Genomic DNA, 206,634 nt, shown 5'->3' on the forward strand with positions numbered 1-206,634 from the left:
TCGGCCGCTGCCGCCGCGGCGACCTGCTTGCCCGCGCCGGTCGATCCGGTGATCGAGACCATCGCGGCGGTCGGGTGCGAGACGACGAGCCGGCCGGTGTCGCGGTCACCGCAGACGACGTTGAACACACCGGCGGGCAGTACCGAGGTCGCGATCTCGGCCATCAGGGAGGCGGTCGCCGGCGTCGTGTCGGACGGCTTGAGCACGACCGTGTTGCCGGCGGCCAGCGCGGGACCGATCTTCCAGATCGCCATCAGCCACGGGTAGTTCCACGGCGCGACCTGGCCGACCACGCCGACAGGCTCGCGGCGGATGTAGGACGTGTGGCCCTCGAGGTACTCCCCCGCGGCGGTGCCCTCGAGCGTGCGGGCCGCACCGGCGAAGAAACGCAGCTGGTCGATGCCGACGGCGATCTCCTCGCTGCGGGTGAGCTCGACCGGCTTGCCGGTGTTGCGCACCTCGGCGTCGAGCAGGTCGTCGGCCCGCGCCTCGAACGCGGCGGCGAGCTTGAGCAGCAGCCCCTGGCGAGCGCCGGGCGTGAGGGCGCGCCACGCCGGCAGGGCGGCCGCGGCAGCGGCGTATGCCGCATCGACGTCGGCCGCACCCGACAGCGCGGCGGTCTCGTAGACCTCGCCGGTGGCGGGGTCGACGAGGTCGCTGGTGCGACCGTCCTGCGCGGCGACGAGCTCGCCGTTGATGACGTTGTGGATCATGCCGTGGTTCCTTCCAGGATCTGCTGGGCGAGGAGCGAGCCCATCCGGACCGCGCCGTCAACGTGCTGGAAGCCCAGCCCGGCGACGTCGCTGCTGCCGAAGCGGATGTGGCCGACGGGCTCGCGCAGGCGGCTGCCGTAGCGGGTCAGGCTGCCGACGTCGAAGCTGGTGGCGTAGGCGCCACCGGTGAGCTCCTGGTCCTGCCAGTCGCTCTCGACGTACGTCCGCGGGGTGCGGGCGCGCTCGCCGTAGTAGGCGGCGAGGGAGTCGAGGATCCGCCCACGGCGCTCATCGGCGTCGAGCCGCAGCACCTCGTCGGCGCGGTCGCTGGCGACGAAGCCGACGACGGTGCCGGTCGGGGACTCCGCGCCCCCTTCGGACCAGGTGTTGTCGTAGACCTCGTGGACCAGCTCGTAGGGGCCGAAGCCCGTGCCGGACAGGCCGTCCTCGCGCCAGAACGGGGTGTCGTACTCGACCTGGACCTTGATCACCAGGCCGAAGGACTGGTGCTCTCTCGCGTGACGGTGCTCGGCCGGCAGGTCAGGGGTGATGCGGATGCGGCGTACGTGCGTCGGCGGCAGGGCCAGCACGACCTCGGACGTCGTGACCTCCGAGCCGTCGACGGTGACGACCGCGCCGCCGGCGTCGTGGCGGACGTGGGTGACGTCGGCGCTGAGCCGCAGCTCACCGCCGGCCTCGACGAACCGCTCGGCCAGGATCCGCGGGACGGACGCGAGGCCACCGGTGACGCGTCGGTCGAGGATGAAGTCGGCGTCGACCAGGTTGGTGAACGACCCGGCGCTCGCGCTCATCAGCACGGCCGAGAGCGCCGAGAAGGACCAGACCGGCTTGGTCAGCATCGCGGGACCGATGTAGAGCGCGATGTTGTCGCGCGCCTCCTGGTCGGTCGTCTGCGCCTCGAGCCACTGGGCGAAGGTGACCCGGTCGAGCTCGTCGGCCTGCGGGTGCTCCCAGGGGCGGTCGGGGTCCATGTCCGCGGCGAGCTTGTCGAGCACGCCGATGAGGCGGTCGATCTCGGCGTTGGTCTCCTCGCTGAGCGGGAGGTCCTCACCGGTGAACCGGCGCGGCGTGCGGTCGGCGCCGACGTACAGCGAGGCGCCCTCGCGGTAGCGGTGGTACGTCTGCAGCCCGAGCTCGTCGAGCAGCTCGATGAGCGCCGTCTGGTCCGGCGAGACCCACTGGCCGCCGATCTCGAAGGAGGAGTCGTTGTGGCCGTCGGTGCGCAGGCGGCCGCCGACGCGGTCGCGCGCCTCGAGGACGACCACGCGCCGGCCGGCCTGGACGAGGCGGTACGCCGCCGTCAGGCCGGTCGCGCCGGCGCCGACGATCACCGTGTCGTAGCTGCTGTTGGTCGAGCTGGTCATGGCGGTTCTCCTCAGCCCTGGGTGATCAGGGACGCGTAGGTGTCGGGGCGGCGGGTGGTCAGGAACGGGAAGAGGGTCAGCCAGTCGCTGCGCTGGTCGAGGTCGAGCGTCGCGACGAGCACGGCGTCGCCCTCGCGGGGCGCCTGCGCGAGGATCCGGCCGTACGGGTCGGAGATGAAGGACGAGCCGTAGAACTCGACGCGGCCCTCGCCGCCCCAGCGGTTGGGCACGCACATGAACAGGCCGCTGGTGATGCCGTTGCCGACGATCACCTGCTGCCACAGCGGCTGGGTGTCGAAGTCGGGGTGGTCGGGCTCGGAGCCGATCGCGGTCGGGTAGGCCAGCACCTCGGCGCCGGCCAGCGAGTAGGCCCGCGCCACCTCGGGGAACCACTCGTCCCAGCAGGTCGGCAGGCCGAGCCGCGGCGCACCGGGGAGGTCGGGCACGTGCACGGGGTAGGCGTCGTCGGCCGGGCCCTGGCGGAAGAAGAGGTCCTCGAAGTAGCCCTCGGTCACCGGGATGTGCGTCTTGCGCGTGCGCCCGACGAGCTCGCCGCCCGGCGCGACCAGGATCGCGGTGTTGTAGCCGAGGCCGTCGTCCGACCCATCCGGCGCGGGCGCCGCCTCGTAGAGCGAGGCGTGCACGAAGACGCCGTGCTCCCCCGCCAGCTTGGCCATCAGCGTGCGGGTCGGGCCGTCCTCGAGCGACTCGGCGAGGTCGGCGGGCCGGCCCTCCGGGCGGAAGTCGGCCGGGTAGCGCGACAGCGTCAGCTCGGGCAGGAAGACGACCTGCGCACCGACCTCGGCCGCACGACGTACACCGGCAGCGAGAGCCGCCGCGTGGGCCTCGGGGTCCGCCTGCCAGTGCATCTGCACGACGCCGACGACGAGGCTCCGGCCGGGGCCTTCGGCTGCCCGGGCCGGCGAGGGGAGGGCGGGAGCGACGATGAGTTCCATGGGTGTCCTTCGGTGAGAGCGCGGGCCGTCAGAGCGCCGGCTGCTGCTGGGTGATGCAGTGGATGCCGCCGCCGCGCGCGAAGAGCGGGCGGGCATCGACGGGGATGATCCGGCGGCCCGGGTAGACCTCGGCGAGGATCGCGGCGGCGGCGTCGTCGACCGGGTCGCCGAAGGCGCACATGATGACGGCGCCGTTGCAGACGTAGTGGTTGACGTAGCTGTGGTCGACCCAGCCCTCGTCGTCGGTCAGCGTCGCGGGCGCCGGGAGGCGGACGACCTCGAGCGCGCGACCGTCGGCGTCGGTGGCGGCCTCAAGGGTCTCGATCAGGTCGCGGCTGACCGCGTGGTCGGGGTGCTCGGGGTGACGCTGGTCGTGCACCAGCACCCGCCCGGGCTCGATGAACGTCGCCAGCAGGTCGACGTGGCCGCGGGTGCCGAAGCGCTCGGTGTCGCGGGTCAGGCCGCGCGGCAGCCAGATCACCCGGCGGGCACCGATGGTGCGGGCGAGCTCGGCCTCGACGTCGGCCTTGGTCAGGCCGGGGTTGCGCCCCGGGTCGAGCTGCACGGTCTCGGTCACCAGCACGGTGCCGGCACCGTCCACGTGGATGCCGCCGCCCTCGTTGACGAGGTCGCTGGCGATCCGGCGTACCCCTGCGGCGTCGAGGGCGTACGCCGCGGCCTGCGCGTCGTGCTCCCATGTGGCCCAGTCCTGCTGGCCCCACCCGTTGAAGACCCAGTCGACGCCCGCCAGCTCTGGGCCGTGCTCACCTTGGGCGATGACGAACGTCGGGCCGATGTCACGGAACCAGGCGTCGTCGAGCTCGACCTCGTGCAGCACGACCTCGGGCTTGAGGTGGGCGCGGGCGGCCTCGAGCTCGCGGGCCGGCACCAGCAGGTGCACGGGCTCGTGCTCGACGATCGCGTTGACGACCGCCGCCCAGGTGGCGCGCGCCTCGGCCGCGTCGGCCGCGGTGTCGCCGAGCGTGTACGACCGCGACGGCCAGGCCATCCAGGTGGCGGCGTGCGGCTCGGTCTCCGCCGGCATCCGTACGCCGGTGGGCTGCACCTCGGGCACTGCGACTCCCTCACGATGGTTTGAACGTCGTTCAAAACACGGTAAGCCAGATCACACGCAGGGCGCAACCCCCCTCTTGGTGGCGGGAGTGTGGGGACGGTCCACCTCGTTGCAGGTTTCCCAAGGGATGCAGGCGAACCAGCACTCCCCAGTGGTTGTGCGCCATGGGAACCGCTGGTTCGGCTGCATCCCTTGGGAAACCTGCAAGCCCGGGGCGAACGAGGTATGCCCCCCGACCGTCAGACCCCCCGCAACCCCTCGGGCAGCAGCGCCACGGCGTGGTCGATGGCGGCCTCGACGGTCGCCCCGGTGTCACCGAGCACGATCGCGACGGCCAGGCCGTCGAGCAGCCAGCAGACCCGGCGGGCGAGATCGAGCGGCTCGGCCACGCCCGCCTCGGCCAGCAGCTGGGCGAGCTCGTCGCGCCAGACGTCGTCGAGCTCCTCGAAGGAGCCCTTGACCGACTCGACCCGCAACCCGCGCGGCCAGAGCTCGAGCCAGACGAGCCACCGCGGGTCGCCGACCTCGCTCGGCAGGAACTGCGTACAGAAGGCGCGATAGACGGTCAGCAAGTCCTCGTCCGCGGCGCGCTCGAGCTGCCAGCGGCGCCAGAGCTCCTGCTCGTTGCGGCGGAGCAGCTCCAGGAGCAGCTCGTCCTTGCTGCCGAAGTGGTAGAGCAGGTGGCCGGCGCTCGTGTCGACGCGTCGGCCCAGCTCGGCGAGGGTCAGGTCGGCCAGCCCCCGCTCGACGAGGAGCTCCCACGCGGCGTCGAGGACCTGCTCGCGCAGACCCTCAAACTTGCGTTTCGGCCGTGAAGCTTTTGCTGCCACCCCTTGACCCTACCGATCTCGGGGCGCATAGTTGCCCCACTATTTGTATGTCGTTCAAATCACACTCCACAAACTTCAGCGAGGTGGCATGTCCACGATTTCGACCCCGGCCGCGGCGGCGGTGACCAACGGCAAGGGACTCAAGGGCGGCGCTCTCGGCCTGGTCGGCAGCGTCATCGTGGGCATCGCCTCCACGGCGCCGGCGTACTCCCTGGCCGCCACGCTCGGCTTCGTCGTCGCCGGCGGCGCCGGCCTCAAGGCGCCCGCGATCATGCTGCTGGCCTTCGTGCCGATGTACTTCATCGCGGTCGCCTACAAGGAGCTCAACGAGGCCGAGCCCGACTGCGGCACGACCTTCACCTGGGCCTCGCGTGCCTTCGGGCCCGTCATGGGCTTCATCGGCGGCTGGGGGATCATCGTCTCCGACATCATCGTGATGGCGAACCTCGCGCAGATCGCCGGCGCCTACTCCTTCACGCTGGCCAACGAGCTCGGCCTGCACAACACCCTCGACACCAGCACCACCTGGTCGACCGTCGCGGGCGTCCTCTGGATCGCCCTGATGACCTGGATCTGCTACCGCGGCATCGAGGTCTCGGCGCGCCTGCAGTACGCCCTGCTCGGCATCGAGATCGTCACGCTGGCGATCTTCGCGGTCGTCGCCCTGATCAAGGTGTACGCAGGCCACGCCGGCACCGGCGCGGTCCACCCCAGCCTGAGCTGGCTGTGGCCCAGCGGCATGTCGATGTCGGTGCTCGCCTCCTCGGTGCTGCTCGCCGTCTTCATCTACTGGGGCTGGGACACCGCGGTCGCCACCAACGAGGAGTCCGACGACCCGACCCGCACGCCCGGTCGCGCCGCGGTCATCTCCACCGTGATGCTGCTGCTCATCTACATCCTGGTCTCGGTCGCGACGGTCGCGTTCGCGGGCGTCGGTGACACCGGCATCGGCCTGAGCAACCCGGACAACTCCTCCGACGTCTTCACCGCCATCGGCTCCACGCTGTACGGCGACAGCCTGCTCGGCCACGTCGGCCTGACCCTGCTGGCGATCTCGATCCTGACGTCCTCGGCCGCCTCGACGCAGACCACGATCCTGCCGACCGCACGCACCGCGCTGTCGATGGCGTCGTTCAACGCGATCCCGAAGAAGTTCGCCCGGATGAGCCCGAAGTACCTCACCCCGACCTGGGCCACCATCGGCATGGGCATCGCCTCGATCGCGTTCTACCTCGGCATGACGCTGATCAGCCCGACGCTGCTGCTCGCGGTGATCGGTGCGATCGGCCTGCAGATCGCCTTCTACTACGGCCTGACCGGCATCGCCTGCGTCTGGTTCTACCGGCACAGCCTGACCGACAACCTGCGTCACTTCGTGATGCGTGGGCTGATCCCGCTGGTCGGCGGCGTGTTCCTGTTCGTGATGTTCGGCTACGCCCTCAAGACCTACGGCGCAGTCGACTACCTCACCGACGACAACGGCGCCAACGTGACCATCCTCGGGATGGGCGCGGTGGCCGTGGTCGGCATCGTCACCCTCCTGTTCGGCTTCGTGCTGATGGCGCTGCAGTGGATGGCCAACCCGGGCTTCTTCCGCGGCGAGACGCTGCCCCGCAAGAGCTACGTCGACCTGGTGGCCGATAACGCATGACCCATCCGGCGCTGGCGGGCGCGCGTGCGGTGCCGTTCTGGTTGGACAGCACCACGCGCCCGCCGGCGCGGGAGTCGTTGCGCGGGGTCGTCGACTGCGACCTGGCGATCGTGGGCGGCGGCTTCACCGGCCTGTGGACCGCCGTGCTGGCCAAGGAGGCCGACCCGTCGCGTGACGTCGTCCTGCTCGAGGCCGACGTCGCCGCCGGCGCGGCGACCGGGCGCAACGGCGGCTTCTGCGACGCCAGCCTGACCCACGGCGAGGCCAACGGCCGCCGCCGTTGGCCCGAGGAGTACGACGTCCTCGACCGCCTCGGCCGCGAGAACCTCGACCAGATCGAGGCCACCCTCGTCCGCCACGGCATCGACTGCGGCTTTGAGCGCACCGGCGAGATCGACGTCGCCACCGCGCCGCACCAGGTGGCGGACCTCCGCGAGGGCGACGGCGTCTTCCTCGACGCCCAGGAGGTACGCCGGCACGTCGACTCCCCCACCTACCTGGCCGGCTCGCTGCGGCGCGACTCGGTCGCGTTGGTCGATCCGGCCCGGCTGGCCTGGGGGCTGGCCCGGGTCGCCGGCGAGCTCGGCGTACGGATCTACGAGCGCAGCCCGGTCACCCGGCTCGCGCGTGAGGGCACCCGGATCGGCCTGCGCACGCCCTCCGGGCGGGTGCGGGCCGAGCGGGTCGCGCTCGGCACGAACGCCTTCCCCTCACCGCTGCGCCGGCTGCGGCTGCACATCGCCCCGGTGTACGACTACGCGCTGGTCACTGAGCCGCTGTCGGCCGCACAGCGCGCCGCGATCGGCTGGGAGGGGCGCGAGGGCGTGGCCGACACGGCCAACCAGTTCCACTACTACCGACTCACCCCGGACGACCGGATCCTGTGGGGCGGCTACGACGCGATCTACTACTACGGGCGGGGGCTGCGGCCGGCGTACGACCAACGGCCGGCGACGTTCGACACGCTGGCCGGGCAGTTCTTCGACACCTTCCCACAGCTGGAGGGCCTGCGCTTCACCCACGCGTGGGGCGGCGCGATCGACGCCTCGACCCGCTTCTGCGCGTTCTTCGGTACGGCGATGCGCGGCCAGGTCTCCTACGCGCTCGGCTACTCCGGCCTCGGTGTCGCCGCCACCCGCTTCGGCGCGAACGTCATGCTCGACCTGCTCGACGACCGCGAGACCGAGCGCACCGCACTGGAGATGGTCCGCACCCGTCCCCTGCCCTTTCCCCCAGAGCCCGTCGCCTTCGCCGGCATCCAGCTGACCCGCTGGTCGCTCGCCCGCGCCGACCTCCGCGAAGGCCGCCGCAACCTCTGGCTCCGCTCCCTCGACCGCGTCGGGCTGGGCTTCGAGACGTAGGCCTGCAACGAGCCCGATCGACGAGGCAGATGTCGCGGATGTTCCGACACGGCCGAGGTCTCTAGCTCTTCGAGCGCAGGCCGCGAACGAACCTCTCGACGGCGGAGAACCCGAGGATCAGGACGAGTGACAAGAGCGCAGCCTCCCGTCCAGCAACCCACGAGTGGGTGGACATGAACGTCACGACGAATCCGATCACGCTCATCACCACGGCGCCGTACACAGCGACCTTCTTCCCGCTGGTGGCGACGTCACACAACAGTTGATGACGCCCCGTCGTCGCCGGTACTCGTAGGCCCGGCCGGCGATCGCGAAGTCTCAGGAGGCAGCTTCCGCCCGCCCCTGCAGGGCGACCCACGCGTCGACCCGCGTCTGGGGGTCGGCGAGGGAGCGATCGAGGAGCGACTCGATCCGGTCGAGGCGCTTGCGGACCGTGTTGCGGTGGATGCGGAGGTCGTCGGCGACCTGGAGCTGCGAGCCGTGGTGGGCGAGGAAGGAGCGGAGGGTGTCCACCAGCTCGGCCTCCGCCGAGAGCGGCGCGAGCCAGGTGTCGGCGAAGGCCGCAAGGCGGTCGGGGTCGAGGAGGGCCAGCACGCCGCGGCGTACCCCTGCCGTCCAGTGGGCCACCGGCCGCTCGGCGGAGGCGAGGCCGGCGGCGTGACCGGCGGTGCGGTGGCTGCGCGGGAGGTCGGCTACCGGGACGGGCTCGCCCACCCCGACCCGCAACCCCCGCGACCCCAGTAGACCGAGCTGATCTGCCAGGTCGGCGGCAGCGCTCGCGCGCACCACGACGACCAGCTCGGCACCGTCCTCACCAATGCCAGCCACGGATGACTCCTCGACCAGCGCGAGCGCGTCCTCCAGCACGGCCGCCGCGCCCCGGGCGCGCAGCACGACCGCGCGCCGCGGGATGCGGGTACGCCGCCCTCCGGCGGCCTCGAGCAGCACGGTGGCCGTGCGCACGTCGCCGGTGACGAGCAGCTCGACAGCACGCGCCCGCACCTGGCGCTCGGTCTCGCGGCGTGATCGGCGGCGCTCCTCGGCCGTGCTGAGCAGGGCGACCGCGGTGACCACGCTGCTGCGCTGCTCCTCGGTGACCCGCTTCCGAAAGCCCGTCACGAGGTAGCGCGCGGGACGGCCGCGCACGCCGAGCGGGTGCACCATCAGCTCGCCACCCGGCACCGTGACGCCGGCGGCGGCGCGCAGCCCGCGACCGCGGATGCGGTCCAACGTCTCGCGGATCGCGGCGGGGACCAGCAGCTCCGGCTCGGCCCCCGCCGGTCCGACCCGCACCTCCCCCTGCGGGTCGACCAGCGCCGCCGCCTCCCCCACCCGCGCGACGGCCTCGACCAGCAACGCCGGGTCGTCCTCGCGCAGCGCGGCCTGGGTCAGCTCGCGCTGCTGGGCGAGGGCGGCGCGCGTGGCCGACTCGTCCTCGGCCTGGAGCAGCTGGGCCACGCGGCGCGTGATCGCCACGAAGGTCGTCTCCCGCGGCACCTCGAACAGCCCGACCGCGTGCGCCCGGCACGCCTCGACGAGAGCCGCGGGCGGGGCGGCGTACGTCAGGTCGACGGCGAGCCCGATGGCCAGCACCCGGGCTGCGCTGAGGCGGGCGACGTACTCGTCCCACTCGTCGACCCACCCCGCGGTCTCCAGCCCGGTGGTCAGCAGCACCTCGCCCGAGCCGAGGAACGGCGCCGGGTCGACCAGCTCGCTCGTGCCCACCCAGGCGAGCTCGTCGGAGCGGCGTACGTCCACGACCGGGCGCAGTCCGAGTGAGCCGTCGTCGAGCAGATCCGCCAGCAGCACCATGGTGACACTTTTGCACACTTTAACATCCGAAATACAGCACGAATGCCATGCCGCACCCACCGGCGTCAGCCCTAACGTGGCAAGGGACGAGCCACGGACACCAGGAGCGAGCCATGACGATGCAGATCACCGAGACCACGGTCGGCGGTCCGACCCTCCCGCAGGAGCTGCGGCTGGTCACCGAGGTGCCCGGCCCCCGGTCGCGCGAGCTGGCGGAGCGCAAGAGCGCCGCCGTCGCGCAGGGCGTCGGCAACACCCTCCCCGTCTACATCACCGCGGCCGGCGGCGGCGTCCTCGCCGACGTCGACGGCAACTCGCTGATCGACCTGGGCTCCGGCATCGCCGTGACGACCGTCGGCAACAGCGCGCCCCGCGTGGTGACCGCCGTGCAGGAGCAGGCCGCGGCCTTCACCCACACCTGCTTCATGGTCACGCCCTACGAGGAGTACGTCGCCGTCGCCGAGGCCCTCAACCGCCTCACCCCGGGTGACCACGAGAAGCGCACCGTGCTCTTCAACTCCGGCGCCGAGGCCGTCGAGAACGCCGTCAAGATCGCCCGCGCCCACACCAAGAAGACCGCGGTCGTCGTCTTCGACCACGCCTACCACGGCCGCACCAACCTGACGATGGCGATGACGGCCAAGAACATGCCGTACAAGAGCGGCTTCGGCCCCTTCGCGTCCGACGTCTACCGCGCGCCGCTGTCCTACCCCTACCGCGACGCCGGGGTCGACGGCGCTGCCGCTGCCGCCCGCGCGATCGACACCATCGAGAAGCAGGTCGGCGCGGAGAACCTCGCCGCCGTCGTCATCGAGCCCATCCAGGGCGAGGGCGGCTTCATCGTCCCGGCCGAGGGCTTCCTGGCCGGCCTGGTCGAGTGGTGCCGCAAGAACGACGTCGTCTTCGTGGCCGACGAGGTTCAGACCGGCTTCGCCCGCACCGGCGCGCTCTTCGCCTCCGAGCACGACGGCATCGTCCCCGACCTCATCGTCACCGCCAAGGGCATCGCCGGCGGCCTGCCGCTCTCCGCGGTCACCGGCCGCGCCGAGATGATGGACGCCCCGCACGCCGGCGGCCTCGGTGGCACGTACGGCGGCAACCCGCTGGCCTGCGCCGCCGCGCTCGCCGTCATCGAGACCATCGAGAGCGACAACCTCGTGGGCCGCGCCCAGGAGATCGGCGAGCAGATGGGCCGCCGGATGCGCGACCTCGCGGCCCGCGATGACCGCCTCGGCGACGTCCGCGGTCGTGGCGCGATGCTCGCCGTCGAGCTGGTGAAGTCCGGCACGGACGAGCCCGACGCCGACCTCGCCAAGCGGGTCGCGGCGGCCGCGCACAGCCGCGGCGTCGTCGTGCTCACCTGTGGCACCTACGGCAACGTGCTGCGCTTCCTGCCGCCCCTGGCGATCGGCGACGAGCTGCTCAACCAGGCCTGCGACATCCTCGACGAGGTCTTCGGAGCGATCAAGTGACGCTCCTCGACACCGCGCCGGTCACGACCCCCGAGATCGCCTCCGGCGCCTCCGTCCTCGAGGACGCCCGCACCCAGCTGGCGACCGCGGTCGACGCCCTCGGCTACGACGACAGCATGTTCGCCATGCTCGCCACACCGCGGCGCGAGGTGACGGTCTCGATCCCGTTGCGCCGCGACGACGGCTCCTACGAGGTGCTCACCGGTCACCGGGTGCAGCACAACTTCTCCCGCGGCCCGGCCAAGGGCGGCCTGCGCTACTCCCCCGACGTGACCCTCGACGAGGTGCGCGCACTGGCGATGTGGATGACCTGGAAGTGCGCCCTGCTCGACGTCCCGTACGGCGGCGCCAAGGGCGGCGTCCGGATCGACCCCCGCTCCCACTCGCAGGCCGAGCTCGAGCGCGTCACCCGCCGCTACACCTCCGAGATCAGCCCGCTGATCGGCCCGGAGCGCGACATCCCGGCGCCCGACATCGGCACCGACGAGAACACCATGGCCTGGATGATGGACACCTACTCCGTCCAGCAGGGCCACACCGTCCTCGGCGTCACCACCGGCAAGCCGATCAGCCTCGGCGGCTCGCTCGGCCGCGCCACCGCCACCTCGCGCGGCGTCGCCCACGTCGCCTTCGCAGCGATGGCCGACCGGGGCATCACGGTCGCCGGCGCCACCGCCGCCGTCCAGGGCTTCGGAAAGGTCGGCCGGTACGCCGCCCGCTTCCTGGCCGAGGCCGGCATGAAGGTCGTCGCGGTCTCCGACCAGTACGGCGCGATCGCCGACGAGCGCGGGCTCGACGTACCTGCCCTCGAGGCGTACGTCGACGCCACCGGCTCGGTCGTCGGGTTCCCCGGCTCCGACGTGCTCGACGGGTCCGCGCTGCTCGAGCTCGAGGTCGACCTGCTGGTGCCCGCCGCCGTCGAGGGCGTCCTCAACGCCGGCAACGCCGAGCGGGTCAAGGCCAAGGTGATCGTCGAGGGCGCCAACGGCCCCACGACCCCCGAGGCCGACGAGGTCTTCCGGCGCAACGGCATCCTGGTCGCGCCCGACATCCTGGCCAACGCCGGCGGTGTGGTCGTGTCCTACTTCGAGTGGGTGCAGAGCAGCCAGGCGTTCTGGTGGTCGGCCGACGAGGTCGAGGACCGCCTCGCGACCCGCATGGACGTGGCCTGGCGCGACGTCAACGCGGCCGCCCGCCGCCTCGACCTGCCGCTGCGCACCGCCGCCACCGTCCTCGCCGTCGAGCGGGTCGCCCAGGCGCACCTGCAGCGCGGCCTCTACCCGTAAACACCTCCCCGGAGAGAGATCCCATGAGCATCCCCGCCCCGGTCACCGCGACCATCGCCGCGCTCGACCCCGCCAACGGCGTCCACATCGACGGCAAGGGCCTGCCCGCCGCCGACGCCCGCACCTACCCCGTGCAGGACCCGGCCACGCTGACCCACCTCGCCGACGTCGCCGACGGCGGCGCCGCCGAGGCCACGGCCGCGGTCGACGCCGCCGTCGCCGCGTTCCCCGGCTGGGCCGCCACCGCGCCCCGCGTCCGAGGTGAGGCGCTGCGCAAGGCGTGGGAGCTGATGACCGCCCGCTCGGAGGAGCTAGCCGGCCTCATCGCTGCCGAGAACGGCAAGAGCCTGGCCGACGCCCGCGCCGAGGTCTCCTACGCCGCCGAGTTCTTCCGCTGGTTCAGCGAGGAGGCCGTCCGGCCCGAGGGCTCGTACGCCGAGGCGCCGGCCGGCGGCGTCCGCGCCCTCGTCACCGAGCACCCGGTGGGCGTGGCCGCGCTGGTCACCCCGTGGAACTTCCCCGCCGCGATGGCGACCCGCAAGATCGGCCCCGCGCTGGCCGCCGGCTGCACCGTCGTCCTCAAGCCCGCTTCCGAGACCCCGCTGACCGCCCTCGCCGTCGTGCGGATCCTCGAGGAGGCCGGCGTGCCGGCCGGCGTCGTCAACGTCGTCAGCGGCACCGACCCGGGCGCGATCGTCGGCACCTGGCTGGCCGACAGCCGGGTCCGCAAGATCTCCTTCACCGGCTCGACCGGCATCGGCCGGTTGCTGCTCGGCCAGGCCGCCGAGCGCATCGTCAACTCCTCCATGGAGCTCGGCGGCAACGCCCCGTTCGTGGTCGCGGCCGACGCCGACCTCGACGCGGCCGTCGCCGGCGCGATGATCGCCAAGTTCCGCAACGGCGGCCAGGCCTGCACCGCGGCCAACCGCTTCTACGTCCACGCCGACGTGGCCGACGCGTTCGTCGAGAAGTTCGCCGCGGCCATCGAGCAGCTCACCGTGGGCAGCGCCTTCGACGATGCCGCGATCGGCCCGCTGATCAGCGCCAAGGCCGTCACCGGCGTGAGCGCGCTCGTCGACGACGCTGTGGCCCGTGGCGCACGCGTCGCGGCCCAGGCCGAGGTCGCCGACAGCGAGGGCTTCTTCTACGCCCCGACGCTGCTCGTCGACGTCCCCGCCGACGCCGACATCGTGCAGAACGAGGCCTTCGGCCCGGTCGCTCCGATCGTCACCTGGACCGACGAGGCCGACCTGCTCGCACAGGTCAACGGCACCGAGCTCGGCCTGGCGGCGTACGTCTTCTCGGCCGACCTGCGCTGGGCGCTCAAGCTCGCCGAGCGGATCGAGGCCGGCATGGTCGGCGTCAACCGCGGCGTGGTGTCCGACCCGTCCGCCCCGTTCGGCGGTGTGAAGCAGAGCGGGCTCGGCCGCGAAGGAGCTCGCGACGGCGTGCGCGAGTTTGTTGAGACGCAGTACTTCTCGGTCGATTGGAGCTGACATGACCACCACCTCCCCCGATCCCGCCCCGGCGCTCGCACTCGTCGAGAGCATCGACCTGCCGGCCGCGGGCATCTCCTGCGGCGCGATCCTGCGTGCTTCGACACCCTGCGCCGCCGCCTGATCCGCTGACGACGCTGAAGGCAACACCTCGCGCCGTCGTCAGGCGGCGTCATTCGAGCAGGGAGTCCCCACGTTCACCCCACGAACGCCCGAATCGTAAGAGCAATCTGGCCCCTGACCTTTGCGTTTCCGCTGGTCAGGGGCCAGATCTCTTGCCGTGGCAGGTGAAGGATTCGAACCTTCGAAGGCAAAGCCGACGGATTTACAGTCCGCTCCCATTGGCCGCTCGGGCAACCTGCCTCGGGTGCTGACCGGGCCGCTGTTTGGCGGCCGGACAACGAAGCGAAAGAATAGCGCAGCCGACTTTCCGCTCCGAATCAGCAGGTGACTCACTATGGCCGACTCCTCCTTCGACATCGTCAGCAAGCTCGACCGCCAGGAGGTCGACAACGCGCTCGGCCAGACCGCCCGCGAGATCGCGACCCGCTTCGACTTCAAGGGCACCGGCGCCACCATCGAGTGGAAGGGCGACCAGGCCATCGAGATCACCGCGTCGGCCGACGACCGCGCCTCGGCGGTGCTCAGCGTCTTCCAGGACAAGCTGATCAAGCGCGACCAGTCGCTGAAGATCCTCGACGCCTCCGAGCCGCGCCAGTCCGGCCAGCAGTCGAAGATCGCGATCAGCCTCAAGGAGGGCATCACCTCCGAGGACGCCAAGAAGATCTCCAAGCTGATCCGCGACGAGGGACCCAAGGGCGTCAAGGCGCAGATCCAGGGCGACGAGCTGCGGGTCTCGTCCAAGAAGCGCGACGACCTGCAGGCCGTCATCGCCCTGGTCAAGGGCCAGGACCTCGACTTCGCGGTGCAGTTCACCAACTACCGCTGACGCTCGCGCGTCAGGCGGCGTGGTGGTGCCGTCGCCAGTGGTGCAGGTGGGTGACGACGGCGTGCGGCTCGTCGGCGGCGCCGTCCTCGGTCGTACGCCGGGGCGGGTCGGGTCGTCGTGAGGCCCGGACCAGCACGAGCACGAACGTGACGAGCACCGACGCGATCGCTGTCGTCAGCGCGATGAAGAGCAGCGTCCAGGTGCCTGCGCCCCAGACCTCGGCAGTGAGCAGGTGCATCGGATCCTCCTGACGCGTGGGATCCCTCCATCGTGCGCCTCATCGGAGCAGGAGGCCAGGGGTGTCGGCGGTCGGTGCTTGAGTGGGGGCACACCACCTTCCACGAGAGGACCGGCCATGGCCACCAGGCTCAACCCGTACATCAGCTTCAAGGACACCGCTCGCCCCGCGATGGAGCTCTACCAGCGGGTCCTCGGCGGCGAGCTGACCGTCTCCACCTTCGGCGACATGGGGATGACCGAGTCCGCCGACCTGGTCATGCACGCCATGCTCGAGACGCCGGCGGGTTTCACCCTGATGGCCGCCGACACGCCTCCCGGCATGGAGCACACCTCCGGCAGCAACATCAGCGTCTCGCTCTCGGGTGACGACGAGGCCGCACTCCGCGGTTACTGGGAGGGGCTCGGCGACGGCGGCACGGTGACCATGCCGCTGGAGAAGCAGGCCTGGGGCGACGTCTTCGGGATGGTCACCGACAAGTTCGGGATCAACTGGATGGTCAACATCGCGGGCGACTCCGTCAGCGAATGACCCCGACGAAGGTGTAGATCGCCAGGGCGAGCATCACCACGGCGGCGACACGGCAGATCCACTGCATCGGCAGGACCCGCAGCAACGTGTTGCCGCCGAGCATCGCCAGGAGCGCGACGGCCCAGAGTCCTAGGGTCGCGCCGAGAGCGACCGAGACGGGGTCGTCGTACTTCGCGGCCAGGTTGGCGGTCATGATCTGCGTGAGATCGCCCCACTCGGCGATGAAGATCGTGGCGAAGCCGAGCGAGGCGACCTTGGCGAAGCCGGCGGTCGCCGGTACGCCGGCGATCTCGGCCTCATCCTCGGCGACCTCCTCCGCGCGGTCGTCCTCGTCCTCGCTGCCCTCGCGCCAGATGAGCACGGCACCGAGGACGAACAGGCAGCCCACGACGATCTCGACGGCGGTCCGCGGCAGGAGGTGCAGGACCGAGCCGGCGGCGATGGCGATCACGACGTGCACGAAGAACGCCGCGGCGACGCCGGTGAACACCCACCGCCACGGGAAGCGCGTGCTGAGCACGAGACTGGCGATGGCCGACTTGTCGGGCAGCTCGCCGACGAAGATCAGCCCGAAGACGGCCGCAGTGACAGCGATATCGAACATGGTGCTGCCATGATGCCGGACATGGCTGAGCGCGTCGGATTCGAGAGCTCCACCGGCCCGCGTCTCGCGGGCCTGATCGACCTTCCCGAGGGCGAGATCCGCGGCTGGGGCGTCTTCTCGCACGGCTTCACGCTCGGCAAGGACAGCCCGGCCGCCGCTCGCATCTGCAAGCAGCTGGCCGCCGAGGGCATCGCGATGCTGCGCTTCGACAACCTGGGCCTGGGCGACAGCGAGGGCGACTGGGGCGACGGGTCGTTCACGGTCAAGGTCGACGACACCCGGCGCGCGATCGCCTTCCTGGCAGGTCGCGGTACGCCGGCCCAGCTGCTGGTCGGTCACTCGTTCGGCGGCGCGGCGGCGATCGCCGCGGCGAGCAAGGAGCCGTCGGTCCGGGCAGTCGTCACGATCGGCGCACCGAGCGATCCGAGCAAGGTGGAGCACCAGTACGACGCCGTGGTCGACCGCGTCTGCCGCGACGGCGCTGCCGAGTGGCTGGTCGGCGGGCGAGCGCTGACGCTCAAGAAGGCCTTCGTCGAGGACGTCCGCCGCGCGCACCTGCTCGACGTCGTCCCCACGCTCCACCGGCCGTTGCTCGTGATGCACTCCCCGACCGACGAGACCGTCGCCATCTCCGACGCGGGCGAGATCTTCGCGGCCGCCCGCCACCCGCGCAGCTTCGTCTCGCTCGAGGGCAGCGACCACCTGCTCACCGCCCACGGCCAGGCGGCACGGGCCGCCCGGATCATCAGCGCGTGGGCCGATCCCTACCTCGGCGCCTCCGCATGAGCCCGTCGGCGCGGGTGGAGATCGACGCTCCGATCGAGGTCGTCTGGCGGGTCATGCTCGACACCGCGACGTACGCCGAGTGGAACCCGTTCGTCGTCCGCGCCGAGACCGCGCAACCACCGGCGGTCGGGAACCCGATCACGCTGCACGTGCGATGGGCGAACGGACGCGGGGCGACCTCGCCGGAGCGGATCACCGCCCTGGACGCGCCCGCACCCGACGGGTCGGGGGCGGTGTCCGCGCTCATGTCCTACGTCTACGAGGGCTGGCCCAGCCGGCTCGGCCTGGTGCGCGGCGTACGCCATCAACGGCTGACGCAGCGAGGCGGTGGACCGACGACCTACGACACCGTCGAGGAGTTCAGCGGCCCGCTGGTGCCGCTGGCCGGACCGGGCCGGGTCGCCGACGGCTTCCGCCGTCACGCGGAGGCGCTCAAGCTCAGAGCCGAGTCCCTGGCGGGCTGAGCTCGTCGGAGTGCCAGGCCGACCACAGCGCGAAGGCCGCGATCGCGGCGCCGCAGCAGATGTCGGCGATGACGTGGACCTGGCGCCACCAGACCATGTGGAACGCGCCGGGCACGAGGTAGTGGCCGAATCCGATCAGGCCGGACACGGAGTACGCCGTCAGGCAGATCGCCGACAACGTGATCCTGCGCCGGAACCAGAGCACCAGCCCGAGCACGCCGAACGCCGTGAAGGCGAACCATGCGCCACCGACCAGGGCCTTGGAAGGCGCGGGGAGGCTGCTGCCGGGATCGGGCGTCGGGAAGTCGGCGTAGTTGACGTAGTTGTCGACGTAGTGGATCACCGAGACCACGAGGGCGGTCCCGAGCAGCACGCAGAGCACGCGGGTGGCGCGCAGGTAGCTCATGGGCGCAACGGTACGGGGTAGTCCTCGGCGAGAAATGCGAGCAAGTCTTCAGATTCGGCTTCCTCTCGGTTAGGGTCACCAGCCATGGGCACTCCCGTCTCCCGCCGTACCGTCCTGGCAACCTCGGCGGCAGCCACGGCCACCACCGCCGCGATCTCCGGGGCTCCGGCCTTCGCAGCCACTCCCGGACGACGCGTCGCCATCCTCGGCGGCGGCATGGCCGGCCTGACCGCGGCCCACGAGCTTGCCGAACGCGGGTTCAAGGTGACGGTCTACGAGCCCACCGCCTGGGGCGGCAAGGCGCGCAGCATCCCGGACCCGAACACCGCGACCGGCGACCGGCGCGACCTGCCCGGCGAGCACGGCTTCCGCTTCTTCCCGGGCTTCTACCACCACGTTCCGGACACCATGCGCCGGATCCCGTTCGGCACCGGCACGGTCGGTGACCACCTCTCGAACGCCCAGGGCGGCAAGTTCCTGCGCGCCGGCGGGCACGCGGACAGCTTCTTCTTCGGCATCGGACCCGACCCGCAGCAGCTGCTGACGGTCGACGGCCTGAGCAAGAACCTGACCGACGCCCTCAGCGGCAGCGGGGTCCCGCCCCAGGAGCTGGCCTACTTCGTGTCCCGGCTGTTGGTCTTCCTGACCAGCAGCGACGCGCGCCGGATGGGCGAGTGGGAGAAGGTCAGCTGGTGGAACTTCATCAAGGCTGACACCAAGTCCTCGGAGTACCAGCGCGTGCTGGCCGCGGGCCTGACGCGCAACCTGGTCGCCGCCAAGGAGAAGATCGCCAGCGCTCGCACCATCGGCAACATGGGCGAGGCGTTCATCTACACGGCGATGGGCCGCGGCAACGACGGCGCCCTCGACCGGGTGCTCGACCTGCCCACCAACGAGGCATGGATCAACCCGTGGATGCGACACCTGCGCCACCTCGGCGTCACCTTCGTCCCCGGCCACAAGCTCGTCCGGTACGCCGTCGGCGGCGGCCGCATCACCGGAGCAGTCGTGGAGGACCGGCGGGGCCGGCGTACGACCGTGGACGCCGACTGGTTCGTGAGCGCCATGCCTGTCGAGCGGGTCATCCCGACACTCACGGCTCCCGTCTTGCGCCTCGACCCGCACCTGCGCAGCCTCGGCGCGCTGCACACCGACTGGATGGTGGGCATCCAGTACTTCCTCAAGGAGAAGGTCGACATCGTCGACGGGCACATCAGCTTCATGGACGCGCCCTGGGCGCTCACCGCGCTGACACAGGGGCAGTTCTGGAAGAGCCGTGACATCGCCAAGGACTACGGCGACGGCACGGTCAAGGACATCCTGTCGGTCGACATCTCCGACTGGGACTCCCCCGGAATGTTCAACAAGTTGCCGGCCAAGGAGTGCACCCGCGGCGAGATCGCCAAGGAGGTGATGGCGCAGATCCGTGCCCACACCACCGCGGGCGCCCAGCTGCCGAAGGGCATCGTGCACTCGTGGTTCATCGACCCGGCCGTCAAGTGGCACCCCGCAGCCGGGCGCAACTCCAACGACACCCCGCTGCTGGTCAACACCGTCGACAGCTGGAAGAGCCGGCCGGAGGCGACGACGCGGATCCACAACCTGTTCATGTCCGGCGACTTCGTGCGCACCGACATCGACCTGGCGACCATGGAGGGCGCCAACGAGTCGGCCCGCGAGGCGGTCAACCACATCCTCGACCGGAGCGGCTCGAAGGCCGCACCGGCCAAGAAGTACCGCCTCTACGACCCGCCGGAGTTCGCTGCCCTCAAGCAGGTCGACGCGGCGCTGTACCAGGCCGGCATGAAGAACGCGCTCGACGTGGGCTGACCCGGCCCGATCAGCCGCGCCGCGGCGAGCCCGGCTCGAGCAGCGAGTGCCGCCGTCCGTAGCCGAAGTACACGACCATGCCGAGGACGAACCACACCCCGAACCGGATCCAGGTGATCGGCTCGAGGAACGTGATCAGCCAGATGCTGAAACCCACTCCGACCAGCGGCACGACCGGCATCCCCGGGCACCGGAACGTGCGCGGCAGGTCGGGCTGGGTGTAGCGCAGCCGGATCACCGCGACGCACACCACCACGAACGCGAGCAGGATGCCGATGTTGGTCAGCTCGGCCGCGGCAGCGATCGGCATCAGTCCCGCGATCGCCGCGGATGCCACCCCTACGATCCAGGTCACCCGGGTCGGCACGTGGTGGCGCGGGTCGGTCTTGGCGAACCACTTCGGCAGCAACCCGTCGCGGCTCATCGCGAACCACACCCGGGTCACACCCATCATGAACGTGAACAGCACGGTGAGGATGCCGACGATCGCGCCGACGGCCACCACGTCCCCGACCCACGCCAGGTGGGCGGCCTTGAACGCGGAGGAGAAGCCGGCGGTCGGGTTGATGGCGGAGTAGTTCTGCATGCCGGTCAGCACCAGGCAGGCCAGCACGTAGAGCACCATCGCGATGACGAGGGAGTAGACGATCGCCCGGGGCATGTGGCGCTGAGCGTCCTTGGACTCCTCCGCGGCCGTCGACATGGCGTCGTACCCGAAGACGGCGAAGAAGACGGTGGCCGCGCCGGTCACGGCGCCGCCGAAGCCCTTGGGCATGAACGGGGTGTAGTTGCCGCTCTTCACCTGGAAGACACCGACCACGATCACCAGCAGCACGATCACGACCTTGATGCCGACCACGACCGTCTCGAACCTGGCGGCGGTGCGCATTCCCCGGGTGAGCAGAAACGCGATCAGCAGGCACAACAGCATGGCGAACAGGTCGACGCGATGCCCGTCGCCGCTGCCCGGCGCACCGAGCATCCAGTGCGGCAGCGAGACGTGCATCTCCGCGAGCAGGTAGTCGAAGTAGCCGGAGATGCCGATGGCGACCACCGCCACGATCGCGGTGTACTCCAGCAGCAGGTCCCAGCCGATCGCCCAGCCGACCACCTCGCCCAGGACCGCATAGCCATAGGTGTACGCCGATCCCGCGGCCGGGATCATTCCGGCGAACTCGGCGTACGCCAGCGCGGCCGCGGCGCTCGCGACGCCGGCGATGAGGAACGAGATCAGCACCGCGGGGCCGATTCCCTTGCCGCCTGCCTGGCTGCTCGCCACGGCGCCCGCGAGGGAGAAGATCCCAGCGCCGATGATGCCGCCGACACCGATGGCGGTGAGCTGCCAGAGCCCGATCGTGCGGGCGAGCCCGCTGCGCGACTCCTGGTCCTGCAGCTGGGCCATCGGCATGCGGCGCCAGATGCTGCGGGCGTCACCCGCGGCGGGGGGCTCTACGTCGACCATCCGAGACTCCTTCCGAGAAGGGCTCGCCGAGGGTGCGCGCCCCCGGGCCGACCGTACCGCGAATCCCGACCCGCGGCCGTCCTCAGTCGCCGGCGGCGAGGCCCTCGAGCATCCCCACGATCTCGGGGATGCGGTCGAGGAGCGCCATCTTCTCGTCGAGCTGCGCCAGCAGTGCCTTGACCTCGGCCAGCGTCGTGTCGACGTCGGTCAACGTGCCGCCGACGGTCCGGAGCGTGCCGTCGGCGCTACTGAGTGTCTTGTCCGCCCGCTTGAGCAGGTCGGCAACCGGGTTGAGTCCCATCTCGCTGTCCCCCTGGTGGTTCGGTCTCCCAGCGAGCCTGGCACATCACCGGCTCCCTCCCGGCGTACGACGCGCGGCCCCGCCGTCAGACGGCGGCCATCGCCGGGATCGTCACCGCACCGACGGCCGCGGTCAGCCAGACCCGGCTGCCCAGCTCGAGGTCGAGCCGCTGCGCGTGCGCGCGGGTGAGCACGACCGACACGGGCTCGCCGCCGTCGGCCGGCTCGACCTCGAGGCGGACCTCGAACCCAACGCGCAGCAACCGGGTGACCACACCCGCCTGGGCACCGGGCACGCCCGGCGTCACGGCGACGTCGATGTCGTGCGGCCGCAGGCGGAGAGCGCCGAGCCGGGTGACGTCGCCGAGGAAGCCCATCACGAAGTCGTTGGCCGGCTCGTCGTAGAGCTGGTCGGGGCTGCCGACCTGCTCGATCCGGCCCTGGTTGACCACCACGATCTCGTCGGCGACCTCGAGGGCCTCCTCCTGGTCGTGGGTGACGAACACGGTCGTCACGTGGACCTCGTCGTGCAGGCGCCGCAGCCACTCGCGCAGCTCCTTGCGGACCTTCGCGTCGAGCGCTCCGAAGGGCTCGTCGAGCAGCAGCACGCTCGGCTCGACCGCGAGCGCCCGTGCCAGCGCCATGCGCTGGCGCTGCCCGCCGGAGAGCTGCGAGGGCAGGCGATGGGCGAACTGGGACAGGTGCACCAGCTCGAGCAGCTCCTCGGTCCGGCGTACGACCTCGGCCTTGGGACGCTTGCGGATCTCCATGCCGAAGGCCACGTTCTTGGCGACCGTCATGTGCTTGAAGACGGCGTAGTGCTGGAAGACGAAGCCGACGTTGCGCTTCTGCGGCGGCAGCGACGTGGCGTCGACGCCCTCGATCTCGACCGAGCCGGAGGTGGCCGAGTCGAGGCCGGCGATGATCCGCAGCAGCGTCGACTTGCCACCACCGGACGGACCGAGCAGCGCGGTGAGCTGACCGGTCGGCAGGGACAGGCTGACGTCGTCGAGCGCGACGAACGGCTCACGTCCGCTCTGGGCGGGATAGACCTTGGTCAGGTTCTTGACCTCGATGCTCATGACTGGGACTCCTTGGGTCGGAGGAGGGAGACGATGACGATGCAGACGACGCTCACGAAGGCGAGCACGAACGAGATGGCGTACGCCGAGTCCTGGGCGAAGGCGTGGTACTGCGACTCGACGAGCAGGGTGGCGGTCTGGGTCTGGCCGATGACGTTCCCGGAGACCACCTTGACCGCGCCGAACTCACCGAGGCAGCGCGCCAGGCTGAGCACGACGCCGTAGACGACGGCCCACTTGATGCTCGGGAGGGTGATCCGCCAGAACGTCTGCCGGTAGCTGGCCCCGAGGCTGCGGGCGGCCTGCTCCTGGTCGTCGCCGATCTCCTGCAGGACCGGCACGACCTCACGCACGATCAGCGGCAGCGCGACGAACGCGGTGGCCATGATCATGCCGGGGCCGCTGAAGATGAGGTGGATGCCGGCACGCTCGAGCGTCGGGCCGAACCAGCCGTTGCGCGGGCCGTAGACCAGCAGCAGCGCGAGTCCGACGACGACCGGCGAGACCGCCATGGGCAGGTCGATCAGCGCCGACAGGATCCGCTTGCCGGGGAACTCGAAGCGCACCAGCAGCAGCGAGATCGTGACGCCGAAGACCAGGTTGATGATCACCGCCTGGACGGCGATCTGTGCGCTCAGCACGAGCGCGTGCTGGACGTCGGGGTCGGAGAACAGGTCGACGGTCTGGCTCCAGCCGCCGGCGAACGCCTGGCGCACCAGCGCGCTGGTCGGCCAGGCGACCAGCAGGAAGACATAGGTCAGCACGAGCAGGCGCAGGGCCCATCGCACGGGCCATCTCAGCTCAACCACGACGGGCCGCCTTTCGTGAGAGCAGGTCGAGCAGGACGATGACGACCAGCGCGACGAGCAGCATGAGGGTCGCGACGGAGGCCGCGGCCGCCGTGCTGCCGCCCTCGATGTAGGTCATGACGCGGGTCGAGGCGACCTCGCTGTCGAAGGGCTTGTTGCTGCTGAGCAGGACCAGCGAGCCGTACTCCGCGATACCCCGGGCGAAGCTCAGCGCCGCACCGGCGGTGATCGCCGGGAGCAGGCTGGGGAACACGATGCGGCGCAGGATCGTCGCCTGGCTCGCGCCGAGCGAGGCGGCCGCCTCCTCGACGTCGTGGTCGAGCTCCTCCAGGACCGGCTGGACCGTGCGGACGACGAACGGGAGGGTCACGAAGGCCAGGGCCAGCGGCACCGCCATGCGGGTGTAGGCCCAGTGGACCCCGATCGGGCTGTGGTTGCCGTAGAGGCTGAGCAGCACCAGACCGGCGACGATCGTCGGCAGGGCGAACGGGATGTCGATGACGACGTCCAGGATCCGCTTGCCGAAGAAGCGGTCACGGACCAGCACCCACGCGATGAGGGTGCCCATCACGACGTTCACGCCGGTCACGATCGCGGCCTGGCCGATGGTCAGGCGCACGGCGGCGAACGTCTGCGCGTTGGTGATCGTGTGCCAGTAGCCCGACCAGCCGTTGCCGGTCGCGGCCACCACGATCGCGGCCAGCGGGATGAGGACCAGCAGGCTCAGCCAGGTGACCGAGATGCCGAGGGCGAGCGAGGATCCGGGGGTCAGCGTGGACCTGCCCACCCGGCGCGGAAGCGCCGGGCGGGCGGTCTCGACCACCGGAGGGGCGGCGAGCGTCATCAGCCGTCCTGTGCGTCGGAGCCCGAGCTGGCGATCAGCTTGGCGATGATGCCGACCGGGTTGCCGTCCGAGCCGTCGTTGAAGAACGCCGAGTTGGCCGTGCTCCAGCCGCCGAGGTCACCGTCGACCGTGTAGAGCGTCTTCGGCGTCGGGAACGGGTGGGCCGGGTCGTTGGCGCCCTCCACCTGCGGCAGCTTCACCCCGCTGACGCCGTCGACCGGACGGAAGCCGTACTGGGCGTAGAGCTCCTGGCCCGGAGCGCTCTCGACGTAGTCGAGGAAGTCCTTGGCCTTCGGCGAGGCGTCGGTGGTGACCGCGGCCGGGTTCTGGATGAGCAGCGTGTCGTCGGGGACGACGTAGTCGATGTCCTCGCCGGCCTGCTTGGCCTGGATCGCCTCGTCCTCGTAGGCGAGCAGGACGTCCTGGTCGCCCTCGACGAACGCCGAGGTCGCCTCGCGCCCGCTGGCGGGCAGGACCGGGGTGTTCTTGAGCAGCTTGCTGACGTACGCCTTCGCCTGGGCGTCGGTGCCGCCGGCACCCTTGATGTGCTCCCACGCGGCGAGCAGGTTCCACTTCGCCGCGCCGGACGAGCCCGGGTTCGGGGTGACGACGGTCGTTCCCGGCTTGACCAGGTCGTCCCAGCTCTTGATGTGCTTGGGGTTGCCCTTGCGCACGACGAACACGACGACCGAGTCGGACGCGATGCCGTGGGTCGGACCGGCGTTCCAGTCCTTGGCGACGAGGCCGGCGTCGACCAGGCGGGTCAGGTCGGGCTCGAGGGAGAAGTGGACGTAGTCGGCCTTGACGCCACCGGCGACGGCGCGCGACTGGTCGCCGGAGGCGCCGTACGAGGAGGAGAAGTCGACGCCCTTGCCGGCGGGGGTCTTGTCGAAGGCGGCGAATGCGGCCTTGTTGACCTGCTCCAGGACGGAGAAGCCCACCACGGAGACCGAGTCCTTGCCGGCGGCGCTCGAGGTCGAGGTGCAGGCGCTGGCCAAGGTGCCGACGACGGCGGTGGCAGCGATCGCGGTGATCACGCGGGCCTTGATGGTCTTGGTCTTGGACATGGGAATCGGTTCCTTCGTGTGCTGGCTGGGCGATCGCACTTTGGTGCTACCGCTTGAATTTCTTAACTCGGGTAGATTACTAGTCTTAACTAGGTAAGCGTGTCAACACCAGAACTCTCGGCGTGGCGGCTGCGCACGCCCGGTCAGGCGTACGCCGGGTCGCGGACGTGAGCGACGTCACCGCGATAGCGCTCTCACAGGTCGGCGCAGGTTCGGAAGGGGCCGGATCGCCCTCTATCGTGGAAAGGCGCGACGCTCGGACAGTCGCGGACTTCCAGGAAAACTGGAACAGGTTCTAGTATTGGCCTCGCGGCTTGGGCGATCCCCGCGCGCCGCCCCGGGTCCCAGTGGCAGAAAGCGAACGACGTGAGTCAGACCAAGCAGGTCAAGCAGCTCGACCGGGTGATCATCCGGTTCGCCGGTGACTCCGGCGACGGCATGCAGATGACCGGTGACCGGTTCACCCAGGAGTCGGCCGTCTTCGGCAACGACCTGGTGACCCTGCCCAACTTCCCCGCCGAGATCCGCGCCCCCCAGGGCACGATCCCCGGTGTCTCGTCGTTCCAGATCCACTTCGCGGACCACGACATCCTCACCGCGGGCGACCGTCCCGACGTCCTGGTCGCGATGAACCCGGCCGCGCTGAAGGCCAACATCGGCGACCTCCCCAAGGGCGCGACGATCATCGTCGACACCGCCGACTTCACCAAGCGCAACCTCGACAAGGCCGGCTACGAGTCCAACCCGCTGGACAAGCTGGGCGAGGTCGACGACGTCCTCGGCGACTTCAACGTCCAGCCCGTCGACCTGACCGGCATCACCGTGGCCGCGGTCGCCGAGTTCGGCCTGTCCCGCAAGGACGCCTCGCGGGCCAAGAACATGTTCGCGCTGGGCCTGCTCTCCTGGATGTACGGCCGCCCGACCGAGGGCACGATCTCCTTCCTCGAGAAGAAGTTCGCCAAGCTGCCCGCCATCGCCGGCGCCAACGTCGCCGCGTTCAAGGCCGGCTGGAACTACGGCGAGACGACCGAGACCTTCGTCGTCCAGTACGAGATCAAGCCCGCCGTCCTGCCCGCCGGCTCCTACCGCAACATCACCGGCAACCTGGCGCTGTCGCTCGGACTGGTCGCCGCCGGCGTACGTTCGGACCTCCCGGTGTTCCTCGGGTCCTACCCGATCACCCCGGCCTCCGACATCCTCCACGAGCTCAGCAAGCACAAGAGCTTCGGCGTGACGACGCTGCAGGCCGAGGACGAGATCGCCGGCATCGGCGCCGCGATCGGCGCCTCCTTCGGCGGCGCCCTCGCCGTGACCACCACGTCGGGCCCGGGCATCGCGCTCAAGTCCGAGGCCATCGGCCTCGCGGTGATGACCGAGCTGCCGCTGATCGTCATCAACGTCCAGCGCGGTGGCCCCTCGACCGGTCTGCCCACCAAGACCGAGCAGGCCGACCTGCTGCAGGCGATGTACGGCCGCAACGGCGAGGCGCCGGTGCCGATCGTCGCGCCCCAGTCGCCCGGAGACTGCTACGCCGCCGCGGTCGAGGCCGCCCGGATCGCGGTCACCTACCGCACCCCGGTCTTCCTGCTCTCCGACGGCTACCTCGCCAACGGCTCGGAGCCGTGGCGGATCCCGACGCTCGACGAGCTGCCGGAGATCCACCCGAACTTCGCCACCGGCCCGAACCACACCGACGCCAAGGGCGCCGAGGTGTTCTGGCCCTACAAGCGCGACGAGGAGACCCTCGCGCGTCCGTGGGCGGTCCCCGGCACGGCCGGTCTCGAGCACCGCATCGGCGGTCTGGAGAAGGGCGACGGTCACGGCAACATCTCCTACGACCCGGCCAACCACGACTTCATGGTCCGCACCCGCCAGGCCAAGGTCGACGCCATCGCCAAGTCGCTGCCGCCGCTCGAGGTCGACGACCCCTCCGGCGAGGCCAAGGTGCTGGTCATCGGCTGGGGCTCGACGTACGGCCCGATCGGGGCGGCCTGCCGCCGCGTACGCCGCGCCGGCTACAACGTGGCGCAGGTCCACCTGCGTCACATCAACCCGTTCCCGAGCGACCTCGGGGACATCCTGAAGTCCTACGACAAGGTCCTCGTCCCCGAGATGAACCTCGGCCAGCTCTCCAAGATGCTGCGCGCGGAGTACCTCGTCGACGCCCAGGGCTACAACCAGGTCTACGGCCTGCCGCTCAAGGCCGCCGAGCTCGCCGAGGCCGTCGGTGCCCTGGTGGGCCAGGCGGAGGGTCGCGAGGTCGACCTGGGCGAGCACGGACTCAACCTGCCTGCCGACCACGAGGAGGCTCCGCTCGCATGACCGCCATTGATCTGGGCACCCCTGCCCTGCGCTCCGGCACGGAGCTCGTTCCCACCATCGGTGAGGGCGAGACCCAGACCGGCAAGGACTTCTCCAGCGACCAGGAGGTGCGCTGGTGCCCCGGTTGCGGTGACTACGCCGTCCTCAAGGCCGTGCAGTCCTTCCTGCCCGACCTGGGCCTGCGCCGCGAGAACATCGTGTTCGTCTCCGGCATCGGCTGCTCCTCGCGGTTCCCGTACTACCTCGACACGTTCGGCATGCACTCGATCCACGGCCGCGCGCCGTCGATCGCGACCGGGCTGGCGACGGCCCGCGAGGACCTCTCGGTCTTCGTCGTCACCGGTGACGGCGACGCGCTCTCGATCGGTGGCAACCACCTGATCCACGCGCTGCGCCGCAACGTGAACATGACGATCCTGCTGTTCAACAACCGGATCTACGGCCTGACCAAGGGGCAGTACTCCCCCACGTCCGAGGTCGGCAAGGTCACCAAGTCGACGCCGATGGGCTCGCTGGACGCGCCGTTCAACCCGGTCTCCCTGGCCCTGGGCGCCGAGGCGTCCTTCGTCGCGCGCACCATCGACTCCGACCGCAAGCACCTCACCGCGGTGCTCGCCGCGGCCGCCGCCCACCGCGGCACCTCGTTCGTCGAGATCTACCAGAACTGCCCGATCTTCAACGACGGGGCGTTCGACGCGATCAAGGACAACGACACCAAGGCCGACGCGATCATCCCGCTGACCCACGGCGAGAAGATCCGCTTCGGCGCTCCCGGCGAGGACGGGCTGGGCTCCAAGGGCCTGGTGCGGACGGCTTCGGGCTCGGTCGAGGTCGCGCTGGTGGCCGAGGTCGGTCTCGACGCGATCCTCACCCACGACGCGCACAACCCGGACGCCTCGCAGGCGTTCGCGATCTCGCGCCTGACCGCCGCCGACTACCTCAACCAGTCGCCCATCGGCATCTTCCGCCAGGTCGAGCGCCCGGCGTACGACGACCTGGCGCGTGCCCAGGTCGCCGAGGCGTCGGCCAAGGTGGAGGGCTCCCGGGCCGACCGCCTCACCGCGCTGATCAATGCGGGCGACACCTGGACCGTCGGCTGACTAGTCTCCCTCCGTGAGCGATACGCGGCGAGGCCTGTTCTTCGGCCTCGCCGCGTACTGCATCTGGGGAGCGTTCCCGCTCTACTTCCCGCTGCTCAAGCCCAGCGGCGCGCTGGAGATCCTGGCCCACCGGATGGTGTGGACCTGCGTGGTCCTGGCCGCGCTCGTCGTGCTGATGCGCAAGCGCTCGGCGCTGCAGGCGATCCGCGCGTCGCGGCGTACGACGCTGCTGCTGGTGCTCGCCGCCGCGACGATCACCAGCAACTGGGGCACCTACATCTACGGCGTGAACAGCGAGCGGGTCGTCGAGACCTCGCTCGGGTACTTCATCAACCCGCTCGTGACCGTCCTGCTCGGTGTCGTGGTGCTCGGTGAGCGCCTGCGCCGGCTGCAGTGGGTGGCCCTGACCATCAGCCTCGCGGCGGTGCTGATCCTGGCGATCGGGTACGGGCACCCGCCGTACATCGCGCTGGTGCTGGCGTTCTCGTTCGGGACCTATGGCCTGGCCAAGAAGTCGGCCGGTGTCGGCGCCGTCGAGAGCCTCGCCTTCGAGACCGCCGTGATCGCGCCGTTCGCGGTGGCGCTGCTCATCTGGCTGGGGGCGACGGGCCGGTCGCACTTCACCGGCGAGGGTGCCGGTCACGTCGTGCTGCTGATGACCGCGGGCGTGATCACCGCCGTGCCGCTGCTGTTCTTCGGCGCCGCCGCGACCCGGGTGCCGCTGACGACGATGGGGATCCTGCAGTACCTCGCGCCGATCCTGCAGTTCGGGCTGGGCGTCACCGTGCTAGGCGAGGCGATGCCGACCGAGCGGTGGATCGGCTTCGGCCTGGTCTGGCTGGCCCTGGCGATCTTCACCACCGAGATGGTGTTGCACCGGCGCCGGCAGGTCGCCCTGACCGCGCTGACCGTCGAGGCCAGCGCCGCCTGACTGAGCGGCCTGATCGAGCAGTCCGAGCAGTCCGAGCTGAACGATCGTCCGAGGATCTCGGCCCTCATTCGCGCCCCCCGAACGAACGTCCGTCCGGTCTTCTGCATGGCCCTTCGCGTGCCACGAACGAACGTTCGTCCTGACTGGCGTAGACCGCGCTCCGACCGTGGACGGGCGTTCGCTCATCGCTCTTGCCTCGCCCGCCAGTCGGACGAACGTTCGTCCGGCGCACGCGGACCTGCCTCCAGATCCTCGGACGATCGTTCGGCGGGCACTCGGTCGCCGTCACACGCCGGCGACCAGACCGCAGCCAGGATGGCCCGTGCCTCCTCGAGATCGAGGGGACGCCGAGAGTCCAGCATCCGAAGCCTGATGCCGTCGGCGAGTGCGAGCAGCATCTCCAGCCAGCGCGCGTCTGGGCGCTCACCCGTGCGGTACTGGTAGGCGTCGATGAGCACGTCGCGCTCCCGGTCAAGGGTACGAGCCAGTGATCGCGCGGCGTCGGGCCGGCCTGCGCGCTCTTCGGCACCGGCGATGGCCCTCAGCGACTGGAGCGTCGCCACCCCGAGCCGGCCGCAGTCGTCGTCCGGCAGCCTGATCGGCACCGGATCCGCGAAGGCCTCCCTGACCCAGGCCGACCAGCGATAGACGAACGACTCGGCCAACGTCTCGTACAGGCCGAACAGCCCACGATTCGCCGCATGGATCGAGGACTTGGCCATTCCCAGGTAGGCAGCGATCGCGCTGATGGTCACGTTGTTGACGCCGCCGGCCTCGTGCAGCCCGACGACGGCATTCAGGGTGTCCTCGGGCGTGCTGAGCGACCTGGCGAGGTAGAAGGGTTCGTGGAGCTCCATGGGGGCGAGGCTCGCACGCGTGACAGACAACAGCGCCCAGCTCTCCACAGCACCACGGACCCAGTGCCTCATCCACAGGTGCAGGCCCAGGAACTGGCCTGTCGAGTGACGCGTGTGGCCGCTGTGACGCCGTGACGCCGCCTCAGGCGGAGCGGACCGCCACGATGTCGGCGAAGTCCGCGAGGGCCTGGCGGACCGAGCCCTCGGGGAGCACCTCGAGCAGGCGCTTGGCCTCCTGGGCGCGGGCCACGACGTAGGCACGGGCCTCGTCCATCGCGGGGTGCTTGCGCAGCAGGCCGAGGGCCTCGGCGAGCGCGGCGTCCTCGGAGAGGTCACCGTCGAGGAGCTCGAGCAGCCGGGCGTCTGCCGGGTCCTTCGACGCGCGGGCCATCAGCACGGGCAGCGTGGGCACCCCCTCGCGCAGGTCGGTGCCGGGGGTCTTGCCGGACTCCTCGGACTCCGAGGCGATGTCCAGGATGTCGTCGCTGAGCTGGAAGGCCGTGCCGACCAGCTCGCCGTACTCGGTGAGTGCGGTGACGACCTCGGGCGAGGCGCCGCCGAACATCGCGCCGTAGCGGGCCGACGTGGCGATCAGCGAGCCGGTCTTGCCGGCGACGACCTCGAGGTAGTGGGCCAACGCGTCTCCCTCGGGCGTGACGCCCTCGAGGATCTGGCCCTCCACGAGGCGGGTGAACGTCTCGGCCTGGATCCGCACGGCCTCCGGGCCGAGCTGCGAGGTGAGCTCGGAGGACTTCGCGAACAGCCAGTCGCCGGTCAGGATCGCCACGAGGTTGTCGAAGCGGGCGTTCGCGGAGTCCTCGCCGCGGCGTACGGCAGCCTCGTCCATCACGTCGTCGTGGTAGAGCGAGCCGACGTGGGTGATCTCCACGACGCAGGCCGCGGTCAGGACCTCGTCGGCATCCGGCTGGGGGCCAGCCTCGGCGGCCAGCAGCACCAGCAGCGGACGGAACCGCTTGCCGCCGGCGGCGAGGAGGTGGCGGGCGGCCTCGGTGACGTACGGGGCCCGGCTCGATGCGTGTTCGTAGAGCGCCTTCTCGACGATCGCGAGGCGCTCCTGCAGCCGCTCGGCGAGCGCAACGTCGTCGATGGGGAGGGCGAGGGAGGAGCTCACCTGATGAAGTCTCCCGCACCGGTGATCAGGTCGAGCACCGGCCCCGGCACGACACCGAGGAGCAGGGTCGCGGCCAGGCAGACCACGACGGTCGCCGAGGTGAGCACGGACGGCAGCGCGACGGTCCCGGCCTGGCCGGCCTCGGCGTCGCTGAAGAACATCAACCGGATGTAGCGGACGTAGAAGAACACCGCGACGATCGAGGAGGCGATCGCGACGATGACCACCGGCCACGCCCCCGCCGACATCGCCGAGGTGAAGACCGCCCACTTCCCGAGGAAGCCGGCGGTCAGCGGGATGCCGGCCATCGAGAGCAGGAAGAACGCGAACGCACCCGCGACCAGCGGGGAACGCTTGCCGAGGCCGGCCCACTTGTCGTACGCCGTGGCCTCGCCGTTGTCGTCGCGCACCAACGTGACCAGCGCGAAGGCGCCGATCATCGAGAAGCCGTATGCCGTGAGGTAGACCAGCACGCCGTCGAGCGAGCTGTGCTGCCCGTCGGCGAGGTCGCTCACGCTCTGCGCGCCGAGGACGCCGGTGAGCAGGAAGCCGGTGTGGGCGACCGAGGAGTAGGCGAGCATCCGCTTCACGTCGGTCTGGGCGATGGCCAGGATCGCACCGAACAGCATGCTCGCGATCGCGACGGCCCACAGCAGCGGTTGCCAGCTCCAGCGCTCGCCGTCGAGGCCGACGTAGAACAGGCGCAGCAGCGCGCCGAAGGCGGCCACCTTGGTGCCGGCCGCCATGAACGCGGTGACGGCGGTCGGGGCGCCCTGGTAGACGTCGGGGGTCCAGGCCTGGAACGGCACCGCACCGACCTTGAACAGCAGGCCCACCGAGAGCAGGCCGATGCCGACCAGCAGCATGCCGTGGTTGTCGGCGCCGGCCCTGACGGCCGTGTTGATGCCGGTGAGCGACATGGAGCCGGCGTACCCGTAGACCAGGGCGGCGCCGTACAGGAAGAACGCCGAGGAGAAGGCACCGAGGAGGAAGTACTTCATCGCGGCCTCCTGGCTGAGCAGGCGGCGACGACGGGCCAGGCCGCAGAGGAGGTACAGCGGCAACGAGAGGACCTCGAGCGCGACGAACATCGTCAGCAGGTCACCCGAGGCGGGGAAGAGCAGCATGCCGCCGACGGCGAAGAGCATCAGCGGGTAGACCTCGGTGTGCTCCAGGCCGAGCCGCGAGGCCTCGCGCTCCTCGGCGGTGCCGGGCAACGCGGCCGCCTGGCCGGCGAAGCCGGAGAGACCGCCCTCGAGGCGACGCTCGGCGAACAGCGCGGCGCCACCCATCGCGAAGACCAGCAGCAGGCCCCAGAGGTAGACCGTCGGACCGTCGATGACGACGCTGCCGACGGCACCGACCAGGCCCTTGCCCTTGTCCCCTGCCTCGGTGGCATGCCCGTCGAGCTTGGTGCCGACCACGATCGTGGCCGCGAAGGCGGCGACGAGGGTGAGCAGGGTGAGCGCGACCTGCGGCACCCTGCGGGCTCCGCGGGGAAGGAACGCCTCGAGGAGGATCCCGACGCACGCGCCGCCGAGGACGATCAGGATCGGGGACAGCTGGGCGTACTCGAGGTGGGGCTGGGTGAAGGTCGACGGAGTCATCGCGCGCCTCCCAGCAGCGTCTCGATCATCGGGTTGGCCAGGTCCAGCAGCGGTTGCGGGAAGAAGCCGAAGAACAGCAGGGCCCCGACGAGGGGTACGACGGCGACGAGCTCACGCCACGTCAGGTCGACGGTTGCTTCGCTGGTCGAGTAGTCCGAGGCGCTGGCCGAGGACGTGTCGAAACCATCGGACGGCCCGGTGAACACGCGCTCGTACATCCACAGCACGTAGATCGCGGCCAGGACGACCGCGGTGACGGCGATCGCGCCGACGAACCAGTGGTACTGGAAGCCGGAGAGCAGGACCAGGAACTCCGAGACGAACGGGCTCAGGCCGGGGAGGCCGAGGGTGGCCAGGCCGCCGATCAGGAACATGCCCGCCAGGACCGGTGTCAGCTTCTCCTGGCCGCCGAGCTCGCGGATCGACCAGGTCCCGCGACGGCGGTGGAGGTAGCCGGCGGCGAGGAAGAGCAGCGCGGTCCCGATGCCGTGGTTGACCATGTAGAGGATCGAGCCGGAGCCGCCCTGGCTGGAGAACGCGAAGATCCCCAGCGTGATCAGGCCGAAGTGGCTGAGCGAGGTCAGGCCGATCAGGCGGAGCATGTCGTCCTGGCCGATCGCGAGGAAGGCGCCGTAGACGATCGAGATCAGCGCGAGCGTGACCACGACCGGCGTCGCCCAGTGGCTCGCCTCGGGGAACAGCCCCAGGCAGAAGCGCAGCATCCCGAAGGTGCCGATCTTGTCGAGCACGCAGACCAGCAGCACCGAGGTGCCGGGCGTGGCCTTCTCGGTGGTGTCGGCGAGCCAGGTGTGGACCGGGAACAGCGGCGCCTTGATCGCGAACGCGGCGAAGAAGCCGACGAACAGCCAGCGCGCGACGTCGCGGTCGATCGGCATCGAGGCCAGCTCGGAGAGGAGGTACGTCGGGTGGCCGGCGTGGGCGGAGGCGACGTACAGACCGACGACGGAGGCCAGCAGGACGAGGCCACCGGCGAGCTGGAAGAGCAGGAACTTCAGCGCCGCGCGGCCGCGACCCGGGCGCCCGAAGCTGCCGACCAGGAAGTACGCCGGGATCAGCGTCGCCTCGAAGACGACGTAGAAGAGGAACACGTCGGTCGCGCAGAACACCGCGAGCGAGAACGCCTCGAGCAGCAGGGCCCAGGCCATGAAGACCTTCGGACCGGCGTCGGTCTCGACGTTGGACCACTCGGCCACCAGGACGAGCGGCACGAGGACGGCGGTCAGCAGCACCATCACGACGCCGAGGCCGTCGACGCCGAGGGCGTAGTGCACGCCGAACTGCTTCATCCAGACGTGCGTCTCGGTCATCTGCATGCCGCCGTCGGTCTTGTACCGGCCGAGGACGACGAGCGCGAGGACCAGCGCCACCAGGGAGACGCCGAGGCCCACCTGCTTGCTGAGCGTGCGCGGCAGGAGGTAGACGGCGAGGGCGCCGACGAGCGGGAGGGCGATGAGGGCGGAGAGCATCAGCGGTTCACCAGCACCAGGGTCAGGACGAGCACTGCAGCGCCGCCGAGGATGGAGAGGGCGTACGAGCGGACGTAGCCGGTCTGCAGGGCGCGCAGTCCCATGCCGGTGCCGGTCACGGTGGTGCCGAGGACCCGGAAGAAGCCGTCGACGAAGCCGTGGTCGGCGCTCACCGAGCCGCGCGCCAGCACGAGGCCGGGCCGGCCGACGAGGGTGTCGTTGATGGCGTCGCCGTACAGGTCGGCGCGAGCCGCCCTGGTGACGAACGAGACGTCCTGCGGGGCCGCACGCGGCACCTCGCGCCGGCCGACCAGGAACCAGGCCAGCGCGACACCCACCGCGACCACGAGCACGGCGATCAGGCTGATCACCGGACCGGGCATCGGCGGCTCGTGCTCCGGCGCGACGCCGACGACCGGCGCCAGCCAGTCGACGATCCAGTTGCCGGCGAGCAGGAGCCCGCCGAGCACGGAGAGCGCCGCGAGCACCATCAGCGGGATCGTCATCACCTTGGGCGACTCGTGCGGGTGGACGCCGTCGGCCCAGCGCTTCTTGGTGAAGAAGGTCATCAGCATCAGGCGGGTCATGTAGAAGCCGGTGACACCGGCGCCGAGCAACGCACAGACACCGACCAGCGGCCGCTCGGTGAGCGCCACCTCGATGATCTTGTCCTTGGACCAGAAGCCGGAGAAGCCCGGGAACCCGATGATCGCGAGGTAGCCCATCGCGAAGGTCAGGAAGGTGACCGGGAGTGCCTTGCTCAGCGCGCCGTAGTGGCGCATGTCCACGTCGTCGTCCATGCCGTGCATGACCGAGCCGGCGCCGAGGAACATGTTGGCCTTGAAGAAGCCGTGCGTGAGCAGGTGGAAGATCGCGAAGGCGTAGCCGGCGACGCCGAGGCCGGCACCGAGCATCATGTAGCCGATCTGGCTCATCGTGGAGCCGGCCAGCGCCTTCTTGATGTCGTCCTTGGCACAGCCCAGGATCGCGCCCCAGAGCAGCGTCACCGTGGCGACGATGACGACGACGGTGCGCGCGTTCGGCGCGTGCTCGAAGACGAAGTTGGAGCGGACCACGAGGTAGACGCCGGCGGTGACCATCGTGGCCGCGTGGATCAGGGCCGAGACCGGGGTCGGGCCCTCCATCGCGTCCAGCAGCCAGGCCTGCAGCGGGACCTGGGCCGACTTTCCGCAGGCGCCGATCAGGAGCAGCACGCCGAGCCAGTTCATGGTCGTGCTGGAGACGCCCTCGGTCGAGTGGGAGATGACGGTGAAGCTGGTCGAGCCGAAGGTGACGAAGGCCAGGAAGATCGCCAGGCCCATGCCCATGTCGCCGACGCGGTTGAGCACGAAGGCCTTCTTGGCGGCCGCGGCGGCCGACGGCTTGTGCTGCCAGAACCCGATGAGGAGGTACGACGCCAGGCCCACGCCCTCCCAGCCGAGGAACAGGCCGACGTAGTTCTCCGCGAGGACCAGCATCAGCATCGCGGCGACGAACAGGTTGAGGTAGGCGAAGAACCTGCGCCGGCGTACGTCGTGGGCCATGTAGCCGATCGAGTAGACGTGGATCAGGGATCCGACGCCGGTGATCAGCAGCAGGAACAGCGAGGAGAGCTGGTCGTAGAGCAGGTCGAAGCCGACGTTGAGGTGCCCGGTCTGGAACCAGGTCCACAGGTGCTGGGCGACCTGTCGGTCGCCCTCGTCGCGACCCGTGAGGGTGACGAACATCAGCAGGCTGACCAGGAACGATCCGCCGGCCAGCGCGGTCGCCAGCAGGTGGCCCCACCGGTCGGTGAACCGGCCGCCGATCAGCAGGATCGCGGCACCGGCGGCGGGCAGCGCGATGACCAGCCACAGCAGGGACAGGACGCCGCCGGCGTGGCCGGGATCGACGACGGGGATGGACTCGAGTGCGATCACGGGGTCCTCAGAACTTCAGCAGGTTCGCGTCGTCGACCGAGGCCGAGCTCCGGGTGCGGAAGATGGTCATCAAGATCGCCAGGCCGACCACGACCTCGGCGGCCGCCACCACCATCACGAAGAACGCGGCGACCTGTCCGTCCAGGCTGCCGAGCTGGTGGGAGAACGCGACGAAGGCCAGGTTGCAGGCGTTGAGCATCAGCTCGACGCACATGAACACCACGATCGCGTTGCGGCGCGTGAGCACGCCGATCGCGCCGATGGTGAACAGGATCGAGGAGAGGACGACGTACTCGTTCACTGCTCCACCTCCTTCGTCTGGTGCTCGACGGTCTGGGGATCGCGGACGACGCCGCGAGCGGCCAGGACGCGCGACACGGACGCCGCGGCGGGGGTGCCGTCGGGCAGCAGCGCCGGGGTGTCGACCGCGTTGTGCCGGGCGTAGACGCCCGGAGGCGGCAGCGGCCCGAGGTGTACGCCGGACTCGCTGAAGTCACGCACCCGCTGGGCGGCCATCGTGGCCTGGGTCGGCTTCGGCGTGAGCCGCTCGCGGTGGGCGAGCACCATGGCGCCGACCGCCGCGGTGATGAGCAGCGCGCTGGTGACCTCGAAGGCGAAGACGTAGCGCGAGAACAGCAGGTTCGCCAGGCCCTGGATGTTGCCGGCGCTGTTGGCGCCGTCCTTGCCGCCCAGGCCGATCGCCGGGCCGAAGCTCAGCTGGAGGCCGGCGACGACCATGACCACGCCGAACAGCAGGCCGGCGGCCCAGGCGAGCGGCCGCTGACCGGTGATCCGCTCCCCCGGCTCGTCCGCGGCGTCGACGCCCACGAGCATGATGACGAAGAGGAACAGCATCAGGATCGCGCCGGTGTAGACGATGATCTGCACCGCGAAGAGGAACGGTGCCTCGAGGGCGGCGTACAGGACCGCCAGGCTGACCATGACCACGGCCAGCAGCAGGGCGGCGTGCACGGGCTTGCGCACGAAGAGGATGCCGAGCGCGGCGATCACCATGATCGGCGCGAGGATCCAGAAGGCGGCCATCAGGCGTCCCCCTCGTTGCCGGCGGCCTTGAACTCGCCGCGGTAGTAGGCACCCTCGTCGTCGCCGAGCCGCATCGGGTGCGGCGGCTGCTCCATCCCGGGGAGGAGCGGCGCGAGGAGGTCGGACTTCTCGTAGATCAGGTCGGCGCGGTTGTCGTCGGCCAGCTCGTACTCGTTGGTCATCGTCAGCGCCCGGGTCGGGCAGGCCTCGATGCACAGGCCGCAGAGGATGCAGCGCAGGTAGTTGATCTGGTAGACGCGGCCGTAGCGCTCACCGGGCGAGAACCGCTGGCCCCCGGGCTCGTCGGAGTTGGACGCACCCTCGACGTAGATCGCGTCGGCCGGGCAGGCCCAGGCACACAGCTCGCAGCCGATGCACTTCTCCAGGCCGTCGGGCCAGCGGTTGAGCTGGTGACGACCGTGGAACCGTGGCGCGGTCGGGAGCTTCTCGAACGGGTACTGCTCGGTGACGACCTTGCGGAACATCGTGCGGAACGTGACGCCGAAGCCGGCGATCGGGTCCCACAGCTGCTCCTTGAGCGACTCGCCCTCGGTCCGGTCAGCCATTGCGCACCTCCGCGGTGGACTGGGTGGTCGTGTCGCCGAAGACCAGCGGTGCAGCCGCACCGCGTACGGCGCCGCCGGCCGGCATCGGAGGGACGGGGAATCCGCCAGTGGTGCCTGCCGGGACCCCGGGGACCCCCGTGGCGCCGGTGGTCGACCCTGCCTCGTCCTTCTTCCGCTCCGGGATGAAGAACATGACCAGGAACGCGACGAGCAGCACGCCGACCACGATCAGCACCGCCTCGCGGTTGAGGTGGGCGTTGCTGTTGCGGGCGGCGCGCATCGTGGCGACGGCGAGGATCCAGACCAGGGAGACCGGGATCAACCGCTTCCAGCCGAACGCCATGAACTGGTCGTAGCGCAGTCGCGGCAGCGAGCCGCGCAGCCAGATGAAGCCGAAGATGAAGAACAGCACCTTGCCGAAGAACCAGACGACCGGCAGCCAGCCCTGGTTGGCGCCTGCCCAGAAGTGGTCGATCCAGAACGGCGCGTGCCAGCCGCCGAGGAACAGCGTCGTCGCGAGCGCGGAGACCGTCGCCATGTTGATGTACTCGGCGAGGAAGAAGAGCGCGAACTTCAGCGAGGAGTACTCGGTGTGGAAGCCGCCGACCAGCTCGCCCTCGGCCTCGGGGAGGTCGAACGGGGCGCGGTTGGTCTCACCGACCATCGCGATCGTGTAGATCACGAAGCTCGGCAGCAGGATCAGCCCGAACCAGAAGTTGCCCTGGGCGGCGACGATCTCGCTCGTGGACATCGAGCCGGCGTACATGAAGACCGCGACCAGCGCGAGACCCATCGCGACCTCGTAGGAGATCATCTGCGCGCTCGAGCGCAGACCGCCGAGCAGGGAGTACGTCGACCCGCTGGACCAGCCGGCCAGGACGATGCCGTAGATGCCGATGCTCGCCACGGCCATCACGAACAGCACCGCGACCGGGAGGTCGGTGAGCTGCAGCGGGGTGCGGTGGCCGAACAGGTTGACGGTCGGGCCGAACGGGATGACCGCGAAGGTCACGAACGCGGGCACCGCCGAGATGATCGGCGCGAGGGTGAAGACGACCTTGTCGGCCAGCTTGGGGGTGAGGTCCTCCTTGAAGGCGAGCTTCACCCCGTCGGCGAGCGACTGGAGCAGGCCGAACGGGCCGTGCACGTTGGGGCCGATGCGGTGCTGCATCCGGGCCACGACACGGCGCTCCCACCAGATGTTGAACAGCGTCAGCAGCACGAGGACGGCGAAGATCATCACCGCCTTGATGACGACGATCCACCACGGGTCGTGGCCGAACGCGGACAGCGAGCCGGTCGGGTCGGCAGCGAGCGCGATCATGCCTTGCCTCCACTGATCGTGACGGTCGAGCCAGGGGATGCCAGGTCGGCGAGCACCCCGGCTCCGAACGAGTTGCCCGGCACCCAGACGGTGTCGGGTGTCATCTCGTCGGCCTTGATCGCACGCAGCGTGACCGAGCCCCGGTCACCGGTCAGGGTGACGAGCGGCCCGTGGGCGGCGTACAGGTCCGGCGGGAGCACGGCGACCGCCGGCCGGGCCGTCGCCTCGAGGTGCTTGTCGCCCGCCTGCATGCGGCCGTTGTCGATGGACTGCTTCCAGGTCGAGAGCCTGATCTCGATACGCGGCTCGCTGGCGCTCGCCGCTGCTCGATCACCGGGTTCTTCGTTGGTCGAGGAGGCCGAGCCGCTGGGCGAGGCCGTGTCGAAACCGACCCGGTCGCCGTCCCACGGTCCCAGGCTCGCCATCTCGGCGCGCACCTCGGCGACCGTGCGGAAGCCCAGCGGGGTGCCCATCTCGGCGGCGATGCCGGCCAAGGAGCGGAGGTCGGGCAGCGCGTTGGCGACGTGCAGCGCCGCCTCGAACGGCCTGACCCGACCCTCCCAGCTGACGAAGCTGCCGGCCTTCTCGGCGGCAGCGGCGACGGGGAGGACCACGTCGGCCAGGTCGGTCACCTCGGTCGAGCGCAGGTCGAGGGCGACCACGAACCCGGCGGCCGCGATCGCGGCCCGCGTGGCTGCGGGGTCGGTGGTGTCTGCCGGGTCCACGCCGGCGATGACGAGTCCGCCGAGCTCGCCGGCGACGAGCGACGCGACGATCGCGTCGCCGTCACGGCCGTCGGTGTCGGGCAGGCTGTCGACGCCCCAGGCGGACGAGACGTCGACGCGGGCTCCCGCGTCGCCGACCGGGCGCCCGCCGGGGAGGAGGGACGGCAGGCAGCCGGCCTCGACCGCGCCTCGGTCGCCCGCGCGACGCGGGACCCAGGCGAAGCGGGCTCCGGACGCGGCGACCGCGGCGAGCGCACCCGACGAGATCGCCAGCCGCTCGCCGGCGAGGACGACCGCACCCTCGGCGAGGTCGAGCGCAGCGATGGCAGCGGCCTCGTCACCGGGCGCGGTCGCGACCAGGCGTGCGGAGAGCTTGTCGAGGCCTCGGGTGAGGTACGGCGCGAGCGCGACGACCTCGGTGCCCCCGGCCATGACGCTCTTGCGCAGGCGCAGGAAGATCGCGCCTGCCTCGTCCTCGGGCTCGAGCCCGACCAGCACCACCTGCGGCGCCGACTCGAGGTCGGCGTACGTCACGGCGCCGCCGTCGGGACCGGTCGCCACGACGTGGGCGGCGAGGAACGCGGCCTCCTCGGCGGAGTGCGGGCGGGCTCGGAAGTCGATGTCGTTGGTCTCGAGGGCGACCCGGGCGAACTTGCTGTAGGCGTAGGAGTCCTCGACGGTGAGCCGGCCACCGGTCAGCACGCCGACGCCGCCGGCCGCCTTCGCAGCGGCGAGCCCGCGGGCCGCGACCGCGAAGGCCTCCGGCCAGGAGGCGGGCCGCAGCTCGCCCTCCTCGCGGACCATCGGGTGCGCGATCCGGTCGTCACCCTGGGCGTAGGTGAACGCGAAGCGGTCCTTGTCGGTGATCCACTCCTCGTTGACCGCGGGGTCGTTGCCGGCCATGCGGCGTACGACCTTGCCGCGGCGGTGGTCGACCCGGATCGCGGAGCCGCACGCGTCGTGCTCGCCGACGCCCGGCGTGGAGACCAGGTCGAAGGGCCGCGAGCGGAAGCGGTACTGCTCGGAGGTGAGCGCGCCGACCGGGCAGATCTGGATGACGTTGCCGGAGAAGTAGGAGAGGAACGGAGCATCGGGAGCGATGCCGATCTGCTGCTGCGCGCCGCGCTCGACGAGCGCGATGAACGGGTCGCCCGCGATCTCCTCGGCGAAGCGGGTGCAGCGCTGGCAGACGATGCAGCGCTCGCGATCGAGCAGGACGTTCGGCGAGAGGTTGATCGGCTTGGGGAAGGTGCGCTTGACGCCCTGGTTGCGACCATCGGAGAAGCGCGACTCGCCCTGCCCGTTGCTCATCGCCTGGTTCTGCAGCGGGCACTCGCCGCCCTTGTCGCAGACCGGGCAGTCGAGCGGGTGGTTGACGAGCAGGAGCTCCATCACGCCCTTCTGCGCCTTGTCGGCGACCGGGCTGGTGGCCTGGGTGTTGACGACCATCCCCTCGGCGACGGGCAGCGTGCACGAAGCCTGCGGCTTGGGGAACCCGCGGCCGTTTCCGGCGTCGGGTACGTCGACCAGGCACTGCCGGCACGCACCGACCGGCGCGAGCAGCGGGTGGTCGCAGAACCGCGGGATCTGCACGCCGATCTGCTCGGCCGCCCGGATCACCAGGGTGTCCTTGGGGACCTCGATCTGGGTGCCGTCGATGGTGACGGTGACCAGGTCCGACTTCTCGACCTCGCTCATGCCTTGACCTCCTCGGCGGCCCACGCCGTCGAGCGCGCGGGGTCGAACGGGCAGCCGCCCTGCTCGAAGTGCGCGAGGTACTCCTCGCGGAAGTGCTGCACCGAGCTGGAGATCGGGCTGGTCGCACCGTCACCGAGAGCGCAGAAGGAACGACCGAGGATGTTGTCGCACTGGTCGAGCAGCTGGTCGAGATCCGCCTCGGACCCCTCGCCGTTGTCGATGCGCGTCAGCACCTGCACCAGCCACCACGTGCCCTCGCGGCACGGCGTGCACTTGCCACAGGACTCGTGCTTGTAGAACTCGGTCCACCGCAGCACCGCCCGCACGACGCAGGTGGTCTCGTCGAAGATCTGCAGCGCCCGGGTGCCGAGCATGGAGCCGACGCCGCCGACGCCCTCGAAGTCGAGGGGTACGTCGAGGTGCTCGGCCGTGAGCAGCGGCGTCGAGGACCCGCCGGGGGTCCAGAACTTCAGCTCGTGCCCGGGACGTACGCCGCCCGCGAGGTCGAGCAGCTCGCGCAGCGTGATGCCGAGCGGGGCCTCGTACTGACCCGGCCTCACCACGTGTCCGGACAGCGAGAAGATGCCGTGACCCTTGGACTTCTCGGTGCCGAGACCGGCGAACCAGGCGGCACCGCGCTTGATGATCGCCGGCACCGAGGCGATCGACTCGACGTTGTTGATCACCGTCGGGCTGGCGTAGAGGCCGGCGACCGCGGGGAACGGCGGACGCAGCCGCGGCTGGCCGCGACGTCCCTCGAGACCCTCGAGCAGCGCGGTCTCCTCGCCACAGATGTAGGCACCCGCGCCGGCGTGGACCACGACGTCGAGGTCATAGCCGGAGCCGTGGATGTCCTTGCCGAGGTGGCCGGCGGCGTACGCCTCCTCGACCGCGGCCTGCACCCGGCGGATGACGTGCAGAACCTCGCCCCGGATGTAGATGAACGCCTTGTTCGCTCGGATGGCGTAGGAGCTGATGATGACGCCCTCGACGAGCACGTGCGGGTTGCCCATCATCAGCGGGATGTCCTTGCAGGTGCCCGGCTCGGACTCGTCGGCGTTGACGACGAGGTACTTGGGTTTCGGGTTGTCCTGCGGGATGAAGGACCACTTCATGCCGGTCGGGAAGCCGGCGCCACCGCGGCCGCGCAGGCCGGAGTCCTTGACGGCCGTGATCACGTCGTCGGGCTTCATCTTCAGCGCGACGTCCACGGCCTCGTAGCCGCCGCGGCCGGCGTACGTCGAGAGCTTCCAGGACTGCTCCGCGTCCCAGATGTCGGTGAGCACCGGCGTGAGCATCAGGCCTCCCAGCCGTTCTCGCGCGCGATCTCCAGACCGGCGAGCGACGCCGGGCCGGCCGACGGGCCCTCGTCGACGCGGCCGTCGGGGAACCCGGCGAGGACCCGCTCGGCCTCGCGCCAGGTGCACAGCTTGGGGCCACGGGTGGACTTGACCGGGTGGCCGGCGCGCAGCGCCTCGACCGTGCGGACCAGGCCGTCGGGGGTCTGGTTGTCCATGAACTCCCAGTTGATCATCGCGACCGGCGCGTAGTCGCAGGCCGCGTTGCACTCGATGTGCTCGACGCTCACGGAGTACTGGTCGCCCTGACGCTTGGTGGCGACCTCGTCGTTGCCGATGCCGAGGTAGTCCTTGAGCCGGGCGAAGATCTCGTCGCCGCCCATCACGGCGCAGAGCGTGTTGGTGCAGACGCCGACGTGGAAGTCGCCGACGTCGCGACGCTTGTACATCGTGTAGAACGTCGCGACGCCGTTGACCTCGGCGGGGCTGATCCCACAGATCTCGGCGCACTTCTCGATCGCCTCGGGCGTGATCTTGCCCTGCGCGGACTGCGCGAGGTGCAGCATCGGCAGCAGCCCCGAGCGCTTCTCGGGGTAGCGGTCGGCGATCTCCTCGAGCTCGGTGATCGTCTTGGCCTCGAGCGTCATCGGTCCACTCCTCCCATGACGGGGTCGATGGAGGCGATGGCGACGATCACGTCGGCCAGCTGACCGCCCTCGCTCATCACGCCCATCGCCTGCAGGTTGTTGAAGCTCGGGTCGCGGAAATGCACGCGGAACGGGCGGGTGCCTCCGTCGGAGACCACGTGCGCGCCGAGCTCGCCGCGCGGCGACTCGACCGGGACGTAGGCCTGGCCGGCGGGCACCTTGAAGCCCTCGGTGACCAGCTTGAAGTGGTGGATCAGGGCCTCCATCGACTCACCCATGATGTGCCGGATGTGGTCGAGGCTGTTGCCCATGCCGTCGCTGCCGATGGCGAGCTGGCTGGGCCAGGCGATGTTCTTGTCGGCCACCATCACCGGTGCCCCCTCGAGCCGGGCCAGCCGGTCCGCGGCCTGCTCGATGATCCGCAGCGACTCGTGCATCTCGGCCAGGCGCACCCGGAAGCGGCCGTAGGAGTCGGCCGTGTCCCAGGTCTGCACGTCGAAGTCGTAGTCCTCGTAGCCGCAGTAGGGCTGCGTCTTGCGCAGGTCCCAGCCGTAGCCGGCGCTGCGCAGCACCGGCCCGGTGATGCCGAGCGCCATGCAGCCCTCGAGGTCGAGATGACCGACGTTCTCCAGGCGAGCCTTGAAGATCGGGTTGGCGTTGCACAGCGCGGCGTACTCGGGGAGGCGCTTCTTCATCAGCGCCACGAAGCCACGGATCTCGTCGAGCGCGCCCGGCGGCAGGTCCTGGGCGACACCGCCCGGCCGGAAGAACGCGTGGTTCATCCGCAGGCCGGTGATCAGCTCGAACAGGTCGAGCACCAGCTCACGCTCGCGGAAGCCGATCGTCATCACGGTCAGCGCGCCGATCTCCATGCCACCGGTGGCGATGCAGACCAGGTGCGAGGAGATGCGGTTGAGCTCCATCAGCAGGACCCGCATGACCTGGGCCTTCTCGGGGATGTCGTCCTCGATGTCGAGCAGCCGCTCGACGCCCAGGACGTATGTCGCCTCGTTGAAGAACGGGGAGAGGTAGTCCATCCGGGTGCAGAACGTGACGCCCTGGACCCAGGAGCGGTACTCCATGTTCTTCTCGATGCCGGTGTGGAGGTAGCCGATGCCGCAGCGGGCCTCGGTGACCGTCTCGCCCTCGATCTCGAGGATCAGCCGCAGCACCCCGTGGGTCGAGGGGTGCTGGGGGCCCATGTTGACGACGATGCGCTCGTGCGCGTCCTGGCTGTCGAGGTCGTCGAGCCCGGCCGCGATGTCGGCCCAGTCCTGGCCGGTGACGGTGAACTCGCGTTCGTTCGTGGCGCTCATCCGTTGTAGCTCCTGCGCTGGTCGGGCGGCGGGATCGTCGCGCCCTTGTACTCGACCGGGATGCCGCCGAGCGGGTAGTCCTTGCGCTGCGGGTGGCCCGGCCAGTCGTCGGGCATCAGGATCCGGGTCAGGGCGGGATGGCCCTCGAAGACCAGGCCGTACATGTCGAAGCACTCGCGCTCGTGCCAGTCGGCCGCCGGGTAGACCGGCACCAGGCTGGGGACCGTCGTGCCGTCGTCGGGTACGCCGACCTCGACGCGGATGCGACGGTTGAAGGTCATCGAGCCGAAGTGGTAGACCGCGTGCAGCTCCGAGCCCGTCTCGCTCGGGTAGTTGACGCCGCTGACGCCGGACAGGAGCTCGAAGCGGAGCTGGGGGTCGTCGCGCAGGAGCTTGGCCGCGGCGATCAGGTTCTCGCGCGACACGTGGAAGGTGATCTCACCGCGGTGGATGACCACCTTGTCGATGAGCGGGTCGAGCTTGTCGGCGACCGAGTCGAACCAGCCGCCGTACGGGCGCTGCGCCTCACCGGGGCGGCGCACGGAGCGGACGAGACCGGCGTACCCGCTGGTGTCGCCGCTGCCGCTGACGCCGAACATCCCGGTCTGTGCGGGGAGATTCTCGGTCAACGCAGCAGACCCCTCTGGTCACCGGTGGGGAGCGTGACGAGGCCCTCGGCCTCGAGCTCCTCGATCTGGGCGAGGCGGTTGGCCCCGAGCTTGGTGTGCTGCACCTTGTCGTGCAGCTTGAGGATCGCGTCGATCAGCATCTCCGGCCGCGGCGGGCAGCCGGGGAGGTACATGTCGACGGGCACGATGTGGTCGACGCCCTGCACGATCGCGTAGTTGTTGAACATGCCGCCGCTGCTGGCGCAGACGCCCATCGCGAGCACCCACTTGGGCTCAGCCATCTGGTCGTAGATCTGGCGCAGGACAGGTGCCATCTTGTTGCTGACCCGCCCCGCCACGATCATCAGGTCGGCCTGGCGCGGGCTGGCGCGGAAGACCTCCATGCCGAAGCGGGCGAGGTCGTACTTGGGACCGCCGGACGTCATCATCTCGATGGCGCAGCAGGCCAGGCCGAACGTCGCCGGCCAGAAGCTGGCCTTGCGCATGTAGCCGGCCAGGCCCTCCACCGTCGTCAGAAGTACGCCGGACGGCAGCTTCTCCTCAACACCCACGAGTCAGTCCCAATCCAATCCACCCCTGCGCCAGACGTAGGCGTAGGCGACGAAGACGGTGGCGATGAACAGGACCATCTCGATGAGACCGAACCAGTGCATCGCGTCGAAGTTCACGGCCCACGGGTAGAGGAAGACGATCTCGATGTCGAAGACGATGAAGAGCATCGCGGTGATGTAGTACTTCACCGGGAAGCGCCCGGCCAGCGCCTGCGGCGTCGGCTCGATGCCGCACTCGTAGGCGTCGGCCTTGGCGCGGTTGGCCCGACGGGGGCCGGTCATCGCACTCATGATGATCGAGAACACCGCGAACCCCGCGGCGAGGCCGGCCAGCACCAGAATCGGCGCGTACAGGTGCATCGGTCCTCCCTCACGTGATCTTGTGAATCAGATCACTAGTGGCGTAGGACACATATAACCACTGCCCGCACATGGCCGCGCAAGGGGGCGCGCGTACCGATCGGGTCACGGCACACGTCGTCGTACGACGAGCCGCTCAGCCGCGGGGCAGCGCCGCGAGGACCTCGTCCGGGACCAGGACGCGCGGCAGCACGATCCGGGCGCTGCCACCTCCCGGCTTGAGGACGGTGACCGACGTACCGACGACCCGCGGCTTGCGCAGGAGCGCCAGTGCGATCTCGGTCGTCGCGACGGCGTCGACCAGTCGGAGCCGGCCCTCGATCAGCTCCGACTCGGCGACGGACCCGTCGGGGTAGCAGGCCTCCAGGTTGCGGCGCAGGCGGCGGCGCCAGATCCACAGCACGATGGCGGCGACGACCACCGCCTCCACCAGCCCGGTCACACCGACGAGCCCGCCGGCGGTGACGAACATGAAGCCGACGATCGCGACGAGCAGCAGGAGCAGGACGAGCGGGTTGCGGCTCATCAGCCAGTTGCGGTAGCCGTCGGAAAGGAGCCGGTCGCGCTCCTCCTTGGTCACGGTCCAGGTCGTCCTCACGACGCGACCCTGCCCCGCGGCTCGGTCGCCGAAACGACGATCAGACCGGTCAGCGCGGTCAGGCGATCAGGCGGTCGCGCGGTGGAGCGCGACGATCCCGCCGGAGAGGTTGCGCCACTCGGGGCGCTGCCAGCCGGCCTCGGCCATCAGGTCGGCCAGGCCCTTCTGGTCGGGCCAGGCCCGGATCGACTCGGCGAGGTAGACGTAGGCGTCGGGGCTCGAGGAGACGGCCTTCGCGACGGCCGGGAGCGCCTTCATCAGGTACTCCATGTAGACGGTCTTGAACGGCGAGAACGTGGGGTGGCTGAACTCGCAGACCACCAGCGTGCCGCCGGGCCGCGTCACGCGGCGCATCTCGGTCAGGCCGGCCAGCGGGTCGACGATGTTGCGCAGGCCGAAGGAGATGGTCACCGCGTCGAAGGTGCCGTCCTTGAACGGCAGCTTGGTGCCGTCACCGGCCGTGAAGGCGAGCTCCGGACGGTTGGCCTTCCCGACCTTGAGCATGCCGACCGAGAAGTCGCACGGGACCACGGTCGCGCCCGCGTCGCGGAAGGGGACCGAGGAGGTGCCGGTGCCGGCGGCGAGGTCGAGCACGCGGTCGCCGTACGCCGGGTCGACGGCCTCGAGCACCTCGCGGCGCCAGCGGCGGTCCTGGCCGAAGGACAGGACGTCGTTGGTGATGTCGTAGCGCTTGGCCACGGCATCGAACATCCGGCGTACGTCGGCCGGCTGCTTGTCGAGGTCGGCGCGGGTCACTTGACCAGGCTCTTGAGGAGCGCGGCCACGTCGTCGGGCGAGATGTTGCTGCCGAAGACGTCGTAGGTGTACTCGCCCTTGTCGGTGCGGCACTCGGTCTGGAGGTACTGCGTGGACGTGGCCGCCGTGGTCGGTGTGGCCGGCTGCGGGTCGGCGTACGTCGAGGCGCACTGGTAGCCGTCGACCTGCTTCAGCGCGTAGTGCTGGCCGTCCTGGTCGACCTGGAACGGGCCGCTGGGGATGACCAGGCCGGGCGCGGACTTCACGACCGTCACGCCGACCTGCGGCGGGAGCTGGCCGGTCGACTGCTGCTTCAGCGCGCTGACGTCGAGGTAGGAGCGGACCGTGGCCTCGCCGTACAGGTCGGAGAGGTGGTCGGTGTTCTCGTCGTCGCGCTGCTTGGCGCGCGCCACGAACTGGGCGACCTGCGGGAGCTCCTGGGCGCTGGTCGCACCCAGCTCCTCCGGCGTCGCGGCCGAGATCGCCACGAAGCGGTCGTCCAGCTTGTTCGGGAGATGGGGCAGCTGACCGGTGATCTTGGGCAGGCCGATGGCCACCCCCGCGAGGGCCGCGAGGAGGACGAGGCCGCCGACGATGCCGACGATGGTCGCGCGCGAGTTCCGCATGCGGGCCATCATGCCGGTCGTCCCTGAGAGGGTCCGAGGCAGGTCAGGACGTGGGCAGGTCCCGGCCGTCTGCGATCCGGCGGTAGTCCTGGCCGCTCGCCTCGAGCAGCTGGCCGAACATCCGGTCGACGATGCCGGCGCCCATCTCGGAGTAGACACGGTCGTGGATCGCCACGTTGGTCGCGGCGCCGACGTGGCGTGCGAAGTCGATGCCCTCGCTCATCCTCATCCACGGCGCACAGACCGGCGCGAGCAGGACGTCGACCTTCACGTGGTGGGGCGCGGTGAGCGCGTCGCCCGGGTGGAGGACCGTGGTCCCGCCGGCCTCGAGGACGTAGCCGCAGTTGTGGAAGCGCGGCAGGTCCTCGTGGATGACCGCGTGCAGCTCGCCGACCGTGCTCACCCGGATCGAGCCGATCGTCCACGTGTCGCCAGGGCCGACCACGGTGACCCGCTCTGCCACATCCGGTGCCGCCGCGTGGATGGCGGTCGCGACCGCCTGGATCGTGTGGATCGGCGCCGCGCTCCGACGGAGGAGGTCCAGGTCGAAGTGGTCGACGTGCTCGTGGGTGATCAGGACGGCGTCGGCGCCCTCCAGGTCTGCCGGTGTGCTGAACATGCCCGGGTCGATGACGACGGTCGTGCCGTCCTGCTCGATCCGCACGCAGGAGTGGGCATGCTTGGTCAGGCGCATGCCGTCGACGCTAGCGCTCAGGCGGTGACGTGGTGGACGTAGCACCAGCGCCAGTCCTCACCCGGCTCGATGCTGCGCATGACCGGGTGGGTGGTCTCGTGGAAATGCGCCGTGGCGTGCCGCAGGGGGCTGGAGTCGCAGCAGCCGACGGCGCCGCAGGTCAGGCACATCCGCAGCGCGACCCACGGGGACCCGGCCTCGAGGCACGGGCCGCAGACCAGCTCGGCCGGCGGATCCTGGAGCGGGGTCGAGGCGATGTGGTCGCACCCGTCGCGCTGCACGCGTACGCCGGCGGCGCGGATCTCTGCGCGCTCGGCATCGGCGGCGTCGAGCATGGACTCCTCGAGGTCGAGCATGGCGAGGACCTCGGCCACGACCTCGCTGGGGACGCTGCCGGTGGAACGCACCTCGAGCACGCGGGCACGCTCGGCCTCGATCATCGCCGTACGCCACCGGGAGTAGCGGTCGCTCGGGCTCTCCACGCCGGCGGTGGTGCCGAGTCGCTCCCAGGCGGCGAAGTTGCGCTGCTCGATGCGCTGCACGATCACGTCGCGCACACCGTGCGCGTCCTCGCCCTCCTCCTCGGCGACCAGCTCGTCGAGCTTGCAGAACCCGGCCTTGCCGGCCTGCTGGAGCAGCGTCGCGCGGGCGAGCGCGTCGTCCATCGGGTCGGGGCCGGGCACGTGCAGGCGGCGCGCGACCAACGGCAGCGTCAGCCCCTGGCCGAGCAGGGTGCCGGCGACGACGGTGAACGCGGCGAGCAGGAGGATCTCGCGGTGCGGGGTGTCGGCAGGGACGACGAAGGCAGCGGCCAGGGTGACCACGCCGCGCATGCCGGCCCAGCCGAGCAGGAAGGTGTAGCGCCAGCTCGGGGTGTGCCCCGTCGTCGGGTCCTGACCCGGGCGGATCAGCAGGTAGCGCGCCGCGAACACCCACGCCATGCGGACCACGACGACCGTGACCAGGACGGCGGCGCAGACCGCGAGGATCTGGGCCAGCGGGGTGCTGCTGCGGCGTACCTCGTCGACCAGGCCCTTGGCCTGCAGGCCGATCAGCAGGAAGACGGTGTGCTCGAGGACGAAGGCGATGGTGCGCCAGTTGACGCGCTCGGCGACGCGGCTCTGGGCGGTCTGCAGGATCGGCGCCTTGTGGCCGAGCAGCAGGCCGGCGACGACGACCGCGACGACGCCGGAGGCCTCGATCCTCTCGGCGGCGATGTACGCCGCGAACGGCACCACGAAGGAGAGCGCGGTGTCCAGGAGCGGGTCGGTCAGGTGCTTGCGGATGAAGGCCGTGACGACGAAGGTCGCGACGCCGATGACCGCTCCGCCGCCCGCGGCCAGGACGAAGTCGAGACCGATGTGGACCGCGCTGACGCTGCCGCTGATCGCCACGATCGCGGCGCGGAGGCCGGTCAGGGCGGTCGCGTCGTTGAACAGCGACTCGCCCTCGAGGATCGTGACGACGCGGCGGGGCAGACCGATCCGACGGCCGATGGCGGTGGCGGCGACGGCGTCGGGCGGCGCCACGACGGCGCCGATGGCGAACGCGAGCGGCCAGTGGATGTCCGGGAGCACCAGGCGGACGACCGCCGCGACGGTGACGGTGCTGGCGGCGACGAGACCGACCGAGAGCAGCAGGATCGAGCGCCGGTTGGCGTTGAAGTCGACGAGGCTGGTGTTGAGGGCCGCGGCGTACAGCAGTGGCGGGAGCAGGCCGAGCAGGACGACGTCGGGCTCGAGGTGCAGGGTCGGTACGCCGGGCAGGTACGAGCCGGCGATGCCGACCACGATCAGGACGAGCGGCGCGGGGGCGTCGTAACGCTCGGAGACGGCCGTGACGGCCAGGACCGTGGCGGCGAGCGCGACGAGGAGGAGTCCTATCTCCATGTTCCTGCCTCCATGGCGTCAGTGTGCCGGGTGGGCGAGCTGCTTGATCGCCTGGTCCAGCGCGCGCCGGTCGCTGCGGCCGATGCTGGCCTCGATGACCTCGATGCCGCCGTTGGGCATCGCGAGCGCCTGCTCGAGCGCAGGTCGGCTGGTGACCTTGAGGTGCGCGATGCCGTGGGCGGCGCACAGGCTGGCCAGGTCGGTGTGGTGCGGGGTGCCGAAGATCCGCTCGAAGCCGTCCGCGAGCTCGGGGGCGCCCTGCTCGAGGGTGGCGAAGATCGAGCCGCCGTCGTCGTTGGGGACCACGACCGTGAGGTCGGGGCGCGGCTCGTCGGGACCGATCAGCAGGCCGTTGGCGTCGTGCAGGAACGTCAGGTCGCCCATCAGGGCGAGCGCCCTCGTGGTCGTCGGTCGGCCGAGCGTCGCACCGATGGCGGTGGAGATGGTGCCGTCGATGCCGGCCAGACCCCGGTTGGCGATCAGGAGGCGCCGCTCCCCCACCGGGGCCGGTCGGTGCATGAGGTCCAGGTCGCGGATCGGGTTGGACGCGCCCACCATCAGCAGGCCGCCGGCCGGGAGGGCGCGCGACACGGCCCCCGCCACGTCGTACGCCGTCATCGCGGGCTGCTCGCTCAGGAAGTGATCGATCCGGCGGCCGAGCGCACGGTCGGCGGTCCTCCACTCGTCGAGCCACCCGTCGTCGACTTGCTTGCATGCATGCAAGGAAGCCGGGTCCGCCACTTGCATGCATGCAAGCAAGTGGAGCGGCCACACCCCCTGAGCTGGGACGACGACGATCTCCAGGTCCGCACGCGCGATCAGCTGGGCGACCGGGCGCGAGAGGTTGGGGCGGCCGAGCACGACCACGCGCTCGATCCGGTCCGCGAGGTCGGTCGTCAGCAGCAGGCGGCCGCAGCGCAGGGCGTTCTCACCGGTGCGCGCGCCGCTGGTCGGCTCCGCGATGAGCGGCCATCCGCCCTCCTCCGCCAGGCGCCGAGCAGCCGGGCCGGCGTCGTCGCCGGCGACCACGACGGTGCGCGGGCCGGGCGCGAGCTCTGCAGGTTTCCCAAGGGATGCAGCCGAACCCGCACCTCCCTGGCGTTGCAACCCTTGGGAAGCGTCGGTTTCGCTGCATCCCTTGGGAAACCTGCCGTCGGCCGGCACCAGCGGCACGTCCAGCTGCACGTTGAGGTGGAGCGGCCCGTCGGCCTCGAGGGGCGGCACCTCGTCGAGCGAGGCGATGTCATGCGTCGCGACCAGCGATCCGAAGATGCCGACCTGGTCCGTGGTCTGGTTGGCACCGGTCCCCCGCAGCCGGGCCGGTCGGTCGGCCGTCAGCAGCACCATCGGCACACCCGAGTGAGCAGCCTCGAGTGCCGCGGGGTGCAGGTTGGCGACCGCGGTCCCCGACGTGCAGACGACCGCCGCGCGAGCACCGACCTTCGACAGACCCAGGGCGAGGAACCCGGCCGAACGCTCATCGATCCGCACGTGCAACCGCACCCGGTCCGCGCGCTCGGCCGCCAGCACGGCGTACCCCAGGGGCGCGTTCCGCGAGCCCGGCGACAGGACGATCTCGCGCACCCCCGCCTCGACCAAGCGGTCGACGACCGCACGCGCCAGGTCGAGGGAGCTCACGATCGCCGATCCTGCCGCAGCGCGCGGACCTCCGCGAGGCGGGCCTCCCAGTGGGCCACCCGATCCGGCGCCGCCGCCAGGCGATCCAGCGCCACGAGGTCCACGTCCGGCGCCCCGACGGGCAACGCCCCGTCCACCGGCAGCAGCGGCGACACCGCCACGTCGTCGGTCAGCAGCTGCACCGTCGCCAACCCGCACGCATGCGGCAGCTCGGGCAGCGCAGCCGCGAGCGCCACTCCAGCCGCGATCCCCACCGACGTCTCCAACGCCGACGACACCACGACCGGCAGGCCGATCCGCTCGGCGATCTCCAGGCACGCGCGTACGCCGCCCAGCGGCTGCACCTTCAGCACCGCGATGTCGGCGGCCTCGAGGTCACGCACCCGGTAGGGGTCGGCCGCCCGCCGGATCGACTCGTCGGCCGCGATCGGCACCGACACGCGGCGGCGTACGAGGGCCAGGTCCTCGACCGAGGCGACCGGCTGCTCGACGTACTCCAGCCCGCCGGCCGCCCGGTCCAGCACCCCGATCGCCGCGACCGCCTGCTCGACCGACCACAACCCGTTCGCGTCGACCCGCACCTGACCCGACGGCCCCAACGCGGCACGCACCGCGGCGACCCGCGCCTCGTCGTCGGCCAGCGTCTGCCCCGGCTCGGCCACCTTCACCTTGGCCGTCCGGCAGGCACCCGCCGCGACGATCTCGGCAGCCCGCTCGGGACCGACCGCCGGCACGGTCACGTTCACCGGCACCGACGTACGCACCGGGTCCGGCCAGCGGCCGTCGGCGGCCTCCTCGGCACACGTGAGCCAGGGCGAGGCGACGTCGGCCGGGTACTCCAGGAACGGGCTCCACTCCCCCCAGCCGACCCGGCCCTGCACCAGCGCCACCTCGCGCACCGTGATCCCGCGGAACCGCGTCCGCATCGGGATCGACAGCACCCGCAGGCCGCTCACGCCGTTCCCCGCAGCGCCATGCCGCGCAGCGCCATCCGGTCGACCTTGCCGTTCGGCAGCAGCGGCAGCTCGCCGAGGACGACCAGCTGCCGCGGCGCCCACGCCCTCGGCAGGCCCCCCGCCTCCACCCAGTCGCGCACGTGCTCCAGCGGCGGCTCGTGCCGGCCGACGAGGAAGGCCACCACCCGGTTGCCCCACTCCTCATCAGGTACGCCGAGCACCTCGACCTCGCGCATCCGTGGATGCTCGCGCAGGCGGGCGGCGACGGCCGGTCCCGGCACGTTGACCCCACCGGACACGATCACGTCGTCGAGCCGACCGAGCACCTGCAGCCGCCCGTCCGCGTCGATCCGCCCGGCGTCCGAGGTCAGGTACCAGCCGTCGACCAGCGTCTCGGCGGTGAGCTCGGGCGCTCCGTCGTACCCGGAGAACAGCGTCGGTCCGGAGATCCGGATCCGCCCGTCCGTCCCGAGCGCGACCGCGACCCCGTCCAGGGGAAGGCCGTCGTAGACGCAACCGCCGGCGGTCTCGGCCGCACCGTACGTCGCCACCACGTTGACCCCGGCCTCAGCAGCGGCGGTCCGCAGCGACGGATCGATCGGCCCACCGCCCAGCAGCACCGTCGAGGCCCGCGCGAGCGCCTCGGCGTCGGCGGGCGAGGCCAGGAACCGGGTCAGCTGCGTCGGCACCAGGGAAGTGCTCCAGCCCGAACCGGTCGGCCACCCCGAGCGCTCGAGCAGCGTCGGCGCGTGACCGGCCAGGAGCGAGCGCACGATCACCTGCACGCCGGCGACGTACGTCGACGGCAGCGCCAGCACCCACGGACCGGACCCACCCAGCCGGGCCGCCGAGGCGCCCACGGACGCGAGCACCGCGGAGCGCGACAGGACCACCCGCTTCGGCGTACCGGACGAACCGGAGGTCTCGACGAGCAACGGCGTCGCTGCTCCATCGGCCGTCGAGGAGAGCCATCGCGACAACCCCGACACCGCCTCGTCGAAGTCGTTGCCCGGCGACACGTAATCCACGAGACAGACGCTAACGGCACTGAGGAGAATGCGGTCATGCCGCCCGTCTCGGGGCCGAAGCCCGGCTCACGTCGTCCCCGGGTCGGCGCCCTGCTCGGCGACACCCCGCTCGTACGCCGCCTCTCCTGGCAGTCGATCCTCTCCGCGACCGGCGACGGCGCGTTCCTGACCGGCAGCGCGGTCTTCTTCACCCAGCTGGTCGGCCTCACGGCGGCGCAGGTCGGCCTCGGCCTGACCATCGGTGGCGTGGCGAGCTTCCTGCTCGCCGTACCCCTCGGCAGGCTCAGCGACCGCTTCGGCCCCCAGCAGGTCTGGTCGGTGACCTGCGTGCTCGAGTGCCTGGCCTATGCGAGCTGGTTCTGGGCCGACTCGATGGCCCTGTTCGTGCTGATGACGATCGCCCTCGAGGTGATCCAGACGGCCGGCCGATCGGCCCGGAACGCCTACCGCTTCGACATCTTCCCGCGCGAGCAGCGGGTCCGCAGCAACGCGTTCTTCCGTGCCGCCCGCAACGTCGGCTACACCCTCGGCGCCCTCCTCGCCGGCATCGCCCTCGCGACCGGCAGCGACACCGTGATCCGCTCCGTCCCGATCGCGACCGCCGCCGTCCTGATCCTCAACGCCGCGCTGATCCTGCGGCTCCCCGACGTGGCGGATCTCGGCAGGCACCACCACGGCTCCCCCTCGGTGGCCGACTCCCCCTCGGTGGCCGGCTCCCCCTCGGTGGCCGGCTCCCCGTCGGTGGTCGAGCTCGTCGAGACCCTTGAGGCGCACGACAGCGGCAGCGCCCTGCGCAACAGGCCGTACGTCGCCACCGCCATCCTGGGTGGGGTCCTCTCGACCCACCAGGTGCTGCTGAACGTCGTCATCCCGCTGTGGCTCGTGGAGGAGACCGATGCTCCACGGGTGCTGCTCGCGTGGCTGTTCGGCACCAACACGCTGATGGCCGTCTTCCTGCAGGTGGCGGCCGCGCGCGGCATCGTCACGGTCGACGACGCCCTGCGGTCCCAGCGACGGGGCGCGCTGTTCTTCATCGCCTCGTGCGTCATCGTGCTGGTCACCCACGACACGGTCGGCTGGGTGACGATCGCGCTGGTCTGGATCGGCCACGTCACCGTCTCCGGCGCCGAGCTGTTCCAGTCCGCCGGCGAGTGGGGGCTGCAGGCCGAGCTCGCCGACCCGACCCGCCGCGGGGAGTACCAGGGCGTCTCCCAGCTCGGCTACACCGTCGGGACGGTCTGGGCCCCCGCGGCGTACACCGCGCTGGCGATGCACTGGGGAACCGCCGGCTGGCTCACCATCGCCGCGATCATCGGCCTCGCCGCGGTGGCGATCCACCCGACCGCCCACGCCGCCGAACGGCGTGTCCAGCGTCGCGTCGCCGAGGCCCTGAGGGACCCGCTATCGCCCGACCCTGCTTGAATCCGGTCATGGCCACCCCCCAGCACTGGATCGCCGGTGCGCGCCTCCGGACCCTGCCCGCAGCGATCGCCCCCGTGGTGGTCGGAACCGGCATCGCGGGCTACCCGGACATCGACGTGGTCGTTTGGTGGAAGGCCGCCCTCGCGATGGTCGTCAGCCTCGCGCTGCAGGTGGGCGTCAACTACGCCAACGACTACTCCGACGGCATCCGCGGCACCGACGACGACCGGGTCGGGCCCCTGCGCCTGGTCGGCTCCGGTGTCGCCACGCCGCAGGCGGTCAAGCGCGCCGCGTTCCTCGCGTTCGGTGTCGCCGGCATCGCCGGGATCGCCCTCGCGGCCTCCACCGCCTGGTGGCTGCTGGCCGTCGGCGCCGTCTGCGTCCTGGCCGCGTGGTTCTACACGGGCGGCTCGAAGCCCTACGGCTACCTCGGCCTGGGCGAGGTGATGGTGTTCGTCTTCTTCGGGCTCGTCGCGGTCGCCGGTACGACGTACGTCCAGACCCAGTCGTGGGGCGAGACCGGCTGGGCGTCGGTGCTCGGCGGAGCCGGCGTCGGGGCGCTGGCCTGCGCGATCCTGGTCGCCAACAACCTGCGCGACATCCCGACCGACACCGTCGCCGGCAAGATGACCCTCGCCGTACGCCTCGGCGACGCGCGGACCCGCGCCTTCTACGCCACCCTGGTCACCGCCGCCTTCGCCGCGCTGGTCGGGCTGGCCGCCCTCACCACCTGGTGGGCGCTGCTCGGCCTCGTCTACGCGATCCCCGCGCTGCGCGGCGCCAAGATCGTCGGCTCGGGCGCGACCGGTCCGCGGCTCATCCCGGTGCTGCAGAAGACCGGCCTGGCCGAGCTGCTCTGGGCCGTCTTCGCGACCGTGGGCCTGCTCGTCGCCTGACCGGCTCCGGACGGAGGACCGTCAGTCCTCGTCCTCCTTGGCCTTCGCGGCCTCGAAGCGGTCGACGATCCGGTCGGCACGACCGGAGACCCGCTGGGCGAACGCCTCGCGGGGCCGGTTCAGCACGACGTACGACGCGGGCGCGCTGATCAGGAACGCCACGACGACCGGCCACACGGGGTTGACGCTGTGGTCGAGGGCGAACCAGATGCCGAAGACGACGGCGAACGCCGCGAGGAACAGCAGGACGCGCAGCCCCGTGTAGGTCCAGAACTCCTTCACAGGAGGCTCCCTTCGGTCCGCTCCACCTGCACCTGCGTGATCGCGTAGGAGTGCTGGCTGTTGGAGTTGAAGTAGTTGACGCCGATGAAGTTGAACCACAGCGTGGCCACGCCGAGCAGCGCGAGCAGGGCGGCGTTGCGGCCCTTCCAGCCGGCGGTCGCGCGGGCGTGCAGGTAGCAGGCGTAGACGACCCAGGTGATGAACGCCCAGACCTCCTTGGGGTCCCAGTTCCAGTAGCGGGACCAGGCCTCGTGCGCCCAGATCGGGCCGGTGATGAGGACCGCGAAGGTCCACACGGGGAAGGCGAAGGCGTGCACGCGGTAGGCGATGCGGTCGAGGGCGTCGAGCCCGGGCACGCGGGCCCACCAGCCGGTCAGCTGCTGGCCGTCGGCCTTCTTCTCCTTGCGCGAGCGCAGCAGGTAGACGATCGAGCAGAGCCCACCGAGCGTGAACGCACCGGTCGCGATGGCGGCGGAGACGACGTGGATGACCAGCCAGTAGGACGTCAGCGAGTCGGGGAGCGGCGAGACGGCCTCGTGCAGCCAGAGCACCGCGATCATCAAGATGACGACGACGAACCCGAGCACCAGCGGAGCCATCCAGCTGAGCTTGAAGCGCTTGTAGAGCGCCAGGTACATCGTCGCGACGATGAACGAGCCGGTCATCGTGAACTCGTACATGTTCCCCCACGGCACCCGGTTGGGGTCCGCGGCCATGCCGCGGCCCACGAGGGCCACGAAGTGCGCGGCGACGGCGATGATCGTCAGCAGCAGGCCGACCCGGCCTGCGAACGCGACGTTCTCGGCGTGCGAGCGGCGGCCGGACGACACCTCCGGCTCGTCCTCGACGACGGCGGCACCGTCGGGACCGACCAGCTCGCCGACCTTCGCCCCGGCCGGGACGACGTTGGTACGGCGCAGCATCGCCCACTCGGCGAGGTGCGCCAGCAGCGCGAGGAAGTAGACGACACCGGCCGCGCCGATGGCGTGGTCGCTCAGGGATCCCCAGTCGGCGTTGGTCACTGCAGTTCCTTCTTCTTGAGGTTCGCGACGACCCGGCCGAGGAGCTCCTCCGCGTCGGCGTTGCCGGAGCGGTCCAGCAGGGCCACCTCGACGATCGTCCGCTCCATGGTGCCCGTCCGCTGGTCATCCGTCTCGTCAGCCGGAACGCTGACCCGGCGCGCACGCACCCAGACCCGGCGCGGACGGATGAACAGCGAGCAGCACAGACCGATCAGCGCCAGGATCATGCCGAGCAGGCAGATCTCCTTGCCGGGGCTCTGGCTGATCTGGACCCGCACCCACTTCTTGACCCCGTTGAACTTCACGGTGCCGAGCCCATCGGGCAGTCGCACGGTCTGGCCCGGGCGCAGGTCGAGGCGGTAGGGCATGCCGTTGGCCTGCTTGACCTGGGTGGCGTGCGACTTGTCGAGGACGTAGACCGACTGCGAGGAGCCGCTGTCGTAGCCCAGGTCGCCGGTGTAGAGGAACATCGCCAGCCGCGGGCACTTGTCGTCGGGGAAGACCGTCATCGGGTCGCCCGCCGGGGTCGCGCCACCGCTGCAGCCCGGATGGATCGTGCCGCGTGCATCGACGGTGCCGTACCAGGGGTAGAAGAGACCGTCGAGGCCGAACTGCCGGGAGCCCTGGGGCTTGATCACGCCGTAGGACAGGAAGCTGCCGTCCTGGGGCAGGAAGATCTGCGGGCCGTCCCAGACCACGTTGCCCTGGCTGTCGCGGACCGTGAGGTCCGGCGCGTAGCCGTGGCCGATCAGGAAGACCTCGGTGCTGCCGACCGACAACGGGTGGTTGACCTCGAGGTTGAACGACTTCTCCGCCCCCTGGCCGCAGTGCTGCTGGTAGCTCAACCCGGCGTGGAACTTCACCGCCATGCCGGCCCGCGGGCCGGACTTCAGGTACTGGTCGCCGTACTTGTCGACGGTGAAGCAGAACGGGTCGAGCTGGCTGGTCTTGAACAGCGAGCCCGGGTTGAAGTCGTCGTACTGGGTGAGGTTGTTGGTGAAGGCCTGGCCCTCGATGATGATGACGCCGCCCTGGTAGCCGAACATCCCACCCATCGCGAAGCCCGCGAGCACGACCAGCACCGACATGTGGAAGAGCAGGTTGCCGGCCTCCCGCAGGAACCCTCGCTCGGCGGAGACCCAGTCGCCCTCCGCCCGCATCCGGTGGCGTCGACCCAGCACCGCACGAGCGGCCGCGAGGACCTCCTCGACCGATGCCTCGCTCTCGTACGTCGCATGCACGGGGAGCCGGGTCAGGTTCGCCGGTGCTGCCGGGGGCTGGGCCCGGTAGCCGCGCCAGTAGGTGAGCAGCCGCGGGATGATGCATCCGACCAGCGAGACCACGAGCAGCAGGTAGATCGCCGCGAACCAGGGCGAGTCGTAGACCGAGAACAGGTCGAGCTTCTCGTAGACCGGGGTCAGCTGGGGGTGGGCGTCCTTCCAGCGGGTGACGGCCTGCTGGTTGACCCCCGCCTGCGGGATCACCGAGCCCGGCACCGCGGCCAGGGCGAGCAGCAGCAGGAGCAGCAGCGCCGTACGCATCGAGGTCAGCTGCCGCCAGCCCCACCGTGCCAGCTCGCGCGCGTTCAGCTCACCGGAGCGCCGCTCGGCGCCCTTGGGTTCCTTGCTCACAGGTCGACCACCGCTCCGTTGACGGCACGCAGCTGGACCCACTGGACCAGGTGGTCCCACCACCCGGTGAGCATGAGCACGCCGATCGCGATGAGCATCAAGCCTCCGATCCGCATCACCAGCGCCTGGTGCCGCTTGACCCAGGACAGCGCGCCCAGGGTCTTCTCGTAGGCCACCGCCGCGACGATGAACGGCAGCCCGAGGCCGATCGAGTAGCAGAGAGAGAGCACGGTCCCCCGTGCGGCGGTGCCGCCGTCGGCGTACGTCAGGCCGAGGATGGCGCCGTACGTCGGGCCGATGCAGGGGGTCCAGCCGATGGCGAAGAGCGCGCCGATCAGCGGCGCCGCGGCGAGGCCGACGCCGGGCAGCTTGTGCACGCGCCAGTCACGCTGGAACCACGGCAGCACGCCGGCGAAGACCAGGCCGAGGACGATCAGCAGCGCACCGAGCACGAGGTTGATCTCGTGCTGGTAGCTGCGGATGTGCTGACCCATGGTGCCGAACGCGGCGCCGAGCAGCATGAAGACGATGGCGAACCCGCCGACGAACAGCAGCGCGCCGAGCAGCATCCGGCCACGGTGCTTGGCGGCCTCGCCGGAGGCGAGGTCGGCGCCGGAGAGACCGGTGGCGTAGGACAGGTAGCCCGGCAGCAGCGGGATCACGCAGGGTGAGAAGAAGGAGACCAGCCCGGCCACCAGCGCGACCGGGATCGCGAGCAGCAGCGAGCCGCCGAGGACCTGCTCCTGGAACCAGTGGCTCACGACGTGCTCCCGAGGAGCTCGTCGACGACGTCGGTCAGGGTGGTCTGCGACGGGATCGGGCCGTTGACCAACGCGGCCACCCGGCCCTGCTGGTCCAGGACCAGGGTCGCCGGCGGGGCGTAGGGCGCGTACTTGCCGAAGTCGAGCAGCGTCTTGCTGGCCGGGTCGTAGAGCGAGGGGTAGTCGACGCCGCGGTCGCGCTCGAAGGCGGCGGCGTTGGCGGTCGACGCGTCGCGGATGTTGATGCCGACGAAGGCGACCTTGCCCTTGTCGGCACCGGTCGCGAACGACCTCTCGGTGTCGACCAGCATCGGCATCTCCTTGCGGCACGGGCCGCAGCCCGACCACCACACGTTCACCACGACGACCTTGCCGCGCAGCGACTCGAGGGAGAGCGGGTCGCCCTGGATCGTCGTACCGCTGACCTCGACCGGCGCGCCGCGCTTCGACGCGGCGACCGAGACGACCTTGCCGTCGCCGGTGACGCTGTCGGCGCCGTTGGTGCCGCCGATCGCCGAGCAGGCGCTCAGCGTCGCGGCGGCGAGGACGCCGGCGAGCAGGGCAGAGGTACGACGCACGTCAGTCCTCGTCGGTGTCGGTGGTGCCCGGCGCGGGCATGTGGGCCGGCGCCGGCGTGGCCTCGCCGGAGGAGAACGGGTCGGTCCGGGCATCGACCGGGATCAGGTCGAGCGAGGGCTCGGAGTAGGAGACCTGGGTGATGACCTCGCCCACGAAGTGGAACGACGTCACCGACGCCAGCGTGCACTGCCGCTTGCGCGGGTCGTGCAGGAACGAGCGGCCCTCCACGGCGAGCCGCGTCGTCCAGATCGGGAGCTGGTGGGAGACCAGGACCGCCTCGTGGCCCTCGGCCGCCGCGCGCGCGTCGTGGACCGCGGCGAGCATGCGCTCGACGATGTCGGCGTACGGCTCACCCCAGGACGGCTTGAGCGGGTTCCACAGCAGGCGCCAGGTCAGCGGGTTGCGCAGGGCGTTGTGCCCCTTGCCGAACTGCATCCCCTCGAACTTGTTCTCCGACTCGATCACCCGCGGCTCGATGCCGACCTCGAGGCCGAGGGTCGCGGCCAGCGGCGCCGCGGTCTCCCGCGCGCGCTCGAGCGGCGAGGAGCGGATGACCGTGATGTCGCGGTCGGCCAGCGCCTCGCCCGTGCGCACCGCCATCCGGCGGCCGAGCTCGGAGAGGTGGAACCCGTCGCGCCGGCCGTACAGGACGGCGTCGGGGTTGTGGACCTCGCCATGGCGGACCAGGTGGACGATCGTGTCCGGCGTTGCACTCACTTCTGTACCTCCGCTGCGGCGCGCGCGGCACCGGGCAGCGCGTCGAGGATGTGCTGGACCGCGCGCTCGTCGTGAGCGGCGGAGACGAACCACGCCTCGTACGCCGACGGTGGCAGGTGCACCCCGGCGTCGAGCATGGCGTGGAAGAAGGCGGCGTACGCCGGCACGTCGGTGCGCTGGGCGCCCGCGAAGTCGGTGACCGGCTGGTCGGTGAGGAAGACCGAGAACATCGAGCCGGTCGACTGGATGACGTGAGGTACGCCGGCCGCGGTGAACGCGTCGGCGACGCCGGCGCGCAGCGCGTCGGCGACCTTGTCGAGGTGGGCGTAGACGTCGTCGGTCGCGAGGGCCAGCGTGGCGAGGCCGGCCGCGGTCGCGACGGGGTTACCGGCGAGCGTGCCCGCCTGGTAGACGGGGCCCTCCGGGGCGAGGTGGTGCATCACGTCGGCACGACCACCGAACGCGGCGGCGGGGAAGCCACCGCCCATCACCTTGCCGAAGGTCATCAGGTCCGGCGCCCAGCCCTCGACCTTGCCGTCGTTGCCCCACTGGCCCTGGCTGCTCGCGCGGAAGCCCGTCATCACCTCGTCGGAGATGAACAGCGACCCGTTGGCCCGGCAGGTCTCGGCGAGGAACTGGTTGAAGCCCGGCTCCGGCGGCACGAGGCCCATGTTGCCGGGAGCGGCCTCGGTGATCAGGCAGGCGATGCGGTCGCCGTGCTCGGCGAACGCCGCGGTCACCGCGGCCCGGTCGTTGTAGGGCAGCACCACCGTGAGCTCGGTCGAGCTGACCGGCACCCCGGGCGTGCCGGGGATCGCGAAGGTGGTCAGGCCCGAGCCCGCCGAGGCGAGCAGCGCGTCGACGTGGCCGTGGTAGCAGCCGGCGAACTTGATGACGACGTCGCGACCGGTGAACCCGCGCGCGAGCCGGATGGCGGTCATCGTGGCCTCGGTGCCGGAGGTGACCAGGCGAGCCCGCTCGACCGGCGTACGGGCGACGATGGCCTCGACCAGCTCGACCTCGCCCTGCGTCGGGGTGCCGTACGACGACCCGCGGGCCGCCGCCCGGGTGACGGCCTCGACCACGGCCGGGTGGGCGTGGCCGAGCAGCATCGGGCCCCAGGAGCAGATGAGGTCGACGTACTTGTTGCCGTCGACGTCGGTCAGCCACGCTCCCTCGGCGCTCGCGATGAACCGTGGCGTTCCGCCCACCGCGTTGAACGCGCGGACCGGGGAGTTCACGCCACCGGGGGTCACGGCACGGGCACGGGCGAACAGCTCACCGGACAGCACAGGTTCGGGCACGCGCCCATTGTCGCCGATAGCACCTCACGGCCTCCATCCGGGCGAGCGTGACGCGAAATACCAAAGGAATCTCGGATTTTGGTTCAGTCGACCATGTGACACCCGTAACGTGCGTGTGTCAGGATTCGTTGACGCCATGTCGCTGTTGTTGGGGGACACGGTGACATTGGGAGTGGCTGGATCTGCCGGGAACGTGCCCGGCGGGGAGGGACAGACACTCAGCATGGACAAGGGAGACGCTATGTCGAGGAAGCGCCTGGGACGCGTGCAGCGCGCAGCGACCATCGTTCCGCTCGCGCTGCTGTCCGCCGCATGGACGGCCAGTGTGGCCGGCATCGGTGGCGTGGCAGGCCCGGTGAGTGCCGCTGGCGCGCCGAGCGCCGTGAGCGACACGAGTGTGCCGGCGAGTGCGATCGACGCACCCGCGAGCCTCTCGACGCCCGGTGCGATCGACGGGCTGGGCGCCGGTGGCAACACCGCGCAGATCGTCTCGACCGCCTCGACGACCGAGATCCCCTCGGCCGCTCTCGCCGCCTACCAGCGCGCCGAGTCGGTCATCAACGCCGCCGACAAGTCCTGCCACCTCACGTGGCAGCTCGTCGCCGCGATCGGCCGCGTGGAGTCCAACCACGGCCGCTCCGGTGGCAACGTGCTCAACGACCAGGGCGTGTCCACCCCCGGCGTGTTCGGCCCCGAGCTCAACGGCAAGAAGGGCGCCCCGTCGGTCCCCGACACCGACGCCGGCCAGTACGACAACGACGTCCAGTGGGACCGCGCGGTCGGCCCGATGCAGTTCATCCCCTCGACCTGGGCGGTCGTGGGCGTCGACGCCGACGGCGACGGCAAGCGCAACCCGCAGGACATCGACGACGCCGCGCTCGCGACGGCCGTCTACCTCTGCTCCGGCTCCGACGACCTCTCGACGCTCGCCGGGCAGAAGGCCTCCGTCTTCCGCTACAACAACAACGCCAAGTACGTCGACCTGGTCATCAAGGTCATGAACGGCTACCTGCAGGGTGACTACACGACGGTCCCGAACAGCGTGACCGCTGCCGGCTACATCGTTCCCGGTGTGCCGAGCTACAGCGGTGGCGGCACCTTCGGTGGCGGCTACAACTCCTGGCACGACGTCCACAGCGCGCACTCCGGTGGCGCCAACGGCGGCGGCACGACCGGCGGCACCACGGGTGGTACGACCGGTGGCACCACCGGCGGCACCACGGGTGGCACGACCGGCGGCACCACCGGCGGTCCGACGTCCGGCCCGACCGGCAACCCGGTCACCGACACCCTCAACGGTGTCGTGAGCGGCGTCGGCGACGCACTCAAGGGTCTGACCGGCGGCTCGACGGGCGGCTCCAGCAGCTCGCCGTCCCCGACCACGTCCAACCCGGTCACCACGATCGTGAACGGTGTGCTCGGTGCGCTGAGCCCGGCCGCCGCCCAGCTCCAGTGCGGTCTCAAGTACTCGCTGCAGCCGGCCAAGAAGCAGGAGTGCCTCGCTTCCTACGGCCTCTGATCGACCAGCCATGAAGGGCCCGGACCGCAAGGTCCGGGCCCTTCGTGCATCCCCGAGCCTCCCGGTCTACGCTCAGGGCCCTGGGGATCGGGACTCGGGACAGGCACCACCATGAGCAGGATCAAGCTGCAGAACATCGCGGTCATCGCCGTCGGCGTGGGCCTCGTCGCGTCGTGGCTGGTCGGCGGCCTGTGGCCCACACACCACACCGTGCGCGACCAGAGCGCTCCGCAGGACACCCCGCCCGCTCCGGCGTACGTCACGCCGGGCACGGCCGATGCACTCCTCCCCCGCCATCGGCCGGCGGGTGCGACGCCGAGCGAGAGCTCGCCCCCCCGGCACGGTCCCCGTGGTCGCGACGGCCGCACCCGCGCCCGGCGGGCATCAGCCGGTGCAGCACCCCGCCGCGCCGCATCCGGCCTCGGCCGGCAGCTCGCCCGCGAGCAGCCCTTCGGGCGGCTCGACGCAGCACCCGACGCCGCACCCCTCGCCGAGCCCGTCGCCCAGCCCCAGCCGGTCCGACCTGCTCACCACCCTCGTGAACGGCCTCAAGCCGCATGGGTGAGGCTCAGCGCAGCAGCCGCGCGGCCTCGGTGGCCCAGTAGGTCAGGATGACGTCGGCGCCGGAGCGGTGGATCGAGGTCAGGGTCTCGAGGATCGCGGCCTCGCGGTCGATCCACCCGTTGGCGGCGGCCGCCTCGACCATGGCGTACTCACCGGAGATGTTGTACGCCGCCACCGGCACGTCCACCGCGTCGCGGACCTGCCGGATCACGTCGAGGTAGGCCAGCGCGGGCTTCACCATCACGATGTCGGCGCCCTGCTCGATGTCGAGCAGCACCTCGGCGAGGCTCTCGCGCGCGTTGCGCGGGTCCTGCTGGTAGGTCTTGCGATCGCCGTCCAGCGTGGAGTCGACGGCCTCACGGAACGGGCCGTAGAACGCCGAGGCGTACTTCGCGGAGTAGGCGAGGATCCCCGTGTCGGTGTGGCCGGCGCCGTCGAGCGCGGCCCGGACGACGGCGACCTGGCCGTCCATCATGCCGCTGGGGCCGACCAGGTCGACGCCGGCGGCCGCCTGGACACGGGCCATCTCGGCGTACCGCCGCAGCGTGGCGTCGTTGTCGACCCGGCCGTCGCGCGCGAGCACGCCGCAGTGGCCGTGGTCGGTGAACTCGTCGAGGCACAGGTCGGCCATCACGACCAGGTCGTTGCCGACCTCGGCGACGACGTCGGCGATCGCGACGTTGAGGATGCCGTCGGGGTCGGTGGCGCCGCTGCCGACCGCGTCCTTGTGCTCGGGGATGCCGAACAGCATGACGCCCTTGATCCCGGCCGCGGCAGCCTCGACGACCGCCTTCCTGACCCCGTCCCGGGTGTGCTGGACGACGCCCGGCATCGACGAGATCGGCTGCGGCTCGCTGATCCCCTCCCGGACGAACAGCGGCAGCACCAGCTGCGAGGGGCGCACGGCCGTCTCGGCCACGAGGTCCCGCATCGCTGCGGTCGTCCGCAGCCGGCGGGGACGTACGACGGGCCGCTCGATCTCGGTCATGAGGCCATCATCCCATCCGCCGAGATCGCCCTCCGTCACCGTCGAGATCGCCCCATGTCGCACGCGAGATCGCCCTCCGTCGCAGGCGGGCTGCGACGGAGGGCGATCTCGACGGTGACGGAGGGGGATCTCGCGCTACTCAGCCTTGCGACGACGCCCCGACGGCTTGCGGTCCGACGGCTTGGTGACGGGCTCGCCGGCCTCCACGAGGGACGCGCGACGGGCGGCACCGAAGCCGGCCAGGGACTCGGCGAGGACGTCGACGTCCGGCAGCGGCGACATCACGTCGACGCGCAGGCCGTGCTCCTCGGCGGTCTTGGCCGTGGCGGGACCGATCACGGCGATGATCGTCGACGGGTGCGGCTTGCCGGCGATGCCGACCAGGTTGCGCACCGTCGAGGACGACGTGAAGACCACCGCGTCGAACTTGCCCGTCTTGATCGCGTCGCGCGTCGGCGCCGGCGGCGGGGCCGCACGCACGGTGCGGTACGCCGTCACGTCGTCGCACTCCCAACCCAGGTCGATCAGGCCGGCGACGAGGTTCTCGGTGGCGATGTCGGCACGCGGCAGGAACACCCGGTTGATCGGGTCGAGCTGCTCGTCGTACTCGGGCCAGTCCTCGAGCAGGCCGGCGGCCGACTGCTCCCCCGACGGGGTGAGGTCGGGGCGCAGGCCCCAGTCCATGAGGGACGCGGCGGTCTTGTCGCCGACCGCGGCGATCTTCAGACCGGAGAAGGAGCGGGCGTCGAGGCCGTACTCCTCGAACTTCTCGCGCACGGCCTTGACCGCGTTGACCGAGGTGAAGGCGACCCACTCGTAGCGACCCTCGACCAGGCCACGGACGGCCTTGTCCATCTGCTGCGGGTTGCGGGGCGGCTCGACGGAGATCGTGGGGACCTCCTCGGGCACGGCGCCGTAGCTGCGCAGGCGGTTGGACAGCGAGGCGGACTGCTCCTTGGTCCTGGGGACCAGGACGCGCCAGCCGAACAGCGGCTTGGTCTCGAACCACGACAGCGTCTGGCGCAGGTCGACGACCTTGCCGATGACGGTGATCGCCGGGGGCGCCATCCGGGCCGCGCGGGCGTCGGCGGCGATGTGCTCGAGCGTCGAGGTGACCGTCTGCTGCTCGGTGGTCGTGCCAACCCGGGTCATCGCGACCGGCGTGTCCGCGTTGCGGCCGGCGGCGACCAGCGCTTTGGCGATGTCGCCGATCTGGCCGACGGCCGAGAGCAGCACCAGGGTCGATGAGTCGGCGTACCGGCTCCAGTCGACCTTGTCGCCGCACGTCACGACCGCGACATCGCGGTGGTCCTTGGTGGTCAGCGGGATGCCGGCGTACGCCGGGACCGCCGAGACGGAGCTGACACCGGGGACGACCTCGAACGGCAGGCCGGCCTTGGCGACGGCCTGGGCCTCCTCGGGGCCGGAGGCGTAGAGGAACGGGTCACCGCCGAGGAGACGTACGACGCGGACGCCGCGCTTGGCCTGCTTGACGACGACCTTGGCGCGGGCGGCGTGCGTGAGCGGCTGCCCGTCCTCGCCGAAGCCACCGTCGATGATCTCGAGGCCCTCGGGCTCGAAGCCACGGATCGAGGCGACCAGGCCGGCGTGGGCGGGGTCCTCGGTGATGAGGACGTCGGCGTCAGCGATGAGCTGTGAGGCACGGACGGTGAGCAGCTCGGGGTCGCCAGGACCTGTGCCGACGAACGCGAGCCCACCCGGAGCGGGTGTCGGAGCGTCGACGGTCGCCTGGCCCTTGTCGGCTGCGGCGGTCGTGGTGGATCGGGTCATGCCTCATGCACCTCTAGCTGGTCGTGCGGCGGTAGGCGGCGTCGCGGAGAGCTCGCGCGCGCCGTCATCGAGCATCTCGGTGGCAAGTCGCCCACCGAGCCGGATCGCGGCCTCGGACCAGGTGGCCGGGTCGGCGCCGAGAGGCGTCGAACCGGAGGTCCGGACTGCGAGCGTGCCGTCCTCGGACAGCACGACGGCACGGAGCCACAGCTCCGGGCCGGAGTCATTCTCAAGGTCACCCTCGACGACGTCGGCGAGGGCGCCGATGGGGGCCGAGCAGCCCCCTTCGAGCGTGGCCAGGGTGGCCCGCTCGGCGGTGACGGCGGCACGCGTGGCCGCGTCGTCGAGCCGGGCGAGCAGTGCGAGCGTCTGCGCGTCGTCCGCGCGGCACTCGATCGCCAGCGCACCCTGACCGGGCGCCGGCAACATCTGGAGCGGGTCGAGGACCTCGGTGGCCTCGTCCACCCGGCCGAGGCGGGCCAGGCCGGCCCGGGCCAGCACCACGGCGTCGTACTCGCCGGAGGCGACCTTGGCGATCCGGGTGTCGACGTTGCCGCGCACCGGGCGGGCCTCGACACCGAGGCCGAGCGCGTTGAGCTGGGCGACCCGGCGCGGCGAGCCGGTGCCGACGACACTGCCGGCCGGGAGCTCGCCGAGGGTGAGTCCGTCCCGGGCGACGATCACGTCCCGGGGGTCCTCGCGGACCGGGATCGCGGCCAGCGCGATGCCCTGCTCGGGGTAGGTCGGAAGGTCCTTGAGCGAGTGGACCGCGAGGTCGACGTCGCCCGACAGCAGCGCGTCGCGCAGCGCACTGACGAAGATGCCGGTGCTCGAGGAGCCCGCGACCGGGGTGCCGGCGGCCTGGCTGCGATCGCCGTCGGTCGAGATCTCGACCAGGGTCGTCTCGACGCCGAGCTCGCGCAGGGCGGCGGCGACGTGGCCGGTCTGGGTGGTGGCCAGCGCGCTGGCGCGGGTGCCGATCCGAAGAACCGTCATGCCTGGCCCTCCTTGGTCACCGCGATCGGACGCGTCACGGCGTCCACAGCCTCGGGATCGAGGGCGAACAGCTCGGCCAGCGCGGCGGCGTACGAGACGGCGCCCTGCTCGTTGGCGAGCTCCTTGACCCGGACGGTCGGCGCGTGCAGCAGCTTGTCGGCGACCCGGCGCACGGTCTGGCGTACCTCGGCCAGGACGATCGGGTCGAGGTGGGTCAGGCGGCTCTCGAGACGCGTCATCTCGGCGTCGACCACGGAGGTCGCCATCGAGCGCAGCGCGACCACGGTCGGGGTGACGCTGGCCTGGCGCCGCGCGGCGAGGAAGGAGGTGACCTCCTCGGCGAGGATGCGGCGTACCTCCTGGACCTCGGCACCGGCGGCGCTGTCGTGCAGGGCCTCGGCCAGGATGGTGAGGTCGACCCGGGTGATCCCGACGTGGTCGGCGGTCGCCGGGTCGATGTCGTGCGGGAGCGCGAGGTCGATCAGCGCGAGCGGCCGGGTCGCCTCGAGACGCGCCTGGGCGACCATGTCGGCGGTCACCACGATGCCAGTGGCGCCGGTGCAGCTGATCACGATGTCGGCCTGCGCGAGCTCGTCGACCAGGTCGGAGAGAGGTACGGCGACGCCGCCGTACTGGGAGGCCAGGCGCGTCGCGCGATCGAGCGAGCGGTTGACCACGGCGATGCGGGAGGCGCCCATGCGGCTGACGGTCGCGGTGGCGAGCCCCGCCATCGCGCCGGCGCCGATCACGACCACCGACTTTCCGACGACCCCGGCCTCACCGGCGCCGACGTGGTCGAGCGCAGCGGTCACGAGCGTCGGGGCGACCAGGTCGATCGCGGTCTCGGCGCGCGTGCGCTTGCCGACGCGCAGGGCCTGCTGGAACAGCGAGTTGAGGGCGGGCCCGACCGTGCCGAGCTCCTGACCACGACGCAGCGCCTCGCGGGTCTGGCCGAGGATCTGGCCCTCGCCGACGGCCATCGAGTCCATGCCCGCGGCGACCTTGAAGAGGTGGGAGATCGCGCCGTCGTCGTAGTGGACGTAGAGGTGCGGCAGCATCGCCTCGGTCGACTCGCCGGCCCGCTCGACGAGCAGCTTCGAGAGCTGCTCGATGCTGCCGTGGAACCGGTCGACCTCGGTGTAGATCTCGACCCGGTTGCAGGTGGAGATGACCGTCGCCTCGGTGACGTGGTCACACGTGGCGGCGGCCGCAGCCAGCTTCTGAGCGCCGGACTCGTCGACCGCGACGCGCTCGAGCAGCGACACGGGAGCCGAGTTGTGGGAGATGCCCACCACCAGGACGCTCACGACACGCCCTCGAGCTCGTCGGACTCGTCGGCGTCGATGACACCGGACTTGCGCTGCTCGTGGAAGGCGAGGATCTGCAGCTCGATGGACAGGTCGACCTTGCGTACGTCGATGCCGTCGGGGACCTGGAGAACGGCGGGCGCGAAGTTGAGGATGCTGGTGATCCCGACCTCGACGAGGCGGTCGGCGACGACCTGGGCGGAGCCCGCCGGCGTCGCGATGACACCGATGACGACCTCGTGGTCGGCGACGATCTTCTCGAGATCGGCGAAGTCGCGGACACGTACGCCGGCGACCTCACGACCGATGACGCTCGGGTCGGCGTCGAGCAGCGCGAGCACGCTGAAGCCGCGGCTGCGGAAGCCGGAGTAGTTCGCCAGCGCCTGACCCAGGTTTCCCAGACCCACGATGACCACGGGCCAGTCGTGGGTGACGCCGATCTCGCGGGCGATCTGGTAGCGCAGGTAGTCGACGTCGTAGCCGACCCCGCGGGTGCCGTAGGAGCCGAGGTAGGAGAGGTCCTTGCGCAGCTTGGCGGAGTTGACCCCCGCGGCGACGGCGAGATCCTCGCTGGAGCAGGTGCGAATTCCCGTCTCTGCGAGGGCCGTCAGCGCCCGCAGGTAGACGGGCAGACGGGCAACCGTGGCCTCCGGGATGACCCGGCCTGCCTCTGGCGAAGTCCGTGCTGTCACAACTCTTCTTTCCAGTCGCCTCCGTGCGGATGCGGCCCGGCCACTGTAGGAGTTTGTGAACGCGCGAACCAAATCAAAGAGGGGGGTCGTTCACGGCGTGAGAAGGGGCCGTGCTAGGCACGAATCTCGGCTAGATGCAAACCCGCACGGCGACTGCGTCAGGCGCCGAGCGCCGCCCTGAGACGCTGCTCACTGACTCGCCAGAAGTCGTGCTGCCTGCCGTCGACGAAGGTCACCGGGATCTCGTTGCCGAAGCGCTGGAGCAGCGCGGGGTCCTCATCGATCGAGACCTCGACGTACGTCGTCCCGAGGTCGGAGCACACCCGCTCGATGACCGCGCGCGCGTCGTCGCACAGGTGGCAGCCGGGACGGCCGTAGAGGGTGACGCGGGGCTCCATGGCTCCACGGTAGCGCCGGCGGCGGCCGCCACTAGGCTGGTGCCATGGCATCCAGCGGCAAGCGCCCGAGCCGGCTCGACCTGCAGCAGCGGTCGACGCTCGCGGGCGAGGCCGCGGCCGCGGCCGCCCAGGTGGAGACAGCGCTCGAGGTGCCCGGTGACCCGACCGCCGCGGCGTTCTTCGACGTCGACAACACCGTCATGCAGGGCGCCAGCATCTTCCACCTCGCTCGCGGCCTGTACCGCCGCGACTTCTTCACCACCCGCGACCTGCTCGGCGCCGCGTGGAAGCAGGCCTACTTCCGCATCGCCGGCGTCGAGGACCCCGAGCACGTCGCCGACGCCCGCAACTCCGCCCTCGCGTTCATCGCCGGCCACACGGTCGCCGAGATCGAGGAGGTCGGCGAGGAGATCTTCGACGAGGGCATGGCCCACCGGATCTGGCCGGGCACCCGCGCACTGGCCCAGATGCACCTCGACCAGGGTCAGCGCGTCTGGCTGGTGACCGCCGCACCGATCGAGATCGCGGGCCTCATCGCTCGTCGCCTGGGCCTGACCGGCGCGCTCGGCACGGTGGCCGAGCACGTCGACGGCGTCTACACCGGCCGGCTGGTCGGCGACATGCTGCACGGGCCGGCCAAGGCCGTCGCGGTCAGCGCCCTGGCGGAGCGCGAGGGACTCGACCTGAGCCGCTGCTCGGCGTACTCCGACTCCGCGAACGACCTGCCGATGCTCGGCCTCGTCGGCGATCCGTGCGCGATCAACCCCGATCCCAAGCTGCGCGCGCACGCGCGCGCGAACGGCTGGCGGATCCGCGACTACCGCACCGGACGGCGTGCGGCCCGCGCCGGCCTCGTGGTCGGCTCGGCCGCCTCGGGCGCCGCCGTCGCCACCGCACTCGCCCGGCGGATCCACCATCGCCGCTGAGCCGCTCCCCCCAGACAGTGGCCCCGCTCACAGATCCGCCGTAGGATCCGAATTCAGGAGGATCGTTCGGGGAGGGCCGGAATGACCTGGGAGCGTGACATTTCGCGGGGCGTCGACGCCCTGCGCTGTGCCGTGTCCGAAGCGCTCCGCAACCTCGCCGAGCCGATCGGTCCGGCGTACGCCGTCGCCGGCGGCGCTCCCGTCCCGCGCTCCGCCGCTCGTACGACGCCGTGGCTGATGTCCGAGGCCGATCACGGCTTCCCCGTCGAGCCCGGCGAGGAGCCCCTCGCCCCTGAGGGGACCTACGGCGACGCCCAGCTCGCCACGTCCTCCGAGGACTCACCCGAGGCCCGCGAGCGACTGATCGGCCTGGTCGAGCTGGCCCGTGGCGGCGATGCCGAGGCGTTCGGGATGCTGTTCGACCACTACCAGCCCTCGGTCTACCGCTTCCTCTACTACCGGACCCGCTCGGTGGTCGTCGCCGAGGACCTCACCTCAGAGACCTTCTTCCGCGCCCTGCGCAACATGGGCTCGTTCCGCTGGCAGGGCAAGGACTTCGGCGCCTGGCTGATGACCATCGCCCGCAACCTGGCCACCGACCACTTCAAGGCCGGCCGCACCCGCCTCGAGCTCACCACCGAGGACATGGCCCTCCACGACGACATCGCCGAGGGTCCCGAGCACGAGGTGCTCGCCCACCTGACCAACGAGATCCTGCTCGAGGCGCTGACCAAGCTGCCCAGCGAGCAGCGCGACTGCCTGATCATGCGGTTCCTCCAGGGCCTGAGCATCGCCGAGACCGCCCAGGCCCTCAGCCGCAGCGACGGGGCGATCAAGCAGCTCCAGCTGCGCGGCGTTCGCAACCTCGCCAAGCTGATGCCGGAGGGGCTGCGATGACGCTCACACACGTAACCTCGGCCGTCTGCTGGTCGTTGACCCAGCAGGACGGATCGGGCCGTCCAGGCACCAGTGAAGGACGGTTCTCATGATCGGCAACGCGCACACGCGCCGCGCCGAGGAGTTCGACGCCGCGCTGTCCGGTCGCGCTACGAGCGGGACGCAGCAGCGGTACGCCGAGCTGCTCGACGTGGTCAGTGGCCTGCGCTCCGTCCCCGCGCCCGCCGCGCGCCCGGCGTACGTCGCCGCGCTCCGCGGCCAGCTCGTCCGCGAGGCCGGCCTGATGCCGGCCACACCGCACGCCGACCGCGCCACGGAGCTCAAGCTCACCCCCACGCGAACGCACGGTCGTCGCGAGCGTCGCCTCGCCGCGATCATCGGCGGCTTCGCCGTGGTCGCCGCCAGCGGCTCGATGGCCGTCGCCTCCCAGGGCGCGCTGCCCGGCGACGTCCTCTATCCTGTCAAGCGGGCGATCGAGAACGCGCACGCGAACCTGCAGAGCTCCCCCGACGCCAAGGCATCGGTCCTGCTCGACAACGCCGAGAACCGCCTCTCCGAGGTCGAGGAGCTCAGCGCCCGCGGCGACTCCGCCGACGCCGGCGAGATCACCAGCACGCTCCAGGCGTTCAAGGACCAGACCAGCCAGGCGTCCACGATCGCCATCGACGACTTCTCCAAGAACGGCGACGACTCCGGCCTGACCGACGTCCACTCGTTCGCCGACGCCTCGATGTCGCGGCTCGTCGCGCTCGACGACGTGCTCCCGGCGGAGGCACGGCCCGCTCTGGTCGCCGCGGCCCAGACCATCCGCTCGGTCGACCTGGCCGCCTCGGACGCCTGCCCGACGTGCATCCAGAGCCCGCTGACCCAGCTGCCGGACTTCGCCACCAAGGCGCTCACCGGGGTCGTCGTCCCGGGTCGCCCGCCCTCGAGCGGTTCGACCACGGCCAAGGCGTCGCCCGCCCAGCGCGCCGGCTCGACGCCGACGGGCCCCAGCGCCGGACACTCCAGCAGCACGGCGCCGCCGAGCCTCCCGGCCCTGCCCGGCCTCCCGTCGGACGACAGCGGCCAGTCCGCCGGCTCCGGCGGCGACACCGGCACCTCCGACGACCAGCACGTCGTCCCCGACACGATCAACAAGATCACCAAGGGACTCCTCGGCGGCGGTGGAACCACCACCCAGAGCAGCGCGGACCCGTCCAGCAGCCCCGACGTCGTCGGCGGCCTGAACAACCTGCTCGGCCTCGACAACTGACCCGGACAGCGCGACCACGTCGCGCTCGAGGTCGTCCGGGCTCGGCTGCTCGGCCGCCTCTTCCGCGGGGACGCGCCCTAGGAGAAGACGGACTTGCGCTGGCGCAGCAGGCTGTAGAGCGTCTGCTGGATCGTCTCGCGGACCTGGTCGGTGACGTTGAAGACCAGCATCGGGTCGTCCGCGGCACCGGAGTCGTAGGAGTCGGTGCGGATCGGCTCGCCGAACTCCAGGATCCACTTGGACGGCAGCGGGACCAGCCCGAGCGGCCCGAGCAGCGGGAAGAGCGGCGTGATCGGGATGTAGGGCACGCCCAGGACCCGCGCCAGCGCCGGGACGTTGCCGACGAGCGGGTAGATCTCCTCGGCGCCGACGACCGAGAGCGGGATGATCGGGACGCCCGTGCGCACCGCGGCCGACACGAAGCCACCTCGGCCGAAGCGCTGGAGCTTGTAGCGGTCGGCGTACGGCTTGCCGATGCCCTTGAACCCCTCGGGCCAGACACCGACGAGCTCGCCTCCACGCAGCATGCGCTCGGCGTCCTCGGTGCAGGCGAGGGTCGCGCCGCCCTTGCGGGCGACCGATCCGACGAACGGCAGCTTGAAGACGAGATCCGCGCCCAGCGGGCGCAGGAAACGACCGGTGTGGTCGTGGATGGTCGACATGGTCATCAGGCCGTCGACCGGGATGGTGCCGGAGTGGTTCGAGACCACGAGCGCACCGCCTGTGGTGGGGATGTTCTCGACGCCGCGGACCTCGATGCGGAACCACTTCTGCGCGATCGGTCGCAGGGCCGCGAACATGAACCGCTCGGCGATCTCCTTGTCGAAGCCGTACTCGTCGACGACGTACTCGCCGGTGATGCGACGGCGCAGGAACGCCAGGAAGTGGGCGAGCTGGGGCTCCCACTGGTCGCCCCACAGCTCGGCAGCGGCGCCCTGGAAGGCAGCCAGCCAGTCACCGACGGGGATGCCACCGCCCGGCTCGCGCTCGCTCACCTGGATGGGCGGCACGGCCTCGACGGGTGCCGCGATGGGCGCGGTCGGGACGAGGGTGGGTACGTCGGAGGAGGTGTCCTGCTGGACGACCGGCTCGTCGCTGGGGCGCTCGGCAGTGGGCTTCGGCGGCGCCGTGGGCCTCTTGCCCTGCGGCGCCAGGCCACGCGCGGCCGCGGACGGGCGGGTGCCGGTACCGCGACCGGGCTTGCCGCGGGTGCCGATCGGGATGATGTCTGCGTCACCCATCAGTGCCTCCGGCGAGAGTCAGGTGCCCCGGGGTCTCGACGAGCTCGACCGCCGGGCGGGGGACGGGGAAACGGTGGGAGAGCGCCTCGATGGCCGCCTGGGTGCGGCCGCCGGTCGGCGCCAGCGTGGCGGCGAACTCCGCGAAGGCGCTCGCCGTCGTGTAGTCGGGCTCGAAGCCGAGCTCGGTCTTCATGCGGTGCGTGTCGACCCCTCGACCGTAGGTCAGGAAGGCAAGCAGCTCCGGTGTCAGCTCGGCGACCCGGGCCGAACGGACCACCGAGCTCACGCCGCCGAACGCGATGGACGGCAGCGGCAGGCTGGGGCGCTGCATCCGCCGCAGGGCCTGGGAGAGCATCAGGACCCCGTCGCCGGCGACGTTGAACGTTCCGGGGACGGGGTGCTGGACCGCGTGGGTGAGCACCCGCTCGAGATCGTGCTGGTGCAGGAACTGCAGGCGGGGGTTGAAGCCGAGGACCGTCGGGATGAGCGGCAGGCGAAAGTACGACGTCAGCGGGCTGACGACCTGCGGGCCGATCACGTTGGCGCACCGCAGGATGGTGACCGCGACGTCGGGGCGACGACGCGCGAAGCTGCGGACGTAGCCCTCGACCTCGGTGACGTCCTTGGCGTAGCCGCTGCGTGCGGCCCGCCGAGGCTCCATCTCCTCGGTGAACATCGCCGGGTCGCGGCTGCTGGCGGCGTACGCCGTCGTCGACGACTTCAGCACGAGCTGTCGCACCCGGTCGGACGCCTGGCACGCAGCGAGCAGCTGCATCGTGCCGATGACGTTGAGCTCCTTCATCATGCCCCGCGCACCGGCCGAGCCGGGCGTGGCGATGACGCTCATGTGGACGACCGTGTCGACATCCTCCTTGGCGATGATCTTGGCGATCACCGGGTTGCGGATGTCGGCACGGACGAACGACGCGGCGCCCAGGTCTCCCCGCGGAGGGGTGACGTCGACGCCGACGACCCGAGAGATCCCGGGAGCGTCCGCCAGCGAGCGCGCGAAAGCACGGCCGAGGTCACGGGAGACCCCGGTAACGAGAACCGTGCGTCCGCTCATCGGCTCAACTGGCGAACGCGCAGGTCACTTGCCGAGCTTGCGACGCTGAACGCGCGTCTTCTTCAGCAGCTTGCGGTGCTTCTTCTTGGCCATGCGCTTGCGCCGCTTCTTGATGACAGAACCCACGTGTGCCTCTCCAACAGCCGGACTGTCCGGCTTACTCCGTATAGGGCCACCGGCAGATACCGGTGGACCGAGCCAGCCTATCGGGGCCGGACCACGGGGGGTGAATCAGGAGTTACGTTCGTGGGACGGGTCACGAACGCCAGGCGAGAGCCCGGGCTCAGCCCGCGTTGTAGAAGGACTTCTCGAGGTAGGCGTTGACGTCTTCCTCGGTGAGGCGGAACGAGCGACCGACGCGGTGCGCCGGGATGGTGCCGTCGTGGACCAGTCGGTAGACCGTCATCTTGGAGACGCGCATCATCGATGCGACCTCCGCGATGGTGAGGAACTTGGGGTCCGGGAGGGACTCAGAGCGCTCGCGCGACGAGGGAGCCATGGCAAACCACGCTTTCTGTTCGTCCGTCACGACCTTCCCCAGTCGTGAAATGCGGACTCGAGCGTGAGACTAGAGCCTGATGTGACTCATGGGGAAGGGGTAAACCCAAGGAACTTCCGAATCACCGGCGTGTCGTCTTGACCACGCCGGATCGCACCTGTCCGGGCGTCCGTTCGAATCGTCCCGCGCGAGGGGTGTCGGCGGTCGCTGCGAGACTGTCCCCATGGCGAGGGAGCGGGCGATCAGAGGAGTCCTCTTCGACCTCGACGACACCCTCGTCGACCACCGCGGAGCGGCCGATCGAGGCGTGCGCTCGTGGCTCGGAGGCCTCGGCCTGGCCGACTCCCCGGCCGATCTGGACGAGCTGGTCGAGCGGTGGTTCGCCCTGGAGGCGAGGCACTACGAGCGCGCCCAGCGGCGCGAGATCAGCTACGCCGAGCAGCGCCGGGTCCGCATCCGCGAGTTCCTGCCGAGCTGGGACCTCGCCGACGACGAGCTGGCCGACGACGTGTTCGCGGGCTACCTCGGCAGCTACCAGGCCGCCTGGCGGGCGTTCGGCGATGCGGCCGACGCGATCGAGCGCGCCCTCACCGACGGCCTGCGGGTCGGGATCCTGACCAACGGCGACGTGCGGATCCAGACCGAGAAGCTGCGGCGGACCGGTCTGCTGCGGGACGACGTACCTCTCTATGCGTCCTCCGAGCTGCCGGCGGCCAAGCCCGACCCCCGGGCGTACGCCGCAGCCTGCGCGGCGCTCGGCACAGCACCGGCGCAGACGCTGATGGTCGGCGACTCGCTGCGCCACGACGTGCTGGGGGCGCAGCGCGCCGGGCTGTCCGGCGTGCTGCTCGACCGGCCGGGGTGGCGTCGCCACCCCGAGGTCACGACGGTGCGCGACCTCGACTCACTGGCCTGGGCCTAGTCGCCTACGACCCGAGCTCCACCGACCGGTCGTGCGCGGCCGCGAGCGCGTCGAGGAACGCCGCCCGCAGGCCGTGGGCCTCGAGCGTGGCCAGGGCGGCAGCGGTCGTGCCGCCCGGCGAGGTGACGTTCTCGCGGAGGATGGCGGGGTGCTCGCCGGTCTCGCTGAGCATCGTGGCGGCACCGAGCAGGGTCTGCACGGTGAGCTCGCGCGCGACCGGGCGGGGCAGCCCGAGGCGTACGCCGGCGTCGATCATCGCCTCGGCGACCAGGAAGACGTACGCCGGGCCGGAGCCGCTCACCGCGGTGACGGCGTCCTGCTGCTTCTCCGGGACCACGACGGCGCGGCCGGCGGCTGCCAGCAGCTCGGTCGCGTGCGACAGCTGCTCGTCGGTGCACGTGGAGCCGGGCGAGAGGGCAGCCATGCCCTGGCCGACCAGCGCCGGGGTGTTGGGCATGACCCGGACGACGGCGACGCCCTCGGGCACGAGGGCCTCCAGCGCGGCGATGGTGACGCCGGCGGCGACCGAGATCAGCAGCTGACCGTCGCGGAGCGACGGGGCGATCTCACCGAGCACGGCCGGAACGTCCTGCGGCTTGACGACCAGCAGGATCGTGTCGGCGGCGGCGGCCTCGAGGTTGTCCACGACGCGCACGCCGTGCGCGGCCGTCAGCTCGGCGGCGCGCTCGGCGCGCTTCTCCCCCACCAGCACGGACTCGGCGGGGTGGCCCGCGCGCAGCAGGCCGGCCAGCAGGGCCTCCCCCATCATCCCCGCACCGATCACTGCAATCTGCGTCATGGGGCTGAATCTACTGGGGCAGGCGGTCAGTCCGTGCGTCGGCGAAGCGTGGCGGCGCCCAGGCACAGGGCCGCCAGCGCGAAGCCCGCGACCACCGACAGATCGACCCACACCCGCCCCGTCGACGACGTCGAGGCCAGCCGGCTCATCGCGTCGACGGCGTACGTCAGTGGAAGGAGGTCGGACACGGCGTGCAGCACCGCCGGCATCGCGTCACGCGGGGTGAGCAGACCGCACAGCAGGATCTGGGGCACGACGACGGCCGGCAGGAACTGGACCGCCTGGAACTCGGTGCGGGCGAAAGCCGAGACGAACAGCCCCAGCGCGGTGCCCAGGACGGCGTCGGCGACGCCGACGACCCCGAGCAGGGCCACCGGTCCGGCGACGTGGAGGTCGAGCAGGCCGACGGTCACGCCGACCGCGAGCGCGCCCTGGAGCACGGCGACCAGGCCGAAGGCCAGCGCGTAGCCGACCAGGAAGTCGAGCTTGCCCATCGGCAGCGTGAACAGCCGCTCGAGGGTGCCCGAGGACCGTTCGCGCAGGGTCGTCACCGAGGTCACCAGGAACATCACGAAGAACGGGAAGATCGCCAGCAGCGCCGGTCCGACGCGGTCGAAGACGAACGGGCTCGACGTGAAGATCCACCACAGCAGGGTCTCCAGGACGCACGGCAGGACGAGCAGGATCGCGAGCGTACGCCGGTCGCGGGTCAGCTGGCGCAGCACGCGGGCCGTGATGGCGAAGGTGATGCGCGGGGTCATGACCGGCCCTCGACCAACGCGAGGAAGGCGTCCTCGATCGTCTCGACGCCGGCGGCGGCCTTCACGGCGGCCGGGGTGTCGTGGGCGATGATCCGGCCGTCGCGCATCAGCAGCAGGCGGTCGCAACGGTCGGCCTCGTCCATCACGTGGCTCGAGATGAGCAGCACCTTGCCGTCGGCGGCGAGCCGGTGGAACACGGCCCAGAGGTCGCGGCGCAGGACCGGGTCGAGCCCGACCGTCGGCTCGTCGAGCACCAGCAGCTCGGGGTCGCCGAGCAGGGCGGCCGCGAGACCGACGCGGGAGCGCTGGCCACCGGAGAGCCGGCCGACGACCTGGTCGCGATGGCGGCCGAGGTCGACCAGCTCGACGGTCTCGTCGACGACGGAGGGCGATCGGCCGAGCACGCGGGCGAAGAAGCGGAGGTTCTCGGTGACCGAGAGGTCGTCGTACACGCTGGAGCTCTGGGTGAGGTACCCGACGCGGGTCCGCAGACCGGCCGATCCCGCGGGCTCGCCCAGGACGGTCACCGTGCCCGAGGCGATCCGCTGGACGCCGACGATCGAGCGCAGCAGCGTCGACTTGCCGCAGCCGGACGGTCCGAGGAGGCCGGTGACGCCCGGCTCGACGGTGAGGTCGAGGTCCTCCAGGACGGTGGTCCCACCACGCACCACGGTGAGGCCCGCGACGGTGACGGCGCTCATCGCTCGACCGGGGCCTCGGCAGGTTCGACCACCGACAGGTGCTCGCGGGCGAAGGCGAGGGACTCGGCCAGGTCGGCCGCGCGCTGCGCGACGGTCTCGCACTTGCGGGTGTTGATCTCGACGACGACCTCGCCCTCGAAGCCGCTGGCCGCGAGATGGCGGAGGAAGGCGTCGGCGCGCATGTCGCCGCGGCCCGGGACGAGGTGCTCGTCGCGGGCGTTGTCGGTGCCGTCGGTGAGGTGGATGTGGCGCAGACGTGGGCCCAGGCGCTCGGCCATCTCGATCACGTCGTCACGCGCGATCGCCGCGTGGGAGAGGTCGATCGTGGCGTTGGCGTAGGGCTCGCGGGACGGATCGGTGCCGGGGAGGTACATCGGCACCTGGCGCTTCTGCGCGCGCCAGGGATACATGTTCTCGACCGCGAACCGGATGCCGCTGGACTCCTCGAGCGCCGCGATCCCGTTGACGAACTCGGCGGCGTACTCCTTCTGCCAGCGGAACGGCGGGTGCACGACGACGACCTCAGCACCGACCGCGGTCGCCATCTCGGCCGAGCGCTGCAGCTTGCCCCAGGGCTCGATGCCCCAGACCCGCTGCGTGAACAACAGGCACGGAGCGTGGACCGCGCTGATCGGGATCTCGTGGTGGTCGGAGAGCTGGCGTACGGCGCTGGTCTGCTGGGAGATGGCGTCGGTGCCGACCATCACCTCGACGGAGTCGTAGCCGAGCTCGGCGGCGTAGCGGAAGCCGTGCGCGGTCGACTCGGGGTACACCGAGACGGTGGACAGCCCGACCTTGATCGACCCCGCGCTCACGCTCACTCCTCGTCGGTGACGCTCAGCTTGTCGATGCGCTCGAGGATGACGCCCTCGCGCAGCGCCCACGGACAGATCTCGAGACGGTCCTCGCCGAAGATGTCCATGCACGCCTCGGCGACGAGCGCGCCCGGCACGATCTGGTGGGTGCGGCTCGGCGAGACGCCCGGCAGCTCGGCCAGCTCGGCAGGCGACATGGCGACCAGCTTGGGGATCCAGGAGCGCAGCTCGTCGAGCGGCAGCGCGCGGGGGGCGAGGGGGCCGTCGCCGGACGGCGCCGCCCCGCAGATACGGGCCAGCGAGCGGAACGTCTTGGAGGTCGCCGCCGCGCGGTGGGTGGCCCCCGCGCGCAGCACGTGGCCGGCGTCCTTGGCGAGGTCGGCCCGGATCTGGCGACGGATCGCCCGCAGGTCGGGCTCGTCGATCCGGGTGACGCTGCGGCCGTCGAAGTAGCGCTGCGCCAGCCGCGCGGCGCCCAGGGGCAGGGACTGCGCGACGTCGGGCCGCTCGTCGGCACCGGCCGCGATCTCCAGCGAGCCACCGCCGATGTCGAAGACGATCAGTCGGCCGGCGGACCAGCCGAACCACCGGCGTACGGCGAGGAAGGTCAGCCGGGCCTCGTCCTCACCCGAGAGCACCGGGATGTCGACGCCCGTGCGCTCGCGGACGTGGGTGAGGACGGCGTCGGAGTTGCCGGCGTCGCGAACCGCGGAGGTCGCGAAGCTGAGCATCTCCTCGCAGCCCTTCTCCTCGGCCACCACGAGTGCCTGCGCGGTGAACGCGGCGAGCGCGTCGATGCCGGTCTGCGAGACGTCGCCGTCGGGGTCGAGGTGCTCGGCCAGGCGCAGCGGCTCCTTGTAGGAGTACGCCGGCAGCGGGGCCGCGCCGTCGTGGGCGTCGACCACCAGGAGGTGCCCGGTGTTCGAGCCGATGTCCAGCACACCCAGCCGCATGGGACCCACGATAGTGCGGGCCTCGCACTAGGGTGTGCCGGTGCCTGAGGTCGACCTGGATTTCCCCCGTGCCTACGTGGAGTTCGTCAATCCTGATGACCCGTCCGAGCGGATGCGCTGTGACCTGACCTGGTTGACCTCGTCGTTCACCTGCATCTTCGGAGGCGGCTGCAAGGGGATCTACGCCGACTCCCCCGACGTCGGCTGCTGCACGCTCGGCGCGCACTTCTCCGGCACCGAGGACGAGGACCGGGTCGCCGGGTTCGTCGACCAGCTCACGCCGGAGCAGTGGCAGTTCCACCCCGCCAGCTCCTCAGGGGGCCGGTCGGTCAAGCGCAAGGACTGGGTCGAGAAGGACGAGGACGGCGAGCGCAAGACCCGCGCCCACGAGGTCGGCGGCCAGCGCGCCTGCGTCTTCCACAACCGCGACGACTTCGCCGCCGGCTCCGGCTGCGCGCTGCACCTGCTCGCGCTGCAGCAGGGACGCAACCCCCTGGAGACCAAGCCGGACGTGTGCTGGCAGCTGCCGATCCGGCGTACGTTCCGCAACGTGGAGCTGACCGACGGGACGGCGTACACGGAGGTCTCGATCGGCGAGTACGACCGCCGCGGCTGGGGCGTCGGCGGCCACGACCTGGACTGGTACTGCTCGGGCAACACCGAGGCTCACGTCGCCATGGAGCCGGTCTACCTCACCAACGAGGCCGAGCTGGTCGCGCTGATGGGACAGGCGGCGTACGACGAGCTGGTCCGCCACTGCGAGGCGCACCTGCGTTCGCGGTCGGCTCTCGCGCTGCACCCGGCCGATCCGCGCTAGGTAGCGCGTCGTCTCGACATCAAGAGACCCGACCCCCGATGTGTGAGCCGGGCGACCTCGGGTCAAGAATGTCGACATGCGCCTGGACCACCTCTCCTACGCCGCCGGCCCTGACGGCCTCGCCAAGACCGCCGAGCGGCTGGGCGAAGCACTCGGGCTCGAGTTCGTGGACGGAGGCGTGCACCCGCGCTTCGGCACCCAGAACCGCATCCTCCCCCTGGGCGGCGGCACCTACATCGAGGTCGTCGAGGCGCTCGACCACCCGGCCTCCGAGAAGGCCGCCTTCGGCCAGGCCGTCAAGGCCCGCTCCGCCCTCGGCGGCGGCTGGCTCGGCTGGGCCGTCGCCGTGCCCGACATCTCGGTGCATGCCGAGCGCCTCGGTCGCACGCCGGCGCAGGGCAGCCGGCACCGCCCCGATGGTGTCGAGCTGCGCTGGCACCAGATGGGCACCAGCGGCCTGATCGCCGACCCGCAGCTGCCCTTCTTCATCCAGTGGGAGTCCGGCCCCGAGCTGCACCCCTCGGCCGGTGCCGACGGCTCGGCCTCGCTGGCCGCGCTCGAGATCGCCGGCGACCCGCAGCGGGTCAGCGAGTGGCTCGGCGAGACCGTCGAGGCGCCCCTCGAGGACGTCAAGGTCGAGTGGGTCGCCCCGCACGGCACCCCGGGCATCCTGGCCGTCCAGGTCCAGACGCCCAACGGCCTGGTCCGGATCTGACCCTCCCCGCGGGCGCGATCGAGAGCCCCAACATCTGGCGGCACACCTCGACGTACGAGATCGAGAACCGGGCCGCCGACCCCGACGGTCGCCTCTGGGCCGCCATGCGGGCGCGGGCGTCCTGGGACGACCGGGTGGTGCTCGACCTCGGCTGCGGCACCGGCTTCCACCTGCCGCTCTTCGCCTCCACCGCGCGCCGCGTCATCGGCGTGGAGCCGCATGCGGGACTGCTGAAGGTCGCGGGTCGGCGTACGCGTGCGTTGTCGAACGTGTCGCTCTCGGTCGGCACCGCACAGGCGATCCCGCTGCCCGCCGCGAGCGTGGACGTGGTGCACGCTCGCTGGGCCTACTTCTTCGGGCCGGGCTGCGAGCCGGGGCTGGCCGAGGTCGCGCGCGTGCTGCGGCCGGGAGGGGTGGCGTTGGTGATCGACAACGATGGCTCACGGTCGACGTTCGGGGCGTGGTTCCGCCGCGGCTACCCGCACCTGCCCCCACCGACCGAGATCGAGCGGTTCTGGACCCTGCAGGGCTTCACCCTGGACCGCGTCGACATGGGCTGGCGCTTCGAGTCGCGCGAGGACCTCGAGGCGGTGGTGCGGATCGAGCTGAACGCTCCGACCGCCGAGCTGGCGCTCGCGCACCACGAGGGCGTCGAGGTCGACTACGCCGTCAACCTGTGGTCTCGATCGGCCGGAACCGCTGTCCGACCAGGGCGCGCAGCTGGTCGTTGACGTCCCAGATGCCGACGTTCATCGCGGCGGTCACGACGTCGTTGCGCAGCCAGTAGGCGATGAACTTGTCGTTCTCGAGGTCGCCGCGGATCTCGACGACGTCGTCGGGGGCCGCGTGGCCGACGTACTCCATCGAGAGCTCGAACTGGTCGGTGAAGAAGTACGGCGCCCAGTCGTACGCCGCGTTGCCACCGAGCATGTTCCGCGCGGCCAGCTCGCCCTGCCGCTTCGCGTTGTCCCAGTGCTCCACGCGCAGGGGGCCCAGGACGGTGTGCTCGGCGCGGGCGACGTCGCCGGCGGCGTACACGTGCGGCGCGGAGGTGCGCAGGTGCTGGTCGGTGACGATGCCGTTGTCGACCCGCAGGCCGGCGTCCTCGGCGAGCCGGGTGTCGGGGGTCGCGCCGACGGCGAGGACGACGAGGTCGGCGTCGATCCTCCCCTCTGTCGTCGTGACGCCATCGGCGTCGATGCGCTCCACCTTGACGTCGGTACGGACGTCGACCCCGTGGCGCCGGTGGATCTCGACCAGGTGCTCGGCGAGCTGCTGACCGAGGAGGTTGCGCAGCGGGAGGTCGGCGGCCTCCAGCACGGTGGCCTGCGCCCCTCTGCTCCTGGCGGCGGCCGCGAGCTCGAGGCCGATCCAGCCACCGCCCACCAGGACCAGGTGCTTGCCCTCGGTCAGCTGGTCCTTGATGTTGCGGGCGTCGGTGATCGTGCGCAGGACCTGGGCGGTGTCGGCTCCCGGGATGTCGATCCGTCGCGGGCTGGCGCCGGTCGCGAGCAGCAGCCGGTCGAACGGGAGGACGTCGCCGTCGGCGAGCGCGACGGTGCTGCTGGCGACGTCGATCGCCGTCGCGGTGGTGGCCGTGCGCAGGGTGACGTCGTGGTCGGCGTACCACTGCGCGTCGTGGGTGAGCGCGAACTCCTTGTCGTCGATCAGGAGGTCCTTGGAGAGCTGCGGGCGCTCGTACGGCGGATCCGGCTCCTTGCCGACGAGGGTCACGCCACCGGCGTACCCCTCGGCCCGGAGGGCCTCCACGGCCTTGGCGCCGGCGAGGCCCGCGCCGACGACGACGATCTGCTCGATGTGGTCGGTCATCCCTCCATCGTTGCTCGCCGGGGCGCCGAACCGAAGCGGCCCGATCCCCAGCTGTGTCGGTGGCCTCGCCTAGCGTGTGCGCATGGCTTCGACCAAGGCTCCTCGCTCGACGTTCCGCTGCGCCGAGTGCGGGTGGACCACGGCCAAGTGGGTGGGCCGGTGCGGCGAGTGCCAGGCCTGGGGCTCGGTGGCCGAGCAGGCCACGGTCGCCGCCGGCGTCGGAGGCCGTACGCCGGCCACGGCCGTGACCGCCCCCGCGGTGCCGATCGGGAAGGTCTCGGCCGATCGCGCCGTGCACACCAGGTCCGGGGTGGCCGAGCTCGACCGCGTGCTCGGCGGTGGGCTGGTGCCGGGCGCCGCCGTGCTGCTGGCCGGCGAGCCCGGCGTCGGCAAGTCGACCCTGCTGCTCGAGGTCGCCGCCCGCGTCGCCGAGCAGGGGCAGCGCACGCTCTACGTCACCGGTGAGGAGTCCGCGGCGCAGGTGCGGCTGCGGGCCGACCGGACGGGCGGCGTCCACGACGAGCTCTACCTCGCCGCCGAGACCGATCTCGGCGCGGTGCTGACCCATGTCGAGCAGGTGCGGCCCTCGATGGTCGTGGTCGACTCGGTCCAGACCATCGGCGCTGCCGGCGTCGACGGCGTGCCCGGAGGCGTCACCCAGGTGCGCGAGGTGGCACAGGCGCTGGTGCGCGTCGCGAAGACCCGCAACATCTCGATCGTCATGATCGGCCACGTCACCAAGGACGGCACGATCGCCGGCCCACGCGTGCTCGAGCACCTCGTCGACGTGGTCCTGCACTTCGAGGGCGACACCAACTCCCGCTTCCGCATGCTGCGCGCCGTGAAGAACCGCTTCGGCCCCGTCGACGAGGTCGGCTGCTTCGACCTCGGCAGCGACGGCATCAAGGCCGTCGAGGACCCAACCGGCCTCTTCGTCGAGCGCCACCACTCCCGCGTGCCCGGCACCTGCATCGCGGTGACGATGGAGGGGCGACGGCCCATGCTGGCCGAGGTGCAGGCCCTCGTCACGATGTCGCCCACCGACCGGCCCCGGCGTACGACCTCGGGGTTGGACGGCTCGCGCCTGGCGATGGTCCTCGCGGTGCTGCAGCAGCACTGCGGGCTCGCGTTCCACCAGTTCGACGTCTTCGCGTCCACCGTCGGTGGGGCGAGGCTGACCGACCCGGGCAGCGACCTCGCGCTCGCCGTCGCGCTGGCCTCGGCCCACATGGGCAGCCCGCCGCCGGCGGGGGTGGTGGCGATCGGCGAGATCGGCCTGTCGGGTGAGCTTCGCCCCGCACGCGACGTCGACCAGCGCATCGCCGAGGCGTCCCGACTCGGCTTCAAGGTCGCGATCGTGCCGGCGACCGGCACCGATCGACGTTCGGTCAAGGAGCGGCGGGTGGCCGACATGCGAGTCATCGAGGCGCCCGATCTGCTGCAGACGCTGGCCGGTCTGCGGATGTCGCGGATCCAACCGCGCGGTCCGCGCGACGGCGAGGTTGTCCAACTCGCTGAGCGTCGTGACAGCGATCGCTAGAGTCTGCCTGTGATCCCCGACAGCAGCGACGAGATCCGGCTGCGGGAGACCCTCGCCCTGATCGCGCCCGGCACCGCCCTCCGCGACGGGCTCGAGCGCATCCTGCGCGGCCGCACCGGCGCGCTGATCGTGCTCGGCCACGACCGCGTCGTCGAGCAGATCGCCAGCGGCGGCTTCCAGCTCGACGTGCCCTTCACCGCCACCGGCATGCGCGAGCTGGCCAAGATGGATGGCGCGATCATCATCGACAGCGACCTGACGCGGGTCATCCGCGCAGCCGTCCACCTGATGCCCGACCCGAGCATCCACACCGAGGAGACGGGCACCCGTCACCGCACGGCCAACCGTGTCGCCAAGCAGACCGGCTTCCCGGTCATCTCGGTGTCGCAGTCGATGCAGATCATCGCGGCGTACGTCGGAGAGACCCGCCACGTGCTCGAGGACTCCGGTCAGATCCTGTCGCGCGCCAACCAGGCACTGGCGACGCTGGAGCGCTACAAGCTCCGTCTCGACGAGGTCTCCTCGACCCTGTCGGCGCTCGAGATCGAGGACCTCGTCACCGTGCGCGACGTCGCCGTCGTGGCGCAGCGCCTGGAGATGGTCACCCGGATCGCCCGCGAGATCGAGGACTACGTCCTCGAGCTCGGCACCGACGGCCGCCTGCTCTCGCTGCAGCTGGAGGAGCTGGTCACCGGTGTCGATCAGGAGCGCGAGCTGATGATCCGCGACTACGTCCCCTCACGGAAGCGCAGCCGCGAGCCCGGCGACCTGCTCGACAAGCTCGGCGAGCTCTCCGCCACCGAGCTGGTCGACCCGGGCTCGGTCGCCAAGGTCCTCGGCATCGCCGGCGGCGAGCACCTCGATGGTGCCATCGCCCCCCGCGGCTACCGGCTGCTGGCCAAGGTCCCGCGTCTGCCCGCCGCCGTCGTCGAGAACCTCGTCGACCACTTCGGCACCCTGCAGAAGCTCCTCTCCGCGGGCATCGACGACCTCCAGGCCGTCGAGGGTGTCGGCGAGCTGCGGGCCCGATCGGTCCGTGAGGGCCTGTCCCGCCTCGCCGAGTCGACGATCCTCGAGCGCTACGTCTGAGTGCCGCCGCGACCGAGCTTGCGAGGTCGCGGATCAGGCGCCAGGTCGAGTAGCGGCGCCGCCGAGGAACGAGGCGGCGACCCGCGTATCGAGACCCGGTCGCCGACTCACCGCATCACCCGCAAAGGGCCGCCGCGAGCGCCACTCGCGACATTCTGCGGTCCAAACAACCCTGCCAGGTCGGTTTCGACACGCCGCTGCTCAACCAACGACGAGAACAGGCTCAGTCGGCGTTGTTCGGGTCGACGGCCGGGCGACGCCGCGGCTCACCGGTGGGCGATGCGGTGGCGCCGGCCGTGGGGTTGGCCCGCGGAGTGACGGACGGGGTCGGCGTGGCCGGGGCGGTCGCGGCAGAGGGAAGCACGAGGTCGAAGGCCGCGTGGGCGGGCGGACCGCCGAGCGCGGCGGCCCAGAGCATCATGTGGCCGGCCTTGGCCCACGGGCTTCGGGCACGGCAGCCCTCGGTCGAGACGTGGCCGTTCCAGACCATCGTGACGATCGTCGGCACCACGTTACGGATGACCACCGATCGGGTGGGCAGCTCGCGCGCGCACTGCTGGCTGGTCCAGATCGCCTTGCCGCCCCTGGTGATCTTCACGGCCAGGGTCTGCGGCGTCATCTGCCAGGTGCAGGCCGGGTTGGTCCGCGTCTGCAGCGCGAAGCTCAGGGTGACGTTGCCGCCGGCGACCGCTCGCGGGACGGACGGCACCACATTGATGTCGCTCGGCGAGCAGCTACCGCTCGGAGCCGCGAGCACCAACGGCGCGGTCGAGGTCTTCACCGCCGTCGGAGTGCTCTTCGGCGGGACCACGCCCGTCGTCGCCCCAGCGCTCGGAGACGCGGACGGCGTCGGGGTGATGGCGGCACCAGCCTGCTGCGCGACCGGGTTCTTGGCCGAGCCACCGGAGCCGCCGACCAGGTGCGCGAACACGAAGATCAGGACCAGACCGCCCACCGCGAGGACCAGACGACGACGCCAGTAGACCCCCGGCGGCAACGGACCCTTCGGGGACAGGGTCTTGCTTGCCGACATGGCATCCACGCTAATGAGCCGGACCCGCCGATCTGCGGACCCGCGCCGGGAGGCACCATGCAGGCATGCACGCGCTCGTCACACCGATCCTCGATTGGTACGCCGGCGCCGCCCGCGAGCTGCCGTGGCGTGGACCCCAGGCGACGGCCTGGTCGGTGATGGTCTCCGAGCTGATGCTCCAGCAGACGCCGGTCGTCCGCGTCCTCCCGGTGCACGAGGCCTGGATGGAGCGCTGGCCGACACCGGCGGCCCTCGCGCAGGAGCCGAGCGGCGAAGCGGTGCGCGCCTGGGGTCGCCTCGGCTACCCGCGTCGTGCGCTCCGCCTGCACGCCGCCGCGCAGGCGATCCTGGCCGACCACGGCGGCGAGGTGCCGAGCACGTACGACGAGCTGATCGCGCTGCCCGGCGTCGGCGACTACACCGCCGCCGCGATCGCGTCCTTCGCGTTCGGCCGCCGCCAGGTCGTGCTCGACACCAACGTCCGGCGGGTGCTCGCCCGCGCGCTCTCCGGCGTCGAGTTCCCGGCCCGCTCGGTCAACAAGGCCGAGCGCGACCTCGCGGCCACGGTCCTTCCCGAGGACGCACCGACCGCTGCCACCTGGTCGGTCGCGGTGATGGAGCTGGGCGCCCTCGTCTGCAGCGCCGCCCGGCCCCGCTGCGACACCTGCCCCGTCAGCGACCTGTGTGCCTGGAACCGGGCCGGCCGCCCGGCGTACGATGGACCTCCCCGGCCCGTGCAGACGTACGCCGGCACCGACCGCATGGTCCGCGGCAAGCTGCTCGCAGTGCTGCGCGACGCCGACGGCAGCGTGCCCAAGAGCCGCCTCGACATGGTCTGGGAGGACGACGTGCAGCGGGAGCGCTGCCTGGGCTCGCTGCTCGCGGACGGCCTGGCCGCCTCCGACGACGGCTTCTACCGGCTGCCTTGATCCGGCCACGGCCGGGCGATCCGGAGCGACGCTCATCGCGTGGGACGGCCTCAGCGCCCGCGACGCCGCGCAGGTCGACGAGGAGCGCACGTCCCTCAACGGCCACTCGCCTTCCGGGCCACCAACACCGTCACCCAGGCGGTCGACTCCGTGCCCGCGGAGGTCAGACGAAGCGCCGTGGATGCGTGACCTCCCGCGGAACGCCAACGGGTGGGCTGGGTGTCACGAGATGACACCCAGCCCACCCGTTGTGGTCGAAGCAGATCAGCCCTCCGACGGGTCCGGCACCGTCTCCAGCGGCGGGAGGTCGGGCAGCTCGCTGACCTTCTGGCCCTTGAAGGTGAAGGTCGCAGCCGCGCCCTCGCCCTCGACGCCGACCAGGATGATCTGGCCGGGGCCGACCTCGCCGTACAGCATCTTCTCGGCCAGCACGTCCTCGATCTCGCGCTGGACGGTACGACGCAGCGGGCGGGCACCGAGGACCGGGTCGAAGCCGCGCTCGGCCAGGAGGTTCTTGGCCGCCTGGGTGAGCTCGAGCTGCATGTCGCGATCCTTGAGGCGGACCTCGACGGCGGCGATCATGTTGTCGACCATCGCGATGATCTGCTCCTGCGACAGCGGCGGGAACACGATGATCTCGTCGACGCGGTTGAGGAACTCGGGCCGGAAGTGCTGCTTGAGCTCGTCGGAGACCTTCGCCTTCATCCGGTCGTAGGAGCCGGCGGCGTCACCCGAGTTGAAGCCCAGGCCGACGCTCTTGCCGATGTCCCTCGAACCGAGGTTCGTGGTCATGATGATGACGGTGTTCTTGAAGTCGACCACGCGGCCCTGCGAGTCGGTCAGGCGACCTTCCTCGAGGATCTGCAGCAGGCTGTTGAAGATGTCCGGGTGAGCCTTCTCGACCTCGTCGAAGAGCACCACGGAGAACGGCTTGCGGCGGACCTTCTCGGTGAGCTGGCCGCCCTCCTCGTAGCCGACGTAGCCCGGAGGCGAGCCGAACAGCCGCGAGACGGTGTGCTTCTCGCCGAACTCGGACATGTCGAGCTGGATCAGCGCGTCCTCGTCGCCGAACAGGAACTCGGCCAGGGTCTTGGACAGCCAGGTCTTACCGACACCGGAGGGGCCGGCGAAGATGAAGGAGCCGCCGGGACGCTTGGGGTCCTTCAGGCCGGCACGCGTACGCCGGATCGCGCGGGACAGCGCCTTGACGGCCTCGTCCTGCCCGATGACGCGCTTGTGCAGCTCGTCCTCCATCTTGAGCAGCCGGGTCGACTCCTCCTCGGAGAGCTTGACGATCGGGATGCCGGTGGCGACCGCGAGGACCTCGGCGATGAGCTCCTCATCGACCTCGGCGACCTCGTCCATGTCACCCGAGCGCCACTGCTTCTCGCGCTCGGCCTTGGCCAGGATGAGGTTCTTCTCCTCGTCGCGCAGGCGGGCGGCGGCCTCGAAGTCCTGGCCGTCGATCGCGCCCTCCTTGCGCTGGCGCACGTCGGCGATCTTCTCGTCGTACTCACGCAGGTCGGCGGGCGCGGTCATCCGGCGGATGCGCAGGCGCGAGCCGGCCTCGTCGATGAGGTCGATCGCCTTGTCGGGAAGGAACCGGTCGGAGATGTAGCGGTCGGCCAGCGTCGCCGCCGAGACCAGGGCCTCGTCGGTGATGGTGACGCGGTGGTGCGCCTCGTAGCGGTCCCGGATGCCCTTGAGCATCTCGATGGTGTCCGCGATGGACGGCTCGGGCACCTGGATCGGCTGGAAGCGGCGCTCGAGCGCGGCGTCCTTCTCGAGGTACTTGCGGTACTCGTCGAGGGTCGTGGCGCCGATCGTCTGCAGCTCGCCGCGGGCCAGCATCGGCTTCAGGATCGAGGCGGCGTCGATCGCGCCTTCGGCCGCGCCGGCACCGACGAGGGTGTGGATCTCGTCGATGAACAGCACGATGTCGCCGCGGGTCTTGATCTCCTTGAGCACCTTCTTCAGGCGCTCCTCGAAGTCACCGCGGTAGCGGGAGCCGGCGACCAACGCACCCAGGTCGAGGGTGTAGATCTGCTTGTCCTTGAGCGTCTCGGGGACGTTGCCCTTGACGATGTCCTGGGCCAGGCCCTCGACGATCGAGGTCTTGCCGACACCGGGCTCGCCGATGAGGACGGGGTTGTTCTTGGTACGCCGGGACAGCACCTGCATGACCCGCTCGATCTGCTGGTGGCGACCGATGATGGGGTCGAGCTTGCCCTCGCGGGCGTCCTGGGTGAGGTTGCGGCCGAACTGGTCGAGCACCAGGCTCGACGACGGCGCGTCGGTGCCGGCACCGGTCGTCGCGCCGGCGGTCTGCTGGCCGGACTCCTTGCCCTGGAAGCCGGAGAGCAGCTGGATGACCTGCTGGCGCACGCGGTTGAGGTCGGCGCCGAGCTTCTGCAGCACCTGGGCGGCCACGCCCTCGCCCTCACGGATGAGGCCGAGCAGGATGTGCTCGGTGCCGATGTAGGAGTGGCCGAGCTGCAGCGCCTCGCGCAGGGACAGCTCGAGCACCTTCTTGGCGCGCGGGGTGAAGGGGATGTGGCCGGACGGGGCCTGCTGGCCCTGGCCGATGATCTCCTCGACCTGCGCGCGCACCGCCTCCAGCGAGATGTCGAGCGACTCGAGCGCCTTGGCGGCGACTCCCTCACCCTCGTGGATCAGGCCGAGCAGGATGTGCTCGGTCCCGATGTAGTTGTGCGACAGCATGCGGGCCTCTTCTTGGGCCAGCACCACGACGCGTCGCGCACGATCGGTGAACCGCTCGAACATGTTCGTTCCTCCAGACTCCGGGGTCACTACGGAGACAACCCGAGAAGCAGCCTACGCGTTCCCGGATGCCACATCCCGGGCGTGCGCTCACAGCGAACACGCCAGGAAAAAACGAGTCGGTGGCCACCGACGAGGTCGGCGGCCACCGGCAGCGCGGGTTCGATCAGCTGGCGGCGTCGAACGCCTCACGGATCTCGGCGGGGATGCGGCCGCGCTCGGGCACGTCGTACCCGTTGGACTTGGCCCACTCGCGGACCTCCTTGGCAGAGGCGCCGTCCCCCGAGGACGCCTTGGTCGTACGCCGGGCCCCCGCCCGGCCGACCTTCCGCGCGTTGCCGACGTAGGCCGCGAGGGCATCGCGCAGCTGGGCCGCGTGCTCGTCATTCAGGTCGATCTCGTACGTCGCCCCGTCCAACCCGAAGGTGACGGTCTGGGTGGCGTCGCTTCCGTCGATGTCGTCCACCAGGACGATATTGACCTTCTGAGCCATTGGCTTTTACTCCTATTGAATTCGGCGCTGATAGTCGGGACCCGATTTCCGACCCCGCACGGAGTTTGCCATAAATGTTGATTAGCACAAATGGTCAGGATTACGCCTTGTTAATGACGCCCTTCAGGTACGGGAATTGCGCGCGAATACCTGCGCGAGCCCTTCCAGGGTCAGGAACGGCCGGTGCAGGGTGAAGCAGGAGCACTCCTCGATCACCACGGGCGCGAGATATCCGGTCGCGATGACGGCCGTCTCCGCGGCATCCGCACCGAGGGCGGCGGTCAGACGAGCGACCATCCCCTCGACCTGGGCGGCTGCACCGAACACCATTCCCGACTGCAGCGCCTCCACGGTGTTCTTGCCGATCACTCCGCGCGGACGGACCAGCTCGACCTGGCGCAGCTGCGCGCCCGCGCGGCTCAGCGCGGCGAGCGAGACCTCGATGCCGGGCGTGATCGCGCCACCGACGTACCGGCCCTGCGCGTCGATGACGTCGTAGGTCGTCGCGGTGGAGCCGAAGTCGACGACGATCGCGGGGCTGCCGAGCTGGGCGGCGGCGAGCGCGTTGACGATCCGGTCGGTGCCGACCTCGCGCGGGTTGTCGACCTGGACGGCGACACCGGTGCGGACGCCGGGCTCGACGATCAGGTGCGGGATGTGCTCGAAGTGGCGCGCGAGCATCTCGCGGCACTCGTTGAGGACCGACGGGACGGTCGCGCACACCGCGATGCCGTCCACCTTCTCGGCCCGGTGGCCGAGCAGGCCACGCAGCAGCACGCCCCACTCGTCGGCGGTGCGGCGCGGATCGGTCGAGACGCGCCAGTCGCGCACGACCTCGCCGCCCTCGAGCAGGCCGAGGACGGTGTGGGCGTTGCCGATGTCGGCGGCGAGCAGCACGGCTCAGGCCTCGCGGAAGTCCAGGCCGAGGTCGAAGACCTTCACCGAGTGGGTCAGCGCGCCGACGGAGATGAAGTCGACACCGGTGGCGGCGACCTCCTTGGCGCGGTCGAGGGTGAGGCCGCCGGAGGCCTCCAGGGTGGCCGTGGGCGCGAGCTCGTCGCGGATCGCGACCGCCTCGGTCAGCTCGTCGTTGGACATGTTGTCGAGCAGGACCTCCACGCAGCCGGCCGCGAGGATCGCCCGCAGCTCGTCGAGGTCGGTCACCTCGACCTCGACCCGCAGGCCGGGGTTGGCGGCCACCACGGCCTGGTACGCCGGCACGACACCGCCGGCCGCGACGGCGTGGTTGTCCTTGACCATGGCGCGGTCGACCAGGCTGAAGCGGTGGTTGACGCCGCCGCCGCAGCGCACGGCGTACTTCTGCAGGGCACGCCAGCCGGGAAGGGTCTTGCGGGTGTCGAGGACCTTCGCACGCGTTCCGTCGAGCGCGCGCACCCACAGCGCGGTGGCGGTCGCCACGCCGGAGAGGTGCGAGGCGAAGTTGAGCGCGGTGCGCTCGGCGGTCAGCACGCCCTTGACCGGGCCCTCGGCCGTGAGGACGACGTCGCCCGGCTCTACGTGGGTGCCGTCGGCCATCCGGCCGGAGAGGATGACCGTGTCGCCGAGCGCGTAGCGGAACGCCAGCTCCGCGATCGCCAGGCCCGCGACGACGCCCGGCTCACGGGCGTTGAAGTCGGCGATGGCGACGCCCATGTCCGGCATCGCGGCGCTGGTGACGTCGTCGACGCCACCGGGCAGGTCCTCGTCGAAAGCCAGCGCGACGTGCTCGTAGATCGCCCTCGGGTCCAGGCCCGCGGCCTCGATCTCGGCGAGGAGGTCGGCCGGCAGGTCGGCGTACGGCGTCCGCGCGATCATGCGTTCTCCTGGGTGCTGGGGTCGGTCGAGGGCGAGGGCACGAACTCGACGTCGAGGCGGCCGTCGGTGGCACGTACGTCGAAGTGCCCGGCCCACCGCTCGTCGTCGCGCTCGGGGTGGTCCTCGCGCCAGTGCGAGCCGCGGGTCTCCTCGCGGGTGCCGGCGGCGGCTGTCAGGGCCGTCGCGATGGTGAGCAGGTTGGTGGTCTCCCACGACTCCTGGTCGACGGCGTCGGCGGTCTGGTCGGCGAGCTTGTCCAGCAGGGCGGCCGCATCGGCCAGGCCGGGGGCGGTCCGGAGCACGCCGACGCGGGAGGTCATCGTCTCCTGGAGCTCGCTGCGCGCGGAGCCGGCCACGAGGCCCGCCGTACGCCGGTCCTCGTCGACGGTGCGCCACTCGCCGAGCTCGCCGGGCAGCACCGTGGCGATGCGGCGGGCGAAGACCAGGCCGTCGAGCAGGGAGTTGGAGGCGAGCCGGTTGGCGCCGTTGACGCCGGAGCAGGCGACCTCACCGCTGGCGTACAGACCCGGTACGCCTGAGCGGCCGTCGAGGTCGGTGCGCACGCCGCCCGAGACGTAGTGGCAGGCAGGCGCGACGGGGATCAGCTCGGTGACCGGGTCGACGCCGTGGGAGCGGGCGGTGGCCAGGATGGTGGGGAAGCGCTTCTCCCAGAACTCGGCGCCGAGGTGGCGCGCGTCGAGCCACATGTGCGGGTGGCCGGTCTCGAGCATCCGCTTCATGATCGCCTTGGCCACGACGTCGCGCGGGGCGAGGTCGGCGAGCTCGTGGACGCCCTGCATGAACCGGTTGCCCTCGAAGTCGACGAGGAACGCGCCCTCGCCGCGCACGGCCTCGGAGATGAGGGGCTGCTGGCCGCGGGAGTCGGGGCCGAGGTACATCACGGTGGGGTGGAACTGCACGAACTCCAGGTCGCGCAGGGTCGCGCCGGCGCGCAGCGCGAGCGCCATGCCGTCGCCGGTCGAGACGGCCGGGTTGGTGGTCTGGCTGAAGACCTGCCCGAAGCCGCCGGAGGCCAGCACGACCGCCCGGCAGCGGACCGCGCCGACGCCGTCGCGCTCGCCCTCGCCGATCACGTGGAGCGTGAGGCCGGCGACGCCCGTCGTACCGCTGCTGTCGGTGCCGAGCTGGAGGTCGACGGCCAGCGCGTGCTGGATGACCTCGACGTCGGGTGCGGCCTCGATCGCGGCGATCAGCGCGCGCTGGATCTCGGCGCCGGTGGCGTCTCCGCCGGCGTGGGCGATGCGGTCGCGGTGGTGGCCGCCCTCGCGGGTCAGCGACAGCGACCCGTCGGCGGCGTGGTCGAAGTTGGTGCCGAGCGCGATCAGCTCGCGGACCGCCTCGGGGCCCTCGGTGACCAGGACGCGTACGGCGTCCGCGTCACAGGCGCCGGCGCCCGCGACGAGGGTGTCGCGCTCGTGCTGGGCGGGGGTGTCGCCCTCGCCGAGCGCGGCGGCGATGCCGCCCTGAGCCCACTGGGTGGAGCCCGCGTTGAGGACGTCCTTGGTGACCACGAGGACCTTGTCGACGTGCTCGCGCAGTCGCAACGCGGCGGTCAGACCGGCGATGCCGGAGCCGACCACGACCACGTCGGCCTCGGTGGCCCACCCGGGAGCGGGCGAGGTCAGTCGCCCGGGAAGACGTCCTCCAGGTGTCATCAGCGCGCGGCCACCGCGTCGCCGCGCTGCAGGGTCGCGTCGCCGAAGGTCTCGGCCGGGTCGAAGCCGGTCGCCATGATCTTGTTGTCCTTGTCGACGAACACGACGTGGGGACGGTGCTCCTTGGCCTCCTCGGTGCTCATCTGGCCGTAGCCGATGATGATGACGAGGTCGCCGGGGTGCACCAGGTGCGCGGCGGCACCGTTGATGCCGATCACGCCGGAGCCGCGCTCGCCCGCGATCGTGTAGGTCTCGAGCCGAGCGCCGTTGGTGACATCGACGATGTGGACCAGCTCGCCGGGGAGCAGGTCGGAGGCCTCCAGGAGGTCCTCGTCGATCGTCACGGAGCCGACGTAGTGCAGGTCCGCCTGGGTCACGGTGGCCCGGTGGATCTTGGACTTCATCATGGTGCGCAGCATCGTCATCTGACCTTTCTGGGGTTTCAGAACTGCAGGGGAAGGTTGTCGATCAGCCGGGTGGAGCCGATCTTGGCGGCCACGAGGATGCGGCCCTCCGAGCCCGCGGCCGGATGGGCCGGCAGCTCGCTCAGGTTGGTCTGGGTCAGGGCGAGGTAGTCGAGCTCGATCGCCGGCTCGCTCTCCAGGACGCCGATGGCGGCCCGGCGAGCGGCAGGTACGCCGTCCTTGGCGTGTGCCTGCGCCTGACGGAGCGCCCTGCTCAAGGTGGCGGCCAGGAGGCGCTGCTCGTCGTCGAGGTAGCGGTTGCGGCTCGAGCGGGCCAGCCCGTCGTCCTCGCGGTCGGTCGGGGCGCCGATCACCTCGACCCGCAGGCAGAGGTCGTCGACGAGCCGGCGGATCAGGGCGAGCTGCTGGTAGTCCTTCTCACCGAAGACGGCGAGGTCGGGGCGCACGATGCCGAACAGCTTGGCCACGACCGTCAGGACGCCACGGAAGTGGCCGGGGCGGCTGGCGCCCTCGAGGATCGTGGCGGTCGTGCCGGGGTCGACGGTGACGGGGTCCGCGGTCGCCGCGTGGGGGACGCCGGTGGGGTACATCTCCTCGACGCTCGGCGCGAAGACGATGTCGACGCCCTCGCGGGTGCAGACCTCGAGGTCGGCGTCCTCGGTGCGGGGGTAGCGGTCGAAGTCCTCGTCCGGGCCGAACTGGAGCGGGTTGACGAAGAGGCTGACGACGAGGGTGGCGCCCTCGCCGGCCCGGGCCCGGGCCAGGCGCATCAGGCTGGCGTGGCCGTCGTGGAGGGCGCCCATGGTGGGGACCAGCGCCACCGGGGTGGCGCGAGTGATCAGGGCGTCGAGCTCTGCTCGGGTGCGGGCGACCTTCACCGGGTCTCCAGCTGGTGCTTGCGGGCGGCGGTCTCCAGGACGTCGGCGATCTTGCGGGCACGGATCGGGAGGACCCGGCCATCGGTGACCGCGCGGTCGAGGGTCGCGTGCGCGAGCGCGAGGTAGCTGGGGAGGGAGTCGGGGTTGGTACGCCGGAGCTGGCGGACGTGGGCCGCCACCGTCTTGACGTCGCCGCGGACGATCGGGCCGGTCAGAGCGGCGTCTCCGTGGGCCAGGGCGTTGTCGAGAGCCGCCTCGAGCAGCGGGCGCAGAGTGCCGGCCGCGTCGTCGACGCCCGCGGCGGCGAGCATGCCCATCGCCTCGCTGACGAGGGTGACGAGGTGGTTGGCGCCGTGGGCCAGGCCCGCGTGGTAGAGCGTGCGCATCTCCTCGGGGACCCAGGTCGGGCGGCCGCCGAGGTCCGCGACGAGCGTCTCGGCGAGGGCGCGCTCGAGGGGGCCTGCGGTCAGGCCGAAGACGCAGCCGGAGAGTCGGTCGAGGTCCTTGGTGGTGCCGGAGAACGTCATCGCGGGGTGCAGCGCGATCGGGCGGGCGCCCGCGCGGGCGGCGGGCTCCAGGATCGCCAGGCCATGGGCACCCGACGTGTGGGCGACGTACTGGCCGGGGCGCAGCGCGCCGCTCTCGGCCAGCATCGTGACGACGTTGGACAGCATGTCGTCGGGGACGGTGAGCAGGACCAGGTCGGCGGCCTTGGCGACGGCCGTCGGCTTCTCGAGGGGTACGCCGGGCAGCAGCTCGGCCGCGCGACGGCGACTGGCGTCGGACTCGCCGGCGACGGCGACGACGTCGTGGCCCGCGGCTCGGAGAGCTGCGGCGAGGACCGCGCCGACCTTGCCGGCGCCGATCACGCCCACGCGAAGGCGCGGCGACTCGTTGGTGCTCATCTCGAACCCTTCGTTCCAATCCCTCCGACCACCCGCTGCGCGGGCCGGTGTGGGTACCGGACGTGTCTGCTCGTCAGTAACAACGACGAGGGTAGGCCGGTGTCATCCCTGCGCGATACCTCCGACCGGTGTGACCCCGGCGACATCGGGGCCAGCCGCTAGCGTGCTGCCGTGCGCTTTCGTCGGTCCGCTCCCCCGCTCATCAGCGTCGTCGTGCCGGCGTACGACACCGCGGCGTACCTGCCGGCCTGCCTGGACTCGCTCCTCGCACAGACGCACACCGCTCTGGAGATCGTCGTCGTGGACGACGGGTCGCCCGACGCCTGCGGGGAGATCGCCGCCTCCTACGCGGCTCGGGATCCTCGGGTGAAGGTGCTGCGGCAGGCCAACGGAGGGCTGGGGGCGGCGCGCAACGCCGGGTTCGCGGTCACGTCCGGGGAGGTCGTGGCGTTCGCCGACTCCGACGACGTGGTGCCGCCGTCGGCGTACGAGGTGATGGTGCGGCAGCTGCAGCGGACCGGTGCCGACCTGGTGACCGGAGGCGTGCAGACGCTGGTCGACGGATCCCTGCGGTCGATGCCGTGGATGCAGCGCATCCACTCCGACCGCGCGGCGGTGTTCCTGGAGCAGCGACCCGAGCTGCTCGGCGACGTGTTCGCGTGGAACAAGCTCTACCGGCGTTCGTTCTGGACGGGCGCGGGCCTGTCGTGGCCGGAGCGGCTGCGCTACGAGGACCAGCCGACGCTGACCAGGGCCTACACGCACGCTCGGTTGATCGGGGTCGTGCCGGACGTGGTGTACCACTGGCGCATCCGCTCGGACGGGTCCTCGATCACGCAGCAGCGTGCCGCCCTCGACGACCTCCGGGACCGCTGGACGACCAAGCGGATGTCGCTGGAGACCGTGCGCGAGTTCGGGTCGGCCAAGGTGAGCCGCGTCTTCACCGAGCGGGTCCTGCCGGGCGACCTGTGGCGCTACTTCCTGCAGATCCCCACCTGCTCGGACGACTGGTGGGCGCTCCTGGTCGCCGGGGTGCGGGAGTTCTGGGGAACCCACGGTTCCCTGACCGGCTCGCGCCTGATGCCGGCGCACCGGCTGGTCGGCTGGATGGTCGAGCAGGACCGGCGTGCGGACGCTTCGTTCGTGATCTCGTACGTCGTCGAGCACGGCGGGCTGCCCCGCGTCCCGGACGGCGGCGGGCGTCGCGTCGACGTCCCCGGGCTGGATCTCACCGGGATCCCGCGCGCTGCCCTGGCGCTCCGCGACGACGAGAAGTAGTCACTCCCGCGGACTTGCTTGCATGCATGCAAGGTGGGTCGCGCGGCTCCTTGCATGCATGCAAGCAAGAAGCCCCGCCCGCCCGGTTGCAGGCATGCAAGCAAGAAGCCCCCACCCGACCTGCGGGCGAGGGCCTTGCGTGCGGCAGCTGTCTCAGACCGCCTTGGCCTTGGGCGCCTTGCGCCAGCTCTGCAGCTCGGCGGTGAGCACGTCGACCTGCTGCTCGAGCTCGGCGACCCTGATGGCGGCGTCGGTGGCGCGGTCCTCGGCATCGGCGATGCGGGTGCGGACGCGCTCGGTCTCGCGCTCGGCGGTCTCGGCGCGGTCGGTGGCGTCGGAGAGGTCCCGGCGGGCCTCGGCCAGCTCGGAGGCGGCGTCGGAGAGCCGCTTCTCCAGGCGGCTCACGGTGGCATCACGCTTGGCGAGGCGACCCTGCATGTCGGCGGCGAACTCGAGGTTCTCGGCGGTGCGGGTCTCGGTCAGCGCCTTGTAGTCCTGCGCGACCTGAGCCCGCTCCCGCGCGGCCTCCATGCGGGTCACGCGGACCTCGGAGTGGGTGATCTTCGCGGACGCGGCGCCCAGCAGGAACGCAGCCACCCCGCCGAGGACGGCGCCGGTGAAGGAGCCGCTCAGCGCGGTCGCGAGGACCACTGCAGCAGCGACGAAGATGAGCGCCACCGCGACCACGACACGGGTCGAGCGCTGGCGACGACGAGATCCAACCGCGGTACTCATGCGTCCACGTTAGAACCGGGCACAGCCTTTCCCCGGCACATTCGCGCGTGGCGCGTGAGACGGATGTGATTGATGAGGATCGGGCCGAGCGCTCAGCGGTCGGTCTCGCGGTCCTCGTCGTCCGGGCCGACCCGGCACGCCCGCTCCAGCAGGAGCGCGGCCACCACCGCGAGCGCCGCGCCACCGGCCGCCACCAGCGACCGCACGAGGCGCTCGTCGGCCATGTCGGCACGGTCGGCGATCCAGCTCAGCCCGTAGCCGAGGTAGGCGCCCCCGACCAAGGCGCACGCGAGCGCCGACGCCCTCGCGAGGACGAACCGGTTGAGGGGGTTGTCGACCGACCAGCGCTCCCGGCGTACGTGCAGGGCGCGGTAGGTCGACCATGCCGTCCAACCGAGAGCGGCGGCGATGAGGAAGAGAGCGGCAGGCTGCGCCCACGGCACGAGCGGAGGTACGACGGAGAGCCGGTCACACAGGCCGTGGATCGCCCAACCCCCGATCAGGCCCGCGACCGCCCAGGCGAGCAGCGAGAGCGGGGAGGTCGGCCGGAGCCCCTCCCTCAACCGAGGCTCACTCGAACTCGAGGACCAGGTCGTCGCGGCGCTGGAGACCGTCGGTGCCCACCGCGGCCAGCAGGTCGACGACCGGGCCGCGGTCGAGGAACTGCGCGTCGGGCTCGAGGTCGAGCCAGGGCTGGAGCACGAAGGCGCGCTCGTGGGCCAACGGGTGGGGGAGCTTGAGTGCCTCGGTGTCGGCACGGCGGTCGCCGACCAGGATCAGGTCGACGTCGAGCGTGCGCGGCTCGTTCTTCTCACCGGTGCGCATCCGGTCGAAGGCCTGCTCGACGGCCTGCGCCCGGTCGAGGAGACGCGAGGCGGAGAGCGTGGTGTCGGCGAGGACGACCGCGTTGAGGAACGTGCCGGCTCCGGGCGGGCAGTTCACCGGAGTGGTCTCGTAGACCGGCGAGACGCCGGTGACCCACACGTCGGGGGTGTCGGCCAGGGTCGACACCGCGCCCTGCAGGTTCTGGAAGCGCTCACCCAGGTTGGAACCCAGGGCGATCACGACACGGCGGATCGGGCGCATCTCACCGGTGAGGGTGTCCGCATCGATGATGTTGGGATTCGGCGTCTCAGTCATGGTCGAACCTCTCCTGCCCGCGTCTCACGCGGCTCGTCTGCGGGTGATGGTCAGCTGCACGTCCCCGAACGGGTTCTCGATCGGAGCGTCCGGTTTGTGAACGGTCACCCGAGCCCATTCAACACGACGATCCCCCAGGCAGACAGCGGCGATCCGCTCGGCAAGGGTCTCGATCAGGTCGACCGGGTCCGTGCCCACCGCGCCAGCAACGTCGGCCACGAGACTTCCGTAGTCCACGGTGTCGCGCAAGTCATCCGACCCGGCCGCGGGACGGGTGTCGACGCCCAGCGTCAGGTCGATGAGGAACTTCTGCCCGTCGCGGCGCTCGAAGTCGAAGACACCGTGGTGGCCCCAGCACTCGATGCCGACGATCGACAGCTCGTCGAGCGCCACCGGCACGAGATCATTCACGTCCATCACCCTGCCATGCGGTCACAACGGCGATCGCGTCGAGGTGGGCTCGTACGTCGTGGACGCGGACACACCACACGTCCGCCGAGCCCTGGCGCGCGGCCAGGAGCGCGGTCACCGCAACGCCGGCGGCCTCGCGCTCGCCCACCGGTCGAGGCTCGCCCCCGGCCTCGAGCAGCCGGCCCAGGAAGGTCTTGCGGCTGGCGCCGACCAGCAGGGGCAGACCGAGGTCGGCGATGCGGTCGAGGTGGCGCAGAAGCTCCCAGTTGTGCTCGGGCAGCTTGGCGAAGCCCAGCCCCGGGTCGAGCACCAGCCGCTCGTCCGGGATGCCGGCGGCGCGCGCCGCCACGACCCGCTCCGACAGCTCGGCGTGCACGGCCTCGACCACACCGCCCGGTCCGTCGTACGTCGCGAGCGACTGCATCCGGTCGCTGTGGGCGCGCCAGTGCATCGCGACGTACGTCGCCTCCGAGGCCGCGACCACCTCGAGGATGGCCGGGTCCGCCAGGCCGCCGGAGACGTCGTTGACGATCGTCGCGCCGGCCGCGAGGGCGGCGGCCGCGACCTCGTGGCGCATGGTGTCGACGGAGACGGTGGCACCGTCGGCGGCCAGCGCCTCGATGACGGGCACGACGCGGTCGAGCTCCTCCTCGAGCAAGGGCCGGGTCGCGCCCGGACGGGTGGACTCGCCGCCGATGTCAAGGATGTCGGCGCCGTCGGCCAGCAGCGACCGGCCGTGCGCGGCGGCGCGGTCGGCGTCGGCGTACCTCCCCCCGTCGGAGAACGAGTCGGGGGTGACGTTGACGACCCCCATCACCAGCGGCCGGGATGCCATGGCAGCGCTCGCGCTATCGGGCGGAGTGGATCAGCGCCATCGCCTCGGCGCGGGTCGGGCCGCTCAGCATCTGGCCGCGGACCGCGGAGGTGATGGTGCGGGCACCGGCCTTGCGCACGCCGCGCATCGTCATGCAGAGGTGCTCGGCCTCGATCACCACGATCACGCCACGCGCCTCGAGGATCTCCATGAGCGCGTCGGCAACCTGCGTCGTCAGCCGCTCCTGCACCTGCGGGCGCTTGGCGTAGACGTCGACTAGCCGGGCCAGCTTGGACAGCCCGGTGATCTTGCCGCTCGCTGCCGGGATGTAGCCGACGTGCGCGACCCCCGTGAACGGCACCAGGTGGTGCTCGCACATCGACCACAGCTCGATGTCACGGACCAGGACCATCTCGTCGTGGCCGAGGTCGAAGGTCGTGGTGAGGACGTCCTCGGGCTTCTGGTGCAGCCCCTGGGTCAGCTCGGCGTACGCCCTGGCGACGCGGGCCGGGGTCTCCTTGAGGCCCTCGCGCTCGGGGTCCTCGCCGATGGCGGCGAGCAGCTCGCGCACGGCGGCCTCGGCCCGCGCGTGGTCGAAGTCGGGTACGTCGTCGCGCTCGGCGAGGCTGATCGGATCAGGCACGCCGCGAGTCTAGGACGGCCTTGCTCACGCCTTCACCGCGGTGCGGTCAGAGGTCGATGGGACCGGGGCCTTCAGGAATGACCGGGCCCTCGACCGTGCCGCCCGTGGGCGTCGTGCCGGACGGGGTGTCGACCGGGGGCGGGACCTGCGCGCGCTTGCGGATCTCCTCGGGGATCTCGACGGGCGGGATCGTGGAGGGGATGCGGGTGGGCGAGCCGGTCCAGGCCGGACGCTCGGGACGGCGGCGCAGGGGCGTGAAGATCTCGGCGACCTGGGCCTTGTCGAGCGTCTCCTTGTCGAGCAGCTGGAGCACGAGGTCGTCGAGCACGTCACGGTTCTCGACCAGGATGTCGAAGGCCTCCTGGTGCGCGGTGGCGAGGAACTTCTTGACCTCCTCGTCCACGATCGCGGCGACGTCCTCGGAGTAGTCGCGCTGGTGGCCGAGGTCGCGGCCCAGGAACGGCTCGGACCCGGACGAGCCCAGCTTGATCGCGCCGAGGCGCTCGGTCATGCCGTACTGGGTGACCATCGCGCGGGCCAGGTTGGTGGCCTTCTCGATGTCGTTGCCGGCGCCGGTGGTCGGGTCGTGGAAGACCATCTCCTCGGCGGCGCGGCCGCCGAGCATGTACGCCAGCTTGTCGAGCATCTCGCTGCGGGTCTGGGAGTACTTGTCCTCGTCGGGCAGCACCATCGTGTAGCCGAGGGCGCGACCGCGCGGCAGGATCGTGATCTTGTGGACCGGGTCGGTGCCCGGCAGCGCCGCCGCGACGAGCGCGTGGCCGCCCTCGTGGTAGGCGGTGATGAGCTTCTCGTTCTCGCTCATCAGGCGCGTACGCCGCTGCGGGCCCGCGATGACGCGGTCGATCGCCTCGTCGATGGCACTCGCGGTGATCAGCTTCTGGTTGTTGCGCGCGGTGAGCAGCGCGGCCTCGTTGAGCACGTTGGCCAGGTCGGCGCCCGAGAAGCCCGGCGTACGACGGCCGACGTTCTGCAGGTCGACGTCGGGGCCCAGCGGCTTGCCTCGCGAGTGCACCTTGAGGATCTGGTGGCGGCCGGCCAGGTCGGGGGCGTCGACACCGATCTGACGGTCGAAGCGGCCCGGGCGCAGCAGGGCCGGGTCGAGCACGTCAGGGCGGTTGGTCGCGGCGATGAGGATGACTCCGCCGCGCACGTCGAAGCCGTCCATCTCGACGAGGAGCTGGTTGAGGGTCTGCTCGCGCTCGTCGTGACCGCCGCCCATGCCGGCGCCACGGTGACGGCCCACGGCGTCGATCTCGTCGATGAAGACGATGGCGGGGGCGTTCTCCTTGGCCTGCTCGAACAGGTCGCGCACGCGCGAGGCGCCCACGCCGACGAACATCTCGACGAAGTCCGAGCCGGAGATCGAGTAGAACGGGACGCCCGCCTCGCCGGCGACGGCGCGGGCGAGCAGGGTCTTGCCGGTTCCGGGAGGGCCGTAGAGCAGGACGCCCTTGGGGATCTTGGCGCCGACGGCCTGGAACTTGGCGGGCTCCTGGAGGAACTCCTTGATCTCGCCGAGCTCCTCGATCGCCTCGTCGCACCCGGCCACGTCGTCGAAGGTCGTCTTGGGCATGTCCTTGGTGATCATCTTCGCCTTGGACTTGCCGAACTGCATGACGCCCCGGCCACCGCCCTGGACGTTGTTCATCAAGAACACGAACAGCAGGATGATCAGCACGAACGGCAGGACCGTGCCGATGATGGAGCCGAGCAGGCTGGGCTGCGGGTTCTCGGAGTTGGACTTCTCGATCGTGCCCTTGGCGACCTGGGCGTCGACCTTCGCGAGGATCGACTCCTGCTGGCCCTGGATGTAGTGGGTCGTGACCTTGTCGCCCTGGCCGCGCACCCCGTCGTCGAGGGTGGCCTTGATGACCTGGTCACCGTCGATGAACGAGATCTCCTTGACCTGGCCCGCGTCGATGTACTTCGACATCTGCGAGGTCGAGACCTCGTCGTACCCTCCCCCGGGCGCAAGGAACTGCAGCGCGAGGATGACGGCCACGACCGCCACGAGGATCCACAGCCATGGGCCGCGCAAGAGGCGCTTCACGAATTACCTGCTCCCACCGTCAAACGGTTCTTCTCATCGATCTCTGCGACCGTACACGGCGGTCCTGCCCTGCAAACGCCCCGGCCACACGCTGAGTTCCGCCGTCAGCTGTAGACGTGCGGCGCGAGCGTCGCGATGTCGCGCAGGTTGCGGTAGCGCTCGCGGTAGTCGAGCCCGTAGCCCACGACGAACTCGTTGGGGATGTCCCAGCCCACGTACTTGGCCTGGACCGGCATCTGCAGGGCCTCCGGCTTGCGCAGGAGGGTGCAGATCTCGACGCTGGCCGGGCCGCGCGAGGAGAGGTTGCGGGTCAGCCAGGACAGGGTCAGGCCGGTATCGATGATCTCGTCGACGATCAGCACGTGACGGCCGTTGAGGTCGGAGTCGAGGTCCTTGAGGATGCGCACGACGCCGGAGGACTTCGTCCCCGAGCCGTACGACGACACCGCCATCCAGTCCATCTCGACGTGGCGGTCCAGCGCGCGGGCCATGTCGGCCATGATCATCACCGCGCCCCGGAGGACGCCGACGATGATCAGGTCCTTGCCCTCGTAGTCCTTCTCGACCTGCGCGGCCAGCTCCGCCACGCGGTCCTGGATCTGCTTTTCGGTGAACAGCACCTCGACGAGGTCGGACTCGACGTGGGAGGACTCCATGGGTTCAGGATTCCACACGGGTGGAGCGGAACTCGACGGAGCGTCCGTCGCGGTACGCCGTGAGGTGACCTGGGAGCTGCACCTCTCCACGGATCTCGCCGGTCGCCAGCGCGTAGAGCTGCGAGACGTGCACGTGGAACAGCTCCGCGTCGATCGCACCGGCGTTGACGGCGCCGAGCCGCAGCATGCGGGTGGCGATCGCCTTTGGGTACGGCGACACGTCCAGCTCCTCCAGCGACCAGAACTCCGTCTCTGCCATCTCGTCCAACGCCTCCATGTCGTCACGGAGCAGGTCTGCGGTCCTGGCCAGCGCTGCGGCGATGCCGGGACCGAGCTGGTCCTCGAGCATCGGCATCACCTTCTTGCGGACCCGGACCCGCGTGTAGCCGGGGTCGTCGTTGTGCGGGTCGTGCCAGACCTGCAGCCCCTCGACCTGGCACGCGGTGACGGTGTCGTCGCGGGAGACGTCGAGCAGCGGTCGGGCGTAGTGGTCGAAAGCGCGGCGCATGCCGGCGATGCTGCGCCCACCGGAGCCGCGGGTGAGCCCGAGCAGGACGGTCTCGGCCTGATCGTCGCGGGTGTGGCCGAGCAGCACCAGCACCGCGCCGAAGTGCACGCGCATCTGCTCGAGCACGTCGTAGCGGGCGCGCCGGGCGGCCGCCTCCATCCCGAGGCCGCCGGCCTCGACCTGGACCCGGGCCGAGGCGGTCTGCGAGGCACCCATGACGGCCATCTGCTCGACGACCCGGGCGGTGTGCTCGCTCGAGCCTTCCTGCAGGCCGTGGTCGACGGTCACGCCGATCACCAGCACCCCGGCCTTCCGAGCCTCGAACACCGTGGCCGAGAGCAGGGCCAGCGAGTCCGGGCCGCCCGAGCAGGCCACCAGGACGGTGTCGCCCGGCTCGAGGCCGGCCAGCGTCCGGCGTACGGCCAGCCGGCAGGCCGCGATCGCGGGGTGGAGGGCCATCACGCCAGGACGCGGGCGACCCAGGCCTCGGGGTCGGCGATCTCGGCCTTGGAGGGGAGATTCGCGGGCTGGGCCCAGACGGCGTTGAACTCGGCCATGCCGACCTTGTCGACCACGCCGCGCACGAAGGCCGCACCGTCGCGGTACTGAGCCATCTTGGCCTCGAGCCCGAGCAGGCGACGGATGATGCGGTCGAGGGTGCCGACGCCCTTGCGACGCTCGGTGAACCTGCTGCGGATGTGCTCGACGCTGGGGATGACCGAGGGGCCGACGCCGTCCATGACCACGTCGGCGTGGCCCTCGAGCAGCGACATCATGCCCGTGACGCGGTCGAGGACCTCGCGCTGCTCGGGCGTGCTGACCATGTCGATCACGCTGCCGCCGCCGCGCGCGGCCTTGACGATCTCGGCGAGACGCTGCGGGCCGCCCTCGAGCAAGGAGGCCGGCTCGACGGCCGAGGTGATCGCGGCGATCTCGTCGAAGAGGTGCTGGCGCATCCACGGCACGGCCGTGAACTGCACGCGATGGGTCTCCTCGTGGAGGCAGACCCACAGCCGGAAGTCGGTGGGGTCGACACCGAGCTCGCGCTCGACGTGGACGATGTTCGGGGCGACCAGCAGCAGCCGGCCGTGGTCGGGGTGGAACGGGTCGAACTGACCGAGCACCTTGCCGGCCATGTAGCCCAGCAGCCCGCCGACCTCGGCGCCGGTGACCTTCTGGCCGATCGTCAGGCCCAGCCCGGACGGCACCTTCTTCTGCTTGTCGGCGAGCTTGCCGATCAGCGGACCGGTGGCGACCTTGAACGCCTCGACGTTGGCCTTGACCCAGCCGGCGCGGTCGACGACCAGGATCGGGGCGGTGCCGTCGGGGGCGTCCAGGCCGGTGAAGTCGCGCACCAGCCCGGTGGAGCGGTGCGCGTCCGCCCGCAGCTCGGCGACGGCGGCGTCGGCCTCGGCCCGGGGCACGACCGGCCCCTGGCCGGCGATCTTCGCGCCCAGCGAGATCGCGACCTTCCAGTCGATCATCTCCGGCGCGGCCGCGTGCTGACTCATGGGTTGAAGCGTAGGACCGTGCGAAAGCTCAGCCGCAGCGGCAGGCGCCCAGCGCCGCCGCCGCGTTGTCGAGCCAGGTCTGCGCCTTGGTCTCGTTGGGCCCCGCGACGTCGTCGGCCATCAGCACGAACACCATGGGTACGCCGGACCGGTCGACCGCGATGCCGGCGAGCGAGCTCACGTGGGACAGCGTGCCGGTCTTGGCGCGCACCCGGCCGCGGCCCTCGGGCGAGCGCATGTCCATCCGGTTGGCCAGCGAGCCGTTGAACCCGGCGACCGGCAGGCCCTCGAGGACCGGTCGGAGATCGGGGTGGTCCTTGCTGGCGTCGAGCCGGAGCACGTCGAGCAGCAGCCCGGGCGACATCAGGTCGTGGCGCGAGAGGCCGCTTCCGTCGTACAGCTTGGAGCCCTGCATCGAGATGCCGTTGGCCCCCATGATCCGCTGCACGGCGGCACGGCCCCCGGTGAAGGACCCCTCGCCCTGATCGGCGACGCCGACCTGGCGGAGCAGCACCTCGGCACCGTCGTTGTCGCTGACCTGCAGGATCCGCTGGACGATGTCGGCGAGCGGGGCGCTCCGCACGGCGGCGACCTGGGCGGCTCCCTGCGGAGCGACGGTGCGGGTCGGCGTACCGGTCACCGTGATGCCGCGCTTGGCCAGGGCCGCCTGGAACTTCTGCGTCGCCGCGGCGGCCGGATCGCTCGAGCGACCGCCCTGGGGCGCCAGCCCGTCGTCGACCCAGAGGGCGTCCACCGGCGAGACGACGCTCGTGGAGACGTAGTCGGGCTCCCAGTAGGGGTTGACGCTCGGGCCGCTGAACAGCGAGTCGTCGAAGCCGAGGCGCACCTTGTGACGGCCCTGCGCCTTGAGCGCCTTGGCGGTCTTCGCGGCCAGCGTGGTGATGTCCGCGCGGTGCAGCTGGTACGTCGGGCTCTCGCTCGCCGGCTGCGGGGTAGACATCAGGTAGGGGTCACCGCCGCCGACGAGGGTGAGCCGGTCGCCGCTGAGGACCGTCTTGGTGGTGAAGGTGTGGCCGGCGCCGAGGACGAAGAGGGCCGCGGTGGTCGTGACGACCTTGGTCGTGGAGGCGGGGGTGGCGAGGAAGGCGCCGGAGGACTTGAACCGGTACGTCGTCGTGTCGGCGTCGAGCGGTCCGACGGCGGCGAGCACGTGGCCGCCGAGGAGGCTCTTGCCGAGGTCGCCCTGGATCGCGGCGGCGATCTTCGCGCGGACCGGGGCCCGGCTCAGGTCGACCGGTCCCGCCACGGCCGGAGGTCGTACGACGGCCGGGGCGTCCACGCCCTTGGGAGCTCGCACCGCGGCCGGGCCACCGTCGCCGCCCACGCCGCGGACCTGGTCCCACCAGTCGTCCAGCCGGTGGTTCCACCAGCCGTAGCCGATCACACCGGCGAGGGCGAGGAGCACCACGAGGGGCACTGCGACGAGCGACTTGCGGTTCGCCACCGGCGTACCTCCTTGGGGCTGGACTGCACTGCGCGCACATTGTGCGCGACAATGCTCCGGGCTGCCCACACCGGGCAGCCCCAACGACTTGCTAGTTGATTCAGTTAGAGGAGCCGACCGTGGCCGAGTTCGACGTCGTCATCGAGATCCCCAAGGGCAGCCGCAACAAGTACGAGGTCGACCACGAGACCGGCCGTATCCACCTCGACCGCGTGCTGTTCACCTCGATGGTCTACCCGGCCGACTACGGCTACATCGAGGGCACCCTCGGTGGCGACGGCGACCCGCTGGACGCCCTCGTCCTGCTGCCGTTCCCGGTCTACCCGGGCGTGATCGTCAAGGCCCGCCCCGTCGCGATGTACGTGATGGAGGACGAGGCCGGCCAGGACGAGAAGGTCCTCTGCGTCCCGTGCGACCCGCGCTTCGACGACATCCAGGACCTCGGCGACGTCGCCGAGTGGGACCTCGACGAGATCCAGCACTTCTTCGAGCGCTACAAGGACCTCGAGCCGGGCAAGTCCGTCAAGGGCTCGGACTGGGCCGACAAGACTGCCGCCGAGGCCGAGATCCAGGCCTCGATCCAGCGCCTGGCCGACCACGGCGGTCACTGAGCAACTGGTTGGGTGGCCGGGTGGAGCGAATTCGCTCCGCTCAGCCACCCAACTCTGCTTTTGCTCCGCGGAAGTAGGCCATCGCGCCCGACTCCTCGATGACCGGCTCCTCGATGCCGCCGGCGACCAGCCAGGCGTACAGCTCGGCGCGCGTGCAGAGCGGCCCGAGGACCCCACCGAGCCGCCCGATGCGGCGCATCGGCTCGTAGACCAGCCCGTTGTCGCTGAGCAGGGTCGAGCCGGTGATGACGCCGCCGGCCTTGAGCACCCGGCACATCTCGGCGACCGCCGCCTGCGGGTCGGGGAAGCAGTGGATCCCGGTGAAGCTGACCACGAGGTCGAAGTCGTCGTCGGGGAAGGGCATCGCGCCGACGTCGGCGTACGTCGGGGTGACCTGGTCGACGACGCCGCGACGAGCGGCCGCCCGCATGGTGCGCTCGAGCATGGTCGGTGAGATGTCGGCAGCGACGTACTCCACACCCTGGTCGGGCCGCAGGCCGCGCAGGGCGACGCCTCCCCCGCTCGGGATGTCGAGGATCCGCGCGCCGGCCGGCTGCTCGCCGATCTCGTCGGCTGCGCGGTAGAGCCGGGTGAGGTCGCTGTGGATCCCGGCCCGCCAGAGCGCGCCGCCCGCGAGCGGGTGCTCGACGGTCCAGTCGTAGAAGCTCGCCCAGAGCGGGTCCTCGGACCAGCCGCCGATCCCGGGCACTCGGTGCAGCAGGTTCACGCTTCCTCCTTGATCAGGGCCTCGGCCCGCAGCATCTCGCGAGGTACGCCGAACGCGGCGACCAGGTCGCCGGCGACCGGGCGCATCGTGCGGCAGAGCTCGCCGACCTCACGCGTGATCGCCTTGGACCGCTGCACGGTGAGCCGGCCGTGCTCGATGAACCAGGCCCGATCGGCTTCGATGCCCGAGAGGGCATGCAGGTCGGCGAGCAGGTTGAGGGTGTCGCGCGAGGGTCCCTCGGGCAGTGAGTCGATCTTGTCCAGGAATGCGTCGAGGACGATCCGCTCGACGTGCGCGCGAGCCGCGGCGATGAGGTGGGGCTGCACGATCGAGAACACCTCGGCGGTGGGCGTCGAGGACTTCATGCCCGAGCGCAGCCGGCGCGCGACGCCGGAGATGAGGTGCTCCTCGCGGAAGCGGTACATCGCGCGGTGGTAGTTCGGGTCGCGCAGGTCGGCGTCGTTGGCCCAGCTGTCCTCGTCCTCGCTGCCGCCGCCGGGCAGCAGGTCCTTGATCTGGCTGAGCAGCTGGTGGGCGCGGGTCCGCTCGAGCACCGTGTCGACGGCCTGGCTGGCCACGAACCTCACCATCCCCAGCTGGTCGAGGTCGGAGAAGTCGGAGGCGTAGTCGGTCAGCAGCCCCTTGGCGACCATCTGCAGCAGGACGTGGTTGTCGCCCTCGAAGGTGGTGAAGACGTCGGTGTCGGCCTTGAGCGCGGCGAAGCGGTTCTCGGCGAGGTAGCCCGCGCCGCCGCACGCCTCGCGGCACTCCTGGATCGTCCGGGTGGCGTGCCAGGTGGCCAGCGCCTTGGTGCCGGCGGCGCGCGACTCGAGCCGGCGCCGGGTCTCCTCGTCGTCCTGCTCCCCGCTGAAGACCTTGTCCAGGCGGTCGGCCAGGATCTCCTGCGCGAAGTGCAGGCCGTAGGTCCGGGCGACCAGCGGCAGCAGCCGCCTCTGGTGCAGGCCGTAGTCGAGCAGCAGGATCTCCGGCTGTCCCTCGGAGGCCTCGAACTGGCGGCGGCGGTCGGCGTACTCCACCGCGATGGTGAGGGCGACCTTGGCCGCGGAGATGCCAGCGCCGCCGACGCAGACGCGGCCCTGGACGAGCGTGCCGAGCATGGTGAAGAAGCGACGACCCGCGCTCTCGATGTCGCTGACGTAGGCGCCCTCGGGCGTGACGTCGGCGAACCGGTTGAGGAGGTTCTCGCGCGGGACGCGCACCTGGTCGAGCCAGATCCGGCCGTTGTCGACGCCGTTGAGGCCCATCTTCAGGCCGTCGTCCTCGATGCGTACGCCGGGCAGCACGGCCCCGGCCTCGTCGCGGAGCGGCACCACGATCGCGTGGACCCCCTGCTGCTCGCCGCCGGCGTCGAGCTGGGCGAACACGACGGCCAGGCGCGCGTGCGCCGCGGAGTTCCCGATGTACTCCTTGTAGGCGTCCGGCCGGGTCGTGGTGATGACGAGCTCGTCGGTCGCCGCGTCGTGCACGGCGACCGTGCCGAGCGCCTGCACGTTGCTGCCGTGGCCGCCCTCGGTCATCGCGAAGCAGCCCAGCAGCCGCCCGGCGGTCAGCTCGCCCAGGTAGGCGTCGTGATGGCGCTTGGTGCCGAGCTGCAGGATCGCGCCGCCGAACAGGCCGAAGTTGACCCCGACCTTCACGAGCACCGAGAGGTCGCCGTACGCGAGCGTCTCGAAGGCCGCGACGCTGGCGCCGATGTCCTCGCCGCCGCCGTACTCCTTCGGGAAGCCGTACGCCGTCGCGCCGGTGGCCGTCATCTCCAGGACGACCGCGAGCACCCGCTCGCGGAAGTTCTCGCGCGACATGGTCTCCGCGTCGGTCAGCACCGAGGCGTACGCCGGCAGCTGCTCGCGGACGAGCGCGCGCACCTCGGCGTACTCGCCATCGAGGATCTCCGACAGGGCTGCGACATCCACCGAGGTCATGGCTCGACGCTAGCGGCTGGCGTCAATCGCGGTCGACGGGAACCTTCGAGGTGGTGGTCGTCGGGTGCGCTCTCATCCCCGGATCGAACTTCTGGCCGCTGGCCACGGCGGCGAGCCAGAAGGAGAAGATCGCGATCGCGGCACCGGCGATGTCGTCGGCGACGTAGTGCCAGCCGAAGTAGAGCGTGGCGACGACGACGAGACCGAAGTAGACCCAGCAGGTGATCTTCAGCAGCCGGTTGGCGATCGTGTACTGCACCATCAGCGCGACCAGCAGGGTGATGCAGGTGTGCAGGCTGGCGAACCCGGCGATCGAGTTGACCGTGTTGCGATCGCCTCCCCACAGCAGGTTCACGCGTCCGCTCACGATCGCATCCATCAGGTGGGTCGCGCTGGTATGAGGTCGGTCGGAGTACTCGGACGAGAACGCGATGCCCGGGCCCAGCGTCGGCAGCAGGTAGTAGCTCAGCGTGCCCAGCGCCCAGGCCAGGCACTGCGAGGTGACGAACCAGTAGCCGAAGGAGATGTTGCGCGACCACACCGCCCAGAGGCAGATGACGATCGGGACCAGCGGCAGGAAGAACAGGTAGACCCAGGAGAGCACGTAGGGAAGCGGGCCGTGGGTGCCGAGCAGTCCGCCGAACACGTCGCTCGGGTCGTGCCCGAAGAACAGCACCCTGTCGAGCTTGTGCAGGTCGTTGTCGTAGAGCAGGACGTTGCCGTGGCTGTCCTGTCGTGCATACGGCAGGTAGGACTTCAGGTTCCGGTAGCCGACGTAGGTGATGTAGAAGCCGGCGACGGCGAGGCCGACGAGCAGCATCCGCTCACGCGTCCAGTGGGTCCGCCAGCGGTCCTTGACCAGCGGCCAGAGCGCGGTCGGCTTGCCCCTGGAGAACCAGAGGGTGCGCGGGACCAGGTCGATGCCGAGCGCGATCAGCAGCAGCACCGGCAGGCGGACGTACGACGGCCCGAGGAAGCTGCCCTCGGGGTCGAGGATCGGTCGGTCGTACTTGACGTGCGCGACGTAGGTGAGCACCGCCATGACGAGCGCCGTGCCGATCAGGAGGGAGTAGGCGCGGCGGTACACGGCGCAACCTTAACGGCACCCAGGTGGCAGCCGGTCAGCGAACGGGCAGCACGGCGATGCCGGATGCGTCACCCCGGAGCGCCAGCCGGTCGGGGGATCCGGGCAGCCCCACCAGCTCGGCCACCCGCCGGGCCGCCTCGCCCTCGAGCACCTTCGGCTCCCCGAGGAAGCGCGCGGTCTCCTCGTCGACGGGGTGCTGGAGGACGTCGGCCACCGCGCCCTGCTGGACGACGCGGCCGGCGCGCATGAGGGCGAGCCGGTCGGCCACGGCGTACGCCTCGGACTGGTCGTGGGTGACCATCAGCGCGGTGGTGCCGGCCGTGCGCAGGATGCTGCGTAGGTCGGCGGCCAGGCGGACGCGGAGCTCGGCGTCGAGAGCGCTGAGCGGCTCGTCGAGCAGCAGCAGCCGCGGCTCGGCGGCCAGGGCGCGGGCCAGCGCCACCCGCTGACGCTCGCCCCCGGAGAGGGTGCGCGGGAGCCGGTCGGCGTACCCCTGGAGACCGACGAGGTCGAGCAGCTCCTCGGCCCTGGACCTGGCGGCCCCGCGTCGTACGCCGCGCAGGCGCTGGGCGTAGCCGACGTTGCGGGCGACGGTGAGGTGGTCGAAGAGCTGGCCGTCCTGGAACATCAGCGCGAAGCCGCGGCGGTGGGTCGGGGTGCCGGCGAGGTCGCTGCCGTCCCAGGCGATGGTGCCGGTGGCGAGCGGCTCGAGGCCCGCGACCGCGCGCAGGAGCGTGGACTTGCCGCAGCCGGACGGGCCGAGCACGGCGAGGATCTCGCCGTCGGCGACCTCGAGGTCGACGGCGTCGACCGCGCGGACGGGAGGTACGCCGACGTCGACGCCCACGTGGGAGACGGAGAGGGTCACAGCGAGCCCATCCCCGGCACGCGCAGGCGCTCGACGAGGAGGACCGCAAGGGTCGCGGTCGCCGCGAGGATCACCGAGGCAGCCATGGCCGCACCGTAGTTGAGCTGGCCCGGGCTGCCGATCAGGCGGTAGATGACGACGGGCAGCGTCGGGGCCTCGGGCCGGACCAGGAAGCTGGTCGCGCCGAACTCCCCCAGGGAGACCGCGAAGGCGAAGCCGGCGGCGGCGAGCAGCGGCCGCCAGAGGGTGGGTACGTCGACGCTCCAGACCGCGCGCAACGGCGAGGCACCGAGCGAGGCGGCCGCCTGGCGCTGGCGGTCGTCGATGCCGTGCAGCACCGGCACCAGGATGCGTACGACGAGCGGGAGCGCCACCAGCGCCTGCGCGATCGGCACCAGCAGCGCGCTCCCGCGCAGGTCGACGGGCGGGTGGTCGAGGGTGATCAGGAAGCCGAACCCGACGGTCACCGCCGAGACGCCCAGGGGAAGCATGAACAGCCCGTCGAAGACCGTGCGGATCCGCCGCTCGACCCGACCCCGCGACCGGCGGGTGACCAGGATCGAGACGAGCAGCCCGAGTGCGAGGGAGAGGGCGACGGCGAGCGCGGCGACCCGCAGCGAGTTGGCCAGCGCCTCGGTGATCGGGACCCGCACCAGGCCACCGCCGTCGTCCTGCAGCGAGCGGTAGTAGGCCAGCGTCCAGTGCCCGTCGCGGCGCAGCGAGGCCAGCACGAGACCGACGATGGGGGTGGCCAGGGCGGCCAGCGTCGCCGCGGTGACCACGAGCACCGGCACGTCGCGCCATCGCGGTCGCGCAGGCGTCGCGGGCTGCCGGCGTACGGTCGGGTCGGCGGTGGCGTGCAGGCGCCCGGCGATGACCAGGAGCAGCACCACCGCGACGATCTGGAGCACCGAGAGGACCGCGGCCGCACCGATCTCGGGGAAGCCGGTGATGCCGCCGGTGGTCAGCAGGTAGATCTCGGTCTCGACCGAGGAGTAGCGCAGGCCGCCCAGCGTCAGGATCACGCCGAACCCCGTGGCGCAGAACAGGAAGACGACCGCGGCTGCGGAGACGATCGCCGGTCGCAGGGCCGGCATGGTGACGGTGCGGAAGACCCTGGCCGGGGACGCCCCGAGGGCGGCCGCGGCCTCGGCGGGACGGCGGTCCAGCGACTCCCACGCGACGCCGACCGTCCGGATCACGACGGCGACGTTGAAGAAGACCAGCCCGGCCAGGATCGCCGGGACGGTGCCCGTCTCGATCAGGCGTCCGACCGCCAGGCCGACGACCACGGTCGGCAGCACGAACGGCACCAGCAGCGCGGCACGGACCAGGCCCCGGCCGGGGAACCGCAGGCGGTGGGTGACGTACGCCGCCGGCAACCCGAGCGCGACCGAGCCGGCCGTCGCGACCGCGCTCACCCACACCGTGAACCAGACGACGCGATGGGTCCGCGGGTCGTCCAGGATCGACCAGGCGGGCCCGTCGATCCGCGCGAGCATGCCTCCGACCGGCAGCGCGAAGAACACCGCCAGCACCGCGGTCGGAACGACCGCGAGGCCGGCGAAGCCCGCGGCGCGGCGGAGCCGGGGGCGCGCTCGGCTCACTGGGAGATGATGTCGGTCCAGTCGGTGGTCCACTCGCGGCGGTGCGCCGCGATGTCCTCCGGCGAGACCTCCAGCGGCTGGGTCGGGACCTGGGCGAACTTCGTCCACTCGGCCGGCAGCTTCGTGCCGTCGAGCACCGGGTAGACGTACATGCTGGTCGGCAGGACCTTCTGCACGGGCGCGCTCGCGAGCCACTCGACGACCCGCTTCGCGGCCGCGGGGTTCTTCGCACCGGCCAGCACGCCGGCGTACTCCGTCTGCGCCACGCAGGTGTCGAGCAGGGCGCTCGTGGAGGTCTTGCCCTTCTTCACGGTGTACGACGGGTCGGTGTTGTAGCTGAGCACGATCGGGCGGTCGCCGCCGCTGTAGCTGTAGTCGCGCTCGAAGGCCTCGGTCCACCCCTTGTCGACCTTCACGCCGTTGGCGACCAGCTTGGTCCAGTAGTCCTTCCAACCGTCGCCGTACGTGGCGATCGTGGCGATGAGGAACGCCATGCCGGGGCTGCTCGTGGTCGCGCCGGGGGTGACGAAGAGGTTCTTGTACGCCGGCTTGACCAGGTCGTCGAGGCTGGTCGGCGCGGTCTCGTGGTGGGCCTTGAACCAGGCGTCGTCGACGTTGACGCAGACATAGCCGTTGTCGATCGGGGTCAGGTCGCCGTCGAAGACACCGGCGTCGGTCACGGCCGCCTGGAAGGTGTTGTCGATGCCGTACGCCGCATCGCCGATCGGGTCGTCCTTGGTGAGCTGGAGCTTGCTGGCGAGCTCGCCACCGTCGCCCGACGGGGTGACGACGAGCGTGATGCCCGACTGCTTCTCGAACTTCGCGACCAGCTTCTTGGGCAGGTCGAAGGAGTCGTGGGTGACCAGCACGACCTTGCCGGTGGCGGGCGCGGAGGAGCCGCTCGCGGTGTCCTTGGCGGCCGGCGTGCTGTGGCCGCCGCAGGCGGAGGCGAGCGCGGCAACGGCCACGAGTGCGGTGGCGGAGCGGACGAGCTTCACGGTGGACTCCCTTCGCCGGCGAGGACACCGGCCAGGTTCAGAGGGTCTGCGGCGGATCCGCACTCTCAGCCCCTCGCGGGGCTCCCCTGTCGTAGGTCGCTCAGTCTAGGTCGGCGGCGGCCTCCGTGGCGGGCCGGTACCAGCTCGTCCCCTCGCGTACGTCGACCGCGGCCTGGCCGCGCGACACGAGCAGATCCAGATGGGCCTTGGTCTCCATGGCCGCCATGCCCTGGTTGAAGGGGTCGAGGTCCCGGTAGGCCCGCTCGTGGCGGGTCCAGCCGAGGTCGTTCGCGACCATCTCGGCCGTCACGTCCCCGCGGCCACGGACCGAGGCGAAGGACTGGTCGAGCCGGGTCTCGTGGTGCACCAGCAGCTCGTCGACACGGGCGTGGCTCGACGGCGCGACCGGGCCGTGCGCGGGCAGGATGCGGAGGTCGGGCAGCGCGCGGACCTTGGCCAGCGAGGCCATGAAGTCGGCGAGCGTGCCGTCGACCGCCGGCACGGTGAAGCCGATCGACGGCGTGATCGTGGGGAGCACGTGGTCACCGGCGAAGAGGAGACCGTCGGCGCGGTCGGCGTACACGTAGTGGCCCGGGGTGTGCCCGGGTGTGTGCACCGCGTCGAGGGTGCGAGTGCCGATGTCGAAGCGGGTGTCGCCCTCGAGCCAGATGTCGGGGTAGCGCCACTGGACCGGGTCGGGCACGTCACGGGCGCCTTGGCGCCACATGTCGGCGACGTCGTGCGCGCCGGCCGTGATGAGCATCGGGATGAACGGGTTGTCGTCGAGGTCGTCGATGTTGTTGAGCAGGTGGAGCGCGGGCTCCTCCTCGCGGCCGAGCGCCACCTCGGCGCCGTACTCTCCGCCGAGGACGGCCGCCATCGTGTAGTGGTCGCGGTGGACGTGGGTGACCAGGAACCGCTTGATGTCGCCGAAGCCGGCGTCGAGGGACTTCAGGCTGCGCTCGAGGATCTCGCGAGCGACCGGGATCGCCCAGCCACCGTCGACCAGGGTGAGCCCGTCGTCGCCCTCGACGACGTACACGTTGACGGCCTTGAGGCCGTCCATCGGCAGCGGCAGCGGGATGCGGTGGATGCCATCGGCCACCTGCCACGCGCCCTCCGCCGCCCAGTGCTCGCCGGAGTCGGGCGAGACGGCGGCGCCGGTCGGCGTGCTGGAGGTGGAGCTCTCGGACGGCATCACGGCAGCAAGTCTGGCAGCCCGAGGTCCAGATTGGGCTCCTGGATGCCACCGTCGATCTCGAGCAGCTTGCCGGTCACGAACTGACCGGCCCGGGAGGACAGGTAGACGACGCCCGCCGCGATGTCCTCGGCCTCACCGATCCGGCCGAGCGGGGTGCGCGTCTCCATCTGCTCCTTCATCGCCGGTACGCCGGCCACGAACTCGAGCGCGCTCGTCATCACCGAGCCGACGTAGATGCCGTTGACGCGGATGTGCGGCGACAGGTCGGTCGCGGCGAGGCGGCTCCAGTGCGCGAGCGCCGCCTTGGCGGTGCCGTAGGCGAGGTAGCCGCGGGCCGCCGTACGTCCCATCATCGAGCTGATGCTGGTGATCGACTTCTGCCTGTCGGGCGCTGCGGACTTGAGCATCAGCGGCACCGCCGCGCGGCTCAGCGCGTGGGCGGTGGCGACGTTGAAGTGGAACGCCTCGCTCAGGTAGTCGACGTCGGTGTCGAGGAACGCGTTCGGGATCGTGCCCCCGACGTTGTTGACGACGATGTCGAGGCGACCGAACTCGTTGAAGGCCGTCTCGGCCAGGGCCGCGACCTCGTCGGTGTGACTCAGGTTGGCCGGTACGACGACCGCCCGTCGGCCGGTCGCCTCGATCCTCTTGGCAACCTCCTGGAGCTGGCTCTCGGTGCGGCTCGAGATGAGCACGTCGGCGCCCGCCTCGGCGAGCGCGATCGCGGTGGCTGCGCCGATGCCGCGGCCCGCTCCGGTGACGACGGCGACGTGGTCGGTGAGGCTGAAGCGGTCGAGGATGCTCATGCTGCTCCGTTGGTCGAGACCAGCCCGCGGCCGGTGATGAGGGGGAGGTCGATCGGGCTGACGAGACCCGGCTTCGCCGCGACGACGGCGGGGACGGCGTTGATCAGCCGTTGGGCCGTGACGATCATCCCGGAGACGTTGTGGTCGCCGTTCTCGCCGTGGTGGGTGAACTCCACCTTCATGCAGGGCTCGCCGGTGATCTCGATGCGGTAGCAGCCGTCGCCCTCGAGGGGCGTGGCCCAGTCGGGGTCGCTCTCGGCGTCGGTGCGTGTGACGTGCTCGAGGGTGATGCGAGGTACGCCGTCGACCTTGCCGATGACGCGGAAGCGGACGCTGCCCATCGTGCCCTCGGCGATGTCGAGGCTGTAGGTCTTGGAGTCGCTTGCCGCCGGGCGACGCTCGACCTCCTCGGTCAGCGGCTCGTCCAGGGTGACGCCGAGGCCGGCCGCGATCACGCGGACCACCGGGCCCCAGGCGCTGGAGAGGATGCCTGCGTGCCAGAGAAGCGGCTCGGCGTCCATCGGCTGGCCGAAGCCGTAGATGTCCCGCATGACCACGGGCTGGTAGTACGTCGAGTAGTCCGCGATCTCGCTCACCCGGATGTGGTCGATGCGCTGGCTGAGGCTGGTCATCACCAGCGGCAGCACGTCGTTGGCGAAGCCGGGGTCGATGCCGTTGACGTGCAGGCTGGCGTTGCCGCTCCTGCCCGCCTCGTTGATCGTCTCGATGAAGTCGTCCGGCAAGGCACCCTGCGGGTGGACCAGGATCACCGGGCCGCTGGAGACGACGTTGACGCCGTCGCGGATGAAGCCGGTCAGGTCCTCGATCGACTCGAAGAGCCGGTCGTCGGTCATCGCGCCGTGCACGATGCAGTCGGGGCGGAGTGCGATCAGGGCGTCGCGGTCGGTGGTGGCTGCGACGCCGAGGGTCCGGCCGAGGTCCGCGAGCTCGCCGGCGTCCTTGCCCTCCTTGTCCTTGGTGGAGGTCCAGACACCGATGAGCTCGAGGTCGGGGTGCGCATCGACACCCGCGATCGCGTGCCGTCCGATCGTTCCCGTCGACCAGACGACGACTCGCAGCGGTTTCTCGGGGATCACCTGGGACATGCCCTGAATCTAGAACACGTTCTACCTTTGGGGAAGGTGTTCCGGGTGGCCGGTGGCTCCTGGTCGGTGTTCCGCGTCATCGACTGGCGGCCGCGCTTATCCGACCGTCCCCCGCCGTCCAGGATCCTCGCTTCGCTCGGCCCGCTCCGCGGCGCTACGGCGTCCTTGACCGCGGGGCCCGGACGTTCGGATCGCGGCGCGGATGGGCGGCGGCTCGCTTCGCTCGCGCCGCCGCAATGCGGCCGCCTCCCGGCCGTTGGTTGAGTAGCCCGAGCCGCTAGGCGAGGGCGTATCGAAACCAATTCCGCTGGCAGCGAAAAGTGCCTCTGACCTGCACGTTTGGTCGAATCTTGCATTGAAGAATCGTTCGAACAGGCGTACTATTGAGGCAGAAATCAAGCCATCCTTCTCGGGAGTCATCATGACCGCAGCATCGGTGTCAGAGCACCCGATGCTGCGTGCGGTGAACACCTCCCGTCGAGCCTTCCACGAGGTCGCATCGGTCGAGCCGATCTACATGACACCGGGCGACAAGGCCACGGCGTTGCGAGGGCTGGCAGCGTTGAAAACCCAGGTCGAAGAGGCCGAGATGCGGGTCCTCGCCGCCTCCGGGGACCTCGCCCAGGACACCGGCGTCCGCGACGCAGGCCAGTGGCTGGCCCACGAGACGCACCTCGACCCGCGCACCTGCCACAGCGAGATGAAGCTCGCCCAAGCGATCGACGAGAAGTGCTCCCAGGTCGCGGCGAGCATGCGTGCTGGCGCGGTCAACCGCGCGCAGGCCCAAGTGATCGTCACCGCACTGGAGAAGCTGCCCCCTGAGATCGACCAGGTCACCCGCCGTCGTGCCGAGAAGCACCTCGTCGAGCTCGCCGGTCAGTTCGGTCCGCGTGAGCTGCGGACGCTGGGCGATCGGATCCTTTCGGTGGTCGCGCCCGAGATCGCAGATGAGGCCGATGCAAAGGCGTTGGAGCGCGAGGAACGGTCCGCCCGGGTCAAGACCTCGATCCGGTTCAAGCGCCTCGGCGACGGCATCACCCGCATCGTCGGCCAAGTGCCCGACGCCGTCGCCGCGCGGCTGGAGACCTACCTCGACGCGTTCTCCTCACCGCGGGTCTCGACCGGCGAGCGCCTCCCGCGGAGTCGTCGTCTTGGCGAAGCGTTCTGTGCGTTGTTGGAGCACCTCGACCCCAAGAAGCTCCCCGACCACGGCGGCGACGCCACCACGGCCATGGTCACCATCAGCCTCGACGACCTGCGGCGCGACCTCGCCACTGCCGGCGTCATCGGCTCCCTCGACGGCGACCTCCGGATCACCGCTGACGAGGCCCGGCGCCTGGCCTGCACCGCCAAGATCATCCCCGTCGTCCTCGGCGGCAAGGGCGAGGTCCTCGACCTGGGCAGGGCCCAGCGGTTGTTCAACGCCTCCCAGCGCAAGGCCCTCCGCCTGCGCGACAAGCAGTGCCGGGCCGAGGGCTGCTCGATCCCCGCCACCTGGTGCGAAGCACATCATTCACATCCATGGTCAGCCGGCGGGAAGACCGACCTCAAAGACGGCGTGCTCCTCTGCAGTCACCATCACCAGGTCGCCCACGACCCGCGCATGGCCCATGAGGTGATGCCGACCGGCGCCTGGCGGTTCCACCGCCGGCCCTAGACCCAGATCGTGGAGTCCCAGAGCCACCTGGTGACCCCAGAACTCCACAATGTCGAACACGGCCCAACGAACACACCGATGTGGCCGCCGAAGGCGGCCGCATCGCGTCGGCGCGGCCGAAGGCCGTGCCGACACCCGCGCCACCAGCGCGCCTCCAGGGACCCGCAGTCAAGGACGCCGAAGGCGCCGCGAAGCGGGCCGAGCGCAGCGAGGATCCTTGACGGCGGGGAGCGGCGCGCTAAGCGCGGCCGCCACACCGACCAGGAGCCACACCGACCAGGAACCACACCGACCAGGAGCGACACCAGCCCGGGAGCGGCGTACGAGCGCCCTCAGGCCGGGACGACCGGAGGAACCGGGATGACCTGCTCGGCCGACCACTCGGGGCAGCGGGTACCGGAGTAGATGGTCGGCATGCAGCGGTTGCAGTGGATGCAGATGCCCTCGGTCGCGCGACCGGCCGCCAGCCGAGCGACCAGGTCGGGCTCACGCAGGAGGGCGCGGCCCATGGCGACGAAGTCGAAGCCGTCATCCATGGCGCGCTCCATGGTGGCGGTCGAGTTGACGCCGCCGAGGAAGATCAACGGCATCGTCAGGGCGGCGCGGAACTCCAGCGACTTGGGCCGGAAGTACGCCTCCTCCCACGGGTAGGCCTTCATGAACGAGCGGCCGACCGGCGTCCTCATCCCGAACCGCACGACCGCGGGCATGGTCGCGGCGAACTCCTCGACGGGGGCGCCGCCGCGGAAGAGGTACATCGGGTTCATCAGCGACGAGCCGCCCGAGAGCTGCAGGGCGTCCAGGTGGCCGTCGGCCTCGAGCAGCTGGGCGAACGCGATGCCGTCCTCGGTCGTCACTCCCCCACGGAAGCCGTCGGACACCGAGATCTTGGCCGTCACCGCCGCGGCCGCGCCGACCTCCTCGCGTACGGCGCGAGCGACCTGGCGCGCCAGCCGCGCCCGGTTCTCCAGCGACCCACCCCAGCGGTCACTGCGTCGGTTCAGGCCAGGCGCCAGGAACGACGAGATCAGGTAGGAGTGCGCCATGTGCAGCTCGAGCACGTCGAACCCGGCATCGACGAGCGTGCGCGCGGCGGAGACGTAGGCCCGCGTCACCCGGGTCAGGTCCTTCTCCGAGGCCGATCGGATCATCTGCATCGAGAGCGGGCTGGGCATCCGCGACGCCGCGATGGCGGGTACGCCGTTGGAGCGGCCGTTCGCCACCGGACCCGCGTGCCCCACCTGTGCCGCGATCTTCGCGCCGGTCGCGTGGACGGCGTCGGCCAGCCGGGCGAGGCCGGCGGCCGAACGGTCGCCCACCACGATCACCTCACGGTGCGTGCGACCCTCGGGCGCGACGGCCAGGTAGGCCACGGTCGTCAGGCCGACGCCGCCGCGAGCAGGGGCCAGGTGATAGGCGATGAGCTCGTCGGTGACCAGCCCGTCCGGCGTACGACCCTCGAAGGTGGCCGCCTTGACCGTGCGGTTGCGCAGCTCGACGGGACCGAGACGGGCAGGAGCGAAGACGTCGACCACACGCACAGGCTAACTGGAACACGTTCTAGTCAGCCATGGGTTAGCGGCCGTCCGCCGTGGGAAGGTGACCACCATGACCCGCACTGCGCGCCTGAGCTCCCTCGCCGTCCTCGCCCTGTCCGCCACCCTCGTCACAGGGTGCGGCGGCGGTGGCTCCGACGCCTCCCCGTTCGGCAGCCACAGCAACACGACGACCGACAGTGGTGGAACGGTCACCACGACCGGCACCCCGCTCACCCAGGCCCAGGCCGAGCAGGCCGCGCTCGGGCCTGCCGACGTCCCCGCCGACTGGAAGATGACGACGTCCACCGCCGACAGCTCCGAGAGCGACGCGCCCGGCTGCCTGGCCGAGATCGGCAAGCTGACCGACGCGATCGACGGCCACCGCGTCGCCAAGGCGTCCCACGACTTCGAGCCGTCCAGCGGCCTCCCGCAGGTGACCTCGGAGGTGTCCTCCTACCAGGACGCCGGCGAGCTCGCCACGGTCTTCAGCAACGTCAAGGACAAGCTCGCGAGCTGCACGCAGGTCACCGGCACCGTCGCCGACGGGACCAGCTTCGACATGACCCTCGACAGCGACCTGACCACGGTCCCCGACGGCGCGGACGACGCGATCGGCTACCACGCGGAGGGCACCGTCAGCGCGAGCGGTCAGACGATCCACATGTACATCGACTCGCAGATGACCCTGCTGCACGGCACCGTCGTCACGGTCAGCACCATCGACACCTCCAACGACCCCTCGCTGATCACGACGTACGCCGACAAGGCCTGGACCAAGGCGCAGGGCGTCATCGGGGAGTAGCGTGCGAGCCATGGCCAAGACGCTGTGGCGCAAGCGCAACGACGCGCTCGACCCGGACACCGACTACATCGAGATCGTCCAGAACCTGGCGCTCTACGAGTTCACCTGGGACATCACCCAGGCCCTCAGCTTCGCCCTGTTCCGGACGTACGCCGTGCCCTCCATCGGCCGGCTGCTCGACGAGACGGGCCAGTTCACCCAGGACTGCCAGAAGCGCTACGACGACACGGCGCTGCTGCTCGAGGCGCCGTTCGTGCACGGCTTCGACAGCGAGGCCGGCCGGACCGCCGTACGCCGGATCAACGCCATGCACCGCAGGTACGACATCTCCAACGGCGACCTGCTCTACACGCTGTCCACGTTCGTGGTCGTGCCCAAGCGCTGGCTCGACACCTACGGCTGGCGGCGGCTCACCGAGGGCGAGCTGCGCGCGACGGTGAGCTACTACCGCGCGCTCGGGCAGCGCATGGGCATCAAGGACATCCCGGAGACCTACGACGGCTTCATGCACGTCATGGACGACTACGAGCGCGCTCACTTCGGGTACGACGCCGGCGGCCGGCGCGTCGCCGACGCGACCCTCGACCTGATGACGACGTTCTACCCGCGCGTCCTCCGTCGGCCGATCCGGCGCTTCAGCATGGCGTTCATGGACCGGCCGCTGCTCGACGCGTTCGCGTACGCCGACCCGGGGGCCGGCGCCCGGCGTACGGCCAAGGCCGTGATGGCCGTCCGTGCGCGGGTCCTGCGGTTCACCCCGTCCCGGCGCACCCCGACGTACGTCGCCGACCTGCCGCGCGTGAAGAGCTACCCCAACGGCTACCTGCTCAGCGAGCTCGGCACGTTCGCTCCCGGCTGCCCGGTGCCGCACGCGGCGGCACCGGACGAGGCGCTTCAGCCGAACTGAGGCGCCCGCTTCGCCACGAACGCGGCCACGCCCTCGCGCCCGTCGGGGCCTGCGGCGAGCGCGCGGATCGAGAGCGTCTCGCGACGCATCACGCTCTCCGGTGAGGTCTCGGCGGCCGTGCGGATGAGCCGCTTGGCGGCGGCCAGTGCAGGGGCGGAGCCCTCGACGAGCGAGGCGACGATGCCGTCGACGGTGGCGGTCAGCTCGGCGGCGGGGACGACGCGCGCGACGAGGCCGGCGTCGTACAGCTCCTGGGCGGTGGCCAGGTCGCCGAGGATGGCGTAGCGCAGCATCCGGTGCAGGCCGAGCGAGTGGACCAGCAGCGAGCTGCCGCCGTCGGGCGAGAGGCCGACCTTCGTGTAGGCGAGGCTGAACTTCGCGGTGTCCGCGGCGACGACGATGTCGCCGACGCAGGCCAGGGGGAAGCCGGCACCGGCCGCGGTGCCCTGGACGACGGTCACCACGATGGCGTCGGCACGGACGAGCTCGCTGATCGCTCGGTGCAGCTGCTCGGCGAGCCCGTCGATGAAGCCGGCGACGTCCTCGGCCTGCGAGAACGCGCCGAGATCGCCGCCGACGGAGAAGAAGCGGCCGTCGGCGGACAGCACGATCACCCGTGCCCCATCGGCCTGCGCCCGCTGCGCGGCGGCGAGCAGCTCGTCCACGCCGGCCGGGTGGATCGGGTTGCCGCGATCGGGCTCGGCGAGGGTGATGCGGGCGACGCCGTCGGCGTACGCGTAGGTGACGGCGCTCATCGGGCCTCCTCCAGGCGGAACTGGCTGTGGATCGTCTCGGGCAGGGCGAACAACGGCTCGCGCATCAGCTCTGCGCGGCCGAGGGCGCCGAGGTGGACCTCGTCGGGGCCGTCGAAGAGCCGCATCGCGCGGTGCCAGCCGTAGAGCGCCGACAGCACCGTCGCGTCACTGACGCCGGCGGCACCGTGCACCTGGATGGCGCGGTCGATGACGTTGCAGACCGCACGCGGCACCGCGACCTTGGCCTCGGAGATCAGGTGGCGGGCGGCCTTGTTGCCCTCGCTGTCGACGACGTACGCCGCGTGCTGGCACAGCGCCCGCGCCTGGTCGAGCTCGATGCGCGACTCGGCGATCTTCTCCCGGACCGAGGACTGCTCGGCGAGGGTCTTGCCGAAGGCCGTGCGCTGCTGGACGCGCTGCACCATCATCGCCAGCGCTCGCTCGCCGGCACCGAGCGCACGCATCACGTGGTGGATGCGGCCGGGGCCGAGCCGCATCTGGGCCGCCGCGAAGCCGCCGCCCTCCTCGCCGAGCAGGTTGGCCAGCGGGACGCGGGCGTCCTCGAAGGAGATGACGCAGTGGCCGTGCTGGTCCTGGCGTCCGAAGACCGGGTAGGACCGCTCGATGCGTACGCCGGGGGTGTCGACCGGGACGATGATCATCGACTGCTGGCGGTGGGTGGGGGCGTCCGGGTCGGTCTTGCCCATCAGGATCAGCACCTTGCAGCGCGGGTCGGCCGCGCCGGAGATCCACCACTTGCGGCCGTTGATGACGTACTCGTCGCCGTCGCGCACGATCCGGGTCTCGATGTTGGTCGCGTCCGAGGAGGCCACCGCCGGCTCGGTCATCGCGAACGCGCTGCGGATCTCACCGCTCAGCAGCGGCTCGAGCCACTCCTGCTTCTGCGCGTCGGTGCCGACGAGGTGCAGCAGCTCCATGTTGCCGGTGTCCGGCGCCTGGGAGTTGATCGCCTCCGGGGCCAGCTCCACCGACCAGCCGGAGAGCTCGGCGATGCCGGCGTACTCCAGCTGGGTGAGGCCGGACTCGCTCGGCAGGAAGGCGTTCCACAGGCCGCGACGCCTCGCGCTGGCCTTGAGCTCCTCGAGGACCGGCGGGACCGTGTGGTCACCGGGCGCGGCCTCGGCGCGGAAGCGGTCGTACGCCGCCTCGGCCGGGAAGACCTCCTCGGCCATGAAGGCCTTCATCTCGTCGTAGAGGCGCAGCGCCTTGTCACTCGGCGCGGGGTAGGCGGGGTACATGGCCCACACAATGCCGTACGCCGATCCGGTCGTCGGCGCCCTACCCGGCGCAGGCGCCGGTGGACACCTCGGCGTCCTCGGCGCGACCCTCGCGGGCGGCGTCGGCGACCTCCTCGGCGGTGAGGGCGTAGCCGGTGTCGTTGTCGGTGACCGAGGCGGCGAACACGACGCCGGCGACGGCGCCGGTCGGCGTCACGAGCGGGCCGCCGGAGTTGCCGGGCCGCACCAGGCCACGCAGCGAGAACACCTTCCGCAGGACCGTGCCGTCGCCGTAGATGTCCGGCGAGCGCAGGGTGGGCGCACTGCGGACACGAGCCGGCTGGACGTCGAACGGGCCGTCCTGCGGGTAGCCGACGACGGCGAGCGGGTCGCCCTCGGAGGCCGCGTGCTCGCCCACGGCGAACTTCAGCGGCGTGATGGAGTGGGTGTCGACGTCGAGCACCGCGATGTCGGTCTGGGGGTCGTAGTGGACGACCCGGGCGAGCTCGGTCTCGCCGTCGATCTGGATCTCGGGGTCGTGGACGCCCGCGACGACGTGGGCGTTGGTCATCACCTTGCCGGGGGCGTAGACGAAGCCGGAGCCCTCGACGCCGCGGCCACAGGAGTTGGCCCCGCGGATCTTGACGATGGCGCCCCGCGCGCCGAGCACGTCGGGGTCGGTGCGCAGCCACTTGGGGCCGGGGCCGACCTTGACGATCCGCTCGGGTGCGAAGGGCTCGAGGTAACGCGGGAAGAAGCCCGTGCCGACCACGTTGTTGAACGCCTGCAGCGCCCGCGGCGCCGCCGGCGGCAGCGCGCCGTCGACCCTCGCCAGCACGGCGGAGTTGCGCACCAGCGAGGTGATCGGGCCGATCCGGGTGCCACTGATCGCGACGCCCAGCGCCCAGGCGACGAGGAGCACCGCGGCCGCGGAGAGCACGGCGCCACCGAGGGCGTCCAGGACCCGGGCCGGGCGCCAGGTGATCTTGTCGCGGACCTTCGCGCCGACGTACTGCATCAGGGCCTGGCCCAGCGACGCGCACAGGATCACGATGAACAGCGCCCCGAGCGAGACCCAGATGGAGGGCTCGGCGCTGCGCAGGACGGTCGGCGCCAGCCAGATCCCGAACAGGCCGCCGGTCAGCAGGCCGACCGTGGCGAAGGCGCCGGTGATGAAGCCCTGCCAGTAGCCCGAGAGGGCGTACGCCAGGACGATGAGGACGAGGAGCCAGTCGAGCAGGTTCATCGGTCCCCCTCCCGTCGTACGTACTCGGCCAACATGTATTCCGGCAGATCATGCACGGGCGGGTCGTCCACCGGTGGGAGCCAGCCGATGAAGTCCAGGAACCGGGTCAGGATCCCGCCCGTGAACCCCCACAGGATGACGTCCTTGTCGTCGCCGATGAGGAAGCCCGGGCCGATGAAGCCGGCGGGATGACGCGCCTGGATGCGGTGCTCGGGAGCGACCAGCTCCTTGATCGAGACGCGATGGATCGCGTGCACCTCCTGCGGGGAGGCCACCACGATCGGCGACTCCTCGCGCCAGAAGCCGATCACCGGCGTCACGGCGAAGTTCGACGGCGGCAGCCACAGCTCCGGCAGCCGGCCGACGACCTCGACGCCTGCGGGCAGGACGCCGATCTCCTCCTCGCTCTCGCGCAGGGCCGCCTCGACGGGGGTCTCCCCCGGGTCGAGGCTGCCGCCGGGGAAGGAGACCTGGCCGGGGTGGGAGCGCATGTCGTGGGCACGCTCGGTGAGCACGACGTCGGGGCCATCGGGACCCTCGGCGAGCAGCATCAGCACCGCGCCACGTCGCGAGTCCGCCCCCTCGGGGGGCAGGAACTTGGTGAGGTCCTCGCCGCGGATCCGGGCCGCGCCATCGATGACCTCGCGCAGCCAGGCGGGATGGCCGCTCACGAGGCGGCCTCGAGGGTGATGCCGAGGTTCTTCTCTGCGAGCGCCTTGACCTGAGCGAGCGAGGTCAGCCCACCGAGAACCGGCTTCGTCGTCACCGAGCCATCGGCCCGGACGAAGTAGAAGAAGGGCAGGCCCCCGGGGATCCGCAGGCTGGAGCCGGCGAGGTGGGCACACGGGTCGGCCAGCGACGGGTAGTGCACGCCGGTCTGCTGGGCCAGCTGGAGGGCAGCCCCGGGATAGGTGTCGGCGTAGTCGACGCCGATGATCTGCACCTGGTCGCCGTACGCCTTGTCGAACGCGGCGAGCGCGGGCATCTCCTTGATGCACGCGTGGCAGTTGGAGCCCCAGAAGTTGATGATCGCGGGGCCCTTGATCTGGTCGAGCGCCACCTTCTCGGCACTACCCAGGCACGCGACCTCTACCGCGGGGAGGCGAGAGCTGGCACCGGTGAGCTTCGAGCAGTCGGCGACACCGACGGCCTGCCGCTGGTGGACCAGCTCGGCGCTGTTGACCGACACGTTGCAGGCGCTGGCGCCCGGCGTCGCGTTACAGGCCGAGAGCAGGACCGAGGCCGCGACCAGGGCGAAGCCCGCGGCGGAGAGTCTGTGGCGCATCAGTTGGGACCCTCGGTCCGGACCAGCTTCTCGGCCTCGGCCGGGTCGGTCGGGCCGACGCCGTACGACGGGCACCACCGGGCGACCGGGCACGCACCGCAGGCGGCCTTCTTGGCGTGGCAGATCCGTCGGCCGTGCCAGATCAGGTGGTGGCTGAGCAACACCCATTCGGACCGTGGGAAGAGCGCGCCGATGGCGTGCTCGACCTTGACCGGGTCGGTCTCCGCGGTCCAGCCCAGGCGGCGGGCGAGTCGCCCGAAGTGGGTGTCGACGGTGATGCCGGGGACGTCGAAGGCGTTGCCGAGCACCACGTTGGCGGTCTTGCGGCCGACGCCTGGCAGCGTGACGAGGTCCTCGAGGCGGCCGGGCACCTGCCCGTCGTACCTCTCGACCAGCGCGGCCGCGAGCTTGAGCAGGTTGTCGGTCTTGGCCCGGAAGAAGCCGAGCGGTCCGACGATCTGCTCGAGGTGGGCGCGGTCGGCCGCCGCCATCGCAGCCGGGTCGGGATAGGCGGCGAACAGCCTCGGTCGTACGGCGTTGACCCGCTTGTCGGTCGTCTGCGCCGAGAGCACCGTGACGACCAGGCACTGGAACGCGTCGTCGAAGTCGAGCTCGGCCTTGGCGTCGGGATAGGTCTCCGCGAGCACCCGGTTGATCTTGCGAGCACGTCGCACCAACTGGGTCGGCGTCTCCTCAGAGGTGTCGATCGGCCGCACAGCGCCACCCTACGGGGCGACACCGACGCCCGCGGCACCGCTGGATCGGCCGTGTTGGAGCCGTGTTGAGTAGGTGTGGTCCACCTCACTGGTTAGGATGCGGCGGGACGTTGTGTGTGGCGGGCTCCACAAGGGGGCCGGGACGCGACGTCGTACGACTTGGAGGAAACGTGGACAACGACGTTCTCCGGCAGGCGCCGCTCTTCACCGCCTTGGACGACGAGGCGATGACGGCCCTCCGTTCGTCGATGGGCGAGACGCACCTGCGTCGCGGTGAGGTGCTGTTCCACGAGGGAGACAGCGGCGACAAGCTGTACGTCGTCCTCGACGGCAAGGTGAAGCTCGGCCGCACGTCCTCCGACGGCCGCGAGAACCTGCTCGCGATCATGGGCCCCGGCCAGATGTTCGGCGAGCTCTCGCTGTTCGACCCGGGTCCGCGCTCCGCGACCGTCACTGCCGTCACCGACGCCGACTTCGCCTCGCTCTCCCACGAGGACCTGCTGCGCTGGCTCGAGGGCCGTCCGGCCGTCGCCCGTGGCCTCCTCTCCCAGCTCGCCGGCCGCCTGCGCAAGGCCAACGACGTCGTGGCCGACCTGGTCTTCTCCGACGTGCCCGGCCGTGTCGCCAAGGCGCTGCTCGACCTGGCCGACCGCTTCGGCCGCACCGCCGACGACGGCGTGCACGTCCACCACGACCTGACGCAGGAGGAGCTCGCCCAGCTGGTCGGCGCCTCCCGCGAGACGGTCAACAAGGCGCTCGCCGACTTCGCCTCCCGCGGCTGGCTGCGGCTCGAGCCGCGCTCGGTCGTGATCATGGACATGGAGCGGATGGCGCGCCGCGCGCGCTGAATCTCGACAGGCTCGATCACCGGGAGACTTGCTCGATCACCGAAAGCCTGATCAGCCACCACCGGCTCCCTCCGCTGATGCGCACGCATGGGCGGAAGGGAGCCGTTGTCGTTCGCGAGGTTCCTCGCTCGCCCATCGGGCTGGCCGCTCTTGCGGCGTCTGCGCGGCGGGCACCCGACGCCACCTCACTCACGTGTGAGTGAGGTCATCGCCGATCGTGGGTCCGCGATCAGAGGATCCGGTGGAACAGTTGGCTGGCGCCGATGACCGCCCAGATCGCCAGCCCGAAGGCCAAGCAGACGCCCCAGGCATAGGTCATCGCGCGCCGGCCACGCTCGACGCCGTCAGGTAGGCAGTCGTCACCCCAGCGAGCGCCGTACGCGACGCCCGCCCAGAGGTGACCCGCGCGCGTGCCAGCCGCGGCAGGGGTCGGCGTCGCGGTCACGTGGCGAGACTGCCGCCGGACCCACTGACCGACCCGCTACGGACTATGGGCCAATTGGCCCATAGTCCCTACAGCTCAACGGGCAGCGAGATAGGCGAGCTGCGCCCGCACCGACAGCTCGGCCGCGGGCCAGAGGATCGGGTCGACGTCGCGGTAGACGTGCTCGACGACCCGCCACGGGAACGTCTCCTCCGGAGCGGGCGGCACGACGGACAGGGCAGCCTCGACCTGGGCCAGACGGTCGCGGCGGTGGGCGATGTAGAAGTCGAGGACGGCGAGCGCGTCGCCGAGCACCGGACCGTGGCCCGGCCAGATCGCGGCCGCGTCCTGCCGGTCGGCGAGGGCGTGCAGCCGGTCCAGCGAGTCGAGGTAGGCACCGAGCTGGCCATCGGGGTGTGCGACGACCGTGGTCCCCCGGCCGAGCACGGTGTCGCCGGTCAGCACGGCGCGGTCGGCGGGCAGCCAGAACGACAGCGAGTCGCTGGTGTGGCCCGGCGTACCGATCACGTGGACCTCGAGGTCGCCGACCCCGACGATGTCGCCGTCACCGAGGCCCTCGCCGCCCAGACGGTGAGCCGGATCGAGCGCGCGTACGCCGCACCCGACCCGCTCCGCGAACGCGCGCGCCCCCTCGGAGTGGTCGAGGTGGCCGTGGGTCAGCAGCACGGCCTGGACGTCACCGGCCGCGGCAGCAACAGCCGACAGGTGACCGTCGTCCAACGGACCGGGGTCGATGACGACCGACCGCTCGGAACCCTCCTCGCGGAGGATCCAGGTGTTGGTGCCGTCCAGCGTCATCATGTTGGCGTTCGGCGCGAGCACGCACTCGTGCGGCCCGAACGACCCGCCGGTCCACGGCGCGGTCATGACGATCTCCGAGCGGCCACCAGCCCCCGCACCGCTGGCGGCATCGACAGCGTCCAGCCGGTCCCCGAGCCTGTCGACGGGTCGACCTCGATCACCTCGGGCATGAACATCTCCACCGACCGCTCGGCGGCGACCGCCAGCACCGAGGCGACGGACGAGTGCTGGGACAGCTCGAGGCAGGTGAGGTACGTCGGCGGCATCATCGCCAGCTCTCCCGCCTCCACCTGGGCGACGGCCTCCGCAACCGAGAGCCACAGCACCGACGACGACTCCGAGGAGACGTCGCGGGTGCGCTGTCCGGCGGGCAGCTCGGCGGCGAAGAACCAGGTCCGGTAGCGCTTCGGCTCGAACTCCGGTGTCAGCCAGGCGGTCCACACACCGAGCAGGTCGGTGCGCAGCACCAGCCCACGCCGGGTCAGCAGATCGGTCAGCGACAGCGAGCGACCCTCGAGGGCGACGCGGTCGGCCTCCCAGTCGTCACCGGTGGTGTCGGCCACGACCTCGGACGCCGACGGACCGGCCAGCAGGACGCCCGACTCCTCGAACGTCTCGCGCACGGCCGCGCACACCAGCGAGGTCGCGTCGGCCTCGGAGCAGCCCAGCCGCGCGGCCCACTCGGCCGGCGTCGGACCGGCCCACAGGTTGGCGTCGACCGCATGGTCACGCGGGTCGACCCCTCCGCCGGGGAAGACCGCCATCCCGGAGGCGAAGTCCATCGTCAGCTGCCGGCGCAGCAGGTACGCCTCCGGACCGGACGCGCCCTGCCGGAGCACGATCACCGTCGCCGCGTTGCGCGGCTCGACGGGAGTGAGCTCGCCGTCGGCGTACCGCAGCGCGTGCGCGGCCACCTCGGCCGGCAACGGCACCGGCGGGATCGGGATCCTCACGGCAGGATCTCGGCGATCACCTCGACCTCGACGGGGGCGTCCAGCGGCAGCACAGGTACGCCGACCGCCGACCGCGCGTGCACGCCGTGCTCGCCGAAGGCCTCACCGAACAGCAGGGACGCACCGTTGGCGACGGCCGGCTGACCGGTGAAGTCGGGCGTCGAGGCCACGAACACGACGACCTTCACGATCCGCACGCGGTCCAGGCTGATGGCGCTCGAGCCCGCGGAGACGACCGATCGGATCGCCGCGATGGCGTTGAGCGCGCACTGCTGCGCACACTCGGCCGCCACCTCGGGCGTCACCTCGCCACCGACCTTGCCGGTCGCCAGAAGCTCACCGGAGCGCATCGGCAGCTGACCGGCCGTGTAGACGTAGGAGCCGGACACGACGGCGGGGACGTACGCCGCCACCGGCGGCACGACGTCCGGGATGGTCAGCCCGAGCTCCTCGAGACGACCCTCGACACCCATGGCGACCATCGTGATCAGCCCTCGGTCGGACGCTTGAAGTAGGCGATGTCGTTGCCGGTCGGGCTCGGGATGATCGTGACCAGCTCCCACCCGTCGGCACCGAAGTTGTTGAGGATCTGCGTCGCCGCGTGGTTGAGGACGGGCGCTACCTGGTACTCCCACTTCGTCATGGATCCGACCCTACTCACGCCCACGCGCGGGGCCAGCACCACTAGGCTGCCCGCGTGAGCGATTGGAGTCGGGTGCGTCTGCACGTCGTCACCGGCAAGGGCGGCACCGGCAAGTCGACGGTCGCCTCCGCCCTCGCGCTCGCCCTCGCGACCGAGGGCAAGAACGTGCTCCTCTGCGAGGTCGAGGGCCGCCAGGGCATCGCCCGGATGTTCGACGTCGACCCGCTGCCGTACGCCGAGCGCCGGCTGGCCACCGGCCTGCCGGGTCCTTCGTCGACGGGCTCAGGATCCGCACGCGGGACGGTTCACGCCCTGCACATCGAGGCGGAGGCCGCCCTGCTGGAGTACCTCGCCATGTACTACCGCCTCGGCCGCGCAGGCCGCGCGCTCGACCGCTTCGGCGTCGTCGAGTTCGCCACGACGATCGCGCCGGGCGTCCGCGACGTGCTGCTGACCGGCAAGGTCTACGAGGCCGTCCAGCGCAACAGCCGCAACAAGGGCGCGATCCAGTACGACGCCGTCGTGCTCGATGCCCCGCCCACCGGCCGGATCACGCAGTTCCTCAACGTCAGCAACGAGCTCGCCGGCTTGGCCAAGGTCGGCCCGATCCGCAGCCAGGCAGACACGATGATGACGCTCTTCCGCTCGCCCCGTACGGCGGTCCACCTGGTCACCGTGCTCGAGGAGATGCCGGTCCAGGAAACCGCCGACGGCATCCGCGAGCTGCGCGAGGTCAACCTCCCGGTCGGCGGCGTGATCGTGAACCGGGTCCGCCCGCAGGACCTCACCAGCGACGACCTCGAGGCCGCCCGCGCGGGCACGCTCGACCGCGGCCGGATCGAGGCGGACCTGACCTCGGCCGGGCTCACCGTCGACGACGACCTGGTCGGCGGGCTGCTGACCGAGGCACGTGACCACGCCGAGCGCCGCGCCCTCGAGGACGCCCAGCGAGCCGTGGTGGCCGAGATGGGCGTTCCGACGTACGAGCTGCCGCACCTGGCCGGCGGCGTCGACCTCGGCGCGCTCTACGAGCTGGCCGGTCTCCTCCGCGCGCAGGGCATGGCATGAGCGCCGCCCGGTCGCGCTCCCGCGTGGGCCCCGCCCAGACGCCCACCGGCCCCGCCCCCGCTCTCGATGTCGACGCCCTGATCGACGACCCCAGGACCGGGATCATCGTCTGCTGCGGCTCCGGCGGCGTCGGCAAGACCACCACCTCGGCAGCCCTCGCGCTGCGCGCCGCCGAGCGCGGCCGCAAGGTCGTCGTGCTCACCATCGACCCCGCCCGTCGGCTGGCCCAGTCGATGGGGATCGAGGCGCTCGACAACACCCCTCGGCCCGTCGACCTCGGTGATCGAGTAGCCGCCGAGGAACGAGGTGGCGTATCGAGACCATCGGGCTCCCTCGACGCGATGATGCTGGACATGAAGCGGACCTTCGACGAGGTCGTGGAGTCCCAGGCGAGCCCGGAGAAGGCCAAGCAGATCCTGGCCAACCCGTTCTACATAGCGCTGTCGAGCTCGTTCGCGGGCACGCAGGAGTACATGGCGATGGAGAAGCTCGGACAGCTCCACCGCGACAAGGTCCTCGGCGACGGCACCTACGACCTGATCGTCGTGGACACCCCGCCGAGCCGCTCCGCGCTGGACTTCCTCGACGCCCCCGAACGGCTCTCCAGCTTCCTGGACGGCAAGTTCGTCCGGCTGCTGCTGGCGCCCGCCCGCGGCCCGGCCAAGCTGATGAGTGCGGGATTCAGCCTCATCACCGGCGCGCTGAACAAGATCCTCGGCGCCGGCTTCCTCACGGACCTGCAGACCTTCGTCTCCGCGCTCGACACCGTCTTCGGTGGCTTCCGCCAGCGGGCGCAGCAGACCTACGCGCTGCTCCAGGCCGAGGGCACGGCGTTCCTCGTCGTCGCGGCACCGGAGCCCGACGCGCTGCGCGAGGCGGCGTACTTCGTCGATCGCCTCAGCGAGGACCGCATGCCGCTGGCCGGCCTGGTCGTCAACAGGTGTACGCCGACGCCGCCCGGTCGCCTGAGCGCGAACGGTGCCGTCGCGGCCGCCGATCGTCTCGCCGAGGGTGACGCCGATGCGTCGGTGACGGCAGCACTGCTGCGGCTGCACGCCGACCACGTCCGGATGACCGAGCGCGAGTCGACGCTGCGCGAGAGCTTCGCCCGCACGCACCCGCAGGTGCCGACGGCGATCGTGCCGGCCCTCGCCGGGGACGTGCACGACCTCGACGGCCTGCGTCGCGTCGGCGACCTGCTCGGTGGTTGAGCCGTATCTCGGTGGTTGAGTAGGCCGAGCCGCTAGGCAAGGCCGTATCGAAACCACAGTGGTCTCGATACGCGGCTCGCTAGCGCTCGCCGCTACTCGACCAACGACGAGAAGCCGCCGCTACTCGGCCAGCGAAGGTCAGGCAGGCGCCTTGACGCCGGCGTTGCGGGCCGACTCGAGCAGGTTGCGCCACGACGCGTTCGGGCGGCGACGCAGCAGCGCTCGCCGCTCACGCTCCGTCATCCCGCCCCAGACACCCCACTCGATCTGGTTGTCGAGCGCCTCAGCGAGGCACTCGGTGCGCACGGGACAACCGGAGCACACGGTCTTGGCCTTGTTCTGCTCGGCTCCGCGCACGAAGAGCGCGTCGGCCTGGCCGTTCTGACAAGCGGCGCTGAGCGCCCAATCTTCTACCCACATGGAAAATGCGTCCCCAACTCTCGAGTCCGGGCTGCACCCCCACAGTGCTTCGGTACCAGACTCGCAGGTTCAAGGTAGGCGAAATGCGTCTTCTGCACAGGACGAATGCGGATCAAATTGTCTAGTCACATAGGACTAGCCGATCGGAAAGCGGACACTTTCCGAAGGTCCCGTACCCTTTGCCCATGTCTGGTCCCCGCTTCGACGGACTCCCCAAGCGCAAGGTGGCATCACACGTCGGAGTGATGCTGGCCGTGGCCGCGCTCCTCGGCGTGGTGGTGTCCGGCCTGGTCATCCCGTTCGCCGGCATCGCCGGCTACACCGCCAAGCACCTCGCGAACGGTGCGGAGACGCTTCCCAAGGAGCTGTCCACCGAGGCGCTCCCGCAGCGCACCGAGATCGTCGACCGCTCCGGCGCCCCGATCGCCACGCTCTACGACCAGAACCGGGTCAACGTCCGCCTCGACCAGATCTCCCGCACGATGGTCAAGGCCATCGTCGCCATCGAGGACTACCGCTTCTACCAGCACGGCGCGCTCGACGTGAAGGGCACGCTCCGCGCCCTGTTCACCAACCAGGCCGAGGGCGGCGTGGTCCAGGGCGGCTCCTCGATCACCCAGCAGCTGGTCAAGCAGACCCTGGTCAACCAGGCCGACACCCGGGCCGAGCAGCTGGCCGCGACCACCGACACGTTCGCGCGCAAGTTCCGCGAGCTGCGCTACGCGATCGCGCTCGAGCAGCTGCACAGCAAGGACTGGATCCTCCAGCAGTACCTCAACACGGTCTACTTCGGCGACGGTGCCTACGGCATCCAGGCCGCCGCCCAGCACTTCTTCGGGGTCAACGCCAAGGACCTCAAGCTCGGGCAGGCGGCACTGCTCGCCGGCCTGGTCCGCAGCCCGGAGGCGCTGAACCCGACCAACAACGTCAAGGGCGCGATCGAGCGTCGCAACGTCGTCCTCAACCGGATGGCCCAGCTCGGCGCCGTCTCGTACACCGAGGCCGACCGCGCCGAGAAGAAGGGGCTGCGCCTGCACGTCCAGCCCTCGCCCAACGGCTGCGTGAACTCCGCAGCACCGTTCTTCTGCGACTACGTGCTCGCCTACCTCATGAAGGACCCGGCGCTCGGCCGCACCAAGAAGGAGCGCCAGCGCGTGCTGTGGGGCGGCGGCCTCACCATCCAGACCACGATGCGCGCGCCGTTCGCCCACTGGGCCGACCAGGCCGCCAGGAGCCGGGTCAGCAAGAACGACTCCGCGATCGGCGCGATCGCCGAGGTCGAGCCCGGCACCGGCGACGTCTGGGCGCTGGCGCAGTCACGTCCGATGGGCGCCGACTCCAAGCACGGCGAGACGTTCCTCAACTACGCCGTGCCGCCGGCGTACGGCCACTCCGCGGGGTTCCAGCCCGGCTCGACGTTCAAGTTCTTCGTCATGGCCGCGGCCCTCGAGGAAGGCCTGCCGACCTCGACCAGCTTCTACGCACCCAACCAGCTGTTCGTGAAGCAGAACGAGTTCCGCACCTGCAAGCACCTGTACGACAACATCGAGGACTGGCACCCGTCGAACTCGACGTCGGCGACCAACATGACGATGGACATGTTCACCGGCGGCCCGCAGTCGGTGAACACCTACTTCGCCCAGCTCGAGAAGCGCACCGGCCTGTGCAAGCCCTACCAGCTCGCCAAGGCGATGGGCGTGGGCCTGACGCCGGCCAACGAGGTGCCGACCTTCACCCTCGGTGTCGCCGACGCGAACCCGTTGACGATGGCGTCGGCGTACGCCACCGCCGCGTCCGGCGGCATCTACTGCAAGCCTCACCCGGTCTCCGCGATCCTGGACGGCAACGGCCAGGTCGTGAAGAAGTACCCGACCCAGTGCGACCGCGTGATGACGCAGTACGCCGCCGACTCGATCAGCGCCGTGCTCTCCAAGGTCCAGCAGCCGGGTGGCTTCGGCGGTGACGCGGGGCTGGCGCTGAACGTGCCGTCGGCCGCGAAGACCGGTACCTCCCAGGACAACAAGGCGGTCTGGTTCAACGGCTTCACGCCGCAGGTCTCCGTCTCCTCGATGGTGGCGGGCATCAACAGCGCCGGTCACCCGATGCAGGTCCCGTACACGCTGGCGGGCACCTACTACGGCCCCGCGCACGGCTCGACCGTCGCCGGCCCGATGTGGGCGGCTGCCTTGAAGCCGGTCGAGGGGATGCTCAAGAGCGTCCCGTTCGACGCCCCGCCGATGGCGCCCGACCAGTCCGGCGTGCCCGGTGTGGTGGGTCAGTCGGTCAAGCACGCCGAGGCCGCGGTCAGGGCCGCCGGCTTCACGCCGTACCTCGCGGGCGTCATCGACTCCTCGCAGCCCTACGGCTCGGTCGCGCTGGCCAGCATGGGTGCCGACGGCGAGACGGTCTACATCTTCACCTCGAGCGCACACGGCGGCCCGGTCGCGCCCCCACCGCCGCCGACCCACCACAGCGGCGGTGGCGGCCACAAGTCCCACGGTGGTGGCGGAGGCGGCGGCGGAGGTGGCGGCACCTCCGGTCCCCCGGGCCACGGCCACGGGCACGGCCACTGAGGACGTGCCGCGGGTCGGTCAGGCTCCGAGCTGGCGACGTACCTCGCCGGCGACGAACGATCCGTCGGCCTTGCCCTTGACCTGAGGCGTAACGACGCCCATCACCTTGCCCATGGCGCGCGGGCCCTCGCCCGCGACGCCGAGCTGGTCGATCGCGGCCGCGACGAGGGCGACGATCTCGTCCTCGGTGAGCTGCTGGGGCAGGTAGTCGGTGATGACCGCGCCCTCGGCGCGCTCCTTGTCACCGCGGTCCGTGTGGCCGGCGTCGTCGAACGCGGTCGCGGCCTCGCGGCGCTTCTTGGCCTCGGTGGAGAGGACGCCGATGATCTCGTCGTCGGTCAGCTCCTTGGCGACCTTGCCGGCGACCTCGGCGTTGGTGATCGCGGTCAGCAGCATCCGGATCGTGGAGGAGCGCACCTCGTCGCGGGCCTTCATCGCGGTGGTCAGGTCGGTACGGAGACGGTCCTTGAGGGTGCTCATGTGCGAAGTCTCCCCCACGTGTGTCAGCCTTGCCGAATGCGTTTGACCCGCGTGATCGGAGCCGGCCTCGGTGCGGGTGCCGTCAGCGGCGCCACGCTCACGGCGTACGCCGCCTGGGAGGCCCGTCAGTACACGCTGCGCGAGGTCACCGTGGCGATGCTGCCCGCCGGGATGAGGCCGCTGCGGGTGCTGCACCTCAGCGACATCCACATGACGCCGGGACAGACCCGCAAGCAGCAGTGGATCCGCTCGCTCGCGTCGCTCGAGCCCGATCTGGTCATCGACACCGGCGACAACCTGGCCCACCAGATGGCGGTGCCGAAGGTGCTCGACGCGTTCGGGCCGCTGCTCGACGTACCCGGCGTCTTCGTGCACGGCTCCAACGACTACTTCGAGCCGCGGATGCGCAACCCGCTCGGCTACCTGATGCCCGACGACGGCCAGCGCCGGACGAACGTGCCCCAGCTGGACTGGCGATCGCTGTCGCGGCGGTTCACCTCCTCGGGCTGGCTCGACCTGACCAACTCGCTGGGGTCGCTGAGCGTCGGCGAGACGCGGTTCGCGTTCGCCGGGGTCGACGACCCGCACCTCGGGTACGACGACCTCTCCGCTGTCGCGGGTCCCGCCCCTGCTGACGCCGACGTGCGGCTCGGTGTGGCGCACGCGCCGTACCTCCGGGTGCTCGACCAGTTCGCCGCCGACGGGTACGACGCGATCATCGCCGGCCACACCCACGGGGGGCAGGTCTGCCTGCCGGGCGGGCGCGCACTCGCCACCAACTGCGACCTCGAGCCCGCCCGCGCGCGCGGCCTGCACCGCCACCCCGCGGACTCCTCGCCGGGCGACCCGGGCTCGTCGTGGCTGCACGTCTCCGCCGGTCTCGGCACCAGCCCCTACACCCGGATCCGCATGGCCTGCCGGCCCGAGGCGACCCTGCTGACGCTGACGTCCTAGCCGATTATTGGTCGCTGCGACCGCTCCGGTAGGCTGCCGCTCGTTGCTTCGGGCTGTGGCGCAGTTTGGTAGCGCGCCTCGTTCGGGACGAGGAGGCCGCAGGTTCAAATCCTGTCAGCCCGACCAGGTGACAAGCCCCTCCCGCCAGCGGAAACGCCGGCGGGAGGGGCTGCTTGGCTTTTGGCCAGCAGTGGCCGGGGCACCGGTCTCGGTGATCATGGCACCCTTGCCATCGCGTCCCCTGCCGCGAAGTCGACGCGGCATCACGTCGCGGCGAAGGGTCCCGGGCAGCGGTCAGCCGAGGTGGTCGGCCAGCGGCGTCGGCGTACCGAAGCGATGGGCGGTGACGGCGACGGCCTGCTCGCGCACGAAGGGCAGCAGCTCGATGCGGCCGGCCTCCAGGACGGGGTGGTCGTACGCCGCGACGTCGGGCCGGCCACCGCTGGCGGCGGCGAGGTCCGCGCGGGAGACACCGATCAACCGCACCCGGGCAGGAGCCGCGTCGCTGCGCAGGAGCGCGGCCCACACCGCGGCGTCCTGGCGTACGACGGTCGCGCCTGCCCTGGCGAGGAGCGCCTCCACCTCGGGCGCCAGGTCCACGCCCAGCGACACCGTGACGGACGAGCCGCACACGACGCCCGCCGCGACCACGCGGACGACCTCCTCGGGGAGCTCGGCCTCGACCCGCACGGTGACCGGGACCGGTCGGTACCGCAGCACGTTCCGCTCGGCGAGGAGGCCGCAGACGTCCTTGGCCGTGCCGATCTCCTCCTGCCAGGCGAGGGCGTCCGAGGCGAGCGCACGGGAGAGGAAGCCGTCGTGGTCCAGGCCCACGCGCTGCGCTCCGGCCAGCAGGTCGCGAGCCGCGCGCCCCAGTGGAGCGGTCGCGGTCGCCTGCGCGGGAGCCCAGTCGCTCAGCCCGATCAGGTAGCTCGGGCCGCCCGCCTTGGTGCCGGCGCCAACGGCCGACTTCTTCCAGCCGCCGAAAGGCTGGCGCTGCACGATCGCGCCGACGGTGGTGCGGTTGACGTACGCGTTGCCCGCCTCGACCCCGTCGAGCCAGGTCTCGATGTCGGCGCGCTCCAGCGAGTGCAGGCCGGCGGTGAGGCCGTAGTCGGTCTGGTTCTGGATCTCGATCGCCTCGTCCAGGGTGTCGGCCTCGATCAGGCCGAGCACGGGACCGAAGTACTCCGTCAGGTGGAACTCGCTGCCCCGGCGTACGCCGGTCTTGACGCCGGGCGTCCACAGCCGACCCTCGGTGTCGAGCCGGCGCGGCTCGACCAGCCACCGCTCCCCCGGGCCGAGCGTCGTCAGGGCCCGCAGCAGCTTGCCGGACGCCGGCTCGATGAGCGGGCCGACCTGGGTGGTCGGGTCGGACGGGAGACCCACCTTGAGCGAGGTCACCGCGTCGACGAGCTGGTCGCGGAAGCGGCGCGAGCCGGCGACCGAGCCGACCAGGATGCCCAGTGACGCGGCCGAGCACTTCTGGCCGGCGTGGCCGAAGGCCGAGTAGACGAGGTCCTTGACCGCCAGGTCGAGGTCGGCGTCGGGGGTGATGATCATCGAGTTCTTGCCCGACGTCTCCGCGAGCAGCGGCAGGTCGGGGCGGAACGACCGGAACAGCTCGGCGGTCTCGAAGGCGCCGGTGAGGATCAGCCGGTCGACCTCCGGCGAGGCGATGAGCGCGCGGCCGACCTCGTCCTCGGGCAGGTGCACCAGGCGCAGGACGTCGCGCGGCACCCCGGCCGCCCAGAGCGCGTCGACCATGACCGAGCCGCACCGTCGCGCCTGCGGCGCGGGCTTGATGATGACCGCGGAGCCGGCCGCCAGGCCCGCCGCGACGCCACCGGCGGGGATGGCGATCGGGAAGTTCCACGGAGGTACGACGACGGTCAGCCGCACCGGGACGGCGCTCGCACCGTCGACCTGCTCCAGCTCCTCCGCACGGTCGGCGTAGTAGTTGAGGAAGTCGATCGCCTCGGAGATCTCGGGGTCGCCCTGGTCCAGGGTCTTGCCGCACTCCGAGCCGGCGACCTCGAGGAGCAGGCCACGGCGCCGCTCGAGCTCGACGGCGGCCGCACGCAGGATCGTCGCTCGCTCGGCCGCCGGCCTGGCACCCCAGGTCGCGCCGGCCGCGGCGGTCTCGTCGACGATCTGCTCGACCCGGGCGACGGTGTCGACGGAGTGCTCGCGCACCAGGTCCTCACCGACGGTCGAGGCGGCCATCCGGGCGATGATGTCGCGGCCCCAGGCGCGGTTGCCGGGCAGCGACGGGTCCGTGTCGGGGCAGCTCTCGAAGTGCGACAAGGGCTGCGCCGGGACGGGGCGGCGGCGATCCTGCGTGCGGTTCGCCGGCGGGACCGCCGACTCGTCGACGTGCGCCAGCGAGTCGAGGAAGCGCTGGCGCTCGCGGGCGAACAGCGCGGAGTCGTGGTGGATCTCGAAGACCGCCGACATGAAGTTGTCCTGGCTGGCGCCCTCCTCGAGCCGGCGCACGAGGTAGGCGATGGCGACGTCGAAGTCCTTGGGGTGCACGACCGGCACGTAGAGCAGCAGGTTGCCGACGGTGCGGCGTACGGCCTCCGCCTGGCCCTCGGCCATGCCGAGCAGCATCTCGTGCTCGATGCCGTCGCGCACGCCGCGATGCCCGGCGAGCACCCAGGCGTAGGCGACGTCGAAGAGGTTGTGGCCCGCGACTCCGATGCGCACGTTCGCGATCCGCTCGGGCGTCAGGGCGTAGCCGAGGACCGACTTGTACGCCGTGTCCGACTCCTGCTTGGAGCCCCACGTCGCCAACGGCCAGCCGAACAGCGAGGCCTGTACGCGCTCCATCGGCAGGTTCGCCCCCTTGACCAGGCGCACCTTGATCGGCGCAGCTCCCCGGGCGCGGCGCGCAGCCGACCACTCCTGGAGCCGGACCATGGCGCCCATGGCGTCGGGCAGGTAGGCCTGCAGGACGATGCCGGCCTCGAGACCGAGCATCTCCTCGCGGTCGAGGATCCGCTGGAAGACCTCGATGGTGATGTCGAGGTCGTGGTACTCCTCCATGTCGAGGTTGATGAACTTGCGGCGGCCGGCGGCGGACTCCTGCGCGGCGTACCGGTAGAGCGGCAGGAGGCGGTCGACGACGTGCTCGACGGCCTGGTCGTAGGACCACGGCGAGTGCGGTGCGACCGGCGAGGAGACCTTGATCGAGACGTAGTCGACGTCCGGTCGCTCGAGCAGAGCCCGGGTGCCGTCGTACCGGCGGTTGGCCTCGGCCTCCCCGAGCACCGCCTCGCCGAGCAGGTTGATGTTGAGGCGTACGCCGCGCTCGCGCAGCCGGGCGACCTGCGCGCCGAGCTTGGCGGGTCGGGCGTCGATGAGCAGGTGGCCGACCATCCGGCGAAGAGCCAGTCGCGCCACCGGCACGACGAGCCACGGCGCGAACACCGACACCAGCGCTCCGAGGCGGAGCCCGAGCTTGAGGTGCCACGGCAGGAACGACGGGGCCAGCGGCACCAGCTCGCGCAGCGCTCGCGCAGCCACGTGGACGTCCTCGGGACGCACGACGCGGTCCACGAATCCGACCGTGAACTCCAGGCCGTGCGGGTCCTTCAGCACGTCGGCCAGCCGCTGGGCGGACGCGTGCACCGGCTGCTCGGCGGCGACGACGAGCCACTCCCGGACCTGTGCCTCGACCTCGGCGAGCAGGTCGGTCGGGTGGAGGGCTGGGTCGGCGGTCATGCATCGATCGTCGACCCGCCGAACAGGTAACGTAAAGCGTTGTTTTCTGACGAGTTATCGTCATCTTTACTTCATGATCAGCGCCAGCGGAGAGGAGCGGTGATGCTCGACGTACGCCGCCTCAAGCTGCTCCGCGAGCTGTCGGTGCACGGCACGCTCGCCGCGGTCGCCGAGGTGCTGCACCAGAGCCCCTCGTCGGTCTCGCAGCAGCTGTCCGTGCTGGAGCAGGAGGCGAAGGTGCCACTGCTGCGCAAGGCCGGCCGCCGGGTCGAGCTGACGCCGGCGGGCATCCTGCTGGCGGAGTACGCCGACCGCATCCTGGCGCTGATCGACGAGGCGGAGGCGAGCCTCGCCCGGTCGGCCGACGAGGTCGTCGGCACGGTGCACGTCGCCGCGTTCCAGTCGGCCGCGCTGGCGTTCATGCCCCAGCTGCTGGCGACACTGGCCGCCGACCACCCTCGTCTGGACGTCACGATGTCGCAGCGGCTGCCCGAGGAGGCGCTGCTCGAGGCGCGGTCGCGGTCGGGCGGCCTCGACCTGGTCATCGCGCAGCAGTACCCCCACCACCCCGCTCCCCTGCACCCTGACCTCGACCGCGTTCCGCTGACCCGCGACCGCCTCCGGCTCGCCGTGCCACCGACCGGCGAGCAGTGGGACCGGATCACCGACCTGTCCAGCGCGGCGGAGGCACCCTGGGCGATGGAGCCTCGGGGTGCCGCGTCGCGCGCGTGGGTGGAGCACGTCTGCCGGGACGCGGGCTTCGAGCCCCAGGTGCGTTTCGAGACCGACGACCTCGAGGCGCACATCGCCCTGGTCGAGTCGGGCAACGCGGTGGTGATCCTGCCCGAGCTGATGTGCGTGCGGCGGCCGCCGCACGTCCGCTGGATCGACCTTCCCGGTGACCCGCGCCGCGAGGTCTTCACCTCCACCCGCGCGCCCCTGGCCGCCGCGCCGCCCATCACCGCGTGCCGTACCGCGCTGTCGAGCATCGTGCCGGCCGAGCTCGAGGTGGCCGAGCGCTGAGCGGCTGCGCCAGCAGGTCAGGCGGGCCACGTCGACCTCAGGCGCCGCCGAGCCGGGTGACGACCTCGACCTGGAGCTCACCGACGGCGAAGCCGAGGAGGGCGCCGACGCTGATCATGAGCCACTCGTCGTCCTTGAAGATCGGGCGCATGATGCCCTCGAACTGCTCGGGGGTCAGCTGGGCCATCTTCGAGGCGAGGACGTTCTCGACGTCGAGCACCTCGGCGGCGTACCTCTCGACCTCGGGCATCGAGCGCACCATCGCCAGCGTGCGCTGGGCGACGATGCGCTGCATCTCGCGGTAGCGGTCGGTGCCGACGCCGATCTGCAGCAGCGGCCGCGCGGGACCGAGCTGGCGACGCAGCTCGTCGGCAACCTCGCGCTGCACCAGGGCGAAGAGGCGGTCCGAGCCGCTGCCGTCGAGCAGCGCGGCGATGAGCGCCGACGGCTCGAAGAGGTCGGCGGCCATGATCCGGGCGTAGTCACGGGTGATCTGGTCGCGGTTGGCGTGCAGCACGCCCTGCCAACGTACGCCGAGGACCCGACGCGGCGACTGCGGTCGGAACAGCAGGGTCAGGGCCAGCCAGTCGCTGAAGAACCCGGTCACCAGGCCGAACGCCGGCATGATCCAGACCTTGTGCAGCACCGCCCAGGCGACCGTCTGCACGACGCCGATGCCGAGCCCGAAGACCAGGCCGGTACGCCGCAGGAACAGCATCGAGGCGCCCGCGGTCTCCCGCATCATCGTGTTCAACCGTGCCTTGTGCTCGACGAGCGTGCTGACGGTGAGGTGGTGGATGTCGATGTAGCGGTCGGGCTCGGCACGGACCTCGGCGAGCAGTCGATCCACGACGGCCGGCGCGCGGCCACGGATGCGCGTGATCACGCCATGGCGTACGCCGAGCGGCAGGGCGTCCCAGCCGCCGGGGGCCATCAGGTCGACCACCTCCCGCGCGACCTCGTCGACCGCATGGGTGAGCGGCTCGCGCAGGGCCTCGACCGCGTCGGCACCGTCGATCTTCTCGAGCATGTCCTCGACCTTGAGCAGGTTCTCGGTGAGCAGCTCGATGGTGACCGCGGCGACCTTGCCGGCGCGGCGCGGCACCAGGCCCTGCCAGCCGATCGGGCCGATGCCGACGAACTGCATCGGCCGGTAGAGCATCTCGATCGCCACGATCTTGGTGACGTAGCCGATCGCCGAGGCGATGAACGGCATCGAGGCGTAGACGTACCAGTGCGCGGAGAGGTCGGCCCGGATCTCCGGCCACGCCACCAGCAGCGGGATCACGACGTGCCGCCGTCTCCCGCGACCCGCAGCACCAGCTCGCCGAGCGGCGCGACCTCCAGGCCGTAGCGCCGGGTGACCGGCGCGCGACCCGCGTGCCGCCCGGCCCGCAGGACCGCGAGGACGCTCGGCTCGGCCATCAGGATCTCGAGCTCCTGGTCGTGGCCGGCACGCAGCTCGGTCTCGGCGACCAGCCCGAAGGAGCGCAGGCGGGCCAGGTAGGTCGGCGTACGGTCCAGCAGGGCGACCCCGGCGCGGCGGCCGAGCAGGCTCGCGCCCACGATCGCGTCGATCCCACCGCGCGAGCGCGGGACGACATCGACAGCCGCGACCCAACCGGCACGCGCCAAGGTCGTCAGCAGCCGGGCCTCGTCGGGCACCAGCTGCAGCAGCAGCGCCAGGGCGAGTGCCTCCTCGGCCTCGGCGCTGCTCTGGTGCAGGGCCTTCTCCTGCAGGGCGGCCAGGACGACGGCAGCGCCCCCCTCACGCGCCGCGGGACGGCGTACGACGGAAGCGGGCTCGTCGCCCACAGGAGGGAGCAGCATCCGCTGGCCCTCCTGCTCCACGCGGATCGCGGCGCGCAGCAGCGCCCCCGGCGCGGCGAGGAGCGGCCTGATCGCGTCGCCGGGGCCCATCAGCGTGCGACGGCCTTCTCCAGGTCGCTCAGCGCCTGGTCGAGGTGGACCAGGATCCGCTGCAGGCTGGGCAGCGCCTTGCGGTCGCCGACGATGCCGAAGTTCATGTTGCCGGCGTACTTGCTCATGGTGATGTTCATGGCCTGCGCCTCGGAGATCATCGAGACCGGGTAGATGTCGGTCATCTCCGCGCCGTTGTAGTAGAGCGGGAAGTCCGTGGCCGGCACGTTGGAGATGATCAGGTTGAACGGCTGCCGCGGCAGCGCGGTGATGCCCGTTATCGACGAGATGATCGCGCCGCCCATGATCAGCTTGCTGACCGCGAGGATCTCAGCGGCCGACATGGCGCCGTACCGCTCCTTGGCCGCGCGGGTCTGGTCGCAGATCGAGCCGAGCCGGGCGACGCCGTCGTCCTCGGTCGTCCGGAGGTCGCAGAGCATCGCCCCGAAGGCGTTGCCACCCGCGGCACCGACGACGGCGTCCTTGTGGCGCACGGAGACCGGCACCATGGCGACCAGCGAGCGGTCCGGCAGCAGGCCGAGCTCGTCGAGGTAGCCGCGCAGCGCCGCGCCGCACATGGCCAGGCCGACGTCGTTGACCGTGCCGCCCGCGGCCGAGGCGACGGCCTTCATCCGCTCCAGCGGCCACTTGTCGCCGGCGAAGCGGCGGGCGCCGCCGACCTTGACGTTGAGCGGCGACGGCGGCGCCTCGAACGGCAGGTGCGCGTTGAGGTCGCGCGACATCTCGACGAGCGAGCCGACCGCGCCCACGGACCGGGTCAGCGGTGCGAGCGCGTGGCGGACGCTGCGGGCACGCTGCGGCACCGACGGAGCCGGCGCATCCTCCCCCGCCCAAATCGGGCGGCAGTCGCGCCGCTGCGGGTCCGGCGACAGGCTGCCCAGCACGTGCTTGGCCAGCGACATGCCGTCCAGGATCGCGTGGTGGGTCTTGAGCGCGGTCGCGTAGCGACCGTCCTCGAGACCTTCGTAGATGTGGAGCTCCCAGAGCGGGCGGCGGCGGTCGAGCGCGACGCCGTGCTCGATGGAGACCGCCTCGAGCAGCTCCCGCACACGTGCCTTGCCCGGCAGCGCCGATCGGCGTACGTGGTGGTCGAGGTCGATCTCCTCACCGTCGTGCCAGCGGTACGTCGACGGCGAGGCCAGCGAGCGCCCGGCCCGGCGGCGGAACGGCTCCTTGAGGTCGTCGGCGGTGAGGAGCTCCTGGTAGAGCGACTCGATCCACTCCGCCGCGTCGACATCGGCCGGCGGCCGCCACAGCTGGAGGGCAACCACCTGTGCCGGACGGCCCTGGCCCTCGCCGAGCAGGAACATGGCGTCGTTGATCGCGATGTTCGACATCGCGCACCTCCATCAGGAACGAAACATAAGTTGAGTTATGTTATGGTCTGCGTCATGCATCCGCAAGAGCCCGTGCTCCTCCTGCACGGCATGGGATGCGGGCCCTGGGTGTGGAGCGAGGTCGCCCTCCACCTGCCCCACCTCGACCTCATCCCCGCGACGATCGCGGGGCACCGCGGCGGCACACCGCTGGAGAAGGACCTCTCGCGGCCCGCGACCGAGCGGATGGTCGACGACCTCGAGCGGCTGCTCGACGAGGCCGGGCTCGACCGCGTGCACGTGGTCGGCAACTCGCTCGGCGGCTGGCTGGCGCTGCGGCTGGCCGAGCGCGGCCGCGCGCTGTCGGTGCTGTGCCTCGCCCCTGCCGGCGGCTGGCTCCCCGGCACCGGCGACGAGCGCAACCTGCTGGGCCGCTTCGCGCTGGGTCGCCAGGTCGCCCGCCGGCTCGACCGCTTCCCCACGATGCTGGCCACGGGCGCCGTACGCCGGGCCGTGATGCGCCCCGTCGTGGAGCACCGCGAGGCGTCGGACCTGAGGACCGCACGCGCCTTCGTCCGTGACCTCGCGAACTGCGACGCGCTGGAGATCGCGATCGGCGACAAGCAGGTGCGCTACATGAGCCCGATCGGGCCGCTCGACGTGCCAGCCACCATCGTGTGGTCCGAGTACGACCGGGTGCTGGACGGGCCATGGGCGCAGATGCGCTACGAGTACCTGCCGTTCCGCACCGAGGTCCTGCGCGGGGTCGGGCACATGCCGATGCTCGACGACCCCGCGGCGGTGGCGGCGCTCATCGACCGGCAGGTCAACGAGCACCGCCGCGCGGCTACCGCTTGAGGATGCCGGCCAGGGTCCGGACGTGCTCGACCCGCTCGTCGGTGGAGGTCGCGAGCGGGTTCAGCATCAGCGTGCGTACGCCGGCGGCCGCGAACTCCGCCACCTGCCGCTCGAGATCGGCGTCGTCGCCCATCAGCGAGACGGCGCGCCACAGGTCCTCGGGCACCGCCGCCGCAGCGGCCTCCTTCTGGCCGGACAGGTAGAGGTCCTGGATCTGCGCCGCCTCGGTCTCGTAGCCGTAGCGGCAGGCCAGCTGGTTGTAGAAGTTCTTGTCCCGCGCCCCCATGCCACCGATGTAGTGGGCCAGCTGTCCGCGCACGGCCTGCACCGCCTCGGGCGTCGGCTCGCCGGCGAAGAAGTTGAGCTGGAGCTGGATGTCGAGCTCGCCCAGCTCGGGCGAGCGCCGGGCCAGGCCGGCGGCGAGGGACTCGCCCCACGCCTTCTGCGCCAGCTGCGGGTGGAAGAAGATCGGCTGCCAGCCGTCCGCGACCTCGGCGACGAGCTCGACGTTCTTGGGACCCAGGGCGGCCACCGAGATCGGGATGCTCGGCCGCACGGGGTGGTTGATCAGCTTGAGCGGCTTGCCGAGCCCGGATCCGCCGTCCTCCTTGGTCATCGGCACGGTGTAGTGCTTGCCGCGGAACTCGACCGGCTCACGACGCCACACCTGGCGGCAGATCTCGATCACCTCACGCGTGCGGCCGAGCGGGGCGTCGTACTTGACCCCGTGGAACCCCTCGATGACCTGGGGCCCGGAGGCACCGAGGCCGAGGTTGAACCGGCCGTTCGAGACGTAGTCGAGCCCGGCGGCGGTCATCGCGGTCAGCGACGGCGTACGCGAGTAGATCTGGAAGATCGCCGACATCAACTGCAGCTTCTCCGTGCGCGCCGCGAGGTAGCCGAGCTGGCTGACCGCGTCGAAGGAGTAGGCCTCCGCCACGGCGACCAGGTCGAGCCCCGCCTCCTCGTAGCGGACCAGGAGGTCGGCCGCGTCGGCGAAGCCGCCGGTGTGGTCCATGATCATGCCCAGGCGCATGCGACTGCCTTTCGTGTTGCGGGTTGGGGAAGGGTCAGGCAGGTACGCCGGCCAGGTCCTCGGCCTCGAGACGGTTGGCCGCCTGCCAGGTGAGCCGGGTGGCGAGCAGGGTGAAGACGAAGAACTCGACGAAGACCAGCCAGAAGCTGATGCCGCCCTGCCAGGCGAACAGGCCGTTCTTCACGAACGGCATCACCGTGAGCGGGACGTAGCAGGCGGCGGTGAAGAGGGCGACGTACGCGAACCAGCGCGGGTAGAGCCCGGGGTTGCGGTGGTCGCGCAGGATCGCGACCGCGAGGGCCACGCTCTGCAGCGCCGAGCAGACGAATGTGGTGTCGAAGAACATCCAGCCGAAGTCGTACAGCGTCTGCACGGTCTCGGCCGAACGGTGCTCGACGCGGAAGGCGGCGGTGATCCAGATCGTGGCCGGCGTGAAGGTGACCAGGCCCGTGAGCAGGCCACCGATCATCTGGATGTTCGCGAGCGTGCCCATCGGGCCCTCGATCCGCCCGATCACCTTGCTGATCGCCACGCTCCACGTCACGTAGAACGGACCGGCCAACGCCATCATCACCATGCCGGCGGTCAGGCCAGTCTTGTGCGCCACGAAGTAGCCGTGGATCGCCTGGGCGCTCCAGCCCTCCCCCGGCGGCGGCCAGAAGCCCGCGCACACCGCGAACCCCAGCAGCCCGAAGCCGACGTAGCAGCCCACGAGCGCGAGGCTGATGCGCAGCGTCGCGTAGTCACCGCGGATCTGGGCAGCTCTGGTCATCGGCGCGCTCCTCAGCACTTCGTCGCGTCGCCCTCACGGCGCGCGGGGTCCAGCGGACACGGGATGTTGCGCACGCCGCGGACGTCGCGCGGGTCGGAGTGCGACTCGGTGCAGTAGACCAACGGCGTACGCCGCGGCGCCGTGTCGCTCGGCATGGTCCACCTCGACGCCGGGATGAAGCCCTTGGTGCACTCGGGCGGGTCCATCAGGTTCGACAGCGTCAGCCGGACCATCGCGTCCGAGCCGCTGCCGAAGGTGACGGACTGGACCCGGCTCAGGGTCTCCGGGTAGTCGCTGAGCAGCTGCTCGAGGGCCGGGTTGTAGATGAACAGGGTGCGCAGGACCGGGTTCGTGGCAGCGCTCAGCGGCGGCAGCTGGCGGCCGAGCTGGTCGATGAAGCTGACCGTGGTGCCGGTGAACGACGGACCGTCCTTCAGCAGCGCCCGGATGTCGCCGTCGCCCGCGCGGAGCTCGGCGGTGACCTGGTCGAGGTTGTGGCTGAGGTCGGCGATCTGCGGTGCGTGGCTGTTGATCATCGAGAGGACCGGCTCGGCGTCGCGCAGCAGCGCCTTGGTCGGAGCCAGGTTCCGCGAGGCCGTGTCGATCAGCGCCGAGGAGTCGTCGAGGATCGACTGCAGGTCGCCCGCGCGACCGCTGAGGCCCTGGTCGGTCTCGCTCAGCAGCGCGTTGAGCTTGTCCTGGTCGAGGCTCTTCACCAGGGCGTCGACGTGGTCGAGCACCGGCCCAATCTCGATCGGATAGCTCGTGCGCGAGACCGGGATGACGTCGCCGTCCGCGAGCACCGGCCCGGCGGCCGATCCCTGAGGCGTGAGGGCGACGTACTGCTCGCCGACGGCGGACCGGCTGTGGATCGCCGCGATGACACCGGACGGCACCGAGGTGTCGTCGGTCAGCTTGAGGTCGGCCACGACGTGGTCGCCGTCGACCTCGAGCGAGTCGACCTTGCCGATCGGGTGGCCGAGATAGGTGACCTCGGCGCCGCTGTAGAGCCCCGCGGCCTGCCGGAAGTCGGCACGCACGTGGTAGCGACCGATGCCCAGCTGCTCGGGCACGCGGAGAAAGGTCATCGCCAGCACGACGATGCCGACCACCGAGAGGATCGCGAACGCGACCAGCTGCTTCTTGATGAGTGCCGAGGCGCCCTTCATCGTCCACCTCCGAGGAGTCCGCCGAGCACCGAGGTCAGGCCGGTCGACGAGCCGGAGGGCGAGGGCGAACCCGACCTCGTGCCCGACTGCGTCGTGGCCTGCCCGCCGCCCAGCAGCGGCGTGAGCAGCCCGCCCCCACCACCGGTGAGCGAGTCGAAGAGCTTGGTCAGGTCGAGACCGGGAAGCCCGGGTACGCCGATCCCGCCACTGGGCGTGGTGAAGCCGTTGACCAGCGCGGTGTTGGTCAGGTCGAGGGTGAGGTCGAGGTTGCAGTAGTCGCCGCGGCAGACGTTCTGCACGGTCTCCGGCGCGAACGGGAAGGTGATCGCGAACCCGAGGCCCCGCACCAGGCTGGGCCCGGCCTTCTGCAGGGCGACCAACGCGGGCTGGAGGTCCTTGAGGTCACCGATCAGGTCGCCGCGGACCCGGTCGACCAGCGGCGTCGCGACCCCGCTGAGGCGGGTCAGCGACGTGAGCGCCTTGGTGAGGGCGGGCCGGTTGCGGGAGAGCACCTCGACCGCCGGACCGAGCTGGGCCAGGGCGTCGTCGATGACCTTGTGCGAGCCGTCGAAGCGCTTGGCCAGGGTGTTCATGTCCCGGATCGCGCCGAGGATCTGGCTCCGCTGACCGTTGAGCGTGCCGACGAAGGAGTTGAGGCGTGGCAGCAGGTCCGCGACCGCGTGGTCGTCGCCCCCGAGCACCTTGTTCAGCTCGCGGGTGATCGTGCTGACCTGCTCGAGCCCGCCTCCGTTCAGCGCGACCGACGCGGCCGAGAGCACCTGCTCGGTCGAGGGATACGCGTGACCGCGGCTGAGCGGGATGGTCGCGCCGTCGGCGAGCTGGCCCTGGGGTCGCGCAGGGGCGTCGAGCTCGACGTACGCCGCCCCGAGGAGCGTGTTGACGCCGACGCGGGCCAGGGCGTTGGCGGGCACGGTCGTGCCGGGCTCGAGGCTGAGCTCGGCGCGCGCGTGCCAGTCGACGACCTTGATCGAGGTCACCGAGCCGACGGCGATGTCGCCGACCTTGACCTGGGCGTTCGGCGTCAGCGTGCCGACGTTCGGCAGGTCGACGGTGACGTGGAGGGCGTGGGAGCCGGTGCCCTTGGCACCGGGCAGCACCATCTGGTTGATCCCGCCGAAGGAGCAGCCACTCAGGACCATCGCTCCGGCGCTCGCCGCGGCGGCCGCACGGACGGCTCGGGAGAGGTTCACTGGAGGCCTCCCATCAGCAGCAGGAGCGAGGTGAGGGTCTGCTGTGCCTGCGGGGTGTTGCCGAGCCCGTCGAGCAGGTTGCCGATCAGGTTCGAGCAGAGCTTCTCGGTGGCCGCACCGCTGGTGCCGGCCGCGCCACCGATGGCACCGCAGATCAGCTGGCCCGGCGAGTGGATGTTGGCGGCGTGCAGGTCGACACCGACCGCGTTCTGGCGCTGGTGGTAGGACTCCGTGAGGTTCGCCAGCGCGTTCGGGGCCGCGTGCAGGATCTGCGCGAGGTCGCCCTGGTGCCGGTTGACCAGCTGCATGATGTCGGTGAGCCGGGTGAGCGACGTACCGATCCGCTTGCGGTGGGTCCGCACGAACGTCTCGACGTCGCCGACCGCCACCCCGAGGCCCTTCAACGCGGTCCGGACCAGGTGCCGGTCGGAGGACAGCAGCTGCGAGACCGAGTCGAGCCGCGCGATGAACTGGCCGGTCTGGGTGTCGCTCCGCCGCATCGCCGCGGAGAAGACAGCCAGGTTGCGGACCGTCCCGAACGCGTCGTCGCTGCCCGAGTCGAGGACGCGGATCGCGGAGGCGAGGTCTGCGATGGTCCGGTTCAGCCGGCCGCCCTCGCCCTTCATCGCGTCGGCACCGGCGCCGATCAGGTCGTTGAGCGCGCCGTCGCGGTTCGCGCCGTTCGGTCCGAGCGCGGTCACCAGGTCGTTGAGCTGGCCCTTGATGGCGTCCCACTCGACCGGCACCGAGGTCCGCGCGAGGGGGATCGTCGCGCCGTCCTGCAGCGTGGGGCCGCCGGCGTACCTCGGCGCGAGCTGGATGTAGCGGCTGCTCACCAGCGACGGCGCGACCACGACGGCCTTGGCGTCGGCCGGCAGCACGACGTCGCCGTCGACGTGCAGCTTGACCTCGACCTTCCCGTCGACGGGCTTGATCGAGTCGATCTTCCCGACCGGTACGCCGAGGACGCGAACCTCGTCGCCGGCGTAGATCCCGTCGGTCGAGGAGAAGTACGCCGTGACGTCGGTGCGCTGGCTCCGGTCGAAGGTGAACGCGCCCAGGAGGGCGACGACCAGGGCGAGCGGCACCAGGACCCGGAGCCTGCTGGACGTGACGAGGCCACGCAGACCTGTACTCATCGATTGACCCCCTTGAGCGTGCCGAGCTGTCCCAGCGGGTTGAAGCCGAACGACCGGAGGTCGGGCGAGAGCATGTTGCCGGGCAGGACGTTCTGGAGGTACGCCGTGAAGAACGGCCCGGAGCCGACGACCTCGCCGAGGCCGGTGACGTAGACCGACAGCCCGCGCAGCGCGGCGTCGATGTTCGACTTGTTCGTCTGCAGCGTGCCCAGGACCTTGTTGAGGCCGTCGAGCGCCGGCGCGAGTGCCTTCTGGTTGTCCTTGACCAGCCCGTCCAGCGAGTTGGTCATCGCCGTGATGTTGGCGAGCAGGTGCGCGATGTCGTTGCGGCGCTTGAGCAGCGCCGCGAAGAACACGTTGCCGTCGCGGACCAGCTGGGTCATGTCGCCGCTGCGGTCGGCGAGCAGCTTGCTGAACTGCCGCGCGTTGCCGAGCAGGCTGCGCAGGGCGCCGTCGCGGCTGGCCACGACGGCCGAGATCCGGCTGACGCCGGTCAGGGCCGAGCGCAGCTCGGAAGTCGAGCCGCGCACGGTCGAGGCCACCGTCGTCAGCGCCTGCGCGACCTTGGGTACGTCGATCCGGGCGGTCTTCTGCTGGAGGTCGGACAGTGCGTCGGTGACGTCGTACGGCACGGAGGTGCGAGCCATCGGGATGGTCGACCCTGCGGCGAGGGCGCCGCTGCCGGCAGGCGTGAGCTGGAGCGCCTTGTCGCCGAGGACGGTCTGCACGCTGACCTTCGCCGACGTCTGGTCACCGAGGGTCACGTGGCCGTCGGTGATGGAGAAGTCGACCAGGACGCCAGGGCCAGACAGCTTCACCGTGCCGACCCGGCCGACCTGGAGCCCGCTGACGCGGACCGGATCGCCCTGCTTGAGGCCGGCGGCCTCGGGCAGCATCACGCTGTAGTGGCGGCCGAACGCGTCGACGATCCCGTTGATGTTGAGGACCACCAGGATCGTGGCGACCAGCCACACGACCACGACCACACCGAGCGGGAGCGGGTTGCGCTCACGGAACATCATCATCAGTTGCACCGTTCCTGCGAGCTGCGGACAGCGGGCGTCATGATCGGCCTGCCACCCGGACCGGAGATCTTGAGCTGGACCGAGCAGAGGTAGAAGTTGAAGGTCGAGGCGTGCGACCCGACCCGGTCGAGCACCTGGTAGGCCCCGGGCAGCGAGGCCAGCACCTTGTTGAGCGTCGCCGTGTTGGTGTTGAGCAGCTTCGCGAGCCGGTCGACGGCGATCACGGTCGAGTGGAACGGCTGGCGCACCTGCTGGAAGAGGCCCGCGAGACGCTCGGTCATCCGGTTGATCGACACCACCGAGGTGCTGATCGGGTCGCGGTCCTTGGCCAGGCCGGAGACGAGGCGCTGGAACTGGGTGATGGTCTGGCGCAGCTGGGTGTCCCGCGAGTTCACGTGGCCCAGCAGGCTGTCCAGGTGGCTGATCAGCGCGGTGATCACCTTGCCGTCGTCGGCCAGCCCGTTGGTCAGCGACGCGGTCTGTCCGAGCAGTGACTGGACCGTCCCGCCCTGGCCCTGCAGGGTCTGGATCAGGTTGGTGGCGAGCTCGTTGACCTGGGCCGGCTGGAGCCCGCGGAACAGCGGGTGGAAGCCGTTGAGCAGGACGTCGAGGTCGAGCGCGGGCGTCGTACGGCTCGCGGGAATGGTCGCGCCGTCAGCGAGGGCGGTGCCGCCGGCTCCCGGCTGCTGCAGCTCGAGGTAGCGATCGCCGAGCAGGTTCTCGTAGCGGACCAGGACCTGGGTCCGGTCGGTGAGGTGCTGGTCGGCGTCGACGTGGAAGTCGACCTCGACCGCGTCGTGGGCGGCGATGTGGACCCCGTCCACCTGCCCGACGCGTACGCCGGCGACGCGGACCAGGTCGCCCGAGGACAGGCCGCTGACGTCGCTCATCATCGCGTGGTAGCTCGTGCTCGAGCCCAGGCGGATCTGGCCGAGGGTCAGGTAGAGGAGCGCGAACATGACGGCGCCGGCGAGGCCGAAGATCGCGAGCTTGATCGCGGGACCGGTGATCTTCACTGGACCGGCCCCCGCTCCGGGTAGGGGATCTGGCTGGTGCTGAGCCGCGGGAGCGCGGCGCAGTCGGGGCCGCGTCCGTGCGGCAGGCCCGGCAGGTCGCGCGGGACCGTGTACTTCGGCAGCTTGGAGCGGATGCTCACCAGCGCGCGGAGGCCGGGCGTCGTACCGCCGATCACCTTGGCCATCTCGGCGCGCGTGTTGTCGATGCCCTGGAACAGGCAGGGCAGCTCGGTCGAGTAAGCGTGCAGCGTGGCGGCCGAGGGACGCAGCGTGCGCAGCATGGTGGCGAGCGCGTCGCCGTTCGCGCCGAGCACCTTCGCGCCGTGCTCGCCGAGGACCGACAGGTCGACCAGCAGCTGGGTCACGGCGGCCTCGTTGGTGTTGACCGTGTGGGCGGTGACGGTGGCGTTGCGCAGGATCGAGAGCAGCGCCGGCGAGATGCGTACGCCGAGCCGCGCCAGCTGTGCGACGCCCAGGAGGTCGCGCCGCAGCTGCGGGAGCGCGGGCTGGAGCGCGGTCAGGTAGCGGTCGGCCTTGGCGGCGACTGCTGCGATCTGGTCGCCGCGGCCCTCGAGGGTGCTGGAGAGGACGGACAGCGTGGTGTTGAGACCGGTGACGTCCAGCCCGCCGAGAACGCGGTCGAGCTGGTCGAAGACGGTGTTGACCTCGACGGTCACTCCACCGGCCCGGACCGTGCCGCCGTCGGCGAGGTGCCCGCTCGCCCCCGTGGCGGGCGGGACCAGCTCGACGTACTTGGCTCCGAAGACGGTGGTCGCGCGGATCTGCGCGCTGGCGTTGGCGGGCACCTGGCCGATCTCGTCGCGGTCGATGTCCAGGACGATCACGGCCTTGCCGCCCTCGAGCCGCACCGAGCCGACCCGGCCGATCTCGACGCCGCGCAGCTTGACCTTGTTGCCGGCATCCATGACCAGGCCCGCGCGGTCGGTCGTGAGCGTGACGTGCGCCGGGTGCGTGAAGGCGCGGTTGTAGAGCGCGGCGGTGAGCGCGAACGCACCGACGACCACGAGGGTCAGGCCGATGCCGGCGATCCGGGTCAGGTTCTTGTTCATCATCAGCCCGCCAGGTGGAAGGTGTTGACGTTGGCGTAGATGGCCATGCCGATGAGCAGGTTGACGATCATCACGCCGCTCAGAGAGGCGCGGACCGAGCGGCCGACGGCCTCGCCGACACCGGCCGGGCCGCCGCTGGCCGTGTAGCCGTAGAAGGTGTGGATCAGCATGATCACCACGACCATCCCGAGCACCTGGATGTAGGAGAACACGATGTCCAGCGGCTGCAGGTAGAGGAAGAAGTAGTGGGAGAAGTTGCCCTGGCCGACGTCGTAGAAGAAGACCAGCAGCAGGTAGTCGGCGAGGAAGCCGCCGAGGGTGGCGAAGACGTACAGCGGCGTGATCACGATCAGTCCGGCGGCGACACGGGTCGAGGCGAGGTAGGGCAGCGACGGGATCGCCATCACCTCGATCGCGTCGATCTCCTCGCTGATCCGCATCGCGCCGAGCTGTGAGGTGGTGGCCGCGCCGAGCGTGACCGCGAGCGCCACGCCCGCGAGCAGCGGTGTGGAGAGCCGAGCGGTGAAGAACGCCGCGAGCAGCGGGCTGAGCGAGCCGACGCCGATGCTCGAGGAGGAGTCGAAGCCCTGCGCGGCGGCGACCGCGCCGGCGAAGAAGGTGATCGAGGTGACGATGACCACCGAGCCGCCGACCATCGCGAGGGCGCCGGTGCCGGTGCCGAGCTCGGCGATCAGCCGGAAGACCTCGCCGCGGTGCTTGGTGACCGCGCGCGGCAGGTTGAGCAGGACGCGCGCGTAGAACAGGCCGTGGGCGCCGATGGCGTCGAGCGCCTTGGCGGGCCGCGAGGCGAGGTCCGCGAGGCGCGGGTTGGTGGTCGTCATGGGTCGCCCTGCCTAGAGAACCGCGAACTGGATGAGCGTGATGGTCAGGCTGACGGGCACCAGGACCGCGACGGTGATGACGACGGCCTGGTTGACGGCGTCGCCGACACCCTTCGAGCCACCGGCCACGTTGAGGCCGCGGTAGCAGGCGATGATCGCCGCGATCAGTCCGAAGGTGAACGCCTTGAACATGCTGACGCCGAGCTCGGGAAGGCCGGTGAACAGCGGGATGCTGGCGACGTACGCCCCGGGCGTGACGCCCTGGAGGTAGACCGAGAAGAAGAACCCGCCGGCCAGGCCGCCCGCGCAGATCAGCACGTTGAGCACGATCGAGACGAAGACGGCCGCCACGATGCGTGGCACCACCAGGCGCTGGATCGGGTCGATGCCGAGGACCTGCATGGCCGCGATCTCCTCGCGGATCGTGCGGGCGGCCAGGTCGGCGCACATCGCCGTACCTCCCGCTCCGGCGACCACGACGACCGCGACGAACGGGCCGATCTGCTGGACCGCAGCGATGCCCGCGATGCCCCCGGAGAGGTCGAGCGCGCCGAGGTCCTTGAGCAGCAGGTTGACCTCGAAGATCACCAGCAGCATGAAGCCGAGCATCACCAGGAGCGTCGGCACCAGGGAGACACGGGCGATGAACCAGGCCTGCGCGACGCACTCGCGCCACGAGAAGCGCTTGGTGAACAGGATGACGAGCGCGTCCAGCGTCATCGCCAGCACGTCACCCAGCGCGCGCGTCGGCTTCGCGACGCCGGCGACCAGGTTCGCCATGCTGTTCCCCCTTGCTTGCAACCGAGACCAAGTTTTTGAATCTGGATTAACGTAAGTTGACTTATGGCAGACTAGGCGTGGCGCTCGGAACGTGTCAAGCACCACGCTGGGAGCCACCGATCCCGCCCACGAAGGAGCACCCATGGACCTCGGACTCGCCCAGGCACGCGTCGTCATCACCGGCGGGGCGTCCAACATCGGGCGCGGCATCGTGCACGCGTTCGCCGCCGAGGGCGGCCGGATCGTGCTCTCCGACATCGACGGCGACCAGGCCGCCAAGGCGGCGGCCGAGGCCCTCGCGCTGGGAGCCGCGGCGGTCGAGGTCGTCGTGGGCGACCTGACGGTCGAGGGCGAGGCGCAGCGCGCCGCCGACGCCGCGATCACGGCCTGGGGCGGGGTCGACGTGCTCGTCAACAACGCCGGCTGGAGCGTCCCCGGCTTCATCGCCAAGAACACCGACCGCGACAACTGGCAGAAGACGGTCGAGGTCAACTTCTTCACCGCGATCGCCGCAACCCAGGCTGTGCTGGGCCCCATGCGCGAGCAGGGTCGGGGATCGATCGTGTTCATCGCCAGCGAGTCGGCCTTCGGCCAGATCCGCCAGGGCGTGTACGGCGCCACCAAGGCCGCCGTCGTGGCCCTCGCCCGCACCACCGCCCGCGAGCACGGCCGCCACGGCATCCGCTCGAACATCGTCTGCCCGGGACTCGTCGTACCGGACGGCCCGGACGCCGTCGGCGCCTCCAGCCTCTGGTCGGTCGGCAAGGACAACGTCTTCAACGACGACCAAGCGGCGTACCTGTTGAAGGACACGCCGCTCGGTCGCCTCACGTCGGCCGAGGACATCGCCGCCTCGGTGCTGTTCCTGGCCTCCGAGCGGATGAGTCGCCAGGTGACCGGGCAGCTGTTCAGCGTCAGCGGCGGCTACACGATGCCCTGAGCAGCGAGGATCTCGTCCAGCTCGTCGCCGGGCATGACCTCGAGCGGGTCGTAGCGGTCGGCCGGCAGGGCGACGAAGGACGCGACGGCACCGACCAGGCACAGGATGCCCACGACGGTGCAGGCCAGCCAGAAGCCGTCCAGGAATGCCCGGTCCACGATCGGGGCCAGGGCGGGGACCTTCTGCGCGACCGCGTGGGCGTAGCCGACGGAATCCGCGGCCTGCGTGGCCATCGAGCCGTGCAGGCGGTCGCCGGCCAGGGCGATCAGGCGGTCGGCGTACCTCGAGGAGAAGACCGACCCGACGATCGCGACGCCGAGGGTTCCGCCGAGCTCGCGGGTGGCGTCGTTGACGGCCGAGCCGACGCCGGCGCGCGACGGCGGGAGGACGCGCATGATCGACTCGGTGGCGGGCGCGGTGACCAGGCCGATGCCGGAGCCGAGGATCAGCATCTGCGGGATGACGACGTGGGCGTAGCTGATGTCGGTCTGCGACTGGGCGATCCACAGGAAGCCGGCGCCCATCAGGACCATGCCGGGCGTGACGACGTACCGCGTGCCGAGGCGGGGAGCGATCCGGCTGCCGATGATCGACGAGGCGGCGATCGCGAATGCGACGGGGAGGAAACGCACTCCGGTCTCCAGCGGGGTGTAGGTCCGCACGAACTGGAAGAACTGCGTGATCAGGAAGATGAAGCCGAACAGGGCGAAGAACGCGATCGTGACGGCTGCGCAGGCCGCGCTGAAGCGGCGGTCGGCGAACAGCGTCACGTCGATCATCGGGTGCGCGACGCGGCGCTCGACGAGGACGAACGTCAGCAGCAGCGCGGCGGCGATGCCGAAGCCGGTCAACGTCTGGGCGGAGCCCCAGCCCCGATCGGGAGCCTCGATGATCGTCCAGGTCAGCATGGCCAGCGCGGCGACCGAGATGACGAAGCCGGCGCGGTCGATCCGGGGGACCTCGGGGTCGCGGGACTCGGGGACGAACAGCAGCGTCAGCAGCAGGGCGCCGACGCTGATCGGGACCAGCGCACAGAAGATGCTGTGCCAGCTGTAGTGCTCGAGCAGGAACCCGCCCGAGACCGGGCCCAGCGCGACGCCGACACCGGACGAGGCGCCCCAGAGGCCGATCGCGGCGGCGCGCTCGCGCCGCTCGGTGAAGGTGTTGGAGATGATCGACAGCGTCGTCGGGAAGATGAGGGCGGCGAAGACACCCATCGCGACCCGCGCCGCGATCAGGGTGCCGCTGGAGTCGACCAGGGCGGCCGCGGCACTGCTGACCGCGAAGCCCCCGAGGCCGATCATCAGTGCGGGGCGGCGGCCGAAGCGGTCCGACAGGCTGCCCATCGCGAGCACCAGCGCGGCGAACGCGAGGTTGTAGCCGTCGACGATCCAGAGCAGGTCCTTGGTGCTCGCATGCAGCTGCTCGGCGAGGCTCGGGAGCGCGATGTTCACGATCATCGTGCCGATGTTGATGACCAGTGTCGCCAGACAGACGGTCAGGAGGATCAGCGTTTTGCGCGACATGGGCGCTCCTTGAAGTGGACGGTGTCAACATCCCAAAGGTGACATGCCATGTTGACGGTGTCAACTCTGACGCCGATCGGCGCTAGGCTCGTCGGGTGAGTGCATCGCCCTACCACCACGGCCGCCTGCGCGAGTCGCTGATCGAGGCCGCCGTCGCCGCCGTGCGCGAGAACGGCCACGAGGGACTCGCGCTGCGCGACCTCGCGCGCCGGGTCGGGGTGTCCCACAACGCGGCCTACCGCCACTTCGCCGATCGCGACGAGCTCGTCACCGAGGTCGCGGGGTGGGCGATGGAACAGCTCGTCGCGTCGATGGAGAAGCGGCTGGCCGGCGTACGGACGCGGGAGCCGGTCCTCCGGGCCCGCCGGCGCCTGGCCGAGACCGGGCGGGGGTACGTCGACTTCGCGCTCGCCGAGCCCGGCCTCTTCCGGCTGGCCTTCGCCTCCACGTCGGCCTGGCCGACGACGTGGCCCACGGCGGAGCGCGACCCGTTCGCGATCCTCAGCCACACGCTCGACGACCTGGTCGAGGTCGGCTTCCTCTCCCCCGAAGCCCGCGTCGACGCCGAGATCACCTGCTGGTCGGCCGTCCACGGGTTCTCGATGCTGCACACCGAGGGCGCCCTCCACGGCACCGACGCCAAGGAGCGCGACACGGCGCTCGATCGCGTGCTGATCGCGATCGACCGCTCGTACGCCGCCACCACGGGTGCCGAGATCGGGCCGGACGACCTGCGGGCGCGCCGTCGCTGATCCCTACGGATGCAGCGCGGCGAACCGCCAGTCGAGGACCGGTCGCTCGCCGTCGGCGATGACGACGACCCGCAGGTCGACGACCTTCCACTCGCCCACGTCGGTGATCGCACCGACGGCGATCTCGCTGGTCAGCGTGTCGCCCTCGCGGACCGGCCCGGTGTGGTCGCAGGACTCCCAGGCCAGCACGGTGGCGAGATCCGGGAGGGCGCGGAGGACCTGGGAGGCGGCGATCGAGATGGTGTGACCGCCGTACACCAGGCGCTCGCCCTGGGCATGCCGGTCGTGGTGCACGGCCGCGACGTTGAGGGTCAGCCGGGCCAGCTCGGGAGCGCTCGAGACGACGTCGCCGGAGGCGACCCGGAGCACCGCGCCGACGGCTGGCAGCGCCGAGCCCCGGGCGTACGCCGCGTGCGACCAATCGGGCACCAGGGCGTTGACGTCCACCGACCCGACACCGATCGCGTCGAGGTCGTCGGCATGGCCGGTCGGCGCCGCGCCCGGGCTGAGCGGGATCATCGCGCACCGGTAGAAGTCGAGGACCGGCCTGGCGTGCTGGTCCACGGTCCGCATGTGCAGCGCAGCCAGACCGGTGGCGTCCCGGCCCTCCCGGCGCCGGTTCTCGCGCAGGCCGACCACGGCCGTGGTGGTGCGGAGCGTGTCACCGATCGCGGGCTGCCGGAGCAGCGCCAGGCGCCGGTAGAAGAGATTGGCGCGCACGCGCTGGGTGGCGACGGTCGACTGGCCGATGGCGAGGTTGGTGACGAGCATCGGGCCGGCGAGGACGGCGCCGGCCACCTGACGGGAGAGGTCGTCGTCGAGACCGAGTCGCCAGCGGTCCCCCACGATCGCCTGGTGCACGGCCACTCTTCCCTCGGTCAGCGTGCAGCCCGGGGCGTGGTCGAAGACCTGGCCGACCTCGAGCTCGTCGAACCATGGGCCCGCGACGTCGATGCTCATGCCACCACCCGCCCCAGGACCCGGCGGGCGTCGCGCGCCATCGCCTCGTCGACCAGTGCTCCGTCGACGACCCCGGCGCCCCTGCCCTCGGCGGCAGCCGCCGCCAGTGCGGCGAGCACGCGCTCCGCGTGGTCGACCACCTCGGCGCTCGGGGTGAGGGCGGCGTTGACGGCCGACACCTGACGGGGATGGATCACCCACTTGGCGTCGAACCCGAGGACGGCCGCGTGGCCCACGTCGGAGCGGAACGCCTCGTCGTCGGCGACCCCGAGGTACGGACCGTCGACGGCGGCGATCCCGGCCGCGCGGGCGTAGAGCACCACCGCGTCCCGTACGCCGGCCCACGACTCCGGACCCGCGCCACGGGCGCGACCTAGGGAAGCGGCCAGGTCGGCGTACCCCACGATGACGGAGGTCAGCCGGTGCACGTCACCGACGATGTCACGCAGGCCGACGATGCCGGTCGCCGTCTCCACGAGGGCCTGGACGCCGAGCGGGACCGTGCGGCCGAGCTCCGCCTCGAGGCCCGCCAGCAGGCGCTCGACGAAGCCGACGTCGGCACGGCTCTCGACCTTGGGCACCACGACCGATCCCACCGCGGCAAGGCCCGCGACGGCCTCGAGGTCGCGGTGGCACCAGGGGGACCCGGGGGCGTTGACCCGCACCGCGACCGCAGCCGAGGAGTCGGCCGACGACCAGTCGAAGGCGACCAGCGCGGCCCGAGCACGGTCCTTGTCGGCGTACGCCACCGCGTCCTCGAGGTCGATGACGACCTCGTCGGCGCCGGCGGCGAGTGCCTTGCGCAGCTTGTGGTCGTCGCCGGCGGGGACACACAGCGAGGAGCGCCGCGGCGCGACGTTGACGTTCTGCATTCTTTTAATCTACGTTAAACTTTGCAGGACGGGCAACACCGTTCGACGTCGGATCCCCACGGAGGCGAGCACCATGGCGGCACTGTCAGCAGAGGAGCGCGAGATCGTCGCGCTCGTGCGCGACTGGATCGACCGCGACGTGCGCGGCAACGTGCAGGAGCTCGAGCACGCCAACACCTACCCCGAGAAGTGGATCGAGCAGATGAAAGAGCTCGGCATCTACGGGCTCGCCATCCCCGAGCCGTACGGCGACGTCGCCGTCTCGATGCCCTGCTACGTCGAGATCACCGCCGAGCTGGCGCGCGGCTGGATGAGCCTGGCCGGCGCGATGGGCGGCCACACCGTCGTCTCCAAGCTGATCCTGGCCTTCGGCACCGAGGAGCAGAAGCAGCGCTACCTGCCCCGGATGGCGACCGGCGAGCTCCGCGCGACGATGGCGCTCACCGAGCCCGGTGGCGGCTCGGACCTCCAGGCGATGAAGACGTCGGCCAAGGTCTCGACAAGCTCGACCACCGGGGAGCCCGAGTACGTCGTCAACGGCTCCAAGACCTGGATCAGCAACGCCCGCCGCTCTGGCCTGATCGCGCTGCTCTGCAAGACCGACCCGACCGCGCAGCCGCGGCACAAGGGCGTCTCCATCCTGCTCGTCGAGCACGGCCCCGGCCTCGTGGTCTCCCGCGACCTGCCCAAGCTCGGCTACAAGGGCGTCGAGAGCTGCGAGCTCGCCTTCGACGACTTCCGCACCCCGACCTCCTCGCTGCTCGGCGAGGTGGAGGGCGAGGGTTTCGCCCAGATGATGCGCGGCCTCGAGACCGGCCGGATCCAGGTGGCCTCCCGCGCGCTCGGCGTCGGCCAGGCGGCCTTCGACGACGCGCTGTCCTACGCGCAGCAGCGCGAGAGCATGGGCAAGCCGATCTGGCAGCACCAGGCCGTCGGCCACCGACTCGCCGACATGGCCACCAAGCTCACCGCCGCCCGCCAGCTGGTCCTCCACGCCGCGGAGAAGTACGACGCCGGCGAGCGCTGCGACATGGAGGCCGGCATGGCCAAGCTCTACGCCTCCGAGATCGGCATGGAGCTCGCGCTGGACGCCGTACGCATCCATGGCGGGTACGGCTACTCCACCGAGTACGACGTCGAGCGCTACTTCCGCGACGCCCCGCTGATGATCGTCGGTGAGGGCACCAACGAGATCCAGCGCAACGTCATCGCCGGCCAGCTGGTCAAGCGCGGCGGCCTCGGCCGCTGACCTCCGATGAATCCTGCTTAGAATCGCGCCCATGGCGAGGAAGCCGACGAGCACCGTCGAGACCCAGTCCGAGAAGGACAAGAAGTCCGCGCGCACGCGGACGCGCATCCTCGACGCCGCGGCGGAGGTGCTCAGCAAGCGCGGGTACGCCGGCACGCGACTGAGCGACGTGGCGAAGGTGGCCGAGCTGCAAGCGCCGGCGATCTACTACTACTTCCCCTCGCGCGAGGACCTCATCGAGGAGGTCATGTGGACCGGCCTCGCCGACATGCGCGCCCACCTGACGGCCGAGCTGGACAAGGCGCCGGCCGACGCTTCCCCGATGGACCGGATCCTGATCGCCGTCGAGGCCCACCTGCGCCACGAGCTCGCGATCTCCGACTACACCACAGCCGCGATCCGCAACGCCGGCCAGCTGCCGGACAGCATCCGTGAGCGCCACGACGCCGAGGCGAAGAAGTACGGCTCGGTGTGGCGCGACCTGTTCAAGGCGGCCGCCGAGGACGGCGAGCTCCGCGACGACCTCGATCCCTACCTCGCGCAGATGCTGGTGATGGGCACGATCAACTGGGCCGCCGAGTGGTGGCAGCCTAACCGCGCGACGATCGACCGGGTCGTCGCCAACGCCCAGTCGTACGTCCGCGGCGCGCTGACTCCCTGACGTCCGATGCCGGAACGCAGCACGTCGTCCGGTGACAGGGTCGGGGTGTCACCGGACGACGTGGCGTTGGCCGATCGGGTGGCTCGTCCCGTGGCCGCGCCGGCACTCAGAGGCCGGCGAGCTTCTCCTCGTGGCCCTTGCGCCGGTTCTCGGCGAAGGCGAGGGCGTCCTCCCACGAACCGCCCTTCATGATCTGCACGCGGTACTTCATGATCTCGGTCTGCCCGTTGACGGTCAGGGCGCCGATCAGGCGGTCGCCGCGGCGGTAGAGCGCCAACCAGCGCGAGCCGCCGGCCGGGTCGCCGTCGACGAGCCGGACCTCCTCGGCGTCGGGCGAGCCGACGAACTGGATCCGTACGTCGTACCAGTCGGACCAGAAGTAGGGCACCGTGCCGTAGGGCTTGGCGTTCTCGGGGTCGAGCGCGTTGCGGGCGGCGGCCGCTCCCTGCTCGGCGGCGGCGGTCCAGTTCTCCATCCGCTGGCGTTCGCCCATGGTCGGGTTGACCCAGTGGGCGACGTCGCCGGCGGCGTACACGCCGTCGACCCCGGTCCACAGCGTCTCGTCGCAGAGGATGCCGTTGTCGATGGTCAGGCCGGAGCCCTCGAGCCAGCCGACCGACGGGATCACACCGATGCCGACGACCACCAGGTCGGCCGGGATCTCGGTGCCGTCGGCGAGGACGACGCGCTCGACCTTGCCGTCACCCTCGATCGCCCGGACGCCGACGCCGCAGCGCAGCTCGGTGCCGTTCTTCTCGTGCAGGGCGGCGATCGCCGCACCCATCTCGTGGCCGGTGGCGCGGACCAGCGGGGTGGGCAGCGCCTCGATGATGGTCGCGGACAGCCCGCGCTTGCGCGCGGTCGAGGCGACCTCGGAGCCGATGAAGCCGGCGCCGATGACCACGGTGCGGGCACCGGCCTCGAGCGCGTCGCGCACGGCCAGCGAGTCGTCGAGGGTGCGCAGGGGATGCACACCCGCGAGGCCCTCGGCCCCCGGCAGCAGGCGGGGGTGGGCGCCGACGGCGATGACGAGCGCGTCGTACGCGATCTCCTCGCCGCCGGCCGTGAGGACCTTGCGCTCGGTGTCGAGCGCGGTCGCCCACGTGCTGAGTCGTACGTCGACCGCGAGCTCGGCGCGCAGCGTCTCCTCGTCGCGGAACCACGGCACCTCCGGCAGCACGCCGGCCTCGTCGGCCGCGCCGAGGAACGCCTTGGAGAGCGGCGGCCGATCGTAGGGGAGGTGGTCCTCCCCGCCGACCAGGACGATCTCGCCGTCGAAGCCGGTCTTGCGCGCCGCCTCGACGGCCCGGAGGCCGGCGAGGGAGGCGCCGACGACCACGAGGCGACGCTGGTCGGTCATCGCTCGATGATCTTCAGCGCCTCGGTCGGGCAGCCGGCGACGGCCTCCTCGACACCCTGCAGCTCGTCGTCGGAGATGTCGTCCTTGAGGACGAGCAGCTCACCGTCGTCGTTGACCTCGAAGAAGTCGGGGGCCAGCGACTCGCAGATGCCGAGCCCGGTGCACTTGTCGAAATCGACGCTCACGCACTTCATCTTCTTCTCCGATCGGGGTGGATGACCTGGGGTTCTTCGATCACCATAACTCAACTTATGTTCTGTTGGCGAGGGGATGCCCGGGTCTTTTTAGCTGGATTAGATTTTTGCCTCAGCCGGCGGCCGGCGCGTACGCCGCGGTGATCTTGCCGACGATGATCTCGGCGGTCTCCGCGCAGGCGGTGGTGCCGCCGTTGGCGTACTCCTTGACGGCGTCGCCGACGTTCCACAGGCCCGCGAACGGGGTGTCGTGGGACATGTCGAAGCCGGCCACGGCACGCTGCGGCGGCCAGCCGTCGCGGGTGGTGACCTTGCTGAGGATCCGCGCCCGCTCGTCGAAGCCGGGGATCGTCTCGCGCAGGTCCTCCATCAGCAGGGCGTACTCCGCCTCCTCGTCGAAGTCGCCGACGGACGGCTTCGGGACGGCGGTGCCGACGTACAGGTTCCAGCCCTCGGGGGCCATCTCCGGACAGGTGTCGGTGAAGTTCGCGATGTAGGCCAACCGGCGCGAGGTCGCGAAGCTGAGCATGCCGGGCGCGTCGATGAGACGCTCCTGGCTGGCGAAGTTGACCGTGATCATGGCGGTCGGGCGGTCGTTGCGCTTGACCTCGTCGGCGTATGCCGGAGGTACGTCGGCGCCCTGCAGCAGCTCGAGCGTGGCCGCCGGGCCGATGTTGCTGACCACGACAGGTGCGTTGATCGCGGTGCCGTCGGCGAGCACGACACCGGTGACCTTGTCGCCGTCCAGGACGATCCGGGCGACCTCGGTGGAGAGGCGCACCTCGCCGCCGTCACGCTCGACGACCTCGGCAAGCCGCTTCCAGATGCCGATGGTGCCCTCGGGGTGGAAGCCGAAGCGCTTGAAGGCGCTCTTGCGGGTGAAGTAGGTCAGGAAGACCTTGGCCGGGAGGTCCTCGGAACCGACCGCGAAGACGGAGGCCGCCATGTTGCGGAAGATGCCGTGGACGCCCTCGTTCTTCGTGTAGCGCGAGACCCACTCCTGCAGGGTCATCTGGTCCTCGGGCAGGCCGTCGTCCTTGCGGGCCGCGCCGATGCCGCCGACGAGCTTGGCGCCCTGGCGGGTCAGCTTCTGGAGCAGGAAGCCCCAGCCGCCGCCGGTGACGTCGACGTCCTTGCCCTTGATCCGGTAGAGGATCGGCGGGCTCGGCTCGCGGATCTCGAACGGCGCGCCGACCTCCTCGCAGGTGCGCTGCGTGATGCCGCCGCACTCGATGACGATGGCGCCGTCGTTGACCTTGAAGCCGTCGACATCGGTCGTCGACGCACGCCCGCCGACCTTGTCGAGCCGCTCGACGACGAGCGTCCGGTAGCCCTGGTGCTGCAGCCGGGCGGCGGTGAAGAGACCGCCGGCGCCGGCGCCGATGACGATCGCGTCGAACTCGTTGGGGTTGCTCATGGGATCTCCTGATCAGTAGGACCGCGGCAGGCCGAGCGAGGTCTGCGCGACGAAGTTGAGGACCATCTCCCGGCTCACCGGGGCGGTGCGCATGAGGCGGGTCGTGAACCAGAGCTCGGAGAGGCCGTACTCCTGGGTCAGGCCGTTGCCGCCATGGGTCTGGATCGCCTGGTCCAGCGCCTTCAGGGCGGCCTCCGCGCCGACGTACTTGGCGATGTTGGCGGCCTCGGCGACGCCCGGGTCGCCCTGGTCGTAGAGGCGGGCCGCGTGCTGGGTGGCGAGCCGGCTCACCTCGACGTCGATGTGGCAGGCGGCGAGCGGGTGGGCGACGCCCTGGTGCTGGCCGATCGGGACGTCCCAGACCTGGCGGGTCTTGGCGTAGTCGGCGGCCCGCTCGACGGCGTGCCTCCCGACACCCCCGGTGATCGCGCCGACCAGGATCCGCTCGGGGTTGAGCGCGGCGAAGACCTGGCGCAGGCCGTCGCCGGCGTTGCCGACGAGGGACTCTGCACCGACGCGGACATCGTCGAGGAAAACGCTGAACTGCTTGTCCGGCGACACGATCGAGGTCGGGATCGGCTGGTAGGAGAAGCCTGCTGCGTCGGTCGGGACGACGAAGATCGAGAGCCGCTTCCTCTCCGGCGTCGAGAGGTCGGCGTCGCGGGCGACGAGCAGGATCGCGTCGGCCTGGTCGAGCGCGGAGATGAAGGTCTTCGAGCCCTTGAGGACCCAGCCGTCGCCGTCCTTCCGCGCGGTGGTGCCGAGCTCGTGGCTGTTGGAGCCGGCGTCGGACTCAGTGAGGCCGAAGGCGATCTTCCTGGTGCCGTCGGCGATGCCGGGCAGCCATTTCTGCTTCATCTCCTCCGAGCCGTACGCCGCGAGGATCGACCCGATCATCGCCGGCGAGATCACCCACACGAGCATGGGCATGCCGTGCGCGGAGAGCTCCTCGACCACGACGACGGCCTCCTGCATGCCGCAACCACCGCCGCCGTACTCCTCGGGGAGGTGGACGCCGAGCAGTCCGGCCTGACCCAGCTCCCTCCAGAGCTCGGAGATGTCCTCGCCCGCCCGGGAGCGCTCGAGGAAGTACTGCTGGTCGTAGCGCGCGCAGATCTTCTGCACGCTCTCGCGGATCGCGCGGTGGTCGTCGGTGTCGTGGATCAGGCCCATGGTCAGGCTCCTTGCGGGGTTGGGTCGGCGAGCTCGGCGAGCGTGCGGTTGGCCCGGAGACAGCCCCAGGTCATGACGAAGATGAAGACGCAGTACGTCGTCAGGGCCAGCCAGAAGACGAAGAGGCCGTTCCACGCGAACATGCCGCTCTTGAAGAAGTAGGCGAGCGGGTCGGGGAGGAACGAGAACGCGACGAAGAAGTTCAGCCAGGCCACCCAGCGCGGGAAGAGCTGCTGCGGGTCGCGCAGGATCGCAATGCCGATCACGACGTTCTGGATCATGAACGGGACGATCCCGGTGAACAGCAGCAGCCAGGCAAGGTCGTTGAGCAGCACCACGTCACCCGGGTCACGCTCGGCGCGGAAGGCCGCCAGCCCGAAGATCAGCTGCGGGAACATGTTGATGACGAGCGTGACGACGGCGACCATCGCCTGCACGATCGCCAGCAGCGGCATGCGCCGGTCCATCCGGAAGAGGTGGAACGAGACCAGCGCCCACAGCGGCATCGCGAGGGCGGTGCCGAGCGAGGCGATCACGAAGCCGGCCTTCACCCGGGTCGGGTCGTCGAGGAAGAAGTGCACGATCTCGCCCTGGTCATGGGGACCGAACGGGAGCGGCAGCAGGCCGGCGACCAGCCAGCCGGCGAGGGTGATGACCACGCAGATCGGGCCGCTCAGGGCGGCGTAGTCGGCGATCTTCTTCACGTGCTTGTTCTCCTTGCTCCGGCTCAGTGGCCGGTGAACTCGGGGCGCTGCTTGGCGAGGAACGCCTGGATCGCCTGGTGCGCGTCGTCGGTGGCGGCCGTGGCCGCGAGCTCGTCGATCTCGGCGCGGAGCTGGTCGGGCAGGCTGCGGTCCCAGGACTCGCGGAGCAGTCGGCGCATGCCGGCGTACGCCCTGGTGGGGCCCTGCGCGAGCTGGCGGGCGAGCGTCATGGCGCGGTCTTCGACGTCAGCGACCGGGACGACCTCAGCGACGAGGCCCCAGTCGAGGGCCTGCTGGGCGGTGATCGGCCGGTTGAGGAGGTACGCCGCCGCGGCGCGGGCCGGGCCGATCCGGCGGGGCAGGTGCCAGGTGCCGCCGCCGTCGCCGCTGAGACCGAGGTGGCCGAACGCGGTGACGAAGCGGGTGTCGTCGGCCGCCACGAGGATGTCGCCGGCGTAGGCCAGACCGATCCCGCCGCCGGCGACCGCGCCGCGGGCCACCGTGACGATCGGGACGTCGAGCGTCGCGAGCACCTCGAAGGCCTGGTGGAACGGGGTGGTCATCGCCTGGAGGAGGCCGGGGAGATCCTCGCCGGCGTTGTGGGTGAAGTAGGCGATGTCGCCGCCGACGGTGAGGTCGGGACCGCTGCCACAGATGAGGAGCGCGCGCACGCTCGGGTCCGCCGCGATGCGACGCGCCGCGACGAGGAGCTCGTCGGCAAGGCGCCGGTCGATGGCGTTGCGAACCTCGGGACGGTTCAGCCTCAGCGTGGCGAGCCCCTGGTCGACGGTGAGATCGATGGTCTCCAGGGGGGCGGGCTCGTCGAGCGCGGCGACGAAGGCCGCCGTGTCGGTGAGCTGGGTGAGGCCGGCGACCCGGCCGTTGCGGAGGGTCCAGGTGTGGATGAACCAGGCCTCGAAGGGAGTGCCGCTCTCCCGGCCCCTTCCGCGGTAGCTCCCGTTGACCTGGAGCCTGCCGTCAGGCAGCAGGGTGAAGTCGTCAGGGAACGTCCGCACGCGCCAGTGCTCCCCGAACCGGAACCAGCCGTCTCGGATCATCGCCGCGGCCCCCGCGTGCCCTCCCCCGATGCCGAACGGCAGGGCCGGCGTCAGGTGGCCGACGAAGTCGTCGGCGAGGCGGTCCGTGATGCCCACGACATCGCCGGCCGCCAGCGCCGCGTAGAGGCTCTCCACGAGGGTGCGGGCGCTCGCCAGCTCGACGGTCGGCTCGTTCATAAAATTGAATATAGATTAAATGATCAGGATTGAGCAAGGCCGGCCGGCCCTGTCCGCCTGGTCGACGCCCTCGGCTTGCGCGGAGCCCGGGTCGGTCTGGGCGTCGAGAGACATCCCCTGCCGTGACTGGTCGGTGTGACGGTGGTTGCCCGCCGCAGTGGCGACCCCGGTCGTGGGATGCGGGTCGCTGTGGTCGCGGTTGGTGGTCGCCGTGGACGGTTCGGCGCGTACGCCGCGGAGGTGCTCGCTGGGGTTGCGCGCGAAGGATTGGAAGAGGGCGCGCCCGCTCGGTCGGTCTAGGGCCGGCGATGGAACTTCCAGGCGCCGGTCGGCATCACCTCATGAGCCATCCGCGGGTCGTGGGCGACGTGGTGATGATGGCTGCAAAGCAGGACGCCGTCGGCGAGGTCGGTCTTCCCGCCGCGGGACCACGGCTCTGAATGATGTGCCTCGCACCAGGTCGCGGGGATCGAGCAGCCCTCCGCGCGGCACTGCTTGTCGCGCAGGCGCACCGCCTTGCGCTGGGCCGAGTTGAACAACCGCTGGGCCCGGCCGAGGTCGAGGATCTCGCTCTTGCCGCCGAGGACGACGGGGATGATCTTGGCGGTGCAGGCGAGTCGCCGGGCCTCGTCAGCGGTGATGCGGAGGTCGCCGTCGAGGGAGCCGATGATCCCGGCGGTGGCGAGGTCGCGTCGCAGGTCGTCGAGGCTGATCGTCACGGCGACCATCACGGTGGTGGCGTCGCCGCCGTGGTCGGGCAGCTTGGTGGGGTCGAGGTGCTCGAGCAGAGAGCAGAAGGCCTGGCCGAGTCGGTTGTTCCGGGGGATGCGTTCGCCGGTCGAGACCCTGGGCGAGGAGAACGAGTCGAGGTAGGTCTCGAGGCGTACGGCGATCGCGTCGGGTACCTGGCCGATGATCCGGGTGATCCCGTCACCGAGACGCTTGAACCGGATCGACGTCTTCACCCGGGCAGACCGTTCCTCGCGCTCCAGTGCCTTCGCATCCGCCTCGTCCGCGACCTCCGGCGCGACGACAGCCAGGATCCGATCGCCCAGAGCCCGGAGCTCGCGCGGTCCGAACTGGCCGGCGAGCTCGACGAGGTGCTTCTCGGCACGCTTCCTGGTGAGGTGGTCGACCTCGGGAGGAAGGTGGTCGAGGGCAGCGACGATGACCTGCGCCTGGGCCCGACTCACCCGCCCGGCTCGCATCGCCTCAGCGACCGCGGAGCAGTTCTCGCCGAGGGCCCGGGCGAGCCTCAGCTCGGCCTGGCCGGATCTCGGGTCGAGATGCGTCTCGTTCGCGAGCCACTGGCCGGCGTCGCGCGCGCCCACGTCCTGGGCGAGGTCCTCGGAGGCCGCGAGGACCCGCATCTCGAGCTCGTCGAGCTGGGCCTTCGCGGCCGTGATCTCGAGGAGCGCGTCCCTCTTCACCGCCGGCGCGAGATAGACCGGCTGCACGTCCGCAACACTGGAAAGGGACCGGCGCGCACCACCAATACCCGCGAGGAGCGGGTGGTCCAGAGTGCGTGCTGCCGACATACCTGAGTCCTGCCCCGATCCCAGGGGCCTTGAACATTTTTCGGCAATGTTTTTCGGTTGATTTCGATGTTTTTCGAACGCAGCAGCGATCATCCGGGGCGGCCGCGTCAGCGGCAGCGCGAGCGAAGCGAGCCGCCGACAACCGCGCCGTCAGCACGCCGCCAGGGACCCGCGGTCAAGGACCGCCGCAGGCGGCCGCGAAGCGGGCCGAGCGAAGCGAGGATCCTTGACGGCGGGGAGCGGCGTGCTACCGCGCGGCCGCCAGTCGACGACGCAGAACACCGACCAGCCACGACCAGCCACGAAGTTGGTTTCGACACGCCCTCTCCTAGCAGCTCGGGCTCCTCAACCCACGAGGCCGAGCTCAGCCCCGACGACCGACACGAACGACACACTCCCACCCGGCCGACCGCCGAGGTTGTGCGTGAGCGCGGTCCGCGGAGCGGAGAGCTGCCGCTCATCCGCGTCGCCGCGCAGCTGCAGCCAGGCCTCGTAGAGCATCCGCAGACCGGAGGCGCCGACGGGATGACCGAACGACTTCAGCCCGCCGTCGACGTTCACCGGCAATCGCCCACCAGCGTCGAAGGCCCCGTCGAGAACGTCCCTCCACGCCTGGCCGGCCGAGGTGAAGCCGAGGTCCTCCATCAGCAGGATCTCGGTCGGGGTGAAGCAGTCGTGGACCTCGGCGAGCGAGATCTGCGAGCGGGGGTCGGTGATGCCCGCCTGCGCGTAGGCGTCCGCAGCAGCGGCCCGCACCTCCGGAAAGCTGGTGAAGTCGTACGCCGGGTCCAGCCCGCCGCGCATCGGGCCGGCGGCCAGGGCCAGCGCCTTCACGAAGATCGGCCGGTCCGTGTAGTCGTAGGCCGCCTCCGCGGGCACGATCATCGCCGCCGCGGCGCCGTCGGAGACGCCCGAGCAGTCGAAGATCCCGAGCCGCCCGGCGACCCGTGCCGCGCCGTCGATGGTCTCGCGCGAGACCTCCTTCTGGAACTGCGCCTTCGGGTTGCGCGCACCGTTGACGTGGTTCTTCCAGGCGACGTGGGTCATCGCCTCGCGCATCGCGGTCGGGTCGACGCCGTACTTGGTGGTGTACGCCGGGTCGAGCAGCGAGAACGCCGCCGGCGCGGTCATCGACAGCTCGGAGGCGGTGCCGTCGGAAGGCGGGTCACCGCGCAGGAGCCCGGAGAACCCGGAGTCCTTGAGCTTCTCGACACCGACCGCCATGACGCGGTCATAGGCACCGGACGCGACGGCGTAGCAGGCGTTGCGGAACGACTCCGAGCCCGTCGCGCAGTAGTTCTCGACGCGGGTGACCGGCTTGTAGTCCAGCCCCAGCGGTCGAGAGAGAACCAAGCCGGACTGGCCGGACGACAGCGTGCCGAGCCAGAACGCATCGATGTCGTCGCGCTCCACCCCGGCCGAGGTCAGGCACTCCCCCACCGCCTCGAGCAGCAGGTCGTCGGTCGACGACTCCCAGCGCTCTCCGAAGCGGGTGCAGCCCATCCCGACGATGGCGACCTTGTCCGCGATGCCGTTGCTGCCCATCAGAGGACCCGGGCCTTCCAGAAGTAGTTGTGCACGTTGCCCGCGGTGAAGAGCCGCCGGAAGGCGAGTCCCACGGGGGCGCCGACGGTCACGACCGAAGGATCGGCATCAGCGACCTCGAGCGTCGTACGCCCGCCGCCCTCGAAGTCGACGACCACGTCGATCACCGGCGGCGAGGGGGAGAAGGCCAGCCGGTCGACGGTGTACGTCGCGACCGCGCCGGTCAGGTCGGCGCCGGAGACCGGCGTCATCGCATCGGTCGCCGAGCACGCCCGGCAGACCCGTAGCGGCGGCAGGTGCAGGAAGCCGCACTCGGTGCAGCGCGAGCCGGTGAAGCCGAACTTCCAGGCACCGGCGCGCGACGACGGTGGCCCGGCCGGGCGCTCGGGCTCGGGCCGGCGCGGCAGCTCGCGGTAGAGCAGCCCGCGCCAGGAGAGGTACGTCGGGTACGGCACCTCGCGTCCGGCTCCGAGCTGGGAGGCCACCGATCGGGCGGCCCGTCGCGACGCCAGGAGGTCGGTGGTCCGCAGCAGGATCCCGTCGCAGCCGTCGTACGCCGAGAGCACGAGCACCGTCTCCCCGGGACCCGCCACGTCCAGCACGGCAGCCAGGCCGAGCAGCGGATCGGCGGCTCCCGAGAAGCCGATCGGCGACCCGGTCGAGGACCGGACGCCCTTCACGACCGCGCCCGCGCGCTTGGTGATGCCGGGGTTGGCACTGGTGACGACGACGTGGTCGGCCTCGGTCAGGCCGGCACCGTCGAGCAGTCGACCGGCGACCGAGCGCACCAGGTCGGCGTACTGCTCGAAGCCGAAGCGCTCCTCCCACTGCTCTCCGGTCGCCGCGGAGGGCGCACGCCAGCGGTCGAGGAGCTCGACGGTCTCCGACGCCGTCCCGAGCACCTCAGCGAGGATCGCCCCCTCGCCGAGCAGCAGCGCGGCCGCACCGTCCCCACCTGCGCGCTCGTCGAGCGATCCCGGCTTGCCGACGCGTACGTCGGCCGCGACCACCAGGCCGCCGGCACCCAGACCCGCACGCAGGGCGGCGAACGTCGAGCGCGCCGTGCCGACAAGGTCGGCGGCCGGCACCGAGGACGGCAGGCGCAGCGCGGCGTGGACGGCGGAGGCGTTGGTCTTGTCGAGGTACGGCGGCGTCGAGCTGGCCCACCACAACGACCTGGGAGCACCAGAGGACGCCATCGACAGCGCCGCCTCGACCGCCATCGTGGTGGCGTCCTCGTCGAACGAGGCCACGACGCGCGGCGAGCGCACGCCGCTGTCGCCCCCGAGGCGGTACGCCGGGAGGTAGGCGCCGTACGCCAGGACCCCGATCATGCCGACACCCCACGGAACAGCGCGGCGATGCCCTGGCCGCCACCGATGCACATCGTCTCCAGCGCCAGTCCGCCACCACGGCGGTCGAGCTCGTGCAGCATCGTCGTGAGGATGCGTACGCCGGTCGCGCCGATCGGGTGCCCCAGCGAGATGCCGGAGCCGTTGACGTTGAGACGCGAGTCGACCTCGTCGAGCGTGAGCCCCCAGCCGGAGAGCACGGCGAGCACCTGGACCGCGAACGCCTCGTTGACCTCGATCAGGTCGAGGTCGTCGAAGCCGACGCCGGTCTTGGCGAACAGGCGCTCGACCGCAGCCACGGGGCCGATCCCCATCACCGAGGGATCCACCCCGGCGGCGGCCCACCCCTCGAACCACGCGATCGGCTCGAGGCCGAGCTCGTCGAGCTTGTCCTCGGCGACGACCAGGCAGGCCGCGGCGGCGTCGTTCTGCTGCGCGGCGTTGCCGGCCGTCACGGTGCCCCCGGGCTGGATCACCCGCAGGCCACCGAGCGTCTCCATCGAGGAGTCGGGTCGCACGCCCTCGTCCCGGTCGACGACGACAGCATCCCCACGACGCTGCGGCACCGACACGGGCACGACCTCGTCGGCGAAGACGCCGGACTGCCAGGCGGCAGCGGCGCGCTGGTGCGAACGCACCGAGAACGCGTCGGACTCCTCCCGGCCGATGCCGTACTGCACAGCGAGGTTCTCGGCCGTCTCGATCATCCCACTGATCGGCCCGAACCGCCACGACGGCTGCGAGCGCTCGCGCCCCCGGTCCAACCGGTCGTAGAGGGTCTGGTTGCCCGAGCGCGAGCCCCAGCGCGCGGTGGTCGTGTAGTGCTCGATGTTGCTCATCGACTCCACGCCACCGGCGACGACGACGTCGGCCGCACCGGTCTGCACCATCATCGCGGCGGTGACGACGGCCTGCAGGCCCCCGCCGCAGCGGCGGTCGAGCTGGAAGCCGGGCACCTCGATCGGCAGCCCCGCGTTGAGGGCGGCCCACCGCCCGATGCACGGCGCCTCCGAGTTCGCGTAGGACTGCGCGAACGCGACGTCCTCGATCCGCGCCGGGTCGATGCCGGAGCGCTCCACCAGGGCGCGGAGGATCGCGGCGGCGAGGTCCTCGGCGGGCACGGGTCGCAGCGCACCACCGAACGCGCCGACGGCGGTTCGTAGCGGCGAGACGATGGCGACGCGACGGGTGGTCATGAAGGGCTCCTCACCGACGCGAGGACGGTGTCCGCCCTGGCGTCGAGGTCTGCTCGCAGGTCCGGGTGGGCGATGGCGATCATCCGCTCCACCCGCTGGCTCAAGGTCGCTCCGCGGAGGTCCGCGGAGCCGTGCTCGGTGACGACGACGATGCCCTCGGAGCGCGGCGTGGAGACCGGCCCCGACAGCCGCGACACGATCCGCCCGACGCCGCGCGCGGTCGAGGGCAGCGCCACGATCGGTACGCCGCCGCGCGAGCATGCCGCGCCGCGCAGGAAGTCCACGGCCCCACCGACGGCACCGACGTAACGGTCGGCAGCGAGCTCGGCGTTGACCTGACCGGTGAGGTCGACCTCGATCGCGGCGTTGATCGCGGTCATCCGGTGCGAGGTCGCCAGGATCGTCGGGTCGTGCGTGTACGCCGTCGACCGCAGCTGCAGCGCCGGGTTGCGGTCGGCCCACCGGAAGAGACGCGTGGTCCCGCCGAGCAGTCCGCCGACGGCGATGCCGCGGTCGTGGGTCTTGTGCGCCCCGGTGACGACGCCCGCCTCGACCAGCTCCATGGCGGTGTCGTTGATGATCCCGGAATGGATGCCGAGGTCGCGGTGGCCGCGCAGCTCGGCCAGCACGGCCTCCGGCAGCGCACCGATCCCGAACTGCAGCGTCGCACCGTCCGGCACGATGGCCGCCACGTTGCGCGCGACCCCGACCGTGTCCGCGGAGAACGCGGGCGTCGGCATCTGACCGGGCGTCCTCGACGTACGGATCGATGCGGTGAGGTCGTCGGCAGTCAGCGTGCGCGCACCGAGCGTGTAGGGCACCTGGTCGTTGATCTCGGCGATGACGACGCGGGCGGTGTCGAGCGCTGCGGAGAAGTAGTCGTCGGCCAGCCCCAGGCTGTGCCGGCCCTGCTCGTCCGCCGGCGAGACCTGCACCAGCACGACGTCGGCGTGCAGCGTGCCGCCGGACAGCAGCCGCGGCAGCGTGGAGTAGTGGACCGGCCAGATCTCCAGCCGTTCCGCGGTGTGCAGCGCGGCGTTCGTCCCGGCGCCGCAGTAGGAGTGCACCTCCAACCCCGGACCCACCGTGTCGGCCCGCACCACCGACTCCGCCGGGATCCCGACGAAGCAGCGCAAGGGCCCGATCGTGGGCGCCTGCGCGACCAGCAGCTCGGTGAGCGTGGTCGGCTCGGCGCACGCCTGGCCCCAGGTGACCGTGTCACCGGGGCGGAGGAAGCGCGAGAGGTCGAGTGGCCTCATCCGCGCCACCGGTCGCGCGAGGGGTCCAGCAGCTCCTCCAGCCGCCCCTCCGGCAGCCAGACGATGGTCTCCAGCTCGAGCGCGTCGAGGTAGCGGACCTGACCGGTCCGCAGGTCCTCCAGGCGCAGCCGCAACGCGTTCGCCCCGGTGTCCACCTGGACGGCGACCGAGGCGAACTCGCTCTCCACGACCTCGCCCTTGCCCGGCACCTCCACCCGCTTCGGCATGTCCGGACTCAGACCAGGAAGCCGAGGGTGGGCAGGGCGCGCTCGTTGTCGACCAGCACGACCTTCTTGTAGACGAGCCGGATCCGGCCGTCGACGCGGCGCAGGCGGTACGTCGTACGACCGCCCCAGATGTTGTTGCCGCGGGGGCGGGACTCCAGGGCGATGAAGTTGGCGCCGACCTCGAGGTCGACCTCGCCGCCGGCCGACGTCCGGCCGCCCAGCAGCTCCACGTTGCCGATGATCCGGCGCAGGTTCGACGGCGGCGCTTGGGCGTAGCGCTTGCCCGTGCGGACCTGCAGCAGTCGCGTGCGGATCCGCGAACGGTTGTCGAAGATGATCGAGACGTTCGCGCGGGGGTGCTCACCCTCGCCGTCGACGGGCACCCAGTAGAGCGCGTCGTCGGTCCACAGCGCCTCCCAGCCGTCGTAGTCGTTGGTGTCCGCGAGCCGCGCCTCCTTGAAGAGGAACTGCTCGACCTCCCGGGCCTCCCACCCGCTCGGGATGTCGGTCAGCTCGGCCAGGGTGTCGGGCCGTGGCGGCAGCTGGGCCGCGTCGATGGTGCTCATCGGTCACTTCCTTCGGGCGCCAGCATCAACGACTTGTAGTGGTTCCAGAAGCCGCGCATGCCGGTCTCGTCGGTGGCGGCGCCGATGGTGAAGCCGTCCTCGTCGACGCTCTCGCGCAGGAGACCCCGGCGTACGTCGAGCCACTCGGGGTCGGCCATCTCGACGCCCCGCTGGTTGCGCTCGTACATCTCCGTGTCGTCGGCCAGCAGCATGCCGGCCGGTCCGACCGAGCCGATCGACTGCGAGACCATCCGCTGGTTGAGCTCCTCGCCGCCGGCGAGCTGCACGGCGGTGGAGTACTGCACGCACTCGCCGACCCCGACGGGCTGGATGTTGAAGACCTGGATCTCGGCGATGAACAGGTTCGGGAAGATCATCACGTGGGGCGCGCCCTCGATCATCCGCCGGTTCGCCTCGTCCTCGCCGAACGCGTCCTTCATCTTCGAGACGTACGCCGGAACGCGGTCCGGCGTGGTGCCGAACCAGCGCATCGGCTCGGCGAAGCCGCGGAACTCGGGGCGCAGGTCGTTCTCGCTGTGCCCGTCGCCCAGGTTGCGGGTGACGGCGGTGGAGTTGTCGCTGTAGAGCGCGCCGATCGGGCTTCCCGTGACGCCGAAGATCGAGCCGTGCACGAACTGCGGGTGGTAGCCGTCGGTCTCGTTCTCGGCCAGGAACTTCCAGTTGGAGCGGGTCCGGTGGCGCAGCCAGCCGGCGTCGAGCGCGACCTTGCCCTCCGGCGAGAGACCGACCAGCCGGTCGATCTCGCCCTTGGCGGCACCGAGGTGCTCGTCGAGGGTGGGGCCGTCCTCGGCGAGGCTCCCGAACACGAAGCCCTGGAAGCTGGCGACCCGGGCGACCTTGCCCATGCCGAGCGGCAGCTGGTTCTTGCCGCCGTATCCCTTGTTGTAGGGGTAGCCCAGCAGCTCGCCGGTGTTGCGGTAGGTCCAGCCGTGGTACGGGCAGCGGAACGAGCTGGAATTGCCGGCGCTGTCGTCGCAGACCTGGAGCCCGCGGTGCGCGCAGCGGTTGATGAGGAGGTGGACCTCGCCCTCCTTGTCGCGCGTCATGATGACGTCCTGGTCCGCGAGCTGCTTGCGCACGTAGTCGTTCGGCTTCGGCACCTCGCTCTCGTGACCGACGAAGACCCAGGTCCGGTGCCAGATCTTGCGGAGCTCCTCGGCGAAGATCGTCGGGTCTGTGTAGAGCGAGCCGTGGACGCGGGCGGGCTGGATCAGCCGGTCGTACCGGCTCTCCTCCACGTCGACCGTGGGGACCGTTGCAGTCATGCGCCTTCTCCTTGCTGTGCTGAGGCCTGTGCGTGCTGGGTGGCAAGCTCGACCAGCCGGAACTTCTGGACCTTGCCGGTCGCCGTGGTGGGCAGCTGGTCGGCGTCGAGGAAGACGACGCGCTTGGGGACCTTGAACCGGGCGAGGTGCGCCTTGGCGTGCGCGATCACGTCGTCCGCGGTGAGGTCGCCGTCGGGCGCTCGTACGACGACCGCGCAGCCGATCTCGCCCCAGCGGTCGTCGACCAGGCCGACGGCGTACACCTGGCTGATCGCGGGATGCGCGGCCAGGACGTCCTCGACCTCCTTGGGCATGACCAGCTCTCCGCCGGACTTGTAGAGCTCCTTGCTCCGGCCGGTGAGCTCGAGGTAGCCGTCGGGACGCACCCGCCCGAGGTCGCCGGAGAGCAGCACGCGGCCGTGCAGCGCCTTCGCGGTCTCCTCGGGCTTGGCGTAGTAGCCGAGCATCGTGGTGGGGCCCTCGGAGATGAGCTCACCGACCTCTCCCGCGGGCAGGTCCTCGCCGGTGACGGGGTCGATCGTGCGATAGACGACGAGGTCGCCGCTGCCCTCGACGCCCGCGGAGCCGGCCATCTTGGGCCGCCCGACCGTGGTCGAGGTCAGCAGGAGGTCGTCCTCGGGACGGGTCAGCGTCATCGCGCCGCCGCACTCGGTCATGCCGTAGCCGGTGACGATCTCGCTGACACCGAGCTCGCGCTCGACCTGCTCCCACAGCCAGATCGGCGCCGGGGCGGAGCCGCACAGCAGCGCGGTCAGCGTGGACAGGCCGACCTCGTGGCGCACGGGGCTCTCGACCATCGCGACCGCCATCGTCGGCACGCAGAGCAGGTCGGTGACGCGATGCCGCTCGACCGCGCGGAGGTACCCCTCGGCGGAGAACGAGGGCAGCATGACGACGGCGCCTCCGACGTACATGGCGCTCAGCAGGCCCTCGACGTACCCGAACATGTGGTAGCAGGGCAGCGAGAAGAGGATGCGGCGGCCGTCCTCGTAGGCACGCGTCAGGGCCGAGGCGTACGCCGTCCGCAGCACGGCGTCGTGGGTGACCTCGACGCCCTTCGGCGATCCGGTGCTGCCGGACGTGTAGAGGATGTCCCCGACGTCGTGCGGGCCATGCGTCGCCACCGCCGCGCCGGAGTTGGCGCGGCCGAGGTCCATCAGGCCGTCGAGGGTGAGTGTCGCGTCGCTGGGACCACCGTGCGGCGTGACCACCACGTGCCGCAGCGTCGGCGGCGACACCTCGGCGACCATCGCTGCGTGGTCGAGGCCGGCGAAGCCCGCCATCGTGACGAGCACCGAGCAGCCGGACTGCTCGAGCACGTAGCGCAGCTCCTCGGCTCGGTAGAGGAAGTTGAAGGGGATCGCGGTCGCGCCGGTGCGGGCGATGGCGAGCTTGAGGGTGACGAACTCGGCGTGGTTGGCCATCAGCAGCCCGACCCGGTCCCCCGGCCCGACACCCAGGGTGGCGAGTCCGTCGGCGAGAACGCGGGACTCCTCCGCCACCTCGGCGTAGGTGAGCGTGCGGTCGTCGGTCACGACGAGCTCACGGTCGGCGTACTGCTCCGCGCACACGTCCAGCCAGGAGTCCAGGGTGCGCGGCAGCCACGTGGCGAAGCGCTGCTCCAGCGCTGCCCGGCGTGCTGCGATCGTGCTCACTCGCGACTCCTTCTTTTAATTAAGATTAGAATAAACAGAGAGGCGGCGCCGAGGCAAGACCGATCTCCGTGAGAGGGATCAGCCGCCGAAGACGGGGCGGCGCTTCTCCGCGAACGCGGCGACACCCTCGGCGAAGTCGTCGGTGTCCCAGAGCATCGTCTGGTTGCGGACCTCGAGATCGAGCACGGCGAGCGGGTGGCGGGTCTCCCCCGTCAGCATCTGCTTGATCACGCCGAGCGCGAGCGGCGGACCCGCGGCGAGCTTCCGCGCGTCCTCGAGGGCGGCATCGAGGGCCTCCCCCGGTACGACGAGTCGGTCGACGAGCCCGTAGGGCTCGCCCTGCTCCGCCGTGATCCTGCTGCCCAGCATCAGCATCTGGCGGGCCCGCGGCACGCCGACCCGGGCCGGCAGCGACGCGAAGATGCCCATGTCACCGGCCAGCCCGACACCGGTGAAGGTGGTCGCGAAGACGGCGTCGGTCGCCGCGACGACCCGGTCGCAGGCCAGGGCGAGGGCCGCGCCGGCGCCGTACGCCGGACCCTCGACCGCCGCGACGACGGGCTTCGGTGTGCCCCAGATCGCCCGGATGACCCGTTGCGCGGCGTTGGCCCGCGCGGTGGTCTCGTGGCGCGGGGCGCGCTGCATCGTGGAGATGTCGCCACCCGAGCAGAAGGCTCCGTCGGCGCCGGTCAGCACAATCGCCCGCACCGTCGGATCGGCGTCCGCCGCCTCCAGCGCGTCGGCCAGGGCGTAGCGGAGGGGCAGGTCGATCGCGTTCTTGCGCTCGGGGCGGTTGAGGGTGATCACCCGCACCGCGCCGGAGTCGACGACCAGGACGGTGCTCATCGGCCGACGTACGTGCCGGGGCGGCGCTCGACCACCGCGGCGAGCGCCTCGAGGCTGTCGGCGGTGGCGGACAGCTCGGAGACCACGCGCGCCTCCTCGGGCATCCGCTCGGCGACGGTCGAGCCGAGCCCGTCCCAGACCAGCCGCTTGGTGGCGGCGAGGCCGAGGGGTGGCTGCGCAGCGAGGTCCGCGGCGAGCGCGTCGACGCTGGCGGCGAGCGAGTCGTCGGGGACGACGCGGCTCACGATGCCCAAGGTCAATGCCTCCGCGGCCGTGAGGGTCGGGTTGGTCAGCAGGATGTCGAGCGCCTTGCGGAGCCCCACGATCCGAGCGAGCGTGACGGTCGTGCCACCGTCGGGCGCCATGCCGACGCGGACGGCACCGGAGAAGTACTTGGACGACTCGGCTGCGACGACCAGGTCGGCGGCGCAGACGAACCCGAACCCGGCCCCACCCGCGGCGAAGCCCTGCACCTGCGCGATGACCGGCGCCTTGAGCTGGATCAGCGCAGCGGTCGCGAGCTGCAGCCAGGCGGTCGCCTCGCGGAGGTACGCCGGCAGCCCGTCCCCCTTGCCGAGGAACGTCTTCACGTCACCGCCGGCGCAGAAGTTGCGGCCCTCCCCGCTGAGGATCGCCACCCGGACGGTCGGCTCGGCGTGGACCCGCAGCACCGCGGCGTGCAGCTCGCGCAGCAGGTCGGCGTCGACGGCGTTGGACGCCTCAGGACGGTTGAGCCGGATCCGGGCGATCCCGTCGGTGATGTCGAGGAGGACCAGGCCCTCGGTGATCTCGTCGCTCATGACTTCCCCTTCCGATCGGCGAAGGCGGCGAAGCTCGCGGCCCCGGCCTCCCCAGAGATGTGGTCGACGACGGCGGTCATCTCCGCCTGGAGGCCGGCATCGAGGTCGTTGTCGACGCTGCCCCGCACGAGCCGCTTGATGGTCGCGACGGAGGCCGCGCTGCGACCGGCCAGCCTGGCGACGTACGCCTCGACCGCGTCGTCGAACTCCGCGGCGGCGTACGACCGGTAGGCCAGGCCCCACGCGACGGCCTCGACGCCGGAGAGCCGGTCGCCGGACAGCAGGTGGCCGAGGGCACGCTGGCGGCCGACGAGCCGCGGCAGTCGCTGGCTGCCGCCGCCGCCCGGGACCATGCCGAAGTTCACGTGGTTGTCGCAGATCCGGGCGTCGTCACGCACCAGCGCGACGTCGGCCGCCTGCATGAGCTCGAACCCGCCGGCCATCGCCATCCCCTCCACGGCGACGACGACGGGCTGGCTGATCCTCGTGATCGCGGCGCAGGCACGACCGAACGCGACGAAGAGCGTGCGCAGGGCCTCGGGACCCTCGGCCCGCAGCCGGCTCACCTCGTCGAAGTCACCTCCGGCGCAGAAGCTTCCACCCGCACCACGAACGAGCACGACCCGCACCGACGGGTCGGCGCCGGCCGCGAGGAGCGCGCACTCGAGCGCCTCGGCGAGCGCGACGGTCACCGCGTTGAGGGCCTCGGGCCGGTCGAGCCAGACCCGCGCGACGCCGTCGGCGACCTCCAGGCGGACGGGGGCGGCCATCACATGCCCCGCCCACCGGAGACCTCGAGCACGGCACCGGTCATGTAGCTGGCCATGTCCGAGGCCAGGAACGCCACGACCTGCGCGATCTCCTCGGGCTCCCCGGCACGACGCATCGGGATGGTCGCCTCGGTGGCGGCGTACGCCTCCCGGGTCATCGCCTCGGTCATCGGCGTGCGGATCAGGCCCGGCTGCACGGCGTTGACGCGGACACCGTGGTGCGCGAGCTCCTTGGCCGCGGCCTTCGTCATGCCGACGATGCCGGCCTTGGCGGCGCTGTAGTTGGTCTGGCCGGGGTTGCCGACCTTGCCCGACATCGAGCTGATGTTGATGATGCTGCCGCGCTTCTGCTCGCGCATCACCTCGCTGACCGCGCGGATGCCGAGCCAGGCGCCCTGCAGGTGCACGGTGATGACCGCCTGGAAGCTCTCCAGCGTCATCTTCCGCAGCGAGGCGTCGCGGGTGATGCCGGCGTTGTTGACGAGCACGTCGATGCCTCCGTACGCCGAGACATGGCCGGCGACCAGGGCGGAGACGTCGTCCTCGTCGGTGACGTCGCACGCGACCCCGCGGGCATCGCCGTCGAGCTCCGCGGCAGCCGCCTCGGCGCGCGTGCCGTCGAGGTCGGCCAGCGTGACCCGGGCGCCGTGCTCGACCAGCGTGCGCGCGATGGCCAGGCCGATGCCCTGACCAGCACCGGTCACGATGGCGCTGCGGCCGTCCAGCAGGCCGCTCATCCGAAGTACCGCACGATCGACTGCACGACGGCGGCCGGCTTCTCCGAGCCGTCGATCTCGAAGGTGGTCTCGAGCACCGCCTGGACCGCACCGTCCAGCGGCGTGACCGTGAGGACCCTGGCGGTGGCCCGGATCTTGCTGTCCACCCGGACCGGCGCCATGAACCGCACCTTGTCGAGGCCGTAGTTGACCGCCATCGTCACGTTGTCGACGCGGTAGAGCGTGTTGATCAGCGGGGGCAGCAGCGAGAGCGTCAGGAAGCCGTGCGCGATGGTCGCGCCGAACAGGCCGTCCTTCGCGCGCTCGGCATCGACGTGGATCCACTGGTGGTCGCCGGTGGCCTCGGCGAAGCGGTCGATCCGCTCCTGCTCGATCACCAGCCAGTCCGACGTACCGAGGACGTCGCCCTCGGACCTCGCGAACTCAGCCAAGCCGTCGTACACGCGCATCTCGGACCCTCGCTCCACCTAGACTTTTGAATCAAGAATAAATTACAGTCGTAACCAGACTTGCGTCAATGTCACCGCGATCCAGGAGGAATCCATGTCCGAGGCCTACATCGTCGAAGCGGTCCGCACCCCCGTCGGCCGCCGCGGAGGCGGCTTCGCCGACGTGCACCCCGCCGACCTCGCCGCCCACTCCCTCAAGGAGCTCGCGACCCGCAGCGGCATCGACACCGCCGCCATCGACGACGTCGTGCTCGGCTGCCTCGACAACATCGGTGCCCAGGCGGGCGACATCGCCCGTACGGCGGCGCTGGCCGCCGGCTTCCCGGAGACCGTCGCCGGCGTGACCATCGACCGCCAGTGCGGCTCGGCCCAGCAGGCCGTCAGCTTCGCGGCGATGGGTGTCGCCAGCGGCTACCAGGACCTCGTGGTCGCCGGTGGCGTGCAGAAGATGAGCCAGTTCCCCATCCTGTCCGCCTTCGCCGCCGGCGAGCCGTACGGCTCGGTCGACCCGTGGACGGGTTCGGAGGGCTGGTTCGCTCGGTACGGCGACCAGGAGATCTCCCAGTTCCGTGGCGCCGAGATGATGGCCGAGCACTGGAAGATCAGCCGCGAGGAGTGCGAGGCCTGGGCCTACCAGAGCCACCAGCGCGCGATCGCCGCGATCGAGGCCGGCTACTACGACAAGGAGATCACGGCGTACGCCGGGGTCACCCGCGACGAGGGCCCGCGCCCCGACACCACCCTGGAGAAGATGGCCTCGCTGCGCACCCTGGTGCCCGGCGGCGTGCTGACCGCGGCCGTCGCGTCGCAGATCTCCGACGGCTCGGCCGCGCTGCTGATCGCCTCCGAGAAGGCGGTCGCGGAGCACAACCTGACCCCGCGCGCCCGCATCCACCACGTCTCCGTCCGTGGCGACGACCCGGTGATGCTGCTCTCGGCCCCCATCTCCGCCACCCAGCACGCCTTGAAGAAGACCGGTCTCACCATCGAGGACATCGACGTGGTCGAGATCAACGAGGCGTTCGCCCCGGTCGTGCTCGCCTGGAACAAGGAGCTCAACGCCGACCCCGCCAAGGTCAACCCCAACGGCGGCGCGATCGCGCTCGGTCACCCGATCGGCTGCACCGGCGCCCGCCTGATGACCTCGATGCTGCACGAGCTCGAGCGCACCGGCGGCCGCTACGGCCTGCAGACCATGTGCGAGGGCGGCGGCCAGGCCAACGTCACCATCATCGAGCGACTGGGCTGAGGCGGCCGACGATGGAGCGCACCCTGTTCGAGGACGACCACGAGTCCTACCGCGCGACGGTCCGGGAGTTCCTGGCCCGGGAGGTCGTCCCGCACAAGGACCAGTGGGACGACGAGCGCTGGATCCCCCGCGAGGTCTTCAAGGCTGCCGCGGAGGCCGGCCTCTACGGCCTGCAGATCCCCGAGGAGCACGGCGGCGCCGGCGTCGACGACTACCGCTACCGCCTCGTCGTCGGCGAGGAGGTGGCCCGCGCCAACGCGATCTCCTTCAGCGTGACCCTGGGCCTCCAGGACGACCTCTTCCTGGCCTACCTCCTCGGCCGCGCCAACGAGGAGCAGAAGAAGCGCTGGCTTCCCGCGTTCGCCACCGGCGACCTGATCGGCGCGCTCGCGATGACCGAGCCGGGCACCGGCTCCGACCTCCAGGGCATCCGTACGTCGGCCCGTCGAGACGGCGACCACTACGTCGTCAATGGCCAGAAGACGTTCATCTCGTCGGGCATCATGGCCGACCTGATCGTGCTGGCCGTGCGCACCGACCCCGAGGGCGGCTCGAACGGCTTCAGCCTGCTGATGGTCGAGGCCGACAAGACGCCGGGCTTCGAGCGCGGCCGCAAGCTGGACAAGATCGGCCTGCCCGCGCAGGACACCGCCGAGCTCTACTTCACCGACGCCCGTGTGCCGGTCGAGAACCTGCTCGGCGAGGAGGGCCAGGGGCTCCGCTACCTGATGAGCCACCTCCCCCGCGAGCGCCTCGGCGTCTCCAACCAGTCGATCACCACGGCCCGCGCCACGCTGGACCAGACGATCGCCTACCTCCAGGACCGCACCGCCTTCGGCAAGCGGCTCGTCGACTTCCAGGCCACCCGCTTCGCGCTGGCCGAGATGGAGACCGAGCTCGACATCGCCCAGGCGTACATGGACGCCTCGGTGCTCGCCTTCAACGCGGGCACCCTCACGCCGGTCGAGGCCGCCAAGGGCAAGTGGTACATCTCCGAGCTCATGAAGCGCACCGTCGACCGCTGCCTCCAGCTGCACGGCGGCTACGGCTTCATGCGGGAGTACGCCGTCGGCAAGGCCTACATCGACACCCGCATCCAGACGATCTACGGCGGCACCACCGAGATCATGAAGGAGATCATCGGCCGCGACATCGCGGGTCGCTGATCGCCAGGGACGGCTAGGGTCACGGGCCATGAGCTCGTGGCGACCCGACGTGTGGGCAGAGATGCCGGCGGCCCTGCGCGACTTCTGGACCGAGCGGCACCTCTGCACGCTCAGCACCCTGGACCGCACCGGCCACCCGCACGCCGTACCGGTCGGAGCCACGCTCGACCTCGAGCAGGAGTGCGCGTGGATCATCACGCGGCGTACGTCGCAGAAGGTCGCCAACCTCCTGCGCGACCCACGCCTGACGGTCACCCAGGTCGACCGCGCACGGTGGTCGAGCATCCGTGGCACCGGCGAGGTCCTCGACGACCCGGCCGCGATCGCCCGCGCCTGCGCGCTGTACGCCGCCCGCTACCGACCGCCCTCCCCCTCCACCGAGCGCATCGCCGTTCGGATCACGATCGATCGGTTCCTGGGATCGGCCGCCGTTCTCGGCGCCTAGGGTGCGCTCGCCCTGCACCTGGTGCAGGCGCAGCGCACCTCAAGGACACTCGGGGCAGCGGCGCAGGGCGCCGGTCCAACCCCCACGCCTCAGGACCTGAGCGATCCACCCAGCAGTGCGGCAGGCCTCGTTGAAGACGAGGCCGTAGGTCACGCGGGCGCTGCGGGCGTCGTCGACCGCCAGCTCGGCGAGGTCGCGGCGCGCGTCAGCATCGCGGGCCCGCGGGTTGTCGTGGAAGCCACGTCCGTCGAGCTCGACGACAAGACCGAAGCGCTCGTACCTGACGTCCTGGACCGTACGCCGACCCGTGGCCGTGCTGGCCCGCTGCCGGTCCGCAGCCGGCAGGCCGTGCGCCCGCTCGACCTGCTGGAGGTAGCCGCGCTCGAGCACCGAGCAGGCTCCGGTGCGCAGGTCCTCGAGCATCCCGGCGATGAGAGCCCGGCCAGGCACCCGGGCGCGAGATGCCAGGGCCCGCTCGACCCGGTCGGCGCTGGTTCCTCGGAAGGTTGCGGTCGTCAGCGCGGCGTACGCACCGGCGACGTCGCCGGCCCTGATCCGGTCGGTCATCACGTCGACGACGGCGTGGTGCGGCCGTACTCGTGGCGGCGCCGAGGATCGGTCGACGCGCTCGTCGAAGCCGGCGGTCGCGTGCAGGCGCACGCCCCGCATCGGGGCGACGCTCCGGTGCAGCCCGATCGCAAGGTGGATCCGGTCCGAGGTCAACCCAGGCACGGCCGACTCGTGGCTCAGCGCGGCCGGCCAGGCGGCGAGCACCGCCGCCCACTCCCGCTGTCGCCGGGCGAGCGGGCCGGTGTGGTCGACGTACACACCGCGGTGGACACGGCACAGCTCGCGGCGACGCAGCATCCGGGCGATGTCGTCATCGTCGAGGCCGGCCTCGACCAGCTGGCGTCGGGCCAGCACGCCGCACTGGGTCGACCGGTAGAAGTCGAGCAGCCGCTGGTTCGTCATGCCAGAGGGTCTGCCCGGCCGCCGCCCCCGGCGACACCTCGATCTGAGCGCCTGTGGAGAACGCCAAGGGTGCGCTGCGCCCGCACCAGGTGCGGGCGCAGCGCACCTCAAGCGGTCAGCCGACGGGGTTCTTGCCGACGACGGCGTCGGTGAGGTCGGTGATCTCGTCCCACCGCGAAGCGACCTCGCCGAGCGACGGCGGCTCGGGGAAGACCACGCCGGCGTTCTGGAACTGGGCGACGCGGTAGACCTGCCCGCCGCCGGCGACGAAGACCGAGCCGGTCTCGGTCGACTCCTCGGTGAGCAGGTAGCCGACGACCGGAGCGACGAACTCCGGCGGCAGCTTCTCCAGCAGCTCGGCCGGGGCGATGTCCGCGGTCATCCGCGTCGCGGCCATCGGGGCGATCGCGTTGGCCAGGATGTTGTCGCGGGCGCCCTCGATCGCGAGCGTGTTGAGCAGACCGACGAGGCCGGCCTTCATCGCGCCGTAGTTGGCCTGGCCGAAGTTGCCGAACAGCCCACTGGTCGACGAGGCCATCACGATCCGGCCGAAGCCCTGCTCGCGGAAGTGCGGCCAGACGGCCTTGGACATGTAGTAGCCACCGTCGAGGTGGACCGCCTGGACCAGCTTCCAGGAGTCGGAGTCCATCTTGGCGAAGGACATGTCGCGCAGGATCCCGGCGTTGTTGACGAGCCCGTGCACGGCACCGAACGCGTCCAGCGCGGTCTGCACGATGGCCAGGGCGCCATCCTCGGTCGCCACGGAGTCGTACGACGCCACGGCCTGGCCGCCCGCGGCGACGATCTCGGCGACGACGGCATCGGCCATGGCCGAGCCCGCCCCGCTGCCGTCGCGCGAGCCGCCGAGGTCGTTGACGACCACCTTGGCGCCGCAGCTCGCCAGGAACAGGGCATAGGTACGCCCGAGGCCACCGCCCGCTCCGGTCACGATGACGACGCGTCCCTCTACACCTGCCATGTCACGATCCTCACGTTGTAGAAATTTTGAATCTAGATTAAGAATAGTGCATGACGGTCGTCCAGCGCATCAGTCCCGAGGTCGCGATGATCCGGCTGCCCCTGCCGCTCGAGGGGCTGACCAGCGTCAGCTGCTACGTCCTGCGAGGCACCGACGAGACCGTCCTGGTCGACCCGGGCTGGAGCTCCCCCGAGACCGACCGCGCCCTGCGCGACGGCCTCGACGAGCTCGGCCTCACGCCTCGCGACATCGCCCGGGTCCTGGTCACCCACCACCACTGGGACCACTACACGCAGGCGATCACCTGGCAGCGCGCGTACGACGTACCCGTCCACCTCGGCAAGGGCGAGGACCCGAGCATCGACGCATGGCGGACGCTGGACGGCGCCTTTCCCCGGCAGGTCGGCCTGCTCGAGCGCGCCGGCGCGAAGGACCTCGCCAGGCGGGTCGGCGCGATCCCGGTCGAGCCGCACGAGCGGGCGATGGACTTCGACCTGCCGGCGGCCTGGATCGACGACGACGAGACCTTCGACCTCGGCGGCCTCAGCGTCCGCGCCCTTGCGACGCCCGGCCACACGCGCGGCCACGTCTGCTTCGAGGTCCCGGAGCAGGACCTCCTGCTCACCGGCGACCACGTGCTCCCGCGGATCACGCCGTCGATCGCCTACGAGCGCGAGCCGGACCCGGCATCGCTGACCAGCTACCTGGACTCGCTGCGCATCGTGACCGAGCTCCCGCACGCCCGGATGCTCCCCGCCCACGGCGAGCCCACCAGCACGGCCGCCACGAGGGCCCACGAGCTGATCAGCCACCACGACGACCGCCTGGCGGTCGTCCGCGAGCTGGTCGACACCGGCCACACGACGGCGTACGCCATCGCGACAGCGATGACCTGGACCCGACGCGAGCGCCGTCTCGACGAGCTGGAGACCACGCACGCCATGACCGCGGTCCTCGAGGTCGCGGCGCACCTCCACGTGCTGGAGGGGGCCGGCGCCGTCACCCGCTCCGCGAGCGACGGCGTCGACCACTACGGCGTCAGCTGACGATCAGGTCCTCACGACCGGCGGCGCGCAGCGTCTCGACGTACTTCGGGAAGAGCTTCTTGCCCAGCGGCGCGAGCTTGAGCAGGTTGGCGACGTTGCCGTCGACCTTGATCTTGCCGCGGGCCATCGACAGCGGCAGGTTGACCTTGCCCTGCCAGTAGGCGCTGCCGAGGTCGGCGGTCATCCGCATGGTCGCGGCCGGCTCGGCCATGCCCGGACCCTCGCCGATCTCCTTCCTGCCCATGTCGATCACCAGGTCCGTGTCGGGCTCGGTGAAGGCGAACTTCACGACGATGCCGGAGGCCTCCAGCCGCGGGCCGAGCTCGGGGTCGTCGAAGCCCGCCTGGAAGACGCTGCCGATGTACGTGCGGACCTCGTCCGCGTCCTTGAAGGCCATGGCCTGCTCCTTGGAATCAGGTGAGCACAACAGGTGCGCTCCGTTGCTTCGGACGCTAACATAAGTCAACTTATGTCGCTAGGGAGAGAACGCATGGAAACCGTTGGACGCACCCAGGACCGGATGACCCACGACGCCTGGCTCCCGGCCGAGACCGTGGACGTACGCCGCAACGCGCGGGCCGCCGTCGAGAAGCACCTCGCCCCGGTGGCGCGGGTGATCGGCGAGCGCGAGGAGTCCCGCGACAGCTTCCACTGGGAGGCGTTCCGGGGCCTGGCCGCCGAGGGGCTGTTCGCGGTGCCGTTCGCCGCGCCCCACGGCGCCGGGCTGGAGTTCCCGATGCTCGCGACGTGCACCGTCACCGAGGAGATCGCCTACCACTCCTCCTCCATGGCCGGCGTCTACGACGGGCAGTGCATCCTCGTGCCCCAGACCCTCACCCACGCGACCGCCGACGTGCGCGACGAGCTCGTCCCCGAGCTGGTCGCCGGCGCCACGTCGTTCGCGTTCGCGACCACCGAGCCCGAGACCAGCTCCGACCTCACCGCCCAGCGCCTGCAGACGTACGCCGAACCGGCGACCGGCGGCTGGACGGTGACCGGTCGCAAGCGGTGGATCACCAACAGCGTGGTGGCCCGCTGGGCCTCCATGCTGGTCCGCGACGGCAAGGACGGCGACCGCGCGACCATGCTGCTGATCGACCTGCACGCCCCCGGCGTACGGATCGGCGAGCCGGACAAGAAGATGGGCCACCGCGGCCAGATCACCGCCGACATCGTGCTGGACGGGGTGTTCGTGCCGCACAGCCACGTGCTCGGCGAGCCCGGCCGCGGCATGGGCGTCGCGCTCTCCGCGCTGGTCCGCGGACGGATCGGCATCGGCGCGGCCGGCGTCGGCGTGGCCCAGGCGGGGCTCGACCTGGCGGTCCACCGGCTGCAGACCCGCGAGGTCTTCGGCCGCCCGCTCGGCGCGATGCAGCACTGGCAGTTCACGCTCGCCCAGCACGCGGCGCAGATCGAGGCCGCGCGGTCGATGTACCAGAAGGCGGCGTACCTCCTCGACACCGGCGACGCCACCGCGGAGCCCGAGGCCGCCATGGCCAAGGCGCTGGGCACCAGGCTCGCCGTCGACGTGGCCCGCGACGCGATCCAGATCCACGGCGCACTCGGGTTCGCCCGGAAGGTCTCGGAGTCGGGCGAGTCGGTCCGCCTCGAGGAGATGTACCGCGACGCCAAGATCCTGGAGATCTTCGAGGGCGCCAACGAGCTGCAGCACTGGATCGTCGCGCGCCGGCTGATCGGCCGCGACATCACCGGATGAGCACGCACCGCCAGAGCGTCGCCTAGGCTGGCGCGCACACCGACAAGGGAGGGTCGATGACGGAGAAGCCGGTACGCCGCAACGAGGAGCTGCGCGCGTCGTGGTTCGGCGCCGCCAACGAGATCCTCGCGTCGGAGGGGTACGGCGCCCTCAAGCTCGCCGCCCTGTGCAAGAAGCTCGGCGTGACGACCGGGTCGTTCTACCACTCGTTCGACAACTGGCAGGACTTCACCGACGCCCTGCTGGCCAACTGGCTGGCCGAGCGCACCGACCAGACCGTGCTGATCGCCCGCCAGACCGAGGACCCCGTCGAGCGCCTCACGCTCCTGGCGCAGCGAGCCAGCGACCTGCTGCACCAGACCGAGCGAGCGATCCGGGTGTGGTCCGGCGTCGACGACAACGTCGCCGACGTCCAGCGCAGGGTCGACGAGGGCCGCTACCTGGTGGTCTACGAGGCGATGGAGGCCCTCGTCGGACCGGAGCACGCCGACGCCTACGCCACCTGGGGCCTGGCCACCCTCGCCGGCTTCGAGATGATCTCCGACCACCACGACCGCAGCAAGCTGCTCTGGTCTCTGGAGTCGATCCTGGCCGACGCCCAGCGCACCGCGCGCGCCGAGAAGCGCAAGGCCGCCAAGAAGGGCTGAGCCCTCCTCAGAACATGCGGCGAAGGAGCTTCTGGGTCTTCTCCGAGTACGGCGGGTAGACCATCCGCAGGTCCGGCCGGGTCGGCTTGACGGCCACGGACTTGCGGTGGCTGAAGGCCCAGAAGCCCCACTCGCCGTGGTACGAGCCCATGCCGCTGGCGCCGACTCCGCCGAAGGGCAGGCTCGGCACCAGGTAGTGCATGGCGCAGTGGTTGATCACCGCACCACCGGCGGGGATGCGCTCGATGATGCTGTCGGCGACCTTGCGGCTCCCGCTGAAGACGTAGAGGCCGAGCGGCTTGGAGCGGCTGTTGACCAGGTCGATCGCGGCGTCGAGGTCGGTGTAGGTGCACACCGGCAGGATCGGGCCGAAGATCTCCTCGGTCATGGCCGGCTCGTCCAGCGCCGGATCGACCAGCACGGTCGGCGCGATCGCGCAGGCGGCGTCGTCGGTCTCCCCGCCGGCGGCGATGGTTCCGCGGGTCTGGGCGAGATAGCTGGTGAGCCGGTCGTACTGGCGCTGGTTGACGATCTTGCGCTTCGCGGGCTCGCCCTCGCTCATCGTCACCAGGGCCGAGCCGATCTTGGCGACCAGCTCGTCGCGGACCGACTCGTGCACGAGCAGGTAGTCCGGCGCGATGCAGGTCTGACCGCTGTTGAGCAGCTTGGTCCAGGCGATCCGCCGGGCCGTGACGTCGAGGTCCGCGTCCGGGGTGACGAACACCGGGCTCTTGCCACCGAGCTCGAGGATCACCGGCGTCAGCGTGTTCGCCGCACCCGCCATGATCTTGCGGCCGATCTCGGTACCACCGGTGAAGAAGGCCAGGTCGAAGCCCTGCGCCAGCAGCTCCTGGGTGACCACGCCGTCGCCCTCGACGACGGCGACCGCGTCGTTGTCGAGGTACGCCGGGATCAGCTCCGCCATCAGCCGCGACGTCGCCGGGGCGACCTCGGAGGGCTTGAGCACGACGCAGTTGCCGGCCGCGAGCGCGGCGACGACCGGGCCGAGCGAGAGGTTGACCGGGTAGTTCCACGGGCCGATCACCAGCACCACGCCGAGCGGCTCGTACTGGATCCGCGCCGACATCGGCTTGTGCACCAGCGGCACCTTGCGGCGCTCCGGCCGCATCCAGGCCTTGAGGTGCTTGAGCGCGTACTCGACGTCCCCCTTGGGCGGCGCGACGTCGCCGAACCAGGAGTCGAAGTCGTTGCGACCGAGGTCGGCCTTGACCGCCTCGACGATGTCGCGCTCGCGCTCCTCCAGCAGGCGCCCGAGCGCCTCGAGCTGGCGCACGCGCCACTCGTAGCTGCGCGTGCGGCCGGTGGCGAAAGTGCCCCGGAGCCGCGAGATCACGGCCCCCGGCTCCGGGGTGGTCGAGGTGGCGGGTGCCGCGGTGGTGGTCATGGCGAGCCTTTCGGGGAGCGGGCCTCAGCCCAGGGTGTAGGGCATGCGCTTGACGGCGCGGACGAAGTTGCCGGTGAGGTACTCCGGCTCCCCGACCTGGAGGTTCGGCGCCCGGAAGAGCAGCTCCTTGAAGATCGCCCGCAGCTGCATCTTGGCGACGAAGTTGCCCATGCAGAAGTGCGGGCCGCCGCCGCCGAAGCCGACGTGCGGGTTCTTCTCGCGGAGGACGTCGAAGGTGTGCGGGTCCTCGAAGACCGACTCGTCGCGGTTGGCGGAGGAGTAGATCATGCCGATCCAGTCGCCCTTGCGGATCTGCGCGCCGCCCAGCTCGGTGTCCTGCGTCGCCGTACGACGGAAGGTCATCACCGGGCTCGCCCAGCGCACGAACTCCTCGATCGCGATGCCGATGCGACCGTCGTAGTCCTCGAGGAGCAGCTCCTTCTGGTCGGGGTGCTGCTGCAGCGCCCGCGTGATCAGGCTGATCGAGTTGCGGGTCGTGTCGTTGCCCGCGACCGAGAGCAGCACGAAGAACGCGCCGATCTCCTCGTCCGTCAGCTTCACGCCCTCGATCTCGGCGTTGACCAGCGCGGTCATCACGTCGTCCTTGGGGTTGGCCCGGCGCTCCTCGGCGAACTCCATGCCCAGCATCAGCAGACCGACCAGCGACTCGTTGAGGATCTCGCCCGGCTCGCGGCCGGCCGCGACCTCCTCGTCGTTCCACGACACCATGCCGTCGGCGTGGTGCGCGGCCTCGTCGCGCTTGGCCTGGTCCTCCAGCCCGAGCATCTCGAAGATGGTCCACATCGGCAGGCGCTTGGAGACCTGCTGGACGAAGTCGCCCTCGGTAGTCTGCAGGAGCTCGTCGACGATGGTGGCGGCCTGCCGGTCGATCTGGTCCTTGATGGTCTGGACCCGCTTCGGCGTGAACGCCGAGCTGACGAGGCGGCGTACGACGGGGTGCCGCGGCGCGTCCATGCCGAGGAAGCTGCCGGCGGCCTCGTTGATGTCCTCGGGCACCTCCTCCATCTGGAAGCCCTGACCGGAGCAGAACAGCTCGGGGTGCTTGCTGACGTAGGTGACCAGCTCGTGGCTCGTGACGATCCAGATGCCCTCGTTCTCGGGCGGGATCAGCGCGCCCTCGATGGTGGGCTGCCAGCTGATCGGCGCCTCGGCGCGCAGCTTGGCGAAGGTTTCCTCGCGCTCCTCGGCCGTCAGGGCCCAGAACGAGAGGTCGGAGACGCGGTAGGGGTGGAACTCTCGCGGTACGGCGGTGATGGTCATGTTCAGACTCCTGCGGTGGTGTAGCGCTTCTCGAGCTCACGCTTGAGCAGCTTTCCGGTGGGCAGACGCGGGATCTCGTCGGTGAAGTCGACCGAGCGGGGCGCCTTGAAGCGCGCGATCCGCTCACGGGTGTGGTCGATCAGCTCCTGGGCGAGCTCGTCGGACGCGTCTGCGGGGTCCTTGAGCTGTACGACGGCCTTGACGCTCTGGCCCATCTCGGCGTCGGGCACGCCGATGACGGCGACGTCGTAGATCTTCGGGTGCAGCGTGAGCACCGCCTCGACCTCGGCGGGGTAGATGTTCACGCCGCCGGAGATGATGGTGAACGCCTTGCGGTCGGTCAGGTAGAGGTAGCCGTCCTCGTCGAGGTAGCCCATGTCGCCGACGGCGGTCCAGCTGTCGTGCAGGGGGTGGCACGCCTCGCGGGTCTTCTCCGGGTCGTTGTGGTACTCGAACGGCCGCGTCTCGCGCTCGAAGTAGACCGTGCCGACCTCGCCGGCCGGGAGCTCGTTGCCCTCGTCGTCACAGATCCGGACGACGCCGATCATCCCCCGGCCCACCGAGCCGCGCTTGGTCAGCCACTCGGGGCTCGAGATGAAGGTGATGCCGTTCTGCTCGGTGGAGCCGTAGTACTCCATGACGATCGGGCCCCACCAGTCGATCATCGCCTGCTTGACCTCGGGCGGGCACGGGGCGGCCGCGTGCACGGCGAGGCGGAGCGACGAGACGTCGTACCCGTTGCGCGTCTCCTCGGGGAGCTGCAGCATCCGGACGAACATGGTCGGCACGAACTGCGCGCAGGTGACCCGGTGCTCCTCGATCGCGGCGAGGCACGCCTCGGCGTCGAACTTCTCCAGCATCACCACGGTGCCGCCGAGGGCCTGGACGGCGCCGGACCACTTCAGCGGTGCGGCGTGGTAGATCGGCGCCGGCTGGAGGTAGACGTCGTCCGCGCCAACACCGAACGGGCCGCCGAGGAGGCCGGCGATCGGGTCGCCCGGCTCGTCCACCCGGATCGGCAGCATGGCCTGCTTGACGCCCTTCGGCCGGCCGGTGGTGCCGGAGCTGTACATCATGTCCGAGCCGCGGGGCTGGTCGACCAGCCGCGTCGTCGTACCGGCCAGGAGGTCGTCGTACGACGCGTAGCCCTCGACCGCGCCGCCGAAGGCGTACGTCGCGGCGCCGCCGCTCAGCTTGGGCAGGGTCTGGGCCGCGAGGGCGGCGACACCGGCGGAGGCCAGCAGGACCCTGGCGCCGCTGTCGTCGACGATGTAGGCGACCTCGTCGGAGGCGAGGTTGCGGTTGACCGGCGTGATGTAGAGGCCGGTGCGCAGGCAGGCCCAGTAGATGACGAAGCACTCGGCCGCGTTGTCCGCGAGCATCGCGACGACGTCGCCCTTGCGCAGACCGAGGTCGTGCAGCGCGCCGGCGAGGGCGGCGGACCGGCCCTCGAGCTCGGCGTAGGTCAGCACCGCGCCGGTCGACGCCATCACGACCGCCGGCTTGTCGGGGCTGGTCGCCGCGTGAACTCCTGGATACATGCCGTGCCTCTCTCGAAAATCTTGCGCCGTGCCCGTGGTCACAACACCATAACCTGAGTTATGTTGGACGTCCAGAGGGTCGGCGAGTCGATCCGATCTCTGAACTCCGATTCGAAAACACGGGAGATATCCATGAGCTCAGCGGGAGTCCGGCGTCTTGCCGGCAAGCGGATCGCCATCACCGGCGCGGCCCGCGGCATCGGCCTGGCCACGGCCACGGAGCTGCACCGGCGCGGCGCACTGGTCGCGATCGGCGACCTCGACCTCGAGGTGGCCAAGGCGGCCGCCGCGACGATCGGCCCGGACGTCAGCGCCTTCGCGCTCGACGTGACCGACACCGACTCGTTCCGGGCGTTCCTCGACGGCGCGAAGACCGCGATGGGCGGCCTGGACGTGCTCGTCAACAACGCCGGCGTGATGCCAATCGGCCACTTCCTGGAGATCCCCGAGTCGGTCGTGCGCCGCTCGATGGAGATCAACCTGCTCGGCCCGACCCTCGGCATGCGGCTCGCGCTGCCCGACATGATCGCCCAGGGCGGCGGCCACATCGTCAACGTCTCCTCGAGCGCGGGCAAGGCCAGCGTCCCCGGCGGGCTGAACTACTGCTCGCACAAGGCCGGCATCGTCAGCCTCACCGAGGGTGCGCGCATCGAGTACGCCGGCACCGGCGTCGACTTCACCTGCGTGATGCCGTCCTTCACCAACACCGACCTGATCGCCGGCACCAAGGGCACCAAGCTGCTCAAGAACGTCGAGCCGCAGGACGTCGCCAACGGCATCGCCAAGGCGATCGAGACCAAGCAGAAGGACGTCTACGCCCCCAAGGCGCTGCGCGGCATCTTCTTCACGCAGCCGCTGATGGGCCGCAAGGTCCGCGACTTCGTGAACCGCCGCCTCGGCGCCTACGACACGTTCCTCGACGTCGACCAGTCGAAGCGTGCGGCGTACGACGACCGCGTCAGCCACAGCTGAACGGTCTCGCCGCTAGGCGAACAGGTAGATGCCGGCGAGGGCGCAGAACAGGACGCCGGCGTACGCCTCCAGGACGAGCCGCAGCGCCGGCGGCGCGTCCCGGACCTCCATGAAGTGCATGGCGACCAGGCGCAGCTTGACCACGCCGATGCCGATCAGCGCGACGCCGACCCAGGCCCTCGAGCCGTGCTCCTCGAGGCCTAGCGTCGCGGTGAGGCCGGTGGCCAGGACGAGGACGAGCCAGACCACGAGCTGGCGGTCGGCGATCAGTCGTCGGAGCATCGCCGTCACCTGACCAGGTAGAGCAGCGGGAACAGGACGAGCCACAGCATGTCCACCATGTGCCAGTAGACGCCGCCGCACTCGACGGCCAGCACCCGCTTCTCGGTGAGCTCGGCCAGGCGCGCGGTGCGCGCCAGGAACGTCAGCACGCCGACACCGATCGCGAGGTGGGCGAGGTGGATGCCGGTGAACACGAAGTAGTACATGAAGAAGTCGTTGGTGCCGGGCGCGAAGCCGTCGCCGGCGAGCAGGACGTACTCGGTCACCTTCACCGCGGCGAAGCCGAGCGCGCAGATCAGGGCGAGCAGCACCGGACCGCGAGCGACTCCCCTGCCGTGACGCGCTCCGCGCAGGCCTCGTACGACGAGCAGCGACGCGGTCAGCAGCAGGACCGTGTTGAGGATCCCGAGCACCGGGTGCAGGTGTGCCTGTGACGCCGCGAACATCTCCGGCTGCTTGGCCCGGGTGGTGAGGATCGTGCCGAAGAAGAGCCCGAAGATCGTCATGTCGCCGAGGACGAAGACCCAGAGGCCCTCCTCGCCCGGCACGTGCCGCACGGGCGCAACGGCTGGCTCGGCGGTCATGTTTTCTACTCTAGATTAAGTACATCGATGGAGCAACGGGACGCTGGGCAGAGCAGGCGGCCTGCGGCTTGCCCAAGCTGGCTGAGCGCCCTCAGCAGCGCTTGCCGTCGGCAGGGACGTCACCGCGGATGAGGTAGCCCTCGACGGCGTCGTCGATGCACGCGTTGCCCTTGTTGTAGCCGGTGTGGCCGTCGCCGTCGCGGGAGAGCAGCACGCCCGACGTGAGCTCCTTGGACAGCGCGACGGCCTCCTCGTAGGGAGTCGCGGGGTCGCGCGTGGTGCCGATGACCACGATCGGCGGCGCGCCGGCCGCGTCGATCTTGAGCGGCGGGGCCGCCTTGAACGGCATCCCGTGGCAGGCGGTCAGGCCCCACGCGAAGACCGATCCGAAGGTCGGTGACGCCTTGAGGAAGGCCGGCAGCTCGGAGGCGACGGCGCTCGGCGCGACCGACCAGGACGAGTCCTCGCAGTTGATCACGCTGATCGCCTCGAGGCTGTTGTCGGAGTACCCGCCGGACGAGCCACGGGAGGTGTAGGCGTCGGCCAGGGCCAGGAGCACCGAGCCGTCGCCCGCCATGGCCTTCTTCAGCCCGGTGTCGAGGTAGGTCCACATGCTGCGGGCGTAGAGCGGCATCACCAGGCCGTAGAAGGCGTTGCCGACCGTCAGCTCGCGCCCGGAGCCGGTCGGGAGCGGGTGGGTGTCGATGTGGTTCAACAGCGACTTGATCCGCTGCAGGCCCGCCTCGACGGTGTCGCCGAGGAAGCAGCTCCCCGAGCTCACGCAGTTGCCGACGTAGGCGCGCAGCGCGGTCTCGAAGCCGGCGGCCTGGTGCAGCGAGCTCTCGCGGGTGGACAGGGCGACGTCGATGGCGCCGTCGAGGACCATCCGGCCGACGCGCCGCGGGAACAGCTCGGCGTACGTCGCACCGAGCTTGGTGCCGTAGGAGAAGCCGAAGTAGTCCATCTTCTTCTGCCCCAGCGCGGCGCGCAGGATGTCCATGTCACGCGCGGCGTCGATCGTGCTGACGTGGCCGACGAGCCCGTCGGAGCGGGTCTTGCAGCCGTTCCAGAACTGCCGTGCGGACCTGGTGAACTGCTTCACCTCGGCCGCGTTGTCCGGGTCGGGGTCCTCGGCGACGTACCGGTCGACCTGCTGGTCGCTCATGCAGTCGATGGGATCGGAGCCACCGGTCCCGCGCGGGTCGAACCCGACGATGTCGTACGCCGAGATCAGCGCCTGCCCGAAGTAGTCGGACCGGCTCGACGCGAGACCGACGCCCGGGGCGCCCGGGCCGCCCGGGTTGACCACGAGCGCGCCCACACGGTCGCCGGTGGCCTTGGCCTTCTCGACGTTCAGCCCGATGCTGGCGCCGCCGGGGTGCGCGTAGTCGACGGGCACCTTGAGGGTGGCGCAGACGTCCTCGCCGCAGTGGGTCCAGTCGAGCTTCTGGCGGTAGTAGGCCTTGAGCGAGCCGGCGCCCGCGCCCGACGACGTCGAGCCGTGGTGGTGCGACCCGTTCGAGTCGGTGGCCGTGCCGCCGGCGTCGAAGCAGCCGGTGAGGAGGAGGGCAGCGGCAGCCAGCCCGCCGACGAGAGACCTGCGCATACCGACTCCTAGCTCCTGTGACTCATCGCGAAGGCGCGATCAGCGCCACCATCATGGACTCCAGCGCCAGCGCCGGGGGGACGTTGAACTCCAACATCTGCTCGCGCGCCGCGAAGATCGCGCCGATCCGCCGCAGGTTCAGCTCGGGTCTCGAGGCCGCAGCGAGCGCGAGCACGTCGTCGCGGATCTCCTCGTTGACCAGGCCGCCGGGCGCCCCGGTGGCGACCGCGATCGCGTCGCGGTAGACCGAGATCAGGTCGGTCAGCCCGCGGTCGATGACGTCGAGGTGGCGCCGCTTGGCGCGCGTCTTCTGGTCCTTCTCCATGTCGCGCAGGGCCGGCGCGTACTCCCGCGGACGGCGGCCCCGCTCGACGACGCCGTACGCCGCGTCGAGGTCGGACTTGTCGCGCGCGTCGAGCTCGGAGGTGATCGCGTCGGCCTCGGCCTTCGCGGTGTCGGCGAGCAACGAGGCAGCGCTCATGGCGCGCCCCAGGTCGGTCAGCCGGGCCGGGATGGAGACGACCTGCCGGCGGCGTTCGCGCACGTCGGCGTCGAAGGCGAGCGCGCGGGCCCGGCCGATGTGGCCCTGGCTGGCGCGGGCGGCGTACGTCGCCAACGGCTCCTCGATGCCCTTGGCGTTGAGGAACGCCGCGACCTCGGGCGTGGTCGGCGTGGAGAGCGTGACGAGGCGGCAGCGGCTGCGGATCGTGGGGAGGACGTCGTCGACGGTGGGTGCGCAGAGCATCCAGATGGTGCGGCCGTTGGGCTCCTCGATCGCCTTGAGCAGCGCGTTGCAGGCCTGCTCGGTGAGCCGGTCGGCGTCCTCGACGATGAGGATCGACCAGCGCTCGCCCATCGGCGTGAGCGCCGCCTTGCGGACCAGGTCACGGACCTCCGAGACGCCGATGGACAGCTTCTCGGTGCGGACGACGGAGACGTCGGCGTGGCTGCCGGCGACGACCGTGCGGCACTGGTGGCAGCTGCCGCAGCCCTGCTGGGGGCACTGGAGCGCGGCCGCGAACGCCACGGCCGCGTTGGAGCGGCCCGACCCGGGCGGGCCGGTGAAGAGCCAGGCGTGGGTCATCCCGTCGCCGCGGGCGGCGTGGGAGAGCGCGGTGATCGCCGGACGCTGGCCGACGAGCGTGGTCCAGATGCTCACGCGCGGGCCTGGGGCAGCAGGAAGCGGACGCGCTCGACGATCGCGCGGTGGAGGTCGTCGATCGAACGCCGGGCATCCAGGACGAGGTAGTGGTCCGGGTCGGCCTCGGCGAGCTCGAGGAACTTCGCGCGCACGCGCTGGTGGAACTCCAGCGACTCGCCCTCGATCCGGTCGCGGGCCTCGAAGCGACCGAGACCCTCGCTCGGCTCGAGGTCGAGCACGATCGTCAGGTTGGGCCGCAGGTCGCGGGTCGCCCACCGCTGGACGGCCTCGACCCCGGCGAGGTCCTCGACGCGGCCGGCGCCCTGGTAGGCGAGCGAGGAGTCGACGTACCGGTCGGTGATGACGACCTCGCCTCGCTCGAGCGCGGGCAGGACGACGGTGTCGACGTGCTCGGCCTTGTCGGCGGCGTACAGCAGCACCTCGGTGCGGTTGCTGATCTCACCGGTCGCGGGGTCGAGCACGATCTGGCGCAGGCTCTTGCCGACCGGGGTGTCACCGGGCTCGAAGGTCAGCAGGACGGTGTGGTCCTCGGCCTCCAGCCACTCACGGAGCATGCGGGACTGGGTCGACTTGCCGCCGCCCTCGCCGCCCTCGAAGCAGACGAAGAGCCCCTTGTCGGCGTACGTCCTGGTCACTCGCGCAAACCTACGGGACGGCGCCGACGGGGGGCTGCGCGGCTGCAGGTTTCCCAAGGTATGCAGCCGAACCTGCACTTCCCTGGCGCTCAAGGTCCAGCGGTCTAAGCAACGGGTGGTCAGGCTGCCTGGGTCAGCAGTTGGTTCAGCCGTTGGGCTGGGGTTTGCAGATCCAGGGTAGGGCGTGGCCTCTGGTTCAGGGTGTCGGCGATCCGCTGGAGGTCCTCGGCGGTGTGCACGGACAGGTCAGTGCCTTTCTCCAGCCAGA

203 protein-coding genes, 2 tRNA genes and 2 pseudogenes (1 of these 207 only partly in view) are annotated in these 206,634 nt (G+C 71.0%); 51 read left to right on the forward strand and 156 right to left on the reverse strand.

Going from position 1 to position 206,634, the window contains the following annotated elements; translation table 11 throughout:
- From ACYVJ3_RS02380 to ACYVJ3_RS02400, 5 genes are all read right to left on the reverse strand, one after another.
- Positions 1 to 713, reverse strand: partial view of an aminobutyraldehyde dehydrogenase gene (locus ACYVJ3_RS02380; protein WP_460850881.1) — the 5' portion only. Its footprint begins 706 nt before the window's first position; 713 of the gene's 1,419 nt are visible here — the first part of the coding sequence; the start codon lies at positions 711 to 713; the stop codon falls past the left edge of the window.
- Positions 710 to 2,098, reverse strand: coding sequence for a flavin monoamine oxidase family protein (locus tag ACYVJ3_RS02385; protein WP_460850882.1), 1,389 nt, complete (start codon positions 2,096 to 2,098; stop codon positions 710 to 712). Before ACYVJ3_RS02385 ends, ACYVJ3_RS02380 begins: the two co-directional genes overlap by 4 nt.
- Positions 2,099 to 2,109: 11 nt before the next feature.
- A complete protein-coding gene (locus ACYVJ3_RS02390; RefSeq protein WP_460850883.1) occupies positions 2,110 to 3,054 on the reverse strand; it encodes a nitrilase-related carbon-nitrogen hydrolase in 945 nt (314 codons plus the stop codon).
- A gap of 28 nt (positions 3,055 to 3,082) precedes the next feature.
- Positions 3,083 to 4,129 (reverse strand): agmatine deiminase family protein, encoded by a 1,047-nt coding sequence (locus ACYVJ3_RS02395; RefSeq protein ID WP_460850884.1) that lies wholly within the window; start codon positions 4,127 to 4,129, stop codon positions 3,083 to 3,085.
- Between the two features lie 239 nt (positions 4,130 to 4,368).
- Positions 4,369 to 4,959 (reverse strand): TetR/AcrR family transcriptional regulator, encoded by a 591-nt coding sequence (locus tag ACYVJ3_RS02400; protein WP_460850885.1) that lies wholly within the window; start codon positions 4,957 to 4,959, stop codon positions 4,369 to 4,371.
- 88 nt (positions 4,960 to 5,047) lie between these two features.
- Between ACYVJ3_RS02400 and ACYVJ3_RS02405 the strand changes: the two genes are divergently transcribed.
- Positions 5,048 to 6,610, forward strand: a complete 1,563-nt coding sequence (locus ACYVJ3_RS02405; protein ID WP_460850886.1) for an APC family permease — start codon at positions 5,048 to 5,050, stop codon at positions 6,608 to 6,610.
- A complete protein-coding gene (locus ACYVJ3_RS02410; protein WP_460850887.1) occupies positions 6,607 to 7,971 on the forward strand; it encodes an NAD(P)/FAD-dependent oxidoreductase in 1,365 nt (454 codons plus the stop codon). Before ACYVJ3_RS02405 ends, ACYVJ3_RS02410 begins: the two co-directional genes overlap by 4 nt.
- A 318-nt stretch (positions 7,972 to 8,289) precedes the next feature.
- On the opposite strand, the gene ACYVJ3_RS02415 is transcribed toward ACYVJ3_RS02410, so the two are convergent.
- Positions 8,290 to 9,783, reverse strand: a complete 1,494-nt coding sequence (locus tag ACYVJ3_RS02415; protein WP_460850888.1) for a PucR family transcriptional regulator — start codon at positions 9,781 to 9,783, stop codon at positions 8,290 to 8,292.
- A 113-nt stretch (positions 9,784 to 9,896) separates the two neighbouring features.
- Here ACYVJ3_RS02415 and gabT point away from each other — a divergent pair, with 113 nt between their 5' ends.
- The 4 genes from gabT to ACYVJ3_RS02435 are packed head-to-tail and all read left to right on the forward strand — an operon-like array spanning position 9,897 to position 14,161.
- Entirely contained in the window at positions 9,897 to 11,255 is a 1,359-nt protein-coding gene (gabT, locus tag ACYVJ3_RS02420) for a 4-aminobutyrate--2-oxoglutarate transaminase (RefSeq protein ID WP_460850889.1), read from the forward strand.
- A complete protein-coding gene (locus ACYVJ3_RS02425; protein WP_460850890.1) occupies positions 11,252 to 12,541 on the forward strand; it encodes a Glu/Leu/Phe/Val family dehydrogenase in 1,290 nt (429 codons plus the stop codon). Before gabT ends, ACYVJ3_RS02425 begins: the two co-directional genes overlap by 4 nt.
- 23 nt (positions 12,542 to 12,564) lie before the next feature.
- Positions 12,565 to 14,037, forward strand: coding sequence for an NAD-dependent succinate-semialdehyde dehydrogenase (locus tag ACYVJ3_RS02430; RefSeq protein ID WP_460850891.1), 1,473 nt, complete (start codon positions 12,565 to 12,567; stop codon positions 14,035 to 14,037).
- 1 nt (position 14,038) lies between these two features.
- Positions 14,039 to 14,161, forward strand: a complete 123-nt coding sequence (locus tag ACYVJ3_RS02435) for a hypothetical protein (RefSeq protein WP_460850892.1) — start codon at positions 14,039 to 14,041, stop codon at positions 14,159 to 14,161.
- Positions 14,162 to 14,318: 157 nt separating this feature from the next.
- Here the strand turns inward: ACYVJ3_RS02435 and ACYVJ3_RS02440 are convergent.
- A tRNA-Tyr gene (locus ACYVJ3_RS02440) sits at positions 14,319 to 14,400 on the reverse strand.
- Positions 14,401 to 14,494: 94 nt separating this feature from the next.
- Here ACYVJ3_RS02440 and ACYVJ3_RS02445 point away from each other — a divergent pair.
- Positions 14,495 to 14,986: a YajQ family cyclic di-GMP-binding protein gene (locus ACYVJ3_RS02445; RefSeq protein ID WP_460850893.1), complete on the forward strand. Its 492-nt coding sequence runs from the start codon at positions 14,495 to 14,497 to the stop codon at positions 14,984 to 14,986.
- A gap of 10 nt (positions 14,987 to 14,996) precedes the next feature.
- Here ACYVJ3_RS02445 and ACYVJ3_RS02450 read toward each other — a convergent pair whose 3' ends face one another.
- Positions 14,997 to 15,224: a hypothetical protein gene (locus ACYVJ3_RS02450; protein ID WP_460850894.1), complete on the reverse strand. Its 228-nt coding sequence runs from the start codon at positions 15,222 to 15,224 to the stop codon at positions 14,997 to 14,999.
- 117 nt (positions 15,225 to 15,341) lie between these two features.
- Between ACYVJ3_RS02450 and ACYVJ3_RS02455 the strand changes: the two genes are divergently transcribed.
- The gene (locus ACYVJ3_RS02455) at positions 15,342 to 15,755 is read left to right on the forward strand and encodes a VOC family protein (RefSeq protein WP_460850895.1); all 414 of its coding nucleotides are present in this window, start codon (positions 15,342 to 15,344) and stop codon (positions 15,753 to 15,755) included.
- On the opposite strand, the gene ACYVJ3_RS02460 is transcribed toward ACYVJ3_RS02455, so the two are convergent.
- Complete coding sequence (locus ACYVJ3_RS02460; RefSeq protein ID WP_460850896.1) at positions 15,745 to 16,359, reverse strand: TMEM165/GDT1 family protein; 615 nt, start codon at positions 16,357 to 16,359, stop codon at positions 15,745 to 15,747. The genes ACYVJ3_RS02455 and ACYVJ3_RS02460 overlap by 11 nt on opposite strands.
- 21 nt (positions 16,360 to 16,380) lie before the next feature.
- On the opposite strand from ACYVJ3_RS02460, the gene ACYVJ3_RS02465 reads away from it, so the two are divergent.
- Together ACYVJ3_RS02465 and ACYVJ3_RS02470 are read left to right on the forward strand one after the other, a co-directional pair.
- A complete protein-coding gene (locus ACYVJ3_RS02465; RefSeq protein ID WP_460850897.1) occupies positions 16,381 to 17,145 on the forward strand; it encodes an alpha/beta hydrolase family protein in 765 nt (254 codons plus the stop codon).
- Complete coding sequence (locus tag ACYVJ3_RS02470) at positions 17,142 to 17,609, forward strand: SRPBCC domain-containing protein (protein WP_460850898.1); 468 nt, start codon at positions 17,142 to 17,144, stop codon at positions 17,607 to 17,609. The genes ACYVJ3_RS02465 and ACYVJ3_RS02470 overlap by 4 nt, the downstream gene beginning before the upstream one ends.
- On the opposite strand, the gene ACYVJ3_RS02475 is transcribed toward ACYVJ3_RS02470, so the two are convergent.
- Positions 17,584 to 18,015, reverse strand: a complete 432-nt coding sequence (locus tag ACYVJ3_RS02475) for a hypothetical protein (RefSeq protein WP_460850899.1) — start codon at positions 18,013 to 18,015, stop codon at positions 17,584 to 17,586. The two genes, ACYVJ3_RS02470 and ACYVJ3_RS02475, sit on opposite strands and share 26 nt — an antisense overlap.
- A gap of 84 nt (positions 18,016 to 18,099) precedes the next feature.
- Here ACYVJ3_RS02475 and ACYVJ3_RS02480 point away from each other — a divergent pair, with 84 nt between their 5' ends.
- A complete protein-coding gene (locus ACYVJ3_RS02480; protein WP_460850900.1) occupies positions 18,100 to 19,845 on the forward strand; it encodes a hydroxysqualene dehydroxylase in 1,746 nt (581 codons plus the stop codon).
- A gap of 10 nt (positions 19,846 to 19,855) precedes the next feature.
- Here ACYVJ3_RS02480 and ACYVJ3_RS02485 read toward each other — a convergent pair whose 3' ends face one another.
- From ACYVJ3_RS02485 to ACYVJ3_RS02510, 6 genes are all read right to left on the reverse strand, one after another.
- Positions 19,856 to 21,307, reverse strand: coding sequence for an amino acid permease (locus ACYVJ3_RS02485; RefSeq protein WP_460850901.1), 1,452 nt, complete (start codon positions 21,305 to 21,307; stop codon positions 19,856 to 19,858).
- Positions 21,308 to 21,389: 82 nt separating this feature from the next.
- Positions 21,390 to 21,608 (reverse strand): hypothetical protein, encoded by a 219-nt coding sequence (locus ACYVJ3_RS02490; protein WP_460850903.1) that lies wholly within the window; start codon positions 21,606 to 21,608, stop codon positions 21,390 to 21,392.
- Positions 21,609 to 21,693: 85 nt separating this feature from the next.
- A complete protein-coding gene (locus ACYVJ3_RS02495) occupies positions 21,694 to 22,689 on the reverse strand; it encodes a sulfate/molybdate ABC transporter ATP-binding protein (RefSeq protein ID WP_460850904.1) in 996 nt (331 codons plus the stop codon).
- On the reverse strand, positions 22,686 to 23,498 hold the full coding sequence (locus ACYVJ3_RS02500) for a sulfate ABC transporter permease (RefSeq protein ID WP_460850905.1): 813 nt from the start codon (positions 23,496 to 23,498) through the stop codon (positions 22,686 to 22,688). The genes ACYVJ3_RS02495 and ACYVJ3_RS02500 overlap by 4 nt, the downstream gene beginning before the upstream one ends.
- Positions 23,491 to 24,342, reverse strand: coding sequence for a sulfate ABC transporter permease subunit CysT (gene cysT / locus ACYVJ3_RS02505; protein WP_460850906.1), 852 nt, complete (start codon positions 24,340 to 24,342; stop codon positions 23,491 to 23,493). The genes ACYVJ3_RS02500 and cysT overlap by 8 nt, the downstream gene beginning before the upstream one ends.
- Entirely contained in the window at positions 24,342 to 25,409 is a 1,068-nt protein-coding gene (locus ACYVJ3_RS02510) for a sulfate ABC transporter substrate-binding protein (RefSeq protein ID WP_460850907.1), read from the reverse strand. The genes cysT and ACYVJ3_RS02510 overlap by 1 nt, the downstream gene beginning before the upstream one ends.
- Positions 25,410 to 25,730: 321 nt before the next feature.
- Between ACYVJ3_RS02510 and ACYVJ3_RS02515 the strand changes: the two genes are divergently transcribed.
- From ACYVJ3_RS02515 to rarD, 3 genes are read left to right on the forward strand one after another with little or no spacing between them, the layout of a single operon-like run.
- Positions 25,731 to 27,731 carry a 2-oxoacid:acceptor oxidoreductase subunit alpha gene (locus ACYVJ3_RS02515; RefSeq protein ID WP_460851096.1) on the forward strand — a complete coding sequence of 667 codons (2,001 nt, stop codon included), beginning with the start codon at positions 25,731 to 25,733 and terminating at the stop codon, positions 27,729 to 27,731.
- Positions 27,728 to 28,831: a 2-oxoacid:ferredoxin oxidoreductase subunit beta gene (locus ACYVJ3_RS02520; RefSeq protein WP_460850908.1), complete on the forward strand. Its 1,104-nt coding sequence runs from the start codon at positions 27,728 to 27,730 to the stop codon at positions 28,829 to 28,831. The genes ACYVJ3_RS02515 and ACYVJ3_RS02520 overlap by 4 nt, the downstream gene beginning before the upstream one ends.
- Before the next feature lie 13 nt (positions 28,832 to 28,844).
- Positions 28,845 to 29,762, forward strand: coding sequence for an EamA family transporter RarD (gene rarD / locus ACYVJ3_RS02525; RefSeq protein ID WP_460850909.1), 918 nt, complete (start codon positions 28,845 to 28,847; stop codon positions 29,760 to 29,762).
- A 182-nt stretch (positions 29,763 to 29,944) separates the two neighbouring features.
- Here rarD and ACYVJ3_RS02530 read toward each other — a convergent pair whose 3' ends face one another.
- From ACYVJ3_RS02530 to ACYVJ3_RS02645, 24 genes are all read right to left on the reverse strand, one after another.
- Positions 29,945 to 30,619: a hypothetical protein gene (locus ACYVJ3_RS02530; RefSeq protein WP_460850910.1), complete on the reverse strand. Its 675-nt coding sequence runs from the start codon at positions 30,617 to 30,619 to the stop codon at positions 29,945 to 29,947.
- Between the two features lie 142 nt (positions 30,620 to 30,761).
- On the reverse strand, positions 30,762 to 31,751 hold the full coding sequence (locus ACYVJ3_RS02535) for a polyprenyl synthetase family protein (protein ID WP_460850911.1): 990 nt from the start codon (positions 31,749 to 31,751) through the stop codon (positions 30,762 to 30,764).
- Complete coding sequence (gene nuoN, locus ACYVJ3_RS02540; protein WP_460850912.1) at positions 31,748 to 33,358, reverse strand: NADH-quinone oxidoreductase subunit NuoN; 1,611 nt, start codon at positions 33,356 to 33,358, stop codon at positions 31,748 to 31,750. Before nuoN ends, ACYVJ3_RS02535 begins: the two co-directional genes overlap by 4 nt.
- Positions 33,355 to 34,845 carry an NADH-quinone oxidoreductase subunit M gene (locus ACYVJ3_RS02545; RefSeq protein ID WP_460850913.1) on the reverse strand — a complete coding sequence of 497 codons (1,491 nt, stop codon included), beginning with the start codon at positions 34,843 to 34,845 and terminating at the stop codon, positions 33,355 to 33,357. The genes nuoN and ACYVJ3_RS02545 overlap by 4 nt, the downstream gene beginning before the upstream one ends.
- On the reverse strand, positions 34,845 to 36,761 hold the full coding sequence (gene nuoL / locus ACYVJ3_RS02550; protein WP_460851097.1) for an NADH-quinone oxidoreductase subunit L: 1,917 nt from the start codon (positions 36,759 to 36,761) through the stop codon (positions 34,845 to 34,847). The genes ACYVJ3_RS02545 and nuoL overlap by 1 nt, the downstream gene beginning before the upstream one ends.
- Before the next feature lie 10 nt (positions 36,762 to 36,771).
- Positions 36,772 to 37,065 carry an NADH-quinone oxidoreductase subunit NuoK gene (gene nuoK, locus ACYVJ3_RS02555; RefSeq protein WP_460850914.1) on the reverse strand — a complete coding sequence of 98 codons (294 nt, stop codon included), beginning with the start codon at positions 37,063 to 37,065 and terminating at the stop codon, positions 36,772 to 36,774.
- Positions 37,062 to 37,808, reverse strand: coding sequence for an NADH-quinone oxidoreductase subunit J (locus ACYVJ3_RS02560; RefSeq protein WP_460850915.1), 747 nt, complete (start codon positions 37,806 to 37,808; stop codon positions 37,062 to 37,064). Before ACYVJ3_RS02560 ends, nuoK begins: the two co-directional genes overlap by 4 nt.
- The gene (gene nuoI, locus ACYVJ3_RS02565) at positions 37,808 to 38,374 is read right to left on the reverse strand and encodes an NADH-quinone oxidoreductase subunit NuoI (protein WP_460850916.1); all 567 of its coding nucleotides are present in this window, start codon (positions 38,372 to 38,374) and stop codon (positions 37,808 to 37,810) included. Before nuoI ends, ACYVJ3_RS02560 begins: the two co-directional genes overlap by 1 nt.
- Complete coding sequence (nuoH, locus tag ACYVJ3_RS02570) at positions 38,367 to 39,698, reverse strand: NADH-quinone oxidoreductase subunit NuoH (protein WP_460850917.1); 1,332 nt, start codon at positions 39,696 to 39,698, stop codon at positions 38,367 to 38,369. Before nuoH ends, nuoI begins: the two co-directional genes overlap by 8 nt.
- Positions 39,695 to 42,121: an NADH-quinone oxidoreductase subunit G gene (locus ACYVJ3_RS02575; protein ID WP_460850918.1), complete on the reverse strand. Its 2,427-nt coding sequence runs from the start codon at positions 42,119 to 42,121 to the stop codon at positions 39,695 to 39,697. Before ACYVJ3_RS02575 ends, nuoH begins: the two co-directional genes overlap by 4 nt.
- Complete coding sequence (nuoF, locus tag ACYVJ3_RS02580) at positions 42,118 to 43,419, reverse strand: NADH-quinone oxidoreductase subunit NuoF (RefSeq protein WP_460850919.1); 1,302 nt, start codon at positions 43,417 to 43,419, stop codon at positions 42,118 to 42,120. Before nuoF ends, ACYVJ3_RS02575 begins: the two co-directional genes overlap by 4 nt.
- Positions 43,419 to 44,066, reverse strand: coding sequence for an NADH-quinone oxidoreductase subunit NuoE (nuoE, locus tag ACYVJ3_RS02585; protein WP_460850920.1), 648 nt, complete (start codon positions 44,064 to 44,066; stop codon positions 43,419 to 43,421). Before nuoE ends, nuoF begins: the two co-directional genes overlap by 1 nt.
- Positions 44,063 to 45,382, reverse strand: a complete 1,320-nt coding sequence (locus ACYVJ3_RS02590) for an NADH-quinone oxidoreductase subunit D (RefSeq protein WP_460850921.1) — start codon at positions 45,380 to 45,382, stop codon at positions 44,063 to 44,065. Before ACYVJ3_RS02590 ends, nuoE begins: the two co-directional genes overlap by 4 nt.
- Positions 45,379 to 45,981 carry an NADH-quinone oxidoreductase subunit C gene (locus tag ACYVJ3_RS02595; protein ID WP_460851098.1) on the reverse strand — a complete coding sequence of 201 codons (603 nt, stop codon included), beginning with the start codon at positions 45,979 to 45,981 and terminating at the stop codon, positions 45,379 to 45,381. The genes ACYVJ3_RS02590 and ACYVJ3_RS02595 overlap by 4 nt, the downstream gene beginning before the upstream one ends.
- 26 nt (positions 45,982 to 46,007) lie before the next feature.
- Positions 46,008 to 46,562, reverse strand: a complete 555-nt coding sequence (locus tag ACYVJ3_RS02600) for a NuoB/complex I 20 kDa subunit family protein (RefSeq protein WP_460850922.1) — start codon at positions 46,560 to 46,562, stop codon at positions 46,008 to 46,010.
- 3 nt (positions 46,563 to 46,565) lie between these two features.
- Entirely contained in the window at positions 46,566 to 46,922 is a 357-nt protein-coding gene (locus ACYVJ3_RS02605; protein WP_460850923.1) for an NADH-quinone oxidoreductase subunit A, read from the reverse strand.
- Positions 46,923 to 47,058: 136 nt separating this feature from the next.
- On the reverse strand, positions 47,059 to 47,520 hold the full coding sequence (locus ACYVJ3_RS02610) for a hypothetical protein (RefSeq protein WP_460850924.1): 462 nt from the start codon (positions 47,518 to 47,520) through the stop codon (positions 47,059 to 47,061).
- A 66-nt stretch (positions 47,521 to 47,586) separates the two neighbouring features.
- Complete coding sequence (locus ACYVJ3_RS02615; RefSeq protein ID WP_460850925.1) at positions 47,587 to 48,276, reverse strand: demethylmenaquinone methyltransferase; 690 nt, start codon at positions 48,274 to 48,276, stop codon at positions 47,587 to 47,589.
- Complete coding sequence (locus ACYVJ3_RS02620; RefSeq protein ID WP_460850926.1) at positions 48,273 to 48,902, reverse strand: hypothetical protein; 630 nt, start codon at positions 48,900 to 48,902, stop codon at positions 48,273 to 48,275. The genes ACYVJ3_RS02615 and ACYVJ3_RS02620 overlap by 4 nt, the downstream gene beginning before the upstream one ends.
- A 43-nt stretch (positions 48,903 to 48,945) precedes the next feature.
- Positions 48,946 to 49,596, reverse strand: coding sequence for an MBL fold metallo-hydrolase (locus tag ACYVJ3_RS02625; RefSeq protein ID WP_460850927.1), 651 nt, complete (start codon positions 49,594 to 49,596; stop codon positions 48,946 to 48,948).
- A gap of 17 nt (positions 49,597 to 49,613) precedes the next feature.
- Positions 49,614 to 51,485 carry a cation:proton antiporter domain-containing protein gene (locus tag ACYVJ3_RS02630; RefSeq protein ID WP_460850929.1) on the reverse strand — a complete coding sequence of 624 codons (1,872 nt, stop codon included), beginning with the start codon at positions 51,483 to 51,485 and terminating at the stop codon, positions 49,614 to 49,616.
- Between the two features lie 18 nt (positions 51,486 to 51,503).
- Positions 51,504 to 53,123, reverse strand: coding sequence for a 2-succinyl-5-enolpyruvyl-6-hydroxy-3-cyclohexene-1-carboxylic-acid synthase (menD, locus tag ACYVJ3_RS02635; protein ID WP_460850930.1), 1,620 nt, complete (start codon positions 53,121 to 53,123; stop codon positions 51,504 to 51,506).
- Positions 53,120 to 54,070 carry an o-succinylbenzoate synthase gene (locus ACYVJ3_RS02640; protein ID WP_460851099.1) on the reverse strand — a complete coding sequence of 317 codons (951 nt, stop codon included), beginning with the start codon at positions 54,068 to 54,070 and terminating at the stop codon, positions 53,120 to 53,122. The genes menD and ACYVJ3_RS02640 overlap by 4 nt, the downstream gene beginning before the upstream one ends.
- A 5-nt stretch (positions 54,071 to 54,075) precedes the next feature.
- Positions 54,076 to 55,107 (reverse strand): AMP-binding protein, encoded by a 1,032-nt coding sequence (locus tag ACYVJ3_RS02645; protein WP_460850931.1) that lies wholly within the window; start codon positions 55,105 to 55,107, stop codon positions 54,076 to 54,078.
- 36 nt (positions 55,108 to 55,143) lie between these two features.
- Between ACYVJ3_RS02645 and ACYVJ3_RS02650 the strand changes: the two genes are divergently transcribed.
- Both ACYVJ3_RS02650 and ACYVJ3_RS02655 read left to right on the forward strand, forming a co-directional pair.
- On the forward strand, positions 55,144 to 56,529 hold the full coding sequence (locus ACYVJ3_RS02650; RefSeq protein ID WP_460850932.1) for an MFS transporter: 1,386 nt from the start codon (positions 55,144 to 55,146) through the stop codon (positions 56,527 to 56,529).
- 8 nt (positions 56,530 to 56,537) lie between these two features.
- Positions 56,538 to 57,425, forward strand: coding sequence for a 1,4-dihydroxy-2-naphthoate polyprenyltransferase (locus ACYVJ3_RS02655; RefSeq protein WP_460850933.1), 888 nt, complete (start codon positions 56,538 to 56,540; stop codon positions 57,423 to 57,425).
- A 21-nt stretch (positions 57,426 to 57,446) separates the two neighbouring features.
- Here ACYVJ3_RS02655 and ACYVJ3_RS02660 read toward each other — a convergent pair whose 3' ends face one another.
- From ACYVJ3_RS02660 to hemL, 7 genes are read right to left on the reverse strand one after another with little or no spacing between them, the layout of a single operon-like run.
- A complete protein-coding gene (locus ACYVJ3_RS02660) occupies positions 57,447 to 57,707 on the reverse strand; it encodes a DUF4229 domain-containing protein (protein ID WP_460850934.1) in 261 nt (86 codons plus the stop codon).
- On the reverse strand, positions 57,704 to 58,729 hold the full coding sequence (ccsB, locus tag ACYVJ3_RS02665) for a c-type cytochrome biogenesis protein CcsB (RefSeq protein ID WP_460850935.1): 1,026 nt from the start codon (positions 58,727 to 58,729) through the stop codon (positions 57,704 to 57,706). The genes ACYVJ3_RS02660 and ccsB overlap by 4 nt, the downstream gene beginning before the upstream one ends.
- Positions 58,726 to 60,360 carry a cytochrome c biogenesis protein ResB gene (gene resB / locus ACYVJ3_RS02670; protein ID WP_460850936.1) on the reverse strand — a complete coding sequence of 545 codons (1,635 nt, stop codon included), beginning with the start codon at positions 60,358 to 60,360 and terminating at the stop codon, positions 58,726 to 58,728. The genes ccsB and resB overlap by 4 nt, the downstream gene beginning before the upstream one ends.
- The gene (locus ACYVJ3_RS02675) at positions 60,357 to 61,121 is read right to left on the reverse strand and encodes a cytochrome c biogenesis CcdA family protein (protein ID WP_460850937.1); all 765 of its coding nucleotides are present in this window, start codon (positions 61,119 to 61,121) and stop codon (positions 60,357 to 60,359) included. Before ACYVJ3_RS02675 ends, resB begins: the two co-directional genes overlap by 4 nt.
- Complete coding sequence (locus tag ACYVJ3_RS02680) at positions 61,118 to 61,699, reverse strand: TlpA disulfide reductase family protein (protein ID WP_460850938.1); 582 nt, start codon at positions 61,697 to 61,699, stop codon at positions 61,118 to 61,120. The genes ACYVJ3_RS02675 and ACYVJ3_RS02680 overlap by 4 nt, the downstream gene beginning before the upstream one ends.
- Position 61,700: 1 nt before the next feature.
- Positions 61,701 to 62,417 (reverse strand): histidine phosphatase family protein, encoded by a 717-nt coding sequence (locus tag ACYVJ3_RS02685; protein ID WP_460850939.1) that lies wholly within the window; start codon positions 62,415 to 62,417, stop codon positions 61,701 to 61,703.
- Positions 62,414 to 63,721: a glutamate-1-semialdehyde 2,1-aminomutase gene (hemL, locus tag ACYVJ3_RS02690; protein WP_460850940.1), complete on the reverse strand. Its 1,308-nt coding sequence runs from the start codon at positions 63,719 to 63,721 to the stop codon at positions 62,414 to 62,416. Before hemL ends, ACYVJ3_RS02685 begins: the two co-directional genes overlap by 4 nt.
- Positions 63,722 to 63,962: 241 nt before the next feature.
- On the opposite strand from hemL, the gene ACYVJ3_RS02695 reads away from it, so the two are divergent.
- Positions 63,963 to 65,240, forward strand: a complete 1,278-nt coding sequence (locus ACYVJ3_RS02695) for a lytic transglycosylase domain-containing protein (RefSeq protein WP_460850941.1) — start codon at positions 63,963 to 63,965, stop codon at positions 65,238 to 65,240.
- A gap of 384 nt (positions 65,241 to 65,624) precedes the next feature.
- Here ACYVJ3_RS02695 and ACYVJ3_RS02700 read toward each other — a convergent pair whose 3' ends face one another.
- The 7 genes from ACYVJ3_RS02700 to ACYVJ3_RS02730 form a co-directional block, all read right to left on the reverse strand.
- Positions 65,625 to 65,771, reverse strand: a complete 147-nt coding sequence (locus tag ACYVJ3_RS02700; RefSeq protein WP_460850942.1) for a hypothetical protein — start codon at positions 65,769 to 65,771, stop codon at positions 65,625 to 65,627.
- Positions 65,772 to 65,808: 37 nt separating this feature from the next.
- Positions 65,809 to 66,792: a porphobilinogen synthase gene (gene hemB / locus ACYVJ3_RS02705; RefSeq protein ID WP_460850943.1), complete on the reverse strand. Its 984-nt coding sequence runs from the start codon at positions 66,790 to 66,792 to the stop codon at positions 65,809 to 65,811.
- A 135-nt stretch (positions 66,793 to 66,927) separates the two neighbouring features.
- Positions 66,928 to 68,583: a bifunctional uroporphyrinogen-III C-methyltransferase/uroporphyrinogen-III synthase gene (locus ACYVJ3_RS02710; protein WP_460850944.1), complete on the reverse strand. Its 1,656-nt coding sequence runs from the start codon at positions 68,581 to 68,583 to the stop codon at positions 66,928 to 66,930.
- Between the two features lie 3 nt (positions 68,584 to 68,586).
- Positions 68,587 to 69,579, reverse strand: a complete 993-nt coding sequence (hemC, locus tag ACYVJ3_RS02715; RefSeq protein WP_460850945.1) for a hydroxymethylbilane synthase — start codon at positions 69,577 to 69,579, stop codon at positions 68,587 to 68,589.
- On the reverse strand, positions 69,576 to 70,886 hold the full coding sequence (locus tag ACYVJ3_RS02720) for a glutamyl-tRNA reductase (protein WP_460850946.1): 1,311 nt from the start codon (positions 70,884 to 70,886) through the stop codon (positions 69,576 to 69,578). The genes hemC and ACYVJ3_RS02720 overlap by 4 nt, the downstream gene beginning before the upstream one ends.
- On the reverse strand, positions 70,883 to 71,578 hold the full coding sequence (locus tag ACYVJ3_RS02725; RefSeq protein ID WP_460850947.1) for a redox-sensing transcriptional repressor Rex: 696 nt from the start codon (positions 71,576 to 71,578) through the stop codon (positions 70,883 to 70,885). The genes ACYVJ3_RS02720 and ACYVJ3_RS02725 overlap by 4 nt, the downstream gene beginning before the upstream one ends.
- A 158-nt stretch (positions 71,579 to 71,736) precedes the next feature.
- Positions 71,737 to 71,976 (reverse strand): glutaredoxin family protein, encoded by a 240-nt coding sequence (locus tag ACYVJ3_RS02730; RefSeq protein ID WP_460850948.1) that lies wholly within the window; start codon positions 71,974 to 71,976, stop codon positions 71,737 to 71,739.
- Positions 71,977 to 72,020: 44 nt separating this feature from the next.
- On the opposite strand from ACYVJ3_RS02730, the gene ACYVJ3_RS02735 reads away from it, so the two are divergent.
- The 3 genes from ACYVJ3_RS02735 (at position 72,021) to ACYVJ3_RS02745 (ending at position 75,054) form a co-directional block, all read left to right on the forward strand.
- Positions 72,021 to 72,902 (forward strand): HAD family hydrolase, encoded by an 882-nt coding sequence (locus ACYVJ3_RS02735; RefSeq protein ID WP_460850949.1) that lies wholly within the window; start codon positions 72,021 to 72,023, stop codon positions 72,900 to 72,902.
- A 132-nt stretch (positions 72,903 to 73,034) separates the two neighbouring features.
- The gene (locus ACYVJ3_RS02740; protein ID WP_460850950.1) at positions 73,035 to 73,799 is read left to right on the forward strand and encodes a sigma-70 family RNA polymerase sigma factor; all 765 of its coding nucleotides are present in this window, start codon (positions 73,035 to 73,037) and stop codon (positions 73,797 to 73,799) included.
- Positions 73,800 to 73,887: 88 nt separating this feature from the next.
- Positions 73,888 to 75,054 (forward strand): DUF5667 domain-containing protein, encoded by a 1,167-nt coding sequence (locus ACYVJ3_RS02745; protein ID WP_460850951.1) that lies wholly within the window; start codon positions 73,888 to 73,890, stop codon positions 75,052 to 75,054.
- Positions 75,055 to 75,131: 77 nt separating this feature from the next.
- Here the strand turns inward: ACYVJ3_RS02745 and ACYVJ3_RS02750 are convergent, their stop codons facing one another.
- From ACYVJ3_RS02750 to ACYVJ3_RS02765, 4 genes are all read right to left on the reverse strand, one after another.
- Complete coding sequence (locus ACYVJ3_RS02750) at positions 75,132 to 76,295, reverse strand: lysophospholipid acyltransferase family protein (protein ID WP_460850952.1); 1,164 nt, start codon at positions 76,293 to 76,295, stop codon at positions 75,132 to 75,134.
- A complete protein-coding gene (locus ACYVJ3_RS02755) occupies positions 76,288 to 77,361 on the reverse strand; it encodes an NAD-dependent epimerase/dehydratase family protein (RefSeq protein WP_460850953.1) in 1,074 nt (357 codons plus the stop codon). Before ACYVJ3_RS02755 ends, ACYVJ3_RS02750 begins: the two co-directional genes overlap by 8 nt.
- A gap of 24 nt (positions 77,362 to 77,385) precedes the next feature.
- Positions 77,386 to 77,487 (reverse strand): 30S ribosomal protein bS22, encoded by a 102-nt coding sequence (locus tag ACYVJ3_RS02760; RefSeq protein ID WP_008356322.1) that lies wholly within the window; start codon positions 77,485 to 77,487, stop codon positions 77,386 to 77,388.
- A gap of 157 nt (positions 77,488 to 77,644) precedes the next feature.
- Positions 77,645 to 77,860 (reverse strand): helix-turn-helix domain-containing protein, encoded by a 216-nt coding sequence (locus ACYVJ3_RS02765; protein WP_460850954.1) that lies wholly within the window; start codon positions 77,858 to 77,860, stop codon positions 77,645 to 77,647.
- Between the two features lie 223 nt (positions 77,861 to 78,083).
- Between ACYVJ3_RS02765 and ACYVJ3_RS02770 the strand changes: the two genes are divergently transcribed.
- Entirely contained in the window at positions 78,084 to 78,782 is a 699-nt protein-coding gene (locus tag ACYVJ3_RS02770; RefSeq protein WP_460850955.1) for an HAD family hydrolase, read from the forward strand.
- Positions 78,783 to 78,786: 4 nt separating this feature from the next.
- On the opposite strand, the gene proC is transcribed toward ACYVJ3_RS02770, so the two are convergent.
- The 5 genes and pseudogenes from proC to ACYVJ3_RS02795 all read right to left on the reverse strand — a co-directional run bounded on the left by proC (position 78,787) and on the right by ACYVJ3_RS02795 (position 82,811).
- Complete coding sequence (gene proC / locus ACYVJ3_RS02775) at positions 78,787 to 79,581, reverse strand: pyrroline-5-carboxylate reductase (protein WP_460850956.1); 795 nt, start codon at positions 79,579 to 79,581, stop codon at positions 78,787 to 78,789.
- 26 nt (positions 79,582 to 79,607) lie between these two features.
- Positions 79,608 to 80,342: an ABC transporter permease gene (locus ACYVJ3_RS02780; protein ID WP_460850957.1), complete on the reverse strand. Its 735-nt coding sequence runs from the start codon at positions 80,340 to 80,342 to the stop codon at positions 79,608 to 79,610.
- Positions 80,343 to 80,565: 223 nt separating this feature from the next.
- A pseudogene (locus ACYVJ3_RS02785) lies at positions 80,566 to 81,043 on the reverse strand (ABC transporter ATP-binding protein); the annotation flags it as partial.
- Positions 81,040 to 81,858, reverse strand: a complete 819-nt coding sequence (locus ACYVJ3_RS02790; RefSeq protein ID WP_460850958.1) for a sugar phosphate isomerase/epimerase family protein — start codon at positions 81,856 to 81,858, stop codon at positions 81,040 to 81,042. The gene ACYVJ3_RS02790 and the pseudogene ACYVJ3_RS02785, both read right to left, overlap by 4 nt.
- A gap of 2 nt (positions 81,859 to 81,860) precedes the next feature.
- The gene (locus ACYVJ3_RS02795; RefSeq protein ID WP_460850959.1) at positions 81,861 to 82,811 is read right to left on the reverse strand and encodes a Ppx/GppA family phosphatase; all 951 of its coding nucleotides are present in this window, start codon (positions 82,809 to 82,811) and stop codon (positions 81,861 to 81,863) included.
- A 40-nt stretch (positions 82,812 to 82,851) separates the two neighbouring features.
- Between ACYVJ3_RS02795 and ACYVJ3_RS02800 the strand changes: the two genes are divergently transcribed.
- From ACYVJ3_RS02800 to ACYVJ3_RS02810, 3 genes are all read left to right on the forward strand, one after another.
- Positions 82,852 to 83,628, forward strand: a complete 777-nt coding sequence (locus ACYVJ3_RS02800; protein ID WP_460850960.1) for a hypothetical protein — start codon at positions 82,852 to 82,854, stop codon at positions 83,626 to 83,628.
- Positions 83,629 to 83,704: 76 nt separating this feature from the next.
- Positions 83,705 to 84,343, forward strand: a complete 639-nt coding sequence (locus tag ACYVJ3_RS02805; protein ID WP_460850961.1) for a VOC family protein — start codon at positions 83,705 to 83,707, stop codon at positions 84,341 to 84,343.
- The gene (locus tag ACYVJ3_RS02810) at positions 84,268 to 85,074 is read left to right on the forward strand and encodes a class I SAM-dependent methyltransferase (protein WP_460850962.1); all 807 of its coding nucleotides are present in this window, start codon (positions 84,268 to 84,270) and stop codon (positions 85,072 to 85,074) included. The genes ACYVJ3_RS02805 and ACYVJ3_RS02810 overlap by 76 nt, the downstream gene beginning before the upstream one ends.
- Here the strand turns inward: ACYVJ3_RS02810 and ACYVJ3_RS02815 are convergent.
- Positions 85,013 to 86,173 carry an NAD(P)/FAD-dependent oxidoreductase gene (locus tag ACYVJ3_RS02815; RefSeq protein ID WP_460850963.1) on the reverse strand — a complete coding sequence of 387 codons (1,161 nt, stop codon included), beginning with the start codon at positions 86,171 to 86,173 and terminating at the stop codon, positions 85,013 to 85,015. The genes ACYVJ3_RS02810 and ACYVJ3_RS02815 overlap by 62 nt on opposite strands.
- 82 nt (positions 86,174 to 86,255) lie before the next feature.
- Between ACYVJ3_RS02815 and radA the strand changes: the two genes are divergently transcribed.
- Both radA and disA read left to right on the forward strand, forming a co-directional pair.
- A complete protein-coding gene (gene radA, locus ACYVJ3_RS02820; protein ID WP_460850964.1) occupies positions 86,256 to 87,713 on the forward strand; it encodes a DNA repair protein RadA in 1,458 nt (485 codons plus the stop codon).
- A gap of 9 nt (positions 87,714 to 87,722) precedes the next feature.
- Complete coding sequence (gene disA, locus ACYVJ3_RS02825; protein ID WP_460850965.1) at positions 87,723 to 88,802, forward strand: DNA integrity scanning diadenylate cyclase DisA; 1,080 nt, start codon at positions 87,723 to 87,725, stop codon at positions 88,800 to 88,802.
- Positions 88,803 to 89,025: 223 nt separating this feature from the next.
- On the opposite strand, the gene ACYVJ3_RS02830 is transcribed toward disA, so the two are convergent.
- Positions 89,026 to 89,835 carry a hypothetical protein gene (locus ACYVJ3_RS02830; RefSeq protein ID WP_460850966.1) on the reverse strand — a complete coding sequence of 270 codons (810 nt, stop codon included), beginning with the start codon at positions 89,833 to 89,835 and terminating at the stop codon, positions 89,026 to 89,028.
- A 65-nt stretch (positions 89,836 to 89,900) separates the two neighbouring features.
- Between ACYVJ3_RS02830 and ACYVJ3_RS02835 the strand changes: the two genes are divergently transcribed.
- The gene (locus tag ACYVJ3_RS02835) at positions 89,901 to 90,764 is read left to right on the forward strand and encodes an HhH-GPD family protein (RefSeq protein WP_460850967.1); all 864 of its coding nucleotides are present in this window, start codon (positions 89,901 to 89,903) and stop codon (positions 90,762 to 90,764) included.
- Between the two features lie 264 nt (positions 90,765 to 91,028).
- Here ACYVJ3_RS02835 and ACYVJ3_RS02840 read toward each other — a convergent pair whose 3' ends face one another.
- The 8 genes from ACYVJ3_RS02840 to ACYVJ3_RS02875 form a co-directional block, all read right to left on the reverse strand.
- A complete protein-coding gene (locus tag ACYVJ3_RS02840; protein WP_460850968.1) occupies positions 91,029 to 93,548 on the reverse strand; it encodes an ATP-dependent Clp protease ATP-binding subunit in 2,520 nt (839 codons plus the stop codon).
- A gap of 163 nt (positions 93,549 to 93,711) precedes the next feature.
- The gene (locus ACYVJ3_RS02845) at positions 93,712 to 94,038 is read right to left on the reverse strand and encodes a histone-like nucleoid-structuring protein Lsr2 (protein WP_460850969.1); all 327 of its coding nucleotides are present in this window, start codon (positions 94,036 to 94,038) and stop codon (positions 93,712 to 93,714) included.
- Between the two features lie 123 nt (positions 94,039 to 94,161).
- Complete coding sequence (locus tag ACYVJ3_RS02850) at positions 94,162 to 94,935, reverse strand: type III pantothenate kinase (RefSeq protein ID WP_460850970.1); 774 nt, start codon at positions 94,933 to 94,935, stop codon at positions 94,162 to 94,164.
- A 3-nt stretch (positions 94,936 to 94,938) separates the two neighbouring features.
- Positions 94,939 to 95,853, reverse strand: a complete 915-nt coding sequence (gene nadC / locus ACYVJ3_RS02855; protein WP_460850971.1) for a carboxylating nicotinate-nucleotide diphosphorylase — start codon at positions 95,851 to 95,853, stop codon at positions 94,939 to 94,941.
- Positions 95,850 to 97,529, reverse strand: coding sequence for an L-aspartate oxidase (locus tag ACYVJ3_RS02860; RefSeq protein WP_460850972.1), 1,680 nt, complete (start codon positions 97,527 to 97,529; stop codon positions 95,850 to 95,852). The genes nadC and ACYVJ3_RS02860 overlap by 4 nt, the downstream gene beginning before the upstream one ends.
- Positions 97,529 to 97,948: an aspartate 1-decarboxylase gene (gene panD, locus ACYVJ3_RS02865; protein WP_460851100.1), complete on the reverse strand. Its 420-nt coding sequence runs from the start codon at positions 97,946 to 97,948 to the stop codon at positions 97,529 to 97,531. The genes ACYVJ3_RS02860 and panD overlap by 1 nt, the downstream gene beginning before the upstream one ends.
- A gap of 23 nt (positions 97,949 to 97,971) precedes the next feature.
- Complete coding sequence (panC, locus tag ACYVJ3_RS02870) at positions 97,972 to 98,832, reverse strand: pantoate--beta-alanine ligase (RefSeq protein ID WP_460850973.1); 861 nt, start codon at positions 98,830 to 98,832, stop codon at positions 97,972 to 97,974.
- The gene (locus tag ACYVJ3_RS02875) at positions 98,829 to 99,737 is read right to left on the reverse strand and encodes a Rossmann-like and DUF2520 domain-containing protein (RefSeq protein ID WP_460850974.1); all 909 of its coding nucleotides are present in this window, start codon (positions 99,735 to 99,737) and stop codon (positions 98,829 to 98,831) included. Before ACYVJ3_RS02875 ends, panC begins: the two co-directional genes overlap by 4 nt.
- A 171-nt stretch (positions 99,738 to 99,908) precedes the next feature.
- On the opposite strand from ACYVJ3_RS02875, the gene ACYVJ3_RS02880 reads away from it, so the two are divergent.
- Complete coding sequence (locus tag ACYVJ3_RS02880; RefSeq protein ID WP_460850975.1) at positions 99,909 to 101,015, forward strand: glycosyltransferase family 2 protein; 1,107 nt, start codon at positions 99,909 to 99,911, stop codon at positions 101,013 to 101,015.
- A gap of 153 nt (positions 101,016 to 101,168) precedes the next feature.
- On the opposite strand, the gene ACYVJ3_RS02885 is transcribed toward ACYVJ3_RS02880, so the two are convergent.
- From ACYVJ3_RS02885 to dacB, 11 genes are all read right to left on the reverse strand, one after another.
- Positions 101,169 to 101,750 (reverse strand): hypothetical protein, encoded by a 582-nt coding sequence (locus ACYVJ3_RS02885; protein WP_460850976.1) that lies wholly within the window; start codon positions 101,748 to 101,750, stop codon positions 101,169 to 101,171.
- A 92-nt stretch (positions 101,751 to 101,842) separates the two neighbouring features.
- Entirely contained in the window at positions 101,843 to 102,313 is a 471-nt protein-coding gene (locus ACYVJ3_RS02890; protein WP_460850977.1) for a DUF3180 family protein, read from the reverse strand.
- Between the two features lie 7 nt (positions 102,314 to 102,320).
- Entirely contained in the window at positions 102,321 to 102,890 is a 570-nt protein-coding gene (gene folK, locus ACYVJ3_RS02895) for a 2-amino-4-hydroxy-6-hydroxymethyldihydropteridine diphosphokinase (protein WP_460850978.1), read from the reverse strand.
- 24 nt (positions 102,891 to 102,914) lie between these two features.
- The gene (gene folB / locus ACYVJ3_RS02900; RefSeq protein WP_460850979.1) at positions 102,915 to 103,283 is read right to left on the reverse strand and encodes a dihydroneopterin aldolase; all 369 of its coding nucleotides are present in this window, start codon (positions 103,281 to 103,283) and stop codon (positions 102,915 to 102,917) included.
- A 10-nt stretch (positions 103,284 to 103,293) separates the two neighbouring features.
- A complete protein-coding gene (folP, locus tag ACYVJ3_RS02905) occupies positions 103,294 to 104,136 on the reverse strand; it encodes a dihydropteroate synthase (RefSeq protein WP_460850980.1) in 843 nt (280 codons plus the stop codon).
- 13 nt (positions 104,137 to 104,149) lie between these two features.
- On the reverse strand, positions 104,150 to 104,758 hold the full coding sequence (gene folE / locus ACYVJ3_RS02910; RefSeq protein ID WP_460850981.1) for a GTP cyclohydrolase I FolE: 609 nt from the start codon (positions 104,756 to 104,758) through the stop codon (positions 104,150 to 104,152).
- Positions 104,759 to 104,804: 46 nt separating this feature from the next.
- A complete protein-coding gene (gene ftsH / locus ACYVJ3_RS02915; protein WP_460850982.1) occupies positions 104,805 to 106,829 on the reverse strand; it encodes an ATP-dependent zinc metalloprotease FtsH in 2,025 nt (674 codons plus the stop codon).
- 104 nt (positions 106,830 to 106,933) lie between these two features.
- Positions 106,934 to 107,485, reverse strand: coding sequence for a hypoxanthine phosphoribosyltransferase (gene hpt / locus ACYVJ3_RS02920; protein WP_460850983.1), 552 nt, complete (start codon positions 107,483 to 107,485; stop codon positions 106,934 to 106,936).
- Between the two features lie 4 nt (positions 107,486 to 107,489).
- Positions 107,490 to 108,452, reverse strand: a complete 963-nt coding sequence (gene tilS, locus ACYVJ3_RS02925) for a tRNA lysidine(34) synthetase TilS (protein ID WP_460850984.1) — start codon at positions 108,450 to 108,452, stop codon at positions 107,490 to 107,492.
- Positions 108,452 to 109,504, reverse strand: a complete 1,053-nt coding sequence (locus ACYVJ3_RS02930; protein WP_460850985.1) for a zinc-dependent metalloprotease — start codon at positions 109,502 to 109,504, stop codon at positions 108,452 to 108,454. Before ACYVJ3_RS02930 ends, tilS begins: the two co-directional genes overlap by 1 nt.
- Before the next feature lie 28 nt (positions 109,505 to 109,532).
- Positions 109,533 to 110,969 carry a D-alanyl-D-alanine carboxypeptidase/D-alanyl-D-alanine endopeptidase gene (dacB, locus tag ACYVJ3_RS02935; RefSeq protein WP_460850986.1) on the reverse strand — a complete coding sequence of 479 codons (1,437 nt, stop codon included), beginning with the start codon at positions 110,967 to 110,969 and terminating at the stop codon, positions 109,533 to 109,535.
- A 95-nt stretch (positions 110,970 to 111,064) separates the two neighbouring features.
- Here dacB and ACYVJ3_RS02940 point away from each other — a divergent pair, with 95 nt between their 5' ends.
- Positions 111,065 to 111,580 (forward strand): inorganic diphosphatase, encoded by a 516-nt coding sequence (locus tag ACYVJ3_RS02940; RefSeq protein ID WP_460850988.1) that lies wholly within the window; start codon positions 111,065 to 111,067, stop codon positions 111,578 to 111,580.
- A gap of 40 nt (positions 111,581 to 111,620) precedes the next feature.
- On the opposite strand, the gene ACYVJ3_RS02945 is transcribed toward ACYVJ3_RS02940, so the two are convergent.
- The 9 genes from ACYVJ3_RS02945 to ACYVJ3_RS02985 all read right to left on the reverse strand — a co-directional run bounded on the left by ACYVJ3_RS02945 (position 111,621) and on the right by ACYVJ3_RS02985 (position 121,923).
- The gene (locus ACYVJ3_RS02945) at positions 111,621 to 112,307 is read right to left on the reverse strand and encodes a class I SAM-dependent methyltransferase (RefSeq protein WP_460850989.1); all 687 of its coding nucleotides are present in this window, start codon (positions 112,305 to 112,307) and stop codon (positions 111,621 to 111,623) included.
- Positions 112,304 to 114,250: an acyl-CoA dehydrogenase family protein gene (locus ACYVJ3_RS02950; protein WP_460850990.1), complete on the reverse strand. Its 1,947-nt coding sequence runs from the start codon at positions 114,248 to 114,250 to the stop codon at positions 112,304 to 112,306. The genes ACYVJ3_RS02945 and ACYVJ3_RS02950 overlap by 4 nt, the downstream gene beginning before the upstream one ends.
- Before the next feature lie 22 nt (positions 114,251 to 114,272).
- On the reverse strand, positions 114,273 to 115,337 hold the full coding sequence (locus ACYVJ3_RS02955) for a phosphatase PAP2 family protein (RefSeq protein ID WP_460850991.1): 1,065 nt from the start codon (positions 115,335 to 115,337) through the stop codon (positions 114,273 to 114,275).
- 34 nt (positions 115,338 to 115,371) lie between these two features.
- Entirely contained in the window at positions 115,372 to 116,205 is an 834-nt protein-coding gene (locus ACYVJ3_RS02960; protein WP_460850992.1) for an ABC transporter ATP-binding protein, read from the reverse strand.
- Complete coding sequence (locus ACYVJ3_RS02965) at positions 116,202 to 117,812, reverse strand: ABC transporter permease (protein ID WP_460850993.1); 1,611 nt, start codon at positions 117,810 to 117,812, stop codon at positions 116,202 to 116,204. Before ACYVJ3_RS02965 ends, ACYVJ3_RS02960 begins: the two co-directional genes overlap by 4 nt.
- The gene (locus ACYVJ3_RS02970; protein ID WP_460850994.1) at positions 117,809 to 118,810 is read right to left on the reverse strand and encodes a thiamine ABC transporter substrate-binding protein; all 1,002 of its coding nucleotides are present in this window, start codon (positions 118,808 to 118,810) and stop codon (positions 117,809 to 117,811) included. Before ACYVJ3_RS02970 ends, ACYVJ3_RS02965 begins: the two co-directional genes overlap by 4 nt.
- 100 nt (positions 118,811 to 118,910) lie before the next feature.
- Positions 118,911 to 120,008 carry an MBL fold metallo-hydrolase gene (locus ACYVJ3_RS02975; protein WP_460851101.1) on the reverse strand — a complete coding sequence of 366 codons (1,098 nt, stop codon included), beginning with the start codon at positions 120,006 to 120,008 and terminating at the stop codon, positions 118,911 to 118,913.
- Positions 120,008 to 120,817 carry an SDR family oxidoreductase gene (locus ACYVJ3_RS02980; RefSeq protein ID WP_460850995.1) on the reverse strand — a complete coding sequence of 270 codons (810 nt, stop codon included), beginning with the start codon at positions 120,815 to 120,817 and terminating at the stop codon, positions 120,008 to 120,010. The genes ACYVJ3_RS02975 and ACYVJ3_RS02980 overlap by 1 nt, the downstream gene beginning before the upstream one ends.
- Positions 120,814 to 121,923: an NAD(P)H-dependent amine dehydrogenase family protein gene (locus tag ACYVJ3_RS02985; protein WP_460850996.1), complete on the reverse strand. Its 1,110-nt coding sequence runs from the start codon at positions 121,921 to 121,923 to the stop codon at positions 120,814 to 120,816. Before ACYVJ3_RS02985 ends, ACYVJ3_RS02980 begins: the two co-directional genes overlap by 4 nt.
- A 421-nt stretch (positions 121,924 to 122,344) precedes the next feature.
- On the opposite strand from ACYVJ3_RS02985, the gene ACYVJ3_RS02990 reads away from it, so the two are divergent.
- Positions 122,345 to 123,580, forward strand: coding sequence for an HNH endonuclease signature motif containing protein (locus ACYVJ3_RS02990; protein ID WP_460850997.1), 1,236 nt, complete (start codon positions 122,345 to 122,347; stop codon positions 123,578 to 123,580).
- 332 nt (positions 123,581 to 123,912) lie between these two features.
- On the opposite strand, the gene ACYVJ3_RS02995 is transcribed toward ACYVJ3_RS02990, so the two are convergent.
- On the reverse strand, positions 123,913 to 125,115 hold the full coding sequence (locus tag ACYVJ3_RS02995) for an oxidoreductase (RefSeq protein ID WP_460850998.1): 1,203 nt from the start codon (positions 125,113 to 125,115) through the stop codon (positions 123,913 to 123,915).
- Positions 125,116 to 125,188: 73 nt separating this feature from the next.
- On the opposite strand from ACYVJ3_RS02995, the gene ACYVJ3_RS03000 reads away from it, so the two are divergent.
- Together ACYVJ3_RS03000 and ACYVJ3_RS03005 are read left to right on the forward strand one after the other, a co-directional pair.
- Complete coding sequence (locus ACYVJ3_RS03000) at positions 125,189 to 125,920, forward strand: hypothetical protein (protein ID WP_460850999.1); 732 nt, start codon at positions 125,189 to 125,191, stop codon at positions 125,918 to 125,920.
- A 10-nt stretch (positions 125,921 to 125,930) separates the two neighbouring features.
- A complete protein-coding gene (locus ACYVJ3_RS03005; RefSeq protein ID WP_460851000.1) occupies positions 125,931 to 126,827 on the forward strand; it encodes an oxygenase MpaB family protein in 897 nt (298 codons plus the stop codon).
- Here the strand turns inward: ACYVJ3_RS03005 and ACYVJ3_RS03010 are convergent.
- The 6 genes from ACYVJ3_RS03010 to nth are packed head-to-tail and all read right to left on the reverse strand — an operon-like array spanning position 126,815 to position 132,067.
- A complete protein-coding gene (locus tag ACYVJ3_RS03010; RefSeq protein WP_460851001.1) occupies positions 126,815 to 127,582 on the reverse strand; it encodes an enoyl-CoA hydratase/isomerase family protein in 768 nt (255 codons plus the stop codon). The two genes, ACYVJ3_RS03005 and ACYVJ3_RS03010, sit on opposite strands and share 13 nt — an antisense overlap.
- A complete protein-coding gene (locus ACYVJ3_RS03015; RefSeq protein ID WP_460851003.1) occupies positions 127,579 to 128,841 on the reverse strand; it encodes an acyl-CoA dehydrogenase family protein in 1,263 nt (420 codons plus the stop codon). Before ACYVJ3_RS03015 ends, ACYVJ3_RS03010 begins: the two co-directional genes overlap by 4 nt.
- 40 nt (positions 128,842 to 128,881) lie before the next feature.
- Positions 128,882 to 130,066, reverse strand: coding sequence for a MarP family serine protease (locus ACYVJ3_RS03020; RefSeq protein ID WP_460851004.1), 1,185 nt, complete (start codon positions 130,064 to 130,066; stop codon positions 128,882 to 128,884).
- Positions 130,063 to 130,737 (reverse strand): NUDIX hydrolase, encoded by a 675-nt coding sequence (locus ACYVJ3_RS03025; RefSeq protein ID WP_460851005.1) that lies wholly within the window; start codon positions 130,735 to 130,737, stop codon positions 130,063 to 130,065. The genes ACYVJ3_RS03020 and ACYVJ3_RS03025 overlap by 4 nt, the downstream gene beginning before the upstream one ends.
- Positions 130,734 to 131,351 carry a TlpA disulfide reductase family protein gene (locus tag ACYVJ3_RS03030; protein WP_460851006.1) on the reverse strand — a complete coding sequence of 206 codons (618 nt, stop codon included), beginning with the start codon at positions 131,349 to 131,351 and terminating at the stop codon, positions 130,734 to 130,736. Before ACYVJ3_RS03030 ends, ACYVJ3_RS03025 begins: the two co-directional genes overlap by 4 nt.
- A complete protein-coding gene (nth, locus tag ACYVJ3_RS03035; RefSeq protein WP_460851007.1) occupies positions 131,351 to 132,067 on the reverse strand; it encodes an endonuclease III in 717 nt (238 codons plus the stop codon). Before nth ends, ACYVJ3_RS03030 begins: the two co-directional genes overlap by 1 nt.
- A 170-nt stretch (positions 132,068 to 132,237) precedes the next feature.
- Between nth and ACYVJ3_RS03040 the strand changes: the two genes are divergently transcribed.
- The gene (locus ACYVJ3_RS03040; RefSeq protein ID WP_460851008.1) at positions 132,238 to 132,915 is read left to right on the forward strand and encodes a Crp/Fnr family transcriptional regulator; all 678 of its coding nucleotides are present in this window, start codon (positions 132,238 to 132,240) and stop codon (positions 132,913 to 132,915) included.
- A 229-nt stretch (positions 132,916 to 133,144) separates the two neighbouring features.
- Here ACYVJ3_RS03040 and ACYVJ3_RS03045 read toward each other — a convergent pair whose 3' ends face one another.
- The 5 genes from ACYVJ3_RS03045 to ACYVJ3_RS03065 form a co-directional block, all read right to left on the reverse strand.
- Positions 133,145 to 133,360, reverse strand: a complete 216-nt coding sequence (locus ACYVJ3_RS03045; protein ID WP_460851009.1) for a hypothetical protein — start codon at positions 133,358 to 133,360, stop codon at positions 133,145 to 133,147.
- Between the two features lie 75 nt (positions 133,361 to 133,435).
- Positions 133,436 to 134,227: an MBL fold metallo-hydrolase gene (locus ACYVJ3_RS03050; RefSeq protein ID WP_460851010.1), complete on the reverse strand. Its 792-nt coding sequence runs from the start codon at positions 134,225 to 134,227 to the stop codon at positions 133,436 to 133,438.
- On the reverse strand, positions 134,224 to 135,114 hold the full coding sequence (locus ACYVJ3_RS03055) for an NUDIX hydrolase (RefSeq protein ID WP_460851011.1): 891 nt from the start codon (positions 135,112 to 135,114) through the stop codon (positions 134,224 to 134,226). Before ACYVJ3_RS03055 ends, ACYVJ3_RS03050 begins: the two co-directional genes overlap by 4 nt.
- A complete protein-coding gene (locus tag ACYVJ3_RS03060; protein WP_460851012.1) occupies positions 135,111 to 135,587 on the reverse strand; it encodes a RidA family protein in 477 nt (158 codons plus the stop codon). The genes ACYVJ3_RS03055 and ACYVJ3_RS03060 overlap by 4 nt, the downstream gene beginning before the upstream one ends.
- A 14-nt stretch (positions 135,588 to 135,601) precedes the next feature.
- A complete protein-coding gene (locus ACYVJ3_RS03065) occupies positions 135,602 to 135,757 on the reverse strand; it encodes a DUF4177 domain-containing protein (RefSeq protein ID WP_460851013.1) in 156 nt (51 codons plus the stop codon).
- Between the two features lie 54 nt (positions 135,758 to 135,811).
- Between ACYVJ3_RS03065 and ACYVJ3_RS03070 the strand changes: the two genes are divergently transcribed.
- Together ACYVJ3_RS03070 and ACYVJ3_RS03075 are read left to right on the forward strand one after the other, a co-directional pair.
- Positions 135,812 to 136,825: an ArsA-related P-loop ATPase gene (locus ACYVJ3_RS03070; protein ID WP_460851014.1), complete on the forward strand. Its 1,014-nt coding sequence runs from the start codon at positions 135,812 to 135,814 to the stop codon at positions 136,823 to 136,825.
- Positions 136,822 to 138,036 (forward strand): ArsA family ATPase, encoded by a 1,215-nt coding sequence (locus tag ACYVJ3_RS03075; RefSeq protein ID WP_460851015.1) that lies wholly within the window; start codon positions 136,822 to 136,824, stop codon positions 138,034 to 138,036. Before ACYVJ3_RS03070 ends, ACYVJ3_RS03075 begins: the two co-directional genes overlap by 4 nt.
- A 138-nt stretch (positions 138,037 to 138,174) precedes the next feature.
- Here the strand turns inward: ACYVJ3_RS03075 and ACYVJ3_RS03080 are convergent, their stop codons facing one another.
- Positions 138,175 to 138,456 carry a WhiB family transcriptional regulator gene (locus ACYVJ3_RS03080; protein ID WP_460851016.1) on the reverse strand — a complete coding sequence of 94 codons (282 nt, stop codon included), beginning with the start codon at positions 138,454 to 138,456 and terminating at the stop codon, positions 138,175 to 138,177.
- A gap of 185 nt (positions 138,457 to 138,641) precedes the next feature.
- On the opposite strand from ACYVJ3_RS03080, the gene ACYVJ3_RS03085 reads away from it, so the two are divergent.
- Positions 138,642 to 141,029 (forward strand): transglycosylase domain-containing protein, encoded by a 2,388-nt coding sequence (locus ACYVJ3_RS03085; RefSeq protein ID WP_460851017.1) that lies wholly within the window; start codon positions 138,642 to 138,644, stop codon positions 141,027 to 141,029.
- Between the two features lie 18 nt (positions 141,030 to 141,047).
- Here the strand turns inward: ACYVJ3_RS03085 and ACYVJ3_RS03090 are convergent, their stop codons facing one another.
- Entirely contained in the window at positions 141,048 to 141,509 is a 462-nt protein-coding gene (locus ACYVJ3_RS03090) for a GatB/YqeY domain-containing protein (RefSeq protein ID WP_460851018.1), read from the reverse strand.
- 36 nt (positions 141,510 to 141,545) lie between these two features.
- On the opposite strand from ACYVJ3_RS03090, the gene ACYVJ3_RS03095 reads away from it, so the two are divergent.
- Both ACYVJ3_RS03095 and ACYVJ3_RS03100 read left to right on the forward strand, forming a co-directional pair.
- The gene (locus tag ACYVJ3_RS03095) at positions 141,546 to 142,463 is read left to right on the forward strand and encodes a metallophosphoesterase (RefSeq protein ID WP_460851019.1); all 918 of its coding nucleotides are present in this window, start codon (positions 141,546 to 141,548) and stop codon (positions 142,461 to 142,463) included.
- 49 nt (positions 142,464 to 142,512) lie between these two features.
- A tRNA-Pro gene (locus ACYVJ3_RS03100) sits at positions 142,513 to 142,589 on the forward strand.
- A gap of 168 nt (positions 142,590 to 142,757) precedes the next feature.
- On the opposite strand, the gene ACYVJ3_RS03105 is transcribed toward ACYVJ3_RS03100, so the two are convergent.
- Positions 142,758 to 146,189, reverse strand: a complete 3,432-nt coding sequence (locus tag ACYVJ3_RS03105; protein WP_460851020.1) for a proline dehydrogenase family protein — start codon at positions 146,187 to 146,189, stop codon at positions 142,758 to 142,760.
- Between the two features lie 102 nt (positions 146,190 to 146,291).
- Between ACYVJ3_RS03105 and ACYVJ3_RS03110 the strand changes: the two genes are divergently transcribed.
- Entirely contained in the window at positions 146,292 to 147,212 is a 921-nt protein-coding gene (locus ACYVJ3_RS03110; RefSeq protein WP_460851021.1) for a LysR substrate-binding domain-containing protein, read from the forward strand.
- A gap of 37 nt (positions 147,213 to 147,249) precedes the next feature.
- Here ACYVJ3_RS03110 and ACYVJ3_RS03115 read toward each other — a convergent pair whose 3' ends face one another.
- From ACYVJ3_RS03115 to ACYVJ3_RS03125, 3 genes are read right to left on the reverse strand one after another with little or no spacing between them, the layout of a single operon-like run.
- On the reverse strand, positions 147,250 to 148,500 hold the full coding sequence (locus ACYVJ3_RS03115; RefSeq protein ID WP_460851022.1) for a DUF445 domain-containing protein: 1,251 nt from the start codon (positions 148,498 to 148,500) through the stop codon (positions 147,250 to 147,252).
- Entirely contained in the window at positions 148,497 to 149,132 is a 636-nt protein-coding gene (locus ACYVJ3_RS03120; protein WP_460851023.1) for an Abi-alpha family protein, read from the reverse strand. Before ACYVJ3_RS03120 ends, ACYVJ3_RS03115 begins: the two co-directional genes overlap by 4 nt.
- Positions 149,132 to 150,490, reverse strand: coding sequence for a wax ester/triacylglycerol synthase family O-acyltransferase (locus tag ACYVJ3_RS03125; RefSeq protein ID WP_460851024.1), 1,359 nt, complete (start codon positions 150,488 to 150,490; stop codon positions 149,132 to 149,134). The genes ACYVJ3_RS03120 and ACYVJ3_RS03125 overlap by 1 nt, the downstream gene beginning before the upstream one ends.
- A 54-nt stretch (positions 150,491 to 150,544) precedes the next feature.
- Between ACYVJ3_RS03125 and ACYVJ3_RS03130 the strand changes: the two genes are divergently transcribed.
- Positions 150,545 to 151,327, forward strand: coding sequence for an alpha/beta fold hydrolase (locus tag ACYVJ3_RS03130; protein WP_460851025.1), 783 nt, complete (start codon positions 150,545 to 150,547; stop codon positions 151,325 to 151,327).
- Here ACYVJ3_RS03130 and ACYVJ3_RS03135 read toward each other — a convergent pair.
- Genes ACYVJ3_RS03135 through ACYVJ3_RS03180 form a run of 10 tightly spaced genes read right to left on the reverse strand, consistent with a single transcriptional unit; the run spans position 151,317 to position 161,387 of the window.
- Positions 151,317 to 152,363 carry an LLM class F420-dependent oxidoreductase gene (locus ACYVJ3_RS03135; RefSeq protein ID WP_460851026.1) on the reverse strand — a complete coding sequence of 349 codons (1,047 nt, stop codon included), beginning with the start codon at positions 152,361 to 152,363 and terminating at the stop codon, positions 151,317 to 151,319. The genes ACYVJ3_RS03130 and ACYVJ3_RS03135 overlap by 11 nt on opposite strands.
- 34 nt (positions 152,364 to 152,397) lie before the next feature.
- Entirely contained in the window at positions 152,398 to 153,135 is a 738-nt protein-coding gene (locus tag ACYVJ3_RS03140) for a hypothetical protein (protein WP_460851027.1), read from the reverse strand.
- An 11-nt stretch (positions 153,136 to 153,146) separates the two neighbouring features.
- Entirely contained in the window at positions 153,147 to 154,304 is a 1,158-nt protein-coding gene (locus tag ACYVJ3_RS03145; protein WP_460851028.1) for an MCE family protein, read from the reverse strand.
- Entirely contained in the window at positions 154,301 to 155,515 is a 1,215-nt protein-coding gene (locus tag ACYVJ3_RS03150) for an MCE family protein (RefSeq protein ID WP_460851029.1), read from the reverse strand. The genes ACYVJ3_RS03145 and ACYVJ3_RS03150 overlap by 4 nt, the downstream gene beginning before the upstream one ends.
- The gene (locus ACYVJ3_RS03155) at positions 155,512 to 156,654 is read right to left on the reverse strand and encodes an MCE family protein (protein ID WP_460851030.1); all 1,143 of its coding nucleotides are present in this window, start codon (positions 156,652 to 156,654) and stop codon (positions 155,512 to 155,514) included. Before ACYVJ3_RS03155 ends, ACYVJ3_RS03150 begins: the two co-directional genes overlap by 4 nt.
- Positions 156,651 to 157,679 carry an MCE family protein gene (locus tag ACYVJ3_RS03160; RefSeq protein ID WP_460851031.1) on the reverse strand — a complete coding sequence of 343 codons (1,029 nt, stop codon included), beginning with the start codon at positions 157,677 to 157,679 and terminating at the stop codon, positions 156,651 to 156,653. The genes ACYVJ3_RS03155 and ACYVJ3_RS03160 overlap by 4 nt, the downstream gene beginning before the upstream one ends.
- Complete coding sequence (locus ACYVJ3_RS03165) at positions 157,679 to 158,695, reverse strand: MCE family protein (protein WP_460851032.1); 1,017 nt, start codon at positions 158,693 to 158,695, stop codon at positions 157,679 to 157,681. The genes ACYVJ3_RS03160 and ACYVJ3_RS03165 overlap by 1 nt, the downstream gene beginning before the upstream one ends.
- Complete coding sequence (locus ACYVJ3_RS03170) at positions 158,692 to 159,768, reverse strand: MCE family protein (protein ID WP_460851033.1); 1,077 nt, start codon at positions 159,766 to 159,768, stop codon at positions 158,692 to 158,694. Before ACYVJ3_RS03170 ends, ACYVJ3_RS03165 begins: the two co-directional genes overlap by 4 nt.
- Complete coding sequence (locus ACYVJ3_RS03175; protein ID WP_460851034.1) at positions 159,768 to 160,607, reverse strand: MlaE family ABC transporter permease; 840 nt, start codon at positions 160,605 to 160,607, stop codon at positions 159,768 to 159,770. The genes ACYVJ3_RS03170 and ACYVJ3_RS03175 overlap by 1 nt, the downstream gene beginning before the upstream one ends.
- Positions 160,608 to 160,619: 12 nt before the next feature.
- Positions 160,620 to 161,387, reverse strand: a complete 768-nt coding sequence (locus ACYVJ3_RS03180) for an MlaE family ABC transporter permease (protein ID WP_460851035.1) — start codon at positions 161,385 to 161,387, stop codon at positions 160,620 to 160,622.
- A 142-nt stretch (positions 161,388 to 161,529) separates the two neighbouring features.
- Here ACYVJ3_RS03180 and ACYVJ3_RS03185 point away from each other — a divergent pair, with 142 nt between their 5' ends.
- Positions 161,530 to 162,327: an SDR family NAD(P)-dependent oxidoreductase gene (locus ACYVJ3_RS03185; RefSeq protein WP_460851036.1), complete on the forward strand. Its 798-nt coding sequence runs from the start codon at positions 161,530 to 161,532 to the stop codon at positions 162,325 to 162,327.
- Here ACYVJ3_RS03185 and ACYVJ3_RS03190 read toward each other — a convergent pair.
- Positions 162,312 to 163,853 carry a DHA2 family efflux MFS transporter permease subunit gene (locus tag ACYVJ3_RS03190; protein WP_460851037.1) on the reverse strand — a complete coding sequence of 514 codons (1,542 nt, stop codon included), beginning with the start codon at positions 163,851 to 163,853 and terminating at the stop codon, positions 162,312 to 162,314. The two genes, ACYVJ3_RS03185 and ACYVJ3_RS03190, sit on opposite strands and share 16 nt — an antisense overlap.
- Positions 163,854 to 163,948: 95 nt before the next feature.
- Here ACYVJ3_RS03190 and ACYVJ3_RS03195 point away from each other — a divergent pair, with 95 nt between their 5' ends.
- Positions 163,949 to 164,605: a TetR/AcrR family transcriptional regulator gene (locus ACYVJ3_RS03195; protein ID WP_460851038.1), complete on the forward strand. Its 657-nt coding sequence runs from the start codon at positions 163,949 to 163,951 to the stop codon at positions 164,603 to 164,605.
- Positions 164,606 to 164,608: 3 nt separating this feature from the next.
- Here the strand turns inward: ACYVJ3_RS03195 and ACYVJ3_RS03200 are convergent, their stop codons facing one another.
- Together ACYVJ3_RS03200 and ACYVJ3_RS03205 are read right to left on the reverse strand one after the other, a co-directional pair.
- A complete protein-coding gene (locus tag ACYVJ3_RS03200; protein ID WP_460851039.1) occupies positions 164,609 to 165,565 on the reverse strand; it encodes a MaoC family dehydratase in 957 nt (318 codons plus the stop codon).
- Positions 165,562 to 166,437, reverse strand: a complete 876-nt coding sequence (locus ACYVJ3_RS03205) for an HpcH/HpaI aldolase/citrate lyase family protein (protein ID WP_460851040.1) — start codon at positions 166,435 to 166,437, stop codon at positions 165,562 to 165,564. Before ACYVJ3_RS03205 ends, ACYVJ3_RS03200 begins: the two co-directional genes overlap by 4 nt.
- 73 nt (positions 166,438 to 166,510) lie before the next feature.
- Between ACYVJ3_RS03205 and ACYVJ3_RS03210 the strand changes: the two genes are divergently transcribed.
- Together ACYVJ3_RS03210 and ACYVJ3_RS03215 are read left to right on the forward strand one after the other, a co-directional pair.
- On the forward strand, positions 166,511 to 167,686 hold the full coding sequence (locus ACYVJ3_RS03210) for an acyl-CoA dehydrogenase family protein (RefSeq protein ID WP_460851041.1): 1,176 nt from the start codon (positions 166,511 to 166,513) through the stop codon (positions 167,684 to 167,686).
- A gap of 31 nt (positions 167,687 to 167,717) precedes the next feature.
- Positions 167,718 to 168,347, forward strand: coding sequence for a TetR/AcrR family transcriptional regulator (locus tag ACYVJ3_RS03215; protein ID WP_460851042.1), 630 nt, complete (start codon positions 167,718 to 167,720; stop codon positions 168,345 to 168,347).
- A gap of 106 nt (positions 168,348 to 168,453) precedes the next feature.
- On the opposite strand, the gene ACYVJ3_RS03220 is transcribed toward ACYVJ3_RS03215, so the two are convergent.
- From ACYVJ3_RS03220 to ACYVJ3_RS03315, 20 genes are all read right to left on the reverse strand, one after another.
- Positions 168,454 to 169,707 carry an NAD(P)/FAD-dependent oxidoreductase gene (locus tag ACYVJ3_RS03220; protein ID WP_460851043.1) on the reverse strand — a complete coding sequence of 418 codons (1,254 nt, stop codon included), beginning with the start codon at positions 169,705 to 169,707 and terminating at the stop codon, positions 168,454 to 168,456.
- Positions 169,704 to 169,901 (reverse strand): ferredoxin, encoded by a 198-nt coding sequence (locus ACYVJ3_RS03225; RefSeq protein WP_460851044.1) that lies wholly within the window; start codon positions 169,899 to 169,901, stop codon positions 169,704 to 169,706. Before ACYVJ3_RS03225 ends, ACYVJ3_RS03220 begins: the two co-directional genes overlap by 4 nt.
- 112 nt (positions 169,902 to 170,013) lie before the next feature.
- Positions 170,014 to 171,318, reverse strand: coding sequence for a phytoene desaturase family protein (locus ACYVJ3_RS03230; RefSeq protein ID WP_460851045.1), 1,305 nt, complete (start codon positions 171,316 to 171,318; stop codon positions 170,014 to 170,016).
- Positions 171,319 to 171,330: 12 nt separating this feature from the next.
- Positions 171,331 to 172,491, reverse strand: a complete 1,161-nt coding sequence (locus ACYVJ3_RS03235) for an acyl-CoA dehydrogenase family protein (RefSeq protein WP_460851046.1) — start codon at positions 172,489 to 172,491, stop codon at positions 171,331 to 171,333.
- Positions 172,492 to 172,493: 2 nt separating this feature from the next.
- On the reverse strand, positions 172,494 to 173,195 hold the full coding sequence (locus ACYVJ3_RS03240; RefSeq protein WP_460851047.1) for a hypothetical protein: 702 nt from the start codon (positions 173,193 to 173,195) through the stop codon (positions 172,494 to 172,496).
- A gap of 23 nt (positions 173,196 to 173,218) precedes the next feature.
- Entirely contained in the window at positions 173,219 to 174,430 is a 1,212-nt protein-coding gene (locus tag ACYVJ3_RS03245) for an enoyl-CoA hydratase-related protein (RefSeq protein ID WP_460851048.1), read from the reverse strand.
- A 296-nt stretch (positions 174,431 to 174,726) separates the two neighbouring features.
- Positions 174,727 to 175,887: an HNH endonuclease signature motif containing protein gene (locus ACYVJ3_RS03250; RefSeq protein WP_460851049.1), complete on the reverse strand. Its 1,161-nt coding sequence runs from the start codon at positions 175,885 to 175,887 to the stop codon at positions 174,727 to 174,729.
- Positions 175,888 to 176,313: 426 nt separating this feature from the next.
- Entirely contained in the window at positions 176,314 to 177,513 is a 1,200-nt protein-coding gene (locus ACYVJ3_RS03255) for an acetyl-CoA acetyltransferase (protein WP_460851050.1), read from the reverse strand.
- Positions 177,513 to 178,847, reverse strand: coding sequence for an OB-fold domain-containing protein (locus ACYVJ3_RS03260; RefSeq protein ID WP_460851051.1), 1,335 nt, complete (start codon positions 178,845 to 178,847; stop codon positions 177,513 to 177,515). Before ACYVJ3_RS03260 ends, ACYVJ3_RS03255 begins: the two co-directional genes overlap by 1 nt.
- The gene (locus ACYVJ3_RS03265; RefSeq protein WP_460851052.1) at positions 178,844 to 180,061 is read right to left on the reverse strand and encodes an acetyl-CoA C-acetyltransferase; all 1,218 of its coding nucleotides are present in this window, start codon (positions 180,059 to 180,061) and stop codon (positions 178,844 to 178,846) included. Before ACYVJ3_RS03265 ends, ACYVJ3_RS03260 begins: the two co-directional genes overlap by 4 nt.
- Positions 180,058 to 181,320 (reverse strand): acetyl-CoA hydrolase/transferase family protein, encoded by a 1,263-nt coding sequence (locus tag ACYVJ3_RS03270; RefSeq protein WP_460851053.1) that lies wholly within the window; start codon positions 181,318 to 181,320, stop codon positions 180,058 to 180,060. The genes ACYVJ3_RS03265 and ACYVJ3_RS03270 overlap by 4 nt, the downstream gene beginning before the upstream one ends.
- Complete coding sequence (locus tag ACYVJ3_RS03275) at positions 181,317 to 181,547, reverse strand: hypothetical protein (protein ID WP_460851054.1); 231 nt, start codon at positions 181,545 to 181,547, stop codon at positions 181,317 to 181,319. The genes ACYVJ3_RS03270 and ACYVJ3_RS03275 overlap by 4 nt, the downstream gene beginning before the upstream one ends.
- Positions 181,548 to 181,555: 8 nt before the next feature.
- Positions 181,556 to 182,113 carry an aromatic-ring-hydroxylating dioxygenase subunit beta gene (locus ACYVJ3_RS03280; protein WP_460851055.1) on the reverse strand — a complete coding sequence of 186 codons (558 nt, stop codon included), beginning with the start codon at positions 182,111 to 182,113 and terminating at the stop codon, positions 181,556 to 181,558.
- Positions 182,110 to 183,399 (reverse strand): aromatic ring-hydroxylating oxygenase subunit alpha, encoded by a 1,290-nt coding sequence (locus ACYVJ3_RS03285; protein WP_460851056.1) that lies wholly within the window; start codon positions 183,397 to 183,399, stop codon positions 182,110 to 182,112. Before ACYVJ3_RS03285 ends, ACYVJ3_RS03280 begins: the two co-directional genes overlap by 4 nt.
- Positions 183,396 to 185,075 carry a class I adenylate-forming enzyme family protein gene (locus tag ACYVJ3_RS03290; protein ID WP_460851057.1) on the reverse strand — a complete coding sequence of 560 codons (1,680 nt, stop codon included), beginning with the start codon at positions 185,073 to 185,075 and terminating at the stop codon, positions 183,396 to 183,398. The genes ACYVJ3_RS03285 and ACYVJ3_RS03290 overlap by 4 nt, the downstream gene beginning before the upstream one ends.
- Before the next feature lie 78 nt (positions 185,076 to 185,153).
- A complete protein-coding gene (locus ACYVJ3_RS03295; protein WP_460851058.1) occupies positions 185,154 to 185,921 on the reverse strand; it encodes an enoyl-CoA hydratase/isomerase family protein in 768 nt (255 codons plus the stop codon).
- Positions 185,918 to 186,721: an enoyl-CoA hydratase/isomerase family protein gene (locus ACYVJ3_RS03300; protein ID WP_460851059.1), complete on the reverse strand. Its 804-nt coding sequence runs from the start codon at positions 186,719 to 186,721 to the stop codon at positions 185,918 to 185,920. Before ACYVJ3_RS03300 ends, ACYVJ3_RS03295 begins: the two co-directional genes overlap by 4 nt.
- Entirely contained in the window at positions 186,718 to 187,491 is a 774-nt protein-coding gene (locus ACYVJ3_RS03305; protein WP_460851060.1) for an enoyl-CoA hydratase/isomerase family protein, read from the reverse strand. Before ACYVJ3_RS03305 ends, ACYVJ3_RS03300 begins: the two co-directional genes overlap by 4 nt.
- Complete coding sequence (gene fabG, locus ACYVJ3_RS03310) at positions 187,491 to 188,228, reverse strand: 3-oxoacyl-ACP reductase FabG (protein WP_460851061.1); 738 nt, start codon at positions 188,226 to 188,228, stop codon at positions 187,491 to 187,493. The genes ACYVJ3_RS03305 and fabG overlap by 1 nt, the downstream gene beginning before the upstream one ends.
- Positions 188,225 to 188,677: a MaoC family dehydratase gene (locus ACYVJ3_RS03315; RefSeq protein WP_460851062.1), complete on the reverse strand. Its 453-nt coding sequence runs from the start codon at positions 188,675 to 188,677 to the stop codon at positions 188,225 to 188,227. The genes fabG and ACYVJ3_RS03315 overlap by 4 nt, the downstream gene beginning before the upstream one ends.
- A 94-nt stretch (positions 188,678 to 188,771) precedes the next feature.
- On the opposite strand from ACYVJ3_RS03315, the gene ACYVJ3_RS03320 reads away from it, so the two are divergent.
- Genes ACYVJ3_RS03320 through ACYVJ3_RS03330 form a run of 3 tightly spaced genes read left to right on the forward strand, consistent with a single transcriptional unit; the run spans position 188,772 to position 191,537 of the window.
- On the forward strand, positions 188,772 to 189,926 hold the full coding sequence (locus tag ACYVJ3_RS03320; protein WP_460851063.1) for an acetyl-CoA C-acetyltransferase: 1,155 nt from the start codon (positions 188,772 to 188,774) through the stop codon (positions 189,924 to 189,926).
- A gap of 11 nt (positions 189,927 to 189,937) precedes the next feature.
- Positions 189,938 to 191,092 (forward strand): acyl-CoA dehydrogenase family protein, encoded by a 1,155-nt coding sequence (locus tag ACYVJ3_RS03325; RefSeq protein ID WP_460851064.1) that lies wholly within the window; start codon positions 189,938 to 189,940, stop codon positions 191,090 to 191,092.
- A gap of 28 nt (positions 191,093 to 191,120) precedes the next feature.
- Entirely contained in the window at positions 191,121 to 191,537 is a 417-nt protein-coding gene (locus ACYVJ3_RS03330) for a pyridoxamine 5'-phosphate oxidase family protein (protein ID WP_460851065.1), read from the forward strand.
- A 39-nt stretch (positions 191,538 to 191,576) separates the two neighbouring features.
- Here ACYVJ3_RS03330 and ACYVJ3_RS03335 read toward each other — a convergent pair whose 3' ends face one another.
- Both ACYVJ3_RS03335 and ACYVJ3_RS03340 read right to left on the reverse strand, forming a co-directional pair.
- Positions 191,577 to 192,509 (reverse strand): hypothetical protein, encoded by a 933-nt coding sequence (locus ACYVJ3_RS03335; protein WP_460851066.1) that lies wholly within the window; start codon positions 192,507 to 192,509, stop codon positions 191,577 to 191,579.
- 115 nt (positions 192,510 to 192,624) lie between these two features.
- Positions 192,625 to 193,488: an SDR family oxidoreductase gene (locus tag ACYVJ3_RS03340; protein ID WP_460851067.1), complete on the reverse strand. Its 864-nt coding sequence runs from the start codon at positions 193,486 to 193,488 to the stop codon at positions 192,625 to 192,627.
- A 50-nt stretch (positions 193,489 to 193,538) separates the two neighbouring features.
- On the opposite strand from ACYVJ3_RS03340, the gene ACYVJ3_RS03345 reads away from it, so the two are divergent.
- Complete coding sequence (locus ACYVJ3_RS03345; protein WP_460851068.1) at positions 193,539 to 194,534, forward strand: MBL fold metallo-hydrolase; 996 nt, start codon at positions 193,539 to 193,541, stop codon at positions 194,532 to 194,534.
- Here ACYVJ3_RS03345 and ACYVJ3_RS03350 read toward each other — a convergent pair.
- Positions 194,527 to 194,931 carry an SCP2 sterol-binding domain-containing protein gene (locus tag ACYVJ3_RS03350; RefSeq protein WP_460851069.1) on the reverse strand — a complete coding sequence of 135 codons (405 nt, stop codon included), beginning with the start codon at positions 194,929 to 194,931 and terminating at the stop codon, positions 194,527 to 194,529. The two genes, ACYVJ3_RS03345 and ACYVJ3_RS03350, sit on opposite strands and share 8 nt — an antisense overlap.
- A gap of 93 nt (positions 194,932 to 195,024) precedes the next feature.
- On the opposite strand from ACYVJ3_RS03350, the gene ACYVJ3_RS03355 reads away from it, so the two are divergent.
- Positions 195,025 to 196,251 (forward strand): acyl-CoA dehydrogenase family protein, encoded by a 1,227-nt coding sequence (locus ACYVJ3_RS03355; protein WP_460851070.1) that lies wholly within the window; start codon positions 195,025 to 195,027, stop codon positions 196,249 to 196,251.
- 56 nt (positions 196,252 to 196,307) lie between these two features.
- Positions 196,308 to 196,898 (forward strand): TetR/AcrR family transcriptional regulator, encoded by a 591-nt coding sequence (locus tag ACYVJ3_RS03360; RefSeq protein WP_460851071.1) that lies wholly within the window; start codon positions 196,308 to 196,310, stop codon positions 196,896 to 196,898.
- A 7-nt stretch (positions 196,899 to 196,905) separates the two neighbouring features.
- Here the strand turns inward: ACYVJ3_RS03360 and ACYVJ3_RS03365 are convergent, their stop codons facing one another.
- Genes ACYVJ3_RS03365 through ACYVJ3_RS03375 form a run of 3 tightly spaced genes read right to left on the reverse strand, consistent with a single transcriptional unit; the run spans position 196,906 to position 201,125 of the window.
- Complete coding sequence (locus ACYVJ3_RS03365; RefSeq protein WP_460851072.1) at positions 196,906 to 198,303, reverse strand: aldehyde dehydrogenase family protein; 1,398 nt, start codon at positions 198,301 to 198,303, stop codon at positions 196,906 to 196,908.
- Positions 198,304 to 198,327: 24 nt separating this feature from the next.
- Positions 198,328 to 199,584: a cytochrome P450 gene (locus tag ACYVJ3_RS03370; RefSeq protein WP_460851073.1), complete on the reverse strand. Its 1,257-nt coding sequence runs from the start codon at positions 199,582 to 199,584 to the stop codon at positions 198,328 to 198,330.
- Between the two features lie 2 nt (positions 199,585 to 199,586).
- Positions 199,587 to 201,125 carry an acyl-CoA synthetase gene (locus ACYVJ3_RS03375; protein WP_460851075.1) on the reverse strand — a complete coding sequence of 513 codons (1,539 nt, stop codon included), beginning with the start codon at positions 201,123 to 201,125 and terminating at the stop codon, positions 199,587 to 199,589.
- Between the two features lie 132 nt (positions 201,126 to 201,257).
- Between ACYVJ3_RS03375 and ACYVJ3_RS03380 the strand changes: the two genes are divergently transcribed.
- Positions 201,258 to 202,097 (forward strand): SDR family oxidoreductase, encoded by an 840-nt coding sequence (locus ACYVJ3_RS03380; RefSeq protein WP_460851076.1) that lies wholly within the window; start codon positions 201,258 to 201,260, stop codon positions 202,095 to 202,097.
- Between the two features lie 12 nt (positions 202,098 to 202,109).
- Here ACYVJ3_RS03380 and ACYVJ3_RS03385 read toward each other — a convergent pair whose 3' ends face one another.
- The 6 genes and pseudogenes from ACYVJ3_RS03385 to ACYVJ3_RS03410 form a co-directional block, all read right to left on the reverse strand.
- Positions 202,110 to 202,379 carry a cytochrome C oxidase subunit IV family protein gene (locus tag ACYVJ3_RS03385; protein ID WP_460851077.1) on the reverse strand — a complete coding sequence of 90 codons (270 nt, stop codon included), beginning with the start codon at positions 202,377 to 202,379 and terminating at the stop codon, positions 202,110 to 202,112.
- Between the two features lie 5 nt (positions 202,380 to 202,384).
- Positions 202,385 to 202,963: a cytochrome c oxidase subunit 3 gene (locus tag ACYVJ3_RS03390; protein ID WP_460851079.1), complete on the reverse strand. Its 579-nt coding sequence runs from the start codon at positions 202,961 to 202,963 to the stop codon at positions 202,385 to 202,387.
- A 91-nt stretch (positions 202,964 to 203,054) separates the two neighbouring features.
- Entirely contained in the window at positions 203,055 to 204,569 is a 1,515-nt protein-coding gene (locus ACYVJ3_RS03395; RefSeq protein ID WP_460851080.1) for an alpha/beta hydrolase, read from the reverse strand.
- Positions 204,570 to 204,591: 22 nt separating this feature from the next.
- Positions 204,592 to 205,728 carry a DNA polymerase III subunit delta' gene (locus ACYVJ3_RS03400; protein WP_460851082.1) on the reverse strand — a complete coding sequence of 379 codons (1,137 nt, stop codon included), beginning with the start codon at positions 205,726 to 205,728 and terminating at the stop codon, positions 204,592 to 204,594.
- Positions 205,725 to 206,366 carry a dTMP kinase gene (gene tmk, locus ACYVJ3_RS03405; RefSeq protein WP_460851083.1) on the reverse strand — a complete coding sequence of 214 codons (642 nt, stop codon included), beginning with the start codon at positions 206,364 to 206,366 and terminating at the stop codon, positions 205,725 to 205,727. The genes ACYVJ3_RS03400 and tmk overlap by 4 nt, the downstream gene beginning before the upstream one ends.
- A 119-nt stretch (positions 206,367 to 206,485) precedes the next feature.
- Positions 206,486 to 206,634, reverse strand: a pseudogene (locus ACYVJ3_RS03410) (IS30 family transposase); the annotation flags it as partial.

The sequence above is a fragment of the Nocardioides montaniterrae genome (genome assembly GCF_054782655.1).

What these genes read in the sequence shown, in the direction of transcription:
- ACYVJ3_RS02990 (WP_460850997.1), top strand. Translation starts at nt 122,345, where the DNA reads ATGACCGCAGCATCGGTGTCAGAGCACCCGATGCTGCGTGCGGTGAAC.
- ACYVJ3_RS02985 (WP_460850996.1), bottom strand. Translation starts at nt 121,923, where the DNA reads ATGTCCCAGGTGATCCCCGAGAAACCGCTGCGAGTCGTCGTCTGGTCG.
- folK (WP_460850978.1), bottom strand. Translation starts at nt 102,890, where the DNA reads ATGACTGAGACGCCGAATCCCAACATCATCGATGCGGACACCCTCACC.
- ACYVJ3_RS03090 (WP_460851018.1), bottom strand. Translation starts at nt 141,509, where the DNA reads ATGAGCACCCTCAAGGACCGTCTCCGTACCGACCTGACCACCGCGATG.
- ACYVJ3_RS03125 (WP_460851024.1), bottom strand. Translation starts at nt 150,490, where the DNA reads ATGTCGAACATCGCGATCAACGACGCCATGTTCCTGCTCGGCGAGGGC.
- ACYVJ3_RS03275 (WP_460851054.1), bottom strand. Translation starts at nt 181,547, where the DNA reads ATGCCGAAGCGGGTGGAGGTGCCGGGCAAGGGCGAGGTCGTGGAGAGC.
- ACYVJ3_RS02465 (WP_460850897.1), top strand. Translation starts at nt 16,381, where the DNA reads ATGGCTGAGCGCGTCGGATTCGAGAGCTCCACCGGCCCGCGTCTCGCG.
- ACYVJ3_RS03390 (WP_460851079.1), bottom strand. Translation starts at nt 202,963, where the DNA reads ATGACCGCCGAGCCAGCCGTTGCGCCCGTGCGGCACGTGCCGGGCGAG.
- ACYVJ3_RS02390 (WP_460850883.1), bottom strand. Translation starts at nt 3,054, where the DNA reads ATGGAACTCATCGTCGCTCCCGCCCTCCCCTCGCCGGCCCGGGCAGCC.
- gabT (WP_460850889.1), top strand. Translation starts at nt 9,897, where the DNA reads ATGACGATGCAGATCACCGAGACCACGGTCGGCGGTCCGACCCTCCCG.
- ACYVJ3_RS02885 (WP_460850976.1), bottom strand. Translation starts at nt 101,750, where the DNA reads ATGAGTACCGCGGTTGGATCTCGTCGTCGCCAGCGCTCGACCCGTGTC.
- ACYVJ3_RS03215 (WP_460851042.1), top strand. Translation starts at nt 167,718, where the DNA reads ATGGCGAGGAAGCCGACGAGCACCGTCGAGACCCAGTCCGAGAAGGAC.
- ACYVJ3_RS02950 (WP_460850990.1), bottom strand. Translation starts at nt 114,250, where the DNA reads ATGACCTCGGTGGATGTCGCAGCCCTGTCGGAGATCCTCGATGGCGAG.
- ACYVJ3_RS02755 (WP_460850953.1), bottom strand. Translation starts at nt 77,361, where the DNA reads ATGAGCGGACGCACGGTTCTCGTTACCGGGGTCTCCCGTGACCTCGGC.
- ACYVJ3_RS02560 (WP_460850915.1), bottom strand. Translation starts at nt 37,808, where the DNA reads ATGGCCGCCTTCTGGATCCTCGCGCCGATCATGGTGATCGCCGCGCTC.
- nuoE (WP_460850920.1), bottom strand. Translation starts at nt 44,066, where the DNA reads ATGACGCTCGAGGCCAAGACGATCACCGAGCTCGAGGAGATCGCCGAC.
- ACYVJ3_RS03285 (WP_460851056.1), bottom strand. Translation starts at nt 183,399, where the DNA reads ATGACTGCAACGGTCCCCACGGTCGACGTGGAGGAGAGCCGGTACGAC.
- ACYVJ3_RS03075 (WP_460851015.1), top strand. Translation starts at nt 136,822, where the DNA reads ATGAGCGCCGCCCGGTCGCGCTCCCGCGTGGGCCCCGCCCAGACGCCC.
- ACYVJ3_RS03005 (WP_460851000.1), top strand. Translation starts at nt 125,931, where the DNA reads ATGGCCAAGACGCTGTGGCGCAAGCGCAACGACGCGCTCGACCCGGAC.
- cysT (WP_460850906.1), bottom strand. Translation starts at nt 24,342, where the DNA reads ATGACGCTCGCCGCCCCTCCGGTGGTCGAGACCGCCCGCCCGGCGCTT.
- ACYVJ3_RS03120 (WP_460851023.1), bottom strand. Translation starts at nt 149,132, where the DNA reads ATGGGCCCCGGCGACGCGATCAGGCCGCTCCTCGCCGCGCCGGGGGCG.
- ACYVJ3_RS02975 (WP_460851101.1), bottom strand. Translation starts at nt 120,008, where the DNA reads ATGCCGTCCGAGAGCTCCACCTCCAGCACGCCGACCGGCGCCGCCGTC.
- ACYVJ3_RS02445 (WP_460850893.1), top strand. Translation starts at nt 14,495, where the DNA reads ATGGCCGACTCCTCCTTCGACATCGTCAGCAAGCTCGACCGCCAGGAG.
- nuoN (WP_460850912.1), bottom strand. Translation starts at nt 33,358, where the DNA reads ATGACTCCGTCGACCTTCACCCAGCCCCACCTCGAGTACGCCCAGCTG.
- ACYVJ3_RS03170 (WP_460851033.1), bottom strand. Translation starts at nt 159,768, where the DNA reads ATGATGAACAAGAACCTGACCCGGATCGCCGGCATCGGCCTGACCCTC.
- ACYVJ3_RS03255 (WP_460851050.1), bottom strand. Translation starts at nt 177,513, where the DNA reads ATGGGCAGCAACGGCATCGCGGACAAGGTCGCCATCGTCGGGATGGGC.
- ACYVJ3_RS02510 (WP_460850907.1), bottom strand. Translation starts at nt 25,409, where the DNA reads ATGTCCAAGACCAAGACCATCAAGGCCCGCGTGATCACCGCGATCGCT.
- ACYVJ3_RS03145 (WP_460851028.1), bottom strand. Translation starts at nt 154,304, where the DNA reads ATGAAGGGCGCCTCGGCACTCATCAAGAAGCAGCTGGTCGCGTTCGCG.
- ACYVJ3_RS02430 (WP_460850891.1), top strand. Translation starts at nt 12,565, where the DNA reads ATGAGCATCCCCGCCCCGGTCACCGCGACCATCGCCGCGCTCGACCCC.
- nuoH (WP_460850917.1), bottom strand. Translation starts at nt 39,698, where the DNA reads ATGATCGCGCTCGCTGCCGACCCGACCGGCTCGCTGTCCGCGTTCGGC.
- ACYVJ3_RS03050 (WP_460851010.1), bottom strand. Translation starts at nt 134,227, where the DNA reads ATGACCGCGCCGTGGACCGGCGGGTCGTTCGGGCCGCACGAGTGCGTG.
- folP (WP_460850980.1), bottom strand. Translation starts at nt 104,136, where the DNA reads ATGGCATCCCGGCCGCTGGTGATGGGGGTCGTCAACGTCACCCCCGAC.
- radA (WP_460850964.1), top strand. Translation starts at nt 86,256, where the DNA reads ATGGCTTCGACCAAGGCTCCTCGCTCGACGTTCCGCTGCGCCGAGTGC.
- tilS (WP_460850984.1), bottom strand. Translation starts at nt 108,452, where the DNA reads ATGGCCCTCCACCCCGCGATCGCGGCCTGCCGGCTGGCCGTACGCCGG.
- ACYVJ3_RS02530 (WP_460850910.1), bottom strand. Translation starts at nt 30,619, where the DNA reads ATGGAGCTCCACGAACCCTTCTACCTCGCCAGGTCGCTCAGCACGCCC.
- ACYVJ3_RS03000 (WP_460850999.1), top strand. Translation starts at nt 125,189, where the DNA reads ATGACCCGCACTGCGCGCCTGAGCTCCCTCGCCGTCCTCGCCCTGTCC.
- ACYVJ3_RS03235 (WP_460851046.1), bottom strand. Translation starts at nt 172,491, where the DNA reads ATGGGCCTGATCCACGACACCGACGACCACCGCGCGATCCGCGAGAGC.
- ACYVJ3_RS03345 (WP_460851068.1), top strand. Translation starts at nt 193,539, where the DNA reads ATGACGGTCGTCCAGCGCATCAGTCCCGAGGTCGCGATGATCCGGCTG.
- ACYVJ3_RS02875 (WP_460850974.1), bottom strand. Translation starts at nt 99,737, where the DNA reads ATGAGCACCAACGAGTCGCCGCGCCTTCGCGTGGGCGTGATCGGCGCC.
- ACYVJ3_RS02450 (WP_460850894.1), bottom strand. Translation starts at nt 15,224, where the DNA reads ATGCACCTGCTCACTGCCGAGGTCTGGGGCGCAGGCACCTGGACGCTG.
- ACYVJ3_RS02480 (WP_460850900.1), top strand. Translation starts at nt 18,100, where the DNA reads ATGGGCACTCCCGTCTCCCGCCGTACCGTCCTGGCAACCTCGGCGGCA.
- ACYVJ3_RS03380 (WP_460851076.1), top strand. Translation starts at nt 201,258, where the DNA reads ATGAGCTCAGCGGGAGTCCGGCGTCTTGCCGGCAAGCGGATCGCCATC.
- ACYVJ3_RS03370 (WP_460851073.1), bottom strand. Translation starts at nt 199,584, where the DNA reads ATGACCATCACCGCCGTACCGCGAGAGTTCCACCCCTACCGCGTCTCC.
- ACYVJ3_RS03360 (WP_460851071.1), top strand. Translation starts at nt 196,308, where the DNA reads ATGACGGAGAAGCCGGTACGCCGCAACGAGGAGCTGCGCGCGTCGTGG.
- ACYVJ3_RS02475 (WP_460850899.1), bottom strand. Translation starts at nt 18,015, where the DNA reads ATGAGCTACCTGCGCGCCACCCGCGTGCTCTGCGTGCTGCTCGGGACC.
- ACYVJ3_RS03160 (WP_460851031.1), bottom strand. Translation starts at nt 157,679, where the DNA reads ATGATGATGTTCCGTGAGCGCAACCCGCTCCCGCTCGGTGTGGTCGTG.
- ACYVJ3_RS03180 (WP_460851035.1), bottom strand. Translation starts at nt 161,387, where the DNA reads ATGGCGAACCTGGTCGCCGGCGTCGCGAAGCCGACGCGCGCGCTGGGT.
- ACYVJ3_RS02575 (WP_460850918.1), bottom strand. Translation starts at nt 42,121, where the DNA reads ATGAGCGAGGTCGAGAAGTCGGACCTGGTCACCGTCACCATCGACGGC.
- ACYVJ3_RS03210 (WP_460851041.1), top strand. Translation starts at nt 166,511, where the DNA reads ATGGCGGCACTGTCAGCAGAGGAGCGCGAGATCGTCGCGCTCGTGCGC.
- ACYVJ3_RS03060 (WP_460851012.1), bottom strand. Translation starts at nt 135,587, where the DNA reads ATGGGTGTCGAGGGTCGTCTCGAGGAGCTCGGGCTGACCATCCCGGAC.
- ACYVJ3_RS02780 (WP_460850957.1), bottom strand. Translation starts at nt 80,342, where the DNA reads ATGACCCCGCGCATCACCTTCGCCATCACGGCCCGCGTGCTGCGCCAG.
- panD (WP_460851100.1), bottom strand. Translation starts at nt 97,948, where the DNA reads ATGCTGCGCACCATGATGAAGTCCAAGATCCACCGGGCCACCGTGACC.
- ACYVJ3_RS03010 (WP_460851001.1), bottom strand. Translation starts at nt 127,582, where the DNA reads ATGAGCGCCGTCACCTACGCGTACGCCGACGGCGTCGCCCGCATCACC.
- ACYVJ3_RS02815 (WP_460850963.1), bottom strand. Translation starts at nt 86,173, where the DNA reads ATGACCGACCACATCGAGCAGATCGTCGTCGTCGGCGCGGGCCTCGCC.
- ACYVJ3_RS02805 (WP_460850961.1), top strand. Translation starts at nt 83,705, where the DNA reads ATGCGCCTGGACCACCTCTCCTACGCCGCCGGCCCTGACGGCCTCGCC.
- ACYVJ3_RS02750 (WP_460850952.1), bottom strand. Translation starts at nt 76,295, where the DNA reads ATGGGTGACGCAGACATCATCCCGATCGGCACCCGCGGCAAGCCCGGT.
- ACYVJ3_RS03205 (WP_460851040.1), bottom strand. Translation starts at nt 166,437, where the DNA reads ATGCAGAACGTCAACGTCGCGCCGCGGCGCTCCTCGCTGTGTGTCCCC.
- ACYVJ3_RS02410 (WP_460850887.1), top strand. Translation starts at nt 6,607, where the DNA reads ATGACCCATCCGGCGCTGGCGGGCGCGCGTGCGGTGCCGTTCTGGTTG.
- ACYVJ3_RS02835 (WP_460850967.1), top strand. Translation starts at nt 89,901, where the DNA reads ATGCACGCGCTCGTCACACCGATCCTCGATTGGTACGCCGGCGCCGCC.
- hemC (WP_460850945.1), bottom strand. Translation starts at nt 69,579, where the DNA reads ATGACGGTTCTTCGGATCGGCACCCGCGCCAGCGCGCTGGCCACCACC.
- ACYVJ3_RS02435 (WP_460850892.1), top strand. Translation starts at nt 14,039, where the DNA reads ATGACCACCACCTCCCCCGATCCCGCCCCGGCGCTCGCACTCGTCGAG.
- ACYVJ3_RS02710 (WP_460850944.1), bottom strand. Translation starts at nt 68,583, where the DNA reads ATGACCCGATCCACCACGACCGCCGCAGCCGACAAGGGCCAGGCGACC.
- ACYVJ3_RS03175 (WP_460851034.1), bottom strand. Translation starts at nt 160,607, where the DNA reads ATGACGACCACCAACCCGCGCCTCGCGGACCTCGCCTCGCGGCCCGCC.
- ACYVJ3_RS02625 (WP_460850927.1), bottom strand. Translation starts at nt 49,596, where the DNA reads ATGCGCCTGACCAAGCATGCCCACTCCTGCGTGCGGATCGAGCAGGAC.
- ACYVJ3_RS02845 (WP_460850969.1), bottom strand. Translation starts at nt 94,038, where the DNA reads ATGGCTCAGAAGGTCAATATCGTCCTGGTGGACGACATCGACGGAAGC.
- ACYVJ3_RS02485 (WP_460850901.1), bottom strand. Translation starts at nt 21,307, where the DNA reads ATGGTCGACGTAGAGCCCCCCGCCGCGGGTGACGCCCGCAGCATCTGG.
- ACYVJ3_RS02655 (WP_460850933.1), top strand. Translation starts at nt 56,538, where the DNA reads ATGGCCACCCCCCAGCACTGGATCGCCGGTGCGCGCCTCCGGACCCTG.
- ACYVJ3_RS03385 (WP_460851077.1), bottom strand. Translation starts at nt 202,379, where the DNA reads ATGCTCCGACGACTGATCGCCGACCGCCAGCTCGTGGTCTGGCTCGTC.
- hpt (WP_460850983.1), bottom strand. Translation starts at nt 107,485, where the DNA reads ATGGAGTCCTCCCACGTCGAGTCCGACCTCGTCGAGGTGCTGTTCACC.
- ACYVJ3_RS02415 (WP_460850888.1), bottom strand. Translation starts at nt 9,783, where the DNA reads ATGGTGCTGCTGGCGGATCTGCTCGACGACGGCTCACTCGGACTGCGC.
- ACYVJ3_RS02495 (WP_460850904.1), bottom strand. Translation starts at nt 22,689, where the DNA reads ATGAGCATCGAGGTCAAGAACCTGACCAAGGTCTATCCCGCCCAGAGC.
- ACYVJ3_RS02620 (WP_460850926.1), bottom strand. Translation starts at nt 48,902, where the DNA reads ATGCGGAACTCGCGCGCGACCATCGTCGGCATCGTCGGCGGCCTCGTC.
- ACYVJ3_RS03295 (WP_460851058.1), bottom strand. Translation starts at nt 185,921, where the DNA reads ATGAGCACCGTCCTGGTCGTCGACTCCGGCGCGGTGCGGGTGATCACC.
- fabG (WP_460851061.1), bottom strand. Translation starts at nt 188,228, where the DNA reads ATGAGCGGCCTGCTGGACGGCCGCAGCGCCATCGTGACCGGTGCTGGT.
- ACYVJ3_RS02520 (WP_460850908.1), top strand. Translation starts at nt 27,728, where the DNA reads ATGACCGCCATTGATCTGGGCACCCCTGCCCTGCGCTCCGGCACGGAG.
- ACYVJ3_RS03105 (WP_460851020.1), bottom strand. Translation starts at nt 146,189, where the DNA reads ATGACCGCCGACCCAGCCCTCCACCCGACCGACCTGCTCGCCGAGGTC.
- ACYVJ3_RS03340 (WP_460851067.1), bottom strand. Translation starts at nt 193,488, where the DNA reads ATGGCAGGTGTAGAGGGACGCGTCGTCATCGTGACCGGAGCGGGCGGT.
- ACYVJ3_RS02980 (WP_460850995.1), bottom strand. Translation starts at nt 120,817, where the DNA reads ATGAGCATCCTCGACCGCTTCAGCCTCACCGACCACGTCGCCGTCGTC.
- ACYVJ3_RS02765 (WP_460850954.1), bottom strand. Translation starts at nt 77,860, where the DNA reads ATGGCTCCCTCGTCGCGCGAGCGCTCTGAGTCCCTCCCGGACCCCAAG.
- ACYVJ3_RS03190 (WP_460851037.1), bottom strand. Translation starts at nt 163,853, where the DNA reads ATGTCGCGCAAAACGCTGATCCTCCTGACCGTCTGTCTGGCGACACTG.
- ACYVJ3_RS03020 (WP_460851004.1), bottom strand. Translation starts at nt 130,066, where the DNA reads ATGAACCTGCTCGACTGGCTCCTCGTCCTCATCGTCCTGGCGTACGCC.
- ACYVJ3_RS02595 (WP_460851098.1), bottom strand. Translation starts at nt 45,981, where the DNA reads ATGTTCGGCGTCAGCGGCAGCGGCGACACCAGCGGGTACGCCGGTCTC.
- ACYVJ3_RS03315 (WP_460851062.1), bottom strand. Translation starts at nt 188,677, where the DNA reads ATGCGCGTGTACGACGGCTTGGCTGAGTTCGCGAGGTCCGAGGGCGAC.
- ACYVJ3_RS03300 (WP_460851059.1), bottom strand. Translation starts at nt 186,721, where the DNA reads ATGAGCGACGAGATCACCGAGGGCCTGGTCCTCCTCGACATCACCGAC.
- ACYVJ3_RS02930 (WP_460850985.1), bottom strand. Translation starts at nt 109,504, where the DNA reads ATGAGTCAGCACGCGGCCGCGCCGGAGATGATCGACTGGAAGGTCGCG.
- ACYVJ3_RS02840 (WP_460850968.1), bottom strand. Translation starts at nt 93,548, where the DNA reads ATGTTCGAGCGGTTCACCGATCGTGCGCGACGCGTCGTGGTGCTGGCC.
- ACYVJ3_RS02830 (WP_460850966.1), bottom strand. Translation starts at nt 89,835, where the DNA reads ATGTCGGCAAGCAAGACCCTGTCCCCGAAGGGTCCGTTGCCGCCGGGG.
- ACYVJ3_RS03265 (WP_460851052.1), bottom strand. Translation starts at nt 180,061, where the DNA reads ATGACCACCCGTCGCGTCGCCATCGTCTCGCCGCTACGAACCGCCGTC.
- ACYVJ3_RS03350 (WP_460851069.1), bottom strand. Translation starts at nt 194,931, where the DNA reads ATGGCCTTCAAGGACGCGGACGAGGTCCGCACGTACATCGGCAGCGTC.
- ACYVJ3_RS02730 (WP_460850948.1), bottom strand. Translation starts at nt 71,976, where the DNA reads ATGGAGCCCCGCGTCACCCTCTACGGCCGTCCCGGCTGCCACCTGTGC.
- ACYVJ3_RS03330 (WP_460851065.1), top strand. Translation starts at nt 191,121, where the DNA reads ATGAGCTCGTGGCGACCCGACGTGTGGGCAGAGATGCCGGCGGCCCTG.
- ACYVJ3_RS03185 (WP_460851036.1), top strand. Translation starts at nt 161,530, where the DNA reads ATGGACCTCGGACTCGCCCAGGCACGCGTCGTCATCACCGGCGGGGCG.
- ACYVJ3_RS03375 (WP_460851075.1), bottom strand. Translation starts at nt 201,125, where the DNA reads ATGTATCCAGGAGTTCACGCGGCGACCAGCCCCGACAAGCCGGCGGTC.
- ACYVJ3_RS03130 (WP_460851025.1), top strand. Translation starts at nt 150,545, where the DNA reads ATGCATCCGCAAGAGCCCGTGCTCCTCCTGCACGGCATGGGATGCGGG.
- ACYVJ3_RS02490 (WP_460850903.1), bottom strand. Translation starts at nt 21,608, where the DNA reads ATGGGACTCAACCCGGTTGCCGACCTGCTCAAGCGGGCGGACAAGACA.
- ACYVJ3_RS03085 (WP_460851017.1), top strand. Translation starts at nt 138,642, where the DNA reads ATGTCTGGTCCCCGCTTCGACGGACTCCCCAAGCGCAAGGTGGCATCA.
- ACYVJ3_RS03225 (WP_460851044.1), bottom strand. Translation starts at nt 169,901, where the DNA reads ATGAAGTGCGTGAGCGTCGATTTCGACAAGTGCACCGGGCTCGGCATC.
- ACYVJ3_RS02630 (WP_460850929.1), bottom strand. Translation starts at nt 51,485, where the DNA reads ATGGAGATAGGACTCCTCCTCGTCGCGCTCGCCGCCACGGTCCTGGCC.
- ACYVJ3_RS03095 (WP_460851019.1), top strand. Translation starts at nt 141,546, where the DNA reads ATGCGTTTGACCCGCGTGATCGGAGCCGGCCTCGGTGCGGGTGCCGTC.
- ACYVJ3_RS02470 (WP_460850898.1), top strand. Translation starts at nt 17,142, where the DNA reads ATGAGCCCGTCGGCGCGGGTGGAGATCGACGCTCCGATCGAGGTCGTC.
- nuoF (WP_460850919.1), bottom strand. Translation starts at nt 43,419, where the DNA reads ATGCTCACGCCGGTGCTCACCGACATCTGGGACGCGGAGCAGTCCTGG.
- ACYVJ3_RS03080 (WP_460851016.1), bottom strand. Translation starts at nt 138,456, where the DNA reads ATGTGGGTAGAAGATTGGGCGCTCAGCGCCGCTTGTCAGAACGGCCAG.
- ACYVJ3_RS03030 (WP_460851006.1), bottom strand. Translation starts at nt 131,351, where the DNA reads ATGCGCCACAGACTCTCCGCCGCGGGCTTCGCCCTGGTCGCGGCCTCG.
- ACYVJ3_RS03220 (WP_460851043.1), bottom strand. Translation starts at nt 169,707, where the DNA reads ATGACCGACCAGCGTCGCCTCGTGGTCGTCGGCGCCTCCCTCGCCGGC.
- nadC (WP_460850971.1), bottom strand. Translation starts at nt 95,853, where the DNA reads ATGATCGCGCGGACGCCGTACGCCGACCTGCCGGCCGACCTCCTCGCC.
- ACYVJ3_RS02860 (WP_460850972.1), bottom strand. Translation starts at nt 97,529, where the DNA reads ATGACACCTGGAGGACGTCTTCCCGGGCGACTGACCTCGCCCGCTCCC.
- hemB (WP_460850943.1), bottom strand. Translation starts at nt 66,792, where the DNA reads ATGACCGAGATCGAGCGGCCCGTCGTACGTCCCCGCCGGCTGCGGACG.
- ACYVJ3_RS03355 (WP_460851070.1), top strand. Translation starts at nt 195,025, where the DNA reads ATGGAAACCGTTGGACGCACCCAGGACCGGATGACCCACGACGCCTGG.
- ACYVJ3_RS02590 (WP_460850921.1), bottom strand. Translation starts at nt 45,382, where the DNA reads ATGAGCGCCACGAACGAACGCGAGTTCACCGTCACCGGCCAGGACTGG.
- ACYVJ3_RS02795 (WP_460850959.1), bottom strand. Translation starts at nt 82,811, where the DNA reads ATGCGGCTGGGTGTGCTGGACATCGGCTCGAACACCGGGCACCTCCTG.
- ACYVJ3_RS03365 (WP_460851072.1), bottom strand. Translation starts at nt 198,303, where the DNA reads ATGACCACCACCGCGGCACCCGCCACCTCGACCACCCCGGAGCCGGGG.
- ACYVJ3_RS02770 (WP_460850955.1), top strand. Translation starts at nt 78,084, where the DNA reads ATGGCGAGGGAGCGGGCGATCAGAGGAGTCCTCTTCGACCTCGACGAC.
- ACYVJ3_RS03335 (WP_460851066.1), bottom strand. Translation starts at nt 192,509, where the DNA reads ATGACGAACCAGCGGCTGCTCGACTTCTACCGGTCGACCCAGTGCGGC.
- ACYVJ3_RS03305 (WP_460851060.1), bottom strand. Translation starts at nt 187,491, where the DNA reads ATGGCCGCCCCCGTCCGCCTGGAGGTCGCCGACGGCGTCGCGCGGGTC.
- ACYVJ3_RS02735 (WP_460850949.1), top strand. Translation starts at nt 72,021, where the DNA reads ATGGCATCCAGCGGCAAGCGCCCGAGCCGGCTCGACCTGCAGCAGCGG.
- ACYVJ3_RS03015 (WP_460851003.1), bottom strand. Translation starts at nt 128,841, where the DNA reads ATGTACCCCGCCTACCCCGCGCCGAGTGACAAGGCGCTGCGCCTCTAC.
- ACYVJ3_RS03230 (WP_460851045.1), bottom strand. Translation starts at nt 171,318, where the DNA reads ATGAGCAACCCCAACGAGTTCGACGCGATCGTCATCGGCGCCGGCGCC.
- ACYVJ3_RS02545 (WP_460850913.1), bottom strand. Translation starts at nt 34,845, where the DNA reads ATGCTCTCCGCCCTCATCGCCCTCCCGCTCGTCGGCGCCCTCGCCGTC.
- ACYVJ3_RS03110 (WP_460851021.1), top strand. Translation starts at nt 146,292, where the DNA reads ATGCTCGACGTACGCCGCCTCAAGCTGCTCCGCGAGCTGTCGGTGCAC.
- ACYVJ3_RS02455 (WP_460850895.1), top strand. Translation starts at nt 15,342, where the DNA reads ATGGCCACCAGGCTCAACCCGTACATCAGCTTCAAGGACACCGCTCGC.
- ACYVJ3_RS03325 (WP_460851064.1), top strand. Translation starts at nt 189,938, where the DNA reads ATGGAGCGCACCCTGTTCGAGGACGACCACGAGTCCTACCGCGCGACG.
- ACYVJ3_RS03200 (WP_460851039.1), bottom strand. Translation starts at nt 165,565, where the DNA reads ATGAGCATCGACGTCGCGGGCCCATGGTTCGACGAGCTCGAGGTCGGC.
- proC (WP_460850956.1), bottom strand. Translation starts at nt 79,581, where the DNA reads ATGACGCAGATTGCAGTGATCGGTGCGGGGATGATGGGGGAGGCCCTG.
- ACYVJ3_RS02650 (WP_460850932.1), top strand. Translation starts at nt 55,144, where the DNA reads ATGCCGCCCGTCTCGGGGCCGAAGCCCGGCTCACGTCGTCCCCGGGTC.
- ACYVJ3_RS02745 (WP_460850951.1), top strand. Translation starts at nt 73,888, where the DNA reads ATGATCGGCAACGCGCACACGCGCCGCGCCGAGGAGTTCGACGCCGCG.
- ACYVJ3_RS02385 (WP_460850882.1), bottom strand. Translation starts at nt 2,098, where the DNA reads ATGACCAGCTCGACCAACAGCAGCTACGACACGGTGATCGTCGGCGCC.
- ACYVJ3_RS03320 (WP_460851063.1), top strand. Translation starts at nt 188,772, where the DNA reads ATGTCCGAGGCCTACATCGTCGAAGCGGTCCGCACCCCCGTCGGCCGC.
- ACYVJ3_RS03155 (WP_460851030.1), bottom strand. Translation starts at nt 156,654, where the DNA reads ATGAGTACAGGTCTGCGTGGCCTCGTCACGTCCAGCAGGCTCCGGGTC.
- ACYVJ3_RS03280 (WP_460851055.1), bottom strand. Translation starts at nt 182,113, where the DNA reads ATGAGCACCATCGACGCGGCCCAGCTGCCGCCACGGCCCGACACCCTG.
- ACYVJ3_RS03135 (WP_460851026.1), bottom strand. Translation starts at nt 152,363, where the DNA reads ATGCGCCTGGGCATGATCATGGACCACACCGGCGGCTTCGCCGACGCG.
- ACYVJ3_RS02605 (WP_460850923.1), bottom strand. Translation starts at nt 46,922, where the DNA reads ATGCACCTGTACGCGCCGATTCTGGTGCTGGCCGGCCTCGCCGCGGGG.
- ACYVJ3_RS03140 (WP_460851027.1), bottom strand. Translation starts at nt 153,135, where the DNA reads ATGACCAGAGCTGCCCAGATCCGCGGTGACTACGCGACGCTGCGCATC.
- ACYVJ3_RS02405 (WP_460850886.1), top strand. Translation starts at nt 5,048, where the DNA reads ATGTCCACGATTTCGACCCCGGCCGCGGCGGCGGTGACCAACGGCAAG.
- ACYVJ3_RS02695 (WP_460850941.1), top strand. Translation starts at nt 63,963, where the DNA reads ATGTCGAGGAAGCGCCTGGGACGCGTGCAGCGCGCAGCGACCATCGTT.
- ACYVJ3_RS03395 (WP_460851080.1), bottom strand. Translation starts at nt 204,569, where the DNA reads ATGCGCAGGTCTCTCGTCGGCGGGCTGGCTGCCGCTGCCCTCCTCCTC.
- ACYVJ3_RS03065 (WP_460851013.1), bottom strand. Translation starts at nt 135,757, where the DNA reads ATGACGAAGTGGGAGTACCAGGTAGCGCCCGTCCTCAACCACGCGGCG.
- ACYVJ3_RS03270 (WP_460851053.1), bottom strand. Translation starts at nt 181,320, where the DNA reads ATGAGGCCACTCGACCTCTCGCGCTTCCTCCGCCCCGGTGACACGGTC.
- ACYVJ3_RS02460 (WP_460850896.1), bottom strand. Translation starts at nt 16,359, where the DNA reads ATGTTCGATATCGCTGTCACTGCGGCCGTCTTCGGGCTGATCTTCGTC.
- ACYVJ3_RS03245 (WP_460851048.1), bottom strand. Translation starts at nt 174,430, where the DNA reads ATGAACGAGCCGACCGTCGAGCTGGCGAGCGCCCGCACCCTCGTGGAG.
- nuoI (WP_460850916.1), bottom strand. Translation starts at nt 38,374, where the DNA reads ATGGCTGACCGGACCGAGGGCGAGTCGCTCAAGGAGCAGCTGTGGGAC.
- ACYVJ3_RS03260 (WP_460851051.1), bottom strand. Translation starts at nt 178,847, where the DNA reads ATGATCGGGGTCCTGGCGTACGGCGCCTACCTCCCGGCGTACCGCCTC.